General features: G+C 41.8%; 192 protein-coding genes and 3 pseudogenes. 104 read left to right on the forward strand and 91 right to left on the reverse strand.

What is annotated here, in order from left to right; all coding sequences use genetic code 11:
* Positions 1 to 46 precede the first annotated feature (46 nt).
* From zigA to F9817_RS01295, 5 genes are all read left to right on the forward strand, one after another.
* Positions 47 to 1,249: a zinc metallochaperone GTPase ZigA gene (zigA, locus tag F9817_RS01275; RefSeq protein WP_161153150.1), complete on the forward strand. Its 1,203-nt coding sequence runs from the start codon at positions 47 to 49 to the stop codon at positions 1,247 to 1,249.
* A gap of 3 nt (positions 1,250 to 1,252) precedes the next feature.
* Positions 1,253 to 1,921, forward strand: coding sequence for a DUF1826 domain-containing protein (locus F9817_RS01280; RefSeq protein WP_161153151.1), 669 nt, complete (start codon positions 1,253 to 1,255; stop codon positions 1,919 to 1,921).
* Between the two features lie 34 nt (positions 1,922 to 1,955).
* Positions 1,956 to 2,456, forward strand: a complete 501-nt coding sequence (locus F9817_RS01285; protein WP_161153152.1) for a Fur family transcriptional regulator — start codon at positions 1,956 to 1,958, stop codon at positions 2,454 to 2,456.
* Between the two features lie 106 nt (positions 2,457 to 2,562).
* Complete coding sequence (folE2, locus tag F9817_RS01290; RefSeq protein ID WP_161153153.1) at positions 2,563 to 3,477, forward strand: GTP cyclohydrolase FolE2; 915 nt, start codon at positions 2,563 to 2,565, stop codon at positions 3,475 to 3,477.
* A gap of 13 nt (positions 3,478 to 3,490) precedes the next feature.
* Positions 3,491 to 4,051, forward strand: coding sequence for a DapH/DapD/GlmU-related protein (locus F9817_RS01295; protein WP_161153154.1), 561 nt, complete (start codon positions 3,491 to 3,493; stop codon positions 4,049 to 4,051).
* Positions 4,052 to 4,162: 111 nt separating this feature from the next.
* Here F9817_RS01295 and F9817_RS01300 read toward each other — a convergent pair whose 3' ends face one another.
* The gene (locus tag F9817_RS01300; protein ID WP_161153155.1) at positions 4,163 to 4,480 is read right to left on the reverse strand and encodes a DMT family transporter; all 318 of its coding nucleotides are present in this window, start codon (positions 4,478 to 4,480) and stop codon (positions 4,163 to 4,165) included.
* Between the two features lie 95 nt (positions 4,481 to 4,575).
* Between F9817_RS01300 and F9817_RS01305 the strand changes: the two genes are divergently transcribed.
* Positions 4,576 to 5,460, forward strand: a complete 885-nt coding sequence (locus tag F9817_RS01305) for a LysR family transcriptional regulator (RefSeq protein ID WP_272918862.1) — start codon at positions 4,576 to 4,578, stop codon at positions 5,458 to 5,460.
* Between the two features lie 93 nt (positions 5,461 to 5,553).
* Here F9817_RS01305 and map read toward each other — a convergent pair whose 3' ends face one another.
* Entirely contained in the window at positions 5,554 to 6,342 is a 789-nt protein-coding gene (gene map, locus F9817_RS01310; protein WP_161153157.1) for a type I methionyl aminopeptidase, read from the reverse strand.
* 4 nt (positions 6,343 to 6,346) lie between these two features.
* Positions 6,347 to 6,553: a ParD-like family protein gene (locus F9817_RS01315; protein ID WP_161153158.1), complete on the reverse strand. Its 207-nt coding sequence runs from the start codon at positions 6,551 to 6,553 to the stop codon at positions 6,347 to 6,349.
* Between the two features lie 255 nt (positions 6,554 to 6,808).
* Here F9817_RS01315 and F9817_RS01320 point away from each other — a divergent pair, with 255 nt between their 5' ends.
* Both F9817_RS01320 and F9817_RS01325 read left to right on the forward strand, forming a co-directional pair.
* Positions 6,809 to 7,336: an SCO family protein gene (locus F9817_RS01320; protein WP_161153159.1), complete on the forward strand. Its 528-nt coding sequence runs from the start codon at positions 6,809 to 6,811 to the stop codon at positions 7,334 to 7,336.
* A gap of 2 nt (positions 7,337 to 7,338) precedes the next feature.
* Positions 7,339 to 8,907 carry a methyl-accepting chemotaxis protein gene (locus F9817_RS01325; protein WP_161153160.1) on the forward strand — a complete coding sequence of 523 codons (1,569 nt, stop codon included), beginning with the start codon at positions 7,339 to 7,341 and terminating at the stop codon, positions 8,905 to 8,907.
* Between the two features lie 59 nt (positions 8,908 to 8,966).
* Here the strand turns inward: F9817_RS01325 and F9817_RS01330 are convergent, their stop codons facing one another.
* On the reverse strand, positions 8,967 to 9,674 hold the full coding sequence (locus F9817_RS01330) for a pentapeptide repeat-containing protein (RefSeq protein WP_161153161.1): 708 nt from the start codon (positions 9,672 to 9,674) through the stop codon (positions 8,967 to 8,969).
* A gap of 705 nt (positions 9,675 to 10,379) precedes the next feature.
* Between F9817_RS01330 and F9817_RS01335 the strand changes: the two genes are divergently transcribed.
* Positions 10,380 to 11,567 carry a type III PLP-dependent enzyme gene (locus F9817_RS01335; protein WP_161153162.1) on the forward strand — a complete coding sequence of 396 codons (1,188 nt, stop codon included), beginning with the start codon at positions 10,380 to 10,382 and terminating at the stop codon, positions 11,565 to 11,567.
* A gap of 64 nt (positions 11,568 to 11,631) precedes the next feature.
* On the opposite strand, the gene F9817_RS01340 is transcribed toward F9817_RS01335, so the two are convergent.
* From F9817_RS01340 to F9817_RS01350, 3 genes are all read right to left on the reverse strand, one after another.
* Positions 11,632 to 12,057: a VOC family protein gene (locus F9817_RS01340; protein ID WP_161153163.1), complete on the reverse strand. Its 426-nt coding sequence runs from the start codon at positions 12,055 to 12,057 to the stop codon at positions 11,632 to 11,634.
* 252 nt (positions 12,058 to 12,309) lie between these two features.
* On the reverse strand, positions 12,310 to 12,861 hold the full coding sequence (locus F9817_RS01345; RefSeq protein WP_161153164.1) for a DUF2301 domain-containing membrane protein: 552 nt from the start codon (positions 12,859 to 12,861) through the stop codon (positions 12,310 to 12,312).
* A gap of 50 nt (positions 12,862 to 12,911) precedes the next feature.
* Positions 12,912 to 13,760, reverse strand: a complete 849-nt coding sequence (locus tag F9817_RS01350; RefSeq protein WP_161153165.1) for a class I SAM-dependent methyltransferase — start codon at positions 13,758 to 13,760, stop codon at positions 12,912 to 12,914.
* Positions 13,761 to 14,073: 313 nt separating this feature from the next.
* Between F9817_RS01350 and F9817_RS01355 the strand changes: the two genes are divergently transcribed.
* The 3 genes from F9817_RS01355 (at position 14,074) to F9817_RS01365 (ending at position 17,240) form a co-directional block, all read left to right on the forward strand.
* Complete coding sequence (locus F9817_RS01355; protein ID WP_161153166.1) at positions 14,074 to 15,264, forward strand: MFS transporter; 1,191 nt, start codon at positions 14,074 to 14,076, stop codon at positions 15,262 to 15,264.
* Between the two features lie 143 nt (positions 15,265 to 15,407).
* A complete protein-coding gene (locus tag F9817_RS01360; protein ID WP_161153167.1) occupies positions 15,408 to 16,145 on the forward strand; it encodes a helix-turn-helix domain-containing protein in 738 nt (245 codons plus the stop codon).
* A 183-nt stretch (positions 16,146 to 16,328) separates the two neighbouring features.
* Positions 16,329 to 17,240 (forward strand): EamA family transporter, encoded by a 912-nt coding sequence (locus F9817_RS01365; protein WP_161153168.1) that lies wholly within the window; start codon positions 16,329 to 16,331, stop codon positions 17,238 to 17,240.
* 178 nt (positions 17,241 to 17,418) lie between these two features.
* Here F9817_RS01365 and F9817_RS01370 read toward each other — a convergent pair whose 3' ends face one another.
* Positions 17,419 to 18,243 (reverse strand): transporter substrate-binding domain-containing protein, encoded by an 825-nt coding sequence (locus F9817_RS01370; protein WP_161153169.1) that lies wholly within the window; start codon positions 18,241 to 18,243, stop codon positions 17,419 to 17,421.
* Between the two features lie 271 nt (positions 18,244 to 18,514).
* On the reverse strand, positions 18,515 to 19,849 hold the full coding sequence (locus tag F9817_RS01375) for an aminotransferase class I/II-fold pyridoxal phosphate-dependent enzyme (RefSeq protein ID WP_161153170.1): 1,335 nt from the start codon (positions 19,847 to 19,849) through the stop codon (positions 18,515 to 18,517).
* 109 nt (positions 19,850 to 19,958) lie between these two features.
* Here F9817_RS01375 and F9817_RS01380 point away from each other — a divergent pair, with 109 nt between their 5' ends.
* From F9817_RS01380 to F9817_RS01400, 5 genes are read left to right on the forward strand one after another with little or no spacing between them, the layout of a single operon-like run.
* Positions 19,959 to 20,915: an ABC transporter substrate-binding protein gene (locus F9817_RS01380; protein WP_161153171.1), complete on the forward strand. Its 957-nt coding sequence runs from the start codon at positions 19,959 to 19,961 to the stop codon at positions 20,913 to 20,915.
* A 9-nt stretch (positions 20,916 to 20,924) separates the two neighbouring features.
* The gene (locus F9817_RS01385) at positions 20,925 to 21,731 is read left to right on the forward strand and encodes a deaminated glutathione amidase (protein WP_161153172.1); all 807 of its coding nucleotides are present in this window, start codon (positions 20,925 to 20,927) and stop codon (positions 21,729 to 21,731) included.
* Positions 21,732 to 21,754: 23 nt separating this feature from the next.
* Entirely contained in the window at positions 21,755 to 22,639 is an 885-nt protein-coding gene (locus F9817_RS01390) for an ABC transporter substrate-binding protein (RefSeq protein ID WP_161153173.1), read from the forward strand.
* An 11-nt stretch (positions 22,640 to 22,650) separates the two neighbouring features.
* Positions 22,651 to 23,622 (forward strand): amino acid ABC transporter permease, encoded by a 972-nt coding sequence (locus tag F9817_RS01395; RefSeq protein WP_161153174.1) that lies wholly within the window; start codon positions 22,651 to 22,653, stop codon positions 23,620 to 23,622.
* A complete protein-coding gene (locus F9817_RS01400; RefSeq protein ID WP_161153175.1) occupies positions 23,615 to 24,379 on the forward strand; it encodes an amino acid ABC transporter ATP-binding protein in 765 nt (254 codons plus the stop codon). The genes F9817_RS01395 and F9817_RS01400 overlap by 8 nt, the downstream gene beginning before the upstream one ends.
* 63 nt (positions 24,380 to 24,442) lie before the next feature.
* On the opposite strand, the gene F9817_RS01405 is transcribed toward F9817_RS01400, so the two are convergent.
* Positions 24,443 to 26,062, reverse strand: coding sequence for a methyl-accepting chemotaxis protein (locus tag F9817_RS01405; RefSeq protein ID WP_161153176.1), 1,620 nt, complete (start codon positions 26,060 to 26,062; stop codon positions 24,443 to 24,445).
* Between the two features lie 550 nt (positions 26,063 to 26,612).
* Between F9817_RS01405 and F9817_RS01410 the strand changes: the two genes are divergently transcribed.
* The 3 genes from F9817_RS01410 to F9817_RS01420 all read left to right on the forward strand — a co-directional run bounded on the left by F9817_RS01410 (position 26,613) and on the right by F9817_RS01420 (position 29,120).
* Positions 26,613 to 26,978, forward strand: a complete 366-nt coding sequence (locus F9817_RS01410; protein WP_161153177.1) for a hypothetical protein — start codon at positions 26,613 to 26,615, stop codon at positions 26,976 to 26,978.
* Positions 26,979 to 27,234: 256 nt separating this feature from the next.
* Positions 27,235 to 28,491 (forward strand): sensor histidine kinase, encoded by a 1,257-nt coding sequence (locus F9817_RS01415; RefSeq protein WP_230389697.1) that lies wholly within the window; start codon positions 27,235 to 27,237, stop codon positions 28,489 to 28,491.
* Positions 28,488 to 29,120: a response regulator gene (locus tag F9817_RS01420; RefSeq protein ID WP_161153179.1), complete on the forward strand. Its 633-nt coding sequence runs from the start codon at positions 28,488 to 28,490 to the stop codon at positions 29,118 to 29,120. Before F9817_RS01415 ends, F9817_RS01420 begins: the two co-directional genes overlap by 4 nt.
* A gap of 68 nt (positions 29,121 to 29,188) precedes the next feature.
* On the opposite strand, the gene F9817_RS01425 is transcribed toward F9817_RS01420, so the two are convergent.
* Positions 29,189 to 29,713, reverse strand: coding sequence for a nicotinate-nicotinamide nucleotide adenylyltransferase (locus F9817_RS01425; RefSeq protein ID WP_161153180.1), 525 nt, complete (start codon positions 29,711 to 29,713; stop codon positions 29,189 to 29,191).
* A gap of 264 nt (positions 29,714 to 29,977) precedes the next feature.
* On the opposite strand from F9817_RS01425, the gene nadE reads away from it, so the two are divergent.
* Together nadE and F9817_RS01435 are read left to right on the forward strand one after the other, a co-directional pair.
* Entirely contained in the window at positions 29,978 to 30,808 is an 831-nt protein-coding gene (nadE, locus tag F9817_RS01430) for an ammonia-dependent NAD(+) synthetase (RefSeq protein WP_161153181.1), read from the forward strand.
* Between the two features lie 259 nt (positions 30,809 to 31,067).
* A complete protein-coding gene (locus tag F9817_RS01435) occupies positions 31,068 to 32,396 on the forward strand; it encodes an anaerobic C4-dicarboxylate transporter (protein WP_161153331.1) in 1,329 nt (442 codons plus the stop codon).
* 91 nt (positions 32,397 to 32,487) lie between these two features.
* On the opposite strand, the gene F9817_RS01440 is transcribed toward F9817_RS01435, so the two are convergent.
* A complete protein-coding gene (locus F9817_RS01440) occupies positions 32,488 to 33,408 on the reverse strand; it encodes an aldo/keto reductase (RefSeq protein ID WP_408063545.1) in 921 nt (306 codons plus the stop codon).
* A 404-nt stretch (positions 33,409 to 33,812) separates the two neighbouring features.
* On the opposite strand from F9817_RS01440, the gene F9817_RS01445 reads away from it, so the two are divergent.
* Positions 33,813 to 35,687, forward strand: a complete 1,875-nt coding sequence (locus F9817_RS01445) for a methyl-accepting chemotaxis protein (protein ID WP_161153183.1) — start codon at positions 33,813 to 33,815, stop codon at positions 35,685 to 35,687.
* A gap of 122 nt (positions 35,688 to 35,809) precedes the next feature.
* On the opposite strand, the gene F9817_RS01450 is transcribed toward F9817_RS01445, so the two are convergent.
* Both F9817_RS01450 and ompW read right to left on the reverse strand, forming a co-directional pair.
* On the reverse strand, positions 35,810 to 38,179 hold the full coding sequence (locus F9817_RS01450) for a molybdopterin-dependent oxidoreductase (RefSeq protein ID WP_161153184.1): 2,370 nt from the start codon (positions 38,177 to 38,179) through the stop codon (positions 35,810 to 35,812).
* Between the two features lie 180 nt (positions 38,180 to 38,359).
* The gene (ompW, locus tag F9817_RS01455) at positions 38,360 to 39,004 is read right to left on the reverse strand and encodes an outer membrane protein OmpW (protein WP_161153185.1); all 645 of its coding nucleotides are present in this window, start codon (positions 39,002 to 39,004) and stop codon (positions 38,360 to 38,362) included.
* A gap of 446 nt (positions 39,005 to 39,450) precedes the next feature.
* Between ompW and F9817_RS01460 the strand changes: the two genes are divergently transcribed.
* The gene (locus tag F9817_RS01460; protein WP_161153186.1) at positions 39,451 to 39,873 is read left to right on the forward strand and encodes an Hsp20/alpha crystallin family protein; all 423 of its coding nucleotides are present in this window, start codon (positions 39,451 to 39,453) and stop codon (positions 39,871 to 39,873) included.
* Between the two features lie 350 nt (positions 39,874 to 40,223).
* Entirely contained in the window at positions 40,224 to 40,889 is a 666-nt protein-coding gene (locus F9817_RS01465; RefSeq protein WP_161153187.1) for a hypothetical protein, read from the forward strand.
* On the opposite strand, the gene tnpA is transcribed toward F9817_RS01465, so the two are convergent.
* From tnpA to F9817_RS01480, 3 genes are all read right to left on the reverse strand, one after another.
* On the reverse strand, positions 40,870 to 41,331 hold the full coding sequence (tnpA, locus tag F9817_RS01470) for an IS200/IS605 family transposase (protein ID WP_161153188.1): 462 nt from the start codon (positions 41,329 to 41,331) through the stop codon (positions 40,870 to 40,872). The genes F9817_RS01465 and tnpA overlap by 20 nt on opposite strands.
* A 195-nt stretch (positions 41,332 to 41,526) precedes the next feature.
* Entirely contained in the window at positions 41,527 to 42,003 is a 477-nt protein-coding gene (locus F9817_RS01475) for a hypothetical protein (RefSeq protein WP_161153189.1), read from the reverse strand.
* A 345-nt stretch (positions 42,004 to 42,348) separates the two neighbouring features.
* On the reverse strand, positions 42,349 to 42,945 hold the full coding sequence (locus F9817_RS01480; protein ID WP_161153190.1) for a glutathione S-transferase family protein: 597 nt from the start codon (positions 42,943 to 42,945) through the stop codon (positions 42,349 to 42,351).
* Positions 42,946 to 43,446: 501 nt separating this feature from the next.
* Between F9817_RS01480 and F9817_RS01485 the strand changes: the two genes are divergently transcribed.
* Positions 43,447 to 44,121 carry an expansin EXLX1 family cellulose-binding protein gene (locus F9817_RS01485; protein ID WP_161153191.1) on the forward strand — a complete coding sequence of 225 codons (675 nt, stop codon included), beginning with the start codon at positions 43,447 to 43,449 and terminating at the stop codon, positions 44,119 to 44,121.
* Between the two features lie 278 nt (positions 44,122 to 44,399).
* On the opposite strand, the gene tdh is transcribed toward F9817_RS01485, so the two are convergent.
* The 3 genes from tdh to F9817_RS01500 all read right to left on the reverse strand — a co-directional run bounded on the left by tdh (position 44,400) and on the right by F9817_RS01500 (position 48,523).
* A complete protein-coding gene (gene tdh / locus F9817_RS01490) occupies positions 44,400 to 45,431 on the reverse strand; it encodes an L-threonine 3-dehydrogenase (protein WP_161153192.1) in 1,032 nt (343 codons plus the stop codon).
* A 5-nt stretch (positions 45,432 to 45,436) separates the two neighbouring features.
* Positions 45,437 to 46,636: a glycine C-acetyltransferase gene (locus F9817_RS01495; RefSeq protein ID WP_161153193.1), complete on the reverse strand. Its 1,200-nt coding sequence runs from the start codon at positions 46,634 to 46,636 to the stop codon at positions 45,437 to 45,439.
* 252 nt (positions 46,637 to 46,888) lie between these two features.
* Positions 46,889 to 48,523 (reverse strand): tannase/feruloyl esterase family alpha/beta hydrolase, encoded by a 1,635-nt coding sequence (locus tag F9817_RS01500; RefSeq protein WP_161153194.1) that lies wholly within the window; start codon positions 48,521 to 48,523, stop codon positions 46,889 to 46,891.
* 126 nt (positions 48,524 to 48,649) lie between these two features.
* Between F9817_RS01500 and F9817_RS01505 the strand changes: the two genes are divergently transcribed.
* Positions 48,650 to 49,534 (forward strand): LysR family transcriptional regulator, encoded by an 885-nt coding sequence (locus F9817_RS01505; protein ID WP_161153195.1) that lies wholly within the window; start codon positions 48,650 to 48,652, stop codon positions 49,532 to 49,534.
* Positions 49,535 to 49,594: 60 nt separating this feature from the next.
* Here the strand turns inward: F9817_RS01505 and exaC are convergent, their stop codons facing one another.
* Positions 49,595 to 51,115: an acetaldehyde dehydrogenase ExaC gene (exaC, locus tag F9817_RS01510; RefSeq protein WP_161153196.1), complete on the reverse strand. Its 1,521-nt coding sequence runs from the start codon at positions 51,113 to 51,115 to the stop codon at positions 49,595 to 49,597.
* A gap of 245 nt (positions 51,116 to 51,360) precedes the next feature.
* On the opposite strand from exaC, the gene F9817_RS01515 reads away from it, so the two are divergent.
* From F9817_RS01515 to gloA2, 3 genes are all read left to right on the forward strand, one after another.
* Positions 51,361 to 53,160 carry a sigma-54-dependent Fis family transcriptional regulator gene (locus tag F9817_RS01515; RefSeq protein ID WP_161153197.1) on the forward strand — a complete coding sequence of 600 codons (1,800 nt, stop codon included), beginning with the start codon at positions 51,361 to 51,363 and terminating at the stop codon, positions 53,158 to 53,160.
* Positions 53,161 to 53,266: 106 nt separating this feature from the next.
* Positions 53,267 to 54,208 carry a LysR family transcriptional regulator gene (locus tag F9817_RS01520; RefSeq protein ID WP_161153198.1) on the forward strand — a complete coding sequence of 314 codons (942 nt, stop codon included), beginning with the start codon at positions 53,267 to 53,269 and terminating at the stop codon, positions 54,206 to 54,208.
* On the forward strand, positions 54,201 to 54,584 hold the full coding sequence (gene gloA2, locus F9817_RS01525) for an SMU1112c/YaeR family gloxylase I-like metalloprotein (RefSeq protein ID WP_161153199.1): 384 nt from the start codon (positions 54,201 to 54,203) through the stop codon (positions 54,582 to 54,584). Before F9817_RS01520 ends, gloA2 begins: the two co-directional genes overlap by 8 nt.
* A gap of 178 nt (positions 54,585 to 54,762) precedes the next feature.
* On the opposite strand, the gene F9817_RS01530 is transcribed toward gloA2, so the two are convergent.
* The gene (locus F9817_RS01530) at positions 54,763 to 55,122 is read right to left on the reverse strand and encodes a cytochrome b562 (RefSeq protein WP_161153200.1); all 360 of its coding nucleotides are present in this window, start codon (positions 55,120 to 55,122) and stop codon (positions 54,763 to 54,765) included.
* A gap of 188 nt (positions 55,123 to 55,310) precedes the next feature.
* Positions 55,311 to 56,066, reverse strand: a complete 756-nt coding sequence (locus F9817_RS01535; RefSeq protein ID WP_161153201.1) for a phosphatase — start codon at positions 56,064 to 56,066, stop codon at positions 55,311 to 55,313.
* A 318-nt stretch (positions 56,067 to 56,384) separates the two neighbouring features.
* On the opposite strand from F9817_RS01535, the gene F9817_RS01540 reads away from it, so the two are divergent.
* The 5 genes from F9817_RS01540 to F9817_RS01560 all read left to right on the forward strand — a co-directional run bounded on the left by F9817_RS01540 (position 56,385) and on the right by F9817_RS01560 (position 63,696).
* Positions 56,385 to 59,261 (forward strand): HD domain-containing phosphohydrolase, encoded by a 2,877-nt coding sequence (locus tag F9817_RS01540; protein WP_161153202.1) that lies wholly within the window; start codon positions 56,385 to 56,387, stop codon positions 59,259 to 59,261.
* A 496-nt stretch (positions 59,262 to 59,757) separates the two neighbouring features.
* Positions 59,758 to 61,260 carry a glucose-6-phosphate dehydrogenase gene (gene zwf / locus F9817_RS01545; RefSeq protein WP_161153332.1) on the forward strand — a complete coding sequence of 501 codons (1,503 nt, stop codon included), beginning with the start codon at positions 59,758 to 59,760 and terminating at the stop codon, positions 61,258 to 61,260.
* Positions 61,257 to 61,973: a 6-phosphogluconolactonase gene (pgl, locus tag F9817_RS01550; protein WP_161153203.1), complete on the forward strand. Its 717-nt coding sequence runs from the start codon at positions 61,257 to 61,259 to the stop codon at positions 61,971 to 61,973. The genes zwf and pgl overlap by 4 nt, the downstream gene beginning before the upstream one ends.
* 12 nt (positions 61,974 to 61,985) lie before the next feature.
* Positions 61,986 to 63,434, forward strand: a complete 1,449-nt coding sequence (gnd, locus tag F9817_RS01555; protein WP_161153204.1) for a decarboxylating NADP(+)-dependent phosphogluconate dehydrogenase — start codon at positions 61,986 to 61,988, stop codon at positions 63,432 to 63,434.
* A 115-nt stretch (positions 63,435 to 63,549) separates the two neighbouring features.
* Positions 63,550 to 63,696 carry a hypothetical protein gene (locus F9817_RS01560; RefSeq protein ID WP_161153205.1) on the forward strand — a complete coding sequence of 49 codons (147 nt, stop codon included), beginning with the start codon at positions 63,550 to 63,552 and terminating at the stop codon, positions 63,694 to 63,696.
* A 73-nt stretch (positions 63,697 to 63,769) separates the two neighbouring features.
* Here the strand turns inward: F9817_RS01560 and F9817_RS01565 are convergent, their stop codons facing one another.
* Positions 63,770 to 65,509, reverse strand: a complete 1,740-nt coding sequence (locus F9817_RS01565) for a methyl-accepting chemotaxis protein (protein ID WP_161153206.1) — start codon at positions 65,507 to 65,509, stop codon at positions 63,770 to 63,772.
* 964 nt (positions 65,510 to 66,473) lie between these two features.
* On the opposite strand from F9817_RS01565, the gene F9817_RS01570 reads away from it, so the two are divergent.
* Entirely contained in the window at positions 66,474 to 67,388 is a 915-nt protein-coding gene (locus tag F9817_RS01570; RefSeq protein WP_161153207.1) for a homocysteine S-methyltransferase family protein, read from the forward strand.
* A gap of 387 nt (positions 67,389 to 67,775) precedes the next feature.
* Positions 67,776 to 68,873: a CdaR family transcriptional regulator gene (locus F9817_RS01575; protein ID WP_161153208.1), complete on the forward strand. Its 1,098-nt coding sequence runs from the start codon at positions 67,776 to 67,778 to the stop codon at positions 68,871 to 68,873.
* A gap of 170 nt (positions 68,874 to 69,043) precedes the next feature.
* Here F9817_RS01575 and garD read toward each other — a convergent pair whose 3' ends face one another.
* The gene (gene garD, locus F9817_RS01580) at positions 69,044 to 70,594 is read right to left on the reverse strand and encodes a galactarate dehydratase (RefSeq protein WP_161153209.1); all 1,551 of its coding nucleotides are present in this window, start codon (positions 70,592 to 70,594) and stop codon (positions 69,044 to 69,046) included.
* A 514-nt stretch (positions 70,595 to 71,108) separates the two neighbouring features.
* Here garD and F9817_RS01585 point away from each other — a divergent pair.
* Positions 71,109 to 73,146, forward strand: a pseudogene (locus F9817_RS01585) (methyl-accepting chemotaxis protein).
* A gap of 108 nt (positions 73,147 to 73,254) precedes the next feature.
* Here the strand turns inward: F9817_RS01585 and F9817_RS01590 are convergent.
* Together F9817_RS01590 and F9817_RS01595 are read right to left on the reverse strand one after the other, a co-directional pair.
* Complete coding sequence (locus tag F9817_RS01590; protein WP_161153210.1) at positions 73,255 to 74,880, reverse strand: methyl-accepting chemotaxis protein; 1,626 nt, start codon at positions 74,878 to 74,880, stop codon at positions 73,255 to 73,257.
* 271 nt (positions 74,881 to 75,151) lie between these two features.
* Entirely contained in the window at positions 75,152 to 75,616 is a 465-nt protein-coding gene (locus F9817_RS01595) for a TetR family transcriptional regulator (protein WP_161153211.1), read from the reverse strand.
* Positions 75,617 to 76,248: 632 nt separating this feature from the next.
* Between F9817_RS01595 and F9817_RS01600 the strand changes: the two genes are divergently transcribed.
* Positions 76,249 to 76,551 (forward strand): DUF406 family protein, encoded by a 303-nt coding sequence (locus F9817_RS01600; RefSeq protein WP_161153212.1) that lies wholly within the window; start codon positions 76,249 to 76,251, stop codon positions 76,549 to 76,551.
* A gap of 176 nt (positions 76,552 to 76,727) precedes the next feature.
* Positions 76,728 to 77,327 carry a hypothetical protein gene (locus tag F9817_RS01605; RefSeq protein ID WP_161153213.1) on the forward strand — a complete coding sequence of 200 codons (600 nt, stop codon included), beginning with the start codon at positions 76,728 to 76,730 and terminating at the stop codon, positions 77,325 to 77,327.
* A gap of 75 nt (positions 77,328 to 77,402) precedes the next feature.
* On the opposite strand, the gene F9817_RS01610 is transcribed toward F9817_RS01605, so the two are convergent.
* Positions 77,403 to 78,509, reverse strand: a complete 1,107-nt coding sequence (locus tag F9817_RS01610) for a 1-acyl-sn-glycerol-3-phosphate acyltransferase (protein ID WP_161153214.1) — start codon at positions 78,507 to 78,509, stop codon at positions 77,403 to 77,405.
* A gap of 175 nt (positions 78,510 to 78,684) precedes the next feature.
* Between F9817_RS01610 and F9817_RS01615 the strand changes: the two genes are divergently transcribed.
* The 5 genes from F9817_RS01615 (at position 78,685) to F9817_RS01630 (ending at position 83,963) form a co-directional block, all read left to right on the forward strand.
* The gene (locus F9817_RS01615) at positions 78,685 to 79,293 is read left to right on the forward strand and encodes an AraC family transcriptional regulator (protein WP_161153215.1); all 609 of its coding nucleotides are present in this window, start codon (positions 78,685 to 78,687) and stop codon (positions 79,291 to 79,293) included.
* Positions 79,294 to 80,146: 853 nt separating this feature from the next.
* The gene (locus F9817_RS01620; RefSeq protein WP_161153216.1) at positions 80,147 to 80,875 is read left to right on the forward strand and encodes a gluconate 2-dehydrogenase subunit 3 family protein; all 729 of its coding nucleotides are present in this window, start codon (positions 80,147 to 80,149) and stop codon (positions 80,873 to 80,875) included.
* 27 nt (positions 80,876 to 80,902) lie between these two features.
* The gene (locus F9817_RS01625; protein WP_202436307.1) at positions 80,903 to 82,336 is read left to right on the forward strand and encodes a GMC family oxidoreductase N-terminal domain-containing protein; all 1,434 of its coding nucleotides are present in this window, start codon (positions 80,903 to 80,905) and stop codon (positions 82,334 to 82,336) included.
* Between the two features lie 36 nt (positions 82,337 to 82,372).
* On the forward strand, positions 82,373 to 82,672 hold the full coding sequence (locus tag F9817_RS23795; protein ID WP_202436308.1) for a GMC oxidoreductase: 300 nt from the start codon (positions 82,373 to 82,375) through the stop codon (positions 82,670 to 82,672).
* Positions 82,673 to 82,676: 4 nt separating this feature from the next.
* Complete coding sequence (locus F9817_RS01630; protein WP_161153217.1) at positions 82,677 to 83,963, forward strand: c-type cytochrome; 1,287 nt, start codon at positions 82,677 to 82,679, stop codon at positions 83,961 to 83,963.
* Between the two features lie 63 nt (positions 83,964 to 84,026).
* Here F9817_RS01630 and pdxR read toward each other — a convergent pair whose 3' ends face one another.
* A complete protein-coding gene (pdxR, locus tag F9817_RS01635) occupies positions 84,027 to 85,475 on the reverse strand; it encodes a MocR-like pyridoxine biosynthesis transcription factor PdxR (RefSeq protein ID WP_161153218.1) in 1,449 nt (482 codons plus the stop codon).
* Positions 85,476 to 85,565: 90 nt separating this feature from the next.
* Between pdxR and F9817_RS01640 the strand changes: the two genes are divergently transcribed.
* The 3 genes from F9817_RS01640 to F9817_RS01650 all read left to right on the forward strand — a co-directional run bounded on the left by F9817_RS01640 (position 85,566) and on the right by F9817_RS01650 (position 88,107).
* The gene (locus F9817_RS01640) at positions 85,566 to 86,171 is read left to right on the forward strand and encodes an FMN-binding negative transcriptional regulator (protein ID WP_161153219.1); all 606 of its coding nucleotides are present in this window, start codon (positions 85,566 to 85,568) and stop codon (positions 86,169 to 86,171) included.
* Positions 86,172 to 86,307: 136 nt separating this feature from the next.
* Complete coding sequence (locus F9817_RS24235) at positions 86,308 to 87,336, forward strand: methyl-accepting chemotaxis protein (RefSeq protein ID WP_161153220.1); 1,029 nt, start codon at positions 86,308 to 86,310, stop codon at positions 87,334 to 87,336.
* Positions 87,337 to 87,729: 393 nt separating this feature from the next.
* Positions 87,730 to 88,107 (forward strand): YfiM family lipoprotein, encoded by a 378-nt coding sequence (locus tag F9817_RS01650; RefSeq protein ID WP_161153221.1) that lies wholly within the window; start codon positions 87,730 to 87,732, stop codon positions 88,105 to 88,107.
* A gap of 153 nt (positions 88,108 to 88,260) precedes the next feature.
* On the opposite strand, the gene F9817_RS01655 is transcribed toward F9817_RS01650, so the two are convergent.
* Positions 88,261 to 90,087: a hybrid-cluster NAD(P)-dependent oxidoreductase gene (locus F9817_RS01655; RefSeq protein WP_161153222.1), complete on the reverse strand. Its 1,827-nt coding sequence runs from the start codon at positions 90,085 to 90,087 to the stop codon at positions 88,261 to 88,263.
* 263 nt (positions 90,088 to 90,350) lie between these two features.
* Here F9817_RS01655 and pyrC point away from each other — a divergent pair, with 263 nt between their 5' ends.
* On the forward strand, positions 90,351 to 91,379 hold the full coding sequence (gene pyrC / locus F9817_RS01660) for a dihydroorotase (RefSeq protein ID WP_161153223.1): 1,029 nt from the start codon (positions 90,351 to 90,353) through the stop codon (positions 91,377 to 91,379).
* A 141-nt stretch (positions 91,380 to 91,520) separates the two neighbouring features.
* Here pyrC and F9817_RS01665 read toward each other — a convergent pair whose 3' ends face one another.
* Complete coding sequence (locus tag F9817_RS01665) at positions 91,521 to 92,441, reverse strand: DUF808 domain-containing protein (RefSeq protein ID WP_161153224.1); 921 nt, start codon at positions 92,439 to 92,441, stop codon at positions 91,521 to 91,523.
* Between the two features lie 392 nt (positions 92,442 to 92,833).
* Between F9817_RS01665 and F9817_RS01670 the strand changes: the two genes are divergently transcribed.
* The gene (locus F9817_RS01670; protein ID WP_161153225.1) at positions 92,834 to 93,766 is read left to right on the forward strand and encodes a M14 family metallopeptidase; all 933 of its coding nucleotides are present in this window, start codon (positions 92,834 to 92,836) and stop codon (positions 93,764 to 93,766) included.
* Here F9817_RS01670 and F9817_RS01675 read toward each other — a convergent pair.
* Complete coding sequence (locus tag F9817_RS01675; RefSeq protein WP_161153226.1) at positions 93,763 to 94,554, reverse strand: AraC family transcriptional regulator; 792 nt, start codon at positions 94,552 to 94,554, stop codon at positions 93,763 to 93,765. The genes F9817_RS01670 and F9817_RS01675 overlap by 4 nt on opposite strands.
* Before the next feature lie 96 nt (positions 94,555 to 94,650).
* On the opposite strand from F9817_RS01675, the gene F9817_RS01680 reads away from it, so the two are divergent.
* Complete coding sequence (locus F9817_RS01680) at positions 94,651 to 95,553, forward strand: DMT family transporter (protein ID WP_161153227.1); 903 nt, start codon at positions 94,651 to 94,653, stop codon at positions 95,551 to 95,553.
* Positions 95,554 to 95,879: 326 nt separating this feature from the next.
* On the opposite strand, the gene F9817_RS01685 is transcribed toward F9817_RS01680, so the two are convergent.
* From F9817_RS01685 to F9817_RS01735, 11 genes are all read right to left on the reverse strand, one after another.
* Positions 95,880 to 96,074 carry a DUF1289 domain-containing protein gene (locus F9817_RS01685; protein ID WP_161153228.1) on the reverse strand — a complete coding sequence of 65 codons (195 nt, stop codon included), beginning with the start codon at positions 96,072 to 96,074 and terminating at the stop codon, positions 95,880 to 95,882.
* A gap of 17 nt (positions 96,075 to 96,091) precedes the next feature.
* Positions 96,092 to 96,535, reverse strand: coding sequence for a hypothetical protein (locus tag F9817_RS01690; protein WP_161153229.1), 444 nt, complete (start codon positions 96,533 to 96,535; stop codon positions 96,092 to 96,094).
* Between the two features lie 503 nt (positions 96,536 to 97,038).
* On the reverse strand, positions 97,039 to 98,067 hold the full coding sequence (locus tag F9817_RS01695) for a GlxA family transcriptional regulator (protein WP_161153230.1): 1,029 nt from the start codon (positions 98,065 to 98,067) through the stop codon (positions 97,039 to 97,041).
* A gap of 60 nt (positions 98,068 to 98,127) precedes the next feature.
* Entirely contained in the window at positions 98,128 to 98,904 is a 777-nt protein-coding gene (locus F9817_RS01700) for an MBL fold metallo-hydrolase (protein WP_161153231.1), read from the reverse strand.
* Between the two features lie 133 nt (positions 98,905 to 99,037).
* Positions 99,038 to 99,505: a DMT family transporter gene (locus F9817_RS01705; RefSeq protein WP_161153232.1), complete on the reverse strand. Its 468-nt coding sequence runs from the start codon at positions 99,503 to 99,505 to the stop codon at positions 99,038 to 99,040.
* Positions 99,506 to 99,571: 66 nt separating this feature from the next.
* Positions 99,572 to 100,411: a type 1 glutamine amidotransferase domain-containing protein gene (locus F9817_RS01710; RefSeq protein ID WP_161153233.1), complete on the reverse strand. Its 840-nt coding sequence runs from the start codon at positions 100,409 to 100,411 to the stop codon at positions 99,572 to 99,574.
* 19 nt (positions 100,412 to 100,430) lie between these two features.
* Positions 100,431 to 101,126 carry a type 1 glutamine amidotransferase domain-containing protein gene (locus F9817_RS01715; RefSeq protein ID WP_161153234.1) on the reverse strand — a complete coding sequence of 232 codons (696 nt, stop codon included), beginning with the start codon at positions 101,124 to 101,126 and terminating at the stop codon, positions 100,431 to 100,433.
* A gap of 75 nt (positions 101,127 to 101,201) precedes the next feature.
* Positions 101,202 to 102,308, reverse strand: coding sequence for an alkene reductase (locus tag F9817_RS01720; RefSeq protein ID WP_161153235.1), 1,107 nt, complete (start codon positions 102,306 to 102,308; stop codon positions 101,202 to 101,204).
* Between the two features lie 129 nt (positions 102,309 to 102,437).
* Complete coding sequence (locus F9817_RS01725; RefSeq protein ID WP_161153236.1) at positions 102,438 to 103,964, reverse strand: MDR family MFS transporter; 1,527 nt, start codon at positions 103,962 to 103,964, stop codon at positions 102,438 to 102,440.
* Between the two features lie 421 nt (positions 103,965 to 104,385).
* On the reverse strand, positions 104,386 to 105,294 hold the full coding sequence (locus F9817_RS01730) for a LysR substrate-binding domain-containing protein (protein ID WP_161153237.1): 909 nt from the start codon (positions 105,292 to 105,294) through the stop codon (positions 104,386 to 104,388).
* A 73-nt stretch (positions 105,295 to 105,367) separates the two neighbouring features.
* Positions 105,368 to 106,261, reverse strand: coding sequence for a LysR family transcriptional regulator (locus tag F9817_RS01735; RefSeq protein WP_161153238.1), 894 nt, complete (start codon positions 106,259 to 106,261; stop codon positions 105,368 to 105,370).
* Between the two features lie 117 nt (positions 106,262 to 106,378).
* Here F9817_RS01735 and F9817_RS01740 point away from each other — a divergent pair, with 117 nt between their 5' ends.
* The 8 genes and pseudogenes from F9817_RS01740 to F9817_RS01775 form a co-directional block, all read left to right on the forward strand.
* Complete coding sequence (locus tag F9817_RS01740; RefSeq protein ID WP_196125718.1) at positions 106,379 to 106,879, forward strand: lactoylglutathione lyase family protein; 501 nt, start codon at positions 106,379 to 106,381, stop codon at positions 106,877 to 106,879.
* A 26-nt stretch (positions 106,880 to 106,905) separates the two neighbouring features.
* On the forward strand, positions 106,906 to 107,889 hold the full coding sequence (locus F9817_RS01745) for an alcohol dehydrogenase catalytic domain-containing protein (protein ID WP_161153240.1): 984 nt from the start codon (positions 106,906 to 106,908) through the stop codon (positions 107,887 to 107,889).
* A gap of 120 nt (positions 107,890 to 108,009) precedes the next feature.
* Positions 108,010 to 108,516: an SRPBCC family protein gene (locus tag F9817_RS01750; protein WP_161153241.1), complete on the forward strand. Its 507-nt coding sequence runs from the start codon at positions 108,010 to 108,012 to the stop codon at positions 108,514 to 108,516.
* Positions 108,517 to 108,614: 98 nt separating this feature from the next.
* Positions 108,615 to 109,400, forward strand: a complete 786-nt coding sequence (locus F9817_RS01755; protein ID WP_237476176.1) for a LysR family transcriptional regulator — start codon at positions 108,615 to 108,617, stop codon at positions 109,398 to 109,400.
* A gap of 241 nt (positions 109,401 to 109,641) precedes the next feature.
* Positions 109,642 to 110,502, forward strand: coding sequence for an NAD(P)-dependent oxidoreductase (locus tag F9817_RS01760; protein ID WP_161153242.1), 861 nt, complete (start codon positions 109,642 to 109,644; stop codon positions 110,500 to 110,502).
* Between the two features lie 165 nt (positions 110,503 to 110,667).
* Positions 110,668 to 112,134: a subtype B tannase gene (locus F9817_RS01765; protein ID WP_161153243.1), complete on the forward strand. Its 1,467-nt coding sequence runs from the start codon at positions 110,668 to 110,670 to the stop codon at positions 112,132 to 112,134.
* A gap of 82 nt (positions 112,135 to 112,216) precedes the next feature.
* Positions 112,217 to 113,563, forward strand: coding sequence for an alpha/beta hydrolase (locus tag F9817_RS01770; protein ID WP_202436310.1), 1,347 nt, complete (start codon positions 112,217 to 112,219; stop codon positions 113,561 to 113,563).
* A gap of 78 nt (positions 113,564 to 113,641) precedes the next feature.
* Positions 113,642 to 113,764, forward strand: a pseudogene (locus F9817_RS01775) (acyltransferase); the annotation flags it as partial.
* Between the two features lie 319 nt (positions 113,765 to 114,083).
* Here F9817_RS01775 and F9817_RS23915 read toward each other — a convergent pair.
* Together F9817_RS23915 and F9817_RS01780 are read right to left on the reverse strand one after the other, a co-directional pair.
* A pseudogene (locus F9817_RS23915) lies at positions 114,084 to 114,230 on the reverse strand (IS30 family transposase); the annotation flags it as partial.
* A 77-nt stretch (positions 114,231 to 114,307) separates the two neighbouring features.
* A complete protein-coding gene (locus tag F9817_RS01780; RefSeq protein WP_161153244.1) occupies positions 114,308 to 116,263 on the reverse strand; it encodes a TonB-dependent receptor domain-containing protein in 1,956 nt (651 codons plus the stop codon).
* A 135-nt stretch (positions 116,264 to 116,398) separates the two neighbouring features.
* On the opposite strand from F9817_RS01780, the gene F9817_RS01785 reads away from it, so the two are divergent.
* From F9817_RS01785 to speG, 7 genes are all read left to right on the forward strand, one after another.
* On the forward strand, positions 116,399 to 117,307 hold the full coding sequence (locus tag F9817_RS01785) for a LysR family transcriptional regulator (RefSeq protein WP_161153245.1): 909 nt from the start codon (positions 116,399 to 116,401) through the stop codon (positions 117,305 to 117,307).
* A gap of 384 nt (positions 117,308 to 117,691) precedes the next feature.
* Entirely contained in the window at positions 117,692 to 118,456 is a 765-nt protein-coding gene (locus tag F9817_RS01790) for a recombinase family protein (RefSeq protein ID WP_161153246.1), read from the forward strand.
* Positions 118,457 to 118,470: 14 nt separating this feature from the next.
* Positions 118,471 to 118,764 carry a DUF3861 domain-containing protein gene (locus F9817_RS01795; RefSeq protein WP_161153247.1) on the forward strand — a complete coding sequence of 98 codons (294 nt, stop codon included), beginning with the start codon at positions 118,471 to 118,473 and terminating at the stop codon, positions 118,762 to 118,764.
* A 469-nt stretch (positions 118,765 to 119,233) separates the two neighbouring features.
* Positions 119,234 to 119,719, forward strand: a complete 486-nt coding sequence (locus tag F9817_RS01800; RefSeq protein WP_161153248.1) for an acyl-CoA thioesterase — start codon at positions 119,234 to 119,236, stop codon at positions 119,717 to 119,719.
* Between the two features lie 80 nt (positions 119,720 to 119,799).
* Entirely contained in the window at positions 119,800 to 120,033 is a 234-nt protein-coding gene (locus F9817_RS01805; protein WP_161153249.1) for a hypothetical protein, read from the forward strand.
* A gap of 200 nt (positions 120,034 to 120,233) precedes the next feature.
* A complete protein-coding gene (locus F9817_RS01810) occupies positions 120,234 to 120,629 on the forward strand; it encodes a DUF2391 family protein (RefSeq protein ID WP_161153250.1) in 396 nt (131 codons plus the stop codon).
* Positions 120,630 to 120,640: 11 nt separating this feature from the next.
* Positions 120,641 to 121,180, forward strand: a complete 540-nt coding sequence (gene speG, locus F9817_RS01815; RefSeq protein ID WP_161153251.1) for a spermidine N1-acetyltransferase — start codon at positions 120,641 to 120,643, stop codon at positions 121,178 to 121,180.
* Between the two features lie 182 nt (positions 121,181 to 121,362).
* Here the strand turns inward: speG and F9817_RS01820 are convergent, their stop codons facing one another.
* The 4 genes from F9817_RS01820 to kdgR all read right to left on the reverse strand — a co-directional run bounded on the left by F9817_RS01820 (position 121,363) and on the right by kdgR (position 125,720).
* Positions 121,363 to 121,971, reverse strand: a complete 609-nt coding sequence (locus F9817_RS01820) for a 2OG-Fe(II) oxygenase (RefSeq protein ID WP_161153252.1) — start codon at positions 121,969 to 121,971, stop codon at positions 121,363 to 121,365.
* A gap of 145 nt (positions 121,972 to 122,116) precedes the next feature.
* The gene (locus F9817_RS01825; RefSeq protein ID WP_161153253.1) at positions 122,117 to 122,830 is read right to left on the reverse strand and encodes an exonuclease domain-containing protein; all 714 of its coding nucleotides are present in this window, start codon (positions 122,828 to 122,830) and stop codon (positions 122,117 to 122,119) included.
* A gap of 5 nt (positions 122,831 to 122,835) precedes the next feature.
* Positions 122,836 to 124,710 carry a DUF294 nucleotidyltransferase-like domain-containing protein gene (locus F9817_RS01830; protein WP_161153254.1) on the reverse strand — a complete coding sequence of 625 codons (1,875 nt, stop codon included), beginning with the start codon at positions 124,708 to 124,710 and terminating at the stop codon, positions 122,836 to 122,838.
* Between the two features lie 227 nt (positions 124,711 to 124,937).
* Positions 124,938 to 125,720 (reverse strand): DNA-binding transcriptional regulator KdgR, encoded by a 783-nt coding sequence (gene kdgR / locus F9817_RS01835; RefSeq protein WP_161153255.1) that lies wholly within the window; start codon positions 125,718 to 125,720, stop codon positions 124,938 to 124,940.
* Between the two features lie 246 nt (positions 125,721 to 125,966).
* Between kdgR and kduD the strand changes: the two genes are divergently transcribed.
* The 5 genes from kduD (at position 125,967) to F9817_RS01860 (ending at position 129,525) form a co-directional block, all read left to right on the forward strand.
* Positions 125,967 to 126,728, forward strand: coding sequence for a 2-dehydro-3-deoxy-D-gluconate 5-dehydrogenase KduD (gene kduD, locus F9817_RS01840; RefSeq protein WP_161153256.1), 762 nt, complete (start codon positions 125,967 to 125,969; stop codon positions 126,726 to 126,728).
* A gap of 29 nt (positions 126,729 to 126,757) precedes the next feature.
* The gene (locus tag F9817_RS01845) at positions 126,758 to 127,279 is read left to right on the forward strand and encodes a YgjV family protein (RefSeq protein WP_161153334.1); all 522 of its coding nucleotides are present in this window, start codon (positions 126,758 to 126,760) and stop codon (positions 127,277 to 127,279) included.
* A 77-nt stretch (positions 127,280 to 127,356) separates the two neighbouring features.
* Positions 127,357 to 127,680, forward strand: a complete 324-nt coding sequence (locus tag F9817_RS01850) for a cupin domain-containing protein (RefSeq protein WP_161153257.1) — start codon at positions 127,357 to 127,359, stop codon at positions 127,678 to 127,680.
* 92 nt (positions 127,681 to 127,772) lie between these two features.
* The gene (locus tag F9817_RS01855; RefSeq protein WP_161153258.1) at positions 127,773 to 128,408 is read left to right on the forward strand and encodes an RpiB/LacA/LacB family sugar-phosphate isomerase; all 636 of its coding nucleotides are present in this window, start codon (positions 127,773 to 127,775) and stop codon (positions 128,406 to 128,408) included.
* A gap of 202 nt (positions 128,409 to 128,610) precedes the next feature.
* Positions 128,611 to 129,525 (forward strand): alpha/beta hydrolase, encoded by a 915-nt coding sequence (locus F9817_RS01860; RefSeq protein WP_161153259.1) that lies wholly within the window; start codon positions 128,611 to 128,613, stop codon positions 129,523 to 129,525.
* An 18-nt stretch (positions 129,526 to 129,543) separates the two neighbouring features.
* On the opposite strand, the gene F9817_RS01865 is transcribed toward F9817_RS01860, so the two are convergent.
* On the reverse strand, positions 129,544 to 130,731 hold the full coding sequence (locus F9817_RS01865) for a sugar efflux transporter (protein WP_161153260.1): 1,188 nt from the start codon (positions 130,729 to 130,731) through the stop codon (positions 129,544 to 129,546).
* A gap of 269 nt (positions 130,732 to 131,000) precedes the next feature.
* Between F9817_RS01865 and kdgK the strand changes: the two genes are divergently transcribed.
* Together kdgK and F9817_RS01875 are read left to right on the forward strand one after the other, a co-directional pair.
* Positions 131,001 to 131,927, forward strand: coding sequence for a 2-dehydro-3-deoxygluconokinase (gene kdgK / locus F9817_RS01870; RefSeq protein ID WP_161153335.1), 927 nt, complete (start codon positions 131,001 to 131,003; stop codon positions 131,925 to 131,927).
* 12 nt (positions 131,928 to 131,939) lie between these two features.
* Positions 131,940 to 132,563: a bifunctional 4-hydroxy-2-oxoglutarate aldolase/2-dehydro-3-deoxy-phosphogluconate aldolase gene (locus F9817_RS01875; protein ID WP_161153261.1), complete on the forward strand. Its 624-nt coding sequence runs from the start codon at positions 131,940 to 131,942 to the stop codon at positions 132,561 to 132,563.
* Positions 132,564 to 132,852: 289 nt separating this feature from the next.
* Here F9817_RS01875 and F9817_RS01880 read toward each other — a convergent pair whose 3' ends face one another.
* The 3 genes from F9817_RS01880 to F9817_RS01890 all read right to left on the reverse strand — a co-directional run bounded on the left by F9817_RS01880 (position 132,853) and on the right by F9817_RS01890 (position 138,623).
* Complete coding sequence (locus tag F9817_RS01880; RefSeq protein ID WP_161153262.1) at positions 132,853 to 135,438, reverse strand: pectinesterase family protein; 2,586 nt, start codon at positions 135,436 to 135,438, stop codon at positions 132,853 to 132,855.
* A 110-nt stretch (positions 135,439 to 135,548) separates the two neighbouring features.
* Complete coding sequence (locus F9817_RS01885) at positions 135,549 to 137,780, reverse strand: right-handed parallel beta-helix repeat-containing protein (RefSeq protein WP_161153263.1); 2,232 nt, start codon at positions 137,778 to 137,780, stop codon at positions 135,549 to 135,551.
* A 99-nt stretch (positions 137,781 to 137,879) separates the two neighbouring features.
* Entirely contained in the window at positions 137,880 to 138,623 is a 744-nt protein-coding gene (locus F9817_RS01890; protein WP_161153264.1) for an oligogalacturonate-specific porin KdgM family protein, read from the reverse strand.
* A gap of 397 nt (positions 138,624 to 139,020) precedes the next feature.
* On the opposite strand from F9817_RS01890, the gene F9817_RS01895 reads away from it, so the two are divergent.
* The 3 genes from F9817_RS01895 to F9817_RS01905 all read left to right on the forward strand — a co-directional run bounded on the left by F9817_RS01895 (position 139,021) and on the right by F9817_RS01905 (position 143,877).
* Positions 139,021 to 140,478 carry an EmmdR/YeeO family multidrug/toxin efflux MATE transporter gene (locus F9817_RS01895; protein WP_237476177.1) on the forward strand — a complete coding sequence of 486 codons (1,458 nt, stop codon included), beginning with the start codon at positions 139,021 to 139,023 and terminating at the stop codon, positions 140,476 to 140,478.
* Positions 140,479 to 140,809: 331 nt separating this feature from the next.
* A complete protein-coding gene (locus tag F9817_RS01900) occupies positions 140,810 to 142,576 on the forward strand; it encodes a sodium:solute symporter family protein (RefSeq protein ID WP_161153266.1) in 1,767 nt (588 codons plus the stop codon).
* Positions 142,577 to 142,713: 137 nt separating this feature from the next.
* Positions 142,714 to 143,877, forward strand: coding sequence for an oligogalacturonate lyase family protein (locus tag F9817_RS01905; RefSeq protein ID WP_161153267.1), 1,164 nt, complete (start codon positions 142,714 to 142,716; stop codon positions 143,875 to 143,877).
* A 71-nt stretch (positions 143,878 to 143,948) separates the two neighbouring features.
* Here the strand turns inward: F9817_RS01905 and F9817_RS01910 are convergent, their stop codons facing one another.
* Entirely contained in the window at positions 143,949 to 144,227 is a 279-nt protein-coding gene (locus F9817_RS01910; protein WP_161153268.1) for a peptidylprolyl isomerase, read from the reverse strand.
* Between the two features lie 427 nt (positions 144,228 to 144,654).
* On the opposite strand from F9817_RS01910, the gene F9817_RS01915 reads away from it, so the two are divergent.
* Positions 144,655 to 145,587, forward strand: a complete 933-nt coding sequence (locus F9817_RS01915) for a chemotaxis protein (RefSeq protein WP_161153269.1) — start codon at positions 144,655 to 144,657, stop codon at positions 145,585 to 145,587.
* A 74-nt stretch (positions 145,588 to 145,661) separates the two neighbouring features.
* Here the strand turns inward: F9817_RS01915 and F9817_RS01920 are convergent, their stop codons facing one another.
* Entirely contained in the window at positions 145,662 to 146,144 is a 483-nt protein-coding gene (locus F9817_RS01920; RefSeq protein WP_161153270.1) for a MarR family transcriptional regulator, read from the reverse strand.
* A 116-nt stretch (positions 146,145 to 146,260) separates the two neighbouring features.
* Here F9817_RS01920 and F9817_RS01925 point away from each other — a divergent pair, with 116 nt between their 5' ends.
* The gene (locus tag F9817_RS01925) at positions 146,261 to 147,166 is read left to right on the forward strand and encodes a DMT family transporter (protein WP_161153271.1); all 906 of its coding nucleotides are present in this window, start codon (positions 146,261 to 146,263) and stop codon (positions 147,164 to 147,166) included.
* Here F9817_RS01925 and F9817_RS01930 read toward each other — a convergent pair.
* Positions 147,163 to 148,713: a cryptochrome/photolyase family protein gene (locus tag F9817_RS01930; RefSeq protein WP_161153272.1), complete on the reverse strand. Its 1,551-nt coding sequence runs from the start codon at positions 148,711 to 148,713 to the stop codon at positions 147,163 to 147,165. The two genes, F9817_RS01925 and F9817_RS01930, sit on opposite strands and share 4 nt — an antisense overlap.
* A 203-nt stretch (positions 148,714 to 148,916) precedes the next feature.
* Between F9817_RS01930 and F9817_RS01935 the strand changes: the two genes are divergently transcribed.
* A complete protein-coding gene (locus tag F9817_RS01935; protein WP_161153273.1) occupies positions 148,917 to 149,930 on the forward strand; it encodes a GGDEF domain-containing protein in 1,014 nt (337 codons plus the stop codon).
* A 91-nt stretch (positions 149,931 to 150,021) separates the two neighbouring features.
* On the opposite strand, the gene F9817_RS01940 is transcribed toward F9817_RS01935, so the two are convergent.
* A complete protein-coding gene (locus F9817_RS01940; protein ID WP_161153274.1) occupies positions 150,022 to 150,579 on the reverse strand; it encodes an aldolase/citrate lyase/malate synthase family protein in 558 nt (185 codons plus the stop codon).
* A gap of 200 nt (positions 150,580 to 150,779) precedes the next feature.
* On the opposite strand from F9817_RS01940, the gene F9817_RS01945 reads away from it, so the two are divergent.
* Together F9817_RS01945 and F9817_RS01950 are read left to right on the forward strand one after the other, a co-directional pair.
* Positions 150,780 to 152,300, forward strand: coding sequence for a DUF3612 domain-containing protein (locus F9817_RS01945; protein ID WP_161153275.1), 1,521 nt, complete (start codon positions 150,780 to 150,782; stop codon positions 152,298 to 152,300).
* 575 nt (positions 152,301 to 152,875) lie between these two features.
* Entirely contained in the window at positions 152,876 to 153,469 is a 594-nt protein-coding gene (locus F9817_RS01950; RefSeq protein ID WP_161153276.1) for an alpha-ketoglutarate-dependent dioxygenase AlkB family protein, read from the forward strand.
* Between the two features lie 154 nt (positions 153,470 to 153,623).
* Here F9817_RS01950 and F9817_RS01955 read toward each other — a convergent pair whose 3' ends face one another.
* Entirely contained in the window at positions 153,624 to 154,541 is a 918-nt protein-coding gene (locus tag F9817_RS01955; protein ID WP_161153277.1) for a DMT family transporter, read from the reverse strand.
* Positions 154,542 to 154,634: 93 nt separating this feature from the next.
* Between F9817_RS01955 and F9817_RS01960 the strand changes: the two genes are divergently transcribed.
* Complete coding sequence (locus F9817_RS01960) at positions 154,635 to 155,528, forward strand: LysR substrate-binding domain-containing protein (protein WP_161153278.1); 894 nt, start codon at positions 154,635 to 154,637, stop codon at positions 155,526 to 155,528.
* 2 nt (positions 155,529 to 155,530) lie between these two features.
* Here F9817_RS01960 and F9817_RS01965 read toward each other — a convergent pair whose 3' ends face one another.
* Complete coding sequence (locus F9817_RS01965) at positions 155,531 to 155,830, reverse strand: hypothetical protein (protein ID WP_161153279.1); 300 nt, start codon at positions 155,828 to 155,830, stop codon at positions 155,531 to 155,533.
* Between the two features lie 203 nt (positions 155,831 to 156,033).
* Between F9817_RS01965 and F9817_RS01970 the strand changes: the two genes are divergently transcribed.
* Together F9817_RS01970 and F9817_RS01975 are read left to right on the forward strand one after the other, a co-directional pair.
* Positions 156,034 to 156,882 carry a pirin family protein gene (locus tag F9817_RS01970; protein ID WP_161153280.1) on the forward strand — a complete coding sequence of 283 codons (849 nt, stop codon included), beginning with the start codon at positions 156,034 to 156,036 and terminating at the stop codon, positions 156,880 to 156,882.
* A gap of 590 nt (positions 156,883 to 157,472) precedes the next feature.
* Entirely contained in the window at positions 157,473 to 157,973 is a 501-nt protein-coding gene (locus F9817_RS01975; protein WP_161153281.1) for a DUF2850 domain-containing protein, read from the forward strand.
* A gap of 87 nt (positions 157,974 to 158,060) precedes the next feature.
* On the opposite strand, the gene F9817_RS01980 is transcribed toward F9817_RS01975, so the two are convergent.
* Together F9817_RS01980 and F9817_RS01985 are read right to left on the reverse strand one after the other, a co-directional pair.
* Positions 158,061 to 159,428, reverse strand: a complete 1,368-nt coding sequence (locus F9817_RS01980) for a TrkH family potassium uptake protein (protein WP_161153282.1) — start codon at positions 159,426 to 159,428, stop codon at positions 158,061 to 158,063.
* Positions 159,425 to 160,087: a potassium channel family protein gene (locus tag F9817_RS01985; RefSeq protein ID WP_161153283.1), complete on the reverse strand. Its 663-nt coding sequence runs from the start codon at positions 160,085 to 160,087 to the stop codon at positions 159,425 to 159,427. Before F9817_RS01985 ends, F9817_RS01980 begins: the two co-directional genes overlap by 4 nt.
* A 299-nt stretch (positions 160,088 to 160,386) precedes the next feature.
* Between F9817_RS01985 and F9817_RS01990 the strand changes: the two genes are divergently transcribed.
* The gene (locus tag F9817_RS01990; protein ID WP_161153284.1) at positions 160,387 to 161,487 is read left to right on the forward strand and encodes a mechanosensitive ion channel family protein; all 1,101 of its coding nucleotides are present in this window, start codon (positions 160,387 to 160,389) and stop codon (positions 161,485 to 161,487) included.
* A gap of 63 nt (positions 161,488 to 161,550) precedes the next feature.
* On the opposite strand, the gene F9817_RS01995 is transcribed toward F9817_RS01990, so the two are convergent.
* The 3 genes from F9817_RS01995 to dgcN are packed head-to-tail and all read right to left on the reverse strand — an operon-like array spanning position 161,551 to position 164,397.
* Complete coding sequence (locus tag F9817_RS01995) at positions 161,551 to 162,408, reverse strand: D-amino-acid transaminase (RefSeq protein WP_161153285.1); 858 nt, start codon at positions 162,406 to 162,408, stop codon at positions 161,551 to 161,553.
* A 10-nt stretch (positions 162,409 to 162,418) separates the two neighbouring features.
* On the reverse strand, positions 162,419 to 163,393 hold the full coding sequence (gene dgcA / locus F9817_RS02000; protein WP_161153286.1) for an N-acetyl-D-Glu racemase DgcA: 975 nt from the start codon (positions 163,391 to 163,393) through the stop codon (positions 162,419 to 162,421).
* Positions 163,393 to 164,397, reverse strand: a complete 1,005-nt coding sequence (gene dgcN / locus F9817_RS02005) for an N-acetyltransferase DgcN (protein WP_161153287.1) — start codon at positions 164,395 to 164,397, stop codon at positions 163,393 to 163,395. The genes dgcA and dgcN overlap by 1 nt, the downstream gene beginning before the upstream one ends.
* Positions 164,398 to 165,298: 901 nt before the next feature.
* Between dgcN and F9817_RS02010 the strand changes: the two genes are divergently transcribed.
* From F9817_RS02010 to cfa, 3 genes are all read left to right on the forward strand, one after another.
* Positions 165,299 to 166,681 carry an alanine/glycine:cation symporter family protein gene (locus F9817_RS02010; RefSeq protein WP_161153288.1) on the forward strand — a complete coding sequence of 461 codons (1,383 nt, stop codon included), beginning with the start codon at positions 165,299 to 165,301 and terminating at the stop codon, positions 166,679 to 166,681.
* A gap of 74 nt (positions 166,682 to 166,755) precedes the next feature.
* Positions 166,756 to 167,832 carry an alanine racemase gene (gene alr / locus F9817_RS02015; protein WP_161153289.1) on the forward strand — a complete coding sequence of 359 codons (1,077 nt, stop codon included), beginning with the start codon at positions 166,756 to 166,758 and terminating at the stop codon, positions 167,830 to 167,832.
* A 289-nt stretch (positions 167,833 to 168,121) separates the two neighbouring features.
* A complete protein-coding gene (cfa, locus tag F9817_RS02020; protein ID WP_161153290.1) occupies positions 168,122 to 169,291 on the forward strand; it encodes a cyclopropane fatty acyl phospholipid synthase in 1,170 nt (389 codons plus the stop codon).
* Between the two features lie 79 nt (positions 169,292 to 169,370).
* Here cfa and F9817_RS02025 read toward each other — a convergent pair whose 3' ends face one another.
* Entirely contained in the window at positions 169,371 to 170,633 is a 1,263-nt protein-coding gene (locus tag F9817_RS02025; RefSeq protein ID WP_161153291.1) for an MDR family MFS transporter, read from the reverse strand.
* A 102-nt stretch (positions 170,634 to 170,735) separates the two neighbouring features.
* Positions 170,736 to 173,096 (reverse strand): Lon protease family protein, encoded by a 2,361-nt coding sequence (locus F9817_RS02030; RefSeq protein WP_161153292.1) that lies wholly within the window; start codon positions 173,094 to 173,096, stop codon positions 170,736 to 170,738.
* Positions 173,097 to 173,299: 203 nt separating this feature from the next.
* On the opposite strand from F9817_RS02030, the gene F9817_RS02035 reads away from it, so the two are divergent.
* From F9817_RS02035 to F9817_RS02045, 3 genes are all read left to right on the forward strand, one after another.
* On the forward strand, positions 173,300 to 173,794 hold the full coding sequence (locus F9817_RS02035) for a hypothetical protein (RefSeq protein ID WP_161153293.1): 495 nt from the start codon (positions 173,300 to 173,302) through the stop codon (positions 173,792 to 173,794).
* Between the two features lie 13 nt (positions 173,795 to 173,807).
* A complete protein-coding gene (locus F9817_RS02040) occupies positions 173,808 to 175,427 on the forward strand; it encodes an ABC transporter ATP-binding protein (RefSeq protein ID WP_161153294.1) in 1,620 nt (539 codons plus the stop codon).
* A 480-nt stretch (positions 175,428 to 175,907) separates the two neighbouring features.
* Positions 175,908 to 176,264, forward strand: a complete 357-nt coding sequence (locus tag F9817_RS02045) for a DUF3316 domain-containing protein (protein ID WP_161153295.1) — start codon at positions 175,908 to 175,910, stop codon at positions 176,262 to 176,264.
* Positions 176,265 to 176,368: 104 nt separating this feature from the next.
* On the opposite strand, the gene F9817_RS02050 is transcribed toward F9817_RS02045, so the two are convergent.
* On the reverse strand, positions 176,369 to 177,910 hold the full coding sequence (locus F9817_RS02050; protein WP_161153296.1) for a methyl-accepting chemotaxis protein: 1,542 nt from the start codon (positions 177,908 to 177,910) through the stop codon (positions 176,369 to 176,371).
* Between the two features lie 406 nt (positions 177,911 to 178,316).
* On the opposite strand from F9817_RS02050, the gene F9817_RS02055 reads away from it, so the two are divergent.
* Positions 178,317 to 179,594 (forward strand): diguanylate cyclase domain-containing protein, encoded by a 1,278-nt coding sequence (locus F9817_RS02055; RefSeq protein WP_161153297.1) that lies wholly within the window; start codon positions 178,317 to 178,319, stop codon positions 179,592 to 179,594.
* 177 nt (positions 179,595 to 179,771) lie between these two features.
* Here F9817_RS02055 and xapA read toward each other — a convergent pair whose 3' ends face one another.
* Positions 179,772 to 180,599: a xanthosine phosphorylase gene (gene xapA, locus F9817_RS02060; protein WP_161153298.1), complete on the reverse strand. Its 828-nt coding sequence runs from the start codon at positions 180,597 to 180,599 to the stop codon at positions 179,772 to 179,774.
* A 209-nt stretch (positions 180,600 to 180,808) separates the two neighbouring features.
* Here xapA and F9817_RS02065 point away from each other — a divergent pair, with 209 nt between their 5' ends.
* Positions 180,809 to 181,708, forward strand: a complete 900-nt coding sequence (locus F9817_RS02065) for a LysR family transcriptional regulator (RefSeq protein WP_161153299.1) — start codon at positions 180,809 to 180,811, stop codon at positions 181,706 to 181,708.
* A gap of 1,003 nt (positions 181,709 to 182,711) precedes the next feature.
* A complete protein-coding gene (locus F9817_RS02070) occupies positions 182,712 to 183,980 on the forward strand; it encodes a putative bifunctional diguanylate cyclase/phosphodiesterase (RefSeq protein WP_237476182.1) in 1,269 nt (422 codons plus the stop codon).
* A gap of 128 nt (positions 183,981 to 184,108) precedes the next feature.
* Here F9817_RS02070 and F9817_RS02075 read toward each other — a convergent pair whose 3' ends face one another.
* The 6 genes from F9817_RS02075 to rbsD form a co-directional block, all read right to left on the reverse strand.
* Positions 184,109 to 185,113, reverse strand: coding sequence for a substrate-binding domain-containing protein (locus F9817_RS02075; RefSeq protein ID WP_161153301.1), 1,005 nt, complete (start codon positions 185,111 to 185,113; stop codon positions 184,109 to 184,111).
* Between the two features lie 15 nt (positions 185,114 to 185,128).
* A complete protein-coding gene (gene rbsK / locus F9817_RS02080; RefSeq protein ID WP_161153302.1) occupies positions 185,129 to 186,052 on the reverse strand; it encodes a ribokinase in 924 nt (307 codons plus the stop codon).
* Positions 186,053 to 186,201: 149 nt separating this feature from the next.
* Positions 186,202 to 187,080 (reverse strand): ribose ABC transporter substrate-binding protein RbsB, encoded by an 879-nt coding sequence (rbsB, locus tag F9817_RS02085; RefSeq protein ID WP_161153303.1) that lies wholly within the window; start codon positions 187,078 to 187,080, stop codon positions 186,202 to 186,204.
* Between the two features lie 49 nt (positions 187,081 to 187,129).
* A complete protein-coding gene (gene rbsC, locus F9817_RS02090) occupies positions 187,130 to 188,110 on the reverse strand; it encodes a ribose ABC transporter permease (RefSeq protein ID WP_161153304.1) in 981 nt (326 codons plus the stop codon).
* The gene (gene rbsA / locus F9817_RS02095) at positions 188,107 to 189,645 is read right to left on the reverse strand and encodes a ribose ABC transporter ATP-binding protein RbsA (protein ID WP_161153305.1); all 1,539 of its coding nucleotides are present in this window, start codon (positions 189,643 to 189,645) and stop codon (positions 188,107 to 188,109) included. Before rbsA ends, rbsC begins: the two co-directional genes overlap by 4 nt.
* 39 nt (positions 189,646 to 189,684) lie before the next feature.
* Positions 189,685 to 190,104 (reverse strand): D-ribose pyranase, encoded by a 420-nt coding sequence (gene rbsD / locus F9817_RS02100; protein WP_161153306.1) that lies wholly within the window; start codon positions 190,102 to 190,104, stop codon positions 189,685 to 189,687.
* Positions 190,105 to 190,632: 528 nt separating this feature from the next.
* Between rbsD and F9817_RS02105 the strand changes: the two genes are divergently transcribed.
* The gene (locus F9817_RS02105) at positions 190,633 to 190,899 is read left to right on the forward strand and encodes a DUF3012 domain-containing protein (protein ID WP_161153307.1); all 267 of its coding nucleotides are present in this window, start codon (positions 190,633 to 190,635) and stop codon (positions 190,897 to 190,899) included.
* Between the two features lie 57 nt (positions 190,900 to 190,956).
* Here F9817_RS02105 and F9817_RS02110 read toward each other — a convergent pair whose 3' ends face one another.
* The 9 genes from F9817_RS02110 to F9817_RS02150 form a co-directional block, all read right to left on the reverse strand.
* Positions 190,957 to 192,945 (reverse strand): U32 family peptidase, encoded by a 1,989-nt coding sequence (locus F9817_RS02110; protein ID WP_161153308.1) that lies wholly within the window; start codon positions 192,943 to 192,945, stop codon positions 190,957 to 190,959.
* 172 nt (positions 192,946 to 193,117) lie between these two features.
* Entirely contained in the window at positions 193,118 to 193,444 is a 327-nt protein-coding gene (locus tag F9817_RS02115) for a hypothetical protein (protein WP_161153309.1), read from the reverse strand.
* 151 nt (positions 193,445 to 193,595) lie between these two features.
* A complete protein-coding gene (locus F9817_RS02120; protein ID WP_161153310.1) occupies positions 193,596 to 197,051 on the reverse strand; it encodes an acyl-[ACP]--phospholipid O-acyltransferase in 3,456 nt (1,151 codons plus the stop codon).
* 213 nt (positions 197,052 to 197,264) lie between these two features.
* Positions 197,265 to 198,287: a toxic anion resistance protein gene (locus F9817_RS02125; RefSeq protein WP_161153336.1), complete on the reverse strand. Its 1,023-nt coding sequence runs from the start codon at positions 198,285 to 198,287 to the stop codon at positions 197,265 to 197,267.
* A 178-nt stretch (positions 198,288 to 198,465) separates the two neighbouring features.
* The gene (locus F9817_RS02130; RefSeq protein WP_161153311.1) at positions 198,466 to 199,176 is read right to left on the reverse strand and encodes a phospholipase D-like domain-containing protein; all 711 of its coding nucleotides are present in this window, start codon (positions 199,174 to 199,176) and stop codon (positions 198,466 to 198,468) included.
* On the reverse strand, positions 199,173 to 204,068 hold the full coding sequence (locus tag F9817_RS02135) for a DNA repair ATPase (protein ID WP_161153312.1): 4,896 nt from the start codon (positions 204,066 to 204,068) through the stop codon (positions 199,173 to 199,175). The genes F9817_RS02130 and F9817_RS02135 overlap by 4 nt, the downstream gene beginning before the upstream one ends.
* Before the next feature lie 58 nt (positions 204,069 to 204,126).
* Positions 204,127 to 206,250 (reverse strand): peptidase, encoded by a 2,124-nt coding sequence (locus F9817_RS02140; protein WP_161153313.1) that lies wholly within the window; start codon positions 206,248 to 206,250, stop codon positions 204,127 to 204,129.
* A gap of 16 nt (positions 206,251 to 206,266) precedes the next feature.
* Positions 206,267 to 206,881 carry a DUF1449 domain-containing protein gene (locus F9817_RS02145; RefSeq protein ID WP_161153314.1) on the reverse strand — a complete coding sequence of 205 codons (615 nt, stop codon included), beginning with the start codon at positions 206,879 to 206,881 and terminating at the stop codon, positions 206,267 to 206,269.
* Between the two features lie 541 nt (positions 206,882 to 207,422).
* Positions 207,423 to 207,956, reverse strand: a complete 534-nt coding sequence (locus F9817_RS02150) for a zf-TFIIB domain-containing protein (protein ID WP_161153315.1) — start codon at positions 207,954 to 207,956, stop codon at positions 207,423 to 207,425.
* Between the two features lie 373 nt (positions 207,957 to 208,329).
* Here F9817_RS02150 and F9817_RS02155 point away from each other — a divergent pair, with 373 nt between their 5' ends.
* Positions 208,330 to 208,728: a protein tyrosine phosphatase family protein gene (locus tag F9817_RS02155; protein ID WP_161153316.1), complete on the forward strand. Its 399-nt coding sequence runs from the start codon at positions 208,330 to 208,332 to the stop codon at positions 208,726 to 208,728.
* A gap of 85 nt (positions 208,729 to 208,813) precedes the next feature.
* Here F9817_RS02155 and F9817_RS02160 read toward each other — a convergent pair whose 3' ends face one another.
* From F9817_RS02160 to F9817_RS02180, 5 genes are all read right to left on the reverse strand, one after another.
* Positions 208,814 to 209,137, reverse strand: coding sequence for a hypothetical protein (locus tag F9817_RS02160; protein WP_161153317.1), 324 nt, complete (start codon positions 209,135 to 209,137; stop codon positions 208,814 to 208,816).
* A 400-nt stretch (positions 209,138 to 209,537) separates the two neighbouring features.
* Positions 209,538 to 210,308 carry an ABC transporter ATP-binding protein gene (locus tag F9817_RS02165; RefSeq protein WP_161153318.1) on the reverse strand — a complete coding sequence of 257 codons (771 nt, stop codon included), beginning with the start codon at positions 210,306 to 210,308 and terminating at the stop codon, positions 209,538 to 209,540.
* Positions 210,305 to 211,318 carry a FecCD family ABC transporter permease gene (locus F9817_RS02170; protein ID WP_161153319.1) on the reverse strand — a complete coding sequence of 338 codons (1,014 nt, stop codon included), beginning with the start codon at positions 211,316 to 211,318 and terminating at the stop codon, positions 210,305 to 210,307. The genes F9817_RS02165 and F9817_RS02170 overlap by 4 nt, the downstream gene beginning before the upstream one ends.
* Positions 211,318 to 212,385, reverse strand: a complete 1,068-nt coding sequence (locus F9817_RS02175) for an ABC transporter substrate-binding protein (protein WP_161153320.1) — start codon at positions 212,383 to 212,385, stop codon at positions 211,318 to 211,320. The genes F9817_RS02170 and F9817_RS02175 overlap by 1 nt, the downstream gene beginning before the upstream one ends.
* Before the next feature lie 247 nt (positions 212,386 to 212,632).
* Entirely contained in the window at positions 212,633 to 213,454 is an 822-nt protein-coding gene (locus F9817_RS02180) for a LysR family transcriptional regulator (RefSeq protein ID WP_161153321.1), read from the reverse strand.
* A gap of 162 nt (positions 213,455 to 213,616) precedes the next feature.
* Here F9817_RS02180 and amaB point away from each other — a divergent pair, with 162 nt between their 5' ends.
* Positions 213,617 to 215,161 (forward strand): L-piperidine-6-carboxylate dehydrogenase, encoded by a 1,545-nt coding sequence (gene amaB, locus F9817_RS02185; RefSeq protein WP_161153322.1) that lies wholly within the window; start codon positions 213,617 to 213,619, stop codon positions 215,159 to 215,161.
* 60 nt (positions 215,162 to 215,221) lie between these two features.
* Here amaB and F9817_RS02190 read toward each other — a convergent pair whose 3' ends face one another.
* The gene (locus F9817_RS02190) at positions 215,222 to 216,004 is read right to left on the reverse strand and encodes an IclR family transcriptional regulator (RefSeq protein ID WP_202436311.1); all 783 of its coding nucleotides are present in this window, start codon (positions 216,002 to 216,004) and stop codon (positions 215,222 to 215,224) included.
* A gap of 309 nt (positions 216,005 to 216,313) precedes the next feature.
* On the opposite strand from F9817_RS02190, the gene F9817_RS02195 reads away from it, so the two are divergent.
* The 7 genes from F9817_RS02195 to F9817_RS02225 are packed head-to-tail and all read left to right on the forward strand — an operon-like array spanning position 216,314 to position 222,983.
* On the forward strand, positions 216,314 to 217,354 hold the full coding sequence (locus F9817_RS02195) for an ABC transporter ATP-binding protein (protein WP_161153323.1): 1,041 nt from the start codon (positions 216,314 to 216,316) through the stop codon (positions 217,352 to 217,354).
* Positions 217,351 to 218,256: an ABC transporter permease gene (locus F9817_RS02200; protein WP_202436312.1), complete on the forward strand. Its 906-nt coding sequence runs from the start codon at positions 217,351 to 217,353 to the stop codon at positions 218,254 to 218,256. The genes F9817_RS02195 and F9817_RS02200 overlap by 4 nt, the downstream gene beginning before the upstream one ends.
* A gap of 2 nt (positions 218,257 to 218,258) precedes the next feature.
* The gene (locus F9817_RS02205; RefSeq protein WP_161153324.1) at positions 218,259 to 219,053 is read left to right on the forward strand and encodes an ABC transporter permease; all 795 of its coding nucleotides are present in this window, start codon (positions 218,259 to 218,261) and stop codon (positions 219,051 to 219,053) included.
* 9 nt (positions 219,054 to 219,062) lie between these two features.
* Complete coding sequence (locus tag F9817_RS02210; RefSeq protein ID WP_161153325.1) at positions 219,063 to 219,407, forward strand: (2Fe-2S)-binding protein; 345 nt, start codon at positions 219,063 to 219,065, stop codon at positions 219,405 to 219,407.
* The gene (locus F9817_RS02215) at positions 219,397 to 220,785 is read left to right on the forward strand and encodes an FAD/NAD(P)-dependent oxidoreductase (RefSeq protein ID WP_161153326.1); all 1,389 of its coding nucleotides are present in this window, start codon (positions 219,397 to 219,399) and stop codon (positions 220,783 to 220,785) included. Before F9817_RS02210 ends, F9817_RS02215 begins: the two co-directional genes overlap by 11 nt.
* Positions 220,772 to 221,875, forward strand: coding sequence for an NAD(P)/FAD-dependent oxidoreductase (locus F9817_RS02220; RefSeq protein ID WP_161153327.1), 1,104 nt, complete (start codon positions 220,772 to 220,774; stop codon positions 221,873 to 221,875). Before F9817_RS02215 ends, F9817_RS02220 begins: the two co-directional genes overlap by 14 nt.
* A 34-nt stretch (positions 221,876 to 221,909) precedes the next feature.
* Positions 221,910 to 222,983: an ABC transporter substrate-binding protein gene (locus F9817_RS02225; RefSeq protein WP_161153328.1), complete on the forward strand. Its 1,074-nt coding sequence runs from the start codon at positions 221,910 to 221,912 to the stop codon at positions 222,981 to 222,983.
* 311 nt (positions 222,984 to 223,294) lie between these two features.
* Here the strand turns inward: F9817_RS02225 and F9817_RS02230 are convergent, their stop codons facing one another.
* Both F9817_RS02230 and F9817_RS02235 read right to left on the reverse strand, forming a co-directional pair.
* Positions 223,295 to 223,756 (reverse strand): hypothetical protein, encoded by a 462-nt coding sequence (locus F9817_RS02230; RefSeq protein ID WP_161153329.1) that lies wholly within the window; start codon positions 223,754 to 223,756, stop codon positions 223,295 to 223,297.
* Between the two features lie 11 nt (positions 223,757 to 223,767).
* Positions 223,768 to 224,016 (reverse strand): hypothetical protein, encoded by a 249-nt coding sequence (locus F9817_RS02235; protein WP_161153330.1) that lies wholly within the window; start codon positions 224,014 to 224,016, stop codon positions 223,768 to 223,770.
* Between the last annotated feature and the right edge of the window lie 124 nt (positions 224,017 to 224,140).

Genomic DNA, 224,140 nt, shown 5'->3' on the forward strand with positions numbered 1-224,140 from the left:
ATGTTATAACATTTCCTTAATATTAAGTCTTGAGGGGGGACATAATATGCAATTAGAACATTCCCACAAGTTACCCGTTACTGTTCTATCTGGTTTTCTTGGCGCTGGCAAAACAACGGTATTAAGTCATATTCTCAATAATCGACAAAGCCGCAAAGTCGCAGTAATCGTTAACGATATGAGTGAAATCAATATCGACAGCTCAATCGTCGAACACGAAGTCTCACTGAATCGAAGTGAAGAAAAATTGGTTTCAATGAGTAACGGTTGTATCTGCTGCACGTTAAGAGAAGACTTGCTACAAGAGGTAAGTAAACTGGCTCATGAAGGGAAATTTGACTACCTTGTTATTGAATCAACGGGCATTTCCGAACCCCTCCCGGTAGCAGAGACGTTTACATTTGAAGATGATAATGGTGATTCGCTGTCAAATGTGGCACAACTCGACACTATGGTCACGGTTGTTGATGCAGTAAATTTCTTCAATGATTATGAAGAAGCCAAATCACTACAGGCCACCGGTGAATCACTTGGCGAAGACGATGAGCGCCGTGTTACCGATCTCCTCATTGATCAAATTGAATTTGCCAACATTATTTTGCTTAGCAAAACCGATTTGGTGTCGACCGAACAAGTTAAAAAACTCACGGCAATTATCCGCACTCTGAATACAGACGCGGAGATTGTTCCGATCAGTCAGGGCGATATTGACGTCAATAAAGTGTTGGGGACTGGCCTATTCGACTTCGAAAAAGCCGCTCAATCTCCAGGTTGGTTGAAGGAGATGCGTGGCGAACACGTACCAGAAACAGAAGAATACGGCATCAGTAGTTTCCCTTACACCGCACGTAAGCCATTTCATCCACAGCGTTTTTATGATTTTCTCAATAGCTTGCAGACCAATCGCCAATTAATCCGTTCTAAAGGGTATTTCTGGCTCGCAAGCCGCACAGGTTATGTAGGGCAATGGAGTCAAGCTGGTGGTGTCTCTCGCCATGGTTTTGCCGGATTATTTTGGAAAGCCGTACCGAAACAATATTGGCCAACAGATGCTGATAGCCTCAAATCAATCAACGATATTTGGGTAGAACCATTCGGCGATATGCGTCAAGAGCTCGTTTTTATCGGTCAAAATCTTGATCAAGCCATGCTCACCGATCAGCTCAACCACTGTTTGCTCACCGAAACAGAGATGTATAACGCTGATTGGGAAGCCTTACCTGATCCATTTCCAGCTTGGGACAATTAATTCATGAGCTTAGTAAACGAAACCGATCCTGCATCAAAGAGCCTTAACTGCACCGCTTCGATCGGAAAAGAGCCGCAAACTCTAACCCACATTTATCAACCTGAACACAATCTTGTGATTTGGCAGCGTCATGTGCCACTAGAGTGGCAGAACGAAATAACGGCGGCGATTCAATCGGGTTGGTCAATCAAACTCGCTTGTCGCATGACAACAGACTCCGCCTACGCACAGTTGCAACAGGCGCTTGAGCCACTCTCAATTACAAATGAACTGAGTGACCACATTGCCGAGCTTATAGATATGTTTGCGCTGCTATTTGAACTTGAGGAAATCGGCGTCAGGCTAACATCCTTAAACAGCACGATGTGCCCTCGTTTCCACATTGACCGAGTTCCATGTCGCTTGATTACTACCTTATCAGGTCAAGCCACAGAATGGTTATCAGATGCTGATGTACAGCGTTGCCATCTAGGTCCTAGAGGTGCGGAGGTTAGTGACCTTGACGTTGGCTTGTACCAATCCCCAGAACAAGTACAACAAATGCACATAGGCGATGTGGCGCTCCTTAAAGGTTCACAATGGGAAGGTAATGAAGACAACGCTATCGTACACCGTTCTCCAGCATTATTGCCTAACGAGAACCGATTATTACTGACGCTAGATTTTGGCTAAGCACTATCACATACATTCAACCTGAACGACCGCTATGACTAAGATTGAACGCATTCTCAACTACGCTAAAGACTCATGTTTAACCCATGGTTCACACCTTACCCCAAAAAGAAAAGTCATTTTGATGGGGTTAATTGAATCAGGCAAAGCACTATCCGCCTACGAGTTAGTGGACTACTGCAAAGAAAACTATAGCGAAGTTATCCCTGTGATGTCGGTGTACCGAATTTTGGAGTTTTTCCAACAGCTTCATTTGGTGCACAGACTTCATATCGTCAATAAATATGTCTCATGTTCACATATCTTAGATGACGATGATAACGAATGTTCTCTGTTCTTAATCTGTACTAAGTGCAACAAGGTTAAAGAAGTTCATGTGGATGAGTCTATGTTGAGAAATTTAAAAAACAGTATCAATGACAGCGAATTTCATGTGGTGACACCGCAGCTTGAGTTGGAATGTGAATGTGATGAATGCGCCGAGAAAGACACACAGACCCGCTCTAGCCAAAAGATGAATCAGGACAAACGATGAAAGCATAAGGAATCAAACAGACTTACGTCGTTAACGAAAAATTCATTGCTATCGGCTTCACTCCCCATATGGGCGAACTAACCGTTAATTTAAGATTGGATACACTATGAATAATCTACACCCGCTACCCGATATTACTTCTGCTGATCAAGCAATTCAGCCTGCAACCCTACAATGGGTAGGCATGTCTGGGGTAGCTGTTCCGCTTTATATTCCAAATTCTTCAGGTTCCTCAATCCCCGTATCTGGCAAAGCCGAACTCTTTGTTAGCTTGGATAAAGCGGAGGCAAAAGGCATTCATATGTCGCGTTTATACGCAAACTTGAATGACCTATTAGCACAACAAGAGCTGACTCAATCTGCTTTGGAATTATTCCTTTTCGCTATGGTGGAATCTCAAGCAGGAATCAGCCAAAACGCATGCTTCAATGTTGAATTCGATCTACCACTGAACAAAAAAGCGCTCTTGAGTGATAAAGCAGGCTACCAAACGTACACCGTGCGTTTACATGTTGAAAAGCGTCAAAATGTAGCACAAACCCGTGTTGAACTGGCCATTCCATATTCGAGTACTTGCCCTTGTTCAGCCTCATTATCACGCCAATTGCTAGCGCAAGAAATTGAACAACAATTCTCTACAGGTAACATTGATAAAGAGCAATTACTGCAATGGATTCAATCTGAAAAAGGCACTGTTGCAACGCCGCATAGCCAACGCTCTTTTGCTCATATCCATTTGACCTTTGAAGATTATCACTGCCCTGATTTACCAACACTGATCCAACATTTCGAACAAGTGATTGGAACCCCAGTACAAACAGCGGTTAAGCGCCAAGATGAACAAGCATTTGCCGGGCTAAATGCCCAAAACTTGATGTTCTGTGAAGATGCGGCTCGTCGTCTTAAAAATGCTCTCGAAGCAATGGAACAGGTAAGTGACTATTGGTTCAAAGTGGATCATCAAGAAAGCTTACATGCGCATAACGCCGTTGCCATTGATCAGAAATATCCGAATAAATAGGAACTGTGAGCTCATGATTAGAAAAAACCCATCAGGTCAATTGCCACATATTTCGCCTAAGGCTTTTATTGACCCAACCGCCATTATTTGTGGTCACGTCATTATCGAAGACAATGTATTTGTCGGACCCTATGTGGTCATTCGTGCTGACGAAGTGAATGCCGAAGGTACGATGGAACCTATCATCATTAAACAAGATTCAAACCTACAAGATGGGGTAGTGATTCACTCAAAAGATGGCGCTGCCGTCACGGTTGGGGCTCGAAGCTCTATCGCTCACCGCTCTATTGTGCACGGTCCATGTACGGTTGGCGATGATGTATTTATCGGTTTCAACACGGTGATTTTTAATACTCACATTGGGAATGGTTGCGTTATTCGCCATAACAGCGTTGTCGATGGTATGGATTTACCAGAACAATTCCATATACCGCCGATGACCAACATTGGCCCCCATTTTGATCTTAATAGTATTGAAAAAGTGCCGCCTCAATATTCAGAATTTTCTGAATCTGTCGTGAGCGCTAATAACGCCTTAGTGGAAGGTTATAAAAAGATTTCTAACGAATTTTAGTTTTGTCGAATTGATGAGGTAAACATTCATGCTGAGAAGGTAGCCTCATCTTTTCGACATTTTATCTATTGGGCGAGCCAACACGTTATACGCATGGCTCGCTTTCTTAAATTAATGGGCAAATTTCAGCAGCACCACACCAGACATAATCAACATCACTCCCATATAACGCACCATCGATGTAGGATCGTTGTAGAATAAAATGCCAACTAAAAAGGTGCCTGCTGCACCAATCCCAGTCCAAACTGCATAAGCAGTTCCCATCGGAATTGATTTTTGAGCAAGAAATAACAGAGTACCGCTGATTACCATAAACGCGATTGCCATCCCTATACCAAGCCATTTACATGTACCAGATTGAGCTAATTTCAATCCGATTGGCCATCCAATCTCAGTTAATCCTGCTAACACCAAGTAGAACCAGCTCATAACACGTTACTCCTCTTAGTTAGAACAGGTGATTTGCGCGACATAGTATCAACGATTATGATAGTTAAAAGTTAATTACTATCGAATTTTTTCATATGTTGAGTTTGGAACAAGTTAAGATGCTCGTGCTTTCCGCAGAGCTCGGATCATTTTCAGCCTGTGCGCGACGGATGGGAAAAGTACAATCCGCAGTCAGCCATGGTATTAGTAGTTTAGAGATCGATTTAGGTGTCGAGCTTTTTGATCGCTCTTCCAGAAGCCCAAAGCTGACGGCTGCAGGTGAGCGCTTACTACGCAGCGCAAAGACTCTATTATCACAATCAGATGAGCTGGAACGCATCGCAGATTCTATTCAACGTAAAGAAGAAGGGGTACTCACTATTGCGATAGATGATGGATTATTTATTCCAGAGATGAGTAACCTTTTGCCGCAATTGGCCAATAAATTCCCTTTTCTTCAGTTAGACTTGCTCACCTTAGCATCGACAGATATTAGCCATGAGGTTGCCAATGGTGACGTCGATTTGGGCATTATGTTTTCCGAAATTGAAGAGTTGAAGCAAGTCGATTTTTGCTACGTTGGCAGTGTTGACTACATAGCAGTGTGTCATCCGGATTTTGCTTTAGCCTCACATCCGGTTATTTCAGCATCAGATTTAGTTCCCTACCGCCAAGTTGCGATTCGAGGAAGGCTGAAACAAGAGTCACAATCTCTCATCAGCATGTCACCGAAAGTATGGTGGTGCTCAAGCCATCACAGTGCACTGCAGTTAGTACAACAAAAAGTCGGTTGGGCATATTTACCTGAGTTTTTGGTTGAGACTCTTATTGCATCGGGTGAACTGCATCATCTGCAAGTCGCCTTTGATTATAAGCCGTGGTCGGTTCCTATCGATTTAGTGTTCAAAAAAGGGGGACCTCATGGACCAGCCTATCAATGGTTATTTGATGAAATAAAAGCCATGTACGCAAAACAGTAAATCAACTGTGATATGCATGGCGCAAGGCACAGCTATAAAAAAACCACGACGTTAGACGCCGTGGTTCGATACTGTATACTGATTTTGCTGAGATCAACCGATTCTAGGTTGTGTCTCTTCATCCCGATACGTAAGTACTTCATAACCATTGGCGGTCACGAGTACCGTATGTTCTGATTGTGCCGACAATTTTTTATCGCGCGTAATGACGGTCCAACCATCACGTTTATTTTTAATTTTTGCCGTACCTTGGTTAATCATTGGCTCAATAGTAAAAATCATCCCTTCTTTTAATTTGAGCCCAGTGCCTCGACGGCCATAATGAAGAACATGTGGCGCTTCATGCATTTCTTGGCCAATACCGTGACCACAATACTCGCGCACTACACTATAACCATTTGTTTCAGCGTATTTTTGAATCGCATAACCGATGTCACCCAAGGTTGCGCCAGGCTTAACTTGTTTGATCCCTTCCCACATAGCTTCATAGGTGGTGTTAACCAGTTTTTTCGCCAACGGCGATGCCTCTGGCATCACATACATTTTACTAGAATCAGCGATATAACCATTTTTCTCTAGTGTAATATCACAGTTAATAATATCTTTGGCTTTCAGAGCTTGTCCTTCTTTAGGAACACCGTGGCAAACCACCTCATTAATAGAGGTATTGAGAACATATTGGTAATCATACTGACCTTTACTCGCAGGGCGAGACTGCAGTTCATTAACAATAAAATCTTCTACTTTGTCGTTGATTTCCATTGTCGTAACACCTGGCACGACAAAACCATCAAGCATCGCAAATACCTTGGCTAAAAGCTTGCCAGATTGGCGCATTAACTCTTGTTCTTGTTGATTTTTAATAATGACAGTTTCAGTCATTCATTCACTCCTCTGCACATACGTCTTCTGGTATTTCAACATCTTTCATCAGCTGAGCAATGATGTCGTTAAAGGACAAGCCAGGATTTTTTTCAGCCAACATTCCAATTTTCATCCAAAATTCCGCTTGTGAGTTTATCGAACGCAGCATAACTGCACTCGCTTTGCGTACTTCCGCATGCAAATTATCTGAGATTTTTACAATACCCATAATATACGTTTCATATATAAAACATATACGCATGATAGGCTTATTTATTGAACATTCAACCATGTAAAAATCAAGGTTAATACACTACTAACAAAGAATTACCTTGCATAATTCTTTGTGGCTATTTTAAAAATCCAAATAATAACCTATTGATTTAAAATAAAAATTAAAACAAAAAAAGCAAATAAGAATATTAGATTTATACGCTTTTATTTATATACTTAAACATACCTTTTCACCATTAAAGATCAGCGAATGAAGAAAATCGTATTGGGTTGTATTCTGTGGTCTCTATTAGTGTTAACTATCATTGGTAGTGTTTTGCTTCCTATCCAAACCGATCGCGTTGTGTCTTTACACAACATTGAACCACAAAAAAATAGTGCATTAGTCTTTTTCGGTTTTCCAACATGTTCAGGAAGTTGTCCTGTCACCATGGCCTACCTTACCGACATGATTCAAACATGGCCAAACGATGGCACTGATTCTCCCGATATCATATTTATTAACATTGACTTAGACAGTAATGAACATGCAACACAAGAGTACGCGCAGAGCTTTCATTCCTCTTTTTATGGCTACCAGCCCACATATAAACAATTAAAACAATTTACAGCTGACTTTGGCCTCAACATCAAAAAAATCCAAGATGACATATCGCATAAAGCAAGAACTTATTATATCGAGAAGCAAGGTAGTCAGTGGCGGCTAAAACAAGTATTTAACCCAGAGCGATTGGAATACGCACAACTATCCAACGCCCTCTCAACCGACGGAATATAGACATGTTTAAATATCTATTTATGCCGTACAACGCCGCACTGACACCAGAGCTAAAACAGGCGTTTACTGACGACTTTAAAAATACAGATAAGATTCTTATTGCCGTATGTGTCGTTTACTTTTTGCTTGTCGCTGGTGCCACATCGCAACAATATGGCTACTATAAACTCGGTCTAATCGGTGGAGGCATAGCAGCGATCATACCGTTGATTGCCTATTTTACGATGGCAGGGACAGTTATGTGCCGCGTGATCATTGCCACCGCGCTTATGTTGTTTTTTATTATTACGACACAACAATCCAATGGGTTGGGAGAAGGACATTTTGTCTTTTTCGTTAACTTAGCGATGCTCACCCGCTACCGTGATTGGACTCCACTTCTAACCGGATTCCTTGTTGCAGGTATTTACCATTTTGCTATCACCTATTGCCAATTTGCGGGTGTCTCTTTAGGCGGTATCAATCTGCTGATATTTTCTTGGGGAGATGAAACGAGCTGGGGACTGCTTGCGCCGTTGACCTATCATTTGGTCATTGCAATCATCGCATTCGTCGTAGGAAGCTATTACGTATTAGAAGGTAACCGCAACTTTACCGAATCCCACATGATTAAAAACGCGGTTAAACGAGGCTATCGAGGTGACATGACATCGCACCTCAACACTGAATTGGTCGACACTGAACTTACAAAACAAACCAATCAGTTTTTTATGTCGATTAGAGAGACATTAACAAAATTCGTCTCAGTCACGCACTCTCTGACTCAACATACTTACGAATTATCAACGTCTTCTCAAACTTTAGCGAGCAGTGCCTCTTCCCAAAGTTCTGAAATACGTGGCATTACTCACTCAGTGGAAGAAATGGTCGAAGCAACTCGCGCTATTGCAGAAAATGCCGAAGAGACGTCACATGGTTCCCAGCAATGTGTTACAGCATCAACAGAAGGAGCAAATGCGGCGAACCGTTTTAGTCAATCAATTGCCTCATTAGCGAAAGAAGTCGGCGCTGCGGGTTCAATTATGGATGAAATAGAAAACCGTGGTCAACAAATCAACAGCATAGTATCAGCCATTCGTGGTATCGCGGAGCAAACTAACTTATTAGCACTGAATGCTGCGATTGAAGCTGCCCGTGCAGGTGAACAAGGCAGAGGCTTTGCCGTAGTAGCTGATGAAGTACGGGTTCTTTCTCAGCGCACACATACATCGACAGAAGAGATCACTGCTATGATCCAATCTTTTCAAGAGATCACGTCGAACGCCAGCACCTCAATGCAATCTTGCCAAGAACTGGCAGCATCATCCGTTGAAGAATCTCATGGTGTGCAAGAACACTTTGACACCATTTCTACCACTATTGATTCGATAAATAATCGCGTCGCTCAAATTGCGACAGCGGCAGAACAACAATCGATGACGAATACAGAAATCAGTAATAACGTCACCCAAGTTTCTACTTCTGCACAAACTTTTACCGATGAATCAAAAGGCATCGACCAACATGCGCAAGAGTTACGTCAACTTAACGAAGAACTCAACACCATACTTCAGCATTTTAAGCTGAGTTAATCGAGCGGATTTAACAGGGCTAGATAGCCCTGTTAATATCAAGCTGAACTTAAGTCAAACTAACACACCTTAACCTGTTCAGTGACACCCAATCGTTGAGCTTGAAAAGCGTTCAAAAATGCACCGGTAAAATCCACATACTCAGACTTTGTGCCAATCAAGTTAGTTTCACGTAGGTCACTGCCCAAGAAGGATATTGGTGCACTGCTCGTAATATTGAGGTTGCCACCCACAAAACGACAATGGTTGAATCGAACATTTTGGCTATCACAAGAAGCCAAATCACACTCAACAAAGGTCGCAGCTTCAATAGAAAAATCACTGAACTCGATTGATTGCCCTGTACAACATTCCCAACGGCTTTGACTTTGAGTGGATTCAGGCTCATTAAACGCAATATCTTTCCACACAGAGCCAGTTAATGTGCAATGGCTTAATGATAAACGATAGGCTATCGTTGAACGGATCAGACACCCCGACAGATTACAATGTTCAAATTTAGTGCCTATCAAGGATGTTTTTGTGAATTGGCACACTTGGTCATCGACAAAAAAATCACAACGATGAAATGACGAATGATTACATTGAGCGTTGGAAAAATCACAACCGATAAACTGACAGTCAGTAAATACCACGTTTTCCAATGTAGCGTTTTCAAATGATACGTGATGAAAAGAACATGACGAAATAGTACCTCCGTATTGAGCGATTAACACTTGGATATTCGTTATATCGTTTGTTTGATAATGATGCTGATATTGAGTCATCAGTGATGCTCTCTAAATTACGGATGATTAATGATGGCGATTATACCTAAGTCTCTGTATGTGCGAGGATTCACAGATCAATAATTCGTGCATGTTTATCATGTTTTGCACTCCGTTTGTTCTATTTCTTTCCGGTTGCTGCAGAACTTAGCAACCCGATCATACTCGAATGCCTCTCCCTAATCCGAGAAAATGTTTAAAATTTAAAGCGCTAATCAAAAATCCTTCGCATTATGACAAAGTGTGGGATTGCCCTAGCACCTCGGTTGTAACCATCAGCATCACCAACACTTGTTAGCAATAGCAGTGAAGTGCACACCAAACATTAATAGGAACCGCTCGGTTTTATCTAGAAAATCCCTAAAATCACTTTAATTTTAATATTTGCATAATTCAAAATCATCCTTATTTAACAAATAGTTATATTGATAAAAGATAATTTAAAATGCAAAAACCGTGATCGAAATAACTTATTTGTAGATTTGCGAAAATTTTTTATTGCGCAGAAAAAATTCTGAATCTAATATTCAACTGCTTCTTGATGATAGCCAATCCTAGTACATCACAAACTCATTGTGGCAAGGCGATAGAGCAACTATCCAAGAGTGACTTTGACGGCGTTTACACGCTTTTATTTTCGCTCCGCTTTTCTTGCTCTTTAACCACATATGTGAGGAAAGCTTGTTACTGTATAGGAGGGCTATTATGGCTCGCTCAGTATTGGATTTTTCCGCATTTTCTCACTCTGTATCTTCAGAAGAAACTCATCTTATTGAATCATTAGTTGCTCAATACGGCGCACCACTTATGCTGCTTGACTGCGATAGCATTCGTCAGCAATACCGTGCGTTAAAAGCAGCACTTCCAGGCGTGACTTTGCACTTTGCATTGAAACCACTACCGCTCCCCGCTGTAGTGCAAACCCTGCTAGCTGAAGGTGCGAGCTTTGACTTAGCGACATCCGGTGAAGTTGATCTGGTCGCACGAGAAGGTGTTCCAGCAGAACGTACCATTCATACTCACCCAATAAAACGTGATGCTGATATTCGCGATGCATTGGCGTATGGCTGCGACGTATTTGTTGTTGATAACATGAATGAGTTAGAAAAATTCATTCCTTATCGTGACCAAGCAGACGTGTTAATCCGTTTAAGTTTCCGTAACGCTGAAGCGTTTGCTGATTTATCGAAGAAATTCGGTTGTTCGGCAGATGGAGCAATTGAAATTGCGACTCGTGCACAAGAATTGGGGATTCGTATCAAAGGCTTGTCGTTCCATGTCGGTTCACAAACCATCGACCCAACCAAATATGTAGACGCGATTCACGCGTGCCATGAGGTAATGGTACGTATTGCGGAGCTTGGCCTTCCTGCGATCAGTACACTTGATATCGGTGGTGGATTCCCAGTGGCATATAATGATGAAGTGATGCCTATCGACCAATTCTGCCAACCGATTAACGAGGCACTGGCCTGTTTGCCAGATACCGTTCAGGTTCTCGCAGAACCAGGGCGCTTTATCGTTGCTCCAGCAATGACGAACGTCGCTTCAGTGATGGGACAAGCCGATCGTGAAGGTGAAACTTGGTACTACTTAGACGACGGTGTGTATGGTTCGTTCAGCGGTTTGATTTTTGACCATGGCGATTACCCTATTATCTCTCTAAATCAAGAAGGTGAACGTTTCCCAAGCGTTTTAGCTGGGCCAACTTGTGACAGTATTGACGTGGTTGCAGAACATATTTTGCTACCAAAACTCAATAATGGTGATTTGATTATCACCCGCATGATGGGCGCGTACAGCAGTGCAACAGCGACAGACTTTAACTTCTTCAAACGTGCACAAACTGTTGTGTTAAACGACATTGCACTTGAAAATCGTATGATTGGCTAACCATCCAGTTATGACTTGCACAAAAAATGGCGCTCTTAAAGCGCCATTTTTATTCTCTCTTTCGTTATTTAGCAAATAACTGTCCCATATCTTGAAACGCCTTAAATTCAAGCGCATTTCCACATGGATCGAGGAAAAACATTGTAGCCTGCTCACCCACTTCGCCTTTAAAACGAATGTAAGGTTCAATAACAAACTCTGTGTTATGCTCTTTTAGGCGTTCAGCTAGAGCATGCCAATCATCCCAATCAAGCACAACACCAAAGTGTGGTACTGGCACATCATGACCATCAACTGGATTGGTATGAGCAGACTGTTGAGACGGTGTTTTAGGATGCTCGTGAATAACCAGCTGATGCCCAAAAAAGTTGAAATCAACCCACTGAGTGCTCGAACGCCCTTCTTCGAGACCAAAAACTTGACCATAAAAATGGCGTGCCGCAGGTAAATCATAAACTGGTATTGCTAGATGAAATGGATTAACTTTCATATTCCCTCAATGTATTACTACTTCCATGTGTATCCAATATTAGATGACCATTTGTTATCGCCTTGCGACAACGTACTTCATAATAACTAAGCAAGCTCAGATGAGAAGCAGTAAATTTTTATGTGATTAGATAAAATTTACTTATGCCCAACGGTAGACATCACGCTTACGCTACTTTAGTCCAAATTGCTCTATTTGGCCTATTTCCCCTCTGTGGCATTGTGATGCTGGCTTCGGTTCAATCTAACCGCCTCATATTTCGTAATTATTTTTAATACCAATATCGAAATGGAGCGGCATACGCCATTTTGCTAATGAGAGAAAAGTAAAAATAACCCCACTTAACAGAAGTAAAATTCCCGCTATTTCAAACCATTGAAAGAAAATAAGTAATACAGAGGGTGCCAAAAATAGTGGTATTGTTTTTAGACCAATTACGCGAAAGCAAAATGATTCTTTTAGCGCAATCCCACTAAAAGTAACAAAGATAAAACCAAGAGTTAACCACCAAAACTGCCAATGGTAATCAGCGACGATAAGTATGGCAGATACCCATGTCGACCATTGAATAACGAATCGGATCACTTTGCTATACACATGAATATTAGCGGCACAAATGATGGAGGATATGAAGGCAATGACAATCGAACTATGAAGACTGACACCAGTCTGTGGCATGCGATGTAGAAAATTAAGACCAAGCAGGAACAGAGAGAAAGCAAATAAGGAGATACCTAAACGGTAAAAACAAACGCTCAACTTATCAAGGACGTCGAGCGTATCTTGGTATTCTGGGTTAGCCATGGGAGTTACCTAACATAAAGAAGGAGTTAGTATAACCCACGCTGAAGTATTCAATCTAGAGACTGTTTTTTTGCGATGATGTAGTGATAATAACTTTCGTAAGAGAATTCCCCTGTTTGAGGACTTTGAATACACTGCACATCCGTAAAACCATTACTTTCTAACAGACGGGTGGTTTTCTCTAAATCATAACAAGTGAAGTGTGACTCATACAGTTTTGTGGCACCACTGTCATCAACAACTAAATTACGATTGACCAAGCAATCACTCTCTTCCACAAAAAAGCGTTTTGTTATTCTCACATGTGGTAAAGCAGAGAAGTAAGTAGCATCTTCACTTCCAGAAACCAATGTCGATTCAGACAATAAAGAAGCAAAAAAATCAGGATGAAATACTTCTAGAATAATGTAACCATCCTCCCTAATATGCTGAGCTGCAGAACTAATAAGAGAGCTAGAATCTTTTATTTCGTTTAATAAACCAAAGAGCACTAAACCTGCGTCGTATTGTTTTTCACATTCCATATCTTGGATATTACAGCAAAAAAACTGGCTATCACGAACGTGTTCTTTAGCATACTCGATTGCCGCAGGTGATATGTCAACACCATCACAAGAGTAGCCGAAATAATTAAATTGCTCACAATATAAGCCCGGTCCACAACCTATATCAAGCAATTTTCTTCCGATACTCAACTGCTTAAACAGTCCATCTAAGAAACGAACTTCTTTTTGTATAAATGACTTTGCCCGAGAACCACTTAAACTATTTTGATTTAGGTGTTCAACCAGCATTAACTTACTAAACTCTTCATTACCCCATGGTAACAATAACGAGTCATCAGCCTTTTCACTAAAGAATTTATTAATTATATTTTTCATAACAAAATGAGGTGGCATTTGCCACCCCCACTCCTAACATCTATATTATAGAAGATTCTTTATACTATAGATTAATTAAAATGCGTTAAATGCGTTAAATGCGTTAAATGCGTTGTTCATAATTTTATCCCTTTAATTTCATTGATTTAACTAACTTTTGTCAGCCCGAAAAAGCTTACTCATTAATACCAACACGGTCAATAATGTTATCATAAAGGGTCGAACCATGTCCCAGCCCAGGACACAAAAAGCCCATTGCCATATACATATAATTTTCACGCTATTTTGTATTATCATGACACGATTATATATAGACTAATGATATCATTTAATGAATAGTAAGTTCTACTGGCTTTCTGCTGCACATTTATTATCCTCTACAGCCTTATCAAGTTTCTTATTAATCCAGCAATACATCACCACTAACGTTCTATCATCTCCCGAGTTAGTGGGCATACTTCTTGCCGTTAACTTTTTACCTAAAGTCGTTTTTATTCCTATTGGTGGTTATATTGCAGACAGATATAGTAAGCGAGCATTGCTATTTAATACTACGTTTTTAAGAATTATACTGCTCTTATGGGCAGCTTATTTCTCCTATGCTGGCAGTTTAGCGATGGAACAGCTTTATGTCATATCTTTTGTTTTTGGTATCCTAGACGCTATATTTATACCAACTGCAAACTCATGTTTACCTTATATTGTATCTAATAAAAAGTTACATAAAGCTAACTCTATTTTTTCTGCTTGCTACCAGTTAGGGGTGATTATTGGTCCGTTAGTTATTTCTATATTGATTGATGATTTTTCCTTAACTGACGCCCTGATTTCTACTGTTATCATTTTAATTATTTGTAGCTTAGCGACTTTACAGGTATTGACTGAACCTGTCTCACAAAACGGTTTAGTTGAGGGGCCAGTGAAAAGTATTCTATCAGGATATGAAGTGATCAAAAAAATCAATATGGCGCAAGACCTCGGATTTTTGACTATCACTAGCTTCTTTTTTATCGGTGTATTAACTGTTCTAACACCATCTTTAGCTGCCATCAACTTCGGTAGCAATGCTAAATATATTGGCTCTCTTAACGCTATCTATGGTGTTGGAATAATCGCATTTTCTCTTTTTGCTCAATTTTCCAAATCATCCCTAAGAGTCAGTCTTCTTACTGCAACCATGATGTTGTCAATACTGATAATTATGTTATCACAAACAACGACATATATACTTTCGTCAATAATTTATTTCATCTGTGGATTCATTATTTCTTGGGTCAATGTATCAGTTATAACAACCGCACAGCAACGATCACCTAAAGAGCTAGTGGGAAAAACAATCGCTTTGATTGTCTTTTCAAGTCAAGTATGTCTGCCACTTTCGTTCGGTCTTATCAGTCTACTCATTAACCTGAATTTTTCTGTTCCAGATATCACTCTAATTTATGGTATTGGCTTCATGATCTTAAGTGTAGTTGTTGCTTACATTAGACATTCATTCAATATAAAGGCCCTGCGAGAATGATTTATTAATCAATTAGATATAGAATGGTGCAACGTCCTCTTTTTGATAAATATTTAGTCTAATTTCAAATAGGAACCAGCACACCAAATAGCGATTTAACTAGATGGTGAAAGTAAATGACAGCGTACTGTATGAGTATTGATATGAAACATAATATATATCCATTTGTTGCGGATGAGATCAAACGACTACTGAAAACAAAATCCATTAGTTATAAGCACCTAGGCGATTATTTAAGTGTTTCAGAAAAAACCATCACTCGATCCCTAAACGGTCACCAAGAGCTTAGTTTAGAAAGACTCTCGTCTATTTGCGCCCTGTTAAATATGCAACTTTCAGATCTATTGAATCTTGCAGAAAAAAACATGTCAAAAATTCATTATTTTAATGATAAACAAGATCTTGCGATGTCTGAGAATCCAGAAATTTATAAACTATTACATGGTGTTTTTTCAGAGCAGAACATCGAGGTTTTAGCGCAAGAGCGAGGTAAATCTATAGCTGAGATGTACCTTGCTCTTAGGGATTTGGAAAAGTTAGACCTTATCACTATTGGAACTAACAACACTTGTAGATTGTGCGTCCCCAAATACATAGCATTTAGACCTAATTCTCGTTATGCAAAAAAAATTAAAAACGCAACTATGAGCGCATTATTAGAATCGTGCTGTCAGGAAATCACTGCAGATACAACAACTTTAAAATTTGTCAGTGTGGAGTTAACCGAAGAAGAATATATGACGTTTCGCGAAGACATAAGAAACTATTTATTGCGTCTAGTGAGAGATCAATATAAAAAAATTGATGACCCACGCTCTAGCTATACTATCGGGATAATGGCTAACCCTGGTAAATACTATCCAGAAGGTTATAACATCTAACTAACTATTTTTTCTAAGTGTTACACCTTGGACTGCAAGCTGTAGAGCCTACTTTATCGTGTATTCTGCAGCTTGTTCGCACTTTTTTAGATACGACTTACACTTAGCCTGTTATAGCCCCCGATAAAGATGGTATAGTCAGTCTCTAATTCTATGGACAGATTATGTTGTTAAGGGAAATAAATGTCGCTGCGAGATAAACTACTCGCTCTGGCGATTGTTATCGCGTGGGGTATGAATTTTGTTGTCATTAAGGTTGGCTTGCAAGGCATGCCACCGCTATTACTGGCCGGATTACGTTTTGCATTCGTTGTCTTCCCTGCAATCTTTTTCGTTAAGCGCCCTCACCTACCATTAAAATGGTTAGTCATTTATGGATTGACCATTAATTTTGGTCAATTTGCCTTATTATTTTGGGCGATAAAAATTGGTTTATCTGTCGGCCTCGCTTCATTGATTCTGCAAGCTCAAGCTTTTATTACCGTCGTACTCGGAGCTTTGCTATTAAAAGAACGAATCAGGTTACATAATATCGTCGCTATTATGGTTGCAGCTATGGGTATTTACTTACTCGCCTCCAGTCAAAGCCAAAGTACAGGTAGCATCACTTGGTTTACGTTAGTACTTATTTTAGGCGCTGCCACATCATGGGCACTTGGAAACTTAACGAATAAAATCATCATGAGTAAGCACCAAGTTCCCACGATGTCACTGGTAGTTTGGAGCGCCATAGTGCCGACCTTTGCCTTTGCCATCTCATCCTTACTTTTCGAAGGTACGCCTGTTATTTTTGAAGCGATAGTACATATCGAATGGCACAATATTTGGGCTTTATTTTACTTATCTTTTATTGCGACGATCGTCGGTTACGGCGGTTGGAGTTACCTTCTGAGTCGATATGAAACTAACTTAGTGGCACCACTCTCACTTTTAGTCCCTGTATTTGGGTTACTCAGTGCGTGGCTACTGCTTGGTGAAACTTTAAATACGCATCAGATCATTGGCGTGATCATTATTGCCATAGGGTTGGTCTTTAATATCTTTGGTGGCCGTTGGCTGAAAAATAAAAGACTTATCTCTGAAGCAAATACCTAATTGCGAGCGTAACAGACAACATCGATCATGCACTTTGTAATGGGTTCGGATTTGGAGGCGTCAACGCAGCCATTATTATCAGCAAGTATTTACCTTAAAACGGTACACACAGATAAAAATAAGGCCAGATATTTCTATCTGGCCTTACGATGTGTTCTCGATATTACGATAATGATCGTTACTGAACTTGGCTTACCCAACGATCAGATTTAAACCATTTATTGTAGATACGCTCGTAAGTACCATCGCCACGAATTTGCTTCATGTAGTTATTAAGCAAGTTCAGAAAATCAGTATCGCCCTTACGAATTGCCCATGCCAATGGTTCAAAGGTAAACGGTTTATCCAAGTGAATCACTTGTCCCTTATGCTGAGCTTCATACATCGCGTTATAAGGTAGATCATAAACAAACGCATCTGCTTTACCATTCATCACTTGCAGTACGGCATCTGCAGATGTGTCGTATAATTCAGTTTTCGCGTTATACAGATATTTCTTCACGCCAATTGCACTACTGGTGCCCATTTGGGTCGCAATGGTATATTTCTTATTATTAAGGTCGCGATAAGAATGAATTTTGTCTTTTAATTTTGGTGAAATTAGGATGGTTTGCCCCATTTTTAGGTAATCATCGGCAAAAAGCACACTGAGATTACGTTTTGGCGTGACGGTCATACCAGCAATAAAATCACATTTTCCAGTTTTTAGCGCAGGAACAATCCCATCCCAAGCCGTATTAACAGGAACAAATTTAACCCCTAGCGAGCGAGCTAAATGTTTAGCTACATCAATATCGAAACCGATAAAATGACCATTTTTTGCTGTCATCTCAAACGGTAAATAACCCGCTTCAAAACAGAGTTTAAGTTCACCCGACTTTAAGATTTCTTCTAGGGTGTTATTTGATGCAGCGGCCGCTGGTAGGCAGGCAAAAGCGCTACTGGCAATCGTTGCTGCCACAACCCATTTACGTAGTTGCTGCTTAATGTTATGTAATGTCATGTGCTGATAATTCCATTCTCGTTTTTTATATGTACCCCCCAACCTCATTTGGCTTGTTCAAGAGCAACTGCCGATTGAAATAACTCAGGGATATTAATTAGCGCATAAGATTAACAAATTATATTTTAAATGAAAGTCAGTATTGACGTTAAAACCACCAATCATTGGCTTTTATTTGGCATAAGATGAAACCAAATAGTATGAATGACCTCATTTTCAGCCACATCAGCATAAAATGGATTTAAAACTTCGTTTTCCTGCCCAATAGCTATCATTCCACGTCAAAGCACATTTGAATCACGTCCGCGAGTGCGTCGACCATTTCTTCTTTTAACAAACTTGTGGTGACTCGTATATGCGGCTGTTTAGGAATCGTCATAAATCGACTTCCGGCAAAAACGGCATAGCCATGTACCGCTAGTGTGACCAAAGCAAATTGTTCAGAAGGCACAGGAATCCACACACTAAAGCCATTTTCACCTTCATAAGCAATATTGCGCTTTTCTAATGCCTGCGTCAGCCAATCACGCCGCTGACGATAGCACGCTCGCATCAAAGATAACCGTTCAATAACTTGCGGATCATTCAGTAAATACGCCGCCGCATTTTGCAGTAATCGGCTGGTCCAACTCGCACCAAAGTTTCGGTATGCTTGAATAGACTTAGCGATTGATTTAGGAGCAGACAGCACTGCTAGTCTTAAATCAGGCCCCAATGATTTTGAATACGTGCGTATATGGACCACTTTATCAGGATAGACATGAGCAAATGTACAAGTAGGCGTAGCCGATATATCACCGATACCATCATCTTCAATCACTAATGGAATATCTGCGACTAGGGGTTCCAGTACTTTTAAACGCTCTTTCGTAACGTTGACGCCTGTGACTGAATTCACTCTAGGTTGATAAATAAATGCACTGACTTTGTGCTCTAACGCTTGAGTTAAGGCGTAAGGCGTTGGCCCTTGTTCATCGCACTCGATAGAAATAACTCGCGCACCAATATTCTCGACCAAATCTAAAATACGCGCTGAGGTAGGATCTTCAACGGCCACCCAAGTGCCCGGCTGAATTAAAGAAGAGATCGTCGCTTGTAATGCATCAAACCCACCGTTAGTCGCAATATACGCTTCGGCATCATAGGGCCAGCGTTGTGCCACTATGTGTTTAAGTTCTGGTGTGATCAGTTCACGTCTATAACTATTAAGATCATGACTTTTCGTTGCAGATAACAGCGCATTATCCAAATTAGGCAGTAAATCAGGGTCCGGGGATGCGTAGGTTAAATCCACCTTCGTTTTCTTGCCGAAATTCCCAACATTTTCAAACCGCAAAGGTCTTGGTGCTGGATTATTGCCACTAATCCATACGCCATTTCTACCACTGCCAGAAATCAAATTGTTCTTTTTCAGCGTGCTCCACACCGATGATACCGATGCGGGGCTCATCCCTAACTCTTCAGCTAAGGCACGTACGGATGGCAGTTTCGAACCTATCTCTAAGGCACCCGAGCGGATCAAAGCGGTCATCTCTATAACCATCTCTTGAATACTGAGTCCTTTCAGTTCGTTAGCGAGTTCTTTTACCGATATATCTTTATCCATAAATTAAATATCTTTGTTCAGTAACAAAAAACTTATTGTACATCAATAAAATCACAATTAGGATAATTTTTAGCTGAGTGATTACCGAACTGTTTTAAGGAGTAAAACAATGGTCACAGAAGTGAGATTGGCAGTGAGAGATTGGGATTACCTCACTCCCATGTTACTTAACGAAGTCGTAAGCGATGAGGTAAAAGTCACGCTAACACGCGTAAACACCCTAGTTAACGATTGGTCCCAACACCCTGAATTTGACGGCGGTGAAATGTCGCTAAGTCGCTACAGTCAAATGATCGTTCGAGGCGAACAAGATGTTATCGGCGCTCCACACTTCCTCATGCGGGGCTTTCGTCAGCGCTGTATTATCGTTCGTAAAGACAGCCCACTTAACACAATCGAAGATTTATCAGGTAAACGAGTTGGACTAACGGGTTGGCAAGATTCAGGTAATACATGGACGCGAGCCATTTTCCGTCACCACAATATCAACCAAAGCGATATTCGTTGGTTTGTCGGACGTCTCACAGAACAGCATCCCATTGTTGATCGTTTGAATGGATTTGGTATTGAAGGCCAAATCGAAGCCTGCCCGAATGAACAGCCAATGATGGACATGTTACATGAAGGCACTTTAGACGCAGTCTGTACACCATTTATGCCCGCAGGCTTTTTCTCGGCTGATTCTGAATACCGCCAATTGTTACCAGACTTTGTCAGTTCCGAAATTCAATACTATCAGGAATGTGGTTATGTACCCGGAATACACATTCTGGTTCTAAAACCTGAATTTCAGCAAGCACACCCAGATATTGCTCAGAAAATCAGCAAGGTATTTGAGCAGTCTTACCAAATTTGGTTGGATAAACGGGCGAAATATGCCGATACCACACCATGGATTATCGATGATATCGCTCGAACCAGCCAAGCGCTAAAGCCAGATTGGAACAGTAATGGGATTGCCGCCAATAAAGCAATGCTGGAAGACTGGTGCCGCGAACTGCAAGAACAAAATATTATTGACAAACCTCTCAATATAGATTCTCTTTTCTCTAAAGAACAATGGTAAGGATACACAATGAAACTAAAAGTAGGACTTGGACAGTTTTCTGTTGCTAAGGAATGGCAAGAAAATTTGCAGATTTGCCAAGACTATATGTCACAAGCAAATGAACAAGGCGTCGATTTACTCGTATTCCCTGAAGGCATTCTGGCTAGAGATATCGCAGATCCTGATTTAGTCCGTCGCGCGGCTCAGCCTTTAAACGGCCCTTTCATGACCGAATTGTTAGCATTCTCACAATCAATGACAATGACCGTATTAATGACGGTACATGTTCCAAGTGAAGCTGAAGATGGCAAAGTTTGGAACGTTCAAGTTGCGATACGTCAGGGAGAAATCATCAGTGAATACAAAAAACTTCACTTGTACGATGCCTTCTCAATGAAAGAATCGACTAACGTGATTCCAGGTGATGACGTTCCAGAGTTAGTTGAAGTAAATGGTTTCAACATTGGCATGATGACCTGTTACGACCTGCGCTTCCCTGAGCTATCACGTCGCTTAGTACTCGATGGCGCTGATGCCTTAGTTCTGCCAGCTGCATGGGTAAAAGGCCCGTTAAAAGAACACCACTGGGACGTGCTCGCAACCGCCCGTGCTTTAGAAAACACTTGCTACATGATCGCGGTTGGAGAATCTGGAGAACGTAATATCGGTTTAAGTAAAGTGATTGATCCACTCGGTGTCGTGACATGCAGCGCCAGCGAACAAGATGAACTCGCAGTTACTACTATCAATAAAGAGCGCATCGTTCACGCTCGTCGCGTATTACCCGCGTTAGAGAACCGCCGTTTTTCTAGTCCCACTCTTATGAGTGAATAAATGAGATAACAAGGAAGTTAATCATGAAATTAAGTACATTAATCACCACCCTTTTAATTGGCATGGCGAGCAGTTCAGCTTACGCCAATATTCCACAACAGACGTTCAACCAAAAGTTGCATGACATGCTGCCTGACGACATCAAACAGTCAGGCAAAATGATCTCAAGTGTTAACGGTTCATTCCCTCCATACACGATTGTAAAAGGTGGTAACCAATTTGATGGAGCAGCAGTTGATATAGATAAAGCATTAAGCCAACTGTTAGGCATTAAAATCGAGCATAAAAACGTTAGCGGATTATCATCGATTCTGATGGGAATCAAATCCGGTCGTTATACCTATGACTCAGGCCCAGTTGGTGATTTTGCGAACCGTGAAGAAAGTGTTGATTTTGTTGATTACGTTCAAGAATTCGTCGTATTTGCTGTGAAAAAGGGTAATCCACAGCATATTGATGGCATTGCTAGCACCTGTGGCAAACGTATTTCTGTAATGGCCGGCGGTTCAGCAGAACGAGTCGTGCGCAATCAATCTAAACAGTGTGTAAAAGACGGCAAATCTGCGATAAAAGTACTGTCATACACAGATCAACCGACGTCTATCCTCGCGGTAAAATCAAATCGTGCTGATGCTTTTTTCTCTTCACAGGCACCACTAAGTTACTTCGTCAAGATGTCTAATGGTGAGCTAGAGCTGGCTGGTGAGGGCAAATCAAATGGCTTCGACACGCTTTATCAAGGTGCCGTGGTTCCTAAAGGCTCCCCATTAGTTCAAGTACTTAAAGCAAGCTACGATGAACTGCATAAAAACGGGACTTATGATGCGATCATGAAAAAATGGAATCTAGAAGGTAATAAACTGGCAGCACCAGGCATCAACTTAGCCACTGCAAAAGCCAGTGATTAATTGAGGTATCGATGATGAATAAGGGATTACACAGTCATAATATCGATCCAAGAGATGTGTCTAATGTAAAACGAAGAGTGCCTGTAGGCACTCTCATTAGCGCAGCAGTGGTCATTCTGATCGGTCTGAAACTACTCTACCTTGTCGCAACCAATCCAAACTTTGAATGGCATACCGTATTTGAGTATCTATTCAACGATGCGGTTATGGGTGGTTTGCAGATGACCTTAGTCTTAAGTTGTATCGCTATGGTAATCGGCATTGTTATAGGCCTATTTTTGGCGATAGCGAAAGTATCGCAAAACCCTGTACTTCGCTATGTTTCCTCCATTTACATTTGGTTGTTTCGTGGCACGCCGCTATTGGTGCAGTTGTTGTTTTGGTACAACTTATCGAGTTTATTTCCAAATCTATCGTTAGCGATTCCATTGGGTCCAACTCTGTTTAGCTGGAACACCAATGATGTCATTACACCATTAACAGCTGCGTTAGCTGGCCTTGCACTTAACGAAGCTGCTTACATGGCGGAAATTATTCGTGGTGGTTTAATCTCTGTCGACGATAAACAATTCGAGACAGCTCACTCGTTCGGAATGTCTAAAGCTCGTGTGTATCGCCGAATCATCATTCCTCAAGCAATGAAATCGATTGTTCCACCAACAAGTAACCAGCTAATCAACATGGTTAAGGCGACATCAATGGTGAGCATGATCGCGATGGGTGACTTATTGTATGAAGTGCAAAATATATACAATTCAAACTTTAAAGTTATTCCGTTACTGATGGTTGCGGTTCTTTGGTACTTATTTATTACGTCTATTTTGAGCGTAGTTCAAAACAGTATTGAAAACTATTACAACCGTTCAGAGCGTTACAGCTCGCAACCAGGTTGGTTGAGTCGCCTATTATCAACCATAGGTTTAGGGGCTGCTTCATCTCCATCAAAACCTAACACGACTGACCAAGGGGTGGTTCATGAGTGATGCGATTATTCAAGCCAGTAATGTGCATAAAAGCTTTGATAATATTGAAGTGCTTAAAGGCATCAATATGGAAGTACAAAGTGGTGAAGTAGTAGTCATTCTCGGTCCTTCTGGCTCAGGGAAGTCGACCTTCTTACGTTGTATTAACCAATTGGAAGAAATGGACAACGGGTATATCACTGTTGCCGACCAACAAATTGGTTATGTATTTGAAAATGGTCAACTTCGCTATGCTTCAACACGCCAAATCGCCAAGCAAAGAGAAAAAATTGCCATGGTATTTCAACAATTTAACCTTTACCCTCACATGACGGTATTGGAAAATTTGATTGAAGCGCCAATTGGTGTGCACAAGCACCCTAAGCAAGAAGCGATTCAATACGCCTTACACTTACTAGAAAAAGTAGGCTTAAAAGACAAAGCCGATGCTTATCCAAGTCAGTTATCAGGTGGGCAGCAGCAGCGTGTTTCTATCGCTCGCGCTTTAGCAATCAAACCGAAAGTCATTTTGTTTGATGAGCCAACATCCGCATTGGATCCCGAACTCGTTGGTGAAGTATTAGAAACCATGCGTGATTTAGCGAATCAAGGCCTCACCATGATTGTCGTCACTCATGAAATTGGATTCGCTAAGGAAGCAGCCGATAAAGTGGTCTTTATGGATGGCGGAGTTGTGGTTGAGCAAGGACCACCAGAGCAAGTCATTTCCAATCCACAACATCACCGGACTCAGGCGTTTTTGAGCCGCTTTATTTAGTTAATATGAAAGACAGGGAGCATTTACACTGCTCCCTGTTTTATTTACCCCAATCACCTCACGTTAAATTCTAAAAAACGCCAACAACGATTTTTGTTCATCGGCACTGTTCGACAATGATTTACTCGTGCCAGTAGCGCTTTTCACGCCATTGACGTTTTCGTGCACCATATCCACTGTCATAGAGATATTCATCGAAATATCATCCGTTACCGTTGTTTGTTCATTAGAAGCAGTCGCCACTAAGTTATTCATATCCGAGATGGTATTCACTGCCTGAGAAATATCCGTGAACGCCTTAAACATATTTTCTGCCATCTGTTTGGATTCAGAGACTAATTCGAGGTTCGACTGCATAAATTCATCTGCTTTTTCCGCTTGTACCTGCAATTTACTGATAATGTCACGAATGCTTATTGTTGACTCTTGAGTTTTCGTGGCAAGTTTACGCACCTCATCAGCCACTACAGCGAAGCCACGTCCCTGCTCTCCCGCACGTGCAGCTTCAATTGCAGCATTCAAAGCCAGCAAGTTGGTTTGCTCTGAAATGTCATTGATCGCTTGAATCACCACTTCAATGTCGTTGGAATATTCTTTCAACGTATTCACTATTGAAGCCGCCTCACTCATCGACTCACCCATTTTATTGGCTAAATTATTCGAGTTGTTTAACGATTGATGACCGACTTTGACGTTGTCCAATGCAGCATTAGCTGAATTTTTTGCTGATGTAGCATTCTGACTAATTTCTTGTGCAGCTGACGCCATTTCAGTGATGGCTGTTGCCACCATCTCTACCTGGCTAAGCATTTGCTGTGAGTTACTTTCAGATTGGGACATGACGGTTTCTAATGAATTAGAGTAACGGTTCAATTGATCAGCGACAGAAATGAGTTTGTTCGTCATTTGATTAAAGTTGATCGCAGATTTATTAAAGCTATCCGCGAGCTGGCCTAGCTCATTCCCCCCTTTTTGATCGAGACGAACGGTTAAATCGCCTTCTGCCATTTTAGTAATTGCTTGTTGAACCTCAGTAATCGAAGTGGATAAATAACGCGAAATTAACAATGCAATCGCAGCAACCACTACGAATGCAACCACAACCGTACTCACCAAAATAGTTTGCGCTTCCCCATATATCGTATCGCCACGCTTGCTCGCGGCTTGTGCCGATACTCGATTTAACTCAGAGAGCTGATTGAGAACATCGGAATATTCTTGATATTGGCTTTGTGATTGCCCAAGGAAAAGCTTTTTCGCAGCTTCATTCTGGTTCTTCTCGGAGAGCGCCAGTAGCGAAGTTTGGGTGGTAGAATACTGGCTATAAAGCTGGTTAAATTTATCCACCAACGCTTGCTCTTGAGCACTAGAAATTAACTTAGTGTACTGAGCTAACGTCTTCGCAACTTTCGCTTTAATTTTATTAATCGCTTCATTCGCCGAGGCAATTTCATGCGCATCAGTCGAAATAATGTGTACAGATTCAGTGTTTCGTAATTCTGCGGTTTCAGTATTTAAGCGTTCTATAAGTTGCACAGATGGCAACCAGTTAGTTGAAATTTCAGTCGACTGCTGATTGATAGTATTCATCTGAGAAACAGAAATAATCAATACCAATAATAAAGCAGCAAGTGGAACCAAAAATCCAATGATCAATAATCGCGCTATCTTGATGTTATTCATTGTTATGTCTCAACGTTAACTAATGTCACTAACCTTTAACTACTGAAAATCGTAGTTGATAAATTTCAAGTTAGCCAAATATTTACTTTTTCTTAGAACATAACAACTTCACAAAAATCATCTAGTTAGATCAATATGTCTCATAATTAATATTTATTGCAGTGAATATTCAAATGATCAACGCGTAAAAGTTTTAAGAAAGTGAAAAGAATTATTGAAGTTTATATCTGAGTAGATTTCTTTTGTACGTTTTATGTGCAAGTATTATTAGAGTCTATTGATGAGAGAAACACATATACCCATTGACCTCAAAATGAATAATTTAGAACATTGTCAAAAATTTATGATCAAGCCCAGTATCGGAAGGAATGGCTACTGCCAACGTTTTTCACGCAACAAACGGATTGTTGAGCCATATTGAGGTTGCTTAGGTATAGAACTAAACGCCAACAGTTAAAAAACGCTTGGTTAGTTAGCTCTCGTTTCTCTTGGTTGTTTATTCAAGGACATTGTTTAACCCACAAGAAGGAAGTCTTCTAGGGAGAAATCAATGAACATTCATAACAAGTTTTCAATCGGGACGATTCACTCTCTTTTACAGAGAATTGGTAAAGACTCATGTCGTTTTTTTGAGCACGCCACCTACCGAGTTATTCCAGCGGAAGAAAAAACCGAACATTCAAGCCTAGAAATTGTGCTCAGTAATGGTTTTTCCTTATACATCAACGTGACAGCTGTTAACAATGGTAGCAAACAGCCAGAAATCTATTTCGGGCATGAAAACTCACTATTCCAACGCCTGCCGGTTAAATCTATTGGGGGCGATCTCTACGAATGCAGTAGTGAGAATCTGTGCTTTTTTATTGATGGCATCATGGGAAAATTAGCAGAAATAGAGCAACTGGTTGTTTTTTAGTACTCAGACTTTAGACTCAGTATTTTGAAATAACTCAGTCATATTCCTACAGAATATGACTCAACTTTTATCGTATTGTATTAAATACACAACATTGATTGATTGAAATCAGGCGCTCCATTAAACTCTCACCATGGACATGCTGATACTTTTTAAGTTTTACCTCATCTTCGGACTCGCGTTTTTCGCGGTCTTCTTCGCTATTTTCTTTCGCAATCTAAAAAACAGCCATATTACCATTGCGAGATACCTGCCAATGTTCGCGATTTTTGGGTTATTACAGGGTTTTCACGTATGGTCTGATTTCTACTTATTACTGTACGAGCATGAGTTTGTCAGCTCCAAAGGCGTCGATACTTTTCGCGCGCTGAAAATGTGGGGATCATTCCTCACTCTTGGTACATTCGCTTGGCGCATGATGGATCATACCAGTTGGCAACGGGTGATGTTCATTCGTATTAGTATGCTGGTTGTGCTTGCAACCTTTGTTCTAGGTTTGTTCTATCGTTACACGCAGCTCGATTACGATCAATTCATCAGTGAAACGTTGCATCAAATTCGCTGGATCTTTGGTATGGGATCGAGCGTTCTCGCTGGGGCCACGGTATATACTTACGCTAAAAGGATTGAAGGGGAAGGTTTTGGTAGCGCTCCTCCTTTTCAATGGTTAGGGATTTCACTCATTTGTTATGGCCTCAGTGTTGGCTTTATTGATGATGGAATGAGCCTCTGGTTTCAATGCTTAAGACTCCTCTGCGCTTATGGGATGTTACTAGCATTGTGGTACGCGTTACGTGTGTTTGATGAAGAACGGGATAATCAATTGCAATCTTACGTGCAATTAACCCAACAAGAAGCCAAATTGATCGAGTTAGGCGAACTGACCTCCGCGGTGGCTCATGAAATTAAAACGCCAATAAGCAGCGCAATGATGAGTTGCGATCTACTAGAAATGCAGCTTGGTGATGACGAAAAACATAAACGTCAAATAGATCGTATACGATATGGTTTGACCCGAGCTTCCGAAATTAGCCAAGAAGTTTTAAACTATGCCCACAATAAGCAGATAAACCGAGAACCACTACACCTGCATAATATTATAAAATCCGCGTTGTCATTGAATCAGTTTCGCCTAGAAACCTTTCAGTTAGACGTGTCGATTGATCATCGATTACAGATTTCAGGTGATCCAGGATTACTTGAAGAAGTCTTTAGTAATATTATTAGTAATGCTGTCGACGCAAGTAGTGAAGATAGGTCTCTAACTATCAAAGGTTTTCAAGATAAACTGTTTGCGATTGTCACCTTTTCCGACCATGGTGGTGGTATGCCAGACTCTGTGCTGCAAAAAGCAACACAGCCTTTCTTTACAACAAAAGCGAAAGGAGAAGGGACAGGCATGGGATTGGCTCTTTGTAAACAGATCATTTTGCAACACAACGGCGATCTTCGCTTGTATAACCAAGGAAAAGGGTTAACAGTCGAAGTGAGGCTACCAAGGAATACTCAATGACGTTACAACTTCTCCTTGCCGAAGATGACCCTCAACTTCGCGAAGTGCTGGTTGAAGCCCTGACCATCGAATCTTTTGAGGTTACAGCGTGTGATAATGCAGAAGATGCATTAGATAAAGCAGCAGTGCAGCACTTTGATTTAGCGCTATTTGATGTCGTGATGGGAGGAATGACTGGCATCGATGCCCTAACGTCCCTAAGGCGGTTACAACCCAATATCGGCATTATTATTACTACTGCATTTGCAACGGTCGATATTGCTGTCGATGCGATGAAAAAAGGAGCGGATGAGTTTTTAACCAAGCCGTTTAATCTTGCCGCACTCTCCGTTACGTTAAAACGCGTCCACGCCGAGCATGCACCCAAAGCTGCCATTGATGAAAGTGATCACGATTTGATCTTCAGTGCACTGTCGAATCCTATTCGCCGCTCAGTCGTGAAACAACTTAAGATCCATCGCAAACTTAAGTTTATGGATTTGTGCCGTGTCGTGGGTATCGAAGATCACACCAAATTTAATTTTCATTTACGCCAATTAGTAAATAGTGGCCTTGTCGTAAAAGAAGAAGGCCGCGTCTATTCATTAACGAACCAAGGCCAGCAAATCTATTCCAGCTTATTACAATAAACGGAGAATATGGTTCTTCCTCCGTCACTGGCACAAAAGAGAGCGAGCATAGCTCTCTTTACTTCATTTTAGGAAGATGGCTGATATAAATTCTGCTGCTTAAGAAGCTTTGCCACACCATCAGTTGTCAAATCGTTAATATTCTGCTGTTGAGATAGCCTATCTCTAATATCGGTACTTCTAATTGGCAATCGCTGAGGACAAGCCATAATCGACCAACGCTTTAGAATATCATCACTTCGATAAAACTTAGCAAATTTGAATAAGTTATCTGGCCCTATCACAAAAGTGAGCTCCGCCTCTGGGTATTCGTCTTGTAGCGCGTCTAATACCTCATATGTCGTTACACTCGTATTGGGTTTTACCAGCGACTGTTCTACCGTCGACAGTTCCGCTTTTGATTCCCCTAGATCCTTGATAAACGCCTGCAGTAATTGACAACGTATTTGGTAATCAAGCATGGTTTTTCCCCATGCATGTGAAATGCTAGGGACTAACAGCACACGGTCAAAATGATTTAATGAATCAATCACACTCTTATGACCCAGTGATGGTGGATTAAATGCACTACCAAAAACTGCAATTTTCTGCATAACTTCCTCTACCAATTGAGAAACATCAGTTCTCATTTTTTGTCGCCAGATTATACCTAACTTATAACAAATTACCTGCCGAAAAAGTAAGCGTTTACTACACAACTGCCGCCAATCTAGACGTCAATTTATACAGCGTCTCATCGCTGTCTTTTTTATCAGCAAATGTAAAATCATCGTGACCTGTCATGTACCTTGAGCTTAGTTGGGTATAAGGTATGATATTACGATAGTTTGATATTGCTTGCAGGAAAAGGAACCGTAATGGAACAAATTATACGCGAAGAGATGCATGTACTCGCGAGCATCGACCCTGAATTTGAAATTGAACGCCGCGTAGGCTTCATTAAAAGCAAGTTAAAAGAATCTGGCTGCAAATCCCTTGTTCTAGGTATCAGTGGCGGTGTCGATTCGACCACTTGTGGCCGCTTAGCTCAACTTGCCGTTGAATCTCTAAATCAAGAAACGAATAGCTCTGATTATCAATTTATTGCGGTTCGTTTACCTTACGGGGAACAAAAAGATGAAGACGAGGCACAAATTGCCTTATCTTTCATCAAACCGACTCACTCGGTTGCTGTTAATGTAAAACCAGGAGTAGATGGTATTCATGCTTCAACACATGCTGCGCTAGAAGGCACAGGCCTACTTCCAGAATGTGAATCTAAACAAGATTTCGTAAAAGGTAACGTTAAAGCTCGCGCACGTATGGTTGCTCAGTATGAAATCGCTGGTTATGTGGGTGGCCTTGTCCTGGGTACCGACCACTCAGCGGAAAACATCACTGGCTTCTATACCAAATACGGTGATGGCGCTTGTGATTTAGCCCCACTATTTGGTTTGAGCAAACGCCAAGTTCGTCAAGTTTCTGCCAAACTGGGCGCGCCAGAAGTACTAGTGCATAAGGTACCGACAGCCGATCTGGAAGAATTAACACCACAAAAAGCGGATGAAGATGCGCTAAACCTCACCTATGATCAAATCGATGATTTCTTAGAAGGCAAAGATGTGGCTCCAGAAGTGACACAACGTATTGTTGCTATATACCAAGCCACCCAGCATAAACGTCAACCGATCCCAACGATCTACGACTAAAGCATTCGATCCAATCATTTCGATATAACGCTCCTCAATAGCCAGCTCAAACGCTGGCTATTTTTTGCCCCATGAAACATTTAATTAACAATAAATATTTATATTTTTTACGTAGTTATTAAATAACGTGAGCCTATTCATACTCTCCACACTCTCTTTTTTGTACATAGCTGAATGTGAAGAACACACCATTCTTTTTGCAACGAACATCGCAAAATAAACCCAGTTTTGATTCAACTTTTAATAGAGAGCAATGCTTATGTTGTATTTGGAATTTTTGTTCCTACTACTGATGCTGTACATTGGTTCGCGGTATGGTGGTATTGGTTTAGGGGTCGTGTCGGGTATAGGCTTAGTTATTGAAGTCTTTATTTTTCACATGCCACCTACCTCACCGCCTATTACAGTAATGTTAATCATTTTGGCGGTAGTCACTTGTGCTTCTATTTTGGAAGCCGCGGGTGGCCTAAAATATATGTTACAAATCGCGGAAAAGCTGCTGAGAAAAAACCCTAAACGGGTCACTCTGATCGCACCGTTTGTCACTTACACCATGACTTTTATGCTTGGAACAGGCCATGCCGTATACTCCATCATGCCAATCATCGGTGATGTGGCACTGAAAAATAATATCCGCCCAGAACGTCCTATGGCCGCCGCTTCTGTTGCATCGCAAGTCGGTATCACCGCCTCACCCATTTCAGCAGCCGTTGTATACTACTTAGCTCAACTGTCGGAAATTGACCATCACATCACTTTACTTTCCATTCTTATGGTCACCATCCCATCTACGTTATTTGGCGTATTATTAATGGCTTTATATAGCTTACGCCGTGGTAAAGAATTAGATGCAGATCCTGAATATCAAGAAAAACTAAAAGATCCAACGTTCAAAGAACGTATCGATAGTACAACTGCTACAACGCTGAATGAAAAATTACCTAACTCATCACGCAACGCAGTAATACTGTTTATTTTATCCTTGCTTGCTATCGTTTTTGTTGCGATGGTTCCTGATGTTCGTACCATAGTGGATGGAGCGAAACCCGTCAAAATGACAGTCATCATCCAGATGATGATGCTTTGTTTCGGTGGTTTGATACTTTTGATTACCAAAACCGATCCGAAAAAAGTCCCCAACGGCGTAGTGTTCAAATCCGGTATGGTCGCGGCCATTGCTATTTATGGTATTGCTTGGATGTCCGATACCTATTTCCAATACGCCATGCCGCAATTTCGCGCTGGTATCATAGAAATGGTGACCGATTATCCTTGGACTTTCGCGCTTGCCTTGTTCATTGTCTCGGTTGTGGTCAACTCTCAAGCTGCCGTGGCTCGTATGATGCTACCAGTTGGTCTTGGGTTGGGGTTACCTCCAGAGCTTGTCATCGGACTGATGCCTGCGCTTTACGGTTACTTCTTTATTCCTAACTACCCATCCGACATTGCGACCGTTAACTTTGATATCACCGGAACAACCAAAATTGGTAAGTGGTATTTTAACCATTCATTTATGAGCATTGGTTTAATTGCTGTTATTGGTGGTTGCTGTATGGGTTACATATTAGGTCAAATCGTCATCGGTTAATATATTTAGCTTATTTTTATACATAATAAGGCGAGTAATAGACTCGCCTCATCCATAATATAAATATATAAATGCAATGTATATATAATATTTATGGAACTTCCTGTCCCATTGACGCAGTCCAAATCCGATACCACTGCTCACGTGATAATTCATATTTAAGAGCATCAACTGCGTTATTTACACGTGCAATTTTACCTGATCCTAAAATAGGAATGGGGTTAGAAGGTAAACGACGTATCCATGCATAAATCACTTGCTCTATATTCTTTGCACCTAACTCTTGAGCAACCGCGTATAATTCATCAACAACACGTTTAGAACGTTCTGTTAAATGATTATTACTAGAGCGAGATAATTCACCACCAGCCAAACAAGACCAAGCCATCGGTCGCACACGTAATTGTTGCAGTTGATCTAATGTTCCATCATGTACCACATCGAAATTTAATGGATTAATTTCCACCTGATTGGTTACCAATGGTTGATCTAAGCGCGACTGCAATAATGAGAACTGACTTGGAGTAAAGTTGGATACTCCAAAGTGCACTACTTTGCCTTGTTGCTGTAATCGCTCAAAACACAATGCGACTTCATCGGCATCAAGCAAAGCATCAGGGCGATGTATCAGCAACACGTCTAGTTTATCGACACCTAAAGCTTGTAACGAGTTTTCGACAGAATGAATAATATGCTCAGCACTCGTATCATAATGTTTTACTTTACGTTGTGGGAAAATCGATCCAGTCAGGTTAATATCACATTTAGTAACAATCTGAATTTTCTGCTTTAATTCAGGTTTTAGCGCCAGAGCTTCGCCGAACAAACGCTCACACTGATGCATTCCATAAATATCAGCATGGTCAACCGTTGATACTCCCAACTCGACATGTTGTTGAATGAAGGTTAGCCTCTCCTGGGCAGACATTCCCCACTCAGCTAAACGCCAATAGCCTTGCACCAATTGAGAACACTCTGGCCCTTGCCCTGTAAACGTGACTTTATCCATTATTTTTTCCTTAACCACGGGTGTTTTTCTACCTTATCTTCGACAATTCTATTCTCGCACCTTACGTGTTTTATTCGTAGCCCGCGAGGACTAGTTGGAAAATTTGAGTCAATAATCAGAACGTTTTATCGTCTATTTTTGCAAGTTAATTCGCCACAATATCTTTAGTGAGAGAATTATTTAATCACCTATTATAAATTTTATTTTAAAGTACGATATTCTAATTAAATTTATTCGGGTGAAATATTCGTTGATAAATTACGTTATTATCTTGATTGTTTAATCAATGTTGAATACATTAGTCATTTCTAAGCCAACCTATTGTCACTTTACATTTTAGGCTCTAGTAAATTACTTCGATTATCTCCCAGAAGTGAAATACCTCTGTCTATTCTGAAAGGAATCTCATGAGCGCAAAAAATAAAATTCTATTAACAATTGGCGGACTATTTACGCTTGTCATATTGTTTATCGTTGGATCCGGTTACCTCTCTTTTAGTAGCTCCTCAGAATCGAACTACACCGATAAGTTGAAGCAAGAAGCTTCCTTAATCGCATCCGGTGTTGAACAAAAAATGCTACGTAACTTTGATGTTCTAAAAATGGCAGCTAACGCCATTGATGTAGACGGTCAAGGGGAGCTTAATGTTGATCAACTGGTTAACACACTTAAGTTTATGGAAGGCAACTATGGCGTTGTCAGTGCCTTTTATGGCGCAGCAAATGGGGATACCTACCGTACAGGCGGCCTGATCGCTAATTTTAATGCGAAATCAGCTGGTCGTGAATGGTATACCCGCATCATGGCGGGCGAAAGTTCGGTAATGACAACCCCGTACAAAGCCACATCTGGCAAACTGATTATGTCACTGGTCGAACCGGTAAAACGTCAGGGCCGTATTGTCGGTATTATAGGGGTAAACGTTGGCTTAGATGAATTAACCACTTATATCAAAGAGCTATCGGGTAATAACCATTTATACGTGAACCGCAAAGATGGTTACATTATTTCAGCGCATAAACCCGAATTGATTGGTAAAAGCTTATATCAATTAAGACCATCTTACGCAAAATACAAAAACCAGAGTGGCTCAAGTCACACTTACCAAGCAGATGGAGACACCTACTTTGTGGTCAACGCGATTTCGCAAGAATTAGGCTGGACCGTCTGGAGTTGGGAAAAACAAGATAACATCATGGCCGCCTCTAGCGACAACCTCAAATCAAGCATTATCTTAGCGATTATTGCTCTGCTAATTTCGCTTGGTGTGACGTATTGGGTTGTGATGCGCTTGATGTACCGCCCTATTGGTGGCGAACCAACCGTCATCGAAAATATGGTTAAAAACACCGCTAAAGGTGATTTAAGCCCAGTAGCAAAAGGCGGTGAAATCGGGATCTTAGGTGCGATGCTAATCATGATCGCTAACCTAAAAGATACGATCAAAAATATCCATCAATCCGCTGAAACACTTGAAACCGCATCAACGCAAATGTCGGATACGTCTTCACAAGTGAAAACGAGTTCTGAATCGCAAATGGCTCAACTTGAACAAGCCGCTACCGCAATGAATGAAATGTCAGTTTCGATCGATGAAGTTGCACGTAACGCCCTAAAAGCATCAGATTCAGCGAAAGAAGCGAACACCTATTCAGATCAGGGTCTCGTTGTGGTTAATGATATGAACCAAAGTGTGGTTTCTCTGGTTCGCAGTATCGAAGAAGTGGTCGAAGCCAATATCCGCTTAGAGAAAGAAACCCAAAGTATCGGTCAAGTTCTCGAAGTCATTGATGGCTTGTCTGAGCAAACCAACTTACTCGCTCTGAATGCGGCGATTGAAGCTGCACGAGCAGGAGAGCACGGACGTGGTTTTGCTGTGGTTGCAGACGAAGTTCGCAATTTGGCGAATAAAACGAAAGAAAGCACGACAGCGATTACTGACACCATTCAGCATCTGCAAAATGAAGCAAGCCATTCTGTCGAACTGATGCGTGAAAACATGAACAATGCACAAGTCACCTCAGAAAAATCGGAAGTGGCGAGCCAAGCACTGCAACAAATCCAAACTGCGGTATCTCATATTCTCGATATGAACACGCAAATCGCAGCAGCGGTTGAGGAGCAAAGTCACGTTGCCGCAGAGATTGGCGCAAATGTTGAAGAAATCAATGAATTAGCGCGTTCAACCGTGGCTATATCAGATAAGAACCATGCAAGGTCACGTGAACTGACTGAAATAGCTGGAAGCATGAATAAATCGATTCAAATTTTCCGCTGGTAATAAAAATCGATTGATACTACGCCGTTACACGACCGGTAAAGAATGATAAATATAATTTCTTTACTTTAACGGCGTTTTTATTTTAAAACAAAAAGGCTTGAACCAATCATTTAGTGTCACAGTTAACCATCATCTTCAGATGACTTAGCGACAATGTTGGGCTGCTCGTAAGCAGTGACAGCATAAGACTCACCTTGCCAACGTTGCACTTCAACCAAACAAGTTTGCGCACTGCATCCTTGAGAAAAACTCGAAGCGGGAATATCTGCGGTTAATGCATTAGGGTTGCCATGTTTTTCGAGCAAAAATTGCCCGTCTTGAAAACGAGGTGTTAATGGATCAAACCAAGCCCCAGTAGAAAGGCGCACAACCCCTTGGCGAATGTTATCCGATGGCACTGCAGACGCTAAACAACTGCCGCGTTGATTAAATACTCGAACTAAATCACCAAATTGTAAGCCGCGCATTGCTGCATCTTCTGCATTGATGTAAATCGGCTCTCGTTGATTTATTTTATCCTTTTGGCTGTGCGGACTGTGATCCAACTGACTATGCAGTTTATTTTTAGGTTGATCTGAGATCATATGCAGTGGAAACTGTACCGCTTTTTTACTACCCAACCACTCATGCGGAGGGAGCCAACAGGCAAACCCAGGACAATCTGGCAAATTAAAATCAGCGATAGATTGTGAAAAAATTTCGATTTTGCCGCTTGGCGTTTTTAATGGGTATTTGCCGGGATCTTTGCGGAAGTTTTCAAGTAATACTAATGGCTTATCACCTTTAGGCAGCTCAAGTAAGTCATTTTCCCAAAATGCGTTAAAATCTGGCAAATCGAGTCGATATTCCCGCTCCATTTGCTCCTGCCAGTTGGTATATAAATACGCTAGCCATCCCTGAGCGTCTAACCCTCTCGTAAACTGTTCAGCAATGTTTAACCGCTTGGCTAATTCAGAAAAAATACTGTAATCGTCTTTTGCTTCTCCGGTAGGTGATTTCGCTTGTTTCATTGCAGCCATAACGGTTTCACGGTTAGCATAAAAAATGTCATTCCGTTCCAGTGTTGTCGTTACGGGTAATACAATATCTGCCATTTTTGCGGAAGGCGTCCAATACTGCTCATGTGTAATAATGGTTTCGGGGCGTTGCCAAGCCTGTGCAAGTTGACTCAGGTTTTGGTGATGATGAAATGGATTACCGCCCGCCCAATAAACCATTCGGATATCTTGATATGTGTGAGTCTCACCCTGATAAGTGAAGGTTTCCCCTGGATTTAGTAGCATATCAACGACTCGAGCTACCGGAATAAAATGATCAATCGGAGGCTGACCTTGTTCCAAGGTCGGTCCAAAAAACAACGGGTTAGGACTCCCGACCAAGTTTTCTGCACCATAGCAAAATCCAAAACCACCGCCTGGCAAGCCGATCTGTCCTAACATTGCAGCGAGCGTAACTAAAGCAAAACATGGTTGCTCACCGTGGTGAGCGCGTTGAAGCGCCCACGCCATATTGACCATGGTGCGATGATTGGCAATATCAAAGGCAAGACTCTCAATATCGCAGACATTAATCCCAGTAATATCTGCCGCCCATTGCGCTGTTTTGGGTATACCGTCACTCTGACCAGTCAAATATTTTTCAAACACATCAAACCCAACACAGTAGCGTTGAATGAATTGCATATCATGAAGTTTGTTTTGCCATAATGTGTAAGCTAAACCTAATATTAATGCAGTATCAGTGTTAGGCTTAATGGGTAACCAAGTGACTGAACCTTCAGTATCAATATCGTCCTGAACCGGGCTAATATTAATAAAGCGTACGCCCGCCTTATTCATCGTACAAAGGCTATCGTGTAACCGATGGTCAACCGTACCACCATAAGAAACTTGTGCATTTTTGCGCGGTGCACCACCAAAGCTTAAAAAGATTTCGGTATGTTTTGCGAGTGTTGCCCAATCAGTATGAGAAGTCATCAGCTCGCCCATAGGCATCACCAACCAGTGCATCAATGGCCCTGCGGCGCCTAGGCTGTATGAATCTTTGTGCCGAACATAACCACCAAAGCTATTAAGGAATCGGTGTATCTGACTTTGTGCGTGATGAAAGCGCCCAGAGCTTGACCAACCATAAGAACCGCCATAAATTGCTTGATTCCCATAGGTGGTTTTTACTCTCGTTAATTCTGCTGCAACAATGTTAAGCGCTTCCTCCCACTCCACTTCAATATAATCATCGCCACCGCGTGGCGATCCCTTTCCACCATAGTATTGCTCATACCAGCCACGGCGAATCGCAGGTTTCGTTACCCTCAATTTTTCGACTTGTGGATGATTGAGATACAAGCCAATCGGAGAAGGATCATGATCGTCTGGATAATGGGATAGCGTCATATTGGGCGACATAGGGGATTCCACCTGATACAGCCCCCAGTGTGAAGCTGTATAAGAAACGGTATTTCCACCCAATATTGATTGCTTATGTTCTTTCATCTATCGCCTTTATCCCGAAGCGTTATCGTCTTTGGAATTCAGTCTAACATAGACAGATATTGGTCTCGATGATACGTATTTGTTTTACATCACACTTAGTGACAGCGTCACTTCTACTGATTAAAAAAAAGCGCGCTCGAAAGCACGCTTAGACATTGCTCAACACAGTTTCATGTTGAATTAGAATGTGTAACCTACAGACGCCATAAATACGATTGGGTTGATATCTACGTCTGTGCTGTAACGAGTATCACCAACTGAGTAGTGAGCAGTAGTATCGATGTCTGCATACCAAAGTGATGCGTTCACTAACCAGTTATCATTTACTTGGTAATCCACACCAATATTCGCAGCATAACCCCAAGAGTTATCTAGGTTAAGATCGCTTAAACCAGCATCATGACCAGTTGAGTTGAATTTAGAATCGTAGAAGTTAGTGTAGTTAATACCAAGACCTGCGTATGGTTGCCATTTTGCAGCAGGCTCATTGAAGTAGTATTCAACCATCAATGTTGGTGGCAGTTGTTTAGTCGTTGCAACGTCGCCAAGGCTACCGTAACCAGTAGAAATATCGTGTTCAAAAGGAGTGGCTGCCAATAGTTCTAGGCCAATATGGTCCGTTACCATGTAATCGAAAGTTAAGCCAAGTTGCGTATTGGTATTGACGGCTAACTTATCAGTTGAACCTAAAATACGGTCACTACTATCTAGAGGAATAACTGATGCGATACCAGCACGAACAAAGATATCACCTTGTTGGTGAGCAAGAACGTTTGTTGATACAAGGGCAGATAGGACTGCTAATCCACATAATGTTTTTTTCATTTGTTATTTTCCTTTATTTTGGGCTCATACCGCAAAACAACGTCAAGATTAGTTCCTAATATCAAACTGCGTGGAAATACTTTCCGCCGCTAGGACAAAAACTAACAGGAAAATACCATCCATCGAATTGATCTATCACCAAATCTTAGAGTTATTTGGGCAGAATTATTTTCTGTGCGCAGACTAGCACACAGAAAACCCGCGATATTGACTGAAATCAATTTGTAACAACCTATTTAGAAAAAATTAAAAATATCGAAAAATGATTACCTTATTCTGCATTTCTCCAATTTAAATTACTTGTTTGCAGCAATAGGTTCATTTTTTTTCATTTTCACCCCTTGAATATGAATAATGCCTCCCCAACTTACTGATCAGGTTGGATATGAAAGGTATCTAACCGACGAAAAGATATAGAAGCAACACTCACAAACAGGAGGATTATTATGAGCTTGATTCCACGTGATTCTTGGTCTGATTTCAGTCGTTTGTTTGACAATGCTTTTCCGTCTATTCGACCTCGTTTCGAATCTGAATTTTTCTCTCCACGTGTAGACGTGGTTGAAAAAAATAATGCATTCGAAATCATCGCCGACTTACCCGGAGTAGCGAAAGAAGACGTTACTGTGACTTGCCACAATGGGACTTTAACCATTGAAGCACAAACTAAAAAAGAACTTGATAAAAAAGACGGCGATCAAGTTATTCATCGCGAACGTTATCAAGGTAAAATGGTAAGAAGTTTCACCCTCGGTGATAATATTGCCGATCAAGATATCGTAGCTGAATTTAATGATGGTGAATTGCATGTCAATATTCCGAAGCTGGAATCTCAACCTGATGAAGCACGCAAAATAACCATTAATTAATCTTCATAATATATATTAATTATCTATATTGGCGCAGCTTATACTGCGCCTTTTTAATATCCCTTCATATTTAAACCTCAAGATGCTGTTTCTGCGAGCATGAATAAGCTCTCTTTAAACCGATAAGTTGTGATCCATTAAACACACCATTAAATGCAAAAGGTTTAATATCAACTTGGATTGTTACTGTATGGTCAGTTTCCTCTATGTGATAGAACAGACTGACCGGCAGGCAAAACCTGAGCACTACATTGTAGTACTCAGGTTTTTTTGTTTTTAGGCTGTGGACAGCCAGTTATATCCCATCACTGACAGGCGATAGGTTGGTTGAAAAATAATTAAATAATGGAATGGACCCAATAATGTTAAAAATTCTCCCATTTGGTCTTGCACTACTTCCCGTGTGCGTGCTTGCAGCCACTAGTCAGCCTCAACTCACATATCAGGACGCTAAGATACTCACCATTAATCACCTTCAATTCAAAGACCTGAATCGTGATGGTATTCTCAACCCGTACGAGGATTGGCGATTATCAAATAGCATTCGCGCCAAAGACCTCGTTGCACGCATGACACTCGCCGAAAAAGCGGGAGCCATGATGCACGCCTCTGCGCCAGCACCACATAATGTCATGGGACGTGGACCAACCTATGATCTTGACCAGCTTAAGACCATGATTCAAAACGATCACGTTAATGCCATGATAACGCGACTAGATGGCGATAATCCCGCTCGCTTTGCCCAGCAGAACAATAAGCTACAACAATTCGCTGAACACACAACTTTAGGCATTCCCGTCACTATCAGTACCGATCCACGCAATGCCTATCACTATTCACTGCATGATGACATTGATAGCGCAGCGGCGGGAAAATTTTCCCAATGGCCTGAAAAAGAATCCTCCGGCAAAGCCGGAGGTTTTTCATATGCGCCTATAAGGCTCTCCTACCAGCAGCGCCCTAGCAGGCGCATAGTGATCTGGCATTTGCATACAACTATTTCTTGCGACCCGTAAACGGGTTTCCTGCATATGGGATCGACAGTTGTTCTCCCATTTTATCTTGCTCCAATTGGTGCTTGATATAATTTTGGATTTTGCCTGTATTCTTACCTACTGTGTCAACGTAATAGCCCCGGCACCAAAATTCTCGATTTCGGTATTTGAATTTCAAATCACCAAATCGCTCGTAAAGCATCAAACTACTTTTACCTTTTAAATATCCCATAAAACCCGAAACACTCATCTTCGGGGGAATTTCTAAAAGCATATGTACATGATCTTTACAGCATTCCGCCTCGAGTATATTCACATTTTTCCATTCACATAACTTTCGCAATATCTCTCCAACTGCTCGACGTTTTTCCCCGTAGAACACCTGTCTCCTATATTTGGGTGCGAATACTATATGATATTTACAGTTCCATCTTGTGTGAGCTAAGCTCTTCTCGTCCCCCATATTGGGACCCCTTTCAATTTTTGTTTAACTCTTGTAGTTGCCAGACCACAAGATATTTCTAACAAATTGAAAGGGGTTTTATAACTGACTTATATCTATAAGCTCGACGGAACCCCCAGCCTAGCTGGGGGTTTTCTTTGCACAAAAAAAGCGAGGCTCATGGCCTCGCAAGCAGTGGATTACACACAAAGGAAATTAGAAATTAAGTTGTTTAGCGGCATAAGCAAGATTAAAGACAGGAACTTGCTTGGCAAAAGCCGAGATTTGCTGTTGGTCTACCCCTTCAATTAACTTGGTATTAGGCTTCTCAAACACATTTACGCTGGTAAAAAATTTCAATAACGTGTCATTACCATCATTTGTTAATGCTTGTTTTAATGCCGTTGTTTCATCGGCTGAACACCCGTACATTTTTTCTTGGTACAAATAGACAACTACATTTTTCTTTTTAGTTTGATCAAGAGAATTAAACCATTGATTATCTTTTGGGAAAGCGTATTGGCTGGTTTTGGCTTGCTGAATACAATTACCGTAAGCATCGTCCCATGTTTTTAGCGCTTCGACACTGTTTTGCGGCTGAGCTGATTTTTCATCTTTCGAGGAAGCAGAATGACTTGCACAACCAGATAAAACAGCGGCAGAACATAGGGCAAGGGTCAATATCGGTTTCACAGAATATCTCCAATTCGTTTTCGCTGGTAAACAGTAAAACACGCCAATCGGAAGACTTTGTGAACAATAAGTCAGGTTTCTGACCGAAAACAATTAGCGAATATATACCCAAATGACCTCAAGATGCAGGATTCAGAGCTTCATCAACGAGCCTAGGTCAAGCTCAATCACGGCAGGAATGGTCATTCCCTTTTAACGTGATTGAGCGCAGAAATAGGTTTGTTGATGAGCTCCCAAAGGGCGAGTTTTATTCGCTCCTAGGCTGTGTTATGGCAATACGTGAAGAACATAAAATGCAATACCGATATTCTGGGGGCGATGACATCCCCCAAAATAAAGTTGTATTTACATCGGTTCAGAAGACTCTATCGCTTCATGAATACGAAGATGATCAAGGTGGCGTTCATAGAAAGGTAAATAAATTTTATTTTGATAGCGCGCTTTCTTATAAATAGAAGCGACAAAAATATCCGCTGCTGAAAAACTGCCACCGACAGCATACGCTGATTTTAAACATAATCGATCTTCCAGTTTGTTTAAACAACTGCTGATCCAATCTGCTCTTAGCTGGCGCTTTTCTTGTTCATTAATATCTGGTCGAATCACTTGTAACACAGACCGATTTTGCGGGGTATGAATAGTGCCGTTAACAAATTCACATACTTCGCGAATAGAAGCTCTCTCAAACAGAGAACGTCCAAGCAAAGGTGGATTAGGCATTAACTCTTCCAAGCATTCAATGATAGCGACTGATTCACAAATAATATAACCATCTATCGAGATTGCGGGGACATAACCAAAAGCACTAAGTTCAAGATACGAGCCATGCATCATATCTTGCGTCACTTCGATACGTTGATAAGGTGTTTTTTTGTAGTTTAATGCCCACTCTACTCGCTGAGAACAGTTAGAGCCATCCGCACTATATAATATAATTTTCATGACATTACCCAACCAGATTCTATTAATTTTATGAATATTATCTAGAGATAATACGTATATCATGCTGCATTAACTGCGATGAAGCGCTCGTTTTGCGCAACTGACGATGAAAACAATAATAAGCCATAATAACGATTATCCATGATNAAAGCCGCTCGTCTCATAAATCAATTTCTAATAAACCAATTTTATTTACTAATCACCAAGGTTTATTTCTGGCATATTTAACGCAACAAAGTATCACGTAAATGTTTAATATATATCCCATTTCAGATTGTTATTTACATATTAATTATTGACTCCTCCTCTATAAATTTAATGTCCTTACAAAACCAGTACGTTTATTTGNCTTAATTTTCAATATTTAGCTCGATATTATTTTTATTCGATATCTGAATTTGATTTCGAAATCATATTGAAATACATCTTGTTAAAAAGCCAATAAACACTGAATGAATAATCAATAAGTGGACCTTTGGCCTTTAGATTAAAGAGGAACTTATGAAAATATTATTATTTATCATCATGACGGGACTCAGCATCAGTCCTTATTGTTTAGCAACCGAGAGTACTCATAGCGGTAAAGGGACATTTTATAGTTACGGAGGAGGCGGCAACTGTAGCTTTCCTACTCCAGACGATACGATTTATACCGCTGCGATGAATGCCAGTGATTATGATAACTCGTCAGCCTGTGGAGCCTATATTAAGGTAACAAATACTGATACCAACCAGTCAATTACCGTCAGAATTGATGATCAATGTCCTGAATGTTCTCAAGGGGATGTCGATCTCGATAAAACCGCTTTTGCCAAAATTGCCGCAATAGAAACGGGAATTATCCCAATTTCATGGCATTACGTTGCCGATCCGATTGATGAAAACATAAAGCTCTATTTTAAAGAAGGCTCAAGCCAATGGTGGACCGGTATACAAGTCCGAGATCATAAATACCCGATAAAAACACTCAAATATCGCATAAGCGGTTCAGGTAATGATTTCACGACCGTCGAACGACAATCTTACAATTATTTTGTAAAAAATGATGGTTTTGGCGTCGGTCCATACGATTTTCAGATTACCGACTCAAAAGGGCAAACTCTAACGGTGAAATCGATTAGTTTGATTTTGAATTCAGAGATAGATACAGCGGCACAATTCCCTGACGCTGATTAATCAAAAAAAACGGGCTCGTTATAAACGAGCCCAAAACACATATAAAATACACACGAGGTTCATTGCTATGTCCTCGAGCGTGATAATACTATTTTATAGGTGTGCTTGTATACAATTTATCTATATTTACAACAACTTACAATAAACTCACGAAAGGTTCTAAGCCGTATAAATCTCATTCAGATATGGAATAAAAACCGGACATTTTCCGTACGTTGGTTTTTCATCCATTAAAAAAGAAAAAGACGCCAATAAAGACGCCTTAAACCATGATATCGCTATTGCCAATCAAGGATAACTTTACCAGAAGCCCCGCTACGCATGGTATCAAAGCCTTGTTGGAAGTCATCGATCTTGAAGTGGTGAGTGATAATTGGTGTTAAATCTAAGCCAGATTGGATTAGGCTTGCCATCTTGTACCAAGTTTCGAACATTTCACGGCCATAGATACCTTTAATGATCAAGCCCTTGAAAATCACCTTATTCCAATCGATAGCCATATCTGACGGAGGAATGCCGAGTAATGCAATACGACCACCGTGATTCATGCTATCTAGCATAGAGCTGAATGCACTTGGCACACCTGACATTTCCAAACCAACGTCAAAACCTTCGGTCATCTTCAGCTCTTTCATCACATCAGACAGTTTTTCGGTTGCAACATTAACTGCGCGAGTAACGCCCATTTTACGCGCAAGATCAAGGCGATACTCATTCACATCAGTAATAACAACATGGCGGGCACCCACGTGTTTTGCGACCGCAGCAGCCATAATACCAATAGGGCCGGCACCAGTAATTAAGACATCTTCCCCCACTAAATCAAAAGATAAAGCGGTATGAACTGCGTTACCAAACGGGTCAAAAATTGACGCTAAATCATCGGAGATTCCTTCTGGAATTTTAAACGCGTTAAAGGCTGGAATCACCAAGTACTCAGCAAATGCCCCAGTACGGTTGACACCAACACCGATGGTATTACGGCATAAATGCGTGCGACCACCGCGACAATTACGACAGTGGCCACAGGTGATATGACCTTCCCCTGAAACGCGATCTCCTAACGCAAAACCACGGACATCAGAGCCTATACCGACAACTTCACCTACGTATTCATGTCCAACCACCATAGGCACTGGGATGGTGTTTTGTGACCATTCATCCCAGTTGTAAATATGGACATCCGTACCACATATGGCCGTTTTACGAATTTTAATCAGTAAGTCATTATGGCCAGGTTCTGGCTTTTCGACCTCAGTCATCCAGATGCCCTGTTCACGCTTAAGTTTTGATAACGCTTTAATTTTCATGGCCATTAACCTTTAATGATACCCATATCTTTACCCACTTCGATGAACGCATCGATGGCTTGATCTAACTGTTCACGGCTATGCGCCGCAGACATTTGTGTACGAATACGTGCTTGACCTTTTGGCACTACTGGGAAAGAGAAACCAATCACATAAATGCCTTTGGCAAGCGCGCGTTCTGCAAATTCAGCCGCTATCTTTGCATCACCAAGCATAATTGGAATAATAGCGTGATCAGCGCCCGCCAGAGTAAACCCAGCCTCTGTCATGCGTGCACGGAAATGCGCTGCGTTATCCCACAATTGAGCGCGCAGATCGCCGCTTTCTTGCAGAAGGTCTAAAACACGTAGTGATGCAGAAATAATGGCAGGAGCAACAGAGTTCGAGAATAGGTATGGTCGAGAGCGTTGACGTAGCCAGTCAATGACCTCTTTTTTACCAGCAGTGTAGCCACCAGATGCCCCGCCCATCGCTTTGCCTAAGGTGCCAGTGATGATGTCGATACGATCAATAACATCATGATATTCATGTGTACCTCGGCCGTTTGCTCCCATAAACCCTACCGCATGGGAATCATCAACCATGACGAGTGCATTGTATTTGTCAGCAAGATCGCAAATAGCAGGAAGATTGGCGACCACGCCATCCATTGAAAAAACACCATCAGTGACGATTAATTTATTACGGACACCCGCTTGATCAGCAGCGATCAACTGCTGCTCTAACTCAACCATATTATTGTTGGCATAACGAAAACGCTTCGCCTTACATAGTCGGACACCATCAATGATGGAGGCGTGGTTTAGTGCATCGGAAATAATGGCATCTTGGTCATCTAAAATAGTTTCAAACAAACCGGTATTGGCATCGAAACATGAGGAGTAAAGAATCGTATCTTCTTTACCCAAAAATTGAGAAAGTTTTTGTTCCAGTTGTTTATGAGCATCTTGTGTACCACAGATAAAGCGTACAGAAGCCATACCAAAACCGTGCTCATCCATACCACCTTTAGCAGCTTCAATAAGGGCTGGATGGTTTGCTAGACCAAGATAGTTATTGGCACAAAAGTTTAATACTTCTTCACCAGACGAAATTTTAACGGCCGCTTGTTGTTGAGATGTAATAATACGTTCTGATTTATAAAGACCTTCGGCTTTTACTTCCTCGATCTGATTACGTATTTGCTGATAAAAAGCAGACGACATTGCGTTTTCCTTCTCTTAATTCAATTGAGTGTCAGAGTCATCAACCTAAACTAGAAGCCGATATTTCAACCGTCTGACATCCTTATCTGCTAAGTTTAATCCAAGCTTGATAATCGGATTATCCGCTCGCTTGGAAAAATATTTATGAATATGAGGCACAAATAAACTTGAATCAAAAAAAACCGCTAACCAAATAGTTAGCGGTATAGATATCAGCAGGCAGCGGATCTTGGCTGATAAAATTTTAATTTATTAATGGCATTCGAATGAATCAGCGTTATTTACATCACCTTGCCCTTTGTAAAACGCGATTTTCGGATAAACACATAATGGTTGTTTTTTACCTGGAAAAGCTTTGCCTTGAGCAATAATACGCTCAGGAGCTTGGCCGTTTTCAACCCAATGTTGCATCACCGTCAATGGGTCAAAGTTATCCAACCCAGGACCGTCACCACAGTGTGTCATGCCAGGAACCATAAACAATCTCGCCCACTGACGTTGCTCAGTTTTATTACCGTTCGATGTATATTGTTCCACTTGATTGTACCAATCCTTGATGTCATCGGCAGAGAAGACTGGATCGGATATACCTTGGTAAATCAATATCTTACCACCATTACTCTTGAATGTATTGAGGTAAGTAGCGTTCGCGTCGTTAATCGCTGAAGTTTCGGCGATACGAGCGGGATCTTTATCAAAATCAAACTTCATGAGGTCAAAGTTTGGATTAGGTGGCGTCATGTAGTAATTAACCAAAGAATCGCGACCAAGCACAATGTTCAGCGCATTGGGTTTGTTAGCGTCGTTGGAGTTCCCCAACTTCCATAAACGCCAACCTTTTGAAGCGATTCCGGTATCAAATGGCCAACTTGAATACAGCGCATTGCCTTGGCTATTTTTTGCCCCAGCAAATACTTTATTAAGAGCATCAACTTTGTTTTTCGACAAGCAGTGTTCTACCTCACCGTTTTTACATTGCAACTCTACTGGATTGAAATGACAAGCAGGATAGTTATTAATAATCCCGTCTTTTAAGCCATCTTTACCGTCACACTCCTGCACAATCGCTTTACTTACCATGTTTAATTCAGCTTGAGAAAACGCTTGCGATAGAATCGGTTTACCCTGTTTATCTTTTGGCGCGATTGAAGAAAGGATCTGGGTATCCCATACTTCACCAATCGCAGCATGGCTTAAACGAAAACCAGGATCGCCGGCGATAATACCGTTAAATTCAGTCGGGTATCGTTCTGCTGCAATCATGGCCTCACGACCACCATTTGAGCATCCCATAAAATAAGAGTGGGTGATTTTTTCGTTGTAATAATGACGAATCAATTGCTTCGCTGTTGAAGTCACCTTACCAACTGCTTGATAGGCATAATCTAAACGCGCTTGTTGATCATGAGCGAACTCAGCATTACGGCCTTCATGTCCTCCATCCATCGAGACCACAGCAAAGCCTCGTTGTAATGCCGGAGCGGCAGTTGCCCCATGAACAGGAATACTCCCCACCGCGTTTGCAACAAAGCCATCTAAGCCACCGCCACCTTGAAATAAGAATTCCCCGTGCCAATTCGTTGGCATTCTTAATTCAAACTGAATAGCGTACTTTTTACCATCAGCACCAATACGTTCATTAATCGCACCATTGATCCGACAATGCGCGGGTAGTGCATTCCCCGCCGCACTTGCTCCCGTTAGCGCCGACATTTTATCTTTTGCCGCGTGTCCGGCTTTTACCCACTCTGTTTTTTGTATATGAACATGAGTTAATGACATCTGTGACATGGCTGTACAAGCTTGCTCAGCCGTAACGGCAAAAGCGCAACTCGGAACGGCAGCCAAGGAACCTAGGCCGACAAGTATCTTAATCGATTTATTCATTATAGTTATCCATTGAACAACAGGAAGAAAGCAAATCTATGAGAGTGAAAGAATTTACCATTTGATTATGAAATTAAAAACCGCATAATTTACCCTCTTCTTATCTAAAAATTCGATAGGTTACTCGTGTATAAGACGTCAATTGATCAATGGTTAGTGTTTACCACCATTATTGAAACTGGGGGATTTAATGCTGCAGCGGAAAAACTACATCGCAGCCAATCTTCAATTAGTTACTCGATTAGTAAGCTACAAGAACAATTAGGGCTTAAGCTATTTATTCAAAATGGTAGAAAGATGAGGCTAACGGTTGAAGGGGAAAGGCTAAGAGAAGAAATAGCACCAGTATTGAAGGAATTCGGCCGTATTGAATCGGTCGCCAACATGTTAGCTTCCGGTGTCGAGTCACGGATCTGTTTGTTAGTTGATTCCATTTTTCCCCGTCAATTACTGTTTAAAGCGATTCATTTATTTAATCAACAGTATCCCAATACGCGAGTCGAACTGTATGACATGATTCGCTTAAGTCCCTCAGAACATGTGCAATTCGATATGGCGATTTGCACCTCGACTAATGGCTTAGTGTCGGGAGATAAAATCATCGATATCGAGCTTTATCCTGTCGCTCACCCTAATCATCCGATATTTAATCACCAACCGATTCATCGCCAGGAATTATCTCATCACGTCAGCGTTCGCTTTCAAAATTCTCATCAAATACAAGGGAATGAACCGATGAGAAAAGGAGAATACTGGTTGGTTAATACGTTAGAAGCGGCCGCTTCAGCAGTGAGAAATCGCTTGGCCTATGGGTGGTTACCTATGGAAGTCATCCGACAAGATCTTGAGCAAAAAACGATGGCATTGTTACAACTAGAAGATAGGTTTAAAAGCATTATACCGCTCTATTTAATCGCGGGTGATAATGGAATTTGCGGCCCAGCCTCGGCATTCCTTAAACAGGTCATTTTTCAGGTATGCCAAAATAGAGAATCACTTATTAACGAATAAAATGGTGACCTATAAGGTCACCATTTTTCATCGTTTCACCAGTGGTATCAAGGATAATACCTAGAAGAAACCAAGCGGGTTAACATCATAACTGATCAGTAAATTTTTGGTGTTTTGATAGTGACTTAGCATCATTTTGTGCGTTTCACGGCCAATACCCGATTTCTTATAACCACCAAATGCGGCATGAGCTGGATACATGTGATAGCAGTTGATCCATACCCGACCAGCTTCAATACCACGCCCCATGCGGTACGCTAAGTTGGCATCTCGTGTCCAGACACCAGCACCTAAACCATATTCTGTATCGTTAGCAATCGCTAGTGCTTCAGCTTCATCTTTGAAGGTAGTAATCGCAATCACTGGCCCAAAGATTTCTTCTTGGAACACGCGCATTTTATTGTGTCCTGCTAACATGGTTGGCTGCACATAATAACCATCACTGATATCGCCAGACTGTTTAGATAAATCACCTCCAAACAGCACTTTCGCTCCTTCATTGCGCCCTATTTCTAAATAGCTGAGAATTTTTTCGTATTGCTCTTGTGATGCTTGTGCCCCTACTTGGATATCGCTATCAAGGGGGTTACCTTGTTTGATTAATTTGGCACGCTCAGTGAGTTTGGTTACAAATTTATCGTAAATAGATTCTTGAACTAACACTCGTGATGGACAAGTACACACTTCTCCTTGATTAAAGAAGCCTAATAATGTGCCTTCAATACATTTTTCTAAATACGCATCTTCATGTTCGAATACATCAGCAAAATAGATATTCGGTGATTTACCACCTAACTCCACCGTGGACGGAATTAAACTATCGGCGGCACATTTTAAAATGTGATTCCCCACAGAAGTGGATCCTGTGAACGCCAATTTGTTGATACGATGGCTTGTCGCTAATGCTTGCCCCGCTTCACTCCCGAAGCCATTGACAATATTAATCACTCCCGCTGGCAATAAATCGCTAATGGTGTCCATTAGCACCAAAATAGAAACAGGGGTTTGCTCGGCAGGCTTCATAACAACGCAGCATCCAGCAGCTAAAGCGGGGGCCAATTTCCAAGCCGCCATTAACATCGGAAAATTCCAAGGAATGATTTGTCCAACAACCCCAATTGGCTCGTGGAAATGATAGGCTGTGGTTTTCTCGTCAATTTCCCCGATACTGCCCTCTTGTGCACGAATACATCCCGCGAAATAACGGAAATGATCCACGACTAACGGTAGGTCGGCCGCTAGAGTTTCCCGAATTGGTTTACCATTTTCCCATGTTTCTACATAGGCTAATGTTTCAAGGTTTTGTTCCAATCGGTCAGCAATTTTCAATAGCAGATTCGAGCGTTCAGCCACACTCGTCTTTGCCCATGTAGTGCGCGCTTCATGGGCCGCGTCTAATGCCAGCTCAATATCAGCAGCACCGGAACGCGCTACTTTGCAAAAGGCTTTACCGTTAACAGGTGAAATATCATCAAAATATTCTCCAGAAACAGGTTTTACCCACTGACCTCCGATAAAGTTATCGTAATGAGATTCGAAATTAAATATGGCTTTGGCAGATCCAGGTTGAGCATAAATCATAATTATTCCCTTCTACTTTCTCATTTATTTTTTGGACTAACCTGTGCTTTTTTGCAGCAGTTTCAAAATTAACTACGCAAATCACACGCCATAAACCCGCCCCTTGTTGTTAATGAAATGTAAAACTATGATTAACAAATAATTAAAATAACCAACACAATGCTCTGATAAGCGAACAGAATCTGCCAACGACTGTTCAGCTGTAACAAAATGGAACAGTGTGGGTGTGAAGTGATGGAACAATTATGCAAATTCAACCGGTTAACAAAGATTGGTTAATAACCTCTTGGGGAAGAAGCGAGCAAGCGGGATTAAAGCAGCGTCGTTTACCTGAACATATTCGTTTGCCAAATTACGAGTTAAAAGAACGTAAATGGCGGGCAACAGCCATGATCGATGCGATCAATCAGCGGGTATTACCACTATTTGAACAAATGTACGCACATAGCGATAGTCGACTCATTTTAACCGATCAGGAAGGCATCATTTTAGCGACTTGGGGACAACCTAAGTTTCGTGAACGATTACTGCAAATAGCGTTAGGACCAGGTTCATGTTGGCAAGAAAAAGTAAAAGGTACCAATGCGATTGGTACTGCGTTAATCGAAACCAAACCTATCTCAGTGATTGGCGAACAACATTTTATTCGTCAACACCAGTTTATTAGCTGCTCCGCCAGCCCTATTTTTGACTACCAAGGCAATCTGCTTGGTGTACTTGATATCACCAGTGAACAACAGCAGCACGATGTTTCTACTCAAGTGCTCGTCCACAACATGGTTCAACTTATCGAAAACCACCTGATCACTCATCTACCAGATGGATCCACGCGTATCGATTTAGCCATGGACAAGTCTATGCTTGATAGCGGCTGGCAAGGTATTGTTATTGCCGATAGCCAAGGGAAAATAATGGCACACAACGAAATCGCGACCCACTTGATCGACAAACCTCTTGAGGCGGGGTTACATCTACAAGACCTTTTAGATCATATTCCCAAACGCATTATTTACGAAACGAAACCGATTAATCATCCAGCACCAAAACAAGTAAAAATCGTTCCGGATATTTCTTGTGAACCCAAGCTTCATTATGGAGACGAAACACTCCAGAAAGCTTGGCAGCAGGCAACCCAGTTAATCGATCACGATATCCCAATTTTACTCCTAGGTGAAACCGGATCAGGCAAAGGAGAGTTTATAAAAGCACTCCACCAAGCGAGTTTACGACGCAATAAACCGTTAATTACTGTCAACTGCGCCGCACTTGCTAAAGAACTGGTCGAATCGGAATTATTTGGTTACGCGCCAGGCGCATTTACTGGTGCGAGCAACAAAGGATATTCAGGAAAAATTCGCGCGGCTCACCAAGGCACTTTGTTTCTCGATGAAATTGGCGATATGCCGTTAGAAGTACAAACTCGTTTACTGCAAGTGTTACAAGACAAGGTCGTTGTACCTGTTGGATGCGTTCAAGAACATGCCGTCGATATACAGATTATTGCCGCAACGCACCGCCCATTAGAGCATGCGGTCGAGCAGGGGAAATTCCGCCAAGATCTGTATTATCGCTTAAATGGTTTAACTCTACGTTTACCCCCTTTAAGAGATCGTCAGGATAAATCTGCCCTCATTCGGGCCATTCACCATAAATACGCGCCAAAACACCAAACCATTTGTCCAGCCCTACACGTTTTGTTTAGTCAATATCTATGGCCAGGTAATCTTAGAGAATTGGACAATACGATGAAAGTTGCTTGCCTACTAGCGAGTGAGCACTCACAACTAAAACGCCAGTATCTCCCCGATGATTTACAGCAACGCTTACAGCTCAACAAACAATATGATCCCAATAGCGCCCACCAGCACTCCCCTCAACCCGAAGACAATGTAGAGCAAGAGCATACCTTAAAAGATCATATAGACGACACTTTACTAAGCGCCTTTGAAAGTCATAGTGGTAATATCAGCCAAACTGCCAGAACTTTGGGAATAAGCCGCAATACGCTGTATCGAAAGTTACGAGCGATTGGAATTTTAGAGTAATAGCTCACGTCTTAACATAGAGACAATTGTATTAGCGTACATTATCTGCGAAAGTTTCGACCCCTTTAAATACGCTCTATCCGCGTCGATAACAACGTTCAAAGCCATGTTACAAACAAAGCTCATTGCACTCCTGCCAGATTTGGCCAGTTTCATTCTTGTTGTTAACGAAGGCAGCTTTACTGCTGCGGCGAAACAACTAGGAGTGACCCCTTCAGCACTGAGCAAACTCATTACTCGATTGGAGAAAGCACTCTCCGTAAAGTTGTTTGAACGCTCTACTCGTACTTTGCATATCACACAAGCGGGTCAACAGATTTATGATCAATGCTTAGTGATGATTAATGCTGCAGAGCAAGCGGTTGAATTGTCACGTCGTGATCATCGAGAACCTACAGGTTCACTCACTGTTGCGGCTCCGGAAGCGTTTCTTAATTCGGTATTGCAGCCCTTTGTGGTGCCGTTTTTGCAGCAATATCCGCACATTGACCTGAAACTGCGCGCTGCTGATGGCAATATTGAACTGTTCCGCCACAGTATAGATGTCGCTTTCAAACTCACCGATAAACCCGATGAAAACTTAGTGCTAAAAGAGTTATGTAAAACAAATTTAGTCCTGTGCGCCGCCCCCGAATACCTCGCTCAACGAGGAACCCCTCAGCATCCGACCGCTCTCAGAGAGCACGATTGCCTTTATTTAGCAGAAAATGCCAAAGATCATATTTGGGACTTCTTAAAAGATGATGAATTTCATACCGTTGCGATCTCTGGCCGTTACGCTGTTAACCAGTCACAAATGCGCCTCAATGGGGTAAAACATGGGTTGGGTATCGGTATTTTTCACGATTTCGTGGTACAAGATCTCTTAGCATGTGGAGACGTGGTACAAGTATTACCGGATTGGACGATAAAAAGTAACTATCACGGTGCTGTCGCCATGCAATATCCTCAGACAAAGTACATGCCAGCGCGTTTGCGCGTATTTATTGATTTTGTCATTGAACACGTACAACCGAAGTTACAAGCTAAGGACAGTATTCATGCTTAAACGAATTCATCACACTGCCATTATCTGTAAAGATTACGCCCGTTCAAAGAATTTCTACACGCAAATCCTTGGACTCAAGGTAATTTCCGAAAATTATCGCGAACCGCGAGATTCGTATAAGCTCGATCTGGCGTTACCTGATGGCGGCCAAATCGAACTGTTTTCTTTTCCCACGCCACCAGACAGACCTAGCCACCCAGAAGCGTGTGGATTACGTCATCTCGCTTTCGTGGTAGAAGATGTAGCGGCAGCAAAATTACACCTTGAATCTCTCAATGTGGACGTAGAACCCATTCGAATTGACCCTTATACAGGGAAAGCGTTTACTTTTTTCCAAGATCCCGACGGATTGCCATTAGAGTTGTATGAAGAATAATATCGTGGCCAATTTTCAACATTGAATGATTCGATTTGCAAATCAGAGTATGACTAGGAGAGAAAAGATTCTCGCTGAAACAGCATCTTGAGGTGACTTGAGTATACAGAGGGATAAAAAGAGTCTTACGCAAGACTCTTTTTATTTAGAACGATAGCTCGTCATTAAGCGCATATAGCTATCTGGTTTTTTTATGGTACTCTTTGCGCAGTGCATCAATCTTATTAAGCTTCAATTTGGCATCATTTAAATCGCCTTTGTTCAAGCTGACTTTTATTCCATCAATTGCTGTCGTCAAATCTTGTAAGCCTTGGTAAAACTGCGCCGGGTTTTTGCCTTCGTATTCATCCCGTTTAGCTTCTTTCACTAAACTCGACATATCACCCATTGCCACTTTCATATCATCAACAGTTTGTGCTTGATACGCTTGCTGTAATGCTGATTTCATCTGCTTCATTGTGCGCCCAAGCTCTCCATGAGCAAACACACTAGTGCTGAGTAAAATACCAATTGATAAGGTAACTAACGACTTTATCATCACATTTCCCCTTCAAATATTTTTCGACTTTTGCATCTTTATTGCTTTTAGGTTTTTATTTTGGCACCACTGCATACTCAATGCGCATGAGTGATTATCCCCAAATAAGATCACAATATGAGATTTTCAAAAGAGTAAAATCTCACAACAGCAAGTCACAGTTACATACACATAAGACTTCAATGAAATTATTTGTCTATAAAGTGTAGGTCAAATTCTGGGATAATTTCGTGACCGCGTAGACGTAAAAAGTTAAGAAATTGTTGCGGATTATGAGTTATTACTTTATCAGTACTTATTCCAACAGTATCAATCAGTTCAATTGCTGTATCTAGCCCCCCAATGTACTGACAAAAGTGAGCGTCGCTACCTGTAGTAATGTACGCGCCTTTCGCTTTAGCAATCTCAGCAATTTGATAGCAGCGCTCTTTGCTACCTACACGGCTATGCCCGTCTAAACTACTGTTATTAATTTCAATCGCCACATTGTGCTCTGCTGCACAAGAAATCACCGCCTCAAAATCGAAATCAAAACGAGGATTTCCTAAATGCCCCAACGCATCAATGCGCCCCTGTTTGATGGCATTAACTAACATTGTTGTATGTTGTTCTAATGTTGATGGATGCACAACGGGCTCATGTAAACTCCCTATCATCCAGTCCAAACGAGAGTCGACCTGTTCGGGGATATCAACATCGCCATCCTCGTTCATAATATTGGCTTCAACCCCACGAATAACAGCCACCCCTTCAATAAATCTTGGCAAGATTTTTTGATTCACAAAAAACCAAAAATGCGGTGCTCCAGGCATAGAATGAGCATGATCAGTGGTACAAAACATGGCTAAACCACTCTCTTTAGCACTACGAGCATTTTCAATTAAGGTGCTGTAAGCGTGTCCGCTCGCATAAGTATGAGTATGTGTATCGACAAGTATTTTCATTATTAGAATCCTTCCTAGTGCATTACATAAAGTGTATCAGTGTCGCCATCGGTTACCAATCAAAGCAATTATAATTCATAAAAATATCATTAACTTATAGTACAAAAATTCGGTGCTTCATCACTTTTTTCACCTTTAAACTGCAGCGAGCCTTTATTCATCTTGTTGAATTTAATTTTCGTCAAACCTACGCGTTAATGATGTAACTTCTTGTAACTTGCACTCATAGAGCGGTGTTCTTCACCTTTTCAGTGATTCATTTTGCAACCTTTCACACGTGAACAATACTTAAGCCGTTAGCCGCATTAGGACTGTTTTATGAAGAAACATCGCTATTCACTCAGTATTCACATTAGTAGCTTATTTTTGGTACTTACTAGCCTGATAGGCATTGTGCTTATCACTATTAGTTACCAACATTCACAGCATTTACTGATGGGAAGCGCTAAGGCAGTGAGTGAAGAAAACAGTCAGAAATTACAGTCTGCGTTTCAAAAGACCACAGCACCGATTTTTTCGGCGCTGGATTTTATGGCTCACAGTCGCTTTGTTGAAACTGAATCACCTATCTATGATAAACCATTTTGGCTTTCAGCCATTGAAACCACGTTTAAGCGCAACCCTCACCTCGTCGCTCTCTATTTTGGTGCGAACAATGGTGATTTTACGATGCTTCGTCCCCTTTTCACTGAACAGGAACGGAAACGATTTAACGCCCCCGACACCGCTTCGTTATTTGTTAATCGCACAAAAGTTGATGGCACCAATGATGTGTATTTTTTCAATTCTCAGCAGCAAGAAGTGGGGGTTAGAAAATCCTTGGATAACCAATTTGATCCGCGCAAACGTCCTTGGTACACCAGTGCCCAAATGGATGGAGAAATTCGTTTAACAGAGCCCTATTTTTTCTATTTTCTGCAAACCTTTGGCGTCACACTCTCAAGAACATCCATGAGTGGCAGTCATGTGGTTGGTGCTGATTTTACACTAGAATCGCTTTCTAGCAGCTTAAACGAGATGAAAGGTACTGAGCATTCCAAACTGGTACTTTTTGATAATCAATTTAGTTTACTTGGGCAACACAACACAGCACTCAATATTAAAGAACATAATACCCAGTTAGAAAAACACTTAGCAAACAGCGTTTTCGCTTCAGTGGTCAACCGTATTAGTAACAATACTATCTATGAAAATGTGCAGTTCGAAGGGGAAGAGTGGTCGGTCACGTTAACGCCGGTTTTTCTCAGTCAACATGTCCAATTAAGGCTTGCCGAAGCCGATCGTCATAAAGACTTACTCAAAGATCTCATTTCAATGCGCGATAAACAGATTACTATCGCCATCATATTGCTCTTAGTCTGTTTTGGGTTTGTTTGGTTCATTTCACAACGAATCGCCCGACCACTTAAACACCTTGTAGAACTTACGGATAATATCGCTCGGTTCGATTTCAAAAAGACACGTTATCCAAAAACCATGATTAAAGAGTTGGGCAACCTCACCCAATCTATCCAGTTAATGGAACATACTCTCTATGATTTGCTGCGTTTATTACGTGACACGGCCTCGAATCATGAATTTGACGTATTGGCCAAAACCATCGCACAAAAAAGCTACATGATCACCAAAGCAGAAACGATCATTTTGTATGTTTATGACTATAGTCAGAATGAATTCTCAGTTGTAACAAATCACGCAATTATTCCATTTAAGATCGATCTCAATCGCTTATTGGCAGATACCCCGTGGTTACTTGCGGAATTACGACAAGGTAACACCGTTCATGTGAATCGCGACGACAATATGCTGCGTAAATATCGCGATCAGATGTACAACTCGGATATTTATCTTTTCCCTTTGCTGAATCGCGAAGGACAATTAGTCGGCGTGCTCAACCTTGGTTACGAACGAGCCATCAGTGACGATCAAAAAGACAAACACGCCTTTTTGCGTGAACTACTCAGTTTTGCAGAAATAGCAAAAGATAATATTGATAGAATTCAACAACAAAAAGACATGTTGAATGCTTTTGTCGAGCTTATCGCGTCTTCTATTGATACCAAATCCCCCTATACAGGTGGACATTGCCAACGCGTGCCCGAACTTGCCAATATGATGGCTCATGCTATCGAAGAGGATAAACAATATTTCCCTCACTTCACCATGAGTAAAGCACAATGGGAATCTCTTCACCTTGCAGCATGGCTTCATGATTGCGGCAAAGTAACCACGCCTGAATACGTCATTGATAAAGCGACTAAATTGGAAACTATTTATGATCGAATTCATGAGGTTCGCATGCGCTTTGAATTACTAAAAAAACAGGCTGAATGCGACTATTGGCAAGGATTAGCCCAAGGTGGAGAAGAATCCCAATTACGTGTGGTAATGCAGCAGACACAGCACACGTTAGATGAGGAGTTCGCTTTTGTCGCTAAATGCAATTTAGGCAGTGAAAACATGTCTCAAGACGATGTGAAACGCCTCAACAAAATTGCGCAAAGAGAGTGGCAGCGTACACTGGATGACACATTAGGTGTTTCTTGGATAGAAGCAGCAAGGGCAGGACAAGCACAGCAGACCCCAGTAATGGAGCCTTTATTGTGCGATAAAGCGGTACATTTGATTCCTTGGGTAAACGGCAATCGTCCGCAAGATGTTTGGCAACATGACTTTATACTCAAGCCTGGAAATGTTCGTTATAACCGTGGTGAATTGCATAATTTGTCGGTCCGCTCAGGAACCTTAACCGATGAGGAACGGTTTATCATCAATGACCATATTGTCCAAACTATCACTATGTTGGAAAAACTGCCCTATCCTCCTCATTTAAAAAGTGTTCCTGATATCGCAGGTAATCACCATGAACGAGTTGATGGTAAGGGTTATCCGCGAGGCTTAGATGAAGATCATCTCTCCGTTGAAGCCCGTATTATGGCTATCGCTGATGTATTTGAAGCGCTCACTTCTTCAGATAGACCTTATAAAAAAGCCAAAACTCTGAGTGAATCACTTAACATCATGACCACAATGGCCATGTCCGGCCATTTAGATCCCAAACTTTACCTGCTGTTCTTAGAGCATGAAATTTATCTCGAGTATGCATCAAGCTTTCTCGATGAAGAACAATGTGATCACATAAACAAACAGACACATATAAAAGAAGTCAAAGATTTTCTTAAAGCTCAATATTAGTGCCCCAAAACGAAGTGCCCCATTTTGGGGCGTTTTAGCTCCATAATTTTTCCCAAAATTTGATCAATTCGCGAGAAATTTGCTCTAAAAGCACCATAAGTGATCATCAAGAGTTGATGTATATCAAATAGTCGTAGACAATACGGAGATAAGTCTAATTTCATTTTTGGTAACAAAAAATAGTTGGACTTAATACTCAGCGTAAAATGACTTGTTCATATACGAACAGTTAGTGAGTATGATTGGTTTAGCTCTACGTTCAGGAGCTAAAATACCCTCGGTTTTGAATAACGCTTGTCTTTGTTGTCAATATGACCATGCAAAACAAGGGATTTGTTTGGGAGTTCTTTTGGTCAGAATCTGATTCAGCCAATGCCTAATCGATGGGTATATCGGTTTTTTCTATAGTACTAATAGAGAATACCTACTTTCTATTTGTGTATTGCGCTGCTAGGTTAGGGCGCATGCTAACTACCTCGTTTTTAAGGGAAAGATGATGGTAATACCTGAAAACAGCAGCATCGTGATTTTCGGTGCTTCGGGAGACTTGACATACCGTAAGTTGATACCGGCTTTGTATCATTTGTATGCCAGCAATCAACTGCCAAAGTCCTTTGCTATTCTCGGCGTTAGTCGCACTGAGTATAGTGACGAATCCTATCGTGAAAAGCTAAAACGCTCTATGCAAGAGCTGGAGAAAACCGAACCAGAAACGTTAGACGCTTTTTGTGAACATCTTCATTATCAGCCATTGAACACTTCAGATGTCGATGAATACAGTCATCTCGCAGGTCGCTTAGAAGAGATTGCTGATCAATATGGTTTTGTGCAACGCAACACCCTATTCTATCTTGCTACTCCTCCTAGCCTTTATGGCGTTATTCCTGGATGTCTTGCTGCTCATAACCTTAATGATGAATCCAATGGTTGGAAACGCATCATCATCGAAAAACCATTCGGTTACGATTTAAAATCAGCGCAAGATCTCGATATCGAAATTCATCGTCACTTCGAAGAACATCAAATTTATCGTATCGACCATTACCTTGGTAAAGAAACCGTACAAAACTTACTAGTATTCCGTTTTGCTAACGGCATGTTCGAGCCACTTTGGAACCGTAACTTTATCGACTACGTGGAAATCACTGGGGCTGAGTTCCTAGGCGTAGAAGAACGTGGTGGTTATTACGATGGATCAGGTGCAGTGCGCGATATGTTCCAAAACCACTTGCTACAAGTGCTTGCAATGATGACCATGGAACCGCCAGCTGCCATCAATTCGAATTCAATTCGTAATGAAGTGAATAAAGTGCTGCAAAGCTTACAGCCACTTTCAGACGATGACCTACGCAATAACTTAGTACTAGGTCAGTACACTGAGTCAGAAGTACGTGGTCAGGCGCTAAAAAGCTACCGAGATGAACATGGTGTTGCTGATGACTCTCGTACTGAGACCTACATGGCGCTGAAAATGTTCATTAACAACTGGCGTTGGAATGGGGTTCCTTTTTACGTACGTTCAGGCAAACGATTACCAACTCGTGTGACTGAAGCGGTTATTCACTTCAAACGCACTCCTCACCCTGTCTTTGGCAAAAACGCTCCAGAGAACAAATTGGTGATACGTATCCAACCTGACGAAGGTATCTTAATGAGCTTTGGCTTAAAAGAACCTGGTGCTGGTTTTAATGCGAAAGAAGTGTCCATGGACTTCCACTACGACTCGCTCACAGAAACGCAGATGCTCACCGCATACGAACGCTTACTGCTCGATTCTTTAAATGGTGACCCGACGCTATTTGCGCGTACTGATGCTGTAGAGGCATGTTGGAAATTCGTGCAACCGATCTTAGACTTCAAACAAGATCCTCAAGCGTTATATGGATATGCTTGCGGCACATGGGGCCCTAAAGAATCCGATGATCTACTTAAACGTGATGGTCGTGATTGGCGCTTCCCATGTAAAAACCTAACAAATACGGATTATTGCGAATTATGATAAAACCAAAAATTTTTCAATCGGCTGATAAAGTCGTTGAAAACTTAGCTGACACACTTAAAGCGTATAGTGAACAAGGTCGCCCAGTACATATTTCTTTGTCTGGTGGTAGCACACCAAAGATGTTATTTAAACTCTTAGCAACTGACACTTACGCAAAATCCATTCAATGGAATAATCTTCATTTTTGGTGGGGTGATGAGCGTTGTGTGGCTCCAGATGATGCGGAAAGTAACTTCGGAGAAGCGAACACTTTGCTGTTTAGCCAAATCGACATCCCAGCAGAAAATATCCACCGCATCCGTGGTGAAGAAGATCCACAACAAGAAGCAGAACGTTTTGCACAAGAGATGGCCGACGTCATTCCTTGCGAAAACGGTACCCCTGTTTTTGATTGGATCTTATTAGGCGTTGGTCCTGATGGACACACCGCCTCTCTGTTCCCAAATAAAACTGACTTTGCTGATGAGAACCTTTCTGTGGTGGCATCTCACCCAGAGTCTGGTCAGTTGCGCGTGTCAAAAACAGCAAAAGTATTGGAAGCGGCAAAACGTATTAGCTACCTTGTACTAGGTGCAGGCAAGCAAGACATTGTTTACGAAATTCATACTACTCCAGCAGAAGAGTTACCTTACCCGGCAGCGAAAATTCAATCGAAATCGGGTGATACGGAGTGGTTTTTAGATATTGATGCAGCAGCAAAAATTGCGTGAGGAGATTATAAAATGAAAGGCGATATCGGTGTAATTGGCCTAGCAGTAATGGGCCAAAACCTTATCCTAAACATGAACGACCACGGTTTTAAAGTGGTAGCGCATAACCGTACGGCTGCGAAAGTTGATGAATTCTTAGAAGGTGCAGCAAAAGGCACTAACGTTATTGGTGCACACACGTTAGAAGAACTCGTAGAGAAACTAGAAACACCACGTAAAGTGATGCTTATGGTTCGCGCTGGCGCAGTTGTTGATACTTTCATCGAAAAATTAGTACCCCTACTAGATAAAGGTGACATCATCATTGATGGTGGTAACACTAACTACCCAGACACTAACCGTCGTGTGGCAGCTCTTCGCGAGAAAGGCATCCACTTCATCGGTACTGGCGTTTCAGGTGGTGAAGAAGGTGCTCGTTTCGGACCTTCAATTATGCCTGGCGGCGCACCTGAAGCTTGGGAAGCAGTAAAACCTATCTTCCAAGGCATCTCAGCAAAAACTGATGCTGGCGAACCTTGTTGTGATTGGGTTGGTAACGACGGTGCTGGTCACTTCGTTAAAATGGTACACAATGGCATCGAATACGGTGACATGCAGCTAATCACTGAAGCGTACCAATTCATGAAAGATGGTCTCGGCCTAAGCGCAGATGAGATGCAAGCTGTTTTTGCTGACTGGAACAAAACTGAACTAGACAGCTACCTAGTTGAAATCACTGCAGACATTCTTGGTTACAAAGATGAAGCAGGCCAACCTCTTGTAGACAGCATCCTAGATACTGCTGGTCAAAAAGGTACCGGTAAATGGACAGGCATCAACGCACTAGACATGGGTATCCCACTAACGTTGATCTCTGAGTCTGTATTCTCTCGTTGTCTATCTGCTCTGAAAGACCAACGTGTTGAAGCTGAAAAACTATTTGGCACTAAAGACACTAAAGTATCAGGCGACAAACAAGAGTGGGTTGATGCACTTCGTCAAGCACTACTTGCATCAAAAATCATCTCTTACGCGCAAGGCTTTATGCTAATGCGTGAAGCATCAAACGAAAACAACTGGGACCTAAACTACGGTAACGTAGCCCTAATGTGGCGTGGTGGCTGTATCATCCGCAGCGCATTCCTAGGCAACATTCGTGATGCATTTGCGAACAACCCAGATCTTGCATTCCTAGGTTCTGATGAATACTTCAAAGGTATCCTAGACAACTGTCAAGCAGCATGGCGTAAAGTAGCAGCGAAATCACTAGAAGTAGGCATTCCAATGCCTTGTACTACTTCTGCATTGAGCTTCCTAGACGGTTACACAACCGCTCGTCTTCCAGCAAACTTGCTTCAAGCTCAACGTGATTACTTCGGCGCACACACTTATGAACGTCTAGATCGTCCACGTGGTGAGTTCTTCCACACTAACTGGACTGGTACAGGCGGCGATACAGCGTCTACTACTTACGACGTATAATTAAAGTGTAAAGGTTTCCACCTTAGCACTACGCCTTAAAAATACATCGAAAGGAGGATGTCAACTTTGTTGGCATCCTCTATTTTCTATACGGTATCGCATAGAGGAGATGTCCATGACGTTTAATCATTTCTATTCTTTAGCTCCTGAAGTACTTGTAACGGAATTGCCAACGTATGAGCAACAAGAACAAACGCCACACGAGACGGAAACTCTTCGCCAACAATGGGTGAAACAGGCACAGGAAGAAGGTGGGTTATAATCCACCTTTTATACTGATCAAAAAAGAGCACTTGCGTGCTCTTTTTTTAATTCATGCGGATCATCATGGATAACTACTGAACTTTGAATTGCCCGACTACATTGGATAGACCGTTTGAGGTTTCTCCAAGGTTCTGACTAATACGGTCAGTATCATCCGCATTCTGATTCAATTGGCTAATTAACTGCTGAATTTCAGCCATATTACGGCTGATTTCTGACGTTACATGGCTTTGTTCCTCTGCTGAGGTTGCCATTAGCGTGTTAAGGTCATTAATCTCAATGACAGATGCTGTCATCGTGTTAAGTGACTCCATGACCTTATTCGTATTATCCGCGGTGGCTTCACAACTGCGACGAGTTGATTCCATTTTAGTGACAACACTATCTGTTGTTTGACGCAACTTACTCAACATTTCGTTAATTGTACCAGTGCTTTGCTGAGTACGGCTTGCTAGCGCGCGCACTTCATCAGCTACCACCGCAAAACCACGCCCTTGCTCTCCGGCACGTGCTGCTTCAATGGCTGCATTCAACGCAAGCAAATTGGTTTGCTCAGCAATTTCACCTATCACTTGCAGTACGCCTTCGATGCGTTTGGTATCGTCGCTCATGGCCGAAATGGTAGAAGCCATATCTGTCACGTCCGTTTCCAAATTATGGACACTGCCTACCGCTTCATTGATAACAACTTTGGATTCGCCAGCATAACTACTGGTCGTTTCCGTCAGTTTAGCGGCATCAGAGGCACTCTGTGCAATCGAACCTGCCGTCGCATTCATCTCTTCAATGGCAGTAATAACCTGTTCTGTTTCAACTGTATGCGCACTTAATACTTGCACGTTCGATTTAGATTGATTGCTCAATTTTACTACCGCACCATCAATATGCGATGCCGAATCAGACACTTGAATAAACATGCCTTGTAGTTGCTCGATAAAACGGTTAATTGATTGGCTAATTTGGCCTATTTCATCGTTAGATGCGACATCCAACCGTTGGGTTAAATCGCCATTACCTTGAGATAAACCAGCCACTAGTGCTTTTAAGCGCATCAGAGGCTTAAATGCTAAATGAAGTAATGCGATACTTAATGAAATCACCACAGCCGCGCAAATCAAAAGCGCTAACGTGATTTTCCAGTTTAAAGAGGAGGTATTTTGTTGGATACGGGCGTTATCGATGTAGCCATTCAATTCCCACTCATTATTAGCAACATTGATCGTTTGACTAATCTTAGTTAGGTTATCGCCTTGCTTATTACTAAAGATAGTGGTGCCATTCTTGGAAATAAGCTCTAAATAACTGCCATCTAACGCGTACTGTTTCAGCACATTTTGAAGGGCACTTAAATCAATAACAAAGAAATCAACAGAATCATCAGGGCGGCGTTGAGAGATTGTGATGGTTGGATGTTCACCTTCCATCATCACTTGGCTTACTTTAGCTTTATTCGTTTGCTTGTCGGCAGCCGTCACATAAGGCTGAGCCTTATCGTCATCCATATTACCGGTTGAATCAAACGCGTAACCATTCACGACTTTGACAATACGAAAGAAACCGGTGGTTTTTTTTGTATCAGCGATGTCCATCATACTAAAGTTCAAACTTTTAGCGAGATTGACTTTCGTCTTCAGTTCACTCTCTAGTTTTTGGTTAACTAATTCAATGTTGTGTTTAATATTTTGTGTATCGGTCTGTTTTATATAATTGCTAATGAAATAATTAACACTTAAATACGAAACGAAGATCGTTACAGTAATAATGGCGACAATGACAAGAATTATCTTGTTCTTAAACGAAAAACTTCGCATAACACCTTATATCCTTCAAAGTGATTGACTGTTTTATTCACTACCAGAACCATAAAATCTACCGACAATAGGTACACTACACACATCCATAACGACAATGAAATATGTGCAAAAACTGACCTACCGCCAAGCTATTTACAAATTATGGGCATTCATGCAGTGCTTCTAATGACTAACGATTGGCATATTATTTTTATTTATAAAACACATGCTATTCGAGCTTGCACTCTGTTGCAATCCTAAAAGAGTATTATTCTACCTATTTTGGCCTATTTATCGGACAAAATAGAGAAAATCGCCGCGTAACTACGCTAACTAACGCTTAAAACGACAATAAAATATGCATCGTGTTGCTATTAAGTAATCGATTTAAATAGAACAAAAACGCATAGACTTCTTCGTATACCCAAATGACCTCAAAATGCAGGATTCAGAGCTTCATCAACGGGCCTAGATCAAGCTCAATCACGGCAGGAATGGCCATTCCCTTTCAACGTGATTGGGCGTAGAAATAGGCTTGTTGATGAGCTCCCGAAGGGCGAGTTTTATTCGCTCCTAGACTGTGTTACTGATTTTCAACGTAGAATTCCTATGTCTTCAAACCAGCGCCTTACCTAAGAGCGAATATGTTCTCGCTGAAACAGCATATTGAGGTTGCTTGGGTATAAACCCAAATGACCTCAAAATGACCTCAAGATGCAAAATGTTTGCAATCGAGTCGTTGCCGTACTGACAACTCACACTAATATTTGTTTTGATTTAGCGACATTACTTTTATAGAGTCCAAACCACGATGTAATTTTTATTGTTATTTGCTAGACAAGTTTGCATATTAAGTGGTCGAACAAACCTAAATTTGTGGCAAGGTTGCCATTGGCTATTGCAACCTTATAAAATTCACTTTAGGTTATAGCCGTCTGAACGTCTTTACGTTTATGCATAGATTAATTTGAAGAGGTCTACTATGTTAAATCAAGCTGTGAACATTCTCGACGGTGGGATGAGTCGTGAAATCGAAAAGCGCGGAGCGCCTTTCCGTCAACCGGAATGGTCAGCGCTAGCGCTAATCGAAACCCCAGAAATTGTCCGCGATGTTCACCAAGCCTTTATTACGAGTGGAGCTCAGATTGTGACAACAAACAGTTACGCACTGGTTCCCTTTCATATTGGGGAAGAGCGCTTTCATCAAGAAGGGCAATTGCTCGCTTACCGTGCTGGTGACATGGCTCGCCAAGCAGTACAACTTACTGGTAATCAAGCGCAAGTTGCTGGTTCTTTGCCTCCTCTATTTGGTTCATACCGTGCCGACCTATTTGATGCAGAACATGTTGAAGAGATCGCTACCCCCATCATAGAAGGTTTGGCACCGCATGTTGATTTATGGCTCAATGAAACGCAAAGCCTGATTGCCGAACCCACTGCTATAAAAAGTCTGCTAAAGAAACTAGGTCACGCTGATAAACCGTTTTGGGTTTCTTTTACTCTAGAAGATGAACTGGTTGCAGAAGTGCCAGCGCTCCGTTCTGGAGAATCAGTCGCTGAGGCTATTAAAGCAATGGTCGAGGTTGGCGTCGACGCGATTTTATTTAACTGCTGTCAACCAGAAGTGATTGAAGCAGCATTAGTCGTCGCGAAACAAACACTCGTCGAGCTCGGCAAAGCTGATATTCCTTTAGGTGCCTATGCAAATGCCTTTGCGCCACAATCTAAAGACGCCGCGGCCAATGAAGAACTCGATGAGGTGCGAGACGATCTCACACCACCTGCTTACGTGCAGTGGGCGGAAAAGTGGCAAAAGGTAGGGGCAAGCCTTATTGGCGGCTGTTGCGGTATTGGAACGGAACACATTGCAGAGCTTAGCCGCCACTTCTCAAAATAACCGATAGAACCTCCTTTCCTTTACAAAAAAGGCGCTTCTCATTCTTGAGGAGCGCCTTTTTTTACTACGCTAGAAATCATCAGTTAAACTATTTAGTGACTCTTTAATATCCTCCAGCATAAAATGTGATCGATTGCATAATTATTAACCACGCCATATGAAAAATCACACAAAATTCATATTTATCAATCATTTAATAAAACACAAACCGTTAAATGAGCTGAGATAGTGATCTCATTCATGCTTATTTGGTTGCGTTAATATGATTCGGTTAAGTCAGTTATAACACACGATTTAATGCTCAGCAGTGGTTTATATATTTATTATAAATACTAATAAAACAATTACTTATATAACGTAAACAACCTCTAACCTATAAGTGTATTTATGCAATTAAGAGAACAACTAGCGGAGCGTATTGTTGAGCGGGCGCAAAAGATCATCAAATATCCACTCAATGTTATGGATGAAACTGGCATTATTATCGCCTCGACAAATCACGCAAGAAAATATCAAAAACATGGCGGCGCGGTTCTCGCGTTAAGTGAACTTAAAGCCATAGAAATTGGCGACTCCATGCTTCCTGAATTTACCAACGCCCAACCAGGGGTTAACCTCCCTATTATGTTTAAAAATGAAGCCATCGGTGTTATTGGCATATCCGGACCTCTAAAGGAGGTTCGACCCTTTGGGGAATTGGTAAAAATGTCAGCTGAAATGGTGGTGGAATATACATCAATGGTCGAAATGACTCGCTGGAGCGAACGAAGACGTGAAGAGTTTTTGCTCGAATGTATCGATCAAACGGTTTCTCAAGATCATCTTATTGATATGGCCGCCCAGCTAAAAGTCGATATTTTTAACAAACACGCAGTCTGCATTATTGAAGCAAACAACAGTGAACATCAAAAACATATTGCTCAAGTGTTAAACACTTGGTCGCGGCAACGGCTTAAAGCAGAATATTCTCATAAAACGACATTAGTGCTATTTAAAGCATGTGATATTAAACCTGAGCAAAATACTGTTGATGATTGGCAGAGTTTGCAAATGCATTTAAAAGATGAACTACGTATTCCATACCACTGTGCATTAGGAAATATTTACGATCATCCGTACGAAATTCCCTTCGCATTTGAAAGTGCGATGGCAGTGTTAAAATCAGGGATGCGTCTCAATCCAGATGAGCGCTTTTATCAGTACAGCGATTATGAAATACCGTCGTTATTCGAAGGCACATTCTCCGCGTGGCAAAAAGACAAGCTCATCGCCCAAGCCGGTCAGTTAGAATTAGCGGATCCAACCTTAATTCACACGTTACTCATTTGGTTCGAGCACGATTGTGATGTAAAACAGACCTCAGAACATCTTTATATCCATCCCAATACCCTCCGCTATAGACTGAAGCGAGTGGAAGATATCTGTGATATTAATTTGCATCACTATAAAGATGTTTGTCGGCTCTACTTCAGCTTAATTTTGTAGGCAAAATATACGGATTTTTAACGTAGATAACTATGGTTACAAATCAGAACCTAGCCTCAAAGAGAATACTGTCTTGCGCCAACATTATTTCAAGGTGACTTGGGGGTATGTAAGTATGAATTCGGTTTGAAAACCAAGCCGCGCAAGTACGCGGCTCTGCTCATGGCTAATCAAGTAACAGGAGCGGGGTTAAATACAGCTAGCGCATTGTGCAATCCCCACTTATCTGAATAGGTTAATTGCCGACCGCTGGCGACTTTCAAAATGGTATGGAAGATCTCCCAGCCTTTTTCTTCAATACTATGTTCACCTGTCGCGACGGTACCTGCATTGATATCCATTAAATCAAACCAACGGCGCGCTAACGAATTTCGCGTTGCCACTTTGATAACGGGTACGGCATCTAACCCATACGGTGTACCACGTCCTGTGGTAAACACTTGCACCGTAATTCCAGAAGAAAGTTGCTGAGTGCCACAGACAAAATCACTCGCGGGTGTTGCCGCAAAGATCAACCCTTTTTGGGTGGGGCGCTGACCCGGGGAAAGTACCTCCACAATCGCACTACTGCCAGATTTTGCGATAGAACCCAGAGCCTTCTCAACCACGTTCGCTAAACCGCCCCGTTTATTCCCTGGTGAAGGATTTTCCCGGCGATCAGTTTGCCCAAGACTGAGGTAATCATCGTACCATTTCATCTCCTCTTTCAGTCGTTCTCCGACCTGCTGGTCACGACAACGAGGCCCTAATAGATGCACAGCATCACGTACTTCAGTAACTTCGGAAAACATGACTGTCGCACCACAGCGAACCAGTAGATCACTCGCATACCCAACTGATGGGTTTGCGGTCACTCCAGAAAAGGCATCACTGCCGCCACATTGCACACCAACGACCAAATCAGAAACCGGACAAGGTTCGCGGTGACGTTGATTGAGCTTATCTAAGTGGGTTCGTGCCGTTTCGAGAATGTCATGAACCATAGATTGAAACCCGACATGTTCTTCACTTTGTAAAGTAATGATACTGGCATCATCAATATTGATGCGTTGATCAGAGTCAGTGCCGAGCAGTAGCTTATCCGGTGTCAGTTTTTCACAACCGAGCCCGACAACGAGTACTTCACCACCAAAATTCGGGTTCATCGCTAGGTTATGAATGGTCCGTATTGGCACCACAGAAGCTGGCGCATTAATCGCGACTCCACAACCATATAAGTGATTCAACCCCACCACCCCATCCACATTCGGATAATGAGGTAACAGTTCACGTCGAATCATATCGACCATGTAATCAACGACGCCCGCAACACAGTGCACACTGGTGGTAATGCCAAGCAGGTTTTTGGTTCCGGCGCTGCCATCAGGATTACGGTACCCCATGAAAGTGTACCCAGCCAGTTCAGGCAATGGCTCCGGAACCTTCGTTGCTATAGGGATGGATGTCAAAGGAGGCGCTTCCGGTAAATCCACGACAAATTGGCTGATCCAATGACCCGTCTTTAATGGTTGATTAGCATAACCAATCACTTCGCCGTAACGAAGTATCGCTTCTCCTTGCTCAATGGGCTCCAACGCCACTTTATGCCCTTCTGGAATATCTTCCTCAAGAATGAGGCCTGGGTATAGTTCTGTTCCTTTGGGTAACCCACCATCAGTCACAACAATAGCAACGTTGTCATCTGGGTGAACTTTTATATATTTGGGGGATTCAGTTTTCATAGGCAGAGGCTTATTGTTATTGAATTAACTATAAAATTACCGAATTACCCGATAAATAGCATCAGTACTTATCTCAATAATACCGCCTATTTTTTAGCCTTATCTTGTACAAACAAACAACAAACCAAATCTAAATCACACCATCCCTTGCATGTTGCAATATCAGCCTGTCATTAGTTTTTATAATGCAAAACTAATACAGACCAATAGTAAATCATCAGCTTATGTCACGTAATTTATCGTAAATTCTGGTTATTTCCTAAACACAATATGAACAGAGTATAAACTGACAAACACCATGAAATGGATAATAAAGTAGCATATTAAGTGATGTTTATTTAGATAAATATGTTGTTATAAACATATATTTATCATTATTTACTAAAAACAAAATCAATGAGTTATTAAAAATTAAAAATATTATTAACCAAAATCAAAGTTGAGATGCAGTGTTTCATGTAGCTTGCTCGCCATATTAATTATAAGCCTATAGAGCCACCTGATAGGAACAACCATGCTTCTTTTATACAAGAACAAAACGGTCGGTTTTCAATTTCGAGTCATCATGACTGCGTGCTTGTTAATCGCCTTTTCAGCTATTGCAGCTTTGGTTTACCAAAATGCATCCGATGTATTGCTGAACTCGACCTTGAAAGAACAACAATCTCGAGTGGAAGCTCTTGCAAAGAGTATCTCTAGTCAGTTCGACGCCTATTTATCAAATAGCCGCACACTGGAATCTACTTTTCGTAATGGCTATTTGAATGGACTCACTCGCGCTAATTCTACTGTTCATTTTGCAGGGCACGATATTCGTGATCTTACTGTGGATGGACAAAGTTTAATTGGCCAATTTTCACTCGTCGATCGTTTCTCTCATGACACCGGAGCAGTAGCCACATTATTTGCGCCGGTAGGTAACGATTGGCTACGCGTTTCAACCTCATTGAAGAAAAACAGTGGTGAACGTGCTGTAGGCACCTTTTTAGGTACAAACCACCCAGGCTATCAAAAATTGATGCAAGGGCAGCCTTACTATGCTGCCGTTGACTTATTTGGCGTACGTTACATCACTTACTATGCGCCAATTACGAACCGACGTGGCCGAATTATCGCGATTTCATTTGTTGGGGTGCCCGTTGAAAAAGCGGCTCAAGATACCTTTGAAGCATTAAGCCAAGTGAAATGGGGTAAAACTGGTTACAGTATTGTGGTTGACAACGATGCTCATAACCTTGGTCATTACTTACTCCACCCAACCTATACAGAAAAAGACCCTTCGATAATTTCACAAGCAGATGCCGTAGGGGGACATCCATACAAGACTATTTTTGAACATGATAAAGGTACCATCATTTACAAGTTCAAAAATGAACAGTATTCCGGTGATAAATACCTTGTATATGCAACAGTTCCAGGTTGGAACTGGAAATTATTAGGTGGCACTTTTATTGATGAGGTCACCCAAGCCAGTCGTGATTTACTGACTCAAATTATCATCGCATTTCTGATTGTGGGTGCTGTTACGCTTGTCATTATTTCACTATTTATCGCCAAAACGACCAAACCATTACATAAAGTATCTAGCTACATGGAACGCTTAGGAAATGGCGAAGTAAGCCTAGATATACGCAGTGGCGACACACGCTCAGCGAATGAAATGGTTCGCTTACATAACAGTGTTGCTTCAATGGCAAACCGCTTAAGTGAATTGGTTTCAGACATTCAATCTTCCAGTAATCAGGTGCAAGCCCATTCTGATAGCGTGATGAGTGATGCGACCAATAATTTAGCCCAAGCAGATTTGCAACAAAGTCAGATTGAGCAAGTTGTTACGGCCATTGAAGAGATGGCGACATCGGCTCAATCAGTGGCACAGCAAGTGGAAGCCATCGCGAGTAACGTACGTGAAGCGGACATAAGCACCCAATCTGGCTTATCAATGGTTGAGGAAGTGTGTGTCGATGTTGCCCAGCTTAACGATCAATTAGATCAATCAGCACAAGCCATCCAGCAAGTCAGTACCGACAGTGCGAGCATCCAAACCGTAACCAAAATGATTGATGAAATTGCAGAACAAACCAACCTACTAGCCTTAAATGCTGCCATTGAAGCGGCTCGGGCAGGAGAGCAAGGCCGAGGGTTTACCGTCGTCGCTGATGAGGTGAGAACCTTAGCACATCGTACTCAAGTTTCCGTTAAAGATGTGGTCGATATTATAGGGGAAACTAAAGCATTCGACGAGTAATGCCGTTGAGCTCATGCATCAAAGCCAAGCGAATTCCAATCGAGTGTTGCAACGTGCTCAAGAGGCAGGTTCATCATTAGAATCTATCGCGGGTCAAGTGCGCGATATTGCCAGTCAATCGGATACCATTGCAGCGACGGCAGAAGAGCAAGCACAAGTTTCTCACCAAGTCGCATCCAGTGCTGCAGAAATCAGTGAACTCAACAGCCAAACTCGTGAGGTAAGTGCTCAGACAAAACGCAGTGCCTCAGAGCTTTCTGAGCAAGCAATACATCTAAAAGCACAAATGGATTATTTCCATTAACAACAAAAAGCCAAACGAGAACACAGGATTGTGTTCTCGTTATTTATTGACGAGCTCAATTCCATCAAGAGACAAATTCTTAGTCGATTAAACCTGCCACACGCTTAACTAAACTTTAAATTGAGTAACGCGCTGCAGCATATTTCTCGCAATATTGGTCACTAAATTGCCCGAATCGGACACTGATGTCGCGGCACTGCGTGATTGGTCAATTAACTGACGTAAATCATCAACACTAGTATGAACGGCTTGAACTACTGATGCCTGCTCTTCTGTGGCTGTCGCTACCTGCAAATTCATCTCTTGCACCCGCCCAACTAAATGTTGAATGCGAGAAAAAGCTTCGCTGACTTTATCTGTCATATCAACGGATTCGGCCATCAATTCACTGCCTTGTGTCATGGCTTGCTGCGTTTCTTTCACACCATCGATCAAGCCACCCACCATAGATTGAATATCTTCTGTCGATGCCTGAGTTCGCTGGGCGAGCGTTCTTACTTCATCGGCAACAACAGCAAATCCACGCCCTTGCTCTCCTGCCCGAGCCGCTTCAATGGCAGCGTTAAGCGCAAGAAGGTTGGTTTGATCAGCAATACCACTAATAATATCGAGTACCGCGGTTATCTTATCGGTATCCGAAGCTAGCGAAGCGATACGATCAGTTGCTGAATTTACGCTCGTAGACAACTTATTGTTAAGTGAGCGGTTTGAATCAATCAGTGTCTTCCCATCAAGCGCAGCTTGTCTGGCATCTTCACTTTCTGCCGAGGTATTTTGGGCATTCGATGAGATTTCTTGTACGGACACGTTGATTTGCTCGAATGAACTAAATAGTAACCCTAAGTGTTCTTCCTGATTGCGCCCTATTTCTAGCGTCTGTCGCGACACACTTTGCAGTGTTTCACTATCTCTGTGTAACTCTTCGACATCATGAACAACATGACGAATCAGCCCCTGCAATTGATCTAGCAATTGGTTCATACTTTGACTGAGCATTCCTAGTTCATTTTGGCTTTCGACAGGTAATCGGGTGACTAAGTCACCTTTGCCCTTAACAATATCGTCGACCAGCTTTTGAATCGCTCCAATCGCAGAAGAAATAGAATTTGGAATAATAAACAGTAGAACCAAACCCAGCACAACGGAGGCGACCGAAATGATCATCGTCCACATCTCTTTTTGACTGGCCAACATCACAGATTGAGTATGAGTCTGTTTGGCGCGCTCACCCAACATTTCACCCGCAATATCATACATATCACGTAAAGTATCGAACTGTATTTCTGAGTTTTTAAACCTTTCACGGACTACCTGCCGCCCTTCTGTATCGACTTGTTCAAACACCAGTAATGCAGAAGAGTGCCATCGATCGTACTGAGATTTGAACCCATTCAATTTGTTGGTGATATCGGGATACAGTGCCATTAAACTCAAGTATTGATTCATTCGTTCGAGCGCTTGCTGAGCATTTTCATCAAATGATATTTTTGCATCTTTAATGACTTCGCTACCGAAAATAATTGAGTCTTGCTGTGCTTTAAGCGCTTGATATAGATCGCGATCCGCATTAATCACAGCGCTTTGGGCAACTAACAAACGAGTCGCGAACAAGTCAACATTCTCGTTTAGGTGCTTAACCGCTAAAAAATTAATGATACTGACCACGAGTAACAACGCAGTCAGCATAAAAATCGCCAGACCTATCCGAGCTCGAATAGTGAGTGCTTTTAACATGTCAACGATATCCTTATTGTGTTATCAATATTGACCTGGCCAGACATGAATATTCTTTTTATAATAGATACCCACGATGATAGATGGCCATTAAAGCCCTGATTAAGCTTGACCAGTACTCATTGATGACGCTCTGAATCCTACATTAGACGACATCTGGGTATAGTTAATATATTAGTAATGAAGTCATCAATTACCACCTCTTAGGCAATTAAAAATATAAAAAAAGGGATAAACCGTTAGGCTTATCCCCTCATACATTGTACTTACTTTACGAACAACTCATCTCAACTAACGATTTACCGATCAGTTGCTCAACACGTTTGTCACAACCATCGCCAAAATGTTGTTCTGATAATTTATACAAACGTTCCAGCTCATTATGAGCAAAATCATTGGCTCGTTCCGCGGTAACAATATGATGAAATAACAATCGTAAAATAGCGGTAAACTCTGAGTTCTTTAACGCATTGTTCCAGCTCACTGCAAATTTCTCTAGATCATGATCGAAATCCAAATGAGTAATCATCATTTTAAAAATGCGACCATCGAGAGCAGACGCGAAGTCTGTTTTTTTAGGGAAATGGTGGCTAATACCAGTGCGCGACACGCCAGTCTGTTGACTCAACGTGGTATATGACATTTTGTCATACCCCAGTCGAATAAGCTGATCTACGACGGCATCCATGATCTTCTGAATTGTCACTTCAGTATCTTCTTTACTACGCTTTGGCATCTTAAGGGCTCTACTTAAATATCTCTAAAACATTACCATTCAAAAATATGATAAACACTTAACTCCTATGCATATTTGTAGTCAATATGGAGATATCGATTATGCGCTCAGTTACACACAACAGCCCATTTTTCTAATAAGTGTTACAAAAATATCAATAAATGTGCTTGATTCATTCGCATTTTTAGCGAAGTTAACTGCGTACTTTGTTAGCTCACTCGATAATTGAACCATTTAACTAGATTATTATTGTGCAGGAGTAGCACATGCAATTTGTTACACATGTAACTGGTGCAAATATATCGGTTTCAAGTGTATCAATACATTGATAAATCTCACATTATAAGAAACTAGTGGCCTATATTAGGCAACTTTTTGCCTTATACCGCAAGATTAAGGGATGTTGATTGCAGCAACATCTCAAAATCACATTAGCATTGAATTTGAACGGAATGTTGAATAAAAGTAATCGGTCAATCAATGTCCTCACCCCATACCAATTATGGCCGGTTATGCATTTTTACGCTTAAATGAAATACTCACTCAATGAAGAAAATCCTTGGTAGTATTATGTTTGGCAAGCGAACTCAAGAGCGGTAAAATAACCCTGTTATTTATAAGAGGATTAAGAGATGAGTAACGAAAGCTACGTAGAAGAAGAAGTATGTGAAGCGTGTGGTTGCGCGGGTGAAATGGGCTATGTCATTGGTGAAGGTGATGAAATCGCTGAAGTGTCTATTTTCGCTAACGAATTTGCTGCCTTGCATGCAGAACTGGATAAATATGTTGTTCTTGCTAAACAAGTCAATGAAAACGTTAAATATGAAGTATCACCACTAGCAGAAGATGCAACTGAATTACACGCTCGGTTTCAGTTTGAAGTGAGTGCTGAAAAAATCATCTTTGAATTAAAAACACGCTCTCTTACCAAATAAGATGACAGTTGCTGCGGTATACTCAATCACCGCACCCGGAGAATGTCCCTTATTTCTCTGTTTTAAATAAGCGAGTCGTTGACTCGCTTATCGATATCGATCTACCGTTTTTCTTTGCTCATTTCATCAAGCACGCTAGTATGAGTCTGTTTATTTAGTTATTGATGAGTTTAAGTATGCTTAAAGCGTTTCTTATTAGTGCCGTTCTAATATTCAGTACTCACGCCTCTGCTGTGCCGCTGGATATCTATCACATACTCAACTTTCTCGATAATTACGGTAATTTGGATCTGCGTAATAAGCCTTACACAAGCTTACCAGATAGCTTAGATGTGAAAGGGAATGTCAATATTAGTAAGACCAATATCAAGAGCTTACCTAATGGTATGAAAATTAATGGCAGCCTTGATGCTTCTCATAGCAATTTAGTCAAAATTCCTCGCGGCACTTACATTCGGGGTTACGCGAATTTGATGGCGAGTAAAATCACTAATTGGCCGCGTGGGATTCAAGTTGGTGGATACATCAACTTAGCAAATACTCCTCTCGTAAAATTACCACCTCGATTTCGAGTTAAAGGGGATCTGAGCGTAGTAAGAACCCCACTGGCAGAATTACCAGAAGGATTAATCGTTGAGGGAAACCTTTACATTGGCGGTTCAAAAATCACTAAATTCCCTGATACGATGACAGTCAAAGGCAATATCTATTTAGGTGGTAATCGTGTGACTCATTGGCCCAAAAATCTAACGTTAGGCGGAGCGGTCGCACCTTAATAGTCCATACCACCAGCAACAAAAAAAGAGGCAATGCCTCTTTTTTTGTTGTGTATATCATCAGATGTTGACTAATTAACTGTGGTTACGTACCGGATTGGCGTAACTATCGAGTAAAAACTGGTGGGCATCTGGAGGCAATTGTGCCAATTTATTCGCTAACGTTGCTTTGATCTCCGGTGTAATATCGTCACTCTCAACACCAGCCGCTAACTTATTGATCGGATACAATTTGTAGTGATCGTGAATTTGACGGTCTATCTCTTCGGCTAATTCATCTGGTGTGCTAAACGGCTGCTCAATCACATCGCCGAATGACACATGGATACGGCCTTTATTACCAATAATACCTTGAATAATACTTTCGATATCTTCAAATTCACTTTTTTCGTATTCGCCTTTCGTGGCTTTTTCATACAGTTCACGTGCTTTAGCAATGTCGCATGGATCGTTCTCATAGGAGATCGATACAGGGACAATTTTAAGCAAACGAATATAATCTGAAAACTCCACCTTTTGCTTACGACCTTCCACATGAAACATTTTCAGAATAGCGGGATCAGTATAATCATTACCATCTTTCGCTCTCCCCTCGCGCTGAGCGATCCAAATGGAATTATTCGTCTCTAACGAGTGCTTGATGTAGGCAGATAGAGTCCCGAGAGCCTTCATCATTTCACGCGGACCTTTTGCCGAGCGCTTAACAATAAAGCTTTTGTTCAGTTTCATTAACTCCGTTGCACATGGCTTACGTAACAGGTTATCACCAATCGCGATACGGACAGTACGATGACCGTGGATGTACAACCCATAGTTGACCAACGCAGGATCCATAGCAATATCACGATGGTTAGAGATAAACAAATAAGCGCAATTTTTGTCTAATTTATCTAAACCACTGTATGTCACACCTTTTGAAGTCTTCGCCAGGCTGAGATCCATGTACTTTTTGACTTCCATTTGAATCGCTTCAACGGTAGTCAATTTCGCCCATTTAAATTTAAGATATGCTTTAATGAATGGACTCATTAAAGATTTAACCCAACCGGGTTGGTGTTCGAAACGATGTTGTAATATTGCAGAGATAAACTCTTCATCGTTAATCAACCTGCTAATTGCTGCAGGAATTTCATCGTCATGGTAGGGACGAATCTCTAAAAAAGGATCTGTTGTCGTTGTCATTGTATTGTACATCAAATAAAAAGCAGGCTTATTCTACGCATACTCGCTATTGCTCGCAGCTATCATAAGCACATAATTCATCAGGTCAGACCAGATAATACATCAGTATCCGACAAAGTTGGCTTTTATCAGCAGAAACGGTAATCTTAGCGCCCTTACATCCATGAGGTACTCTATGAACTACGCGATTTCATCCGACGCACGCCACATCTCATCACTTGAGACTACAGCTCGTAAACGAGCCATCAAACACAGCTTGATTCACGTAGAGCAAGGGTTGGCTCTTTGTCGTTTGGGAAAAATCGAGTATGCCATTGAACCGGGCCAAACCTTTTGGATTCCAATCGAATGTCTTAATGCACTGACATTCTTTCCCAATACCCAGATTATCCGAATCGATTTTTCTGTTCGACTACAAGAGTGCTTTCCTCGTCAAGCAGGATTTGTCACTCTAACCGCTCTCGCTGCTGCCGTACTTCAGCGCTTAAAAACGACTGAGCGAGACAACACGATTTATTCTCATCTCTCACAGATATTAAAAGCTGAAGTGCTTGATCTCGTTCCTAACTGTCCAGTTAGCGAACTAACCCAGCAAATCACATCTTGGAAGCCAAATCACCCTAGCGATTTGAGCCAAGAACAGCACATGGTATTACTTGTGAGAGAAGCAATCAAACGCCATCAAAGCGGAACCTCAATTAATTCTATCATTTCTGATTTATTTCAAGGCGATAAGGATCGATTTTCTCAGTGGTCAAAAGTGATTGCAGATATGACTTGGTAAAAGTCACCACTATACCCAAATAACCTTAAAATGTAGGATTCAGAGCTTCCTCAAGGAGCCTATATCAAACTCAGTAACGGGCAGGGATGGTCATTCCCTTTCAACGTGATTGGGCGCAGAAATAGACTTGTTGATGAGATCCCGAAGGGCGAGTTTTTATTCGCTCCTAGGCCTGTGTTACTGATTTTCTACGTAGAACCACTATATCTCCACTAATAGTAAATACATTCTTACTGAAACAGAATTTTGAAGTTACTTGGGTATATTTCAATTAATTTCAAATAAGCCTGCAAACCGACCCGGCACTATCACTAATTCATTGACCATTTGTCACAAAAATTGCCCCTAGGCAGCCTTTCTTCACGATACTAAAGCTATGAGTGCTTTTTATTTTTGCGAATACGTGCCGCTCTAACTCATCCAAAACACCAATTTATTAACACTACTCATAAACAAAGAAAATATATCATTTGTACATTGTTCGACTAATTGATTTAAAAACAATAAATGATGTTATTTCTATATATTATTAAATCACATCATCAGTCTAAATTATGAACGATTGTTTTTTATGAAAACATAGTTCAATTTTTTATTTACAAAATGGTTAACGCTAAGTTAAAGTTAACACAACCACTACATTGTAAGTAGTGACAGAACGCACGCAGAAAGCCAAATAAAAACCCAAAACAAAACAACAAGTTAATGTCATACCATCTGTGTTTTTTATTATTTTCAACATCTTACCAATAACAAGTCGTTGAAAATAACGACCAATCGAACCACAAATAGCGAATTTCATTAACATATTTTGCGTGTAAATGTTAATTATTATTGGAAAGTGAATTTAGCAATGGCATTTCAAAGAAATATTACTCGGCGTAAATTTCTTATGGCGTCAATTGTTGCTATGCCCATGGGAAACTTTATTCTTAGTGGTATATCAGCAGCTGAAGCTACAGAATTAGCAGCCCCAGATCTCGACGACTATAAACCTAGTTTTTTCACACAATCGCAATGGAAGTTTATATTGGCTGCTACAGACCAGCTAATCCCAGCAGGTGGTAATGGAAAAGCACCTGGCGCTCTTGAAACTAATGTTCCTGTTTTTATCGATCAACAACTCAATGATAGCGAATTCGGTAAAGAGATTTATATGCAAGGACCATTTCACACCGACTTACCTAAAACTCTCGGCTACCAAATTCCCTTTTATCCACAACAGATCTATCGCACTGCGATCAAAATCACTGACCAGTGGTGTAAGCAACAGTTTGGCCATGTGTATGCCGAACTCTCCAATGAGCAAAAACAGCAAGTATTGAGTGATCTGCAAGCGGATAAGATCAACTTTCAACAGTTTGGTGAAAATGCGCTGACCGCAGGTCAATTTTTCAGTCAACTACTGAGTGACACTCAAAACGGTTACTTATCGGATCCAATGTATGGCGGCAATAAAGGAATGAAAGCATGGATAGCACTCGGCTTCCCCGGTGCTCGCGCCAGTTTCACTGAATGGGTGAAACAACACAATGTTCCATACACTCTTGGCCCAGTTAGTCTTCAGGGCGACCGTGCATAACACGTCTGATATTTAAAAAGGTTTACTATGTCTGTTATTCAGAAAAAAGAAGTTGATGTCGTCATATGCGGTCTGGGTTGGACCGGCTCTTTAATGAGTATTGAATTGGCTATGGCTGGATTAACCGTCCGTGCTTTGGAAAAAGGCCCAGATCGATCGTATAAAGAAATGGCTTATCCAAAACCTGCTGACCAATATGCGTATGCCATTCGCAACAAGGTAATGACCACTCCAGCTGATTCAGCTATTACCTTTCGTTACAACATGAAAGAAGTGGCAGTACCAACGCGCAAATGGGGATTCTATGTCCCTGGTGGTGGTGTTGGTGGTTCAGGTTTACACTGGACGGCAGTATTACTTCGTCCCACGCCGACTGATATCAAATTGAAAACCTATGCAGATGAAGCATATGGTCCTGGCATTTTGGCGGAAAACATGCGGATCATGGACTTTCCATTTACTTGGGAAGAAATAGAACCGTTTTATACCAAATTTGAAAAAATTTGTGGTCTGTCTGGTAATACAGGTAATCTTCGAGGCGAAATTCTTGAAGGAGGTGACCCGTTTGAAGGTCCTCGTTCAGAACCCTATCCTCTACCAGCTTTGGAAGATACTCTCAACACTTCAATGTTTGCTAAAACAGCAAAAAAAATGGGGTACCATCCTTTCCCCAACCCAGCAGCTATTGCGTCTAAGAGCTGGACAAACCCTTACGGTAACCAAATCGCTCCATGTAACTATTGTGGTTACTGCAGTAAATACCCATGTTTGAACTACTCTAAAGCATCACCACAAAGTGCCGTGATGGATTCATTAAAACGTATGGAAAACTTTTCGTACGAAGTCAATGCGGAGGTAATAAAAGTAGTTCTGCATGATGACAAGAAAACGGCTAAAGGTGTGCTTTATGTCGATGAAAACGGCAATGAATGCTTCCAACCAGCAAAAATTGTCGTTTTAAGTGGGTTCCAACTTTATAACGTTCGACTCATGCTGCTATCAGGTATCGGAAAACCGTACAACCCTGTCACGGAAGAAGGCTTGATTGGACGTAACTACTCATTCTTGAGCAGTGGAGGCACTCACCTTTTCTATAAAGATAAAAACTTTAATCCATTTGCAACAGCGGGTGCAACTGGTCAAATGTTCAATGATATTTCCCCAGGTAACTTTGATGGTCCTAAGCTTGGGTTTATTGGTGGCGCAAAAATACATAGCTCTCAAGCAACAGGTACACCAATTGGCACAGCGTTACCAGCAGGAACACCTAAATGGGGTATGGGCTGGAAAGAGGGTATGGAAGAATGGTACGGCCATTCTATGAAATTAAGTATCACCACAACATGTATGTCCTACCGTGATATGTATCTCGACCTTGATCCTAATTACACCGACAAATATGGACTGCCATTGCTTCGTATGACCTTTAATTGGCAATCAAACGAACTGAAACTACAGTAATATTTAAAGAAAGTTGTAGGTGAAATTGCTGATGAAATGAAACCAGATCATAGAACAGATAGCTATTTGCCAATGGACTCGAACTTCGATGTGACTAAATACATTTCGACTCATAACGTTGGTGGTGCTGTAATGGGTGATGATCCTAAAACATCTGCGTTAAACAAATATCTACAAAGTTGGGACGTACATAATGTGTTCGTGCCAGGTGGCAACGCTTTCCCGCAGAACTTCCAAGCGAACCCGACCAATACAATTGGTGCGATTACGTTAATGGCAGCGAAAGCAATCAAAGAGCGTTATATCCAAAACCCAGGACCACTTGTACAGGCATAAACATATGAAACAACCAATATTGAAACGCCTATTTTGGGCAAACATGCTGCTGTTTCCTATCTGTACTGGAGCATTAGCGGCAACACAGCAGGCAACGACAGATTCTGAGCTTATCCAACGTGGAGAGTATTTATCCCGAGCAGGCGACTGTATGGCATGCCATTCTATTGAAGGTAAACCGGCTTATTCTGGAGGGCTTGCCATCAAATCTGGGTTAGGTGTGATTTATTCTACTAACATAACACCAGATAAATCAGTTGGAATCGGTAACTACAGCGAACAACAGTTTGCGGATGCGGTTCGTAACGGTATTCGAGCTGATGGTAGCCACCTATACCCAGCAATGCCTTATCCTGATTATGCAAAAATCACGGATAAAGATATTCACGCTCTGTATACTTATTTCATGAATAAAGTGCCCGCAAGTTCGCACCAACCGCCAAAAACAGATTTGAGTTTCCCATTTAATCAACGCTGGGGAATGACATTTTGGAATTGGACTTTTGGCAATGATACTGCATTCGTTCCAATTAAAGGGGCTTCAGAACAAGTTAACCGTGGTGCTTATTTAGTAGAAGGGTTGGGCCACTGTGGTAGCTGTCACACACCTCGCGGTATTGGGATGCAAGAGAAAGCATATGACCATCAAGATGACATATTCCTTTCCGGCGGTGATCTAAATGGTTGGTCAGTACCATCTCTACGTGGGATCCCTCGTTGGACTAATCAAGAAATCGTTGATTATCTGCAAACCGGTCGCAATGATAAAGCAGGCGTAGGCGGTGAAATGACCTCGGTAATTTATCACAGCACATCACATATGAGCGAGGATGATTTATCGGCCATTGCTGTCTACTTGAAACATTTAGGCGGTAATCCTGCACTGACGAAATCAGATGACAAAGCTAACCAAGCGACAACAGTAAAACTGACCGCAGCGAAAAACTTAACCTTGGGCGAACGTTTATATGTAGACAACTGTGGAGCCTGCCACTTTGTTGATGGAAAAGGGGCACCTAAGGCATTTCCTGAACTTGATGGTGCCAGCATTATCAACGCACCGAGCCCTGATGGTTTAGTACACATTATCCTGCAAGGTGCTCAATTACCTTCAACAGCTAAAGCGCCATCAACTTTAATGATGCCTGGATTTAGTCAACGTTTGAACGATAAAGAAGTAGCGGAATTAGCTACGTTTTTACGCCAAGGTTGGAGTAACCACGCCAATAAGGTAACAGTTGAACAAGTTAAAAAGGTGCGCGACAGCTTAGAACAAGACAATAAGAAATAATATCGATAACCAAAAAGCCGACACATATATTGAGTAGGTGTCGGCTCTTTTTTTCTGAACCATTTACAGAGCAATACCCTGTAAAAAAAGACGTCGTAAAGAAGTTAACAAGCTCTCAATATCCGCTTCTGCAACATTACCAAAACCCAGCACTGCACCTTTCCAACCTCGTTGTTTCGAAGATAGCGAATCATAATATGACATAGGACGTATTATGATGCCCTCGTTTTCAGCTAATTGAGCCCAATGATGTTCATCAATACCTTGCCACCAGCGCAAAGTAATATGTAATCCCGCCGCCTGACTACATATTTCAACGTCATTGCCCCAGAGCTCTTTTATGTTCTGTACCATTAATTGGTATTTTTGCTCATATAAACGGCGCATACGTCGAATATGTCTTACCAGAGAACCATCACGGATAAAATCAGCTAATGCTGCTTGTAAATGTGTGGGGGAATCTCCGCTTAAAGCGGCTTTAAGCGCGACGCAAGACGACACTAACTGATTAGGGACGACCATATAGCCCAAACGCAATCCATTGAACATCACTTTACTAAATGAGCCGACGTAAATGATCTGGCTATCTTGCCCCATTTTACCCGCCAAGCCTTGCATACTGGTATAAGGCCGATGAGCAAACTGAAACTCGCTGTCATAATCATCTTCAATGATGTAACGATTATTTGTCACCGCCCAATTGATCAATTCTAACCGCTGCTCTGTGTTCAAACTGGTGCCCATCGGATATTGATTACTTGGCGTGATATACAGTAGCTTAGCTGACATTGATTGAATGGATTCAATATCTAATCCAGTGAAAGGGGCAACATTTACCGGTTGATACTGATACCCTAATACATCGATAACCCCTTTCATACGTGCATACCCTGGACATTCCATCGCAATCTGGTCGCCTTTATCTTGCGTTGCCAACAGCGCAATTGAGAGCGCTTGTTGTGCCCCTGAGGTAATAATAATCCTACTGGCATCACAACACACTGAGCGGTTGCTCGCCAAATACTGACTTAACGCCTCCCTCAGCTCTAACCATCCCTGTTCATCATGAAATCCCATTAATGTTGGACGTGAAAGATGACAATTAATAATCGCTTGCCATTGTCGATAGGGAAACGTCGAAAAATCAGCCACACCAGGAGAAAAGGCTTGGTTGGTAATATTAGCCGATGCATTTTTCAGGACATAATCTGACGTACCCGAGGGAGCGACACTCTGGGCTGGGAAATAGTGCTCCGGAAGTTTTACAGCCACGTAATATCCCGATCCGCGGCGACTTTCTATGTATCCCTCTGCGACCAACTGCTCATAAGCATGAATGACCGTATTTCTACTGACTCCCAGCTCTAGGGCAAGTTTTCGTGTTGAAGGTAACTGATTATTTTTCTTCCAAAGATTAGCGACAATCTTACTGCGGATGGCATGAAATAATCGCTCACTACGACTTCCCTCTCCTACCGATAAATCGATATCTCCCGAATCTATCAACATCATAACTGGATCTTATTTTTTCCCTAAATTGGACCTTAATACCATACCAATTTAATTTTAAATTAACATCACTAACAATGTGAGGATATCAATATGTACAACACTTCCAATACACAAATGCCATTGGAGCAAATTCATCAGTTATTAAAACAAAGAAACTTTGCGACGTTAGTTTCTGCCGATCTCCAAGCGACCCACCTTCCTTTGTCGTTCACCGCCCAAAACCAATTGGGCCTTTTAACAGGTCATCTAGCCAAAACAAATCCACACTGGAAAAAATTAAATAACCAACGCGTGTTAACGATTTTTAACGGACCTGACAGCTATATATCTCCTACGTGGTACCACACCAGACCCAGCGTTCCCACCTGGAATTACGTCACGGTGCATGCCTACGGAAAAGTAGAGATTGTTGAACCCACACTAATGCTGGAAGATTTAAACTGCCTCATTGAACAACACGATCCGCAATTACTGAAAACGAATGACTGCATCACAGACGAGTTAAAACATAGGCTAATGGACGCCATAGTAGGGATAAGAATTCATATTGAGCATTTAGAAGGGAAAGAAAAGTTAGGACAACATCGTAGCGAAAGGGACCAAGCTGCAGTGCTGACAGCTCTGGGCGCTCAACAAACGCCCCACGCCAGTGATATGTGTCGATATTTAAAGCATCGCTGGCCATCTAACGTTTGAAAAAACACCTACCAAACAAATATACCCAAATAACGATATTATAACTATATGGTTTGTCGATAAAATATTACCAATTCATCAATATATCTGGTTTAATCTCTTCCTTATAAAACGTCATTCGGTCATAAGGATTATTATGTTGTTCGAGTTGCCTATTTTTCGCAAGATTGTCGCTATAGACGCGATGGTCATCATTGCTCTTTTGGCTCATTACGGGTTGGCAGACACCCCATTTTCAATTTCAACTTATTTTGCCTGCCTGTTTGTATTTGTCGCTATCAGTGGTTTTACTCTTTATCATTCATTGGCTTCCGTGTTGCAGCAAGTACAGGTAAAGTTGCAACAATCTCTACCCAACCAGCGCAGTCAGTATTCTGATGCGGTTTCCCCTAGCCGTTTATTTACAAAACTTGAACAATTAATTGAGAGACAAGCACAACAAGCCCAGCAAATTAATCTATTAACAGAAGAAAAGCGCCAGTGGCAAGAGGCTATTGCTCAAACTAAAAACCATCATGAGAAACTCTCTGAGCAAACGAGCACGTCGTTAAGTAATACACTTCAAACATTCGAACACCTTCAACAAGACATGGGGTCACTTTTCGACATCGTACAAAGTACACAAGAGCATTCAAGCGTCGTACATAATGATATTCTTGGCGCTTGTGCAAACTTAGAAGCATCAGCAAAAGCAACCAAAGATGATGCGGATTTTATCAATCAATTCAAAGGTCAGTTAGCCGAGCTCGCACAAAGTGTCTCCACGATTAATGCCTTAGCGTTAGAGATAAACGAAATTTCAGATCAAACAAATTTGCTGGCATTAAATGCTGCAATCGAGGCAGCAAGAGCAGGCGAAAAAGGCCGAGGCTTTGCCGTTGTAGCAGATGAAGTTCGTAACCTAGCAACACGGGCCCGCACTTCTAGCTCCAAGATTGAGCAGAGCATAGAGATGGTGATTGAACACGCAAATACTTCAGCAAAAGCAGTAGAGCGTATCAGTTCACATGTTGATCAAGCCGTCATCTATACCAACGCGGAAAAAGAATCGATGAATGGTATTAGTCAACGTTTGGCAGGCGTCTGCCAACAAATTAACCAAATAGCATCGTTAACGACTAAGCAAGAACAAATGGTCGCAGCAGCCCACCGTCAATTAGTCTGATTGTCACACGTAAATAATGCCGAGTTAGTCAAATAACTCGGCTTCATCTATCACCATTAACATTATTTTTATGCCTGCGATACATTCATAAAAACAATACATTAATACCTATTAATTAAAAATTAAAAACTGATACCTTCATCCAAATAATACTTATTTGTTAAAGATTCAAAATACCATTCATATCTTCTTTTTTATTACCTATTTTTCGCTTATAGTAGATTCCTATATTGAAAATTAGATATTTAACAAAATAATAATTCAGCCAACTTCTTTTTTAAGCGCCATAGAAAACCGCTTATATATATTTTATCCCATTGATAACTAGCGTTTTTTTAATTCTATTACTAGAATTGTTAATTCATGATTCAGCTAAACGAAAAGATGTCAGTAATGATCATTAAAAAGCTATTTTCACCATGTTCTATTATGTTAGTTATTTATTGTGGCTTTTTCTCCACAATAGCTAACGCTAACGATTGGTACTCACAGAATGACGATAAACAACATACTGGTGCATCTTTTGTTATTGGTGCAGCGTCTGAAGTTTATTTTGATAATTTAATATACAGTAACGCGACTTGTATGACGGTAGGGCTTGCGAAAGAAGTGCGCGATCAAATAGCCTATCATGGCTTTAGCAAAAGTGATTTAGGTTACGACGCTGTAGGTTGTATCACAGGTACGCTTCTATCTCGCTTTGTGATGCGAGGCTTGTCTCTTTCAGCAAGTGGTAACAGCTTTGCCTTAAACTATACCGCTAAATTCTAGACCGCTATCACCAGTCCAATTACGGTGAAAAGATATGCCGCAATTGAGTTTAACCTGTACTCGTTGATGACTCGCTGAATCCTGTTTAGTGAAGTCATTGAGACATAAGCCCTTTTGATGATTAAAAGGGCTTTTTCATCCAAGCTTCAGGATTTATTCACTCTCTATCGTGATATTCGTTTTAGGGATACAACAGCATGCTAATGCGAACCCTTGCTCTCGCTCTATAGCCGTTAAAGCAGGCACTTCGGGTTGGGAAACGTCACCACTTTTCACCTTAACACGGCACGCTCCACAAAAACCTGCACGGCAACTATGTGCAATAGCAACCCCTTCTTTTTCGGCTTGTTCTAATAAGGTGTCTTGGTTGTTTCCTTTAAAAACAGTACCATTCACTTCAAGTGATATCTCCGCTAATGGCTCATCTGCTTCTATCTGGATACCAAATGATTCTTGATGATAAGAGTCTTCCGGAACCCCTTGTTTTAAAATTAAATTTTTCGCTTTTTGCATGAAGCCATCCGGCCCACAAACAAAAACTTGGCGACGTGTAATCTCTGGAATTTGTTTGATATGAGATAAGGAAAGACGCCCTTTTAATCCAAACCAATCAACGGGAGGCTGGGTTAAACATAACCGTACAGATAATCCAGGAAATTGATGATTGAGTTGCTCCAGCTCTTCTCGACATGGAATGTCTTCTTCACTGCGGCACTGATGGTAAAACACCACATCGCTGAGTTGGTTGTTATCCGCTAAAAAGCGCAAAATAGACAACATTGGCGTGACACCACTTCCTGCCGAAAGCAATAACATCGGTTCATGACTTTGCTCGACTTTTAAATGAAACTGCCCATCTGGAGCCTGACCTATTAAACGATCACCGACATGAACATGATCAACTAACCAATTCGATACCTTGCCGCCTCCGACTCGTTTCACCGATATGGCTAGACGTCCCGGGCGCGATGGGCTTGATGATAACGTGTAGTACCGCACTAACGATTGACCATCAATTTGCACTTCAATCGGCAAGTACTGCCCAGGCAGATAATCTGGCGCAAATTCACCACCAATTTCAAACCACAAGGTCACAAAGTCACGCGCCATCTCTTCGCGATCAACACATGTTAAGCGGAAATTCACTTGCCCATTATCAGCGTAATACTCCGGCTCTGTTTTATACTCAAGTACTTCGATAGGATCATCAACGGAAATAATGCCTTCATTTTTTGCGACAAGGTTTTGCCCAAAGTAGACACCGCCAGTTTCATCAGCACGAAATTTTGCCAACGTTTTTAATGGTTCTTTGCTCGTACGGAAATCGCCAGTAGCCACATCAACAGTCGTTAAAATACAGCGCTGGCAAGGCTTAACAGATTCAAACTCTACCTCGCCAATACGAATTCGTTTCCAAGTATCTTCAACAAAAGGCTCTGCCCCGCTGACGACCAAGTTTGTTCGAAATTGATCCATCACGTGAGATTCAGAACTGCGCTTATTAAGTTCGTCAAGAGACTCCTGGCTGATAACCAGCACCGGGTAACCATCAGCAAAACTGACATTATGGCCTACTTTTTCGCGATGACGATGGGATTGCTCACCAGTAAACAAGAGCGTAACGGTTATTCCTAATAAATCGCTAAACCATTGATCAGCTTCTGAAGTTGTTGTGTAAGCCGAGAACGAGTCTTTCCACACAGTCGCGGCAACTTCCTCACGAGCCATATCTCGATAACGTAAATTAAGCGGTGCCTGATCTGGCGCAGAAAAAATTAAACCTTCGGGGGTAAGTACGGAAGTCACTTTAACCATTTGGGGATATTTTCGCGCAGTGATCATTTCGCCAGTGGGTGTAGCGACCATAAAACGCCGGTCAAATGTTAATCCTTGAAACTCTACCCAAGCTTGAGATAAAGACACACCACCAAGTGATTTAACTGGATAAACATTGATTTTTGAAAGTGTAGCTAACGACATTACCTTCCCTTATTTTTCTAATTAGATTTCCACGATAACAGTACGATGAACCATCACATCGCGCCAAGATGATATCAGAGCGATGAACGCATTTTCATGAGTAAATTAAAATAAGTGCATATGTTAACTCATTGCAAAAGAAATGAGTGCAATCGTTTTCCTTTTCCTCTATCATCCTGTCGCCTAAGCATAAGCATTTGTGTTTCTGCACAATGTTTATTCTAGGCTCTCGTATTCAAATTATTTTCAGGTGGGAGCAATCTATGACAACTTTAACGATCACTCGTCCAGACGACTGGCACGTTCATCTTCGCGATGGGGAAGTACTCGCCAATACGGTACGCGACATTAGTCGCTACAACGGACGCGCGTTAATCATGCCAAATATCGTACCTCCCGTTACCAATACTGAACACGCTAAAGCCTACCGCGATCGGATCATGGCCCAAGAACCTTCCCCTCAATTCCAGCCACAAATGACGCTCTACCTTACAGATAACACCACTCCAGATGATATCCGTGAAGCGAAAGCCTCTGGTTTTGTTGTTGGTTGTAAACTCTACCCAGCGGGCGCAACGACTAACTCTGATTCTGGTGTTACTGATATCAAAAACATCTACCCGGTGTTTCGCGCCATGCAAGAGGAAGGGCTATTACTGTTAGTTCACGGCGAAGTCACCACCAGCGATATCGATATTTTTGATCGTGAGAAGAAATTCCTCGAAACCGTTCTCGCTCCAATTGTAGCGGCGTTTCCCGATTTGAAAGTGGTACTCGAGCACATCACCACTGCAGAAGCGGTTAATTTTGTGAAGAGCGGTAATGAAAACTTGGCGGCCACTATTACCGCTCACCATCTGTTGTTTAACCGTAACCATATGTTAGTCGGTGGTATCAAACCTCATTTCTACTGCCTACCAATTTTGAAACGTGCGCTTCACCAAGATGCTCTTGTCGTTGCAGCAACATCAGGAAATAAGAAGTTTTTCTTGGGTACAGATTCTGCACCTCATGCTAAAGGCGATAAAGAGTCAGCCTGCGGTTGTGCCGGTTCATACACTGCCCATGCGGCCCTTGAGCTTTATGCTGAAGTATTTGATAAAGCGGGTAAATTGGAAAACCTTGAAGCATTCGCTAGTCACAACGGTCCAGATTTCTATGGCCTACCACGTAATACCGATACTGTAACTTTGACGAAAGAGAGCTGGATCGCACCAGAAACCATGCCTTTCGGCAAAAAAGTAGTCGTGCCAATTCGCGGTGGTGAAACCATTCAATGGAAAGTGAAATAAGCGGATATATATCCAAATACCCCCAAGGTGCGGGATTCAGAGCTTTGCCTAAGAGCGTATGCACTCTCGTTGAAACAGCATCTTGAGATAAGATATAAAAAAGGAGAACATCACGTTCTCCTTTTTTATTTGGTCACACCGTTAATGTCCTTTACCGCGGACTTGGTGAATCACTGTCATCACTCCAGCGATAATACAACCCGCAATCAAACCAATCACACCGTTGAGTATTGGCCCCCCAACAGCAACTGCTGCGGGAATATGGTGCACGTTGCTAAGTAACGATTCAACACCGTGATGAATCATTGGAATGTTGTGAACAACAATACCGCCACCAACTAAAAACATCGCTAATGTTCCAACAAAAGTAAGAAACTTCATTAGCTTAGGTGCAAAGTGAATTAAACCTTCACCAATAACAGATTTGACCCCTTTACCACCTGATTGACGGTTTAGATAAAAACCTAAATCATCTAGCTTCACAATACCTGCCACAATACCGTATACACCGATAGTCATAATAAAAGCGACAAAACTTACGACGATAAGTTGATCGATAATATTACCATCACCTTGTACCGTACCTAATGCAATCACAATAATCTCGGCTGAAAGGATAAAATCGGTACGTATCGCACCTTTGACTTTATCTTTTTCGTACTGAACCATATCAACGTTAGCGAGCTCTTTGGCTTTTTGCTCAGCACTTGGCTTATCTTCATGGCTATGAAAAAGCTTCTCTATAACCTTTTCAGCCCCTTCATAACTCAAGTACAAACCACCTAACATCAGTAACGGCATGATTAACCAAGGGGCAAAAGCACTAATAACTAGAGCAGCTGGGACCAAAATACATTTATTACGCAGTGAACCTTTCGCCACTGCAACGACCACCGGAATTTCACGCTCAGCGCCCACACCAGTTACTTGCTGTGCATTGAGAGCAAGATCATCTCCTAATACACCCGCTGTTTTTTTTGCTGCCACTTTTGACATTACCGCTACGTCATCGAGAACGGTAGCTATATCATCTAATAGGGTTAATAAACTCGCACCCGCCATATTTTACTTTCTCTCTTTTTAGTCATGCTGTCGTTGTTGAGCTATGGGCTGACAATGCCTATTTGATGAATCAATTGGCATTATAGGGCCATAGATATACTTTTTACCTTACCGCGTATCGTTCTACCAGGTGCAGATATCATCAAACTGCCACAATCTGATGTGTTTAGATAAATGGGAATCATTAAAATGTAAATCAATGGTAGTTGATGAATGCACAACAAGAACGATGGACTTGGTTGGCTTTATTAGAATGACGCTAATTTAGCATTAACCGACCGTTTAAGTCAGTTATATGGAGAAAATTTGACACAAGATCTACCTAACATCTATTTGCACTTCGGCACATGTCTCATTACTCTCTGCCTATGATTTCCTTGCCGAGAGAAAATATGTCTACTCAATCGCACTATCCGATAGGCCAGCCCAATACACCGTGGGGTGAGTCTGAACGCCTTGCGTGGCGTAAAAGCACAACAATAAAACGTTCATATCAGGAAGAAGTCGTCCCAAAAATACAGAAACTCGCCAATCAGTTTATTATTGAGCAGTATGGCGCCCTCTCTTACGATTCAACACGCTACCCACTGTTCTCAATCAAGAGTCAAGGTTGGGATAACAGCAAGCCGACCATTCTGATCACTGGCGGCGTACATGGTTATGAAACCAGTGGCGTCCATGGTGCATTACAATTTTTAGCCGAGCACGCCTCTCACTATCAACAGTACTTTAATTTTATTGCCGCGCCTTGTGTCAGCCCTTGGGGGTATGAAACCATCAACCGCTGGAATCCAAACGCCTTAGATCCAAATCGCAGTTTCTATGCGAATACACCAGCCGAAGAATCCGCTTATTTATTAAAGCTGGTCGAATCGATTCCTGGAAAGGTACTGATGCATATCGATTTGCATGAAACAACTGATACCGATGAAAGTGAATTTCGCCCAGCTCTAGCGGCTCGTGATGGTATTGCCTATCAGCCAGGAGAGATCCCAGATGGGTTTTATACTGTCGGTGATACGCAAAATCCGCAACTTGATTTTCAAACAGCCGTGATCGATGCAGTAAAACAAGTGACTCACATTGCACCTGCAGATGATAATAATGAAATTATTGGCTCACCCGTCGTCGCAGAAGGCGTCATCTTATACGACATGAAAGCACTTGGTTTGTGTGGCGGAATAACCGATTGTGAGTTTGGTACGACCACAGAAGTGTATCCTGATAGTCCAACCGTAACCGCCCAAGAGTGTAACAATGCTCAAGTTGCCGCAGTCACTGGCGCGTTAAATTACCTTATCGAACACCAGTTAAAGACCCGTTAAGCTAGCAAGCGATTCTTATATTGCTCCGGTGTCTGGCCGGAGTATTTTTTGAACATGGAGATAAATGGACTGGCTTGGTTATAACCAAGAGTCAATGCGACCTCTTTGACTGAGTGACCACTACGCAGTAGCTCCATGGATAATAAATATCGCACGCGCAAACGCCACTCAGTAAAACTCATGCCCAATTCAGATTGGCAATAACGAGCCAACGTACGCTCAGTAGTATGAACTTTTTCCGCCCACTCGGCCAAGGTGGTATTGTCCGTTGGGTTATCTTCTACGGCCAATAAAATCGGTTCTAGATACTTATGATTACTGGTGGGCAAAAAGTGATGCTCTGCTTCTTGGGTGGCCAGCTGATCAAGTAACACTTGCATGAGCCGTTTATCTTGGTCGGTTGTAGTAATGCTGATCCCTCGTTGACGAAAATCATCAACAATAGCGGAAACAATCGGAGTCACTTTAATCAAACTGGTTTTACTTGGAAATGCTCTCGCCATTTCAGTCGCTATATTAATAGAACAGTATTCCAATGGCTTACGGTTATAACTCTTGTGCCGAATTTCTGCAGGCACCCAGATCGCTAAATGAGGCGGCGCTAAAAAACGGGTATCTTCCGCTTCCATTTCCAAAATACCTCCCGAAATTAATTGGATCTGTCCCCAACTATGGCTGTGCACCCGCGTTTCTGTATTCGATAGAAATGCTTCAAAATTCATAAAAAAATCAGAAGGTGGTTGCTCGATACCTAGGGAAGGGTGGAGATGGCGAGGTATTTTCTTCAAACTTGTCTTCCTATCGCTTGCAATGTCTTTTTAGAGATACATATTATCATACAGACCTGTCACAATTCCGCCATCAAATATTGTTGTGAGGTTGCCATGATTTATCTTCTCCCTTTTTTTACCGTCTTAATCTGGAGTGGCAACACTATCGTTAATAAAATGTCCTCCACAGTGATTGAACCGAGTGCAATGAGCTTTTACCGTTGGGTACTTGCTATCGCGGTTATGACGCCATTTTGCTTACCTCATGTTCTCCGCCAATGGACAGCGGTAAAACAACATGCTCGCCAACTGACCATGTTGGCATTACTCGGCATGGTCATCAACCAATCTCTTGGCTACTACGCAGGCTTAACCACTAGCGCCTCAAATATGTCACTAATTTCCTCGTTAGTCCCTTTATTTAGCCTATTTGCCAGTGTCCCTTTATTGAAAAAACGTTTATCGATGGTAAGTCTTATCGGTGCCGCCATTTCTTTGTTAGGTTTAGCTTACATGCTCGGTCAAGGAGACATGCTTTTCTTCTTTCGTCACCCTATGGCGCAAGGCGACCTCTTTATGCTTATCGCCTCGCTACTTTATGCCTTCTACTGCGTATTGCTAAAAAAATGGACCATGCCTTTTGGCAACTGGACACTCATTTACTTACAAGGTGCTTTTTCAGTCATCATGTTGACGCCAGTATGGTTGAGTAGTGACCACTTACTTCCTTCACAAGCATCCTTACCACTTATTGCTTACGCAGGTTTTGCAGCATCGATTGTCGCCCCGTGGATGTGGGTTAAAGCGATTAATCATTTAGGTGCCGATGCCACCGCAATGTTCATGAATTTGCTTCCCGTTGTGGCCGTGACGCTTGCTGCCACTCTACTAGGTGAGACCTTACATCTATTTCATCTAATTGGGGGATTATTGGTTATTTCAGGTGTAATTTTGTCGCAGATAAAAGTTAAACGTCGACCACCTATGGGCCCAGTCCATTCCGTACGCCATGCATAAGGGTTACAAAAGCAAAGTGTTTATATTTTTGCGCATAAAATCACACTAAGTCGTTATTTAATAATTACGTAATTACTCTAATTTCGGTATTATCTTTGGCACTGAATTGCTAGCAATCAGTTGGCTTAAGAAAAAAGAATGTCCAAATAAAACAACCCGTATCCAATGTCGTCTCATTATTGTTTGGATAACGAGGTATAAAACATTCGCAGGCTTAAAATCCCTTTCAGAACCTCTGAAGGGGATTTTTGCTTTCAGAGCAGTTAATTTTTAATATTGCTAACAAAACAGCGATCATAATGATGATCGCTGTAAAGATAGGTGGATTAGTTATAATTATCCGCTCTAGCCTTTATTTGTGACATTCTTTTGGGTAACTCTTTACGCAAAATATTCAGGGCGTAAGGCTTCATTTTCTTCCAATTACTGCATTCTTCACGAGTTCTGCCGCACCCTACACACCAACCATTAGGGGCAGAGAAATCACAAATATCGATACAAGGACTCTTTGCTTTCTTCATAAGTTCTTTCATTCGCCTTAACGATCAAGCTCGAGCAATATTTGTTCAATACTGGCTTCAAGGGTTCGCAGACGATTAAACTCTTCAAATAATCGCTGCTCCAAATTCTTAAAGTTAAGAGGAAGCGTTCTCTGGCAAATACCATAGCTGTTATCGAGCATTTTATATCCCTTCCAACTATTGATTCGCTCGGCTTCGAGTTTGACTACTCGCTCAATGAACTCAGCCTGAGCAGGACAATCTTCTTCAGCATGCACACAAACAGGGAATGATTTCTGTTTAATCTGGGGCGATTCAATAAATGTTTCAAAATGCACCCCACCTTGATTGTGGTTAAACCAACTCTGTTTGTAGAGTTGCATATAATTACCACGATTATAAATTTCCCAATCGTCATTAAACCAGCTTGCTTGGCGAAGCATTTTCTCAAGGTTACGGAACACCCCTTTTACATCTTTCATAAAATAAAACTCATCGAGAGGATAGACTGCTATCTGTTAACTTTACGTTAAATGTTATAACATAACAGCTTATCGATCTAAATGATGATTTGCTAAATAATCCGTTAGGATAAAAAATTAGCGTTTACCCTACTACATCTTTGAGCTCTTTAAAGAACACAATCCTCCGTAAAGTAGCCCCCAACATAGTCGTCACTTTCCCCTGAATTTATCATAACTTACATAGTCTTAGTTCTATCGACATTGTTGATACAACCATAAGTTGGTATTTTTGTGATACTTCGAATTAGGACTAAGATTTTGTGTAGGATAGTTTCTTACAGAAAGCTAGTCCTGTATGCCCTTCACTCTATCGACAAATTCATCCGCTGGTTAACATATGACAAAATCGCTTGGTACTCACACGTTTCAGCCAGATCACATTGAAAAATGTGGACAAACCTTGTCAGTGGCCTTATTAAATTAATATCTCACAGATAATTTCAGGTATTGCAAGCATCCATTCAAGTGGTCAAATTCCTTATTCCACAACAGTTACGCCCATGAAAGGTTTTTCTCCAACGATTTGGAGTAACGGCGTAACGTTGCTTGAACTTGTCACGGAAGAGAAAGACTGAGCTGAAACCTGTTTTAGCCACTATCTGGTCAATATTTAGCTCGGTAGACTCAAGCAAATCCTGAGCAAAATTAAGTCGTTCGGACGCTAACCATTCCCCAAATGCCATCCCTGTTGCCTTATGAAACTTACGGGTAAAGGTACGGCGAGTCATCATCACTGAATTTGCAAGCTCATCAAGGGTATATTTACGACCAATATCGCTTCTGATTTTTTCCATCAATTCATTGATACGGGAATCCGATGTGGTTATAGGTATGGGTTGTTCAATAAATTGCGCCTGCCCGCCATCTCTATAAGGAGGTACCACCATCCTTCTAGCAATACGATTAGCAATTTTGCTGCTGTAGTATTTACGAAAAATATACAAACAGCAATCTATACCCGCAGCTGTGCCTGCAGATGTGATAACTCCATTATCTTCTACATACAACGCATTGGTATCGAGTGACGTTTCTGGAAAACGTCTAGTAAAATCTTCCTCCAATTCCCAATGAGTCGCCGCACGTTTTCCTGCTAGCAATCCAGAATAGGCTAGAACATACCCCCCAAGACACAAACCGACCATTAGTGCGCCTCTCTTATTAGCTAGACGCAATGCCTCGATAAGCTGCGCATTTGGTCTTTCATCAATTGTTCGCCAATAAGGAACGATGATGATATCAGCTTTTGCCAGTGACTCTAGGGTTGTTTTTGTATGAATTTCCATTCCAATATCAGATAAAATAGGACCCTCCTCCCCAGCAACAAACTGCAGGTTAAAGAAGCTTTCATGCAAACTGTCATTGCCAAACACAATACTTGGAATAGAAAGGTGAAATGGGCTGAACTTATTAAAGACAACAACTGAAACATTAGGTACACGTGGCATTGTTTCAGCCGATAGAGTTTGGTGAGATGAAATTCTGTAAGACATTCAATTAAACCTGTTTGTGGAGCTACCAGTTATGGTAGCTCTAACTATTAAATTTGAAAGCTATAGTGTGACAGTATCACCATCTTCTGGGATATAAACAAAATCAGTCAGTAAATTAATCGCAACATAGTCGCGCAGCTCCTGTCTTGTAACAAGTGCGTGGTTTACTGAGTCCATATGAGTAGCGATAATCTTTGCCTGGGGAAGAACAACATGCGTTTTTAATACATCTTCTTTACCCATAATAATAGGACCATAACCAATCACGTGAGCCCAACCGGTGTTCAGAATGACTACGTCAGGGAGTTCCCGTTTCATTGTTTCTTCGACAGTCTGCGTCCAAATAGTGTCTCCAGCTAGATAGAGCTTTTGTTCATCAGCATGAGAAAATATAACGCCGGTTACTTCAGCCAACATTTCTCCCAGCTCTTTATTTTCATAGGCTGCATCAGAACCATGTTGACAAGCAGTACGAATAAAGGAAATACCGCCGTAGTCGGTATCTTCAGAGAAAATCTCTACATTAGTAAAACCTTGTGATTGTAGTATTTGTACATCACCTTCGTGCTGCACAAAAATTAGCTTGTCTTTAGGGATTACATTAACAGCGATTTCATCCCAGTGATCTGGGTGAGTGTGAGTCAACAACACCGCATCAACATCGATAATCTCTTCAATTGATAGCGGTAGCTCAACAGTTGGATTGCGTACGTCAGCATTTACCGTACCACCAAAGCCTGGGTAAGTACCTTTTGGTGCCAACATAGGATCAACAAGAAACTTCTTTCCTGCAAAGTCGATAATTTGCGTTGCGTTACGAATTTGAGTGATGTTCATAATATTGCTCCAGAATTGATTTTGTGGAGCTATTTTATGGATGATGATATAGCCACAAAAGTGGCTATAAGGACACTTATAGCCATTATCGGGACAAAATAGTCATATTCTTCAAGGCTCAGTATTAAGAATACTATGACTTGAAAAAAATACGATTACCATACATGTAACAGATGAGTCCAATCAACATGATACCGAGTCCGGTAAAATGCCACCATTGAACCGGTCTTATCGGCATCTCAATTAAACCAAAACTATCGATACACAGACCAGTCGCTAATTGGCCAATAATAAATAAGAACATCACATTGGTAATACCAATTTTAGGGGCAAGAAATATCGTTGTGAAAACGAAAGCAGCTCCAATCACTCCACCAAGCCATTTCCAAGGAGATTGTTGAATGATATTCGTAGAGAAACCATGCCAGTCCGCATATACAGCAGATGCTACACCGAGGCATAATGCGCCAACAGCAAATGATATAAACGCAGCAATTAGCGGTTGTCCACCGACTCCTGAACTTAAACGACTATTTACTGCCGCTTGAACAGATAACCCGGCCCCACCAGCTAGTGCCATCAAAAAATATAAAATATGCATTTGTTAAACCAACCTACAACAGATTGAAAAGAGTTTAGTTTCTATACTTCTCTTCTATATCGAAGATTAACGTGATAATCGCTTAACCAGTATTCTCCCAAGCTCTAAAGCAGAAGACGGATTCTGGCCTGTGATTAATTCACGATCAACAACAACATGGCTCGCCCATTTCGCACCGGCTTGGAACTTCGCCCCTGCATTAGTCAACGCCGTTTCTGGCGTAAATTTCATCTGACCACCGTTAAACATTCCTTTAGCAGCCTGCTCTTCCTTATTGGTAAATGACACCATTTTATAACCAGAATAAATCCACCCAGAATCAGTTACCTTAGGGTTCCTTTCCAACTTAGAGGTATAAGCTTTGGCATCTGGCAATGACGATATCAGCGCAATAGGTCCGTGACAAAGTAAAGCAGTAGGCTTCCCCTCTGCATGAAATGCTCTCAATAGTTTCCCCATTTCTGGACTAACTGACAGATCCTGCATCGGAGCATGACCGCCTGGAACAAATACCGCGTCAAATTTGTCGTAACCAATTTGTTCGACTCTGGATAAGCTGATCACCGGAGACTGCTCTGGCTCAGTAAGTTTAAGCTGTTGTAATAACTTTAAATGTTCATCAAAAGCTCGTTGGTCGCCACCAAAATCTTTTACGCTAGCAGAATGCTTATCCATAGTGGGAGCATTACCAAGTGGTGTCGCAAATGTAACTTCATCACCCGCATCCATCAGCAATTTGACCGGCTGCATTAATTCATTCAGATAAAAACCTGTTGAAAAAAGCTTTCCCCCTTTTAGCTCAAGCGAATTGCTATCAGATAATACGACCAATACATTCGCCGCATTTACCCATGAGCTAAAGGTAATAAACGTGATTGCGACGACGACTTTTCTTAAGTTACTCATTTCGAGATATCTCCATTTATTAACTAAGTAACGCATCTCGTATTGCTTCACCGACACCTGTCGCTGATTGTGGGTTTTGTCCGGTAATTAAAGTGCCATCAACAACAACATTACTTGTCCAGTCTGAGGCATGCTGATGCAAGGCACCACGTTCCTTCAGTTTACTCTCCAAGAGAAATGGCACAGCATCAACCATACCTACCACATTCTCTTCAGAGTCGGTAAATGCGGCCACTTTCTTATCAGCGACCAAATATGAACCATCACTAAGTTTGACATTAACTAGTGCCGCAGGACCATGACATACCGCAGCAACAACTTTTCCCTGCTCGTACATTTCTCGTGTGATGTCTTGGACGTAAGAATTTTGTGGAAAATCCCACATAGTTCCATGTCCACCGACGAACATAATTGCACTATAGTCCTCAGCCTTAACGTTAGATAAAGCAGCACTATTGGTTAACTTCTGCTGAAATGTACGGTCCATCCAATATTTAGCATTTAAATCATCGGAGAAATCCACACCATAAACCGGAGGAAGCCCCCCTTGAATAGATGCAAATTCAGTAAAGATGCTGGCCTCGTCCAAAACATGCAGTGGATGAGTTAATTCTGGTAAATAAAAACCGGAGTCTTCATGCCCTGCTCCTAAGTCTTTATGACTAGTCAGAACAAAAAGAACAGGTTTGATTGAATTTGATAATGAAGAAGACATAAATAACCTTAAAAGTTAAATAGAGTGATTACCTTACCCTTCATGCATTAGGGCAAGGTAAGCTATTGGAATAAGTTAGAGAGGTACACCGCTATATGGCAGATAATCCGTATAGCCGTGTTCATTGCCGCCATAATAAAGAGACTGATCGGGCTCCTGAATCGGCCAGCCATGGCGATAACGTTCAACTAAGTCAGGATTAGAAATATATTTTGCTCCGAACGCCGCGAGATCAATAATTCCATCAGAAAGTAACTGATTTGCTTTCTCTAAATTCATACCGCCAGCGAGAATCAATGTTCCCTTATAAGCTTCTCGGAATTTTTGTAAGAATCCATCCGGCATAGCCGGAGCTCCTCGGCTAGCCTGGTCCATAATGTGAACATAGGCAATACCACGATTATTCAGTTCACGAGCCAAATGAAGGAAAGTGTCCTCTTCACCTTCAAAATCCCCCAGGTCATGTAAGCGACCAAATGGAGAAAGGCGGATACCCACACGTTCAACGCCAATACGTTCAACACATGCATCTACAACCTCGAGAGCAAAACGCACACGGTTTTCAATCGTTTCACTGCCATACTGATCTTGACGATCATTAACCGCACCATTAATAAATTGCTCAACGAGATAACCATTTGCACCGTGAATTTCTACACCATCAAAACCAGCGGCCACGGCATTTACAGCAGCCTGAGCAAAATCAGCAATCACATGCTGAACTTCCGCCGTTGTCAAACAGTGTGGCTTACTTGCAGGAACAAAACTCGGAGCTCCATTGGAGTCATAACCGAATGCACTGCTGTTCACCGCTTGCTGACTCGTTGAACTTACAGGAAGCTCCCCATCTTTCTGCAATGAAGTATGGCTAATACGGCCCACATGCCATATCTGAGTAAAAATAAGGCTTCCAAGATCATGTACTCGGTTCGTTACCTTGCTCCAGGCATCTATTTGAGCCTGATTCCAGATCCCAGGACAGTCGACGAAACCAGAGCCTTGCTGACTGATCGGCGTACCTTCAGTCACAATAAGTCCGGCATCCGAGCGCTGACCATAGTATCGAACAGTGCTCTCATTAGGTATATTGCCTGGTGCTCTAGCCCTAGTCATAGGAGCAACAACGGCACGATTTTTTAAGGTTTTGCCATTTAATTTATAATCATCAAAAAGCACTGTCATTCAGTTTTTCTCCTTAAATTGCAAAAGAGTAGATAACAGTGACATGCTAGAGAACGGATAGTATGAATGGAATAGTGATTTGTTTATTAAGAATATAAATAAAATTTATATCAGAAACAGAATAACTTTTTAATTTTTTAACTGTTTATTTTCTAATAAAAGTGACAGCAATAGCGCAAGAAGCATGACACTACCACCAATCACGAAAGACGCAGTAATTGCATGACTGAAAGCAAGTTCAATACTAGGCCTAAGGCCTGTCGGTAACGCTGCCACTGCTTCCATCCCTCCATTTATGATTCCCTGGACATCAATATCTGTACTGATTTGACTCAATCCATCATGAAGCTTGGTAGTCATGACACCTCCAGATACAGCGACCCCTAATGCCCCCCCAAGCGAACGGATAAACGCCATACTTGCTGTTGCTTCACCCAAAGCGTTTTTGGGCGCAGCATTCTGAACGATCACAGTAGCATGCGGCATAGCGATCCCCATTCCCAAACCAAGGATTGCCAGTCCCATTAGAAACCAGTAAATGTCTTTTTGCATGTAGGCTAAAACAGCGAAAACACTTAACCCCAACGCTTCTAAAGCAATTCCGGCAATCATAAAGAGCTTAGGTCGATTCAGTTTTGAAGATATTTGGCCTCCGAAGACTGAAGTTAAAAGCATTGCTACAATTTGTGCGAGTAACATTGTTCCAGACTGTGCGGCAGTCAGTCCCAACACTAATTGGAAATAGAGTGGCAGAAAAACCATCGCACTCATCATCGCAAATCCCATACAACTAGTGGTAACAGAACCGATAGTAAAATTACGTATGTGGAATAAACTTAATGTAACGATCGGCTCGACAGCTTTACTCTCGACATGTATAAACAACGCGATAGAAATGAATGCAATCGTTGCGACCACCCCCGCCGTATAAGATTGCCATGGAAACAGTGTCCCCCCTAGGCTGAACAGCAACAGAATACTAGACGCTCCACACGCCATAGTAACAGCTCCATAGACATCAATAACATGCTTCTTGCGTGCTGTTAGCGTAGGTAATGAGTTCCAAAGGATAAATATCGCAATAAGAGCGATAGGAACATTAATATAAAAAATCCACCGCCACGACAGTGCTGTTGTCAATGCTCCACCAAGAATAGGTCCAGCAACTGCAGACATTGCAAAAGTACTAGTAAATAAGCCCTGATAACGTATACGTTCCTTTGGTGTAACTACATCGCTGATCGTCGTCTGACATAGAGTCATGACTCCTCCAGCACCTATACCTTGGAACAAACGAAAAATAATCAGTTGCGTCATCGACTGAGCAACACCACACAAAATCGACATCATCATAAATAAAGTGATAGCCAATAAAAGTAACCCTCTTCGACCATACATATCACTAAATTTGCCGAAGATTGGTGTTGCAACCGTAGAACTGAGCATGAAAGCAGTTACTACCCAAGACAGATGAGCCAACCCTCCAAGTTCACTGGCCATAGCCGGTAGAGCCGTATTAACAATACTCTGATCTAAGGAGCCGAGAGACATTGCTAGCATTAGCCCAGCAAATATTGGGCGTAACGCCTTTAGAGGTAATTTTTCAGTCCCATTTCCCAATGGTTTATCAGAAATCTTTATATCTGTTGTTTTCAAGGCTCTTTTGGCTCCTTTACATAGAACACCCTTCTAAATTAAGTTTTTTATCAATAGTTTATATACTTCATCGCAACTACATTAGATTTACTCGGTAATAAAAGATCTATAAGGAATGCTTTAAGAATCAGCCCTAACATCTTCATGGTGAATAGTTAAGGTAAGAGCTTTAGCTTTAATTGGAAAAGCAGAATCATAGGGCTCTGTCCAATGAATTTATCTAAAGAAAAGATTAGGCACTCAAGATTACTTTCTAGTGTAACCTAAAAATTTTGTCCATCTTTTGATTAATGACTGACTTTAACTACAGTTTGTTAGTCAACAAAATAAAGCACTAACATAAATAAAATCATAATATTACAGGACAGGAGCTATTTATGGCATATCAATTTATTTATTATTAATATAAATGAAATTTATATCATAAATGTTCTAATTTACTAACTTCGAGCAATAGAGCACGAATCCAACGATGAGCAGGATCACGATGCGAACGTTCATGCCAAGCCATACTTTTAGTAAACCCAAGTACCTTTAGGGGAGTTTCCATAATAACCAAGTTATCGTGACGACAAGCTAAGCGTCTAGGAACAACGGCAATCATATCGGTAATCCTTAACACTTCTGGAAGCACTAAAAAACTATTTACGGATAGACCAATATGACGGTTGAGTTTCATTTCTGTGAGAGCCTCATCAGTCGGCCCCCAAAAGCTACCTCGATTAGATACTAGAATATGCTCTAAACAACAAAATTGTTCCAGAGTTATATTACCGGAAGCAGCTGATGGATGATCTGCTCGCATCATACAAACATATTGCTCTTCATATAAAGCTCGACCATGCAATTCTTCAGGTGTCGTCTCTGGTGTGACTAATGCAAGATCAACTATCCCCTGTTCCATCTGCTTAGAAAGAGTGTCATAGTTTACAGCTATCACAGCAACTTTTATCCCTGGAGCTTTCTGCTTAAGTTCCGCCATCAGAGGGACGATAACAGCTTTCAACGCGTAATCCGTAGCCGCTATAGTGAAAGTCATTTGAGCTGTTTCAGGCTCAAAATTAATCGGTTGTAATATCCGGTTAATATCAGCCAGAATCTGTTTTATTGGGTCCGCCAAAACTAGTGCTCGCTCTGTTGGTATCATGCCACGCTGAGACCGAACAAAAAGAGGATCATCAAAATAGTCGCGTAAGCGAGTTAACATCGCACTGACCGCAGGTTGAGTCAGGGCCAAGCGTTGAGCAGCACGAGTTACGCTCCCTTCATTTATTAAAGCATTGAATGCCTTAAGCAAATTTAAATCTAAATTTCGGATATCATTATTCACGTTAGTCACATTCCCCAAAAGTCATCAACTTTACCAAATAACTGTAATGCCTTAATTTTATTCATCAATTTCATTAACACTGTACCAATGTTTCTTCGATAACTTTTACTACTCGGTCGTAACGCCGTGCAAGCTCTGAATGGCGTTTACTTACTAAGTAAACAGGATCTTTCACGTTTTCAGCAATGTCCAATACCTGTAACTTATCCCTTTCGAGAAACAAATTCACACAACATCTAGGAATAACTGTAAAGCCAATGCCTTTGGCAATTGGTACTAAAATTTGGTGAATTTGATTGATGTAACCTTTCGTTGAAATAGTATCAAGATTTAACTTTGACAGTTGTGGTGAGCCCGACTGATCGACATAAGTTTGGAAATAGTGATCTAAGTCAGGATGACGTATAACACCTATTTCTGGTAATAGTTTTTCAAATGGTATTGTTGTGTTTACTGAAGTAGGAACAACGAAAACCAAAGACTCAGAGCCAATCACTCTACTATCAAAATAATGGGGATTAGGTGGCTTGGTCACTAACCCCACATCAAGTCCCCCACTTAGTATCTGTTCAAAAATACGGTCATTGGGTGACGCTTCTAATTCAATAGATAATTGGGAGTGCTGTGCTTGTAACGAAAGTAATTCGGGGTATATCAACCAAGCAAAGGTACCGGAACAACCAATCCTGCAACTGCCTAGGAAGGGCTCATCCTTTCCTAAGTCAATCAATAATTCTGACTCTTTTTCAATTAGCTCAAGTGCATATTGATATACTTTTCGCCCGTGGATTGTTAACTCAAATTGCTTGTTAAACCTTGTTAATAATGGATAACCACATGCCGATTCTAATTTATTTATATGCTGGCTAACCCCTGGTTGGGTCATATTCAATGCTTCAGCAGTACGGGTAAAATGCCCCAATTCAACAAGAGTTTTGAATGTGTTCAACCAAATAGGATTCAGCATAAATAATAACCTTTTATTATCATTGTGAGAATATTTAATAATTTTTCATTTATAAATGCAAGTATTAGAATTTTCTGACGTAATTTAATTTCTACGAGGAATACTCTTATGTCAGACATGAGCACATACCCAAGAACCTTCTCTCATATCGGTATCTCAGTACCAGATCTGGAAAAGGCTGTTAAATTTTATACCGAAGTGCTTGGTTGGTATCTAATCATGGAGCCAACAACCATTACAGAAGACGACAGTCCTATCGGTGAAATGTGTACTGATGTTTTTGGTCAGGGTTGGTCAAGTTTTAAGATTGCGCACCTTTCTACTGGAGATCGAATTGGTGTTGAAATTTTCGAATTTGAAAATGCACAGAATCCAGAAAACAACTTCGAATACTGGAAAACCGGCGTTTTCCACTTCTGCGTACAAGATCCAAACGTAGAAGAATTGGCTGAAAAGATTGTTGCTGCTGGTGGTAAAAAACGTATGAAAGCACCTCGTTTTTACTACCCAGATGAGAAACCATACCGCATGATCTACATGGAAGACCCATTCGGCAATATTCTGGAGATCTACAGCCATAGCTACGAATTAACTTATTCAAGCGGCGCATATAATTAAGCCCACCTAACGAGAAGGAACGGAAAATGAGAGCTATCACCTATCATCCCGAATCGGACCACTTTACGCTCAAGAATATCGCCGAGCCAGAATTAGAAACCCCCTTCGACGTTATCGTCGAAGTTCATGCTATTGGTCTTAATCCGGTCGATGCGAAAATTAATTACTGGTTCGGTATTACTGAAGCAAGTAATCGTGACATGGTGGGTGGGCTCGACGTCTCTGGTGTGATTGTGGCTAAAGGTAATAAGGTCAGCGGTTGGAATATCGGCGATCGTGTTCTCTACCATGGCAACATGCGCCGTCGTCAGGGTGGCTTTGCTTCATTTTCCGTTCATGACTCCCGCACTTTAACCAAACATCCTAACCTATCCGATATTGAAGCTGCCGCATCACCTTGTGCAGGGTGGACAGCCTATCGCGCACTGAACGATAAACTTCATCTTGCGGGGAAAAACAGTATTGTTATCTATGGAGCAAGTGGCGGCGTGGGAAGCTATGCACTCCAACTTAGCCGTTATTATCAGCTTGATACCATCATTGCTGTCTGTTCCGAACATAATTTCGATTACGCTACATCATTAGGTGCAACACACTGCCTCGATTATCGAGACCAACAACTTCTCAACAAAGTGAACGCTATCGTCGAAAATCAAGGGATTGAATGTGCACTGGATTGTATCGGAGGCCCCGCACAAGCTCTGACTTCCTCGATGCTTGGCTTTGACGGGCAATTAGTCGAGCTGGTGAGCACCATTGAGTCAACACAACATCATAAGGCATTTGACCGCGGATTAACCTTGCACCAATTAAGTCTCGGAGCTGGTCACGTTAATGGCGAAATAGGAATGAGATCGCTCACTCAAGCGGGTATTGCCATGAATAACCTGCTTGAAATGAACATCATTACTTCTCCGAAAACTAACACCATTACTTTAAGCGATATCCCAGAAGTCCTTAAAGAAATCAGGCAAGGACATTCCCTAGGAAAATACGTCGCTAAACCTTAGATATAAGTCATCCTTATACCCCATATTTTTTTTTGTGATTGGAGTGATAAACTCAAAAACCGGATGATATCACCATCAACGAAACAACATGTTTCACTATTCAAACGTGAGGAATTCATTATGAGTGACATCATCTGGCCCGAAGGCTTTGTACCTGGTTTTACTGACAACTTCTGTTCTAATGAAGTGATTGTCGCAGGTCTTTCAACAAAAGATATCTGGCCTCTACTTAACACACCAGCACTATGGCCAACTTACTATGCTAACTCAGCTAACCCTCGTTTTTATGACGATAAAGGCCCAGAATTAGAAAATAACGTTCTATTCTATTTCGAAACTTTCGGCTTCCCGGTTGAGTCTCAGTGTGTTGAACATATTGCACCAGTAGAAGGTCAACCTGCACGTATTGCCTGGCATGGCTGGTCAGGTGAAGGTGAGACTCGTTTAGATGTACACCATGCCTGGTTAATCGAAGATCTGTCTGGCAATCGAGTCCGCATTCTGACCCAGGAAACCCAAAACGGTAATCCAGCTAAAGAATTAGCAGTGACTACGCCAAACCCAATGATCAATGGCCATCAGGAATGGCTAGATGGTTTGGTTAAAGCTGCCCGTAAAGCAAAATAGCAATGAATTGACACCACTAAATTCGAAAGCCGCTCTCAAAGGTATTGAGAGCGGCTTTTTGCTCTATAATTAACTATATAAAACAATAAGCTCTAATTATGGCAAATATTAAAAACCTCGACCTAAATCTTCTTCGTGTCTTCGACACTCTGATGGATGAGAAAAATGTCTCCAGAGCGGCCGAAAAACTCTCGGTCAGCCAGCCAGCAGTTAGTGGTATGATGACCCGCCTGCGACACAGCTTAGGCGATCAGCTATTTATTCGCAGTCAACATGGCATTGTGCCAACCGTTCGTGCCCAAGAGCTATCAGGACCAATAAAAAAGCTGCTTAGAGAACTAGATGCTGTTTTAGAACCGACACTATTTGACCCGAGAACAGCTGAACTAACACTCTCTATCGCGGCCACAGACTACTCTTTGAGAGCCATTGTTGAGCCATTTTTGCTTACATTCAAGCAACAAGCTCCCAACATAAAAGTCTCGGTTCGCTGGATTAATGAACATGAGCTATTCGAACAGATGGAACGTGGGATCATTGACATTGCGTTAACCACTCCTGAAGCGTCTCCTGTAGATTTACGCGCCAAAACCTTATTTGATGAAACCTATATCTGTGTTCTAAGAGACGATCACCCTCTACTTGAAGATAACACTTTAACACTTGAGCAATTTTGTAGTATCGATCATGCGATTGTCTCTTACGTTGGTGGGGCGTTTGAGGGAATGACAGATCAAGTACTCCACTCTCTGGGCAAACAGCGTCGTGTCGTGCTATCCGTCCCGAGCTTCTTATCACTGGTCAACATTTTATCTCTGTGCTGTTGTACCGAGACGACTCATAACAAATATACAGGGACTTACTACGGTAAACCTTCCATTTGAAGTTCCCGGATTCACAAAAATCATGGCGTGGCATGAAAGAACACATGACAGCGATGCCCATCGATGGATCCGTGATTCGATTGTTAAACTGTGTAATGAACTTTAAATATCTTCAGATATTCAAATCGGTGATGATGACAATAACAAAATGCGATTAGAGTTATAATATTCGATCGTTCATGATTCAAAACAATAAACATCATTTTGATATTTTTTCTACCGACATGATAGGATTTGAAATATGAAAAACGTTGCTTTTCTAGGTTTAGGTGCAATGGGCGTTCGCATGGCTGCTAATATTCTCAAAGCTGGCTATCAAGTGACAGTTTGGAACAGAACCCCTTCTAAAGCAGAACAACTTGTGATTAACGGAGCTAAGCTGGCTGAAACTCCACGTCAAGCCGCTCAAAATGCGGACGTTGTTATCGCAATGGTACGTGATGATCATGCATCAAAAGAAGTTTGGTTAGATCCTGATACCGGTGCGTTTAACAGCATGAAACAAGGTGCAACCGCGATCGATAGTTCAACACTCTCTGTTAAGTGGGTAAAAGAACTCCATCAGCACGCTTCCGAGCGAAATATTCCTTTTATTGAAGCACCAGTTTCAGGCACCAGACCACAAGCCGAATCCGGACAATTGATTTATCTTGTCGGCGGTACACAAGAAGCTTATGAAAGCAGTAAAGAATTACTGGAAACTATGGGTTCTGTCATCAATTATACTGGTGAAATGGGTAACGGTGCATTAGCAAAACTATGTACTAATACGCTTCTGGGTATGCAAGTCGCCACGTTAGCCGAGCTGATTTCTACCTTACAACGTCAGCAAGATTCGGACGTTGAAAAGATCATTTCAGCACTCTCATCAACCGCCACGTGGAGTGCTTCTGCAAACAGCATATCGACCTTGATGCTGAAACAGATATTTGCTCCGATGTTCCCTGTTGAACTGATTGAAAAAGATTTCTCTTACATGCTGGAAGCAACTGGACACACATCGCCTGTCATTGAAGCCGCGCGTGATGTATTCAGAAAAGGAATCGACACTGGGATTGGAGACGAAAACATGACTGCGGTTATCAAATTATATCAATCTTAAAAGCTTATTTAGATAGAGCCAGAATCTCTGGCTCTATCTCTACCTAAACTTGCAACTTTCTCTGATAAAGTTGGTCAAAAATATTACCCCTAAAGCTACACTATACTTTAATCTATCTAGCCATCAAACGCTCATACAAGCCCAGCTTTAAACAGAAGAATTCATATGAAAATAAATACGTTAGTTACACTATCTGCTATCGCGGTCTCTCTCTCTGTCAGTGCCCAAAATGATTTAACATTTAACCAAAATATCTACACTGAAAACTCTGCCAAAGTTAATGGTCAAACGGTTGAATTTCGTGCTTATGAAGGCATTCCATATGTCAAAAACCCTGTTGATAGTAAGTTTCAGACACTCAATATTTATGTTCCAGAAGGTTATTTCAAAAACCACACTATTTCAGGTTATACCATACAAACCGCACCAATCTTCTTACCGAACGGTGTCGGTGGTTATATGCCAAGTAGACCACTAACCCCGAAGATCGATGAGCATTCCCACTCTGCGAATGCTTTACTACTTGCACTGCAGCACGGCTATGTGGTGGCGTCACCTGGGGCACGTGGACGAACTAGCCAAAATTCCAAGGGTGTGTACACAGGAAAAGCTCCTGCTGCCATCGTTGATTTAAAAGCCGCCGTTCGTTATCTGCATTTCAACGATAAATCTATCCCAGGAGATGCCAATAAAATTATATCTAACGGTACTAGTGCCGGTGGTGCTCTATCTGCTTTATTGGGAGCAAGTGGCGACCAAGACATCTATGACACATACTTAGAACAACTAGGAGCCGCCCCCGCTTCAGATAAGATTTACGCCGTCTCTGCATTTTGCCCGATTACCGACCTTGACCATGCCGATGCCGCCTATGAATGGCAGTTCAACGGTTACAATGATTATAAAAAAATGGATATTTCAATGTTGGATTATCATATCCAACGCAAAGAAACCAAGGGTACACTGACCAAAGATCAGCAAATCGTATCGGACGCCCTAGCCAGTCAATTTCCAGGCTACCTGAATGGGCTAAAGCTACATGACTCAAATGGCAACCCTTTGACTCTGGATAAGAATGGTAATGGTAGTTTCAAGAAGTATGTCATCTCTTTAATTCAGGACTCGGCTCAGTCAGCATTAGACAACAATAGAGATTTAAGCCAATTCAAATGGCTGACAATCACCGATGGCAAAGTAACGAACATCGATTTCGACAAATATCGCACTTACGCTATCCGTGCCAAACTTCCTCCAGCCTTTGATGCGCTAGATCTTAGTGCAGGAGAAAATGAACTGTTTGGTAATGCATCGACTAATGCTATGCATTTTACCGCGTATTCCTCTAAAAATAGCTCAACTGATAACTCAGCGACAGCCGCAGCCAATGTCGTTTATATGATGAATCCTCTGAGTTTTATTCAACCAGACCAGCAAGGCATTGCACCACACTGGAGAATTCGTGTCGGTACCAATGACCGAGACACTTCTTTAGCCATTTCAGCAATCTTAGCGACTCGTCTTGAAAACTCAGATTATGATGTCAATTATCATCTTACCTGGGATCGCCCTCATAGTGGTGACTACAATCTGGATGCCCTGTTTTCCTGGATTGATAGTATTAGCCAAAACTAAGTCTTAATCGGTATATAACGGAAGAAGCCAACGACGATAATTCACCTATTTGGCTTCTTCCAAAACAGCAAAGGACGACCTAATGCAACATAGAATGACAATAACTTTTCTTTCAGCCACAATGTTTTCTCTTTTATGCACAGCTTTCCCCACTCAAGCACAAGAAGTGAACATAAAAAATACTTATATTCCTATCAGCCGCAATGTTCCCGGAGTTTTTTACCAACCCAAAACCATAAGTGCCAAAGCTCAAGTAGCAGTTCTAGTCATGCACTCCGATGAAAATTATCTTAATTTTCCAGCCTGTACTGAACTATCCAAACGCGGTTACTCTGTTCTGTGTGCCAACGTAGCGAAATCTCAGAGCTCGATGGAACAAAAGATGCTTAATGTAAAATCTGCTATTGAGTATTTGCAAAACCGCTCTGACATAAAGAAAATCCTTCTGTTAGGGCATAGTGGCGGTGCCACGTTGATGACGGCCTACCAAACTATTGCTGAAAATGGCGTCAAGTCCGTTCAAGGAACTGACAAGATGATCCATATATCTGATGCCGTTAATAATATGCCTGCTGCTGATGGTGTCATATTATTGGATGCTAACTGGGGCAATGGCCCCATGACATTATTCAGTCTAGATCCAGCAGTAAAAACCGAAGGAAATGGAGTTAATCTCGACTCTAGATACGATCTTTACAGCTCCAAAAATGGTTTCACCACAAACGGCGCTCATTATTCAAAAGAGTTTAAACAGCAATATCTGACTGCCCAACGCGAACGCTATAACAAGTTGGTTACAGATGCAGAAAATCGGGTTCAAGCGATAGAGAAAGGCAAGGGAAATTATGTCGATGACGAGCCTTTTATCGTGACCGCAGGAGCGCAAATGTTGTTTAATAACAAATTATATCCTCAAGACGTATCCCTACTTTCGCATACAAAAGAGAAATGGACTTTACTCCATGCCGACGGCTCTGAAACAACCCAAGTTATACATTCAGTACGTTTGCCTCTTAACCTAAAATCCAATACAAGTTCAATTAATGGTGTACTTGTAACTACAGCAAAAAATTTCTTAAGTAGAGTCGGAATTCGAGTAACGCCTGATTACAATATTACGGAAGATGGTGTAACTGGGATTGATTGGAGATCAAATATCACTAGTCCAATTGGTAATATTGAAGGTGTTCATCGTCCATTATTGCTAATGGGGATGACTGGTAGCTGGGAATATCTCGCTTCAGAGGCCATTTACCAGCACGCAAATAATAGCAAGGATAAAACGTTAGCTTTTGTTGAAGGTGCCACTCACATGTTTACTCCCAACAAACAGGCTGAAAAAACACAGGGAGAATTCGGTGACACGATGAAAACACTTTTTGATTATGTCGACCATTGGATTAGCCAGGATGGGCGTTTTATCAGGTAGTAGATCGATAAACATTGGAATAATGACTCACTTCAAGTGAGAATCTCCTGCCCATCAAATCACAGCTGACGATCACCAGTGTTTCCGGTTAGCATATGCGAAGGCGCAGTTATTGGTGCGGGTAGTATTGTAACTAAGAACATTACCGAGAAAGGGATCTATGCAGGAAACCCAGCTAAAAAGTTAAGAAACTTGCCGTGAATACAGGCATACAACCGTTTAGATTAGACATACTTTTATGCACTTTAATATACGGCCCTACAACATTTCTGTCCAAACTGAGCTAGATATTGGTCAGACTTTATTATCCACTTCACCAAGCTTGGTCGCTATAAATATCCTCGGGAATGCTCAAGCTTTATCAATTATACCGTTATAGATAGACTGAAAACAGCATCTTTCTGATAAGACTTTTTATCTGACTACAGTAACTCGCTTGTAGAGATAGAAAATGCTTTGCGCAAAGCATGACTAAAGAGTGAAAACTCATTAAAGCCGTACTTAAAAGTGAATTCAATATTACCGTTGTTAGCTCGGCTCCCTTTTTCACATATTGTATTAAAAGACCGTTATCAGTCATTAGGGTATGTACATGTTCTTTATATAGAATGAGCAGATCTATTATTGCTTTGGTGACATCATCCGCTGACTTGTATGGCACTTTCTTTTGTAAAACTAAAAGGGCCAAGAAATACTTGACCCTGAATACCTCAATATCAAATCAATATTTAAGCTAGAATAATGTTAAAAAGAAACGTCCATCGCTAGCCAATAACGACGACCATCCTCGGTATATCCATAGGTGTCGTAGTCAACGGTTTTATCAAACAAGTTATAAACTGCCCCTTTTACTTTTACATTATCAGCTAGTTGGTAAGTGACCCCTGCGTCAAAGAAAGTATAAGAAGGAACAGGTGTCACACCACTATCAGCGCGTTCCTCACCGTGATAAGTGTATTTAAGCCAGCTATCCAATTTTTCTGATGCACGCCAAGTCATGTCAGCTGAAACTAAATGTTTAGGTAGGTTTTCTAAAGGATTCCCTTTATTATCGCCTGTTTTCTGACGTGAATAAGTGTAGGTATAACTTGTTTTAAAGTCGATTGAGTCTGTCAGTGGTGTATCAACAGATGCTTCAATGCCTCGAGTGACAGCCTTGTCCACATTCACGTTACGTTTATTGGTATTCCCCCAAGAGTTCGTTAACGTGTCACACGTCGATGCTGTACAACTTGTAGTTGTGATCATATCTTTAAAATCGTTGTTAAACAGGCCAACTTCAGCATGTAATCCTTCTTCGCTACGATAAGCTAAGTTGATTTCCTCGGTAACAGATTTTTCCGGTTTCAAGTTAGCACTACCATAACGATTCCCCCCACGACTAGCCTGTACCCAACCAGGACTAGATTGACGGAGATCTGGTGCACGGAAACCGGTAGAAACACCCCCTTTTAATGTCCAAGCATCATCTATATTCCATACTGAATAAACTCGCGGACTAAAGTGAGAACCGTACCGTTGATCATGCTGATAACGAATTCCACCAGTTAAAGCAAGCGGATCAATCACACGCCATTCATCTTCAACAAATAGAGCGAAGTCCGTATTGGATAGGTGAGTAATCGTACCGCCTGTATTTGTCGAAGTATCGTCCATACTTTCATGTTGAGCTTGCAACCCCATCGATAATGTATTCGTGGTAAACGGTAATACGACGGTTGTTTTGTATTCGGTATTATTCAACGTTATATCACGTGAATAGCTGTATGAGCGCTCATACTGCAGATACGAGTTTTCCTTTACATTATCTCCCCAAGTCCCTTGATGAGACAACGCAGCAGTCTTACGGCTATATTTTGCCTCGGTGTAATCAGATGATAATGCATAATAGCTATTTGATTCATAGGATTTATCTGCATTTGAACGACTATCTTGCTCATTAATGCCGGCTTCCAAACTAAATTGATGATTCACATTTAATTGATAAGTTAGCTTCGTATTAAGACTACGCATATCATTTTGTGCGTAACCATTTATAATATTATCTTCATCACGGTGTTGATTTTGACCATAAACTTGTAAAGAAAGAGAATCTGTCAAAGGTCCCGTAACAAAGAAATTACCATTTTGCTCATCACCAGAATCACGATCCTCTTGTAACAATGTACTCAGTGATATTTTGCCAGTCCAATGTTGCTGATCTTTACGCGTAATCACGTTGATCACACCACCAATTGCATCGGAACCATAAAGTGTAGACATGGGCCCTTTAATTACTTCTATACGTTGAATAGCTTCTAACGGTGGTAACCAACCATCTTCAACTCCCGGTCCATCACTGTTTGGGCGAGTTTGACGAGTAGACACTCGTTTGCCATCAACCAATATCAATGTATAAGATGAACCCATGCCGCGAATGGAAATATCTTTAGCATCACCACCGCCTGTTACTACGACTCCAGGCACACTAGATAAAGCATCCGCAATATCACGATAGTAACGAGACTCTAGCTCTTCACGGGTAATAACGGTTACGCTAGCCGATGCATTTTGAACTTTTTGATCATATCCAGCAGCTGTAATGACCATAGTTTCATTCGTATTGTCAGTGTTAGTAGAATCCTGAGCAAATACGCTTGGTATAGAACCAAGAACACCAAGGGCCACTGCTGAAAGTACAAACTTGGAAGGAACAAACATAAATCTTTTCCTTTAAATGATAATAATTATTAGTTGCATTAGTATTATCTAGATTTACAATGTCCTACATAAGGTTCATTTCATGGAATCTTTGTTCCATTAGTGGAACGTAGCTGGTTCTATAAGGGGGAAACCGTGCAAGATTTCGCATCAATTAGAGCTTTTTATGCCCTCTGTGAGAAAAAAAGTCTTACGGCAGCAGCCAAGTATCTACATCAGCCTAAGTTTACCGTTAGTCGTCGTTTAACCACATTAGAGAATGAAGTTGGTCAATCTTTAATGATTCGTAGAGGTAACCGCCTTGCCATTACACAAGCAGGTGAAGTATTCCATAGTTACTGCAAAAAAATATTGGATTTAACCGAAGAAAGCATTGATGCTATGCAGAAAGTTAGTAATGAAATCAGTGGTGAACTGACTATAATTGTACATACTAACTTGGTACGTGGTTGGTTTAATAAACTAATAAATAACTATTTGGATGATAACCCTAATCTCAATATAAATATCATCAGCCAATACCAAGCAGCCTACCAAGATGTAGACCCTGATTTGATCCTATGGCTTGGAGAATTATCTGATATTAGCTGGCGCCAAGAAACTATCGGTTACTGGTGTTATTCGGTCTTTGCTTCACAAGCCTATATGGAGAAAAACAATAAGTTAAATCATCCGAATGATATTAGAGAACATCGATGGCTACATTACGCAGCCGCAGAGCTAGAAAATATTGAACTTTCTAATTCTGATGGTGAAACTTTTCAAGTAGAACACTTACCTAGCCGTTTTCATAGCGATAATATTTCTTTACAGCTTGATGGTATTACAGCTGGGAGAGGGATTGGCCTTCTTCCTGTGAGTATTTATCATAAATTTAATGAAATGCATCATGGTAAGTTAGTCCCTTGTTTACCAGATTGGCATAGTGATCCTAGACCTATTATTTGTTATACCCCGCGCGATAAGCATCAAGTAAAAGTTCAAACTTTAGTTAATCGAATGCAAGAAACTAGACCGAAACATTGGCATCAACGACTTTCTTAAATAGCTTTTTATCCTTTAGAAGGCGTAACTGAAACTCAATTAAACCATTTAACTACCGCCATGGACCGAATTGCTTCAGATGTGGTCAGGTATAAAGACAATAAGGGTTATAGATATAATGTTTATATTATTCTTATAGCCCTTAAACACCGATTAGCTATTATCATCAAAGCGATAACTCATACCACAAATAGACTGAATCCATTCTTCCCCTTGTTCCCCAAGCTGTTTGGACAATTGCTGTTTAGGGCGTTAACACTTTGAAACCAAATTCAAATAACTTAGCTATGAACACTTTTCCTGCTTAATTACCTATTTCTTACTGATCCACACAAATCATTTTAATAGCTCATTTGGTTGACTGGTCCATTATTATGATTTAATATGAACCATAACATCAAAAAAACCAAAGGTGTCATTATGACTAAATGTTATGGGTACATCCGTATATCACCTAAAATCAACGATATTGACAACCGTATTGAAGCTTTTTCAGCATACCAAAACGATATTGAACTATTTAAAGAGACTGGGGTTCGCGGTGGTGTCCCACTATCAGAAAGATCAGTATTTACTGAATTAGATACAAAGCTTATAAAAGGTGACGAACTGGTCGTTTGGTGGATTGACGAGCTGGGTAAAGAGTTTTCAAAATGCCTGAATAACATCAAACTACTTATTGGGCGAGGCATAACAATTAAGACCATTGTTCAAAATTTGGAATTCAAACAGGATGATCAAATTACAGATGCCCTAGTAAAAATGATGCAAGGTTTTGCTGAGTCTGAAAAACATAAACGCCTATTTGCCGCAGAGCTTGGACGCCGCTCTCTTAAAAAAGACAGTGAAGGTTGGAAAGCAAAATTCCGTGGTCGCAAGATAAATAAAGAAATGCATGAGGTAATTGCACAAGCTCTGTTTGAAGGCAAAACCCTACAGACCGTTGCTGACGAGACTGGTGCAAGTATATCAACCGTTAAAAGAGTAAAAGCAAAAATTAAAGATGACGATGAACTAGGTCATCTTAGAAGTCGTAGCCACAGGCACGGTGGGCGATGTGGGGAAAGAAGACACGGCGAACAAAAAGGCCACAGCCCTAAAAGAGGCTATGGAAATAAACCTCTAAGAGATGAAGATCATCAAAATTAAAAAGGCTTTATAACATGAAAAAGAACTTATACCACATTGATATAGCTCCACTAAAAAACAAAGATGGATCAGACATATCATCAGAGGAGCATATTGCTTTTGATTTTGAATCTCACGATGATTTAAAACAAATTCTGTCCAAGGTAGGAATCATTGAAGGACTAGATAAAAAGCAGACTCACAGTTTTGCCATAGGCTTAAAAATGCTCGGTGAAATTATGCTGGAACACAGAAAACACCCGCTATTTCATGAATTCAGCCCACATTTTGGTCAATTTATGAAGAAACTCAAACAAAATATCAAATAGAACACCTAATCAATATTATCAGAGCAAGCGTAGCGATGAATGATCTTTAGATTGTCCAATAAAGGGGAAATTTGAATATCATCTTCTGTCAGAACGAACAAAGCATATCAGGGGGATATCGACGTAAACTTCCGTTTATCCGGTATTTGAAGCCTAATGGCAGAGTTTCGAATGTCGTTATCTGCGGCGCAAATTCAAAATGGAAACAAGCGTCAAATTCAAGATCTGATTCTGTCGCCCATACTGAATCAGTTTTTAAACTAACGAAACGAGATATATTTTTTACTTTCGAGTTTTCAAGATTACGTTTCTAAGCATTATCCAAAACAAAAATCCACATTGTAGTAAAATTTCAAAAGCATGGTACACATTTTGTACTTTTTAAAGGTATGGTTGTATATTTTTCAAGGTATGATTGGATAATCGCAATGTATGGTTATATTAAGAGACATTAACAAGGAAACTGCATATGGAACATGGAAGTCGGGATATAACCTTACGATTTTTGGCCGAACCAAGTGATGTCAACTTTGGTGGTAAAGTGCATGGCGGCGCGGTGATGAAATGGATTGATTTAGCGGCATATGCCTGCGCTGCTGGCTGGAGTAAAAAATATTGTATTACCGCTTATGCTGGTGGTATCCGTTTTGTGGCCCCAATCCTGGTTGGGAGTTTGGTCGAGGTCAACGCCAAAATCATTTATACCGGCAATACCTCAATGCACATTGGACTAGATGTGCAAGCAAGCGATCCTAAAAATGTCGATCAGCAGCTGACGACGCACTGCATCGTAATTATGGTAGCCGTGGATGAAGAGGGCAAACCAACGCCAGTTCCTCAATGGAATCCCAAAACGCCTCATGACCAGTTTTTACATGACTCCGCGATTCGTTTAATGAATATGCGTAAAGAGATTGGTGAAGAGATGGAAGCTCATGTTAAAAAACCGAAATAAACCATCGGCATACGCTGTCATGTAAACGTCATGCTTGTTTGATTTAATCATGCTACGACTATTTTCTCACAAGACACGGAATGACAAAGAAATACGTAGTGACTCTCGGAGAGTCATCATTAATGGATCCTAAGGCCACAGAATATCAATGGGTACGGGCTCTGTATGTGGAAGGTTATCAACCGAAACAGATCAATCATTACATCCAAGCCTGTTTTGGCGGTGATGCGCAATTTGCTGATCTGTTTCGTAAGGTGGCACTCTATGAAGAAAATATTGCCGTACTTATCACCCACCTTAGAACCCTTTTCTAAGTCCTTCCCCCTCTTTATTCTAACCACTGAGCTAATTTATATACCCAAGTAATCACAAGTTCCTGTGTCCTACATCTCGAGGTCATTTGGGCATAACGACCTTTAAGCAAAAGGAACCACGAACATCACTTTATTGTTCTTGCACTCCAAGGTCGTAATGCTTACATTAAAAAGCATTCACTCAGATATAAGGTTGTTACATGAGGTTTAGTTTTAATGCCGAAGATGCGATTCAAGTTTGCGTTGGTGCATTTGCGCTTGCCGTTCCTATCTCTTTTTCTGAGGAAGCTTGGCAATTAGGTAACACGTTGCCAATTCCTAACTTATTATTATTGATGGCTCTGTCTATTAGCTTTCTTGGTGTTTTTGCCTACCACAGTGTGTTCCAAAGTAATATTCGCGCTCGGTTTAGCGTGTTTCTATTTCGCATTGTGATTGCTTATTTTATTGCAGCCGTTGTCGTTGCGTTAGTACTACTCTCTTTAGATAAGCTCCCATTATTGGAACATCCCTTTGTCTCTTTAAAACGTATTATTGTAATTACGATGCCTGCTTCAATGGGCGCGATTGTCGTCGACAGTTTTGATAAGGAATAACGAGTACCTTTATGACTCCTAAATTAAGCTTACGTGCCTTAGAACGAGGCGATTTGAGATTTATCCATAATTTAAATAACAACCGTAATATCATGACCTATTGGTTTGAAGAACCGTATGAATCTTTTGACGAACTTGAAGAGTTATACAACAAACATATTCATGATAATGCGGAGCGACGTTTCGTCGTCGAAAATGAAGATAAAGAATTAGTGGGGTTAGTCGAGTTAATTGAAATTAACTATATTCACCGTAGCGCTGAGTTTCAGATCATTATTACCCCAGAACATCAGGGCAACGGCTTTGCTGAAATTTTAATCAACAAAGCGCTCGATTACTCGTTCACGATTCTGAATCTTCATAAAATTTATTTGCATGTTGCTGTAGAGAATGAAAAAGCGGTGCACTTATATGACAAAGCAGGATTTATTGAAGAAGGCCATCTGGTCGAAGAGTTTTTCATTAATGGTAGCTACCAAGATGTGAAACGCATGTACATTTTGCAAAGTGCTTATTTAAGCACACATAAAGAGCAATTTAAGCCCCAGTAGCATCAAGGTATAAAAAAACCGCGCACCTCTGAGGTGGAGTGCGCGGTAAAACATCGAAGAAGTAACACCAGAGTGTTGTCGTATCATCACTATAGTTATCATAAATGCGGCGTCATTTTTCTTTCTTACCGCTTTCCTAAACTTCAGCGCTGATGAGCCAATATTTCAATATACGTTCTCTTCTAGCGAGATATATCAAAACACTGCTCGCTGACTCCATTCGTTCTAAACCATCCAGCGATGCTAAATCGCTCTGCATGGCTAATACAAACTTCATGAGGAAAACGCTCAGAAAGAAATACCACTAGCCGTCCTGCATAAGGCGCAACGGTTTCGATCAGTTCATCCTGATCGCTATATAGTTTTAATTTGCCACCATCAGCTTCGGTCCAGTGCTCATTCAAGTACATTACCGTAGTTAAGCGTCGATTCGTTCTTCCTTGAAATGCATCGTAATGCTTTTCATAGGCATCCCCAATGTCGTATTTTGCAAAATGTGCCTCATACTCAAACAAGCCTAAAAATAATGCTCGATTGACGTTGTGACGAATATGCTCCATACGCTCCAAATAATCGTGAATAGCAAAGCCCATCGTAGGCTGAAGCCACTGAATTTTATCGCTGCGGCGACGCTGGTTTTGATGCTTTGAATCGGAGCGGCCGATCTGGGCGGTCCTCCAATTTTCTGGCATTTCTTGGCATAAATCTCTTACCTGTTTGACAGATAAAAAATCATCCCAAATGTACCAACCTTGATCTGCAATCGCATCGATTAGATTATCTAAAGACAAAAACGTAACCCCAAAAACCAAAAGCAGATATATAGCGAGAGTTGAGCCTCCCCACAAATCTAAGTTTTAATCTTTTGGATAAAAAATACTAATCGAATTTTTCTAACAAAATACTTTCAGAAATCCGGGATTAATCTTTGTGTTCTCAAATACACGCGATTTTTTCTAATCGTGGCGAATGACCTTTAAAGATGGATTTCAACTGAGCAACAAACAGTTCAGCAGTGGACAGCGCGTCAATCGCAGCTGAGTGAGCCGTGTAGTTAGGCAAGCGATAACATTGCCTTAGATCATTTAACTGTAGGCTACTACGACAATGGGTTTTCCCATCAAACGTAAGCTGCTTTTCAATTTTTAATGTATCAATCCAAATACATGGAAACACATCCAACCCATAGCGGTCAGAGACATACTGATTGATAAACGTCCTTTCAATACTACTGCCATGCACTAAGGCAACCTTACCAGCAAGCGCTGCAAATAATTCGTCCATCGCTCTATCTAATTCAATGCCTTTAGATAAAGCCGACGGTGTAAGCTGATGAATCTCGGCCGAGCGGGCATTCACATATTGGCGGTGGCAAATATAGCGCTCCTCACTGGCCCCCGTATCTATCGATTGAATCGTCATTGGTACCCAACCCACACTTAAAATTTGATCGCGTTGGGCATCTATCCCTGAGGTTTCAAAATCAAATGATAGTAACGAGATTTCGCCGACAAATTCTTTCAAATCAGGTAATGGCGTCGCGAAATAATACGCGAGGCCAGGCAGCCAATCATGACGTTCACGGCAGGTAAAGTGCTGCTGATAGACATGACGCGAGGCATTAAAATGGCGTTTTATCGCTTGTAACATAGTGATTACCCTTTCACAAAACGCAGTTTAGCGACGTCTTGTAGTTCACTGATAATTTTAAATGCATCTTTCAAGTGCTTACGCTCGAAGCTACTGAAACTATCTGGAGAAATATGATTATCAGGTGTTTTACCCTGCTTTAGTGCTTCCAATTGATGTTGAAAACGGACTTGGGTGATGAACTTGTAAGCGCCAATAATATTCTGGCAACTGTCTTGTGACATCGCACCTTGTTCTGCGGCAAACAGAAAACGTTCTTCGGTGCCCGTCATCGAACCGCCCGCGGATAATGAAAAGATCCGCGCAAGATCGATGATCAAATTTAGCGCGAATTTTTTAATATTTAGCGTCTTACTATTATCACCACCTTTTTCCAACACCAAATTATTAAAAATACCTAACGGGGGTTGTGTATCAATGGCATCTTTCACCAAGGCGGGCAAAAAGTTAGTGCTTTTTTGTAAACATTCATGCAAATACTGCTGCATTTGATCAACCAACTCGGTATTACCATAGATGGCACGCGTTTCGAGAAACACACTAATACTGAGAAGCTTGTTGTATTCAGGACTCGATACCCATTTACGATAATACTCTTTCCATACCGTAAGCGGTTGGCACCACTTTGGAGATGCGGCCATGTATTTGCCATCACACAATGGATACCCACAAGCTTGTAGACCATTACACACTCGCATAGCCAAATGACGAAAATAGAGCTCATGTTCTGGCTTCATATCATCAGACAATACCAAAGCGCTGTCTTGATCCGATAGCACATGCACTTCATTACGCGCATGCGAACCTGCAACCACCCATGCATAATCACAAGGAGCAGGACCAAGTAATTCTTCCGTCATTTGCAGTAAACGACGAGTGAAGGCATCCATGATCATCGACATCACACGACCTTGAATTTCTGCACTAATACCGCTTTCGACCAAAGATTGAAAAATAGTCAGCCGCTCTTCTTTTAAATCCGCTAATGCTTGGATATTGCCTGCGTATTTGATTTTTTCGATCAAAAATAACGCCTGCGTTTTGTGGTTATGTACCAGATGAGACGTCGTTAATAAACCAACGACTTGATTCTCTTTCATAACAGGCAAACAACGAATGTTGTATTGCAACATAACAGAAATCGCTTGCACCACTTTGTCATCAGCATGAATGAGCTGAGGATTACGTGTCATCACTATCTCAATCGGGCTAGCTGTATCTACGCCCCGTGCCACAACAGATCGAGTCATATCCCTGTCAGTTACAATTCCTACTAATTCATCATCTTGCATGATTGCCGCACAGGAACTGTGACTTAGTGAATCATTGCCACACATCAACTCCGCTACAACGCGAATTGGCGTACCGACATTAACAATTGCAATATTCTTACTCGCCACCTCTTCCACCCGACGATAAAACAACCCATTCTCTTCTTCGCGATAGGCGTAATCGACTGCCGAGGTTAAACGTAACTGAGCTTGGGAAGCGAAGTAGTTGGCGAATTCAGGGTGTTGTTGGCAAATCGCTTGTAACTCTTGGTGCGGAATCAAATACAGTAATGAGTCTTCAATAGCTGTTGCTTGGTAGCCATCTTCGGCTTCATTAAGCGGCTCCAAAAACGTGAAACCAAACTGATCTTCTTCACCTAATCGCGCCCGCAATTGTCCATCAGGACGACGCTGCTCTATCGCCCCTGTACGAATGATATAGAGGTAACGATCAGAACATAAAGCGCTAAAAGTAATATGCTCACCTTGCGCTAAGTAACGGACTTTTACTTGGCCCGCGACCGCTAACACAATCTCTTGCGGTAACTTATCAAACGGGTCCAAACGAATTAAAAAGTCATAAATATTAGGGGTTAATGATGATCCCACCTTTACCTCCAGATCAAAACGGCGTTTCAATTAATTTCATAGTACAAAAAAAAGCAGCCTTCATGCTGCTTTTCATTTCACATTTTTGATCCAGCGCTCATTGATTAAAGGTGATATACCAATCACTTTGAAAGGAATGACCATTCCTACCGTAATTGAACTTGACCTATGCTCGTTGATGAACCTCTGAATCCTGCATCTTGAGGTCGTTTCGATAGACTAGGTCATTAAACCGGATACTGGGTATACCCCAGATTTTCCGATACATTACGGCACGCTGTATGTAGCATTTCAACGTATTCCCCTTTTCGCTCTTCAGCAAAACGAATGGTTGGGAAAGAAATTGAAATGGCTGCGATGACCATACCAAAACGATCATAGATAGGAGCGGCAATACAGCGTAACCCTGGTTCCTGCTCTTCGTTATCTTCAGCAAAATGTTGTTCACGCACCAAATGTAATTCATCAAGTAGCTGGTCGGTATTCTGGTGTGTACGCTCGGTGTGGGGAATAAAGTCCACATCTTCTAATAAGTGACGTACATAGCTTTCATCACGTTCAGCCAGTAACACTTTACCAATCGCAGTACTATAAAGTGGATTACGACGTCCAATACGCGAATACATGCGCAGGTTGTAACCCGAATCAATTTTATGAATATAAATGATGGCATTTTCATCAAGAGCACCAAGGTGCAATGCTTCATTCGTTTTATCAGCAATCTGCTGCATTTCTTTGTTTGCTAAGCCAACTAAGTCCACGTATTCCAGTGACTTAGAGCCAAGCTCAAACAATTTTAGGGTCAGAGAATATTTATCTGCTTCACCTTCTTGAGACACATAACCTAAGGTCTTCATTGTTTGCAAAAATCGATATGTGGTCGCTTTAGACATCATCAAACGTTGCGAGAGTTCCGACACACCAATTTCTTTCTGTTCACCTAGAGCCTGTAAGATACTAAATACTTTTAGTACCGACGACACGGCTTCCGGCTGTGTTGATTTTTCCATTCGCTGTCCCCTTTTCTAACTTAAGTCATTATAGCCTCTCAAGATATTCGTACCACTATTTTTAAAAAGGCTTTTCATAAATATGAAACCCTTCAAACACTGCCCTGAAAAAACAGATCCCAATCAAGATTTTTAAAACAGCTTTTCAAAAATATTTGCCAACTGTTTTTTTTTGGAACATGATAACCACATCAGCAATGAGACGAGCTTGTCTCTTTATCAGTTAGCTACATTAAGGAAAACACTATGGTTCTTGAATCATTTAATCTTGAAGGCAAAGTCGCGATAGTGACCGGGTGTGATACAGGCCTAGGTCAAGGTATGGCACTAGGTCTCGCAAAGGCCGGTTGTAACATCGTTGGCGTAAACATCGCAGAACCTACTGAAACAAAGGAACAAATTACGGCTTTAGGTCGTGAATTCTTAGATGTTCGCGCGAATCTCATTACCCTTGATGATGTTCCTTCTATTATCGATCGTGCGATTACTCAGTTCGGTCACATCGATATTCTAGTCAACAATGCTGGTATCATTCGTCGTAACGACGCCATCGAATTTAGTGAAAAAGATTGGGACGATGTCATGGACATTAACGTCAAATCTGTCTTTTTCATGTCTCAAGCGGTAGCCAAGCAGTTCATCACTCAGGGCACAGGCGGCAAAATCATTAATATTGCGTCTATGCTGTCATTCCAAGGTGGGATTCGTGTTCCATCATACACAGCTGCGAAAAGTGGTGTCATGGGCATTACCCGCTTAATGGCTAATGAATGGGCAAAAAATAACATCAATGTGAACGCCATCGCGCCTGGATATATGGCAACCAACAACACCGCAGCACTCCGCGCTGACACAGAACGTAACCAGGAGATAGTGGAACGTATTCCTGCTGCTCGCTGGGGATTACCTTCTGACCTTGCTGGCCCTTGTGTTTTCTTAGCATCAGCCGCGTCCGACTACATCAATGGTTATACCATTGCTGTCGATGGTGGTTGGTTAGCACGTTAATTTGAAGCTCATTGAGCTGTTAGGAAAAGATTGTGACTGTGTATGAAATTGCACAACTGCTCGGTTTTGTGAGCTTTGCGCTAGGAATTTCTACGTTTTACCAGAAAAATGATCGACGGTTAAAGATCATCATGCTGATCTTTAATCTCAATCATTTAGTCCATTTTTTCTTACTTGGCTCAATGGTTTCAACACTCAGTACTGGTTTATCCGCACTGAGAACAGCCAGCTCTATCTATACTTCGTCGAAACGAATCGCTGCTGTTTTTGCCATTATTGGTATCGTATTTGGCATCGCCATTGCCGATAACTGGTGGGATTTATGGCCAATAGTCGGTATGACGATTGGCACGGTAGCCATATTCACTCTCGAAGGCGTAGCGATGCGCATCGCCTTCGTTGTCGGGGCAATATGCTGGCTGATTAATAATATTTTGGTGGGTTCGATCGGGGGCACCCTATTAGAAGCCACACTTATTTCAGTTAATTGCTTGACCATTTTTCGCATAGTTCGCGATAAGAAACGAACTATAGCAAGCCAAGCATTGTGAGCTTAAACAAAAGCTTAAGTACATTTTTCCGGTAATTTGATAAGGAAAAATACCTTAAGCTTAAGAGGACACACACCATGTTTGTATTTAACGAAGACGTAGAACTTCAAGACCTAGGCGATGGCGTTTCCCGCAAAATTCTTGCCTACAGTGACAACATCATGTCGGTTGAAGTGCATTTTGAAAAAGGGGCGATTGGCGCCATGCACAACCACCCACATGAACAATTGACCTATGTGTTATCCGGTTCGTTTGAGTTCACCATCGGTGATGAAAAGAAAGTCGTTCGCACTGGCGACGTCTTATACAAAAAACCGAATGAAATGCACGGCTGCGTCTGTTTAGAAAAAGGGGTGCTGTTGGATAACTTTACCCCAATGCGCAAAGACTTTATTGAGTAATTTTTTGCCAAATACCCGATGAAGTGGTGTTTGGCTAACCCATATTTGATTTTAATTTATTAGTTGCGGAGTGATCCGCAGGAGAATTCCTTATGAAAATCGCACTGATGATGGAAAACAGCCAAGCGGCTAAAAACGCGACTGTCTTAAACGAACTGACTACAGTGACAGAACCTCTCGGTCATTCCGTGTATAACGTCGGGATGAGTGATGAACAAGATCACCATCTAACTTACATCCACCTTGGGATTATGGCGAGCCTACTGCTTAACTCTAAAGCGGTTGATTTTGTGGTTGCAGGTTGTGGTACAGGCCAAGGCGCTATGATGTCATTAAATATCCACCCAGGTGTGGTTTGTGGTTACTGCCTAGATCCATCCGACGCATTCCTATTCAATCAAATCAACAACGGTAATGCACTATCACTCGCATTTGCTAAAGGTTATGGTTGGGGTGCAGAACTTAACGTGCGTTACATCTTCGAAAAAGCCTTTACGGGTGAACGTGGCGAAGGTTATCCAAAAGAACGTGCTGAACCACAAAAACGTAACGCAGGTATTTTAAACGAAGTAAAACAAGCCGTTGTAAAAGACAACTACTTAGATACGTTAAAAGCAATGGATCAAGAACTGGTGAAAACAGCCGTTGGTGGTCCTCGTTTCCAAGAATGCTTCTTTAGCGGTTGCCAAGTGCCAGAAATCGCAGAGTATGTACAATCTCTTATCTAACCCTTAATCCGTTATTGCCTTTTAAGCCAGTATCTTTACTGGCTTTTTTATTGACATGCGACGTTGAAAGGCAATCCCCTTTTTTCGTGATGGATACTGAGCCCAAACTCATTGATGACGATATGAATCTTGTATCTTGAGGTCATTGGAGTATCGCAGTAAAGTTAAATGACGCGTTTACTTTTGACGTCAGAGGACAGGCATGAATCAAGACTCTCAAACACCCTACCAATCTTTAAAAGAGCTGACGCCAAACTATAAGGTGATGGCACTTTGGGAACAAGATACACTTGCTCCCCTTCATCTAAATCAGCACTTTATCGAAAGGGGCAATCATAAACGTCATGACCGAATTTTAACCCATATTACTCACCCCGAAATGGTGCTGGTGCCGCCACCATCAGCCAATGGCATCGCAGTTTTGATTATTCCCGGCGGAGGATACACTAAAGTTGCCTTTGATAAAGAAGGTATGGATACTGCAGAATATCTAGCCCATCTGGGTTTTACTTGTTATGTACTGAGTTACCGCATGCCAGGAGATGGGCATGTTTGGTCATCCAATACCGCTCTCGCCGATGCTCAGCGAGCAATGCGTTTAATTCGTAGTCAAGCTGCTAAGCAAGGAATTGAACATGTTGCTGTTATCGGTTTCTCTGCCGGTGGGCATCTCGCAGGTTGGCTTTCAACTCGTTTTGATCTGCCCGCGTATCCACTACAAGATACCGTTGATAACTATCCAGCTCAGCCCGATCTTACCGCACTCATTTATCCGGTCATCAGTATGGATGAGCGTGTCACCCATCTGGGTTCTCGCAAACAGTTATTAGGCAGTTTGGCCGACAAGCCGTTGCATCCTGAATTTTCCATAGAAACAATGGTGACAGCGGCAACACCGCCATGTTTTATCTTACATGCCAATGATGATCCATCAGTACCGTCTGAAAACAGTATTTTGATGTGGCAAGCATTAAAAAACCACCATGTGGACGTGGATTTACATATCGTCCAACAAGGTGGTCACGGTTTTGGTTTTCGTCATACCAAAGGTCTCACCATTGAAGCTTGGCCAACGTGGCTGCATCAATGGCTAGAACAGCGTTTAGGCTTAAACTAACTCCATTGAGATAGAGAGTTAGCCATGTCGTTCAGCGAAAGTCGGACGGCGATGTTCGACTTTTTTCTCAAACAACCACAAACCGAGCATGGATAAAAATAGCATAAATAAGCTCAAAAATAGCGGGGCTTTAAAACCGAAATATTGCGCAATCACTCCCATCGCACTGGTTCCCAACATTGTACCTAACAACATTGAGTTGGTATAAAACGCAGATGCTTTACCAATCGTTTTAGGGGCGTAATCTTGCACAATGGTGACACCAAGGCCCACAAAAATTCCAAAAAACAAACCATTCAATAGCTGAAGAGCAATACAGACAGCCAAGTGATCGGTAAAGTACATCCCGACATAAAAAAGCATACCAAACACATACCCCAGCCTCATCATCGGTAGTTTTCCATAACGCTGAGACCAACTCGCCGCAAGCAGCATGACTGGAATTTCTACCGCAGCAGTCATACCCAGTAATATCCCCGGATATGCCGTTGATAAGCCCATATTACGGGTTAAAAACAGAGGCATCGAGCCGACATAAGTACTGTTTGCCATATTCGCCAACATCATGATTGCACCTAGAAACCAGACTTCTCTCGGTAAGGGTGGAGCCAGTTTCTTGTCTTTATCTAAAGGATCGATGTCTGGTGCTTTAGGTTCTTTTAATTGCAATGCAACCAAACCAATGACCGCCAACGCGACGACAGCCGATAGATAAAAGTTAGATCGAAACCCTAAACGGTCAACGGAAAAGAAAGCAATCGGTGGCCCAACAACCCACAACAACGAAACCGATGAGCGCATTTGTGAATTCAATTTAGTACTACTTTTACCGGTTGAATCCGCATAACGACGAATGATGGTTAAGATGACAGGGATAGAAGACGATGCCAAAGGCATGATTAAACACCCCACAATTAGGACGTGCCAAAAGTTTTTTGAAAGAGCAAAACCTGCCGAAGCACCAACGATTCCCAACAGTGAAAAAATCACTAATCTTTTCGCGGAGACCCCTTTGTCGATCAGTCCGGTGATTTTTTGGCTAAATAGCACCGTCATCCCAGAGGTAATAACCGTATATACACCAATAAGTCCAGGCTCAACGTGAAGACCATTGACCAAATACAAACTCATGACAGGTAAAATCAAAGCAAAAGCTAAGGCGGTAAGACCATTGGTACAAAAGAGTACCGTCGTCTGACTTTTCATGAAACAACCTAATTAAGCGAGAGAAGACAAATTCAAAATGAGCGCGGATATGCGCCCACCTAATGTCGCTCAAACCTTGGGCAATAACAAGTCTCTTTTTCTTATCCTCCAAATAATCTTCCCTTTTTAACCATAGTTTTTTCGTCACAACACCGTTTGTTTGGTTCTGAAGATCTAAGTCACAAAATAAATGAACCAATGTTTTATTTTATTTGTTTATTCTTTTTATTGGCGCATAATCGGTTTAGAAAAATACAGGAGAGAAGATGATGAAACCTAATCGAGTCGCTATTATTGGCGAATGCATGGTTGAATTACAAAAATCTGGAGATCTCTATAAACAGACCTTTGGTGGTGATACGCTTAATACTGCTATCTACTTGTCTAGATTAACAAAAAATAGCGGCATCCAAATTTCATATTTGACTGGCTTGGGCAAAGATCCTTTTAGTCACAGCATGATCAATGCTTGGAATAAAGAAGGTATTGATACGACTGGTGTCAGAATTTCCCAAGATAAATTGCCCGGAATGTATGCGATTGAAACCGCACCAGATGGAGAACGAAGCTTCTATTATTGGCGTAATGATGCGGCTGCTAAATATTGGATCCGCGACAGCTCTATTGTAGAGCTAGCTCAAGAACTCTCCCAATATCAATTGGTTTATCTTAGCGGAATCAGTTTAGCCATTTTGACTCCTGATTGCCGCGAAAAACTGTATGATGCCCTACTTTTATGTCACGAAGATGGTGTAAAAATCGCGTTTGATAACAACTATCGTCCAGCGTTATGGGAATCGTCAGACATTGCAAAGAAAACCTATCTGCAATTTATGCATATCACTGATATCGCGTTTTTGACCTTCGATGATGAAGTCATGCTTTATGGTGACAGCAAAGAGAGTCAAGCGATTGAACGAGCTGAACGCTTGGGCATCAAGGAAATCGTCATTAAACGTGGGTCCGAGCCTTGCATTGCGATTAAAGCAGGAGACCGTTTTGAAATTCCTGCCACTAAAGTAGCTAATGTTGTCGACACCACTGCCGCTGGAGACTCATTTAGCGCAGGCTATTTAGCAAAACGTCTATTGGGCGCTGACCCAGAAGCATCAGCACAATTAGCTCACCGTGTTGCCGGTACTGTCATTCAATATCGTGGCGCCATCATTCCCCAAGATGCAATGCCGCAGATTTAAAGGATACGAGAAATGAAAAGTCTTAACGAACAATTAAACGACATTAAAGTCGTGCCTGTTATTGCCATTAAAGATGCAAACAAAGCAGTCAAACTGGCAAAAGTGTTAGTTGAAAACGGCCTACCATGTGCTGAAGTCACATTCAGAACTGAAGCGGCGGCAGAAGCTATTCGCCATATCCGTGAAGCCTTTCCTGACATGTTAATCGGTGCTGGTACAGTGTTGACTCCACAGCAAGTCGACAATGCGATTGAAGCGGGCGCCGATTTTATTGTTAGCCCTGGTTTTAATCCTACGATTGTAAAATATTGCCAACAACGTAATGTCACCATCATTCCAGGTGTTAATAACCCAAGTTTGGTTGAACAGGCAATGGAAATGGGCTTACGTACTTTGAAATTCTTTCCAGCAGAACCATCAGGCGGTGTTGGCATGCTAAAAGCAATGAGTGCCGTATACCCAATTAAATTTATGCCAACTGGTGGTGTAAAACCGAGCAACGTAAAAGATTACTTAGCCCTTCCAACTGTACTTGCTTGTGGCGGTACTTGGATGGTGCCAAACGACCTAATTGACAATGAGAAGTGGGATGAATTAGCCACACTTGTCAAACAAGTCGCTGACGTTGTGGCATAAACCACAGAGTCATCGAAAATCGAAACGAAGATCTTTTGTTTTTAATTAGCACTTCGACATGAGTGTTATTATTAGCCCATATATTCCGCGAAATATGGGCTTTTTTTTGGCTCTTTTCTACTTGCACTACTTCCCTATCCACTCGTTACGACAAAGTAATCAATGAGTTGGTCATTGTTGCCAGTTAAATCATCAATGACACGTTATAAAAAAACTGCCACCTCATCAGGTAGCAGTTTCCGTAAGACAATCAAACGCGATTAGTGTCAGCATTCGATGAACATGACGCCTATAACTTCATCGCTAGTGCTTTCAACTCAGGTTGTTGCTTAATATCTTTTAGTACTTGCTCAGCCGCCATCGTCGCTCCGCGTAACTGAAAATGTGTCGTATCCGGTTTATCGAACCGACCTGTACGTCCCATATAATAAGGATATTTATCCGTATTCACTGCAAGCCACATTGATTTCCAGTTGCCTTCTTTATTGGCGATAGCAATCATTTGTTTTTGAATATCAATCAAAGGGATGTCATACCGTTGTGCCGTTTGTTTTACCGTATCCGTATAACTACCAACGAACGCATAACCATGGCGAGTATTTTGCTTGGTCACATGCTGAATAGGATTTAATGGTAATCCATTATGGCCATTAGCCATTTTGGCACGTGGTAACGACGTCAAAAAGACAGGATGCATTTTATGTTGACGAGCAAAGGCAATGTATTGCTCTAACTCGTGCTGCAATGACATTTCGGGATGTCCAACAGGAAATTGCGGCTCTCCTCGTGCATTGTTCGGGTAAGTACACAAGTTTGCGACATCAAGTGGCCCACGCCCCGGTTTAGAGCCATCGCATTTTTCATCGTTATGGCTGAATTGAATAAAGAGGTAATCTCCCGGTTTGACCAGCGGTTCGAGCAAACTCAGCCAGCGCCCGTTGATATAATCTTTAGAGCTACGCCCTGAACGAGCAGCATTAACCACCATTACTTTGCCATTATCGCCAACTAAAGCGTGAAAAGCCTGCCCCCACCCCGTACGAGGAAACGCATCTGGCTCATAATATGAAGCGGTAGAATCCCCCACAATAAACACTCGAGTATCCTTACTCTTAACCGCTTGCTGAGTATTGCTAAGTTGATTATAACTAAGGTAATAAATCGGATTTGAATCCAAACTGATGATCGGCTTAAACGCTAAATCAGTCAGTGTGGTCCCTTTCGCTAGTCCCGTTTTGGTATCATAGCCTCGGTTATGTAGCACTTGCGATGCGAGATCCGCCATTAGCGGATGATAAAGGCTTGAGTAGCTAACTGGATCCCATTCCTCTTTTGCATCGAGTCCATAATGTCCGAGTATATTTGCAAACGCATGATCAAAATGTTGATTGGCCGTTACCCATGTGTTTTTTGCCATAGCGGGAATTGTTTTTGCTGCGACCAGTTCCTGTGGACCAAGTAATCCCGCTTGGTGAGCCATCACCGATACAATCAAATCAGAAAATGGATTCACGTTACCAGTCGTCGTCCCGCCATTTTTTGCCTTAACCACTAAAGCAGCCACACACATCGAACGACGTTTGACACTGGTTAAACATGATTCACCACTATGATCATCAACATTCACCAAAAGCGGCGCAGTCATCCCCTTCACTGAGACTCGATAATGCCCTTTTTGATCTGTTGTCGTGGTGATGGTTTTACCTAGTGAATCTTTCACTGTTACTTGAGCCGGAAAGACCATTGAACGATGCAGCACTTCACCTTGCAACAGGCTATGACGAGCCAAAGAAATGTCAGGTTGCCAACCCGATAATACTTGTTCGTCAGAGTATGCTTTAGCTTGCCGCGTGGTCAATTGTGGGCGAGCAGTGGTCACTTTAGCCCCTGGGCCGCGATTACCAAATTCCCAAAAACGCGATTGCTGCGGATAAAACCAAATGGTTTGATTATTTTTATCATGCCCACTCATCTTATCCCAACCGTAGATATGATCATCCATATCACAATTGATAAAGGTCGTATTACCTACCGCATTAGGATCTGCATAACGACCGTCTTTAAAGGTCGTAGTTGGGTGCCAAGGCCGTCCTAGCCCGTAACTGTTCGCTGGTACACCTGACTCTTTGGTTAATCGACAATGTTTAAACACAATACCAAACGGATCATTAATGTTGGTCGCAGGCGCCGTAATATACCCATACGGCTCTCCAGCAGCGACATCATGACGATTACGCGCCACAATGTTGCTGTCTTTAATGAGAGCAGTCCCTAAACCAAAGATAAAATCAATATTGCCTGAGATTTGCGATTGATCGATAAAACTACGCCCGGCACGCAGATAGAGCGTATCCTGATAACCGACAAGATTAACGTCTTTCAATTCTGCTTTATCGGCATGGTTAGAGACCAAAAGCGCAACCGCTTGGGTATTCTTAACTTTGCTCGGGTCCTGGTCAGATTTGGCTTGGTTAGCATTAAAATCAAATCCATTTGCTATCGTTAGCGAACGAATTTTCACTCCATCAGCATCAATGGCAACCGTTCGACTACCAAACGTGCCAAACTTTTTGCCATTAGGCTGAAGCATTCCGTTGGCCGTCGTCGCGGTAATAATAGTTTTATCTCGATTTTGTCCAATCAAATACGTATTAGGACGCGTGATATTGAGCTTTTCGTGATACACACCATCGTGAATATAAACCACATAGTCTGATTGATCGTTTGGTGCGTTATCTAATGCGGCTTGAATCGAAGAATAGTCAGCACTGCCATCGGCAGCGACAGACACATTGTAAAGAGGGAGGGCGTTTGCAGAAGAAAAGTAAAATAAAGCTGAGCTGCAACATGCCAAGGTGACTCGATTTAATTTCATCTTTCACTTCCTATGATCAAAGAGATGGTGAGCCATCGACCTCACCATCATCAGATACAAGAATAAAAATCGACAAGGTGGCAGAGCAGTCACTCTGCCACCTTTAGATGTTAATCGTGATAAATAAATTCACGAATATCTTGGATAGCTTGTTGACCAGGGACAGCGGCTTTCGGATTCACACGCGCTGCTTTTTTCAGTCGTTGTACCCAAGCGCCAGTCACTGGATGACCTTGTGCATCTAAAGTCACCCCACCTTTGACGAAGCGGTTATCAACGAAATGTTCACCATTGACCACATCGCTGTATTTGCTTGGTACATAAAAGCGATAGGACTGATCATGTTCAAACGTCCCTTGTTTGACACTACTGGTGTATGGACTCTTGCGGAACAGATAGTTGAAACGTTTGTTATCGATAGACACGTTATTTTCAACCACTAATGAACCTGGGTTAAAGTTATCGGTAAACCCATCCATATTATTGTGAAACGCTAAGCTGTTTTTCACGATATGGGCCACAGGCAAACCTTCACCACCCAATTTGAACCCATTACCGCGAGTTCCCCCTTTGGCTTTTACTGTCGTTGTTTCTCCATTCATGTAAGCAACAGAATCCAAAATAGTCACAGCACCATCTGGGCCATCTTCCACTTTATTGAATAAGTCGAAGCCATCGTCGATATTATGGTGAGAAACGCAACGAATCAGAGTATTACCATCACCAACTCGCATTTTCACAGCAAATCCATCAGCGTTAATTTGCGATTTATCCATGTTGTTATAACTTTCGCTGTCTGTCACTGTGTTGTAACTTGCCCATAATGCTCGGCCGACATCACTAGGTGAAGAGATCTGGAAGCCTGAATCTGGGGCATTATGAGTACGCATGTATTCAAACTCATTATGGCTGCCGCTCACAATCGTACGAGCGCCTGCCACTTCAATGTGTGACACTTTCCAGTAGTTCGCATCATGTAAGTAAGTGCCAACAAAACGGACGTGATTACCTTTTGCTTTCAAGGTCTTCACATGTTCTGGCGTACCACTTGCAGAGACAGGAATAGTCAGAGCTGGGTAATCCCCATCTTCTAATAAAATCGTTCCACCAGGAGGCAGAATATTCACCGCTTGTTGTAACGTTAAGTGTCCATGAGTGCCTTTGGGATTAACCACCAGCGTATGTGGACCAGACAATGGTTTCTTAGTCACGGTATAGTGATAACTCATGGTTTTGAGATCTGGCCCTTCAATTGGAGTAAAACTCACATCGAATTTGGCTTTAGCAGCTGTCAATGATGTGTTGTAATCAAACATTTCGCCCGCAGAAACCAGTTGGTCTTTCACTAACCATTTGCCATTTTGTTGCACACCAAATTTACCGGTGTAGTTAGCTCTAGCTTGCACGGTGTAGTCATCAACAGGCGTCATATCAGGGGAAGCCTGTTGCAAAACTGGCGCGACCAATTTGGCATGATAGCGTGGCGCATTTTCAGTATGAGCAGGGGAAAGCGTCAACTGAACATTACTGACTGTCATTTTGGCATTACGTGATGCAAAAAATCCGACATATTGATGATCAGGGTCTTGCATCTCAACAATATTGGCATGTGCTCCAGCCAGTGGAACAGTTTTTGTCATCGTCCCATTGCTATAACTGACAACATAACCTTTATCATTACGCGTTAATGTCATGTGATAAGTTTTGTCTGGGCCATAGGTGATCCCTTTAACATATTCATCACGACTCATGCGGTTACCTGCGGTGCCCCAAGGTTTGTAAATACCTTCACGGAAGTTCGCATCCACATTAACCAGCCCTTTCACACCTTTTTTATGCGCACGGAAAATGTTCATCACCATATTTGATGCCGCCGGGAATTCTTCCTGCCCTTCAGGCTGTGGATTCATCCGCGCTTTACCGATGATATCGCGCACCATAATCCCAGCACCTTCTTGGCGGTTTGGTGTCGACCCTGTTTCAGGACCTAGCTGATCTAACTGCACATCAGCAGACAAGATGAAATTCACGTTGGTAGGGAGTTTCGTGTAGTAAAAGGTGCCGCCTTCGTGGGAGTTGGCTAGCTTACCGCCTCGGCTTTCAACGGTAAATTTCTTAGCCACCGGTCCAGGTTGCACCAATTTACCATCTACGGTTACTTGGTTAGTGCCAACCTTATTTGGCAAAATAGTCGAACCAAAATTAAGGTCTGTCGATTGACCAAAAGTGATGGCCTGCCAAGTCAGGTTTTGGCTATCACTCATCATATCTGCAGATTGAGATGCACAGCCACCAACGGCCAAAACGGCAGCAATACTTAACGCTAAACGATTCTTTTTCATTTTTCTTAATCCTTGAAAAAAGGCTTATATCGACAGCACAACCAATAAGCCTTTGTGGACGAACCGATACCAAATGGGAACTTGGTATAAATGGGGGAATTAGAAGCTATATTTCACGCCGACACGCACACGTGGACGCCATCTGTCATAGGCATCACTGCCGTCATAAGTTGCGTGTCCAGATTTGTAAGGAATAAAGCCAATTTCAGTGAAGGGGTGCCAACCACTATCAAAGCCTTTGTATTCACCGGTAAAGTTCACTTCAGAGAACCAATCTTGGTGAGATTTCCAACGAGGACCTTGAGATTCTTGGTTAAAGGTGTAGTCAACGCTTGCGCCAAACTTCCAATCTTGGATACCGCCATAACTGGTAGAAAAGGTCCAACGATTGTAATGATGATTAGATGAATTTGTATTATTACTTGTCTTTTGTAAGTTTGAATAGTGATAACGATGACGGAAAGCCACACTCCAATCGTCGTTCACTTTATAGCCCAAGGTTAAGTTAAATTGATGCCCTACTTTACTCGATGATGACTCCCACTTATATTGCGGCTTTAGACTCCATTGATCGTTAATGTGATACAGATAGCTGATATTGGCCTGTTGGCCATTCCCTGTCTCGGTACCGTAAGCATCTTCATTTTGGCTCTTCCATTTTGCTTCAACTTCAAACCCGACACCATTGGCAAAGCGATTTCCTACAGAAATACGATCTTTATGGGCAGCGGATTGGCCGTCATAGCGAGGAACCATTTCATGCCGAATATTAATGGTTGTAGCTTGAGCAGCAAGGCTGGTCAAGGCTACAGCGATAGCAGCAGTTAAGATTCTAAATTTCATTTTGAAACACCGTTTTGTTTTATTTTTTCATTAGCGCTAAATTACTGCTAACGAAAAGTATAAAAAACCCCAAATCTAACGTTTTGTGATCTATGAAACGATGTTTCATTTATGTATATTAGTTTATGTGATCGGTAATAATGCTGGCTATCTAATGGTATTTATATATATAAACACCTATTAGTAGCTCAAAACCGACTTTATTATATAACTAAAAGAGAGTAAAAATAACAATGAGATAGTTCGATAACTATCGTTATCCATATTGAATATTTAAATTATTTTGGTCGATATAAGATCTGAATCACAAAGAAATTTTTTCATATGATTTAGGCCGCTTATTAATACTGATTAACATGTTATCGACTTTCCTTTTATGTGCCTTTGGAGAAACCTCTTGAAACCCCTGCTTCCTCACCATTTATTTTCCAAAGTCATTCAAAATAGGTTATTTAGCCGGCAAAATTTAAAACTCAATTACCGCGCTAAAGTACTTTTAAAGCGCAGTATTATCCCTTTTACTTGGCCTATCGTTGTCGAACTAACCTGCGTTGTGCTGATGGGCATTGTGAGCACAATCTTAGTGAGCCATATTGGCAGTGCAGAAACAGCGGCGGTAGGTATCAGTGATAGTATTACTTTTTTAATTATTTCATTGCTCACAGCAACGGAGCTAGGCGGTTCCGTCGTCATTGCTCAAGCCTTTGGCCGGAGATTACGTGATAAAGCCAAAACGGCGGCAGTTCAAGCTATTAACCTAAATATTCTCGTCAGTATTGTTACCAACGTCCTCATTTACCTATTTATTGAGCGAATTCTTAATGTGATAGCAATGGGCGCACAGCGACATGTGATCGAGCTTTCTGAGCTGTACTTGAAAACGATCGCTTTTAGCTATCCCGCACTGGCGATTATTTTCGCGGGTAGCGGAGTATTACGTGCCATTGGTAATTCTCGCGCTCCCGCCATCAGTAACATTTTGATGAACATTCTAAATATCGTATTTAGTTACCCACTGATATATGGTTGCTCATGGTTCGGATGGAATGGCTTTGGCTTGTTAGGTGCGGGGATCGGTGTCACTGCAGCTCGCTGGGTTGGCGCAGGATTTATTCTCGCGATACTCACCCATAACAGTACGCTACGCCTCAGCCTTGGCTCGTTTAAACAGCGTTTTCAACGGAGCATTATGCTGGAGATTATGGGGATCGGCGTTCCAGCCAGCGTAGAACAATTAATGTTTAACGTCGGTAAGCTTATTACTCAAATCATGGTAGCTGGCATGGGGACAGTTGTCATGGCGGGCAACGTGATCACTTTTTCTGTGCTCTTGTTCGTAAATATACCAGGTAATGCGCTAGGAATGGCCGCAACGGTATTAATCGGTAAACGTTTAGGCCAAGATCAAACTCGTCTCGCTCGTTTAGAGATGCGTTTAATTTTAACCAGTGCTACGGTGCTGTTAGTCACCATGGGCATTATCTCTGTACCTTTAGCTCACCACATTGCGCACATTTACACTAGTGACCCACAAGTGGTTAACGTGGTCGTCAACCTTATCTATCTCAACGCTCTCATGATGCCAGTATGGGCATCTTCATTTGTGTTACCGGCTGCATTTAAAGGCGCTAAAGATGTCCGTTTTAGCATGTGGACCGCCATAGCAAGCATGTGGGGATGTCGTGTAGTGATCGGTTACTCCTTAGGTATTCTATTGAATATGAGTGTTTACGGTATCTGGCTAGGAATGTTCGCCGATTGGTGGATTCGAGCTGGACTCTATTTTTATCGTATGATTAATGATAAATGGCTCGATATTTATCGAAAAAATAAAGTGTTAGAGCAATCACGCTAATTCCCTTCCTTTATGTATTCTCTTAACTGATAAGGCAGAATGATTATACCCAAATGCTCTCAAGCTGAAGGATTCAGCACCTTGAGGTCACTTGGGTATACAGACAAGCAATCTTTAATTTCACTTTTATAAAGTTATTACCTATCTGTTAGAAATAAAACATTCTATTTACTCACCTTCGTTTCATTAGGGACTAATCCGTGAAAGCAATCACAATATTATATAAAATTTAAAAAATGAACCGTTGTTTCGATTTTCGTCACATTCAAAACAGAGCCATAAAAATATACTTCGATTCAAATAAATTAAAACAGTGTTTTGAGGTTCAGATATGGAATATGATTATCTAGTCATTGTTGGCTATTTCATCCTAATGGTTGGGATTAGCCTTCTATTCAAAAAGATGGCGAGCAAAAGCACCAGCGATTACTTTCGTGGGGGCGGTAAAATGCTTTGGTGGATGGTGGGTGCAACAGCCTTTATGACCCAATTTTCTGCTTGGACATTTACCGGTGCCGCAGGTAAAGCGTTCAGTTCAGGTTTTGAAATCTTAGGTGTATTTGTCGGCAACATGGTGGCGTATGCGTTCGCTTTCTTCTACTTCTCTCGTCGCTTCCGTCAAATGCGTGTAGACACACCAACTGAAGCTGTTCGTCGTCGCTTTGGTAATGGTAATGAACAGTTCTTCACATGGGTGATTATCCCGCTCAGTGTATTGAATGCCGGGGTTTGGCTAAACGGTCTTGGTGTGTTTGCCTCTGCGGTATTTAACACCGACATCAACCTCACTATTTGGGTAACAGGTGCCGCAGTACTGCTTGTTTCTTTAATTAGTGGTGCATGGGGTGTGGTAGCGTCTGACTTTATTCAATCACTGGTTGTCGCCGTTATTTCGATTGCTTGTGCTTGTGTTGCCTTGTTTGTGATTGGCGGCCCCGTGGAAATCATTGATAAATTCCCTGGCGGCTTCCTTGTCGGCCCAGACATGAATTACCCACTATTAATTGTTGGTTCATTCTTGTTCTTCATCGTTAAGCAATTGCAAAGTATCAACAACATGCAGGAGTCTTACCGTTTCCTAAACGCTAAAGATTCCAAAAATGCGTCTCGTGCAGCGTTGCTAGCTTTGGGTATGATGTTTATCGGTGCGATGATTTGGTTTATCCCACCATGGGCACTACGCATTCTAGATCCAAATGCAGCTATGGCTTATTCCAACTTAGGTAAAAAAGCAGGCGATGCGGTTTATCTAGTGTTCGCTCGTGACTACATGCCTACAGGTACTGTCGGTCTATTAATGGCTGGTTTATTTGCCGCAACCATGTCATCAATGGACTCAGCATTAAACCGTAACTCTGGTATTTTTGTACGTAGCTTCTACGCGCCTATCATGCGCCGTGGTAAAGCTACCGACAAAGAACAGCTACGCATGGGTATGATTGCCAGCATCGTAAACGGTATCTTAGTTATCCTATGTGCTCAGTTCTACGTCTCTCTACGCGGTTTAAGCTTGTTTGATTTAATGATGCAAGTTGCAACACTACTGCAATCACCAATCTTAGTTCCTCTATTCTTAGCTATTTTGATTCGCAAAACACCAAAATGGGCACCATGGGCAACCGTCATCTTTGGTCTATGTGTATCTCTAATGGTTGTGAAAGTTTGGACTCCTGATGTTGTTGGTGGTTGGTTTGGTATGGAAAACCTGACAGGTCGTGAGTCTAGCGATTTGAAAATCATGACCACTATCTGTGCTCACTTAGTGTTAACTATTGGGTTCTTCTTATGCACCACCTTCTTCTACAAAGAAGAAAAAGATATCTACAAAGAGCAAACCTTGGAATTCTTCAAAGATGTCGACACTAAATGTATTGAAGAAGAAGGACAAGATGTGGTTGACCGCCAACAACGTCATAAACTGGGTACTTTGGTAATGTGTATGGCTGCTGGTTTGGTATTGATGATATTGATTCCAAACCCATTATGGGGACGTTTACTCTTCTTAGCCTGCTCAGCCGCAGTCTTCATTGTCGGCTATGCGTTAAAACGCAGCGCGACTGCAGGAACGGTTGAACAAAAACATATTGCAACAAACTGATAAAAACCATTGCCCAAACCTCCAAAGGGTTTGGGCTACTTTAAGCGGTGACTTATTCAAACTCTCTTTAAACCGCTATTAATACTGAACACTACCTATGCGTTGCCACCAGCAGCGCTTTGATGAGGAGACAAATTATGGCCAAGGGTGACGTTGTACAGTTACATTTTGAGACCTTTATCGACAGCGACACACAAGTAAAAGTGACTCGCTTAACCCCTAAAGATGTCATTTGTCACCGTAACTATTTTTATCAAAAATGTTTCACTCAAGATGGCAAGCAACTTCTTTTTGCTGGCGATTTTGATGGTAATCGTAACTATTACTTATTGAACTTAGAGACTCAAAAGGCACGCCAACTAACGGAAGGGGAAGGTGATAATACCTTTGGTGGATTTCTTTCAACCAATGAACAATATCTTTTCTATGTCAAAAATGGCCTTAACCTTATGAAGGTTGATCTAGAGAACCTTGAAGAAACAGTAATCTATACAGTAGACCCAGAATGGAAGGGTTACGGTACTTGGGTTGCGAATAGTGACTGCACAAAATTAGTGGGAATTGAAATACTAAAAACGTGCTGGCAGCCACTCTCTGATTGGAAAAAATTCCATGAATTTTACTTTACCAACCCAACATGTCGATTGATTAAAGTAGATATTAATACCGGAAAACTCGATGTTGTTCACCAAGAGGATGCCTGGCTGGGTCACCCTATTTATCGCCCATTTGACGACTCTACTATTGGTTTTTGCCACGAAGGCCCGCACGATTTAGTCGATGCGAGAATGTGGTTAACTGACGAGCAAGGTAACAATGTGCGTAAAGTTAAAACCCACGCACCAGGTGAATCTTGCACACATGAATTTTGGATTCCAGACGGCAGTGCAATGGCTTATGTTTCTTATTTCAAAGGTCAAGCAAGCCGAGTCATTTATAAAGTAAACCCTGATACTTTAGAAAATGAACAAGTGATGGAAATGCCACCATGCTCTCATCTAATGAGTAATTACGATGGTTCACTGATGGTTGGAGATGGCTGTGATACGCCTGTTGATGTGGCAGATAACGATGCTTACAGCATCGAAAATGACCCATTTTTATATGTGCTAAATACCAAAACTAAGCACTATGCAAAACTTGCCAAACATAATACCTCTTGGGAAGTATTAGATGGTGACAGACAAATCACTCACCCTCACCCTTCATTTACCCCCGATGACTGCGGTGTGTTATTTACTAGTGATTTTGAAGGTGTCCCTGCGCTTTATATTGCAGAGGTACCACAAGAACTCCGATAGTACTGTTCAGTCTATCTTTTCGCCCTTAGTGACCCGACTAAGGGCGCTTTTTATCCAAACCGTGTCAATGATTAAGTTCGGTACAATACCTTCACCACATGCCAACCAAATTTAGTTTTTACGAGTTGTGGCTTTAATACTTCCCCGTTAAAACACGCTTTATCAAATTGGGGCACCATCTGACCACGACGAAACTCCCCTAAATCTCCTCCTTTTTTACCTGAAGGACATAAGGAATATTTTCGCGCGAGAGTTTGAAATTTAGCGCCTTTTTTCAACTGCAGAATAATATCTTCCGCTTGGTTTTTGTGTTTTACCAAAATATGCAGTGCTGCCGCTGTTGATGCCATATTCCCCCCCTATTGATGGTCTCGGTTTTTAAAAGCGCGCTAGTCTAACCAAACCAAACCTGAAATGCATCTTTTCGTCATCCTATTTCTGTAAATTCAATCCACCCAAATTTATGAAGACAGCTAGACTGTAACTAGGACATGTTGTACTCGCACACATTATTGAGCAATATACATAATGGTTATGCCCAAATGACTGCAAGATGCAGGGGTCAGCGCCTTGACTGAGCGTAAATACATTCTCGCTAAAACAACAGCTTGAAGTCACTTAGGTATATAAAATCGAGTTATATTGATGCCTTTTAGTCATGTAAAACAAAGAATAACTGACTAAATAACGAAAAAGTCCACTATGACCATTGCCGTAATATGGAATTTCGTTAATATAGATGTCAATACGTGTAATCATTAGACAATGAAAGTAGCTATGGCCAAAACGATCAGTAAAGCAAATCAGTCGCAAGGGATGTTAATGTTCACTCTTAACATGCAAAAACAATTGTTTGCGATTGGTACGCTAAAAGTAAGAGAAATTATTCCTTACATGCCAATGACGCAAATTCCTTATTCACATCACGATGTGGTGGGAACAGTGAATTTTCGAAATATGACAGTGCCCGTTATCGATATGGCAGCGGCTGTAGGCTTTCGTCGTATTGACCCTAGCGAATATAATAATTGCTACCTTATTGTTACAGATTGCCTAAGAACAGTTGTGGCATTCATGGTAAGAAGTATTGAAAAGATCATCGAATGTAACTGGCGAGAAATAGAGCCCGCACCACAAACTGCAGGGAAAAATGTCTTTGTAACCGGCATTACTCGCCATGAAAAGAATATTGTTCAGCTTCTTGACGTGGAACTTTTGTTATCCAAAATTTATCCGCAATATGAGTCAGTCAAAGTGCCAATGCTAACAGATATTGAGCGAGAGCGGCTACGCGCACTTAACATTCTGTTAGTCGACGATTCATCCATCGCTCGTAAACAATTAGCTGATGCATTAGATAGAATTAATATTTCCTATCAAGTCTGTAAAAACGGCATCGAAGCCATTGAGTTGATGCGCCAAGAAGCAGAACAAGGCCGCGCGATTGATTTGTTAGTCAGCGATATAGAGATGCCAGGTCTTGATGGTTATGAATTGGCATTTGAAGTGCAAAATGAAAATAACCTAAACCACGCTTATATTATTCTTCATACCTCTTTATCGAGTGAAATATGTGTTGATCGAGCTCATCAAGTCGGTGCCCATGAAGCGTTAGAAAAATTCAATGCGACAGAGCTTATCGAAGCCATGCTGCGAGGGGCGAAGAAGCTCGACGATTATAATCGTCAAAAGACCAAAACATTGGCGTAACCTTACGACTTTTAAAGCTTTTAACCAACGCTTTACTCCTGGAGTAAAGCGTTTCCTATATTAGTGTCCATTAGCTATTCAAATTCAGTTAACCAATGTGACAATAGCAAGTCTAACTGCTGCTGTTGATTACTATCCAAACTTGAGATTAATTGTTCCTGCTGATGAACATATTCATCCAAGATTCCACTGACTAAAGCCAATCCTTTCTCTGTTAGTTGAACTTCAACACTTCTTCTATCTTCAACGCTGTGCTCTCGAGAAATCAACGCTTTCTGTTCTAACTTATCGAGCCGATTTGTCATCGCCCCTGAAGTGAGCATCATAGACTCCAACAGTAAGGATGGAGTCAGCCGGTAAGGCGCACCTGAACGTTTTAATGTCATCAATACATCAAATTCGCCCATTAATAATCCCTGCTCTTTTAACCACTGTGCGACCTGTGTTTCTAAATACTTAGTTAGCCGACGCATGCGCCCCAAGATCCCCATGGGTAAAGTATTAAGATTCGGGCATTCCTCTGCCCATTGCTGTCTGATGCTATCAATTGCTGCCATTAAAAATCCATCACTTAACGTTTATAAAGCCATATTACTTTAACATTAACATTCTTTACAAATTGCAATCCGTTCGTTATCTTTACACAAACTATTTTAATGTAAAGATACTTTATATGAATATACTACTTGCTATGATTCCCGCTTTCTTTTGGGGAACCACTTATGCCGTAACTCAATATACATTGCCTGATTGGCCACCATTGCTGCTTGGTCTGCTTCGAGCATTACCTGCTGGTATTTTGCTATGGATCGTAAAACCAAGCTTACCGAGCAAAGACTATATCCCTCGTTTATTGCTGCTTGGAACCATCAATATAGGAGCCTTCTTTTGCTTAATTTTTGTCATGGCACACACTTTACCTGCAACAATTTCTGGGGTTGGTATGATGTCAGTTCCGGTGATCGCAATGTTGATTCAATGGGTCATGTATAAACACCCCCCCACTGCATCTAAATTACTATGTGGTTTATTACTGATTGCTTGTGCGTGGCAGCTATTTTCCCCAAGTTCACTTGCGTTAAGTCATACGGGGCTGATTGCTATGGTGACAGCGATTGCATGCATGATTAGCGGATCGCTATTAACTAAAAAGCTTGGCACATCCCTTGACTGGTGGAGTGTTCTTAGCTGGCAATTGATATTAGGTGGAACGGTCTTGATTCCTATAATCTTTTGGCAAGCCTTACACCAACCACAATCTTATCTCTCGGCCATTCACAATATGAGTTCGATGAATATGTTGGGATTACTTTGGATTTGTATCCTAAACACAGCATTTGCTTACGGATTATATGTCTGGTTACTGCAGCGCATGTCAGTGGTCGATTTTACATTTGGCGGCATCGCTAATCCCATTGCAGGCATCTTGTGTGGATATGGATTAATGCATGAAGTGTACGCCCCTTATCAGTATTTACTGATGGGTGCGATGATTATCTTGTCTTTGTTGCCGCAATGGTTAGAGCTACGAAAACAAAAACATAGCAATCTACCCCATCATGCGGCAACGAGTCATTAAAGAGATTCAATATGAATCAGATGGTTTTGAGCAGTATCTAATATCGCTTGCTGCTGCTCAGCAGCCATTTTGTTCCACACGCTGTACATCATTTTTAAACGGTGATTATTCGCCAAATGTCCTCGATGCAAAGAGAGAAAAGCCCAATACAAGGAGTTAAATGGGCAAGCCTTTGCACCCAACTTTTCTTTCACTTGGTAATGGCATGTTCGGCAATAGTCACTCATTTTATTGATATAAGCTCCGCTGGCGATATAGGGTTTTGTCGCAACAATACCACCATCAGCAAATAGAGCCATTCCCCTTGTATTGGGCATCTCAACCCATTCAATGGCATCAATATATATTCCCAAATACCAAGCATCGACTTCATCAGGCGAGATACCCGCTAATAACGCAAAGTTTCCTGTTACCATCAAACGTTGAATATGGTGAGCATAAGCCTGTGTCAGTGATTGAGATACCGCTTGTGCCACACAATTCATTTTTGTATCCCCACTCCAAAAATAATGAGGCAACGAACGCTTGGCATTAAGTTGGTTATATTGCTGATAATTGGGCATATTGGCCCAGTAAACGCCCCTTACATATTCGCGCCAACCCAAAATCTGTCTAACAAACCCTTCAACTTGTGCCAAGGTGATGGTCTTTTTATTCTGCTCGTAATAGTCAATAACAGTAGTCACTACTTCACGAGGTGAGAGTAGTTTAGTATTCAGTGCGAAGGAGATTCGACTATGATAGAGCGACCATTTAGCGGTTATTTGATCGGTCATCGCATCTTGAAACCAGCCAAAATTCACGAGGCAATACTCGCAAAAAAAAGCCAACAGATTAAGTGCTTGAGCTCGATTAATACTCCACAGTAAGTGTGTTCCAACATGACCAAATGTCACCACATTATGTCGATTTAATCGTTCAATTACCTCGCTAACATTATTATCAAAACAGAGTGGTGAGGGCACAGCATCAAGGTCTGACTTCTTTAAGGAATGACAATTATCACTATCATAATTCCATTGTCCGCCCATAGGCTGACTTGAATCTGTCATTAGTACGTTGAACCTTTTGCGCATTTTGCGATAGAAATTTTCCATCAGCACATGTTTACCCGCGGTAAAATAGTCAGAAATTTCGTCAAATGGTAGGAAAAAATGGCCGGTATCGTATTCGATGATTTGTACTTCTAAGAGATCAAGAGCCCGTAATTGTGTTAGCAAACGATGTTCATCAGGCCGTTGATAATGAAACTCTTCACATTGATAGCGTCGCCATAGGTCTTCTAGCAGATCAGGTAAATCTTGGAATTGTGCAGTATCATCTAACGTTAGATGCAATACCTGATGACCCTCTTCACTTAACTGATGCGCAAATGATTCCATTGCCATGAAAAATGCACACACTTTTTGAATATGGTGCTTAACATAACGAGTTTCTTGATGGAGCTCGGCTATCACATACAAGACATCAGGCTCAACACGTTGAAACCATGCATGATTTATATTCAATTGATCCCCTAAAACCAATCTTATAGCCCTGTATTGCATATACAATCTCCTATTTTAACTGTCTCAAATACGTTACTCCTTCGGTTAAAGATCACTTAGGGAGGAGGATACTGTAACCAAGACTGTTATAATTATCAGATAGCCAGCGCTCGGTGCTTGCTACTTATGCTTACCCAGTAAAGGGTAACTCAATTTGATTGTTGTGCCCCATTGATGCCGCACAACCCTGCTCTAAGTGACTTATGACTGACGAATTTAAAAAATCGACAGATAACCTCAAAAAAGCGGTTCCGCTGATGATGAAAAACCAAGTAGCGACGACTCCCGCTAATTACGCGCTTTGGTATACGTATGTCGATAATACATTTCCCGAAATGAACCAGCAGATAGATGATATCGTGCAACAAAACGGCCTTTGTCCACCATCAACTAACGATCAACTTTATCAGCAATTTATCGCATCAAAGGCTGAAACAAGCATTAATGATTTAAAGACCAACTTAGAAGTTTTGGTTGGTGAGATAAGTAGCTCCATGACGGACACATTGACCGATACCAGCCTATTTTCATCACTGATTGATAAAAGCTTTTCCGATTTGGAACGCGTAGAAAGAGATAGCTTATCGCTTGATGAAGTCATGTCGATTATCCGTAAGCTGATTGCCGACTCTCGGGAAATTCGTCATTCAACGACGTTTTTACACAATCAATTAAATACCGCAACAAATGAGATAACCCGCTTAAAAAATCAGCTGGCAGAAGTACAAAAAGATGCCTTATTTGATAGTCTCACGTCTCTTTACAATCGGCGCGCCTTTGACCGAGATATACACGCCTTATTTAGTGTAGAACAGCCATTTAGCCTCATTGTGGCTGATATTGATCACTTTAAGTCGCTCAACGACACCTATGGGCATTTATTTGGCGATGCTGTCATCAGATCTATTTCAAAGCGTATGCAAAATGGCTGCCGAGAAGGCATCACTGCCTACCGGTTTGGCGGGGAAGAGTTTGTTCTTTTAGTGCCACAAAAATCATTGAGAATTGGCCGTCAGTTTGCAGAAAGCCTACGCCGCTCAATCGAAAAATTATCCATCAAAGATCGTCGCTCAGGCCAGCAAGTCAGTAATGTAACCGTCTCCTTTGGTGTCGCTGAACGGGTAGAATCTGACACGGCAGTATCACTGTTAGAACGTGCGGACAAAATGCTTTACGATGCGAAGAAATTAGGTCGAAACCGTGTCATGCCTCTTTGAGTGCAGCACGAGCAGGCAATAATAAAGACGCTTGCCGCACACAGGGGCAGCAAGCACCATCAAATTCATCGTTTTTACAAAGAGCAATAGGCTACAACTTAAGTTGGTATGTCAATAGGTAGTCTCCACCACACTTACTACGATACTCTTTATCTTCGCTACTCGCATGAGGTCTGCCCTGCTCATCACCTTGAACAAGACTAATCCAGTGACGCATTCCCGACTTTTGCGTAAACATGGTATGCGTTTCAATTTGTATATCTTTGATAGCAGAAAGCGTCACTGTACCGTCACCTTGGCTACGCGCGATAAACAATTCAATATGACTTCCCGTACCATCGCGAAATAAAATGGAGTCTGGACTCTCTGGTTGCCCAATAAATGCAACGAATTGGCGATTGTTGCGTAAACCGCTATGGCTTCCATCGGCGAAATACGCTAACAAATGGTGATAATCAATTTGATAGCTCGTTACGTCTTGATGTGATCCCATCTCTAATGGGAATAACCTATCAAGTAACTGTTTTGCTTTCACTTGTATTTCTTCTTGCTGACTCTGCTTCGTTGTTTCTACTGCTACAACTTGCTCAACGATAAAGTCATGTTGATATTGTTCGCTCTCTTGATTATCCAAAGTCAGCATATTCATCCTTGTTTCCTCGTTATGTTTCATGTTCCGCCTGTGGCGGCTTTTGCTGTTCTGTTACACCACGGTGAGGTCGTTTTTCATCCTCAATTACAGTGGCATTTGTGATAATGCTTGGCTCTTTTTTTTGCGCCTACATGGAAGAGTAATAGATTTATCACTACAATTTCACAACAAAAATTTTACAATGTGAATTTTACAAAATGGCCGTGTCAAAAAGTTTGATTAGACAATCGCACTTTTTAGGGACAAAAGTGCGTAACTTGCGGAAACGTAATCACTTAACAATGGAAGATCTCTCAGCTCGCTGCGTGAGAATCAATCCAGAATACGCCCCTTCGGTTTCTTACCTCTCGATGATCGAGAGAGGTAAACGAGTACCGAGCGCAGAAATGCTCGAAGTCATCGCAGAAGTTTTTCAAAAGCCGATCTCTTGGTTTCTTGACGATGAACCCGCATATGCTGATATCACACCAAATAAAGGAAATCGTGGTGGTATCAATGGCATGGCGTTAGAACCCAGCTTTTTGTTTTCCAATGACATTCTGCAAATTGCTATTCCAGAAATGCTTTCACAAACAGGTATTACAGGAAGACAGTTTGCCCACTTGCTGATTCGAGCCCATCAAGAAAGTTTACAGAACCATTTTCCTGATTTAGAACGCGCAGCCGAGGATGTTGGTACAAAACGACTTAATCTCGATGTCGATGATCTGCTCGATCTAGCGCAGCATGTCGGGTTGACCATTCACTGGATGAAACGTCCTCCACAACAAGTGGTCGATGAATTAGGCATCAGTGCCAAACAGCTTGTGACATCTTTCTTTGAACCACCAGGCCACGTATACCTTAACGAAATGCTAAGGGCATATCCTACCCGCCTTAAGTACGATCTGGCGGTCTATATTGGCAATATCGTATTACACAGCAAAGATGGCCTGAAAAGTGTGTTAACGATTGGACATACCAACAGTTGGGAAGAAACGCCTCACGCTCCAAGTTCGACAGAGCTTAATTCTCAGGATATTTTGCAAGCATGGCGTGATTTTGAATCAAGTTTTTTCGCTGGAGCATTACTTTGTCCCAAAGTTCCTTTTCGCCAATTGCTTGATCGCAACGGTTATGAAATTAGTGCGCACGAAAAAGCAGGGGTTTCCCCATCTGTTGCCATGCGTCGGATGACGGTTGTCTCGCCATATCCACATTGGCATTATTTTGATGCCTATGGAAAAGGTAAATTAAAAGCCGTTTACCGCGGCAATGGGATACCACTTCCCTGGGGAAACATGAGAACCGTTAACGATCCATGTCAACATTGGGCAGTATTTCCTCGCCTTAGTGCACCGCAAGCTCAAAGTTCAGCTCAAATTTCAATCTTAAACGTCGCCAACGAACCGCGTATCTATTGTTGTGAATCGATTAATATTACCGACGCAGCAGGCAATAATCGCGTTCTCTGTGCGGGCATCGATTTAAATCCAGCGATCAACGCTCAAGGTGGCGATGCATTGACTGTTGCAGCAGAGCTGCAAGCGTCTTGTGTAACAAAAGGCGGGACAACCCCCATTCCGGCACTGATTAAAAAAGATCTCCGCACCATTGCAAAAATCCTTAACATTAATTGGATTGAGCGAGGAATAGAAAGTGATGCTCGATTGATCTGTTCACGCGGGGCAGTTTGTCCAAGAAATCCAAGCTGCTATGGCAAATGTGATTCTCAGTAGAAGACCACGCAACATGACTGCCAACAGGGAAACCGAACAGGCTGATTTTGCTGACACTAGGTGCCCCAGTTATAACGCGGTTGTTGATGACGACACTACACAACTAAAGTGATGACGTTGGCCATTACCACAGGCAAAAAAAAAGCCAATCGCAATACTTGCGGTTGGCTGTAGATATGTGTGAACAATTTGGTTCACTAACAACGTCAGTTGGCTAGGTGACCCTCGGCTTAATAAGGGTCACTTATACATATGCAGTTAGCGTGCCAACTTTTTAAAGCGATTAAAAAACCTGATTTTTACCCCTAAAGGGGCAAATAATGGTCTATTTACAATATCAGAGTAATCCATCCATTTCATATCGCCATTGCATTTTGCAAATCTCCTCGCAAAATGCAATGGCACATTGCGTAAAAGATCTCTTTTTTATGTATAGAGTGAATCGAATTTGCTTTCCATTTAAACAGCAAAGTATTTGGATAAGTTTACCGTGCGACTGATTACGTATTTACTTGAAGTCCTATCAAGTAATCAGGTAGAGTTTTCATTCAATATACAAAAGGTCGGTGCCGCTAATGACCATGTCTTTGTTTAATGAACCGGAATGGATACCTATTCAGGATGGGCAGCTATTATGGTTACCTGAATTTTTGACGGCTGATGAGTCGCAACGCTTTTATAATGAGCTATCAGCCGCTGTTCCTTGGCGGCAAGAGCCGATAAGTATGTTTGGTCGCACCGTCTTACAACCAAGGCTACAAGCTTGGTATGGTGATAAAACCTATGCTTATTCAGGTTTGACGATGTCACCTGAACCTTGGATTTCCCCTCTGCTCGATCTTAAGCAACGTTGTGAACACATTGCTCAAACCTCGTTTAACTCGGTATTAGCCAATTACTATCGAGATGGCAACGATTCAATGGGATGGCATCAGGATAATGAAGCAGAACTCGGATTAAACCCGATTATCGCCTCTATCTCACTTGGAGAAACCCGCCGTTTCGTGCTCAAACATTTACATTGTAAATCTAAATATGAACTGGAACTTACCTCTGGATCCTTACTCATCATGGCGGGAACAACTCAACATTTTTGGCAACATGGCATACCGAAAACTAAGCGAGCAAAGCACGGACGAATTAACTTGACGTTCCGCACTGTGTATTAATCTATACGTTGAAAGGGAATGACTATTCCTGCCATGATTGAGCTTGATATAGGCCCGTTGATGAAGATCTGCCCCCTGCATCTTGAGGTCATTTGGGTATAAACAGACAGAGGGTTTGATATACCCTATCAAGCCCTTGCTATCATCAATCGCCTTATGCGGATTTTAATTTTGCGTGATGCCAAGTCGCAAGCACCTTAGGCAGTAACCCAGTGATGACTGTTGCCACAACAATCAGTGCCAAACCAATTTTTTGCTTACTGCTGTACGACACATCAAAAAACAACATTTGCCATATCGCGGAGTACATCAAGTTGGTAAAAATTAACGGTGCCAACTGGGATCCAGAATTAGCAATCCGGTAGGCTTTGGCGCGAAATACTTGGGTGTTGATGACTAAAAAAGCGATGGCTAACACAGCGCCGACTATTAATGCACCATAACCCGTTTTGTCACCTGCTGGGGAGAACGAAATTGGTGAAGTGATTAACAGTGGTAACAGCACTAGTGAAGCCATCCCAAAACTCCATGCATTTATTTCTATTGTACGCATGTCACTTTTAGTCGCACGGTACAAACATAATTGGGAACCCGCATTAAAAAGTCCGGCTAATACTCCAATGAGTAGTTCAGGTCTCCAACGAATCCCTGATACGTCGCCGGCTAGCAACAGCACTCCGATAAACGTCATAGCGAGTCCAATCAGAGTCAGCCCCTGTAACTTCACTCTAAAAAAGAGCTTCTCTAGCAGAGGAATAAATAGTGGACCAGTACTAAACAGAACCACACTCTCAACTAAAGAGAGTGTTTGTAGCGAAAAAATAAAACATAGCTGGCAACCCGCCATGCAAAATGCCCGTAATACCAGCGATTTTCGCATACTTGCCACGGGTAAACGACATTGAGTTACCGCCATAACGGCAAACAACATTAAACCGGGAAGAAAAAATCGTAAAAATGTTAGCCATTGTGCAGAAATATCGACTGACAAATATTTCGTAATTAAGCCAGATAAAGATAAACTTAATGTTGAAACAAGCATAAAGCTCACAGCCAATGGCGTACTTTGCATAATAACTCCTCGTAAAACTGGAGCTATTATAAGAATCCCAACGGTAAATAAATAACGAGTAATAGTGAACAAACCTGTAAGAAAAACTTAACTATGAGAAAATTACTTCCGTTAAAATCACTCTATACCTTCGTTGCAGTAGCCGAAACAGGCAGTATGTCTAAGGCAGCAGAGGTATTGAATGTTAGCCACTCAGCGGTCAGTCAGGCTATTAAGTCGATAGAGTCGCAACTTAATCAAACCTTATTTAGTCGAGTCGGGCGCAACGTTGAACTGAACAATGCTGGCTACCGCTATTACAAAAAAATAGCGCCCGCTTTAGAGCAAATTGTGGATGCGACCGAAGCGATGTTGATTCAACCGAATACCAATCGACTGACAGTCAACATGATTAATTCATTAGCATTGCACTGGTGGATTCCACGAGTTCCAAAATTTCAACAGTTTGCCCCAACAATCGATATTCGTATGTCAAACTTACCTGGGCAATTTTCTTTGGAAGCAGAAGGCGTGGATGCCGCCATTATTCATGGAGTATTAGATGATTGGCAGGATTATTATTGTGAAAAACTCAGTGATGACCAATTAGTCCTAGTATGCAACCCTGATTTAATTAGTGAGGATACAGAACTTGAGGTAAGTCAGTTATTAGCTAAATATCCAACCATTGTTGTCACCGGTAAAAGAAGGATTAATGACTGGCCCAACTGGTGTAAAGCCAATGACGTCCCCCCACCAAAACAGAAAAATAACCTCAGTTTTGTTACGTCTGCACAGGCAATACAAGCGACCTACCGTCAATTAGGTATGTTTGTAACCCACAAAATATTTGTTCAAGAAGATTTAGAACAAGGAGGACTTATATCCTTAGGGAGTGCGGTCAAACATCCAACACAAGGATTTTATTTCACCTGCTTGCCGGAAAAGTTAAAACTAGAAAGTGTTCTTACTTTAAGAAGCTGGTTGCGGCACGAATTCAATCATTAATATTACATAGTAACGAAAACAACGCAGAGCACACAAAAAACCACAAACCAGCCCACGAACCGCCAGAGATAAGAGCGAGTTCTCCTTTCCACCTCTTGTGGAGAAATCGGCGCCATAGGATGATGTTCGGCTTGCTCTAGAGAAGATAGTCTTTCTTCTTGTTCATGAACCATATGCTCAAGTTCATGTCTTTTCTCCGCCTTTTTTGCGGTTTCCATAAACCGATGGAGCTGTTCATTGGTTAGATCCTCGTCCGGATTATACACATGCGGTTTTGGGGCACGGTTTTTAATATTGGGCATAAATCACCTCCCGAACAACACTCTCCATTATTTTAGATCCCAATAAGCATCGACAGTTCCACCTAAGTCTTACTTTTGATAGAAATCATAATATACCTCACCAAAACATATTCAAAATTTTCGAACATGTTTCTCAAAAACAGTGGCTCTTCATTTGTTTCAGAGCACTCTAAAATATCAGGGTAATCAAATAGGAGGCAGTTATGAGCCAATACAGAGAAATTCGTCAAATTATTCCCGCACAAGATACATCTGATGGTGACGGAGTTAAGATTCGCCGAATCGCTGGTTTCAATAATGCAAATCTGTCTCCATTTTTGATGGTCGATGAATTGAAATCTGACGATCGTAAAGATTACGTCGGTGGCTTCCCTCCACATCCACACCGTGGAATCGAAACCCTAACTTATATGTTGGAAGGTCATTTTCAGCATCGCGATCATATGGGTAATGTAGGTGAACTACGCACGGGTGGAGCGCAGTGGATGGCAGCTGGTCGCGGAGTGATCCATAGCGAAATGCCAATCATGCAAGATGGTCAATTACACGGCTTCCAAATTTGGATCAATCAACCAGCGAAAGACAAAATGTCTCCCGCTCGTTATCACGATTATCAACCAGAAACCATCACAGAATATCAAACAGAGTCTGTTGGATTAATGCGTGTGATGGCAGGACAAATCGTTGTCGATGGCGAAACGTTAACTGGCCCACTCACTGCGACTGGAACACCAGCAACCGTTGCGGATTGGCGAGCTACAGCAGGCTCACAGATGACTCTTACCACCAACGATTCACACAACGTAATGATATACGCCTATAAAAATGACTTAACCATCGGTGAACGTACGGTTAAACAGGGACAAATGGCGATTTTGTCGCAAGGCGAAAACATTGAGTTATCAGCCCCAAATGGTGGTGGCGCTTTGATTTTTGTAGGGCAACCAATCAATGAACCGGTTGTCCATTACGGACCATTTGTGATGAACACTGTTGAAGAAATACATCAAGCAGTCAACGACTATAACTCAGGCGTATTTGAAACATATTGATTGATTTCGCACGCAGATTAGCACTTGCGTTCGAATGTAAAGTTTAGAAAACATCAACAAATATCCATGCCAATTTGTTTGTTTTTCGACCACACAGTAGGCTCTACTCTGTGTGGTTTTTTTATTTTTAATAACTTTGGTCGAAAGTTTATTTCTATTTAATAATCAACAATTCGATCTATACTTATTGAATAAATACTCTAATATCTCCTTTCTTATTACTATTTTTTAATAGTAAATTGCTATCCAAAAACACAAAAAAATGTGAAACTATGCCGCGAAAAGTTAATAAAAACTAAAACGGAATAGTACAAATACCTACTACTTACGAGCTATTTCTTTATTTTTTATAATCAGTTACGATCTGCTCAAACCAGTTGTGGTCACTAACTCTAAATAAGTATTTATGACGCATTATCATATGAACCTATTAGAACATTAGTTAGTTAAAATTGAGCGAACGGTCAAATTTTCTTAAAAAACAAATTGATTAAAAAATAACCTTTCTTCAATCTTGCCTCAAACAAAATATAATAATGACCATTTAGGTTTTCGTTGACTAAAATATAATGGCTAGGCGAGGAATTACGATGTCAGTATCAACCAACCGGAGTCAAACACAGAGACCATTTAAAATGAGCAATCTGTTACTAAATGAGAAAGCATTTAAATTAATATTTATGGCATTCTCCATCGTAATCGTCGTTAGTTGCAGTATTTTGGGTTATGACGCATACAAAGCTTACATAAATCCAGAACACGTATACGGCAAATGGGTAGAGATTGGTGGCCCAAACTATAATAAAGAAATATTAACTTTGTCTGAAAAAGGGGTGTATAAAAACAACCACCTGATCAGCACTTCATTTCAGTTCAGCGGAAGCACTGTCACAGTCCGTACCGGGGATGGTACAACAAAATACGAATTGGATGGCTCTGAAGATGCGCCACAATTAAAACGAATCAAACCCGGATCGCCAACTCAAGCGTTCGTTAAACATGGTTATGAAGCAGAACTGAAACACAAGCAGCAAAGTGGCTCTCAAGAGCGACGCTTAATCCTCTCTGAACATTTTAAAGAAGGGAAATAATGGCAAGCTAAACGTGGCATTATGAGAAAATAAACAGGTCATAAAACCAAAAGCTCGAATTCATCTTCGAGCTTTTTTATTTCGTACTTAACCCGTGAGAACATTATCTTCAGGATATCGAAGAAGTGTTGGTTCTGGACGAGCCAACATATAAGCAAGAGTCAAAGGCCCCAAGCGGCCAATAATCATAACGATAATTAAGATGCATTTGCCTGGCTCAGAGAGATGTTCGGTCAACCCTGCCGTTAGCCCTACGGTTGCAAAAGCGGAGATCGTTTCAAACACCACCTGCACAAACGTAGCTTTTTCTGTCACCATTAACAAAAACATTGCGATAGTCAGCAAAGCGCCACTCACCACAATAATCGCTAACGCTTTAGTGACCGTTGGCCAACTCACACTACGACGAAACATCACTACATCGTGCTTCTGACGCAGAAAAGCCCAAGTAGCCATAAAGGCAACAATGAAGGTTGATACTTTAATACCTCCCCCAGTGGAGGTCGCCCCTGCCCCAATTAACATCAGCAAGAGCATAACCAGCAAGGCCGGTTCGGTGAACGACGCGATATCCACACTGTTAAAGCCCGCGGTGCGAGCACTTGCTGATTGGAAAAATGCGGCTAACCATTGAGCTCCAATAGGAAGGTTGGCCATCGTATTTGGGTTATGATGCTCTAACAACCAAAACATCACCGTACCGAAAAACAATAGCGCAGGAGTCGCCGTTAACATAATTTTGCTATGTAAACGTAAGCGATTCCATCCCCGAAATCCATTTGACCAAATGTCACCAATCACGGTGAAACCTAATCCGCCTAGAATAAATAAAGCGGCAAGAGTAAAAATAACGACAGGGTCATCGACATAACTGGTTAGACTATTAGAAAAAAGAGAAAAACCCGCATTATTAAAGGCTGAAACGGCATGAAATAGGGAATAAAAAAGCCCCTCTTTCCAGCCCATTTCAGGCACCCAACGATAGGCGAGAAAAGCCATGCCAATCAACTCACTGATATGCGAGAAGATAATAATCTTCTTAACTAGAGAACGTAAATTTACCCCCCCTTCTTGTCCTAATGCCTCTTTCGCTAAGGACTGCTGTTTCAAACTCAGACGAACGCCAAAAAGATAAAGTAATACGGCTGATAATGTCATCTGCCCCAAGCCGCCAATTTGCATCAGCAACAATAACAGTACTTGACCAGCCCGCGTAAAGTGAGTTCCGGTATCCACCACACCTAGACCAGTAACACTGATGGCAGAAGTTGCGGTAAACAGAGCATCTAGAAATCCTAGTCCTTGAATAGAAAATACCGGCAACATGAGAAGTAATGCAGCTGGGATAAGAACCGCCAGAAAACTCAAAAATATAATGCGTGGTTCGTTAGCCTTTTTCGATTTCTTATTATTTTTAAAAGAATAGAAATGGCCGCCGTATGACTTCGGCATCATAGCGCTTTTAACCTTTTAGTCAGCTCTTTTTGTGGCCCTACAACGATCAATAAATCACCAATTTCCAATTGAATATCAGATGCCGGTGTCGGGGTAATTTGAGCACCGCGCTTAAAGCCCAAAATCATAATTTCTTTGTCTTGACTAAATGGCAGTTGACCAATTTGTGATCCCATCCAACGGGAGCCAATAACGATTTCTGTCATGGCTAAACCACTACCCAATTCTTGAAACTCCAGTACTCTTTTATCGAGCATCTTTCTCGCGACTCTGGCACCCATATCACGTTCAGGCATAATGATATGGTCGGCTCCAATCTTCTGCAAAATTCTAATGTGCGCTTTGTCGTTAGCTTTAACCCACACAGATTTGGCCCCTGAATCTTTAATTACCAGAGTAGCTAACATAGAAGCATTGACGTTTTCGCCAATCGATACCATCACCATGTCATATTCGTTAAGCTTAAGCTCTTTCACCGTTTCTTCATGAGTACAATTCGCTACAATCGCTTGCGTAGCAATATTGGCAGCCATTTTTACCAACTCTTCATCTACATCAACAGCTAGCACTTGAGCACCTGAATCGACTAACTCTTGACAGACTGCTAAACCAAATCTTCCCAGACCAACAACTGCAAATTGCTTATCCTCAAAATTCATAATTCGCCTTATATTTGTTATTTTAACCGCAGTATTTATGCCTAAATTGCCAGCACATGGCAATACTGTATGACATTCAAATTTCAATATCCCCAAAAGGCGAGTGCAATTCGCTACTCGGCAGCCAGATGGATTGTCTACTCAATAAAGATTAGTGCCTTGCCTAAGAACAAATTCATTCACACAGAAAGAGCACCTTGAGGATACATGAGTATAAATTCTTACTCCCCGTATGTAGAGAACTCCCCCATTTTCTGATAGGTTTGAATGCGTTATTTTGTGGAGCCTAATTAAGCAGTATGAACGAATTATTACAAATATTACAAAAGTCAGACTATTTAAAAAACTTGGACAATAGCGTCCTTTTCATCACGTTGGCGAGCTTAATTACTTGGGGCGTTTGGCGCTTTGTATATAGTCGTTTACTCAACCTATCAGAACGAACAGCATTCCACTGGGATGATTTACTTCTACACGCATTAAAAACCCCTATCAGTACGCTCATTTGGTGTTGGCCGGCGACAATTTCACTTGGTCTAATTTTGGAAGACCAAATAAAAGCAGAATTCAATTGGCTAACAACTTTAAAGCACTTAATGCTAATTACGATCTTCGTCTGGATTTTCATCCGACTGATTAATGAAGTCGAACAGCAGTTTCTTAGGGATAAAAAACGGGATGAAACCACAGTGCAGGCGATTGCGAAAGTCGCCCGCTTATGTTTCGTGGTGATCGGACTGCTCTCGTTTATGCAGGCTTTTGGGCTGAGTTTATCTGGGTTATTAACTTTTGGTGGTGTCGGCGGTTTAATTGTCGGTCTTGCGGCTAAAGACTTACTATCGAACTTTTTTGGCGGCATGATGATTTACTTTGATCGCCCATTTAAAGTTGGCGAGTGGATTCGATCACCAGATCGCGAAATAGAAGGGACCGTCGAAAGAATTGGCGGGCGCATGACCATCATCCGTACATTCGACAAACGTCCTCTTTATATACCTAACTCAGTATTCAGTAATATCGTGGTTGAAAATCCATCGCGTATGCTCAATCGTCGTATTTATGAAACTATTGGTTTGCGTTATCAAGACAGCGATAAAATTCCTAATATCATCGATCAAATTAAGTTGATGCTAGAAAATCACCCCGAGATCGATGCACATCAAACGATGATTGTTAACTTCAGCTCGTTTGGTCCATCGTCGTTGGATTTCTTTATCTACACATTTACCAAAACAGTGAACTGGATTCGCTATCACGAAATCAAACAAGACGTACTATTACAAGTGATCAATATCATCAAAGAAAACGATGCTGATATTGCTTTTCCGACTCGTACGCTATTTGTTGAGCCTAACTCGCAAGCAGATATAGCTAATCAACCACCAGAACAACAGCAATAATAAAAATAGCCCTTCACAGATGAAGGGCTATTTTTTGCTTGGCAGCGTTAAGGAATAACGTCGTTACTCAGCCATTTCTAGGGCTGTATTTATGTAAACTTCGCGCAATTTAAGTGCGACTTCACCAGGTTTACCATTTCCGATTGGCTTGTCATCAATAGCGACAACCGGCCATACAAACGTCGTCGCTGAGCTAATAAACGCTTCTTTTGCTGCATAGGCTTCTTCAATGGTGAAGTGGCGTTCTTCAATTTTGAAATCAAAATCATCCGCCAATTTCATCAAAGATGCACGTGTTATACCATGCAAAATATCATTGCTAAGTGGCCTTGTAACAATCGTATTGTCATCGGTCACAATATACGCGTTACTTGAACCACCTTCGGTCACTAAGCCATTTTCAATCAACCAAACATCATCAGCATTGGCTGCATGTGCCATATGTTTAGCTAAACACGCAGGTAGCAACTGAGTTGTTTTAATATCGCGACGACGCCAGCGAATATCATCAATAGAGATAACGCGGATACCTGTGTCTTTCTTCGGACTGTCGATCAACGAACGAGACTGAGTAAACAAGACTAACGTTGGCTTAATGTCTTCGCTGTAAGAGAAATCACGATCGCCTTCATCTCCACGAGTTAACTGAAGATAAATCCCCCCTTCAACAAGGTTGTTTTTCTCTATTAACGCTTTTTGAATACCGGTTAGTTCTTCGCCAGTAACAGGAAGCTTAAGACCTAATTCTTTGCAAGAGCGTTCCAAACGAGCTAAGTGGCCAGCATTGTCAATCAATTTGCCGTTTAGTACCGCAGTCACTTCATAGACTGCATCAGCAAACAAAAAGCCACGGTCAAAAATCGAGATGTGGGCTTTAGATTCGGCAACATATTCGCCGTTTAAATAAACTGTACGTTCCATCGTTTTCCCCTTAGCCCCACAACACGGTTGTAAAAGGCTTCATTGTGTTCTGTTCAAATTCAAACCCGTTATCGATGTCTTCACTCAATAATAAGGGTCCATCAAGGTCAACAACCTCTGCGCCTTGTGCCACGACAAACGCTGGCGCCATGCTTAATGAGGAAGACAGCATGCATCCCACCATCACTTCAAGACCCGCATCGAGTGCCGCCTGTTTCAAGGCAAGAGCTTCAGTCAACCCACCCGTTTTGTCGGTTTTAATATTGATCATATCGTAGCGACCAATCACTTTCGCCAAGCTAGCTCGGTCATGACATGATTCATCAGCACAAATAGGAATAGGTCGCTCTAACTCATCAAGCACGGCATCTTGATCCGCATGGAAAGGCTGTTCAATCATTGCCACATCCAATTTAATCAATTCAGGTATCAAGGCTTGATACACATCAGGTGTCCATGCTTCATTAGCATCTAATACAATCTTGGCATTAGGTGCACCACGACGTACCGCTTTGACTCTATCCAGATCTTCTGGGCCACCTAATTTCAGTTTCAACAGTGGACGAAAAGCGTTATCTACTGCGGCTTGCTCCATTTTTTCAGGCGTATCAAGCGATAAAGTAAAGGCCGTAATCAAAGCTTCAGGAGTGACATCAACACGTTGCCAAATAGTCTGGCCCGCTAACTTACATTCCAGATCCCACATCGCACAATCAACAGCATTTCGTGCAGCACCTGAATGCAATGCCTGTTGCAATTCTTCGCGGGTCATCCCTGCTTCCAGAGCAGGCACAACCCCTTGAATTTCAGCCATGACGCTTTCGCGCGACTCATCATAACGAGCATATGGAACACATTCTCCCCGTCCGATAACACCATCTTGTTCCAAGGTTACAATGATGGTTTCCGCTTGAGTTTTAGAACCGCGAGAGATCGTAAAACTACCACGTATTGGCCAGGTTTCAGTATCAACAGAGACCTTCATTACAGCTCCAATAAACGATCAACGATGCGAGCAACACCTTGGCGGAATGGGTCTACCACTGGTAGGCCAAGTTCAGATTCTACTTTATCCATGTAAGCAAGCGCTTCTTTCTCATCTAAAGCAGACGTGTTAACAGAAACACCAACGAATTGAACTTTTGGATTGGTTAAGCTTGCCGTTGCTAGATTACGTTCCATGCATTCTTTCAAACCAGGTAATGCATAACCTGGAAGGCCACGCATGTGTTTACGAGTAGGTTCGTGACATAGAACAAGTGCATCAGGTTGAGAACCGTGAATAAGACCAGTCGTTACACCGGCAAATGATGCATGGAATAGAGAGCCTTGGCCTTCAATCACATCCCAGTGGCCATCACTGTTTTCAGGTGAAATTGTTTCAATTGCCCCAGAGATAAAATCGGCAACGACAGCATCAGCACTAACACCAGCGCCAGAAATTAGAATACCCGTTTGACCTGTTGCTCTAAAATCAGCATCAACACTACGTTCTTTAAGTTCTTTTTCAATAGCAAGCGAGGTGTACATTTTGCCTACTGAGCAGTCTGTACCTACTGTGAGTACGCGTTTACCTGCACGTTTTTTACCACTTGCTACAGGGTAGGTTTGAGTTGGGAAGCGAACATCAAATAGCTTACAGCCATGTTTTTCCGCTGCCGCGACAAGCTCAGGGATATCGTTTAGTCGATTATGCAGGCCAGCAGCAATGTCCATACCTGATTCAATTGCTTCAACCAAAACACTGACCCACTCTTTAGAGATAATACCACCGCGGTTGGCAACGCCAATAACCAATGTTTTTGCGCCAGCTTTTGCCGCTTCGGCGATAGTCACATCGTCCAAGCCAATATCGGCGTGACAGTTTTCTAAACGAAATTGACCAAGGCATGCCTCGGGACGCCAAGTTTTAATACCCTGAGCTACTTTTGCAGCTAGTTGATCTGCAGCGTCGCCAAGAAAAAGCAAATAAGGTTGTTTAAGTTCCATCTTTTTATCTCCGCAAAGAAATTACTGGTGATTAATGTTGTTAATCTCGATTACATACAGTGCAAAATACATGACAATTAAAATGTGCAAATAGCATTAATTAATAGCCAAAAAAGCAATTTAATGCATATATAATCTTTATTTGCATTATTAACTGCATAAATATTCACTTAAATCCTAAACAATAGAAAGGTGTTTTATTCTGAATATTAGATATTTTATAGATTATTAAAAAAGAACAGTGTTAAAAATTTAGAATTAATGGTTGATATCCATTTTTTAGCCAATTTATATAATTTTGTAACGAAAGCACTTAAATAGTTAAATACGCCATTTCTCCAACACCTTTATTATNATTAAAACTTAGACATTAATCACATTTATTAAATAACCCAACATATTTAACGATTATAGTGATATTCTAATTTCGCACCAAAAATGACATTTTATGCAAAATTAATCACCAATATGGTGCATTTATGCAAGTTTAATTACCAAACTGACTAAGAGCATCATTAACACGAAAAGTAACATGAATCATTATTAAGTAATTTATAACCAAACAAAATAACAGTTTAAAACACTGCAATAATAAGTTTATATGGAATTTTATAAAAATCATTTCACCGTTATTATGTCTCTCTAATAGAATATCTCGCACCACAGTTGCATAAAGAGCAGTATTAGATAGCTCAACTATATATACAGATACAGACCACATCCTTTTGGTCTATAAATTGCAGTTTCTAAGGAGCAGAAATGCAAATCTCATCGTTAACCATGCAGAATACAGTCCAACAGTTCCAACATGTTCAAGTGAGCCGTTCACTATGTGTTGGCAACATTCTGCAACGGCTTACTTCTAAACGATGAATACAATAACTCCTAAAGAGGGACAGGGATGGAAACGATAACAGCGTTCGTAGGAACGATTGATGGAATAGTTTGGGGCGTGCCTATGCTCGTCATGATTCTGGGTGTAGGTATTTATCTCAATTTCGGCTTAAAATTCATGCCGATATTTAATATTGGGCGAGCGTTCAAATTAATGTGGGGTGGTCGTACAAAATCCGCTAACGGTAAAGGTGAAATTCCCCCGTTCCAAGCATTAATGACCGCAATGTCAGCAACCGTAGGGACAGGCAACATCGCAGGGGTTGCAACAGCTGTCTTTATTGGCGGTCCTGGTGCTCTATTTTGGATGTGGATGACAGCCCTTCTCGGCATGGCGACCAAATTTTCTGAAGCCGTTCTAGCTGTGCATTTTCGAGAAAAAGATAAAAATGGTTCATACGTTGGCGGGCCGATGTATTACATCAAAAACGGCATGGGCGAAAAATGGAAGTGGCTCGGAACGCTATTTGCCATTTTTGGCACCGTCGCGTGCTTTGGCATTGGTAATGGCGTACAAATAAACTCCATCGCTCAAGTTCTAAATACCAATTTTGACGCCTCACCACTGATTGTTGGCATCGTTGTTATGATTTTAGCTGGCGCCGTATTATTAGGTGGCATTAAACGCATTGGAGCTTTCGCAGGTGCTTTAGTACCATTTATGGCTGTCGCTTATGTCACCGGTGGTATTGTTATCTTGTTATCACATGTTGATATGATCTTACCCGCTATTGGCACCGTGATCAGTGAAGCGTTTACTCCTAGTTCAGCTCAAGGCGGTTTTGCCGGCGCAACCGTTTGGATGGCTATTCGCTATGGGGTTGCACGGGGCGTATTTTCAAATGAGGCAGGCTTAGGCTCTGCACCAATAGCACATGCTAGCGCACACACTGACGACCCAGTCCGTCAAGGCCTTATTGCAATGCTTGGCACCTTTATTGACACAATTTTGATTTGTTCAATCACTGGCTTGGTTATCATTATTTCAGGTCAATGGACTTCTGGTGAATCAGGAGCAGCATTAACCTCTGCAGCATTCAATCAAATTTTACCTGGCATTGGCGGATATCTCGTCGCAATTGCTCTCGCTATTTTTGCCTTTACCACTATTGTCGGTTGGTCTGTTTATGGCGAACGTTGCGCCACTTATTTATTTGGTCACAAAGCGATTTTGCCATTCCGTATTATCTTCGTTTTGGCTCTGCCTGTTGGCGCCACCATGTCTCTCGATTTCGTTTGGTTACTTGGAGACACTCTGAACGCCATGATGGCCATTCCGAACTTAATTGCTTTGGCTGTTTTAAGCCCCGTCGTGATTAAGCTAACCAGAGGTTACTTTACTGCTGATAGAGACGAGAAAGCTGAAGAGCCACTGTCAACGAATAACTAGAAAATTAGCATATACCCAAGGATCCTTCCCTATCAGGTTGGTAGGGAAGTCATCGAGAAGAATCAGGAAAGATTATGATTACAGCACAAGCCATCATTGATTTAGGCGCTCTACAACACAATTATGCCAACCTAAAAGGTCGGTTAGACAACCAGAAATTGGTTGCTGTTGTAAAAGGTGATGCCTATGGACATAACGCCATAGAAGTTGCCAAAGCACTTCCTCAAGCAGATATGTTCGCCGTATCTCGTATCGAAGAAGCCGTAGAGCTGCGCAATGCTGGTATTCCACAGCCAATTTTGCTTTTAGAAGGATGTTTCTGCAAAGAAGATCTTGAAACTGCGGCAGAATTGGAGTTACATACTGCCATCCATTGTCAGGAAACACTCCGCGATCTTGAGAGTGCCGAACTTTCCAAGCCTATTTCTGTCTGGCTAAAAGTAGATACGGGCATGCACCGTATTGGCGTACAACCTCACGAAGTTTCAGACTACGTAAGCAAAATCGAACGAACCGGTAAAATTGCTGGTCATGTTGGCTTTATGAGTCACTTTAGCTGTGCTGATGATCTCAACTCACCTGCAACAAAACAGCAAATAGAACTGTTCAAAAAAGCCACAAAGCAGTATGCTGGTCCGAAAACATTAGCAAACTCAGCTGGAATACTCCTCTGGCAAGACGCATATTTTCAGGTTTGCCGCGGCGGTATCGCCATTTATGGCGTCTCTCCATGTGAAGGAGAAACAGGCGCAAAATACGGCTTAAAACCTGTAATGAGCCTGAAGTCTAAGTTGATAGCGGTTCGCCATCATCAAGCGAATCAACCCGTTGGTTATAGCCAAACTTGGACTTCACCTCGTGATACCATCATGGGTGTTATCGCGATGGGCTATGGTGACGGGTTCCCCCGCACCGCACCACAGGGAACACCTGTGTATATAAATGGACGCAAAGTTCCTATATCAGGACGTGTATCCATGGATATGATAACCGTTGACTTAGGTCCTAACTCTCAGGACAAAGTGGGAGATGACGTAGAATTTTGGGGTAATAATCTACCGGTTGAGGAAGTCGCAGCACATATTGGTACCATCCCATATGAGCTGATGATTAAGTTAACCAAACGTGTAGATAAGCGTTTTATTAAGTAATACCAATCATAATCATTCGACATTCAAATGATTATGATGGGCATTACCCTCAGAATTCTCAGGGAAAAGCTTCAGCCCTTTTCCCTGCTCTTATGTCAAGTAGTTCCGTCATATGAACGCCACTCTCAAAAAGAATGTCTGTACGAATAGTTCGTACAAGTACAAACTTTGCCTCTGAATCCGACCTATCTTCGTTAAGTAAGTTGTGAATCGGCTTACGAGTCTAAAGTGACATGCTTTCTGCTCGCTGAATCACAGAAAATTCTGTACGAAAATGGAGAGATCACAGATGATACTATCTAACCCCATTGAACAGCATAACTTGCAGTCTTTGTTCGAATCACTACTTGTTGATGCTGACATAAAAATCAATGGCTCTCGCCCTTGGGATGTAAAAGTTCTCGATGATCGCTTTTATTCCCTAGTATTTAGTCAAGGCTCACTTGGCTTAGGCGAAAGTTATATGGATGGTATGTGGGAATGCGAACAAATCGATGAAATGATTAATCGCGTGTTACGCCACGACCTAGAAGCCCACCTCGACAACAAAGCGAAATTTAAAATCGGTTTGAACGTCGCAGGGAGCAAATTGAAAGATCTGGTAAATCCTCAAAGTATTTCTCGAGCTAAACATGACGTATCATCACATTACGATTTGGGTAATGATCTGTTTAAATTAATGCTCGATAAGCGAATGACCTATACCTGTGGGTATTGGAACCACGCAGAAAACCTCGATGAAGCACAAGAAGCTAAACTTGACCTCATTTGCCGTAAAGCCGGCCTAAAACCAGGTATGCGTGTTCTTGATATCGGCTGCGGTTGGGGCAGTTTTATGAACTATGCTGCAGAAAAGTATGGCGTCATTTGTGATGGCTTAACTTTATCGCACGAGCAAGCCGAATTAGGCCAGCAAATTGCCGACGAAAAAGGCTTAGCGGTGAACTTTCTTCTCCAAGATTACCGTGAATACCATCCAAAAGAAAAATACGATCGAATTGTCTCTGTCGGGATGATCGAACACGTGGGTCCAAGTAACTATGACGAATACTTTACCTGTGCCAAACGCGTGATGAAAGACGATGGTATTTTTGTTTTACATACCATTGGTGGTAAAGAATCTTCTGATAAAACTGACCCTTGGATTGATAAGTATATTTTCCCTAACGGCGTATGCCCTTCCTTCGCTCAATTAGCACAAGCCGTCGAAAATAAGTTTGTTGTTGAAGATGTACATAACATTGGTGAAAGCTACGACAAAACACTGGTGGCTTGGTGCGAAAACTTTGAGAAAGGCTGGCCCCAACTTGCTGAAAAATATGGTGAACGCTTCAAGAGAATGTGGCGTTACTATTTATTAAGCTGCGCGGGTGCGTTTCGCTCTAGAAACATCAATGTTTGGCAGTTTGTTCTGACACACGAATGTTTAAGCCAACCCCACTACATTCGTCAATCATAATGTTTACCTGTATCTAAAACGCAAAGAGGCCAGTAAATGGCCTCTTTTTAGTAGTATACCCAAGTAACCTCAAGATGGATTATTCGTCCAAAGCCCATTCATCATCCACTTCATTTCGGTTACGTGGATCCGGTTGATGTTCCGCAATCCAATACAAACCAATCATCATTAAGCAAAAGACGAAACACAAACCATACAAGGCTTGAGCACTTCCCAGATGAATCAAAAACCCTCCGACAAGCGGTGCGGCCGCAAATCCGAGTGAATATAAAGCCGCTGCGCCAAAGTAGGAACCACGTAAATGTGCTGGCGCTAATCTATCAATTTGTACACTTAATGTTGGGAAGGTAATGACTTCACCCAGCGCCAAAATAAAGGCTGACAAATACCACCCCATCGGCCACTCAGCAGACGAAAATAGAAATCCTATTTGAGATACTGCCACCAGAACCATGCCTAATCGAGTGCGAGCAAAAAGTGGGACACGCTCCATTAATTTCAGTAATGGAAACTGAAAGACAATAACGGTAATGGTATTAACCATCACCAAGCCCGCCACCAACTTGGCTGCATCAGGAAGGCCAGAACGTACGATGACCTGTTGCAGTGAACTGTCGACCTGCCCATAGACAAACATCAAAAAAAAGTTCGCCACCATCATCTTCACAAACAGTCCATCACGTGAAATAACGGATAACGTTGCTTTGAAATTAGGAAGCTGTTCATCAATAAACGCACTTGAATGACGTTGAGAAGGCAGAGTCAAAAATAACACAGCCCCATATCCCAGATACGTGATGCTGGTCAGTAAAAACAAGCCCTGCGGATGCGATAGAGCAGCAGTAATGCCAATTAATGGGCCAATCGCTCCGCCAGCGTTTATCAAGAAATATCTGAGATTTAACCCGAGTTCACAGTCTTTTTTATTCTCGAGATGGTCACTAATCACCGATTTAGCAGGTGATTCAATCATGGGACGCGCAATCCCAACCCCCACGATTAATAACCCAAACTGCCATAGTTCTGTGGCAATACCAATGCCGCCATAAGACAGCATGGCACATACTGAGCCAGCCACCATTACCCATTTTCGACCAAAGCAGTCCGAAAGGTATCCGATATACAATCCCCATAACGTACCAGTAATGGTACTTGCAGCGAGCATAATACCAATTGTAATTTCACTGGCATGAAAGTCTTGATAGAGAATGACAATTAAAAAAGGCCAAGACATAAAAAAGGTTGTTCGAGTTAGTAGTGTTCCTACTAATACTGCCCATACTGGTTTTGAAAATCGTTGTACCCTATGCCACTTAAATAGTGACTCTGAACCGACTGACATGACTTCTCCGCTAACTGCCCAGTAACCACTTGGGCGTAAAAAACCCAGCAGCGGCACTGCTGGGTATAGATAATATGCTTAGGAATGAGTGATTAAGTAAGCTTATTTTCTCAAAGCATTCAATTTTGCTTGGGCTAAACCAAAGATAGTATCCACTGGATAACTGCCATCTTGAGTCGCCACGCCAGCTTCTTTGCCCGTGAAAATTTCGATCGCTTCAATAACATGATCCACAGCCCAAATGTGAAATTCACCTTTTTCTACGGCTTTGACAATGTCAGCACGCAACATGAGGTTATGCTGGTTCGCACGGGGAATGATCACGCCTTGTTTATCATGGCGACCTTTAATAGTACAGACGTTGAAGAAACCTTCAATTTTTTCATTCACGCCACCAATTGGCTGTGACTCACCAAACTGATTCATAGAGCCAGTGACGGCAATATCCTGACGATTAGGATGTTTGGAGAACGCCGACACTATGGCACAAAACTCAGCCATGGTTGCACTATCACCATCCACACCACCGTAAGACTGTTCAAACGTAATGGTTGTGGTTAATGGAACGCGGGCTGTACGGCCAAATACGGAATTAAGGTAAGCAGATAGAATCATCACCCCTTTCGAGTGCAAACTACCACCGAGATCGACACTGCGTTCAATATCGATAATGTCCCCATCTCCATAAGAGGTCGTTGCCGTAATGCGGTTTGGCGCACCAAACGCATAATCGCTAGTCGCTAATACCGATAGTGCATTGACTTGGCCGACCGCTTCCCCTTCGGTTTGTATCAATGTAGTACCGTTAAGGAAGGTCTCCATCACTTCTTCTTGAATGCGATTTACCCGCAGCTCTTGATTATGCAACGCTTCATCAACATGGCTTTGCCGAATCATATTCGAGTTTGCCTGTTTGGCGACATAGTTCGCTTCTCGCAACAAATTCGCAATGTGCGCCGCATGCAATGAGAGTTTATTCTGGCTCCCCGTAATACGAGAACTGTGTTCAATGATGCGACCAATCGCTTTACGGTCGCAATGCAACAAACTGTTATCGTGCACCATGCTTGAAATTAAACGAGCGTAGTGCAGTTCTGAATCTGAGGTACGTTTCATTTCATCTTCAAAGTCCGCCGTAACACGGAACAGTTCACCGAACTCTGGGTCGTAATGGGTGAGCAGTTCATAGGTACGATAGTCACCAAACAAGATGATTTTAACGTTCAGAGGGATGGGTTCGGGATCTAATGACACGGCGCCTGTTAACGTCACCTCTTTTTCCAATGAGGTGAAACTGAGCTGTCGGGCACGCAACGCACGTTTAAGGCCATCCCACACATAAGGCTGCTCAAGCACTTTCACCGCATCCATCAATAACACACCACCGTTGGCTTTGTGCAAACTGCCGGCTCGTATCAATGAAAAATCGGTAAAGACCGTTCCTTTATATGTTGCTGTTTCAATATAGCCAAATAGCGAGTGGTAGTTTGGGTTCTCTTCTACAACAATAGGGAAATCATCAGAATGACGGCTTACCAATACGTTAACTTTGTAACGACGCGGCATACGCTTATCTAACGACGCGGATGAGAGTTCAGATTGTTCATTACTTTCTTCCAAAAAGATATCGACATTTTCGATGATGTCTTTTTGTAAGTCGCTAAGGTACGTCTTTATTTCCGTATGTTTGCTGTACTCTTTTTTGAGCTCTTTAATAAAATGCCCGATCACACCTTGAGTGACTTCATCATTCAGTTTTTTGTTCTTTTCACTAAAGTCTTCTTCCCATTCGGTCAGTTTACGCACCACATTACGCAATTCGACTTCCAAACCATCAATCGTATCACTGAAGTACAGCTGCTCTTTTTCACTCAAGGCGTTAAAGGTTTCTTCAGTGTGCATTTCCTCACCGTTCATGGCGACAAATTGATAGTCTCCTTGCGGTGTAATCGTCAGGCTCACTCCTTTTTCTTTAGCCAGTTGAGTCACAGCAGCTAATTCGCTTTCTTGTTTTTCAGCTAACTGATTTTTCAGTTTTTCCGAACGGCTATAGTAAATTTCATTATCAAAAGCGAGAGGGATCGCTTTCACTAGGCGTGTTATCAGTTTCTCAATATCTTGACGCAGCTTGGTGCCAACACCACAAGGCAAGCGCAATACTTTCGGAATACGAATGTCATCAAAGTTGGCGACATAACACCAATCATACAACGCTTCACTGTTGTGCTTATTACGATTTAAGTAACGTAAAATCATGGTACGTTTACCTAAACCGTTACGCCCTATCGCATAAATGTTGTAGCCTTTTTCACGGATAGACATGGCAAATTCAACCGCTTTTTGCGCACGTTCTTGGCCAACGATTTCATCGATTGGCGGCAATTCTTTGGTTGATTTACACGGCAGCATTTCTAGGTCAGCGACCTGATAGAGCTGCTCAGCTTGCAGAGCCCGAATAGCCATCGCACCCCCTCCTTATGTTGTTATGATTATTGTTGTAGTCTAATTTTAGGACAAAAGCATCGATTATTTAGTGACTTACCCCCTACGCTTGTTCAAACGGACAATGTTTAACCAATTCGACTCCTTATAACAATAACTATCATTTGCAATTGAGAACTAATTGCATTTAAATAAAGACAGTCTGATTTCGTGGAGTACTGAATATGGATCTACAACAATGCTGGTCGAGCTTCCTTAAAGCTGAACAATTACTGCAAGATGGCCACTGGCCACAAGCTCATTATTTACTTGAGGATATATTACATGACCTGCCTGGCCATATTAACCAAGCAGCAACCGATGATCATACCAAGCCATGTCAGTTTTCATGCTTGATCGCGGGGTTGAGAGATACCACTGTTTATCAATCAGAAATCCTCAACAACATGGGGCAACAACAACGTGCTTTTGAAGCATTAAACCAGTCCTATGCTTTACTGCAATTTCTCTCTATTGAAGATTCAGACTTGATCAGAAGTGTCTCTAAAGTGCTAGAAAAGCACAGTGAAGATCTTTTGCATCACATGGGTGCGTTCTGTCACGCGCAAAGAAACGCGCAATGGCAATTAGAATATGAACAAGTTGAAAAGGCGCATCACCATTTTTCACAATTGAAACGTTTAAATGATTTACAGCCTAATGCGGTTGTAATGAATTAATTAGGAAGTCTTAATGTCACAGACACCACTTTTACAGGTACGTAACTTGTCGGTGAGTTTCACCACCAACGACGGTATTGTTGATGCCGTGCATAATGTTAACTTTGACCTTTATAAAGGCGAAACACTCGCTATTGTGGGCGAATCAGGCAGCGGTAAATCAGTATCCACCAATGCCGTTATGCAGCTTCTTCCCAAAAATGCCATCGTGAACTCTGATGCACAGATTCTGTTTGAAAGCCGTTCACTGCTTAATCAATCAGATTCAGACATGCGCCGCATTCGTGGCAATCGCATCGGCATGATCTTTCAGGAACCCATGACGTCATTGAATCCCTACATGCGTGTGGGAATTCAAGTCGCTGAAGCGGTAATGTGTCATCAATCTATCAGTCGTTCACAGGCTAAACAGCGCGTTATTGAACTATTCGAGCTCGTTCAGTTGCCTAACCCAAATCAAGCTTACACAAAATATCCTCACGAATTTTCTGGCGGTCAGTTACAACGCATTATGATCGCCATGGCCCTGATTAATGAACCTGATATCTTAATCGCTGACGAACCAACAACAGCGCTAGACGTCACCGTTCAAGCAGAAGTGTTAAACCTCATCAAAGATATCCAAAACAAAATGGGTATGGCGATACTATTTATTACCCATGACCTCGGTGTCGTCAAACATGTCGCAGATCGCGTTCTCGTCATGTGTACCGGTGATGTGATTGAAGAAGGTCCAACGGAGACTATTTTCGATAACCCACAAAATGATTACACACGAATGTTGATCAATGCGATCCCGCGTGGCCAAAAAGATCCTATCACCGACAATGCCGAATCGCTTCTAAAAGCGCAAGATATTCGGGTTAAGTTTCTCGTTAAATCGCATTTTATTGCCAGCAAAAACCAATATTTTGAAGCCGTTAAAGGCATCTCGCTTGAACTTAAACAAGGGGAAACGTTAGGTATTGTTGGAGAGTCAGGAAGCGGTAAATCAACATTGGGGCGAGCTCTAATTGGCTTACTCCCCTCAACGGGCTCTATCGAATTCAAAGGGCAAGATTATCGTGCACTTTCTACGAGACAGAAGTTAGATCTGAAGAAAGATATTCAGATGGTCTTCCAAGACCCATATGGTTCTTTATCCCCCCGCATGACAGTAGGGGAAATCATCACCGAGGGGTTAACCGTCCATCGACCAGAAATGACTAAAATGGAGCGGATGCATCGAGCACGCCAAGCGTTAGAAGAAGTTCGTCTAGAAGCAAATGCACTCAACCGTTACCCACATGAATTCTCTGGCGGCCAAAGGCAACGTATCGCCATTGCACGAGCGTTAATCTTAGAGCCTTCATTTATACTACTCGATGAACCAACGTCGGCATTAGATCGCTCAGTACAACTGACGGTGATTGATCTGCTAAAAGATATCCAGAAACGCCGTAATATCGGTTTCTTGTTTATCAGTCACGACTTAAGCGTAGTCAAGGCACTGTCGGATCGCGTACTCGTTATGCAAAAAGGGGGGGTAATGGAAGAAGGCACAGCCAACGACATCTTCCATCGGCCACAAAATGATTACACCAAGAAATTGATTGCCGCATCGTTTGATGTGGATGACGACGCAGCTGCATAAACTTCATTATGTTGTTAGGGAGTCCGCTTTTTTGGCGGACTCTTTTTATTTCCCCCAACATATTTTTACATCGTCGCTGTAAACTCTGCGTTAAGTCTTATTATTGATTTTATAAATACCATACCCAACCAACCTCAATATGCTCGATTAAGAGCATCCTTAACAAGTACACATTAAGCCCGAAAACGGAAGAAATGTGATGCACGTATCTCGACAGAACGGGGGCCTGTATTCTGATACAACAGCCTCCCTAACACATTGATAATATGAATACCAAATGAACACCCGATAAAGAATCTTAACCGCACACTTACTTTGTCAGAAAAACCATCAATAACGTCCAAAAAACGATAAATCCCAAATGTTTTCTATCCTAAGACTTACAGTGCCTGACAGACTCCTAACATTGGCATTGATAGGATAAATACATATTCAAAAAACATTAAGAAAACGATAATGACGACCACGAGGAGACATCGCATGAAAAAGACGATCTTTATCCTAGCCGCTACATTAACAGCAAGCACTGGTGCTTTTGCCGCTACGCACAGCCACTTAAATGTCGGAGAAAAAGTGGTGAACTCTGGCGTTTACCAGTCACGTCAACAAGCCTATCAAGCAGGCTTAGATAAAATTCATGACCTACAACAACTGCCGGGCCGCAAACTCAAAAGCGAACTGACAGTTTATAATCCAGGTATGGTTTACAACAGTATGCGTCTGCGTGATATGGAAGTAACCGTTGAACCATTTAAGAATGAACAAGGTAAAACTCAGTACCGTTCATTAGTTGACGTCAATTACCACTACAAAGTCCATGAAACTAAAAATGGCTAACCTGTAGGGGGTGGCGATAATCCACTGCTACCGCCCCACAGGAATGATATAAACATGGCAAAGGAATGCCATGATACATACCACCCTCTCCAAAAATAGAAACTCTATGCTCTAAACTGCTGAATTAAACGTGACAACTCACCTATATGATTAACGAGATCTTGAGTTCGTACAACGGTATCCGCTGCCGAGGTGGATGTTTTATCCGTCAGCATTTTGATCGAATTTGTATTGGCTGATATTTCTTTCGTAGCAATCGCCTGTTGTTCAACGGCCACAGCGGTTTGCTGACTCTTATCAGTGATGTTGGCTAGTCTATTAGAAATATCACGAATGACACTCCCCGTTTCATCCGCTTTTGCTCGACACAATGAAGACAGCTCTGAACCATTTTCCATACTGTTCGCTGCGCCACTTGCGAGTGACTGTAACTGAATAATCGTTTCTTGTACCTCATGCGTCGACGATGCCGTCTTAGCTGCGAGCTGGCGAACTTCATCTGCAACCACAGCAAAGCCTCTCCCAGATTCTCCCGCTCTCGCAGCCTCAATGGCCGCATTTAATGCCAATAAATTGGTTTGTTCAGAAATGGTGTTAATGACATCCAATACGGTTTCGACACTTTTGGCTTGTTTTGCCAAATCAGAGAGCACTTGTTTAGCTTGCTGTAATGCGTTATCTAAATCAGCGATATGGGCAATGGTATCATCAAGCTTAGTTAAGCCCTCAACCGAGTCCTGCTGGGCGATTTCGGTTAACTGAGAACTTGCAGCCGCATTATCTGCAATGTCTTTTATCGCATAAGTCAATTCTTCAACTGCAGTGGCTACTTTTTCAGTTTCCATTTGCTGAGCATTTAGCCTTTGTTCTGCTCTTTGCATGTTGGCTAGTTCAGTATTCGCATCAGCGAGAATTCTTTGTGACGTTTCAGCACTGCGGGCGACCACGGCTCTTAACTCTGCTTTTCTCATCATTAATGCTAATTCTATTGCTGAGAAATCATCGTTATAGCCGGTGTACACTTTCTCCATCAAAATATTGTCGTAGGCTTCTTTAGCAAGTTGATTAATACGTTTTACTCGTGAACGATTGATGCTTCCAACAACGCACGCTAATAGAGAGCATGCGGTCATTGCAGCACCTAAATACCAAGACTCTGACGTCACCGCCGATGCAATCCCAAGAGCAGTCGAGATCGCCAATAGACTTTGCAGTAAAAAAACACCAGAAATTCTACGCTGTTTTGCTGTCGGCCGATCGTTGAGCTTTTTGTACAAAAGTTCCGCACGATGAATTTGCTCTTCCGTTGGCTTAGTGCGAACCGACTGGTATTCAATGGTTTCTCCCTGCTCATTTTTGATCGGCGTAACAAATGCAGAGACCCAATAATGACGGGGTCCTTTACACCGGTTTTTAACAATACCCATCCAGCTATTACCCTGTTTTAGGTAACTCCACATTTGGGCAAATGCCGCTTTAGGCATATCAGGATGGCGAACCACATTATGTGGTTTACCCTGTAATTCTTGCGCGGAATATTCAGCAATATCACAAAATACATCATTCGCATATGTGATATGACTAGCGCAATCTGTCGTGGATATAAAACTGATATTATCCGAATAGCTCTTATTTGTTGTTTTCATAAATAGCCAAAAGCTCAATTAGGAAATCGAAGAGTTCGATGTAAACGCAATTAATATCATGGGACTGAAGTCACATTATTGACACTAATCAAAACCATTTACAACTTTCTTGCAATATAAAGCACACTAGAGCATTAAAACTAATTGCATAATCTGCTTGAAACATAATGAATATCAGTGTAACTATCTTATTAGAAGATCATCATAATGAATTCAGTACACTCGTTAAAAATAAAGCGTTTTAGTCTTTAAAAGAATTGTTTTTCTCTCAATTAGAGAATGGAAATCTGTTCAATTTATTAAAAATACACAAACAATATACTTTTTTATCATCTGATGCTGAAAAACTGGAATGAACATTTAGTGTTAAGTCTCTCAGTTAACACTCTGTTAGTACAAGGTAATCATGACAAAAAGAATAAAGCGACATAAAGAAGCCAATTCAGCAATGCCCACAAAGGAGGATACAAGAGATTCCTTACCCAATTTAGCGCCTTTATTATTAGCCGAAATAGTCAATCAATGCTCATCTGGAATAAGTGTCTGTGATGTTAATGGGAAAATCATTTATGGTAATCAACAATTTAAAACCCGTTACAATCTGTCGCCCGAAAGTTATGTGCAACAATTTTTTATTAACACTTTTAATGACATCTCTATCGACGATATTTTAGATCGAGTTGATACTGAAACTTCGCTACATCTCGTAGAAACAAAAAGCTCAGATCAATCAGATTGGATCATTTTGAGGGTGAGCAAAATTGTTTATAACGATGAGATAATGTTATTGTTTCTGGTTGAGAGTTTAACGTCAACGATCATCAATCATTTAAGAGTCAATATAAAATTAGAAACTATTGTTGATCATTTACCGGTATTGATTGCTCACGTAGATCAACAAGATCGTTACCTTTTTGCCAATCGTACTTATGAAACATTTTTTAATTGTCCGCTAGAAAACGTCATTGGTAACAGTGTAGAAAATTTGATTGGTAGCGATGCTTACGCTGAACGCAAAACGTATATACAGCGCGTAAAGCAAGGTCACAGTGTCATCTTTGATCATACTTTTTTCGTTGATGACGATATTCGTCAACTGCAACTAAAACTCGTACCGGGAGAAAGCGGACAGGAAGATTACTATATCTTTGCACAAGACGTGACAGAATTACGTTCGTTTCAAAAAAAATTAGAGTTTCAAGCTTACCATGACTCCTTAACCGGCCTGACTAACCGAACTTTCTTTATTAAATCGCTCAACGGTATTTTAAGTCGTAACCAGCAAAATACAGGCTTACTGTTCATAGACTTAGATGGATTAAAAATCGCTAACGATAATTATGGTCACGATAGTGGTGATGAACTTCTAAAACGCTTTGCGGACATTCTGAAACACACATTAAGACCACAAGATATTGTGTCACGCTTAGCTGGTGACGAATTCACCATCCTAATAGCGAATTTATCAAATCCTACTCATGATTTAGAAGAGGTATGCCAGCGCATCCAAGGTGCATTGCCAGCAACGATGAATATTGAAGGCTTTGATGAAGAGCGTTGGTTGGCAATCGCAGACAGTGCGATGTATAAGGTAAAACGTCATGGAAAAGGTGGGTATAATATTGAGCCCACATGGGATATTGCAGACCTTAATGAGTCATTCCAGCAAGAATCGATTGAATAGACCCTTTTATAAAGGGTCTATTCCCAGTAACCTCAAGATGCTGCTGTAGCGATCACTTACGTTGAAAGACAATGCACGTTGAAGAATATGACCATTCCTTCCATGATTAAGCTTGACCTTAAGCTAGTTGATTAATCCTACACCTTGAGGTCATTGGGGGGTATATTGAGATTAACGTTACACAGCAAAATGATGGCGGATAAAGGCATTAATTAATGCGATGAAATCTTTCTCTGCCAATTTGGCACACTTGAGCGTTTGTTCATGAGACAGCACAACATCACTTAGACCTTCGGCCATGTTCGTAATGGCACAAACAGCAACAACAGGTAAGCCGCAATGGGCAGCAGAAATCACCTCAGGCACCACCGACATACCGACCACATCACCACCAATCACCTGCATCATTCTAATTTCCGCAGCTGTTTCAAAATTAGGCCCGGTGTAAGAAACAAAGACCCCTTGATTGAGGTGAATGTTCTCATTGTTTGCAACAGATAATATTTCGGTTCGTAACGTCTTATCGTAAGCATTAGCCAAACTAAAGAAACGTGGACCATATGCTTCATCATTCGGCCCCGTCATTGGTGATTCTGGCATCGTATTAATATGATCATTAAATACCACCAGAGAACCAACATCAATGCGGTCAGGACGCAATGAACCTGCAGCATTAGTCACCAACATAAATTCACAGCCTAAACGTTTAAAAGTGCGTACAGGGTTGGTCATTACTTTCATCGTTTGATGTTCGTAATAATGCCCACGTCCTTTCATGCATGCGACTTCAATGCCAAATAGTTTACCTAAAACAAGTTCGCCTGAATGTCCTTCTACAGTACTGACAGGAAAACCTGCAAGATCTTGGTAAGGAATCACTACTTTTTCTTCTAAAGCATCAGCAATCACGCCAAGGCCAGATCCAAGAATAAACCCAGCTTTAGGTTTAAAATCGGGTTTATGCGCGTAAATCGTCTCTAATGCTTTATTAACTGGATCACTCATATAATTACTCTTCCTATATTGGTGTATACCCAAGTCACCTCAAGATGCTGCGTTAGCGAGAATGTATTCGCTCTTTGGGATCTCATCAACAAGCCTGATTCGTCAAGTCATTTGGGTATAACTATCACTCTAACGGATTTACTATATCGGTAAAATCAGTATATTGATGACAATTGTTCCGAAAACGAAAACAAAGAAGTGCGTAAACAATGAATATCGATCATCAAAAAGTGACCTTAAAGATGTTGCGCTACTTCTATCAGGTTTCTAAAACACAAAATTTTAGTCGCGCTGCTGAGCAATTGAACATCACAAAATCTCCATTGAGCACACAAATTAAAGAACTAGAACAATTACTCGGTGTAGAGCTGTTTGTCCGTAATACACGTCATGTTGAATTAACGATCGCTGGAAAACAGCTCGCTAATGAATGCCAAACGATATTTGATGTAGTGAGTCACGCACTTGACCGTGTACAACAACAGCATCGCGACGACAGTCAAACTTTAAATATTGGCTTGATGAGTTCTATATTCTGGGCGGGCTTTGGTGATGCTCTGCACTCACTACAAACTGATTTCCCCGCGGCGCAGTTCAATCTCATCGAGATGTCGCCACACCAGCAGAAACAAGCATTAATTGATGGGAAAATCGAGTTGGGATTAGTTCGCTACGCCGACACCATCAATACGGATTCGTTAATTACCGTTCCATTATTTGCCGAAGAAATGGTGGTTGCCGTTCCTTTTGAGCATGTACTCGCCAAGCAATCGGCGATCAGTTTGGCAACACTCCAAAAAGAGCGGTTTGTGATGTTAAGTAAAGACAATTCAGCCTCAACTCAATGGATAATCGAACATTGTCAACAAGCAGGATTTTATCCTGACATCGTACAACAAGTGATAGAACCGAATACTCTACTCGCTGTCATTTCTACACGAAAAGTTCTTTCTATCGTACCTAAAAGTTATGCGGCGATGGCATGGCCGCATGTACATTTTATCCCGCTGCAAGAGCAAATTCCCGCGGATATTTGTGTTCTTACTTATCAAGCAGAAACCCCACTGATAAATCAGTGTCTACAACATTTAAAACGCTCGTTTACATGAACACCCTGTGACATATCGTATCGCGTATTCAATATGCTGTTATCTATCTCAATTTGATATATTTCGTAGCTATGAGATACACATAGTAAAGGGCAAATGAGAACATTTAGTCCCTAATTTGAGATAATGGCTTATCTGTAGAACCGTTTGCATATATAACTGTTTTATTTTTGAGATTACTTTTTCAACTGATGCAATCATCAGCATATTCTGATTATCTTTACCCGTTTTTACTTACACTTAGTTTACCTTGTGAAAAAATGTGAGTGACATTTATACATTATTAATAAATAATATAGTCACTTAAATCTAGTTTCTTGTTCTTTTGTTTCTGATTGACTCTTTGGTCTATTTGATTCTTATAGGTTTTTACGTGTACAAGTCCGAGCGCCTAAAAGTTTTTTCATCAAACCTACCCTTTTTGGTTAGTGTTAATATTGGAATTTCAACCATATTAGTTGCCAGTGGTATCTACGATAAAGTAAATACAAATAAAATAATTTGGCTACTAACCATCTACGCTATTTCATGTATTCGATTACTTGTCCACTATTGTATCAATGAAGAGAGTCCTCGAAAGCTCGATTATCATTTTTGGGGCGTCGTTCTTGCGGGCATAGGATGGGCATGTTACCCATACTTATTCCAGCAAACCTTTAGTATCAAAGAGGAGATGATTTGTTTGATCATCTTCTGTGGTATGTCTGGAGGTAGCATTACTCTGCTCTCTGCCGATCTGCGCTCTGCATTTGCATTTACTTTGATTACCGTTATTCCGTATTGTTATGTCATGATCACTCGTGGAGGTGGTGATGAACGGTCGATAGGAATCATGGGGCTCGGGTACGCTGTTGCGCTATGTTTAAGTGCTACTCGTAGTTCAAAATTTATTATTACTTCAATCGCAAGTCAGGCAAAAGTAAAAAGACTTGTCATTAATTTAGAATCAGAAGTAGAAAAANAAAAAAGAACTAACGGTATATTAAAATTAGAACAGAAAGATATGCTGACAGGTTTATTTAACCGAAATAGTTTCTTTTCCAAAGTTGAGATATTACGCCAAGAAAAAAATAATAAATCAGAATCAATAGATAGCTTTATTCATATTGATATCGAGAAGTTCCATATAATTAATAATACTTACGGTCATGAGTATGGCGATTATATGTTAAACGAAATCGGTCAGAGATTATCTAAAATAGATACATTTTTTAACTCTGTATCTTCTAGATGGGGAAGCGATGAATTTATCATCTATATAAGCTGTCACTCCGAACGAGCAATTAATGATTTTATCAATCAAGTTATTGGTAATTTATCGCGGCCTATTCAATCAAAAAATATTCGAGTAACACCGTCTTACCATATTGGTTATTACTACTGTACAGACAACTATTACCCAATAGATAAAGCCATTAAAAATTCCTACTTAGCAGTCAGTGAGGGAAAACGAAGTAATCAACATATTTGCTGCTTTAACCAAAAAATACAAGCAAGTAACGAACGAAAATCTTACCTACGCCATGCGATGGTAGAAGCGCTCGAAATGCAAGATTTCTTTATGAATTACCAACCTATTGTCGATAGTGAACTAGATAAAGTTCATTCTTTTGAAGCGCTTATACGCTGGAACCTTAACGGTGAACTTGTGTCTCCAGAAGAGTTTATCTCTATCGCCGAAGAGCATGGTTTCATTATCGATATCGGCAAGCTAGTACTTAAAATGGCCATTGAAACCCTACATGATATCAATGTTGATAATCCTAGAGTATCCATGTCTATTAATGTGTCAGCAATTCAATTCGAAGATGAAAACTTCCTCGAATACTTACAATTTCTTATTGCACAATATGCTGTTCAGCCGGCTAATATCCATTTAGAAATTACAGAAACAGCAATGATTACCAATCTTGATAAATTGACACGTATTATTAAACAAGTGAAAGAAATAGGTGTCATGATATCAGTTGATGACTTTGGAACTGGATTCTCATCTATTTTGGTGCTTAAAAACCTTCGTATCGATTACATCAAAGTCGACAAATCATATGTAGATAATATTTGTAGCAACGAAAAGGATCACAGTATTGTTTCGGCTGTAGTAAAAATGGCACACTCTATCGATAGTAAGGTAATTGTTGAAGGCGTTGAATATCCCGATCAACTTGCTTTACTCAAAGAAAGCAACATCGATTTATATCAAGGCTACTTGTTCAGTAAACCCGTTAAAAAAGATCAAGTTTTAGCCCTACTCAACCAACACAATCATTAAATTTAGACTAATTAGTCTAAATTTAATGATTATGATTGCAATATATTACCTGCCTAAGAAATATTGAATTAAATATCCCCAATGGCCTTAAGATGCAGGATTCAGAGCTTCATCAATAGTCGATTTGACTAACGCTTGGCTTTAGTGCTTTTTCTTGCCATTAAAGTCGGCTCTAACTGAATAACTTGTGGTGTATTATTTAAACCTTGCAGTTTAGCAAGCAGAGCTTCTACAGCTGCCTTACCTAAACGATACTTAGGTTGATGGATTGTCGTCAGTGCTGGTGACATAAACTGAGCGATACGAATATCATCGTAGCCAACGATTGAGAGATCGTTAGGTACACCGATACCATGCTCTGTCGCCGCATTAATCGCTCCCATAGCCATCATGTCATTACAGATGAATAAAGCACTCGGCATTGTCTTCGCTTCAATGAGCTGTGTCATCGCTGAAAAGCCACCTTCACACTCGAAGTTAGATTCAATCACCCATTGGTCATTCAACGGTATCTTGTGGTCTGCCAGTGCTTGTTTAAAGGCGGAGAATCGATTTTGCGCTTGATGTTGATGGAGTGGACCTGTGATACAACCAACCTCGGTATGTCCCAAATCAATCAGGTGCTTGGTTGCCATATACCCACCTTGATAAGAGTTATCTAAGATTTTATCGCTCGAATTGACAGTCGGCCCCCAATCCATCACGACAACAGGTATATCGGGGTAACGTTCAAATTCCGTCAGCGGTTCACCTTCCATCGTCGTACACATTAACATCAAACCATCCACACGCTTTTGTAATAACGTATCAATGGATGCGCGCATGCGCTCCGTATCCCCTTCAGTATTACATAAAATCAAACTGTAACCTTGGTGATAACAGCTGCGTTCGACTCCTTTTACTACCTCACCAAAGAATGGGTTGGTGGAGGTAGTGACTAACATACCGATAGTTTTAGTCCGATTCATTTTTAAGCTACGAGCTAAAGCAGAAGGCGCATAATTGAGCTCTTTAGCCGCTGCATTAACCCGAGCTGAAATATCTTCACTGACAAAGCGAGTTTTATTGATCACATGGCTTACTGTTGAGGTAGAAACCCCAGCGAGCTTCGCGATATCTTTCATGGTCGCCACAGATCGTACTCCTTGTTATTTCTGTTCTGCGAGAAACACCTCAACGTCATCTCTTGAAGGGATCGACGTTTGCGCACCGAAACGAGTTACTGAGATTGCTGCGGCGGCATGCGCAAATTTGATCGCTGATTCTAAAGGCATTTGTTCCAGTAAACCAGTAACAAAAGCACCATTAAATGTATCACCAGCAGCAGTCGTATCCGTTGCTCTGACCGAAAACCCGGGCACAATGAATCCCATTTCACCTTGCTGGCTCACCCACACGCCTTTTGCGCCCAGAGTGATCATAACCGTTTGAATGCCTTTTGCATGTAACGCTGCAGATGCTTCGGCTGCACTTGCTTCATCAATAACCGCAATTCCGGTCAGTTCCTGCGCTTCCGTTTCATTAGGAGTAATGATATCGATATTCGCTAATAACTCTTCAGGCAGAGCGCGGGCTGGAGCTGGATTTAGAATCACTTGAGTGCCAGCTTGTTTGGCAATGTGTGCCGCCTTAATCACCCCTTCCAACGGTGTTTCAAGTTGCATTAGCAGATAGTGAGCTTGTTGAATGGTTGCGGTGTATTCTTCCACCACTTGCTCGGTAAGATGTGCGTTGGCTTCTGGTGAAATACAAATCGTATTTTCCCCTTGCGCAGACACTTGAATCAGCGCAACCCCAGTTGGCGTATTCTGTTCGACACGAACCGCATCGATTGACATCCCATCTTGGTTAAATTGCTGACGAATATGTTGACCAAAAGCATCATCACCAACACAAGCAATAAACGAAATATCAGCATTGAGACGCGCAGCAGCAACCGCTTGGTTCGCTCCCTTACCACCCGGAATCACTTGATACATCTTGCCATGCAAAGTTTCGCCTGGTTTAGGAAAACGGGGAATTTGTAAGACATGATCGGCATTGACACTACCGAGTACGACCAATTGGCTCATAAATTTATCCTTCGTATGTAGCTCAATGAAAGCTCTAAACTCTGAATCAGTCTCTATGTACCAGTCAAAGTTCACAGCTTTCATTCCAGCTTGGTAGACACCCATTTCAAGAGAAATCGGTGCCAGCCAAGCTGGAAGAGAATATCCCTTTACTTAGTCACAATTTTTAGTGGTACAGGGATAGAAGTCGGCACTTTTTGACCTTTTAATACCTTATCTGCCGTTTCGATACCTAGCGCACCAATTAGATCAGGCTGCTGAGCGATCGTTGCGCCCAATTTGCCACGTTTTACCGCCGCAATGCCGTCTTTGGTACCATCAAAACCCACAATTAAGACTTTCTTGCCCGATGCCTGTACAGCGCGTAATGCACCTAATGCCATTTCATCATTCTGTGCGAAAACAGCTTGGACGTCTGGATGAGCTGCGATCAGGTTTTCCATCACATTCAATCCTTTGGTGCGGTCAAAATCAGCAGGTTGACTTGCGAGTAGTTGCATCGAACTGTTTTTAACTGACTGCATAAACCCTTTGCCACGTTCGCGAGCAGCAGATGTTCCTGCAATACCTTCAAGTTGGATGACTTTGGCTTTTTGACCCACTTTCTCCATGATGAATTTTCCTGCCATTTCACCACCAGCGACGTTATCAGAAGCAATATGTGAAACAACTTTGCCGTGACTAGCACCGCGATCTAGCGTCAGTACTGGGATATTAGAGCGATTCGCTAAACGAATGGCATTTGAAACCGCATCAGAGTCGGTTGGATTGATTAAAATAGCCTTCACGCCACGAATAGTAAGATCTTCAACATTTGATAGCTCTTTACTTGGGTCGTTTTGTGAATCTAGGACAATCAACTTATAACCCAAATCTTGCGCCTTAGCTTCCGCTCCTTCTTTCATTGAAACGAAGAATGGGTTATTTAACGTAGACAGTACAATAGCAAGTGTATCCTGAGCTTGAGCAGACACAGATAAGGTCGAGCCCAACACAGCAGCAGTAATCAGCGAGACGACTTTTTTCATAATTTGGTTCCTTTTTGTAGGGTACAGTGGCTGGTCTTGCCAGGCCTTATTATTTGTTTTTGTTGTCTACCAAAACGGCAAGTAAGATCACGACCGCTTTAGCAATCATTTGGTAGTAAGAAGACACATCCAGTAAATTCAACGCGTTATTCAAAAATCCGATGATTAACGCACCAATCAGCGTGCCCATAATTTTACCTTTGCCGCCCATCAGGCTTGTTCCACCTAGTACAACAGCAGCAATAGCATCTAATTCATATCCCATACCCGCAGTAGGTTGAGCGGATGACAAGCGTGAAGTAACAATGATTCCAGCTAGCGCCGCCAATAGGCCACAGATAGCATAAACACCGATTTTCACGCGGTCTACGTTAATACCAGACAAACGTGTCGCGGATTCATTACCGCCAAGCGCATACACGTAACGGCCAAAGCGAGTATGATTTAACAGGTACCAAGCGACAGCAAAGACCAAAACCATGAGCCAAACTGGCACAGGAATACCTAATAAATACCCAGTACCAAACCATGCGAAAGCGCCCGCAGTATCGGTAAATCCTGTAGAAATTGGTCGGCCATCGGTGTACACCATGGTGACACCACGTAGCAGAGTCATTGTGACTAATGTTGCAATAAAGGCTTGCACTTTACCCTTGGCAATAATGACACCGCTTACCGCACCTAATGCCGCACCAGCAAGTAGCGCGACCGGAACAGCCACAATCACAGGGACTTCAAGTGCGATGAGACTTGCGGCAAAGGCACCAGATAATGCCAATACTGAACCTACGCTCAAATCGATTCCTGCGGTTAAAATAACCAATGTCATGCCCACTGCAATGATCGCATTGACTGACGTTTGGCGCAGAATGTTCATTAAATTACCAAAGGTAAAGAAATGTGGATTGAGAAAAGACACGACAACCACAAGAAATAGAAGAGCAATCAATGACTTTTGTTCGATAAGCCACTCTTTACTCAGCCATTTTTTCTGACTAGGTGCTGTTTTCTTGATGGTTTCAGAGTTCATGCGGTTTCCTCGTTCAACACGTTATCTGTAGGCTGCAATGATTGAGCTGGCTGTTTACCAACTGCGCATGCCAATAAATTTTCTTGATTTGCTTCTTTAGCGCTAAATTCGCCACTAATACGGCCCTCATGCATCACTAGGATACGGTCACTCATGCCCAAAACTTCAGGCATTTCCGAGGACACTAAAATGATGCTCATGCCGTCCGCTTTAAATTCATTAATAAGTTGATAGATTTCTTTTTTAGCACCAACATCTACACCACGAGTAGGTTCGTCAAGAATCAATAACTTAGGACGAGTCATTAATCCTTTTGCGATCGCGACTTTCTGTTGGTTACCACCGGATAAGTTGCCGATAATCTGTTCGCGTTTTGGTGTTTTGATATTGAACAGTTGAATAAAATCATCCACTGCCAATTTTTCTTCACTGTGCTTGATTTGCATACCATGGCTAAGTTGCTTTAACGCACATAGACTCATGTTGTCTTTAACCGATAATCCAAGTATTAACCCATCACCTTTACGGTCTTCAGAGATATAGGCAATACCCGCTTTCAAGCCATCTTGGGGGCTATGCGCATCGATTTTCTGGCCATCAATCCACACCTGACCAGCAGATTTAGGCAATGCACCATAAATCACTTTCATCAGTTCCGTACGTCCGGCTCCCATCAGGCCCGAAATACCCAAAATTTCACCATGGCGAACATTAAAACTAATTTCTTCAACACCAGCGCCAGACACTTGCTCAACAGCAAGGCAAATATCGCCTTGAGGGACACTGACGCGCGGGTACTGTTCATCGAGTCGACGTCCAACCATTTTTTCGATCAAACCATCTTCATCGGTATCCGCCACTGCACACTGACCAATAAATTTCCCATCACGCAAGACAGTAATGTCATCACAAATTTCAAAAATTTCTTTCAAACGATGCGAGATATAAACGATGCCACAACCTTGTTCTCGAAGTTCATTAATCACTTTAAATAACGAGGCTGTTTCTGTATCAGTCAGCGCATCTGTTGGTTCATCCATGATGATCACTTTAGATTCAAACGAAAGCGCCTTCGCAATCTCAACCATTTGTTGCTCACCCAAGCTCAAATCACCTAATAAGGTATTCGAGCGATGAGCCACGTTTAAACGCTCAAGCAACGCATCGGCTTTCTGGTACATCTCTTTCCATTGAATGCGGCCAAATACACTAACAATTTCTCGGCCCAGAAATATATTTTCAGCAATCGTCAGTTCTGGAATCAGGTTGAGCTCTTGGTGAATAATACTGATGCCGGCTATTTGAGAATCACGCGGACCTTTGAATTGTACGGGTACACCATGATACTCAATCTCCCCAGCATCACGACGATAAATACCAGTCAGCACTTTCATCAAGGTGGATTTACCCGCGCCATTCTCTCCCATCAAAGCCATCACCTTACCGGGATAAACATTTAGGCTGGCACCATCTAAGGCTTTAACTCCAGGGAACCCCTTTTCAATATTTTTTAGGGATAAAATCGGCTGGGTCATACACTCTCCTCAATCATATCTAGGTCGGTGAATTTGGGATTAAAATACAACGCCAGCTTGAAAAATAACGTTGGCATAAGCGGTACATTCACCAGTGCGAATCACCGCTCGGCTCTGGTGAGTGCGTGCTTTAAAAGCTTCGTGAGGTAAATAAGTAATGGTGATGGGTTTCCCTTTACTTTGTTCTTCTGCATTAAGTAATACCATGAACTGCTCAAAACATTCAGGGCTGGTTTTAGGGAACTCTTCAGCCAAGATAACCCCTTCAATTTGTGATTCTGACAGCACGGTTTTCACTGTTTCAAGAAATCCGGGCACACCGTACGTTAGCGCTAAATCAATGCGTTGTGTTGCCGAAGGAATCGGTAATCCCGCATCACAAATTGTGTATTCATCCGTATGACCTAATGTTGCGACAAGATGAGATAGCTCTGCATTAATAAGGGCTGTTTTTTTCATTATTATTCCTTTTTCGTTCTCTTACGTACTGGCTAAGACCTTCACCACTCATTCAGTTTAATTAGACTTAAAGCAATAGTTAATGATATTTAAATTAATATAATTAACTATTAATTAAGATAATTATTGAATAATCCGTATTTAATCTAGGTTTCGATTATTTTTTAGAAACCTTATCGAAACGTTTCGATGAGATAGTAATGAGATAGCAATGAATTTGCATCACGATTGAAATCAGAGTGTGATTGTGATCGTTACAACAGGGAATTAGTGCCCCAAATTAGTGAGAATGATCACTGATGGTGATTAATTAGCCGTACAAACACATTCTCGCTGAAACAGCATCTTGAGGTTATTTAGGTATAGTAATCCGGATATTTTTCCCAGATTTAACATAAGTGATATGAATAAAGCTAAACTAAAGAAAAGTTTAAGTGGCAATAAATCAAACAGATACGGGCTTCTAACTGCCGATAACACACTTAACTTTATATAATTTATTGAATTTTAATAAAATGGAGCATCTTCATGCTTAAACGTTCAGCTTTCGTTCTTCTTTCTGTTCTTGCTCTGTCTGCTTGCCAAGATGAAGTTGGTAGTCAATCTTGGTGTCAAGATATGCGTGAAAAGCCGAAAACCGAGTGGAGCAGCCAAAACGCGGTTGATTATGCAAAAAACTGTTTACTCAATAATGAAGTAGGCAGTGAGCAATGGTGTAAAGACATGGACGAAAAACCGAAAGGTGATTGGACAGCAAATCAAGCAACTTCTTACGCTAAGCACTGTGTCTTATAACCCTCTATTCGATTAGCTCCTGATCGATTAAGCCCCCTAAAATGGGGGCTTAATCACCTATAGCCCTTTATGGTATTGAGCATGTGTTGTCGGTAAAATAGCGTTTTGCAAACTCAATATCGCAGCTTGACGCTGCTCCTTTTCACAAAGTTGGCGAAATTGCTCAACCAATTCATTTAAGCGCCAAGGGCTTCGCGTTTCAGTGTGAATATCTCTTACATCTATAAACCAATCAGTAAAAAGTTCTGGAAGATCCTGAATCACCTCTAAGTTCATAAAATGATGCTGATTATATAAACTGTTGTGCTCGCCCAACTGCTTATCAATCACATAAGCAGACCCATTTAAGTTCAGTATTGAGGCCGACTTTTTACAGTTAGGCAAACATCCTCGAGTCACACGCTTTTTCTTACACCCAACGGTTTGTTGGAACAAGCATTGACGACTGGTTAACAAATTCATCGGATGATAAATACTGTGACATAAACGGAATCCTTTTGGTCTTACAATACGTTTCATCTGCTTATGCGAAATTTCATTGGAAATAAAAGCACCACTACAGCCATACTCTTGTTGCAAACATTGCAGTGCATATGAGTTGGTGAGGTTTAACTGCGGCCCAGCTAACCATGCTATATCCATTTCCCCAGCCAACATTCCGATCCCAGTATTATTGGTCACAATACAACTTGGCTTAACAGCTTCCAAAAACTGTTGCGCAGCCAAATAATTATCACCTATCAATACCGCAGGAAACCACGGGATAAGGTGCGGGTATTGTGAGAAAACATCCAGTACTTGTGTTTTTTGCCGAGCTAGAGACGAAGGCATTTGATAATAAACACTGATGTTGTCAGCATGCAGCTGCTGCACTTCTTCAAGGGTGGAAACCAATACATTTAAATGAGGTTTAATCGGCTCATCTAAATCCGTATTTATCGCAGGCACTTGGATATCCGCGTATTTTTTTTCTGTCGTTTGATTTTTATGCTGCTCATGATCAAGCTGAACTAAACGCTCATTCACCCGCGCGATAATTCGGGTATTTTCATCATAGACTTGCTGTTTAATCTGGCGAGTTTGTTCACCTTCCGAGACTCCCGCTTGCTGGATGAAATGATCAGCGGAATGATTACGCGGATTATCAATGTACATTTCTTTTGAGATAGTGCCTTTTAAATAGCCCGCAGAAAAATCACGATTAAAGACCTTATAAAGCTCAGAGGTATCAGACAACAAAGGTTGGTTATTTTCATAACGGTCAATTTGTTGCCGCCACTGATCGACCACATTAAACACATAGTGCGGCTGTTTCATTCTCCCTTCGACTTTCAACGAATACACGCCGAGTTCAGCAAGCTCGGCAAAATCTTCAAATGCCGTATTATCCTTCATGTTTAATGGGTGACTGATCCCCATATCTGTGGTCTGATATTTATCACGGCAAGGCTGACTGCAACGCCCTCGGTTACCCGAAGCCCCATTTCTTGCTGAGCTGATATAACATAGCCCAGAAAAACCAATGCAGTAGGAACCGTGAACAAACACTTCCATCAATACATTATGCTGTCTACCATATTGCGTTAGATGACGAATTTCTGTTGAATCCAATTCACGGGATAAATTCACTCGGCTAGTCCCCAGCTTAGACAAAAAGCGAATTTGACCTTCGTTATGAGAATTGAGCTGGGTTGAACCATGCACATCCAGCATTGGGAAGTAATGCTTCAAAATATAACCAAGACCAAGGTCCTGAATAATTACGCCATCAATGTCGGTGTGAATCAGTTGATTTAACAAGCGAACGACTGAACGAATCTCGCTTTCCAATAAAATAATATTCAGTGTCAAAAATATTTTGCAGTGGTGTTCATGAGCAATCACCAATATTGCTTTTAAGTCATCTAAATTAAGATTGGACGCTCTATTTCGCGCATTAAAACGTTCCAGCCCACAATATACAGCATCAGCTCCAGCTGCGATTGCCGCTTTAATGGATTCGATGTCACCACCTGGGGCTAATAACTCAAACTGACTCTCACTCACGCTCTAACCACACTTTTTACTTCAACTAAGGGCTGGCTATTCTACTACTCTCTGTAAGGAAATATCCAATAAACCCTATAAATAACATGGCTAACTGCCCTCATTAATTCAAACAATAAAAAACGCCCACTCACCATGATGAGTAGGCGTGTTGTTTTTAGGTGATAACTGGTTAGTTTGACGCGGCCGCAGTTTTAGAAGCAGAACCGTTCGTTGCCAATAACAACCCAATCAAGATAGCTCCAATAATGGTTCCAGCAGGCCATGCTAATAACAGCACAATCGAATAACTGTATTGTCCCGCCCGATTATTTTTAAAAATGGACCAATATCCTAACCCTGCCAAACAGACCAAAATAATAGGAAGCACGGAAATTAAAGCCCCTAATTCAGCAGGTATACCTGAAGCAAAGAGACCGGATAAAAATAGGCCAGCCAAACCTATCAATACTTGAATGGTTGAAGCCATTCCTATCAAAAATTTAATTAAAGTGACCATTGACGTTACCTTTATTGTGATAATTTTGAGACTCTTATTAGAACAAAAAGTTTATCAATTTAGTCCACTGACTGACGTTATTACTGGATCAAGATCCACAAATTTCTGTAGAAAAGCCTCAGTATTGGCACACTGAGGCTTAAGGGAATACCTATGCACTAAGTTTTTCTTTAGCAAGAGATTTTGCACCTGCAAAATCCAGTTTCCCTGTTCCTAATACAGGAACCTGCTCTACTTGAAAAATAGCGCTCGGAATCATAAGTGCTGACATGCCTTTTTGATTCAACGTTTTCTTAATCTCCGCGGGTGCTTGTTCACTTTCTGTAAGTAGCACTATCTGTTCACCTTTTTTCTCATCTGGTAAATTAACTGCCACCAAATTCATCTCTGGCTCACCAAGCAGCTCTTTAATGGTTTGCTCAACCGCACCAAGACTGACCATCTCCCCTGCCAACTTCGCAAAACGAGAGTAACGGTCAACAATGGTTAAGTATCCATCTTCATCTAAATGGCCTTTATCGCCCGTTTTATACCAACGCATGCCATCAAGATTGACGATCACAGAATCAGTTTTCTCCGGATCATTTAAGTATCCTTTCATGATCTGGGCACCACCAATCAAAATCAAACCATCTTCCCCTACCGGCAAGGTTTCAAGGCTAACCGGGTCAACAATACGGAAAGTGGTTCCTGGTAGAGCAAGCCCTACCGTGCCATCTTTTGCCGCTTCTTGAATATAGGCCTGCTCACGAATCATATGCCCTGGCAAGTTAACACTGGCGACTGGCGTAGTTTCCGTCGTGCCATATCCTTCTAAGACCGGCACCATAAATTTCTGCTGAAACGCCTCTTTTACCGTTTTATCTAGTTTTTCAGCCCCTGATACTACAGCGCGCAGCGAATTAAACATCATTGGCTTAATCCTGCGATTGCGCTGATACATACGTAAGAATGTCGACGTCGCACACATCAGTGTGGCTTCGTATTTCGCAACCGCTTTTGCAATATTGTGGCCATCAGTAGGATCAGGATGACAAATCACAGGGATCCCCTCCATCAATGGCAACATACCTGTTACGGTTAAACCGAAAGCATGGAATAAAGGAAGTGTTGCCATAATACGATCTTCTTCCCGCACATTGAGTACATCTGATACCTGACGTAAGTTAGCCATGATATTTTTATGAGTCAGCATCACACCTTTCGGTGCTCCTTCGCTACCAGAAGAGAACAAAATCGCAGCGTTATCTTCCAGCTCCGTTGGCTTACAAAAGAGCGTATGAATCCATGCAGCAGGCAAACAAAGCGCTGCCGCAGTCGTCAACCATTTGCGTAGCGGGCTGATGCTCGTTTTTAGGTCTTCCAAGTAAAACCGTTCACAGCCACTTAAAATGGTTTCACAATCAATACCTCGTTTCTCAAGCTTGCTAATAAAACGGCGTGAGGTCACGATGCTCTTAATTGCAGCACTCTGTTTAGCATTGCTGATCGCCTCAATAGATGACGTGTAGTTAATATTCACCACCGTTTTACCCGCCATGAGGGCACCAATGTTAGTCATTAACCCAGGCGCAGAGGTTGGAACCAATAAACCTAAGTTCTGGCCCGGTAACGCTTGTAGTTTCTGCTTAACAAGTAAGCTACCGACTAAAAATTTGAAGTGTGACGTTGGCGTCCCCGAGCTATCGACTACAGCCCAATCACTCGGTTTTGATTTCGCGGTTTCAATCCAAGTTTGCGGCAAGGTATCTAACGTTTCTGCATATTCATTCCAACTCGCTACCGACATCTCAAACACTTTTTGTTTAACTTGAGCGGCATCAGAATGAATGTCCATTGGCTCGCCAAACGCAGCGATGATGTCACGCTTGATACCGTTTTTACGCATTTTGCCAAGTTTCTTGGTTGAACGAGAAAACGCACTGCCCCACATGCCGCGCAGATAGAATGGCACAATGACACCATTTGCGTCTTTGCAAGCACGTTCAAACCCTTTTTTGAATTCACCTAATTGGCCCAAGTGACTAATACGACCTTCAGGGAACAGACAAACGGTTTCACCGGCATTCAGTAGCTCCGTGACTTTAGCCAGAGCTTGCTTACTTTGTCCTGCAGAAATAGGGATAACACCAAACAAGTCAAAAAACCATTTCAGATACCATTGCTGGTAAATGCTACGGTCCATAACAAAATAAACCTGTTTTGGTACTGCCATTTGAATAATCGCCCAATCCATCCAGCTAATATGGTTACCCAATAACAAAGTCCCCGTACCGGACTCAGGCAGATTATCAAAGCCCACCACTTTCAACCGGTATTTATGTCCCAGTAAACGATTCATTAAACCACGCACTAAAGCTTGAGGTAATATGACAATCGCAAACAGCGCCACCAATACACTTAGACCAAACAACCCCCACAGTAGGTATTGAGCATCTAAAGAAGTGGTGGCAAAGAGTACGGTCAGCCCTAGAAACAATAACATACCAATGTTTTGAATGAAGTTATTGCCCGCCAGCACGCGCCCTATTTGAGATTCATTGGCATGAAACTGAATCAGTGCATTTAACGGCACCAGCATTAGTGCACCACCAAACCCAACCAACAGGAATAACACAGCCATCAAGGTTAATGTGGTTACTTGAGCCAAGAAAAATAGGCTGATGCACACCACAACAGCCCCTGCTGGGATGAGAGAAATGTTGATATGTCGCACTGAATGTTTAGCCACGAAAGCGGAACCGAGCATCAAACCAATAATGGCCATAGCAATCACGCATTGAATGGCAAAGGTATTACCAATTCCAAGTGTTGATTTCGCATAGGAAGGAAACGCGGCGATAAGTACTTGGCTAATTGAAAGAAAGCAAGTGAGACCCAATACGGATTGCCAAATCGCTTTCTCTTTAAAAAGTAATCGAATATTGCTGGTTAATGTTTTGCCCGTAGCATACTGACGCCATGGGAAACCTGTCACAGTGGTTTTTGATTGGCAGTTAGGTAAACGAAATGCTAGCACACACTCAATAATGGAACCTAATACCAACAACCAGCCAATATTAGCGACATCTTGAAGTATTGCCGATGGCACAAGCGGCGTTGCCGAATTTAAATCAAATTCAAACAGAGCAGAAAATGCAGCACTCCCTGCTAGCACCGCAATCATAGAGACTGCTTGCACCCAACCATTACCAGCACTTAAATACTCAGCGCCAAGTAATTCGCGTATATAACCGTATTTAGCGGGAGAATATAAAGCACTCTGCATCGCTAGAATAAAGGTTAAGGCGAACGCTGCATAAAAATGCCCAGTGTAGTAACAATAAGTAATGAGTAATGTCACTACAATGGCCAGCATCGCGCTACAGCGCATCACTTTGGCCTTGGGAAAGCGATCCGCTAAATACCCAGATGGCGTAAATAGCATAACAAATGGTAATAAGATGAGTGCATTTACAATTGCCATCAGAAGCATTTGTTGATTGCCATCGTAACTTTTAAAAAGTGTATTCTGGATGACGATTTTATGGCCAAAATCGACAAACGCATTAATAAATGCCACTAGTAAATAAGCGATAAAGCCTTTGTTTTTAAATAATCTGCTCATTGTCATTCCCCAATCGAACGCCGTTCAATTAATTTAGGGCCAACATTAATCGAACACTGTTCGATTGTAAAGTGAAGATGTGAATGTTTTATATTCAGGTTATGAAATGGGATCAGAAACACAAAAAGAGGGCCATTGACTGCCCTCTTTATCACTGTTTCTAATTTTGATGTGATTAACCGCATCAAATTTCCTTATTCAAAACATTCAGATTTATTCCAACGTTTGAGCCAGTGCTGTTTTTAGTTCTTGCTCTGCTTGTTCAATCAATAACTGTGCTTGTTCCCGCTGTGCTCGGCCTTCTTTTACTCGCGCTAAGGTATTATTCAACGTATCAATAGTCAGTTGGTTAACAACTTGTAAAGATTCAATATCCAAAATACCACGCTGATAGTTTTCCGCAATTTGCTCTTCCAAGACCTTCAACTTTTGTGCATTCTGCTGATATTGCGCATTGGTATAATCTTTCACAGCGCGAGTCACCTTGAGCGCTTTTTCTTTTTCATAGTTAGAAATCGCGATCAAAAATTGTCGTTTCCATAGAGGGAAGGTGTTGTGCACGATATCCTGTATATCTTCCATGAGCATTTTATTGCCCTCTTGAGACAAACGAATCTGAGGTGCAGTTTGAATAGCCGCTAATCGAGTGAGCTCCAAGTTATGCACACGCTTTTCTAAACGTGCCACCGCTTGAGTAGCATCGCGGTATTTTTGGGCATCTAACGCATCACCACTGGCTTGAGATTGAGTGAGTAACTGAGGTAGCACGATTTGATTCAGTTCAGCTAACTTAAACTTACCTGCTTCTATGTAGGTTTCGAGCCCTTTTAATAACTCTAAGTTGTGGTTATACAACCCATCCAACTGATTAATATCATGAGCCAGTTTTGCTTCTTGCCCTTCTAGTTTTTCAGCGAGAGAATCAATGTGATCTTTAACTGAATCAAAGCTAGCCGAGAACTTTTTAAACGAATCGAAAAGCTCCCCGATCAAAGGCAATTTCGCGAGAAAACTGTCTCGGCCTAACCCATCAAAATCAGTAGAATCCATTGATGAAATCATCGCCTGTAGCACTTCTCCTGCTTCTCCGGAATCTCTAATGCGAATTTGATCAAGAATCTCATCCGAAAACGAAGTAATAGTTTCTAAGGCTTCTTTACCAAATGTGATAGTGGCAACCGTATCAAACGGATCAAACTTTTGCGCTACCTCAGCCGCTTCTGGAGTCACAGCCATCTCTACTTGAGGAACCGGATCTTCTTGAATTTGGTTGGCGTGAACTGACACGTCATTTTTTGAGTCAGCAAGTGTAGGTTGTGCGTCAACATGAGACGTTAAATCAGGCTCATTCAAGTTAGGAGCATCAACTGCTGGTTTTGATTCAGGTGTAGATTCAGTCATGGTGGTATTCTCCTTAATGCTCGTTTGAGCGATGCCTGGGAAATTGTTTCCACAGTTTTTCAAACTGTTGCTGGAAAGCAGTAATAAAGCGCTGATCATCGGTTAAGGTAATGTCTTCTTGGTTGTATCTAGAAGCACTTCGAGTCCAGTTAAAACTGCCATTAATCATGCGTATACCATCAAAGATCGCAAATTTGTGGTGCATGTGATAATCCGAAGTATCTATCTTAACTTGCACCCCTTTACGAGCGAGATAGTCCACGTCACTTCCTGCATCAAACCGCTTGTTGCGATCAGTAATCACTCGGACTTCAACCCCTCGTTCATGAGCTTTAATAATGTGTTTAGTCAAATCATCATCTGCAATCGTAAAGACACAGATATCAATATGATTCCGAGCTAACTTAAGCTGTTCAACAATACCGTTGAAACAGTCTTTTCCCGGTGAAAACCAACTGCCAGCGATCTCATTGACTTGGGTTTCACGTGCTGCATCTAAAATTTTCACAACACGCTCTAACCACCGAATAACTTGGCAAGCATCCTCACCCGATTCAACGGCTTCATGCGCTAAACGAAATGACTGATTGCGTAAATACGCACGCTCTTCATCAGAACAGTTTAGGTGCGCCAATTTCTGTTTGAGATCTTTACGCTCTTGATCATCCAATCGAACATCGGCAATCGACGCCTTTAACCACTGTTCCCACTGTTGCTGATTCATGCGCTCGTATCTCCTGAAACTTTATCTCTTGAGGTATCACTTCCTGAAAAGCGGGCCGACACACCAGACACGTATTGGTTTAGCATTGCTAATTGCTGTACCACTTGACCCGCGCGATCCTCAGAATCTCCCATAATTTGCTGACGCTGATAACTCTGTTTGATCTCGTCCCAGCGAGCTCGTTGTGCTTTAGTCATATTGCCGCGCAGTTCAGCGAGCTTAAGCAAGTTTTCCTCTGTTCCATTAGCAAGGGTTTGAGCTTCGCCTTGGTAGTGATCTTGAATAAGGGTATCCAGTTCTTCATCGGTCATGACTGATGAAATTTTCTCTGCCAACTTATTCATATTTCGATAGGATCCTTGCAGCTTAAATGCAGGTTCAACTCGATAATCATCTGCAGTTGCAGCGGATTGAATATATTGTTGGTTCACCTTAAGAACGGTCTGCTGCACACGCATTAATTTTTGCAACGTCGTGACCACTTCATTAGCTTGCGTCGCTGAATAAGAGTGTGTCATCTCACTCAATGCAATACTCTCCCCTTGTGCCATACGAACAAAACGGTACAAATCATTCAGATCGCGAGTCGCGAGCGGAGCTAATACTGAATTTGAAGTTAGAGAGTTTTCAATGAAACTCAAAGCAAACGCATTCCCCTGATCAGACAACATATCGCCCAAGTTATAAATATCAGCACGGTTGGCTAACATATCGGGAATACGGAACGCCTCACCCGTTTCTGTATACGGGTTACCCGCCATTACCACGGCAAACTTTTTACCGCGCATATCGTAAGTTTTGGTTTTACCTTGCCAAGTTCCCTCGACCCGACGTGTTCCGTCACACAAGGAGATGAATTTTTGGAGCAATTCTGGGTTGGTGTGCTGAATATCATCGAGATAAAGCAACACGTTATTACCCATTTCAAATGCCAAGTTGATTTTTTCAATCTCGCGAGCGGCGTTTTGATCCGGAGCATGGGCAGGATCCAACGATGTTACTTGGTGGCCAATCGAAGGACCGTTAACTTTCATGAATACCAAACCCAATTTAGAGGCAACGTATTCAATCAAGGTAGTTTTACCGTAACCTGGAGGAGAGATGAGCAGTAGCATCCCCATTAAGTCGGTGCGTTTTTTATCGCCCAACGTTCCCATCTGTTTCGCTAAGTTATCGCCAATTAACGGTAAATAACTATCACTAATCAGTTTATTACGTACAAATGAAGTTAATGGACGCGGCTTAAATTCCTGCAAGCGAAACTGTTGTTTTGCTTGGCTTAATAGCGCTGAACGTTTTTCTAGATAAGCATTAAAGCGTGGCACAATCACACTACGATGGTGTTCGCAGCGACGAATAAAATCATCCAATACTAACGGTAAAGCCCCTTGTTTAATCCGCTTATGCTCACCGAGTAAATCGGCGACTTTACCGGTTAAAGAAAAAGACACGCTACTCAATAGTTGTTGTGACAAGGTTTTACACATCGCGATGGCTGCCGCTTCCAACACAAACGCTTCGCCAGTCTTATTTTGTTTAGTGTAAGGAGTTAGCCATTGCACATGATCGGTAAATGCAGCGGCCATTGGCATCTCTTTCGCATTCCAACCCAAGCTACGTCGAAACTGAAGATAATCTTCGCTTAATTGAAATGCATCTTGGCTTACTTCAATTCTTGGCACTTTATCGGCTAAGATTTGAATCAAGTAATCGGCAGCTTCATAGGCATATTTGACCCCTAATTGAGGGAGTAATACCTCTTGCAGCGCAGAGTATGCATCAGCAGATTGTAAATGATCTCTCAGTAAAACAGCGTTGACCGCTTGCTCATGCCACTGAGATGTATCCTCTTGCTCTAATAACCAAATAAGTGCTGCAGCGCGTGCACCTTGACTATAACGTAACAACCCAGCACGTTGATAAATGGGCAGCATGGTCGACAGTATCTGCGCGGCATCATGGTCATGGATACCTTTCACATATCCCTCTTTATAACGAGGAGCAGCGAAACGCTGGATCAGCTCTTTTAACGATTGATCTTGGAGAGCTTGATACAAGCGGTCGAGTGAAAGATCATTCTGGTGATGTTGCGCAGCATGCAATATCAAATAAGCTAAGTACTCACCACGATACACATGCTCACTTTCTGATGTGACATCCAGTTTAGCGATGTCTTGGAGTTGCAGAAACTCTTGATCTTCTATCGGCTGATAAAAATCAGTACCTGAAATATGGGTGCATAACTGTTCATTTTGTTCAATTAAACTTAAATCTAACCCCTGCTGGTTCACACTAAAACGGTGCTTACCAAGGCGTAAAACTTTACCACCTTGTTCAAATATATCTTGATTATCACGCATAGAGCGTAGTGACTGATCTTGCAGTGACTTCAATTTAGCGTCGATACTATCCGCTTTTACACTATCACCTAGTTCTCTGATTGATTCAGAAAGTTGGTGCAGTTTCATCACCATAGCATCGGTTGCAAAATAACTATTAAGTCCAGCAACATCATCAAAGCGATCGATACGTTTTTCAATGCTATTTAACGTGACGTTCGCAGCTTGTTGTAAGTTCTGAACTCGACGTTGCTGCGCAGCGACTAATTGCTGCTTGTGATTATCTAATGTCGACTGGATTTCATCGCGCTTGGTATAGATTTCCGCGAGGAATTGGTCAAAGTCAGCGAAACGAGACTCCAATTTATCTAACTGACCAATCAAACGGGCTAACTGATTGTCACACTCGTCTGGAGTGGTTGCCTGCTCCATGGCAGTACTCACCGCCTGTCCGAGCAATTTAAATTGGGCACTGAATTCTGCTTGAGCTTCTTCGCTTTGTAATGACTGACCTTTGGCGCGTAACTTAGCGGATAACGCATTCAATAGTGACGACACTTCCGTCGTCAGATCCAAGATCCGGGTAGATTGCGTTGGATCTTCAGTTTCGATATCCGTCACTTCCTCTGTGACTAACTGCAACTGCGAACGCAGCTCATCCACTTCCTGCTGCAAATCATTTAACTCAGCGGTTTTTTCTGTGGTTTCGAGCCTAGTTTCAATGTCCGCAATGGTGTGTTTATACGGTTGGTAAGCTTTCTCTTCTTGCAACAGGAGTAATAAACGGTGATTCAGTTCATCACGCTGTAACTGCAGTTGCTCCAACATCTCATCGACACTTACCGTATCCATATAGTGTTGCTGGCGCAATGACATCACCGATCCGACTTCCGTTTTCACCTCGGCTAAAAGCGCAAGTAATGCATTAGCCTGCTCTTTAGGTGTTAATTTAATCTTACCGATTAACTCTGCTACATGCTGCTGTTGCTGCTCTAAACTTTGTGCTGCTGCGATCTGGAGTTGCTGAACCTTGGCAAACTCATCAATGATATTATCCGAAGTTTCGACAATCTCATGAATTGAGTCGCCAATTCCTAATGCATAGTGGTGGTTAAGCCAATGGTAATGGTCAAGGGTTGTATGACACTGCTTAAGTAACATTTCATACGCAGCTTGGGTGACCTCTTCATTGAGCGTAAGCTGACATATAGACAGTATTGATGATAACGCGCGAACCAATTCAGCATTACCCAAATTGAAGAGAGGACTTGAACCGTCCGCCTTCGCATTTTCTTGCGTATAAAATTCAGGAGTACAATACGGTGTATTCCAAATTTGCAGCGGATGAATAGTCGAAGCTTCTGGATTTTCTGCTGCCTGAAAAACGAGCATTCGCCCATCCGAATAGAGGCTAAATCCATAGCTATCGAGTGGAGCAGAAAAACGTTTCTCAATCATGTTATAAGAAAAAGAAACGTAGGCACCCTTCGCTTTATTAAAAAAGTAATAGATAACATCTTCGCCATTTGGCGACGCTATTTTTTGGAAGAATTCTAGATCCTGCCAAGGAATATCAAACAGCTTGTAATCGCCATTAGCTAACACGTAGCCATGGGCAAGTAAAATGCCATGGTTTTCCGGCAGAACTTTCGCGCTTCGTCCTAACGAATCAGCCCGAACGACCGATTGATTCATTGGGTTATAAATAAAGTAACGATGCATTTTCTCACGGTGAGGCTTAATCCGCAGTGCAATTAACTCACCCACGAAGGCATAATCAATGCTCGCATCGGCAACACTTTGATGCGGATCTTCCACTTCTTCGCTATAAATGCCTTTTCCATCTTCGGTGTTATCTTCGACCTTAATCGTTAAATCCCCTCCCACACATTCAACAAAGAGCTTATCTTGTATCGAAACATGGGGGTGAGTACCAAGAATATGGTTGTCGCGTGTGGTCGCAATCCAATCAAAATCAAATTGCGGCACACTCTCTAATGTCGTGTGACCAAGAGCGTCTAGGTAGGTAACCGATTCTCCATTAACTTGAAAGCGAAACACCTTACGGTCATCAGGTCGCATCCCGATTTGAAAGACCACATAAAGCGTACTTTCTTGACGAGAGATTTGCTGTAACTTCGCGTCACTGTAATAGGTAAATAGCTCGGTGAATTCATGGTGAAATCGGTCATCTGCCAAGAAGCTCTCATGTACCGATAGAGGTTCAACACGGAAAATGCCATCATTTTCGTGCAGTTGATATAAACCAAAGACATCGTTAAGTTCAGGCACGGCTTTTAAACCAACTTTTACCTGATAACCAAACAGCAGTTGGTTACTAACTTGCGCCATATCGATGGGAATACAACGTGCTTCGGTTTGCACATTAGCCTTCCCAACCAAAGTCATTTCCTGGCCACCGAAAATTTGTTGACGCTCTTGATTAAATGATTTGGCGAGAGATTTAAGCTGCTCACCTTGTTGTGCTAAACGGGATTTTAGAACCTCGTATGCACCGCCTTCTGTGACTGCTTGCTGTGTCTTTTCTGACATACTAAACCCTTTAAATCCCGCCTCAGAAAGAGGCGGGACAAATTAGAAGAAATGAACGTTAGGCGTTATCGTTATGCCCAGAAGTTCCCAGTGTCGCTTTTAGCTTATTAAGCACTTCTGTTGCGCCACCTTGCGAATTCAATAAACCCGCTAACGCAACATTACTTAAATCGCTGCTTTTCAGTTCGCTGTTCTCTAAAATATCTTTGAGATCTTGCGGTAAACTGCGACTACCATTCATATATTCCGCGACTAGCGGTTTCATCACTTCAGATTCAGTAAATTTGGTATCCATCGCTGCGGCATCAAGAATCGTACGGCGTAATTGTTCCATACCTTCACCACCAAACAGCTTGATATCGGCTTGTGAGAGTGCTTGTGACAGTGCTTTTGCGTTCTCACCTACAACCGCTTTCTGTGCGTCAATACGTGCTAGTTCAAGCTCTTTCGCTTGTTGTAGCTGCATCACCCACTTGTCATGTTCACGAGTGTGATCATCGTATTTCTGAGTAGCTTCAAAGCGTGCTGTTTGCGCTTCAGCTTCTGCAATGCCTTTCGCGCGCAGAGCTTCAGCTTCAGCTTGGCCTGTCGTTTGCAAGGTGTACGCTTGTGCTTCCCCGGTTTCACGAATCGCTTGTGCTCGTTCGCGTTCAACCGTAATTTCAGCCAAACCAGTAGCACTAATGAATTCTTTCTCAGCTTGGGCCATACGTTCTTTCGCAGCCGCTTCACGCTCTTTCGCCACATATTCAGCTTGAGCACGTTTCTCAGCAGCGATTTGTTCTGCTTCAGCTCGTTTCGCAACAACGACTTGCTCGGCTTCTGCTTCACGAGTGCGAACGGCCAAATCGTTTTCGGCAGTGCGAGTTTTCACTTGCATGTCCGCTTCATTTTCGATCAACAGACGTTCTGCTTTTTCACGAGCAGCATCTTTTTCGGCGCGCGCCGCAACCAACAGTTCTAACTGTTTTGCTTCGGCTTGAGCTTCTGCTTCAACCATTTTCACACGTTTATCACGGTTGACTTGCTCGTTAACGCGAAGGTTTTCGGACTCTTCTTCTTCTTTGGCGATCTTACGTTCAATTTCCACACGTTGAGAGCGCATTTCAGCCACAGACTTACGAGCTTCTTCGACTGTGGTTTCTTTGTGCATCTCTTTTTCCGCCACTTCTGCGGCAGTACGTACCTTTTCCGTTTCAACAGAACGTGTAAGCTCTTCTTGTTGAATCGCTACTTGACGCTGGTTTGCAATACGCGTCATTTCGACTTCCATCTCAACGCTTTCACGTCTTTTAGAGATTTCTTCCTCTGTTTCTAATTCAGCAAGTCGAGTTAATCGATTGTATTCTTCACGCTTTTCAGACGCTAACGCTTCCTCTTGCGCTTTGATGATTTCAATCTCACGCTGAGTTCTCGCGATGCTTTCTTTCTCTTGTTTATCTAACTGCAGACGGTTAGCTTCTGCTTCAACGTTTTTCTTCTTGATGGTGGTTTGTTCATCTTGGCGAATTGCGTTGGTTTCGGTATTTTTTTGCGCAGTGATCATCGAGATCTTGCGGATACCTTCCACATCGAGAATGTTATCTGGGCTATGAGCATCAAGAGACGTTTGGTCGATCTTATCAATCACCACGTCATAAATTTTAAACCCATCCATTTCACTGCCAATCACTGTAACAACCGCATCTCTAAACGCACGGCGATTAGTAAGCAGCTCTTCAAACTCAAACTGTTTCACTGCTGTTTTTAAGGCTTCAGAGAATTTAGGCTGGAAGTGCTCTTTCAAACGTTCAATATTTGAAGCTTCTTTGGCAGTGAACAATTTAGCAACACGAACAATATCTTCTTCTTCGTGGTTTACACCAATATAAAAATCCACTTTTAAATCGGCTCGAATATTATCGCGACAGTGCAGACCTTCATATTCTTCACCGTCTTTGTCCTTTTTACCGCTACGAACAACGGAGATCTTCTTACGAGTAATATCCATATATTCGTATTGGTTGATAACTGGCCAGACAAACGTACCAGTTAAAGATGCTCGAGTTCGCTCTAATCCATTGACGATCAAAGCGTCCCCTTCACCGCGTACCTTTTTATACCGTGATGTTAGGAAAAATAGGATCAACAGGAAGACGACTATTCCTGAGATTACAAATATCATACTGGGGGAAAGTACCATGCTAATTCCTCAATTATCAGCTGCTTACTGCCACGATATAACGGTTCGAGGCTTTGTCTTTAGAAACGATGATGACCTCATCGCCGTAATAAACTGGAGTGTTCTGGTCGATAATGGCATCGAGCAAAAATTCATTGCCTCGATGTTTAACCATAATCTCTCCAATATCTTGATTAATAGTGCTGCTATGCACGCGTGCTTTTAAGCCGATGTAATTCACCTCGGCGAAATTGTGTTTGCTAAATAGCGGAGTCAGGGGCTTTAGAACCCAAGCAGAAATAAATAGGGCGAGATAAGCAGTAACAGGAATACTGATAATATCTACCACAAACCATACGGTTAAATCAGAGAATCGCGCAGTCCACTCTTGGTAATAAAAAGAGAGAATGGTGGCGAAAAAAAAGCTAACAAATAAGGCAACAGCCAATGGAACTTTTGATAAAACCGGGGGAAGAAGAATTCCTGAACCAGGAATATCATCTAAATCAAACAGGTCTAAATCTGCCGTAAAGGTTTCAAACACATTGCACACCATATCAACCAACATGATGACAAAAAGAACCGTTAACGGAATGAAGAATATACTGGTAGGAAAACCCAGTAATAGAGATACAAAGTCTTGTATTTCCATAAGTTACCAATTGACGTTTATTAATAATTACGCTTGATTAAACAAGCGCTTAAAATTTATTTTTAGGTATACGAATACGAGACACGTCTATGCGTTTCTTTATGAATTCAAACCTATTCTTCTCAATTAACAAAAAGTTGAAATAGTCGTTGCTACAAAAGGCTGCTTTCATGCAGCTTATATTCTTTTGAACATCGAAAGCTATTCCGTGAATAGATACACGTTATAAGCCAAATAATTTAATATCGATTCAGTAACTTAATGCCAGAATAATGAGAAGTAACCTAGCAATGGCAGTAGGTTACAACAGAGTGTATGTGCCACGTAGTTTCCAATATACTATTTTGGGACAACTTCTCATTTTTTTATGAAATGATTTAATAATAAATTTATAAATAAATCGGTCTTTATAAAAATAAAACTCTGTATTCTAATGATCTGAAGAGACAAAATTCAAAGATTCATCTACAAGTTCAGATCAAACCCAATAACAGTAGAATGCTTATACCCTTTCAACGTTATTGGGTATAACCAATACCGTTTAATCTGATGCAAGATAGCGTAGAAGGGAGGCTCGATTAGGGTTAGATTTAAGCCATTGTTTCGTTTTTACAGCTTGGGTTGCATCGTCTTCGCCAACCATTTGCGTCAACCGTTCAATACGTCCCAATTCAGCTTTTTCAGTTCTAACGCGAGTTTGCCATTGTTGGGTGAAAATCTTTGGCAATTGGTCACCTAACGCTAATGACTTTAGCAGTTGCCATTCTCCGCCATCTAACCAAGCCTCATCACAGCTGCCACACAAATCTATACGATGAGTAGACTCTCCAGTGACAGAATATTTAGTCATTATTTTGCCACATTTGGGGCAACGTAAAGCCGTTTTAGTATCTGATTCAGCTTCTAAGCTTGCAGTAGATTCAATTTCATCTTCTAAAGCAAAACGTTCAACCCAATCACGATAGTGCAATAGAGATAACAAGCTCCCTGCGCATTGAGGGCAACCGAGCACGGGTAAACCATCCTCCAACTTGGTTGGATCTAATGTTGTATCTTTACATTTTGGACAGTACATAAAAGTTCCTTTCATCTAGCCAATATACCCAAGTAACCTAAAGATGCGGTTTCAGCGAGAATATATTCTCCCTTCATAAGCTCATTTGGGTATAACCAATTGTTGTATTTTTAAAAATCTAAAATTAAGTGCGATAGCTTAGGTTTAGATAAGTCGTATTTCCGCGTAATGTGTTTATCACCTTTCCAACTTTCAACAAAGTTTTCACTCACTAGAACCAAATGAAGTGTTAAATGGTTTCCAAAATCAAATTTGTGCTTAACTTGTCCCCACTTGCTACTGATAAGTTTCATAGCGAATGCAGTCTGCTAAAGTTAGGAGTACACTGTCCTTACTTACATCGCCTCCATTAACTAACAGGTATGGATACATTATGCTCGATATAAAAACCTTAACCGATGACCTTTCTGTTTGTGCTCAAATCGATAAAATGGATTTAAAAACGATTGCAGATAAAGGCTTTAAAACCATCATTTGCAATCGTCCAGATGGTGAAGCTGAAGAGCAACCGCTCAATGGTGAATTAGAAATGCTGGCTAACCGCTTGGGTCTTGATTTTATTCAGCAACCGGTCATTGCTGGTGCTCTAATCGATGAAGATTATCAAACCTTCGCCAAACTCATTAACGAAGCTCAGAAACCTATTCTGGCATTTTGTCGCACCGGCACCCGTTGCTCAACATTATGGGTAAATGGCACCCAAGATCTTGGCAGTGTCGATGCTCGCCTCGCCAAAGCAACTGAACTTGGTTTTAAAATTAAAACACTCTAAATATGTAATATCCCCAAGCAACCTACTTAAAAGCCATGCAGGTGCATGGCTTTATTCAAATGACAGCAATCCTTTAAACAATTAATCACATCATGCAAAGTAGGAGCAAAATAAAGCAACCAAATAAAATAGCTCCTGAGAAATAAGGCAATGTATTTTGGTAATTAAATACATGCGGCTTTATTCCTTGAATTTGCTCTTGGGAAAGCTCACTTTCCATATAACTTTTACGACAATGAGTGCATTCCATACCAATTTTCTTTGAAGTGACAAGTGATGGAATCCAGTACAAATGAAAATATCGTAAAAGTCCAAACGTAACATATTCGTTGTGTCCACAATGTTCACACATATGACTTTCTATCACAGGCCCTGACACGGTTTTACCGCGGGTACCAAAAATAATCATTATTGTTATACTCCAAAATTACTCTAGCCAACCGCTATGCGGTGATATTAGACGCAAAAATCTAATCTCATTTTATCGATAAGATCGAGTAAGCCCCTTCTTCATTAATATTCTGTATCAGTCATTTAAACCAATAAGAAATAAGAAGGTCGACAACGAATTTAAATATCGTTATTAGACAATTGCAGATGATAGCAATGAAGTGATCCCCTAAACCCTCAAAATGCGGGGTTAAGAACGAATACATTCGCGCTGCAACAGCACCTTGAGGTTAATTGGGTATATCATGTTGATTTATTTGTTAAAGTCAGCATTGTTATCGGACGAGATTCTAGCAAAACATAAGAGAGACTCTTTGCGTTTAGGAGTGCTCTTTGAATAAAGATCACAGTAGAATTTGTTATTCTCCCAGAAAGCCACCAAAGTAAGGTAAAAAAGTGGTGTAACATCCGTTATCACGTCGAATCTGACACTTTTGGATTGGCACACCATACAGTTCTGTCAGATTCTGCTCTGTTAGAATGTCACGCTTATTTCCTGTCAAACAGCGCTTATCTTTCATAATTAATAAAATATTATCGGCGATGAGCTGTGCCTGAGCAGGTTCATGAGTTGAAAATAACACACTAATATTACGCTCTTTGGCTAGTGAATAGAGCAACTCTATCACTGTCGATTGAAAAGCAAGGTCGAGAGCAGTTGTAGGCTCATCAAGAATAAGCACGTCGCATTTAGTCGCCAAAGCTCGGGCAATCAAAACCAGTTGCTGCTGACCGCCCGATAAACGGTCAAACTCATGCTCGGCAAGATATCCTATCGATAACATATCCAGAGCTTGATGCGCCATTTGAAAATCGAGGTGGCTCGGCGAAGAAAAAAGACCGATATTGTTTGCCCTCCCCATCAGCACCATATCAATAACCGAATAAGAAAATGCGCTATCAAACCGTTGGGGAACAAAGTTAATCTCCCCTGCATGTGCAACTTGCCCTTGTAACGGTTGATGGTGACCGAGCAAGGTCTTCATTAACGTGGTTTTACCCTGGCCGTTTCCGCCCAATATTGCTGTAATTTCCCCCCTGCGTAATTCCAAACTAACGGGGTCAAATAACGGACAATTAGGTTGATAACCACACACCAAATCTGTTGTTTTTAGCGTGATGTCATTCATCTTAAAACCTCACGGCGATTGAAATAGATAAGGAACATGATCAACACAGTACCAATCAATGCGGTTAAGATACCTAACGGAACTTCCCCATCAGTGAGAGTACGAGCAAGATCATCCACAACCACCATCAGTGCGGCGCCAATCGCCATTGAAGCGGGTAACAATCGTCGATGATCTGGGCCGACAAGCATTCGGCCAATATGAGGGACAACTAAACCAACCCAACCGATATTACCACTCACAGCCACTTGGCTAGCGATGATAACCGCACATAAGATCAACACAATCCAACGAGTACGATTCGAGCGGGGATCTAGCGTATTGGCATCTTCTTCTCCCATCGACAGCACATTAATACGCCAGCGCATGCCTAACAGCATCATGCTAGCAATACTCAGTGGAACAAACATGGTCACTAAACTTTGCCAATTCGCGGTGGCAACACTGCCCAATAACCAGAATACAATATTCGGTAATACTTCTTCTGTATCAGCCAGAAACTGCACTAGGCTAACTAACGCACTAAACAAACCGCTTAAGATCACGCCCGCTAGAATCAGCACAAGGCGATTTTGTTGACCAAATAATTTTGCGATCAAAAACACCAAGGCTAAAGCGAGCAAGCCAAAACTGAATGTAGAACATAACAATCCCATTTGCCCAAGGCCCAGCAGAATCGCTAACGTTCCACCAAATGCAGCCCCAGATGAAACCCCAATAATATGCGGGCTAACTAATGGATTACGAAACACCCCTTGTAGTGTTGCGCCGCAGAGAGACAATCCAGCGCCAGCCCCGAGCGCCATTAATACCCTCGGTAAGCGTACATTCCAGATAATCTGATGTTCTATAGCGCTAGGCGCATGGGAAAAATGAAATAGAGGTTGAGTTAATGCCTCAACAATTGAAGAAACACTCATTGAGTAAGTACCTACTCCCAATGAGAAAATGGCTATAACAAAAGCGCCCACAATAAGGGCACTTTGTGATAGTAGCGTTGATCGCACCATTATTGAGTAACCGCTCTCGGCGCTTTATCAAAACGAGTGTGATAAAAATGCAGGTAATAACCGTTCGCCATTTTAGACATATCGATATCTTTAAACTGAGTCGGATACAGTTTTTTCGCCATCCACATCTCACCAAGAGCCATCGCTTCAGGTGTTGGATAGCCCCAAGCTTTGGCGTATTCAGGCATAAGATATACGTGATGTTCTTTTACTGCATCGATGGCTTGCCAACGCGGATCATGATTGATTTCGTCGACAACATGAGGATAACGACTTTGAACAAAAATCACCTCAGGGTTCCATTTCATCACATTTTCAATCGATACCTGCTGATAACCTTTGATGGTTTTGGCTGCCACATTTTCTGCTCCAGCATGTTGCATCATTAAGCCCGTATATTTACCCGAACCATATGTAGTCAGATTGGGATTCGCCATATACACACGAATACGTTTGTCATCAGGAATCGCTTTCAAGTGCTCGGCCACTTTTGCTCGGTCAGCAAAGGCTGTTTTGATCAGATCTTCTGCCTGATGGTCTTTATTAACAATGTTCCCAATTAAACGAATACCTTGCTTTAACCCCTCGTTATACACTTGCTCTTCATTCGTCATTGATGCATTCATTTTGTTTGCCTGATTTTTAGCATCTTTACGTAATGAAATGGCCACTACCGGGATACCGGCATCCGTGATCTGTTGAATCATCGCAGGCGGAGCGTAGTTAGTCACAAACACAACTTGGGGGTGGATTTTCAACAAGCTTTCAATATTCACTTGCGTTAAATCACCTGGCATTGGTAATAAAGGTAATTGTGGATCAAGGCGCACCACATCTGCCCCTAAATGTTTCTTCCAGCTCGAAAGAACACCCACAATTTTATCTTTAGCATCTAACTGCATGAGTAAATCTAAAGTTTGATGTTGCAATACCACAACACGGTTTACTTGGTCAGGAACAGTCACAGTACGACCAATTTGATCAACGATAGTACGGCTAGCAAACACCGAAGAGCTAGCAGCGCACAACAATGCTGCGCAGAAAAGAGAAACAAAACGTTTATTCATAGCATTAGGTTCTAATTAAGATGGGTTGAATATATCAAAATACGCTGATAGTACTCATACTCAAGGTGTTATATCAAAAAAAAGTTTAGATGAATCAAAAATAATTTAATTACTATTTAAGGTTTGTCGAAAACACCTGCAGTGACGTTAAAAACCAGTTGATATCTTTGAATACCTGACAAGTTTAAAGAACAAAAACTGCTTTGATATTCTCTAGTTCTTATAAATAACGAGTACAACCAGCACATTATCGCTTGAACGTGAGGAGTTGAATAATATCCTCCGATAATGCTCTTCCCCTTGGAGTTGCAAGGCCAATCACTCGCTTCAATTCAATATTTCTCAGACCTCGGGTGACCACATCATCGCGCTTTTGTACCGAGTGAGACGGAACAACAGAAACACCTAAACCAGCTGCGACTAGATCCAACGCATACTCTTCGGTTTTTACTGTCGCACGAATATTGAGCCCCATCCCCTGCTTTTGAATGGCATAACGCCATGCATCATCAATGTCACAAGGTTGGCGACTAATAAATGGGACTTGGTTGAGTGCGGCTAGAGGAATAGTCTCTAATCGAGTTAATGGGTGATTAAGCGGTAATGCCAGTACATAACTATCGGTCCATAAATGCTGGAAGATTTCACTGTCGGCACATTGTGTTTTAGGAATAATACGCGCATCTGCTGGTTCATCGATATCCACCAGCGTGAGATCGAGGTCATTCACTGACTCAAGCAACATCTTTACCAATTCACTGACACGCTCACTACCAAGAAACGGGCTAAGTGCCAGCCTTAACTGGCGCTTTGGCGCAGCTAAACTAATCAGTGATTTTAACTCCCCCACCCCAAAAAGTAGCTCTTTTGCTTTGGGGTAGAGCTGCATCCCTTCAGGGGTGGGGCTCACACCTTTCGTATGTCGCACGAATAGCTGGCAACCTAATTCGCTCTCCAACTGAGCGACAGCAGACGAAATAGAGGGTTGGGAAATAAAGCAACGTTTCGAAGCCGCACTAAAACTTAACTCTTCAAACACTGCAACAAAATATTTTAATGATCGGAACATCCGTGCTCCATAAATAACTGTTGATGACAGAAGCTTCTACCATACCTGAAAAGTTGATATAGACAAAAGCTATACCCGTTCTAGATATTCCATATTTTACCTATATCTAGCTGAGCCTTAGGATGAATTTATGATTACTACAGATTAAATAAGGATGTTGTTATGACCATGGAATTTATGGATGAACTTGGATTAAGTGCATTTATTTGTGGAGAATATTATCCCTCAATCGTCAGCGGAGCGAAAACGCTACTTGGTCAGGGAGCTCAGCATGACTGCACCAGCCCAATAGATGGAACCAAAACGGCTCGATTTCAGCTTGCGACACCGGAGCAGTTAAATGCTCAAACCGAACGTGCTTGCGCTGCATTCAAAATATGGCGCAACACGCCAGCACCAGTTCGTGGTCAATTTGTACGCCGCATTGGAGAATTGGCGCGCCAATACAAAACTCAACTGGCTCAGGTCATTACCTTAGAGGCAGGGAAGATTCTTCCCGAAGCGCTGGGCGAAGTACAAGAATGGATCGACGTCTGTGATTTTGCCGTCGGCCTATCACGTCAATTACACGGTTTAACTATTGCCAGCGAACGTCCAGGGCATCGTATGATGGAACAGTGGCATCCACTTGGTCCTGTCGCCGTTATCTCTGCTTATAACTTTCCAATGGCAGTGTGGTCATGGAATGCTATGCTAGGGCTCGTCTGCGGTGATACCATAGTATGGAAACCCTCGGAAAAGTCGCCACTTTGCGCCCTCGCAATTCAAACCATTGTTAATCGTGCCCTTGATGAAATGCCAGATGTTCCAAAAGACATTGTCAGTGTCATTATTGGAGGTGGGGAAATAGGCAAAGCAATGAGCCAAGACCAACGCTATCCTTTAGTCTCAGCAACCGGTTCAACTCGCATGGGTAAGAGTGTTGGTGAAGCGGTTGGCGCTCGATTAGGTCGTTCGCTTCTTGAGCTTGGTGGAAACAATGCCATGATCATATCTGAACACGCCGATCTGGATCTCGCATTACGCGCTATCGTCTTTGCTGCCGTAGGCACCGCAGGTCAACGTTGTACTTCCTTACGTCGCGTCATCGTGCATCACTCTGTGAAACAAGCACTGTGTGAAAAATTAGTTCAAGCGTATCAATCTTTGCGTATTGGCGATCCTCGTAGCGAGCATATTTTAGTAGGCCCACTTATTGATGAAATGAGTTACGCCACCATGCAAGCCGCATTAACAGACGCCAAACAGCAAGGCGGTACCGTCTTAATTGGTGGTGAGCGTGTGACTGAAAAGGTTCCTGAAGGCGGATTTTATGTCACACCAAGTATTGTCGACATCGCGGCTAATGCAGCTATCGTGCAGCAAGAAACCTTTGCCCCTATTCTGTATGTGATGAGTTACGAAAATATCGAACAAGCGATTGATATACAAAATGATGTCCCCCAAGGACTCTCTTCTGCCATCTTTACCGAAAACCTGAAAGAAGCCGAGTTATTTCTATCACCTTCAGGTTCAGATTGCGGTTTAGCCAATGTCAACATTGGTACTTCAGGTGCAGAAATAGGCGGTGCATTCGGTGGCGAAAAAGAAACCGGTGGCGGCAGAGAGTCAGGATCTGATGCGTGGAAAAATTATATGCGTCGCTCAACCAATACCATCAATTATGGCGGAGAACTACCGCTGGCTCAGGGCATTGTTTTCGAATAATGTATTTTGATATATCCAAATGAGATTCGGCGCTCCATCACGCCGAATCTTATTTTGCCCCTACAAGCGCGGGCGAGTTAAAGTGGGATCAAACGGATTGATCGTAGCGCTAAGCTTTTGTGCTTCTTGCTTCATTAATTCAACAATAATAGGTAATCGATCCGCTTTAAGACGTGCAGCCAAGGTACCAATGCTCAGGGCGGCAACAATTCGACCGTTACAATCAAATACGGGGACCGCTATCCCTGCCATACCTTCAATTAATCCGCTGTTTTTTGCACAAAACCCTTGGGCTTTTACTTTTTGTATTTCCGAACGAATCTCTACTTCATCATACGCGTTATAGTCTTTGTAGCGTCCTAAGTTGTGCTGCAATATTTCTTCCTGCTCAGAGTGTTCCAAGAAAGCCAAGATAGCCATGGAACCTTGACCAACACCTAATGCGACTCGGCCTCCAACATCCCCAGTAAAGGTTTGAATAGGGAAAGGACCTTCAAATCGATCAAGGCAAATGGCATCATATCCATTGCGTACCAAAAGAAATATCGTGTCATTAAGCCTTGCACCTAGCCTTAGTAATACGGGTTTAGCCAACTCTCTTAATCCCTCGGACAACCCAGCATTTGCCGCAATAGAAAAAAACTCCAAGCCCAGTGAATAGCGTTTATCCGCTTTTTGAATCACCACCCTTTCATCAACCAGCGATTTTAAGATTCGATGCACAGAAGCGGGTGTCATCTCTGTTTCAGCCACAATATCAGTAATTCTCATCCCTGTTTCATTGTGATTCGCGAGTAAACGGATCACTTTAAATAAACGTGCAGTACTACTTAACGATTCCAAACTACCTCCTTGTAACACCAACACGTCTCATAGCATTGAACACTTATCGTTCAGTATTGGTGCATTTCATTTCATATTTGTGCATTCCTGTACATTCTAGCCTGAACCATAAGTGGTGCAAAACTGCGCAACGAAATATAAATAATAATATTTATAAAATAATTCCGTTAAACGGAAAAAATATGTAAATAATTCCTTTCAGTGGAATAAATGGCAGTGCGTGGCATAGATAGTGCAACTTTCTGATAACAAGGAAACGTATACGAACATGCTCAACAACGATACATGTTCCTGAATGGAGGCACTGTTATGGCTTTTTTGTCACTATCCAATCTGTGTAAGAATTACGGCGGTCGACAAGTAATAAAAAATATCAATCTGTCGATTGAACAAGGCGAATTCATTTCACTGCTTGGCCCTTCTGGATGTGGGAAAACCACAACATTACAAATGATTGCAGGTTTTGTGGACGTTACTCATGGCGCCATCATGCTGAAAGATCGCAATATCACTCAAGTTCCACCGAATGAACGAGGCTTAGGCATAGTATTTCAATCCTATGCGCTATTTCCACATATGACGGTGGCGGAAAATGTGATGTTCGGTTTGCAAATGCGCAAAGTAGAATCCACCGAAAAAATTCAACGCACCGAAAAAATTCTTAAACACGTCCATCTTGACCAATACAAAGACCGCTACCCACGCCACCTTTCAGGGGGTCAAAGACAGCGAGTTGCGTTAGCGCGTGCTCTGGTTATTAACCCAGATATTTTGCTGCTTGATGAACTGCGTCGCATCCAATCATCGTTTGGTACCACCACGCTAATGGTGACTCACGACCAAAACGAGGCCATGTCTATTAGTGATCGGGTCGTGGTGATGCAAGATGGCGTCATCGTGCAAACAGATACACCACAACAGCTGTATCAATATCCGAAAAATACTTTTGTGTCTTCGTTCGTGGGTCATTCAAATCTTATAAAAAGCACCATTACTCAAGTAACGCCAACCTGTACGACTCTCACACTAGCCAATCAGTTTAAGATTGAATTACAAAGAAAATTTCATTTTGTCGCCAATTCAATGGTGATTCTGAGTTTACGCCCCGAATCTCTTGTTATTGTGCCCCAAGGTCAAGGACGACTTGGTGGAGTGCTAACTGAGCAATTTTTCATGGGCAGTCACTGGGTATATCTCATCGATACTCCAGTCGGTCGATTAGAGGTGATGTCATCACACAATACACCAAATGCACTCAAGATAGGCGCGCCGATAGACCTCAATTGGGCCGATAATGATTGTCGCCTGCTACCCACTTCAGAGCGCAATCATGAAGAGGTCGCAGCATGATGGCAGATGATGTTTTAGCTCCAGAAACACAGCGCTCAATACGTCCCAAATCCCCCCACATTGCACCTTGGTTTATGTGCAGCATTGGTACCATGATTTTTCTCATCATGATCATTACGCCGCTTGCTATCACCATTATGCTGTCTTTTAACCGTTATGACCCAGACCTAGGTGCTATTGCAGGAACATTTACCCTCGATAACTTTACCGGCATTTTTGCAGACCCATGGTATTGGGAAATCTTTGGTCGCACCATTTGGGTTAGCTTTTTAGTGACTCTGTTGTGCGCCATGATAGCGATTCCTGAAGCGATGATTCTTAACCGTATGGCAAGAGGATGGCGCTCAATCATGTTAGTGGTGATCCTTTCTCCACTGCTGATTTCGGTGGTCATCCGCTCATTTGGCTGGAGTTTATTATTAGCAGACAATGGCTTGATTAACCGCTGTTTAGAATTTTTTGGCATTCCCGCCGTCACCATGCTCTATCAACAAACCGCTGTCATTATTGCACTTGTGCACGTGATGATGCCGTTCATGTTAATTCCGCTTTGGACCACCATTCAAAAAATGGATCCCGAAGTTGAAAACGCAGCGCTCTCTTTGAACGCCAGCCGCTGGAGTACCTTCTATAAAGTGCTATTGCCCCAAATGACTCCAGGCATTCTCTCCGGATCTCTGATTGTATTTGCATTAAGTGCAAGTTCATTTGTTATCCCAGGCATCTTAGGTGGTCGTCGGTTTAAAGTCGTTGCCACCCTGATATACGACCAGTATTTGCGGGAGCTTAACTGGCCAACAGGCGCGGCATTAGCCTTGATATTATTACTGGCGAATATGCTGATCATCGTGAATTTCAACCGTCTATTACAACGCCGTTATAAACGTAAATTGGAGGATTAACGATGAGCAAAAATGGTCCTATTTCACTTATATTCCATTGCTTGGTCGTCACCTTTATGTTGGCACCTCTCGTTGTGGTTTGCTTAGTAGCCTTTACCCCCGAACCAACATTGAGTTTACCAACGACTCACTGGTCATTACGTTGGTTTTATACCCTACTCGAACACGACGAATTCATCAGTTCATTTTGGCTCAGCTTGGGATTAGCGGCAGGTTCTGCCACACTATCTTGTTTAATCGCGATTCCCGCTGGATTAGCCCTGATTCGCTACGAATTTCCGGGGAAGAAAACCATTAGCGCCTTGCTGTTTTCACCTCTGCTGATTCCACACCTCGTTCTTGGTGTGGCGTTAATGCGCATGTTTACCTTAATGGGAGTAAATGGTTCGATATTTTGGCTGCTACTCGCTCATATCGTCGTCGTTACCCCCTATGTATTGCGCCTTATTTTTACTGCCTTGATGGGTTTTGATCGCGCGACAGAGCAAGCGGCGCAATCACTGGGAGCCAACAAACTTACCGTATTTTTCAAAGTCACCCTGCCAATCATTCTACCGGGCATTGCCGGAGGCTGGGCACTCGCGTTTATCAATAGCTTTGATGAAGTGACCATGTCGGTATTTGTGACATCCCCGTCAACCATCACGCTACCGGTACGCATGTATATGTACACCACAGAATCTATCGACCCAATGATTGCGGCCGTCTCTACGGTGATGATTTTAATCACTGCCGTTCTTATGTTTGTTATTGATCGCTTCTACGGATTGGATCGCCTGCTAATAGGAAAAAATTAAGAGGTACTTATGGACAAACCGCATTGGCATGAGGAAGGAAATACTATCATCATGCATCGAGTCCAAGAGCTAGATCGGACTCCCATTGTTTTTTCATTTGACGGTCAAGACATCACCGGTTTTGAAGGTGATTCGATTCTTATCGCCATTTTGACTCGCTTCCCTTACCTACGAAAAAACGAATTTAGCCACCAGCCAAGAAGCGGCTTCTGTTTAATGGGGGCGTGTCAAGAATGTTGGGTGTGGGATCAACAAGGAGAACGTATTCGTTCTTGTTCAACGCCGTTGCAAGCGGGGATGGAACTCTTCTCGACATCGCCTGTTATTCAAGGAGAACCTGCTCATGAATCATAATGTGGTGATCCTTGGATCGGGTCCTGCAGGAATGTCAGCCGCTAAGGCCTTAGTTGCTCAAGGTATTCATCCCACCGTCATAGACGAAAATGGCAAATCGGGTGGGCAAATCTATCGCCAGCAACCCGATAACTTTACACGCACCAAAAAACAGTTGTATGGCTTTGACGCAAAAGAAGCAGAGCAAACACTGGATGAATGGCAAGCAATTCAACCTCACGTCACCTATTTACCTCACCACCTAGTGTGGAACGCCGCTGGCAATACGCTATATCTGTTTGACCAACAACGCCCAAAATACAAAGAACTCCATTGGGATTCATTGATTATTGCTAACGGTGCGACTGACCGTATTTTGCCTTTTTCTGGCTGGACACTCCCCGGTATTTACACACTCGGTGCAGCGCAGATTGCACTCAAAAATCAGGGGTGCGTAATCGGCAGTGAGATCGTACTTGCTGGTAATGGTCCATTACTCTATTTACTGGCTTGGCAATATCTCAAAGCTGGTGCAAACCTTAAAGCCATCCTCGACTATTCCGGTTTTATGGATCAATGCAAAGCGACAACCAAACTGCTGCACGCGCCTAAAGTCGTGTACAAAGGCGTCTATTTTCTCACTGAACTGAAACGTGCAGGGGTAAAAATCGTCTATAACGCGCGCCTAGATTCTGCTAATGGCGATAAAAAAGTGACTGGAATTCATTGGCATAAAGAGGGAGAAAGCAAAGCAAGCCATTATATCGAATGTGATTCAATCGCCTTTGGGTATGGGCTGCGTTCTGAAACCCAAATACCTGACTTATTGGGCTGCGAGTTCTACTACCATGAGCAATATCGCGATTGGCTACCCAAATTAGATAACCAACAAACCACAGTCCCCGGACTGTATCTCGCCGGCGATGGCAGTGGCATTGCTGGCGTCTATGCCGCCAAACTCAGCGGTGAAAAAGCCGCAAATCAAATCCTAAGCTCCCTTAACTTGCCCGTTTCTGAGCATGCATCGTCAGCCATCGATAAACGCTTGGGGCACTACACCACGTTTTCGTATGGCTTAACAAAAGCTTTTCCTTTTCCTACGACATGGGCAGCCAACGTCTCAGACGATACCGTCATCTGCCGCTGTGAAAATGTGACTGCCGGAGATATTCGTGCCACGGTGCACAATAAAGGCGCTGAAGAGATGAATCAGTTAAAAGCACATTGCCGCAGCGGTATGGGACGTTGTCAGGGACGAGTCTGCAGCACAGCGATTCATGAATTATTAGCCTATGAAACCAATAAACCCATCGATGCTGTCGGGCGAATTCGTTCACAAAGCCCATTAAAACCTATCCCTATTATTGTTGAAGAGGAGCTGGCCGATGAACACCATTAAGTCAGATGTTATCGTCATTGGTGGTGGTATTGTAGGTTCATCCGCCACGCTTTTTATGAGCCAAAAGGGGCTTAACGTTACGTTAATTGAGCGTGATGTGTGTGGCAGTCGTTCAAGTGGGGTTAACTTTGGTGGCGTACGTTGCCAAGGGCGCCCGGTCTCGCATCTTCCCCTAGCGATTCGTGCGCGTGATATCTGGCGCGATGCAGACAATGTCATTGGCGGCAAGTTCGAATATACAGTGACCGGACATCTTAAAATTGCCCGTAACGAAGAAGAACTGACCATTCTTAATGACTACTATGCTGATTCGCAAGGCATGGGACTTGATCTACAAATGTTATCTGGCGATGAAATCCGCCGTCGCTACCCGTGGTTTAGTGGCCGAGTTCTTGGTGGTTCACTCTCTCCGCATGATGGCCAAGCAAACCCTCGTATTGTAAGCCCAGCATTTGCTGCAGCAGCACGCCGAGCAGGCGCGCGAGTGTGTGAACGTGAGCCAGTACAAACAGTAGAAAAGCTTGCAACCGGTTATCGCGTTACGACCAAAGAAGGCATCTACGAAGCCGAACAGTTGGTTATCGGCGCCGGTGCGTGGAGTAACAACATCGCGACACAACTGGGGGAATCGTTTCCATTAACGCACGGCTTTCCTGCGATGGCTGTCACGGAGCCTATCCCTTATTTTCTCCATCCATGTTTAGGTGTGCAGGGAGGCGACATATACATCCGCCAAGTGACTCGCGGTAATGTGGTATTTGGCGGCGGAACTGGCGTTGCCGTCAGTGATTCCTCTTCGCGCGCCACCAGCAATAATCTCATGGCCCTTATGGCCCGTCTTTTGGAATTAGTTCCATCGATGAAAAACACCCAAATTTTACGGACTTGGTCGGGTATGGAAGGATTCTTACCCGAAAACACCCCAGTGATCGACAAGAGCTTAAATCACTCAGGCCTTTACTACGGGTTTGGCTTTTCCGGTGGCGGTTTTGAAATCGGCCCAGGCGCAGGAGCTGCGCTGGCCGATCTCGTTGCTCATGGTAGCACCACAACTGATCTTACCCCTTTTAGTATGTCTCGATTCGCATGATCCGACTGCTAGACAATTAATCAAGGAGAAACACATGAAAAAATGGACTTATCAATCACTCTCAGGTCGTCAATCTCTTATTGCAACATTCGTGACTGGCGCACTACTCGCTGGTGCAGCAATGCCCGCCGCAGCTGAAACCACACTGTATGTTGGGATGAACGGTGGCACTATGCAGAAAATGTATGAGCAGTATGTCTTCCCTCCTTTTGAAAAAGCTAATAACGTCAAAATCATGGTGATTCCGGGCACCTCTTCAGATGTATTGGCAAAAGTTCGTGCCAGTAAAGAAAACCCACAAATGAATCTGATGTTTCTTGATGATGGTTTAATGTATCGCGCCATCAAAATGGGCCTTTGTACACAAACCCATTTGGATCAAGATATTGACCAACAAATTTATAAATCGGCTCACATCAAAGGTGATATGGCGACAGCCGTGAGTATTGGCTTAACCGGAATTGGTTATAACACGAAGATGTTTAAAGAAAACGGCTGGGCAGCCCCTACCTCATGGAACGATCTAGCTGATCCAAAATATAAAGGTAAGTTGATTTTCCAATCGCTTCCTTCTTCTACCTTTGGTTTACACGCGTTCTTGATGTTTAACCGTCTGCACAATGGTACAGAAGATAATGTGAATCCAGGCTTTAAAGCATGGCCAGATACAGTGGGTAAAGATGTAAAAGTCTATATTGCTGGTTCGTCAAAACTATCTGAAATGGTACAAACCAATGAAGCCGGTATATTCCCAATAACACCAACCTTAGTCTCTGCATGGAAGGCAAAAGGAGTCGATGTGGCGTATGCCAATCCAAAAGAAGGCTCAGTCACACTTTTCTATACTCAATGTGTTGTGAATAATAGTAAAAACCAAGAGCTAACCCAAAAACTGACTAACTGGGTATTATCAGAAAAAGCCCAAGCACTAGCACTAAAACATGCGGCTTATATACCCGTTAACTCCAAAGTTAAAGGCACCGGGATTGAAAAACAGGAACTAGAAAAGAGTGCGGAATATATGAAAACAGCGGTGACGTTAGATTGGGATAAGATCAACCATAACCGTCCAACATGGAACAAACGTTGGAACCGCGAAGTCGAATAAATATGTAGTCTGATTCAGTGTGAAAAGGCCGCTAAATACGCAGCGGCCTTATTTTGTTTGAATAGCTTGCTTAATATATGTTTAGAGAACATCTCTGAGATACTTGTCTCAAAGCCCTAATCACCAAACGTTTATGGCTAAAGGACGCTTTAGAAAAGATGTTGAATAATCCTAATGAAACAACCAACGCTCCTCCGGAACATAAAGGGTAACTCTTCACATAGTTTTTTGCTTCAGATTGTAAACAGCATATCGAAGAATGAACATTTTGAGCTAATATTTTGCCTTTCGAACGATGAGCTTTAATCATCTTAATCTTCTTTTTGAGTAAAAACATCTATGCCTTCTTTTATTTGTTCTCTGGTTCTTTTTAGCGAAACAAATCTATTAAGATAGTGTTGATAAAACATTAATATGATTAAAATTATGGCTAAAGCCCCCACAAAACTAACACTACCTAATATTATTGAGCTAGTTATTTCAAAGGTAACAACGGCAATCAGTATGCATAGTGACAGAAAAAAAATTAGCATTAGGAAAAGCAATAATACCGATACAATCACTTTTCTTTTTAACGCTATGACACTCATATCTAACTCAAGAAAAAAAAGTTTGATAGTATTATCACCCCACTCTTGCGAGTATGCTGCAATATCTCGCAAACGCGCGACAAGCCCTAGTAGCTCAGTTATTGGCTGCTTTGGTTGTTGATGAGCTTTTTGTGATGGGCCACCTTGCTCGGTGGCCTCTCTCTCTTTTCTTTGATTAGACATAGAATTGGCTACTATTTTAATAACTTAGCTAGCACTACACCGGCTACAAAAGCACACCCTATACTAACGAATGGTTTATCTTTCACCATATTTTCCGCACTACCGGAAACTGAGTTCAATGCCTTTTTACTCGATTCGACATTCTTCTTCGTCTCTTCTTTTATGGTTTCTGCTGCTTCTTTGGTTAATTCTTCAGCTTTAGTACGTACATCGTCAATTTTTTCTCCAGTAGTCGTATGTTGCATTTTTTCGTTAGCCATATTTCCCTCCGGAATTTATTTATATTTTGATACTTTAGATATCGATATTATTCAAGCGATTTTCATGCCAACTCATTCAAGGCCAGAGAAACTAGAAAATAAACATTAGCATCTATATAAATAT

The organism is Vibrio eleionomae (assembly GCF_009874545.1).
In the GTDB taxonomy this organism is placed as follows: Bacteria; Pseudomonadota; Gammaproteobacteria; order Enterobacterales; family Vibrionaceae; genus Vibrio; species Vibrio nitrifigilis.

Coding starts and splice junctions, on each gene's coding strand:
- F9817_RS01620 (WP_161153216.1), top strand. CDS start 80,147: ATGGCATTTCAAAGAAATATTACTCGGCGTAAATTTCTTATGGCGTCA.
- F9817_RS02120 (WP_161153310.1), bottom strand. CDS start 197,051: ATGAGCAGATTATTTAAAAACAAAGGCTTTATCGCTTATTTACTAGTG.
- F9817_RS01345 (WP_161153164.1), bottom strand. CDS start 12,861: ATGGCTAACCCAGAATACCAAGATACGCTCGACGTCCTTGATAAGTTG.
- F9817_RS01375 (WP_161153170.1), bottom strand. CDS start 19,849: ATGGATAAAGATATATCGGTAAAAGAACTCGCTAACGAACTGAAAGGA.
- dgcN (WP_161153287.1), bottom strand. CDS start 164,397: ATGGAACTTAAACAACCTTATTTGCTTTTTCTTGGCGACGCTGCAGAT.
- F9817_RS01735 (WP_161153238.1), bottom strand. CDS start 106,261: ATGCTGAATCCTATTTGGTTGAACACATTCAAAACTCTTGTTGAATTG.
- F9817_RS01295 (WP_161153154.1), top strand. CDS start 3,491: ATGATTAGAAAAAACCCATCAGGTCAATTGCCACATATTTCGCCTAAG.
- F9817_RS02050 (WP_161153296.1), bottom strand. CDS start 177,910: ATGAAAACAACAAATAAGAGCTATTCGGATAATATCAGTTTTATATCC.
- F9817_RS01680 (WP_161153227.1), top strand. CDS start 94,651: ATGATTTATCTTCTCCCTTTTTTTACCGTCTTAATCTGGAGTGGCAAC.
- garD (WP_161153209.1), bottom strand. CDS start 70,594: ATGAAAACTGAATCCCCCAAATATATAAAAGTTCACCCAGATGACAAC.
- F9817_RS02210 (WP_161153325.1), top strand. CDS start 219,063: ATGGACAAACCGCATTGGCATGAGGAAGGAAATACTATCATCATGCAT.
- F9817_RS01640 (WP_161153219.1), top strand. CDS start 85,566: ATGTACAACACTTCCAATACACAAATGCCATTGGAGCAAATTCATCAG.
- F9817_RS01460 (WP_161153186.1), top strand. CDS start 39,451: ATGAGCTTGATTCCACGTGATTCTTGGTCTGATTTCAGTCGTTTGTTT.
- F9817_RS02160 (WP_161153317.1), bottom strand. CDS start 209,137: ATGATTATTTTTGGTACCCGCGGTAAAACCGTGTCAGGGCCTGTGATA.
- F9817_RS01865 (WP_161153260.1), bottom strand. CDS start 130,731: ATGAAAAGTCAGACGACGGTACTCTTTTGTACCAATGGTCTTACCGCC.
- F9817_RS01450 (WP_161153184.1), bottom strand. CDS start 38,179: ATGAAAGAACATAAGCAATCAATATTGGGTGGAAATACCGTTTCTTAT.
- rbsA (WP_161153305.1), bottom strand. CDS start 189,645: ATGACCCAGCCGATTTTATCCCTAAAAAATATTGAAAAGGGGTTCCCT.
- zigA (WP_161153150.1), top strand. CDS start 47: ATGCAATTAGAACATTCCCACAAGTTACCCGTTACTGTTCTATCTGGT.
- F9817_RS01745 (WP_161153240.1), top strand. CDS start 106,906: ATGAGAGCTATCACCTATCATCCCGAATCGGACCACTTTACGCTCAAG.
- F9817_RS02040 (WP_161153294.1), top strand. CDS start 173,808: ATGTCACAGACACCACTTTTACAGGTACGTAACTTGTCGGTGAGTTTC.
- F9817_RS01685 (WP_161153228.1), bottom strand. CDS start 96,074: ATGAAGAAAGCAAAGAGTCCTTGTATCGATATTTGTGATTTCTCTGCC.
- F9817_RS01570 (WP_161153207.1), top strand. CDS start 66,474: ATGTTAAATCAAGCTGTGAACATTCTCGACGGTGGGATGAGTCGTGAA.
- F9817_RS01485 (WP_161153191.1), top strand. CDS start 43,447: ATGAAAATATTATTATTTATCATCATGACGGGACTCAGCATCAGTCCT.
- F9817_RS01410 (WP_161153177.1), top strand. CDS start 26,613: ATGAACATTCATAACAAGTTTTCAATCGGGACGATTCACTCTCTTTTA.
- rbsB (WP_161153303.1), bottom strand. CDS start 187,080: ATGAAAAAAGTCGTCTCGCTGATTACTGCTGCTGTGTTGGGCTCGACC.
- F9817_RS01390 (WP_161153173.1), top strand. CDS start 21,755: ATGAAATTAAGTACATTAATCACCACCCTTTTAATTGGCATGGCGAGC.
- F9817_RS01600 (WP_161153212.1), top strand. CDS start 76,249: ATGAGTAACGAAAGCTACGTAGAAGAAGAAGTATGTGAAGCGTGTGGT.
- F9817_RS01965 (WP_161153279.1), bottom strand. CDS start 155,830: ATGCCCAATATTAAAAACCGTGCCCCAAAACCGCATGTGTATAATCCG.
- F9817_RS01540 (WP_161153202.1), top strand. CDS start 56,385: ATGAAGAAACATCGCTATTCACTCAGTATTCACATTAGTAGCTTATTT.
- cfa (WP_161153290.1), top strand. CDS start 168,122: ATGATACTATCTAACCCCATTGAACAGCATAACTTGCAGTCTTTGTTC.
- F9817_RS01465 (WP_161153187.1), top strand. CDS start 40,224: ATGGACCCAATAATGTTAAAAATTCTCCCATTTGGTCTTGCACTACTT.
- F9817_RS01955 (WP_161153277.1), bottom strand. CDS start 154,541: ATGCAAAGTACGCCATTGGCTGTGAGCTTTATGCTTGTTTCAACATTA.
- F9817_RS01880 (WP_161153262.1), bottom strand. CDS start 135,438: ATGAAATTAAATCGAGTCACCTTGGCATGTTGCAGCTCAGCTTTATTT.
- F9817_RS01670 (WP_161153225.1), top strand. CDS start 92,834: ATGTCTACTCAATCGCACTATCCGATAGGCCAGCCCAATACACCGTGG.
- F9817_RS01315 (WP_161153158.1), bottom strand. CDS start 6,553: ATGGGTATTGTAAAAATCTCAGATAATTTGCATGCGGAAGTACGCAAA.
- F9817_RS01420 (WP_161153179.1), top strand. CDS start 28,488: ATGACGTTACAACTTCTCCTTGCCGAAGATGACCCTCAACTTCGCGAA.
- F9817_RS02145 (WP_161153314.1), bottom strand. CDS start 206,881: ATGGAAATACAAGACTTTGTATCTCTATTACTGGGTTTTCCTACCAGT.
- F9817_RS01755 (WP_237476176.1), top strand. CDS start 108,615: ATGGCAAATATTAAAAACCTCGACCTAAATCTTCTTCGTGTCTTCGAC.
- F9817_RS01500 (WP_161153194.1), bottom strand. CDS start 48,523: ATGAATAAATCGATTAAGATACTTGTCGGCCTAGGTTCCTTGGCTGCC.
- F9817_RS01945 (WP_161153275.1), top strand. CDS start 150,780: ATGGCCGTGTCAAAAAGTTTGATTAGACAATCGCACTTTTTAGGGACA.
- pdxR (WP_161153218.1), bottom strand. CDS start 85,475: ATGATGTTGATAGATTCGGGAGATATCGATTTATCGGTAGGAGAGGGA.
- ompW (WP_161153185.1), bottom strand. CDS start 39,004: ATGAAAAAAACATTATGTGGATTAGCAGTCCTATCTGCCCTTGTATCA.
- F9817_RS01535 (WP_161153201.1), bottom strand. CDS start 56,066: ATGAAAATACTTGTCGATACACATACTCATACTTATGCGAGCGGACAC.
- F9817_RS02010 (WP_161153288.1), top strand. CDS start 165,299: ATGGAAACGATAACAGCGTTCGTAGGAACGATTGATGGAATAGTTTGG.
- F9817_RS01280 (WP_161153151.1), top strand. CDS start 1,253: ATGAGCTTAGTAAACGAAACCGATCCTGCATCAAAGAGCCTTAACTGC.
- F9817_RS01925 (WP_161153271.1), top strand. CDS start 146,261: ATGAATATACTACTTGCTATGATTCCCGCTTTCTTTTGGGGAACCACT.
- nadE (WP_161153181.1), top strand. CDS start 29,978: ATGGAACAAATTATACGCGAAGAGATGCATGTACTCGCGAGCATCGAC.
- F9817_RS01285 (WP_161153152.1), top strand. CDS start 1,956: ATGACTAAGATTGAACGCATTCTCAACTACGCTAAAGACTCATGTTTA.
- F9817_RS01980 (WP_161153282.1), bottom strand. CDS start 159,428: ATGATGCCGAAGTCATACGGCGGCCATTTCTATTCTTTTAAAAATAAT.
- F9817_RS02030 (WP_161153292.1), bottom strand. CDS start 173,096: ATGGCTATTCGGGCTCTGCAAGCTGAGCAGCTCTATCAGGTCGCTGAC.
- F9817_RS02045 (WP_161153295.1), top strand. CDS start 175,908: ATGAAAAAGACGATCTTTATCCTAGCCGCTACATTAACAGCAAGCACT.
- F9817_RS01590 (WP_161153210.1), bottom strand. CDS start 74,880: ATGTTAAAAGCACTCACTATTCGAGCTCGGATAGGTCTGGCGATTTTT.
- F9817_RS02055 (WP_161153297.1), top strand. CDS start 178,317: ATGACAAAAAGAATAAAGCGACATAAAGAAGCCAATTCAGCAATGCCC.
- F9817_RS01970 (WP_161153280.1), top strand. CDS start 156,034: ATGAGCCAATACAGAGAAATTCGTCAAATTATTCCCGCACAAGATACA.
- F9817_RS01650 (WP_161153221.1), top strand. CDS start 87,730: ATGATCATTAAAAAGCTATTTTCACCATGTTCTATTATGTTAGTTATT.
- F9817_RS01610 (WP_161153214.1), bottom strand. CDS start 78,509: ATGACAACGACAACAGATCCTTTTTTAGAGATTCGTCCCTACCATGAC.
- exaC (WP_161153196.1), bottom strand. CDS start 51,115: ATGATTTATGCTCAACCTGGATCTGCCAAAGCCATATTTAATTTCGAA.
- F9817_RS01340 (WP_161153163.1), bottom strand. CDS start 12,057: ATGAAAGTTAATCCATTTCATCTAGCAATACCAGTTTATGATTTACCT.
- kduD (WP_161153256.1), top strand. CDS start 125,967: ATGGTTCTTGAATCATTTAATCTTGAAGGCAAAGTCGCGATAGTGACC.
- alr (WP_161153289.1), top strand. CDS start 166,756: ATGATTACAGCACAAGCCATCATTGATTTAGGCGCTCTACAACACAAT.
- F9817_RS01885 (WP_161153263.1), bottom strand. CDS start 137,780: ATGAAAAAGAATCGTTTAGCGTTAAGTATTGCTGCCGTTTTGGCCGTT.
- F9817_RS02165 (WP_161153318.1), bottom strand. CDS start 210,308: ATGAATGACATCACGCTAAAAACAACAGATTTGGTGTGTGGTTATCAA.
- map (WP_161153157.1), bottom strand. CDS start 6,342: ATGACTGAAACTGTCATTATTAAAAATCAACAAGAACAAGAGTTAATG.
- F9817_RS01480 (WP_161153190.1), bottom strand. CDS start 42,945: ATGAAAATTATATTATATAGTGCGGATGGCTCTAACTGTTCTCAGCGA.
- gloA2 (WP_161153199.1), top strand. CDS start 54,201: ATGCTTAAACGAATTCATCACACTGCCATTATCTGTAAAGATTACGCC.
- F9817_RS01890 (WP_161153264.1), bottom strand. CDS start 138,623: ATGAAATTTAGAATCTTAACTGCTGCTATCGCTGTAGCCTTGACCAGC.
- F9817_RS01910 (WP_161153268.1), bottom strand. CDS start 144,227: ATGGCATCAACAGCGGCAGCACTGCATATTTTGGTAAAACACAAAAAC.
- F9817_RS02125 (WP_161153336.1), bottom strand. CDS start 198,287: ATGGCTGTGACTCCAGAAGCGGCTGAGGTAGCGCAAAAGTTTGATCCG.
- F9817_RS01405 (WP_161153176.1), bottom strand. CDS start 26,062: ATGAATAACATCAAGATAGCGCGATTATTGATCATTGGATTTTTGGTT.
- gnd (WP_161153204.1), top strand. CDS start 61,986: ATGAAAGGCGATATCGGTGTAATTGGCCTAGCAGTAATGGGCCAAAAC.
- F9817_RS01930 (WP_161153272.1), bottom strand. CDS start 148,713: ATGCAATACAGGGCTATAAGATTGGTTTTAGGGGATCAATTGAATATA.
- F9817_RS02220 (WP_161153327.1), top strand. CDS start 220,772: ATGAACACCATTAAGTCAGATGTTATCGTCATTGGTGGTGGTATTGTA.
- F9817_RS01720 (WP_161153235.1), bottom strand. CDS start 102,308: ATGACAGTGCTTTTTGATGATTATAAATTAAATGGCAAAACCTTAAAA.
- F9817_RS01765 (WP_161153243.1), top strand. CDS start 110,668: ATGAAAATAAATACGTTAGTTACACTATCTGCTATCGCGGTCTCTCTC.
- F9817_RS01760 (WP_161153242.1), top strand. CDS start 109,642: ATGAAAAACGTTGCTTTTCTAGGTTTAGGTGCAATGGGCGTTCGCATG.
- F9817_RS02115 (WP_161153309.1), bottom strand. CDS start 193,444: ATGGTCACTTTAATTAAATTTTTGATAGGAATGGCTTCAACCATTCAA.
- speG (WP_161153251.1), top strand. CDS start 120,641: ATGACTCCTAAATTAAGCTTACGTGCCTTAGAACGAGGCGATTTGAGA.
- F9817_RS01915 (WP_161153269.1), top strand. CDS start 144,655: ATGGCCAAAACGATCAGTAAAGCAAATCAGTCGCAAGGGATGTTAATG.
- tnpA (WP_161153188.1), bottom strand. CDS start 41,331: ATGGGGGACGAGAAGAGCTTAGCTCACACAAGATGGAACTGTAAATAT.
- F9817_RS02175 (WP_161153320.1), bottom strand. CDS start 212,385: ATGAATAAACGTTTTGTTTCTCTTTTCTGCGCAGCATTGTTGTGCGCT.
- F9817_RS01710 (WP_161153233.1), bottom strand. CDS start 100,411: ATGAGTAACTTAAGAAAAGTCGTCGTCGCAATCACGTTTATTACCTTT.
- F9817_RS01335 (WP_161153162.1), top strand. CDS start 10,380: ATGGCTCGCTCAGTATTGGATTTTTCCGCATTTTCTCACTCTGTATCT.
- F9817_RS01495 (WP_161153193.1), bottom strand. CDS start 46,636: ATGTCGTCTGCTTTTTATCAGCAAATACGTAATCAGATCGAGGAAGTA.
- F9817_RS02025 (WP_161153291.1), bottom strand. CDS start 170,633: ATGTCAGTCGGTTCAGAGTCACTATTTAAGTGGCATAGGGTACAACGA.
- F9817_RS01790 (WP_161153246.1), top strand. CDS start 117,692: ATGAACCATAACATCAAAAAAACCAAAGGTGTCATTATGACTAAATGT.
- F9817_RS23795 (WP_202436308.1), top strand. CDS start 82,373: ATGAAACCAGATCATAGAACAGATAGCTATTTGCCAATGGACTCGAAC.
- F9817_RS01520 (WP_161153198.1), top strand. CDS start 53,267: ATGTTACAAACAAAGCTCATTGCACTCCTGCCAGATTTGGCCAGTTTC.
- F9817_RS01665 (WP_161153224.1), bottom strand. CDS start 92,441: ATGGCGGGTGCGAGTTTATTAACCCTATTAGATGATATAGCTACCGTT.
- F9817_RS01370 (WP_161153169.1), bottom strand. CDS start 18,243: ATGACATTACATAACATTAAGCAGCAACTACGTAAATGGGTTGTGGCA.
- F9817_RS01900 (WP_161153266.1), top strand. CDS start 140,810: ATGGAATATGATTATCTAGTCATTGTTGGCTATTTCATCCTAATGGTT.
- F9817_RS01850 (WP_161153257.1), top strand. CDS start 127,357: ATGTTTGTATTTAACGAAGACGTAGAACTTCAAGACCTAGGCGATGGC.
- pyrC (WP_161153223.1), top strand. CDS start 90,351: ATGACAACTTTAACGATCACTCGTCCAGACGACTGGCACGTTCATCTT.
- F9817_RS24235 (WP_161153220.1), top strand. CDS start 86,308: ATGTTGTTCGAGTTGCCTATTTTTCGCAAGATTGTCGCTATAGACGCG.
- F9817_RS01690 (WP_161153229.1), bottom strand. CDS start 96,535: ATGAAAGATGTAAAAGGGGTGTTCCGTAACCTTGAGAAAATGCTTCGC.
- F9817_RS01960 (WP_161153278.1), top strand. CDS start 154,635: ATGAGAAAATTACTTCCGTTAAAATCACTCTATACCTTCGTTGCAGTA.
- pgl (WP_161153203.1), top strand. CDS start 61,257: ATGATAAAACCAAAAATTTTTCAATCGGCTGATAAAGTCGTTGAAAAC.
- rbsC (WP_161153304.1), bottom strand. CDS start 188,110: ATGAACTCTGAAACCATCAAGAAAACAGCACCTAGTCAGAAAAAATGG.
- F9817_RS01350 (WP_161153165.1), bottom strand. CDS start 13,760: ATGCCACCTCATTTTGTTATGAAAAATATAATTAATAAATTCTTTAGT.
- F9817_RS02070 (WP_237476182.1), top strand. CDS start 182,712: ATGCTGACAGGTTTATTTAACCGAAATAGTTTCTTTTCCAAAGTTGAG.
- F9817_RS01380 (WP_161153171.1), top strand. CDS start 19,959: ATGGTCACAGAAGTGAGATTGGCAGTGAGAGATTGGGATTACCTCACT.
- F9817_RS02135 (WP_161153312.1), bottom strand. CDS start 204,068: ATGTCAGAAAAGACACAGCAAGCAGTCACAGAAGGCGGTGCATACGAG.
- F9817_RS01805 (WP_161153249.1), top strand. CDS start 119,800: ATGACAAAGAAATACGTAGTGACTCTCGGAGAGTCATCATTAATGGAT.
- F9817_RS02065 (WP_161153299.1), top strand. CDS start 180,809: ATGAATATCGATCATCAAAAAGTGACCTTAAAGATGTTGCGCTACTTC.
- dgcA (WP_161153286.1), bottom strand. CDS start 163,393: ATGAAGGTCTCTGTTGATACTGAAACCTGGCCAATACGTGGTAGTTTT.
- F9817_RS02140 (WP_161153313.1), bottom strand. CDS start 206,250: ATGGTACTTTCCCCCAGTATGATATTTGTAATCTCAGGAATAGTCGTC.
- F9817_RS01940 (WP_161153274.1), bottom strand. CDS start 150,579: ATGAATATGCTGACTTTGGATAATCAAGAGAGCGAACAATATCAACAT.
- F9817_RS02215 (WP_161153326.1), top strand. CDS start 219,397: ATGAATCATAATGTGGTGATCCTTGGATCGGGTCCTGCAGGAATGTCA.
- F9817_RS02230 (WP_161153329.1), bottom strand. CDS start 223,756: ATGTCTAATCAAAGAAAAGAGAGAGAGGCCACCGAGCAAGGTGGCCCA.
- xapA (WP_161153298.1), bottom strand. CDS start 180,599: ATGAGTGATCCAGTTAATAAAGCATTAGAGACGATTTACGCGCATAAA.
- F9817_RS01990 (WP_161153284.1), top strand. CDS start 160,387: ATGAACGAATTATTACAAATATTACAAAAGTCAGACTATTTAAAAAAC.
- F9817_RS01715 (WP_161153234.1), bottom strand. CDS start 101,126: ATGTCTTCTTCATTATCAAATTCAATCAAACCTGTTCTTTTTGTTCTG.
- F9817_RS01320 (WP_161153159.1), top strand. CDS start 6,809: ATGAAGAAAATCGTATTGGGTTGTATTCTGTGGTCTCTATTAGTGTTA.
- F9817_RS01875 (WP_161153261.1), top strand. CDS start 131,940: ATGAAAAGTCTTAACGAACAATTAAACGACATTAAAGTCGTGCCTGTT.
- F9817_RS01655 (WP_161153222.1), bottom strand. CDS start 90,087: ATGTCGTTAGCTACACTTTCAAAAATCAATGTTTATCCAGTTAAATCA.
- F9817_RS01740 (WP_196125718.1), top strand. CDS start 106,379: ATGAGCACATACCCAAGAACCTTCTCTCATATCGGTATCTCAGTACCA.
- F9817_RS01750 (WP_161153241.1), top strand. CDS start 108,010: ATGAGTGACATCATCTGGCCCGAAGGCTTTGTACCTGGTTTTACTGAC.
- F9817_RS01305 (WP_272918862.1), top strand. CDS start 4,576: ATGTTGAGTTTGGAACAAGTTAAGATGCTCGTGCTTTCCGCAGAGCTC.
- F9817_RS01445 (WP_161153183.1), top strand. CDS start 33,813: ATGAGCGCAAAAAATAAAATTCTATTAACAATTGGCGGACTATTTACG.
- F9817_RS01615 (WP_161153215.1), top strand. CDS start 78,685: ATGAACTACGCGATTTCATCCGACGCACGCCACATCTCATCACTTGAG.
- F9817_RS01560 (WP_161153205.1), top strand. CDS start 63,550: ATGACGTTTAATCATTTCTATTCTTTAGCTCCTGAAGTACTTGTAACG.
- F9817_RS02225 (WP_161153328.1), top strand. CDS start 221,910: ATGAAAAAATGGACTTATCAATCACTCTCAGGTCGTCAATCTCTTATT.
- F9817_RS01325 (WP_161153160.1), top strand. CDS start 7,339: ATGTTTAAATATCTATTTATGCCGTACAACGCCGCACTGACACCAGAG.
- F9817_RS01905 (WP_161153267.1), top strand. CDS start 142,714: ATGGCCAAGGGTGACGTTGTACAGTTACATTTTGAGACCTTTATCGAC.
- F9817_RS01985 (WP_161153283.1), bottom strand. CDS start 160,087: ATGAATTTTGAGGATAAGCAATTTGCAGTTGTTGGTCTGGGAAGATTT.
- F9817_RS02105 (WP_161153307.1), top strand. CDS start 190,633: ATGCTTAAACGTTCAGCTTTCGTTCTTCTTTCTGTTCTTGCTCTGTCT.
- F9817_RS01800 (WP_161153248.1), top strand. CDS start 119,234: ATGGAACATGGAAGTCGGGATATAACCTTACGATTTTTGGCCGAACCA.
- F9817_RS01330 (WP_161153161.1), bottom strand. CDS start 9,674: ATGACTCAATATCAGCATCATTATCAAACAAACGATATAACGAATATC.
- F9817_RS01360 (WP_161153167.1), top strand. CDS start 15,408: ATGAAACATAATATATATCCATTTGTTGCGGATGAGATCAAACGACTA.
- F9817_RS01825 (WP_161153253.1), bottom strand. CDS start 122,830: ATGTTACAAGCGATAAAACGCCATTTTAATGCCTCGCGTCATGTCTAT.
- rbsD (WP_161153306.1), bottom strand. CDS start 190,104: ATGAAAAAAACAGCCCTTATTAATGCAGAGCTATCTCATCTTGTCGCA.
- F9817_RS01300 (WP_161153155.1), bottom strand. CDS start 4,480: ATGAGCTGGTTCTACTTGGTGTTAGCAGGATTAACTGAGATTGGATGG.
- tdh (WP_161153192.1), bottom strand. CDS start 45,431: ATGAAAATTAAAGCGTTATCAAAACTTAAGCGTGAACAGGGCATCTGG.
- F9817_RS01625 (WP_202436307.1), top strand. CDS start 80,903: ATGTCTGTTATTCAGAAAAAAGAAGTTGATGTCGTCATATGCGGTCTG.
- F9817_RS01810 (WP_161153250.1), top strand. CDS start 120,234: ATGAGGTTTAGTTTTAATGCCGAAGATGCGATTCAAGTTTGCGTTGGT.
- F9817_RS01565 (WP_161153206.1), bottom strand. CDS start 65,509: ATGCGAAGTTTTTCGTTTAAGAACAAGATAATTCTTGTCATTGTCGCC.
- F9817_RS01780 (WP_161153244.1), bottom strand. CDS start 116,263: ATGTTTGTTCCTTCCAAGTTTGTACTTTCAGCAGTGGCCCTTGGTGTT.
- F9817_RS01700 (WP_161153231.1), bottom strand. CDS start 98,904: ATGAACATCACTCAAATTCGTAACGCAACGCAAATTATCGACTTTGCA.
- F9817_RS02200 (WP_202436312.1), top strand. CDS start 217,351: ATGATGGCAGATGATGTTTTAGCTCCAGAAACACAGCGCTCAATACGT.
- F9817_RS01975 (WP_161153281.1), top strand. CDS start 157,473: ATGTCAGTATCAACCAACCGGAGTCAAACACAGAGACCATTTAAAATG.
- F9817_RS02155 (WP_161153316.1), top strand. CDS start 208,330: ATGCTCGATATAAAAACCTTAACCGATGACCTTTCTGTTTGTGCTCAA.
- F9817_RS02195 (WP_161153323.1), top strand. CDS start 216,314: ATGGCTTTTTTGTCACTATCCAATCTGTGTAAGAATTACGGCGGTCGA.
- F9817_RS01425 (WP_161153180.1), bottom strand. CDS start 29,713: ATGCAGAAAATTGCAGTTTTTGGTAGTGCATTTAATCCACCATCACTG.
- F9817_RS02130 (WP_161153311.1), bottom strand. CDS start 199,176: ATGAATCAGCAACAGTGGGAACAGTGGTTAAAGGCGTCGATTGCCGAT.
- rbsK (WP_161153302.1), bottom strand. CDS start 186,052: ATGAGCCAATTGGTCGTACTCGGTAGTGTCAATGCCGATCATGTCTTA.
- F9817_RS01920 (WP_161153270.1), bottom strand. CDS start 146,144: ATGGCAGCAATTGATAGCATCAGACAGCAATGGGCAGAGGAATGCCCG.
- F9817_RS01595 (WP_161153211.1), bottom strand. CDS start 75,616: ATGCCAAAGCGTAGTAAAGAAGATACTGAAGTGACAATTCAGAAGATC.
- F9817_RS01935 (WP_161153273.1), top strand. CDS start 148,917: ATGACTGACGAATTTAAAAAATCGACAGATAACCTCAAAAAAGCGGTT.
- folE2 (WP_161153153.1), top strand. CDS start 2,563: ATGAATAATCTACACCCGCTACCCGATATTACTTCTGCTGATCAAGCA.
- F9817_RS01950 (WP_161153276.1), top strand. CDS start 152,876: ATGACCATGTCTTTGTTTAATGAACCGGAATGGATACCTATTCAGGAT.
- F9817_RS01995 (WP_161153285.1), bottom strand. CDS start 162,408: ATGGAACGTACAGTTTATTTAAACGGCGAATATGTTGCCGAATCTAAA.
- F9817_RS02150 (WP_161153315.1), bottom strand. CDS start 207,956: ATGTACTGTCCAAAATGTAAAGATACAACATTAGATCCAACCAAGTTG.
- F9817_RS01515 (WP_161153197.1), top strand. CDS start 51,361: ATGCAAATTCAACCGGTTAACAAAGATTGGTTAATAACCTCTTGGGGA.
- F9817_RS01605 (WP_161153213.1), top strand. CDS start 76,728: ATGCTTAAAGCGTTTCTTATTAGTGCCGTTCTAATATTCAGTACTCAC.
- zwf (WP_161153332.1), top strand. CDS start 59,758: ATGGTAATACCTGAAAACAGCAGCATCGTGATTTTCGGTGCTTCGGGA.
- F9817_RS01365 (WP_161153168.1), top strand. CDS start 16,329: ATGTCGCTGCGAGATAAACTACTCGCTCTGGCGATTGTTATCGCGTGG.
- F9817_RS01770 (WP_202436310.1), top strand. CDS start 112,217: ATGCAACATAGAATGACAATAACTTTTCTTTCAGCCACAATGTTTTCT.
- F9817_RS02170 (WP_161153319.1), bottom strand. CDS start 211,318: ATGGTGCGATCAACGCTACTATCACAAAGTGCCCTTATTGTGGGCGCT.
- F9817_RS01530 (WP_161153200.1), bottom strand. CDS start 55,122: ATGATAAAGTCGTTAGTTACCTTATCAATTGGTATTTTACTCAGCACT.
- F9817_RS01575 (WP_161153208.1), top strand. CDS start 67,776: ATGCAATTAAGAGAACAACTAGCGGAGCGTATTGTTGAGCGGGCGCAA.
- F9817_RS01695 (WP_161153230.1), bottom strand. CDS start 98,067: ATGTCTTACAGAATTTCATCTCACCAAACTCTATCGGCTGAAACAATG.
- F9817_RS01385 (WP_161153172.1), top strand. CDS start 20,925: ATGAAACTAAAAGTAGGACTTGGACAGTTTTCTGTTGCTAAGGAATGG.
- F9817_RS01355 (WP_161153166.1), top strand. CDS start 14,074: ATGAATAGTAAGTTCTACTGGCTTTCTGCTGCACATTTATTATCCTCT.
- F9817_RS02235 (WP_161153330.1), bottom strand. CDS start 224,016: ATGGCTAACGAAAAAATGCAACATACGACTACTGGAGAAAAAATTGAC.
- kdgR (WP_161153255.1), bottom strand. CDS start 125,720: ATGGAAAAATCAACACAGCCGGAAGCCGTGTCGTCGGTACTAAAAGTA.
- F9817_RS02035 (WP_161153293.1), top strand. CDS start 173,300: ATGGATCTACAACAATGCTGGTCGAGCTTCCTTAAAGCTGAACAATTA.
- F9817_RS01705 (WP_161153232.1), bottom strand. CDS start 99,505: ATGCATATTTTATATTTTTTGATGGCACTAGCTGGTGGGGCCGGGTTA.
- F9817_RS01400 (WP_161153175.1), top strand. CDS start 23,615: ATGAGTGATGCGATTATTCAAGCCAGTAATGTGCATAAAAGCTTTGAT.
- F9817_RS01860 (WP_161153259.1), top strand. CDS start 128,611: ATGAATCAAGACTCTCAAACACCCTACCAATCTTTAAAAGAGCTGACG.
- F9817_RS01855 (WP_161153258.1), top strand. CDS start 127,773: ATGAAAATCGCACTGATGATGGAAAACAGCCAAGCGGCTAAAAACGCG.
- amaB (WP_161153322.1), top strand. CDS start 213,617: ATGACCATGGAATTTATGGATGAACTTGGATTAAGTGCATTTATTTGT.
- F9817_RS02180 (WP_161153321.1), bottom strand. CDS start 213,454: ATGTTCCGATCATTAAAATATTTTGTTGCAGTGTTTGAAGAGTTAAGT.
- F9817_RS01415 (WP_230389697.1), top strand. CDS start 27,235: ATGTTCGCGATTTTTGGGTTATTACAGGGTTTTCACGTATGGTCTGAT.
- F9817_RS01395 (WP_161153174.1), top strand. CDS start 22,651: ATGATGAATAAGGGATTACACAGTCATAATATCGATCCAAGAGATGTG.
- F9817_RS01795 (WP_161153247.1), top strand. CDS start 118,471: ATGAAAAAGAACTTATACCACATTGATATAGCTCCACTAAAAAACAAA.
- F9817_RS01630 (WP_161153217.1), top strand. CDS start 82,677: ATGAAACAACCAATATTGAAACGCCTATTTTGGGCAAACATGCTGCTG.
- F9817_RS01435 (WP_161153331.1), top strand. CDS start 31,068: ATGTTGTATTTGGAATTTTTGTTCCTACTACTGATGCTGTACATTGGT.
- kdgK (WP_161153335.1), top strand. CDS start 131,001: ATGAAACCTAATCGAGTCGCTATTATTGGCGAATGCATGGTTGAATTA.
- F9817_RS02205 (WP_161153324.1), top strand. CDS start 218,259: ATGAGCAAAAATGGTCCTATTTCACTTATATTCCATTGCTTGGTCGTC.